The organism is Vibrio kanaloae, from assembly GCF_024347535.1.
Taxonomy (GTDB): domain Bacteria; phylum Pseudomonadota; class Gammaproteobacteria; order Enterobacterales; family Vibrionaceae; genus Vibrio; species Vibrio kanaloae.
The window spans coordinates 1,841,993-2,072,678 of record NZ_AP025497.1 but is presented as its reverse complement, the minus strand read 5'-3'; the positions used below and the strand labels follow the sequence as shown (position 1 = coordinate 2,072,678).

Annotated in this window: 190 protein-coding genes, 5 tRNA genes, 1 riboswitch and 1 other annotated feature (1 of these 197 only partly in view); of the genes, 114 read left to right on the top strand and 81 right to left on the bottom strand. The window is 43.9% G+C overall.

Going from position 1 to position 230,686, the window contains the following annotated elements; genetic code table 11:
• The 7 genes from pabC to OCV24_RS09335 all read left to right on the top strand — a co-directional run.
• A protein-coding gene (gene pabC, locus OCV24_RS09365; protein WP_150877836.1) for an aminodeoxychorismate lyase crosses the window boundary here: on the top strand, positions 1-223 show its final stretch. The gene continues 656 nt to the left of window position 1, outside the view; the window shows 223 of its 879 coding nt (coding positions 657-879); its start codon lies off the left edge, out of view; it ends in the stop codon at positions 221-223.
• On the top strand, positions 220-1,236 hold the full coding sequence (gene mltG / locus OCV24_RS09360; RefSeq protein ID WP_137008033.1) for an endolytic transglycosylase MltG: 1,017 nt from the start codon (positions 220-222) through the stop codon (positions 1,234-1,236). The genes pabC and mltG overlap by 4 nt, the downstream gene beginning before the upstream one ends.
• Before the next feature lie 10 nt (positions 1,237-1,246).
• On the top strand, positions 1,247-1,879 hold the full coding sequence (gene tmk / locus OCV24_RS09355; protein WP_017054990.1) for a dTMP kinase: 633 nt from the start codon (positions 1,247-1,249) through the stop codon (positions 1,877-1,879).
• Between the two features lie 6 nt (positions 1,880-1,885).
• Positions 1,886-2,851 (top strand): DNA polymerase III subunit delta', encoded by a 966-nt coding sequence (locus tag OCV24_RS09350; RefSeq protein ID WP_137008032.1) that lies wholly within the window; start codon positions 1,886-1,888, stop codon positions 2,849-2,851.
• Complete coding sequence (locus tag OCV24_RS09345) at positions 2,842-3,609, top strand: TatD family hydrolase (RefSeq protein WP_102507155.1); 768 nt, start codon at positions 2,842-2,844, stop codon at positions 3,607-3,609. Before OCV24_RS09350 ends, OCV24_RS09345 begins: the two co-directional genes overlap by 10 nt.
• A 444-nt stretch (positions 3,610-4,053) precedes the next feature.
• Positions 4,054-5,484: a PTS glucose transporter subunit IIBC gene (gene ptsG, locus OCV24_RS09340; RefSeq protein ID WP_017054993.1), complete on the top strand. Its 1,431-nt coding sequence runs from the start codon at positions 4,054-4,056 to the stop codon at positions 5,482-5,484.
• A 224-nt stretch (positions 5,485-5,708) separates the two neighbouring features.
• Positions 5,709-6,110 carry a hypothetical protein gene (locus OCV24_RS09335; RefSeq protein ID WP_137025213.1) on the top strand — a complete coding sequence of 134 codons (402 nt, stop codon included), beginning with the start codon at positions 5,709-5,711 and terminating at the stop codon, positions 6,108-6,110.
• A gap of 128 nt (positions 6,111-6,238) precedes the next feature.
• On the opposite strand, the gene OCV24_RS09330 is transcribed toward OCV24_RS09335, so the two are convergent.
• Positions 6,239-6,832, bottom strand: a complete 594-nt coding sequence (locus tag OCV24_RS09330) for an outer membrane protein (RefSeq protein ID WP_137025214.1) — start codon at positions 6,830-6,832, stop codon at positions 6,239-6,241.
• Between the two features lie 145 nt (positions 6,833-6,977).
• On the opposite strand from OCV24_RS09330, the gene cydH reads away from it, so the two are divergent.
• Together cydH and OCV24_RS09325 are read left to right on the top strand one after the other, a co-directional pair.
• Positions 6,978-7,067: a cytochrome bd-I oxidase subunit CydH gene (gene cydH / locus OCV24_RS20805; RefSeq protein WP_099049783.1), complete on the top strand. Its 90-nt coding sequence runs from the start codon at positions 6,978-6,980 to the stop codon at positions 7,065-7,067.
• Positions 7,068-7,108: 41 nt separating this feature from the next.
• Positions 7,109-8,317, top strand: coding sequence for a patatin-like phospholipase family protein (locus OCV24_RS09325; RefSeq protein WP_046222715.1), 1,209 nt, complete (start codon positions 7,109-7,111; stop codon positions 8,315-8,317).
• A gap of 143 nt (positions 8,318-8,460) precedes the next feature.
• On the opposite strand, the gene pyk is transcribed toward OCV24_RS09325, so the two are convergent.
• A complete protein-coding gene (gene pyk, locus OCV24_RS09320) occupies positions 8,461-9,909 on the bottom strand; it encodes a pyruvate kinase (protein WP_046222716.1) in 1,449 nt (482 codons plus the stop codon).
• A 318-nt stretch (positions 9,910-10,227) separates the two neighbouring features.
• Between pyk and mlc the strand changes: the two genes are divergently transcribed.
• A complete protein-coding gene (gene mlc / locus OCV24_RS09315; protein ID WP_150877838.1) occupies positions 10,228-11,445 on the top strand; it encodes a sugar metabolism global transcriptional regulator Mlc in 1,218 nt (405 codons plus the stop codon).
• Positions 11,446-11,604: 159 nt separating this feature from the next.
• Entirely contained in the window at positions 11,605-12,546 is a 942-nt protein-coding gene (locus tag OCV24_RS09310; protein WP_150877839.1) for a chemotaxis protein CheV, read from the top strand.
• 154 nt (positions 12,547-12,700) lie between these two features.
• Here the strand turns inward: OCV24_RS09310 and OCV24_RS09305 are convergent, their stop codons facing one another.
• From OCV24_RS09305 to OCV24_RS09290, 4 genes are all read right to left on the bottom strand, one after another.
• Complete coding sequence (locus OCV24_RS09305) at positions 12,701-15,778, bottom strand: error-prone DNA polymerase (RefSeq protein WP_150877841.1); 3,078 nt, start codon at positions 15,776-15,778, stop codon at positions 12,701-12,703.
• Positions 15,779-15,875: 97 nt separating this feature from the next.
• Positions 15,876-17,348: a Y-family DNA polymerase gene (locus OCV24_RS09300; RefSeq protein ID WP_102507150.1), complete on the bottom strand. Its 1,473-nt coding sequence runs from the start codon at positions 17,346-17,348 to the stop codon at positions 15,876-15,878.
• A 3-nt stretch (positions 17,349-17,351) separates the two neighbouring features.
• A complete protein-coding gene (imuA, locus tag OCV24_RS09295; RefSeq protein ID WP_137008599.1) occupies positions 17,352-18,059 on the bottom strand; it encodes a translesion DNA synthesis-associated protein ImuA in 708 nt (235 codons plus the stop codon).
• 155 nt (positions 18,060-18,214) lie between these two features.
• Positions 18,215-18,955 carry a YciK family oxidoreductase gene (locus OCV24_RS09290; RefSeq protein WP_016792973.1) on the bottom strand — a complete coding sequence of 247 codons (741 nt, stop codon included), beginning with the start codon at positions 18,953-18,955 and terminating at the stop codon, positions 18,215-18,217.
• 137 nt (positions 18,956-19,092) lie between these two features.
• Here OCV24_RS09290 and sohB point away from each other — a divergent pair, with 137 nt between their 5' ends.
• A complete protein-coding gene (gene sohB, locus OCV24_RS09285) occupies positions 19,093-20,160 on the top strand; it encodes a protease SohB (RefSeq protein WP_077680205.1) in 1,068 nt (355 codons plus the stop codon).
• Positions 20,161-20,344: 184 nt separating this feature from the next.
• On the opposite strand, the gene OCV24_RS09280 is transcribed toward sohB, so the two are convergent.
• The 8 genes from OCV24_RS09280 to OCV24_RS09245 form a co-directional block, all read right to left on the bottom strand.
• On the bottom strand, positions 20,345-21,907 hold the full coding sequence (locus tag OCV24_RS09280) for a SpoVR family protein (RefSeq protein WP_137008597.1): 1,563 nt from the start codon (positions 21,905-21,907) through the stop codon (positions 20,345-20,347).
• A gap of 11 nt (positions 21,908-21,918) precedes the next feature.
• Complete coding sequence (locus tag OCV24_RS09275) at positions 21,919-23,190, bottom strand: YeaH/YhbH family protein (RefSeq protein WP_017055005.1); 1,272 nt, start codon at positions 23,188-23,190, stop codon at positions 21,919-21,921.
• Positions 23,191-23,275: 85 nt separating this feature from the next.
• The gene (locus OCV24_RS09270) at positions 23,276-25,210 is read right to left on the bottom strand and encodes a PrkA family serine protein kinase (RefSeq protein ID WP_017055006.1); all 1,935 of its coding nucleotides are present in this window, start codon (positions 25,208-25,210) and stop codon (positions 23,276-23,278) included.
• A 623-nt stretch (positions 25,211-25,833) separates the two neighbouring features.
• Positions 25,834-26,334, bottom strand: a complete 501-nt coding sequence (locus OCV24_RS09265; protein WP_017055007.1) for a YfbU family protein — start codon at positions 26,332-26,334, stop codon at positions 25,834-25,836.
• Positions 26,335-26,522: 188 nt separating this feature from the next.
• Positions 26,523-27,263 carry a pyruvate formate lyase 1-activating protein gene (pflA, locus tag OCV24_RS09260; RefSeq protein WP_017055008.1) on the bottom strand — a complete coding sequence of 247 codons (741 nt, stop codon included), beginning with the start codon at positions 27,261-27,263 and terminating at the stop codon, positions 26,523-26,525.
• A 163-nt stretch (positions 27,264-27,426) separates the two neighbouring features.
• Positions 27,427-28,428: a lipid A deacylase LpxR family protein gene (locus OCV24_RS09255; RefSeq protein WP_136981043.1), complete on the bottom strand. Its 1,002-nt coding sequence runs from the start codon at positions 28,426-28,428 to the stop codon at positions 27,427-27,429.
• Positions 28,429-28,628: 200 nt separating this feature from the next.
• Positions 28,629-30,905 (bottom strand): formate C-acetyltransferase, encoded by a 2,277-nt coding sequence (gene pflB / locus OCV24_RS09250; RefSeq protein WP_150877844.1) that lies wholly within the window; start codon positions 30,903-30,905, stop codon positions 28,629-28,631.
• Between the two features lie 308 nt (positions 30,906-31,213).
• Positions 31,214-32,755 (bottom strand): DUF3360 family protein, encoded by a 1,542-nt coding sequence (locus OCV24_RS09245; protein ID WP_017055011.1) that lies wholly within the window; start codon positions 32,753-32,755, stop codon positions 31,214-31,216.
• A 779-nt stretch (positions 32,756-33,534) separates the two neighbouring features.
• On the opposite strand from OCV24_RS09245, the gene OCV24_RS09240 reads away from it, so the two are divergent.
• The 4 genes from OCV24_RS09240 (at position 33,535) to OCV24_RS09225 (ending at position 36,710) form a co-directional block, all read left to right on the top strand.
• Positions 33,535-34,305: an ABC transporter ATP-binding protein gene (locus OCV24_RS09240; protein ID WP_017055012.1), complete on the top strand. Its 771-nt coding sequence runs from the start codon at positions 33,535-33,537 to the stop codon at positions 34,303-34,305.
• Positions 34,306-34,441: 136 nt separating this feature from the next.
• The gene (locus OCV24_RS09235) at positions 34,442-35,212 is read left to right on the top strand and encodes an ABC transporter substrate-binding protein (protein WP_017055013.1); all 771 of its coding nucleotides are present in this window, start codon (positions 34,442-34,444) and stop codon (positions 35,210-35,212) included.
• Between the two features lie 77 nt (positions 35,213-35,289).
• Positions 35,290-36,030: an ABC transporter permease gene (locus tag OCV24_RS09230; RefSeq protein ID WP_017055014.1), complete on the top strand. Its 741-nt coding sequence runs from the start codon at positions 35,290-35,292 to the stop codon at positions 36,028-36,030.
• A 2-nt stretch (positions 36,031-36,032) separates the two neighbouring features.
• Positions 36,033-36,710 carry an ABC transporter permease gene (locus OCV24_RS09225; RefSeq protein WP_017055015.1) on the top strand — a complete coding sequence of 226 codons (678 nt, stop codon included), beginning with the start codon at positions 36,033-36,035 and terminating at the stop codon, positions 36,708-36,710.
• Between the two features lie 75 nt (positions 36,711-36,785).
• On the opposite strand, the gene xthA is transcribed toward OCV24_RS09225, so the two are convergent.
• From xthA to emrD, 3 genes are all read right to left on the bottom strand, one after another.
• Positions 36,786-37,592 carry an exodeoxyribonuclease III gene (xthA, locus tag OCV24_RS09220; RefSeq protein ID WP_150877846.1) on the bottom strand — a complete coding sequence of 269 codons (807 nt, stop codon included), beginning with the start codon at positions 37,590-37,592 and terminating at the stop codon, positions 36,786-36,788.
• A 169-nt stretch (positions 37,593-37,761) separates the two neighbouring features.
• Positions 37,762-39,852 (bottom strand): S9 family peptidase, encoded by a 2,091-nt coding sequence (locus tag OCV24_RS09215; protein ID WP_167514252.1) that lies wholly within the window; start codon positions 39,850-39,852, stop codon positions 37,762-37,764.
• A gap of 343 nt (positions 39,853-40,195) precedes the next feature.
• Positions 40,196-41,401 carry a multidrug efflux MFS transporter EmrD gene (gene emrD / locus OCV24_RS09210; RefSeq protein WP_150877850.1) on the bottom strand — a complete coding sequence of 402 codons (1,206 nt, stop codon included), beginning with the start codon at positions 41,399-41,401 and terminating at the stop codon, positions 40,196-40,198.
• Positions 41,402-42,089: 688 nt separating this feature from the next.
• Here emrD and OCV24_RS09205 point away from each other — a divergent pair.
• Entirely contained in the window at positions 42,090-44,207 is a 2,118-nt protein-coding gene (locus OCV24_RS09205; RefSeq protein ID WP_046222731.1) for a methyl-accepting chemotaxis protein, read from the top strand.
• A gap of 141 nt (positions 44,208-44,348) precedes the next feature.
• Here the strand turns inward: OCV24_RS09205 and OCV24_RS09200 are convergent, their stop codons facing one another.
• The 5 genes from OCV24_RS09200 to dinG all read right to left on the bottom strand — a co-directional run bounded on the left by OCV24_RS09200 (position 44,349) and on the right by dinG (position 49,232).
• The gene (locus OCV24_RS09200; protein ID WP_046222732.1) at positions 44,349-45,482 is read right to left on the bottom strand and encodes a ribosomal protein uL16 3-hydroxylase; all 1,134 of its coding nucleotides are present in this window, start codon (positions 45,480-45,482) and stop codon (positions 44,349-44,351) included.
• Between the two features lie 36 nt (positions 45,483-45,518).
• On the bottom strand, positions 45,519-45,689 hold the full coding sequence (gene rsmS, locus OCV24_RS09195) for a pleiotropic regulatory protein RsmS (protein ID WP_017055021.1): 171 nt from the start codon (positions 45,687-45,689) through the stop codon (positions 45,519-45,521).
• On the bottom strand, positions 45,679-46,227 hold the full coding sequence (locus tag OCV24_RS09190; protein WP_150877852.1) for a primosomal replication protein: 549 nt from the start codon (positions 46,225-46,227) through the stop codon (positions 45,679-45,681). The genes rsmS and OCV24_RS09190 overlap by 11 nt, the downstream gene beginning before the upstream one ends.
• Before the next feature lie 22 nt (positions 46,228-46,249).
• On the bottom strand, positions 46,250-47,029 hold the full coding sequence (locus OCV24_RS09185) for a sulfite exporter TauE/SafE family protein (protein ID WP_150877854.1): 780 nt from the start codon (positions 47,027-47,029) through the stop codon (positions 46,250-46,252).
• 127 nt (positions 47,030-47,156) lie between these two features.
• Positions 47,157-49,232 (bottom strand): ATP-dependent DNA helicase DinG, encoded by a 2,076-nt coding sequence (gene dinG, locus OCV24_RS09180; protein ID WP_150877856.1) that lies wholly within the window; start codon positions 49,230-49,232, stop codon positions 47,157-47,159.
• Positions 49,233-49,744: 512 nt separating this feature from the next.
• On the opposite strand from dinG, the gene OCV24_RS09175 reads away from it, so the two are divergent.
• Together OCV24_RS09175 and OCV24_RS09170 are read left to right on the top strand one after the other, a co-directional pair.
• Positions 49,745-50,743 (top strand): porin, encoded by a 999-nt coding sequence (locus OCV24_RS09175; protein ID WP_137025228.1) that lies wholly within the window; start codon positions 49,745-49,747, stop codon positions 50,741-50,743.
• Positions 50,744-50,934: 191 nt separating this feature from the next.
• Entirely contained in the window at positions 50,935-51,591 is a 657-nt protein-coding gene (locus OCV24_RS09170) for a DUF2057 family protein (RefSeq protein ID WP_136998287.1), read from the top strand.
• A gap of 80 nt (positions 51,592-51,671) precedes the next feature.
• Here the strand turns inward: OCV24_RS09170 and OCV24_RS09165 are convergent, their stop codons facing one another.
• Positions 51,672-52,406 carry a pseudouridine synthase gene (locus tag OCV24_RS09165; protein WP_136998288.1) on the bottom strand — a complete coding sequence of 245 codons (735 nt, stop codon included), beginning with the start codon at positions 52,404-52,406 and terminating at the stop codon, positions 51,672-51,674.
• Positions 52,407-52,727: 321 nt separating this feature from the next.
• Here OCV24_RS09165 and OCV24_RS09160 point away from each other — a divergent pair, with 321 nt between their 5' ends.
• Entirely contained in the window at positions 52,728-54,953 is a 2,226-nt protein-coding gene (locus OCV24_RS09160; protein ID WP_136998289.1) for an NADP-dependent isocitrate dehydrogenase, read from the top strand.
• A gap of 255 nt (positions 54,954-55,208) precedes the next feature.
• Here OCV24_RS09160 and cspD read toward each other — a convergent pair whose 3' ends face one another.
• The gene (gene cspD, locus OCV24_RS09155) at positions 55,209-55,430 is read right to left on the bottom strand and encodes a cold shock domain-containing protein CspD (protein ID WP_017055029.1); all 222 of its coding nucleotides are present in this window, start codon (positions 55,428-55,430) and stop codon (positions 55,209-55,211) included.
• A 585-nt stretch (positions 55,431-56,015) separates the two neighbouring features.
• Between cspD and clpS the strand changes: the two genes are divergently transcribed.
• A complete protein-coding gene (gene clpS / locus OCV24_RS09150) occupies positions 56,016-56,336 on the top strand; it encodes an ATP-dependent Clp protease adapter ClpS (RefSeq protein ID WP_029626771.1) in 321 nt (106 codons plus the stop codon).
• 39 nt (positions 56,337-56,375) lie between these two features.
• Entirely contained in the window at positions 56,376-58,649 is a 2,274-nt protein-coding gene (gene clpA, locus OCV24_RS09145; RefSeq protein WP_150877858.1) for an ATP-dependent Clp protease ATP-binding subunit ClpA, read from the top strand.
• A 173-nt stretch (positions 58,650-58,822) separates the two neighbouring features.
• On the opposite strand, the gene infA is transcribed toward clpA, so the two are convergent.
• The 3 genes from infA to aat all read right to left on the bottom strand — a co-directional run bounded on the left by infA (position 58,823) and on the right by aat (position 60,531).
• Positions 58,823-59,041 (bottom strand): translation initiation factor IF-1, encoded by a 219-nt coding sequence (gene infA / locus OCV24_RS09140; RefSeq protein ID WP_001040192.1) that lies wholly within the window; start codon positions 59,039-59,041, stop codon positions 58,823-58,825.
• Positions 59,042-59,122: 81 nt separating this feature from the next.
• A complete protein-coding gene (locus OCV24_RS09135; RefSeq protein ID WP_077680219.1) occupies positions 59,123-59,821 on the bottom strand; it encodes an arginyltransferase in 699 nt (232 codons plus the stop codon).
• Positions 59,821-60,531, bottom strand: a complete 711-nt coding sequence (gene aat, locus OCV24_RS09130; RefSeq protein ID WP_046222743.1) for a leucyl/phenylalanyl-tRNA--protein transferase — start codon at positions 60,529-60,531, stop codon at positions 59,821-59,823. Before aat ends, OCV24_RS09135 begins: the two co-directional genes overlap by 1 nt.
• Before the next feature lie 53 nt (positions 60,532-60,584).
• On the opposite strand from aat, the gene OCV24_RS09125 reads away from it, so the two are divergent.
• Complete coding sequence (locus OCV24_RS09125) at positions 60,585-61,040, top strand: outer membrane lipoprotein (protein ID WP_017055034.1); 456 nt, start codon at positions 60,585-60,587, stop codon at positions 61,038-61,040.
• A 162-nt stretch (positions 61,041-61,202) separates the two neighbouring features.
• A complete protein-coding gene (gene aroA / locus OCV24_RS09120) occupies positions 61,203-62,483 on the top strand; it encodes a 3-phosphoshikimate 1-carboxyvinyltransferase (RefSeq protein WP_017055035.1) in 1,281 nt (426 codons plus the stop codon).
• A 61-nt stretch (positions 62,484-62,544) separates the two neighbouring features.
• Here aroA and OCV24_RS09115 read toward each other — a convergent pair whose 3' ends face one another.
• Positions 62,545-62,790 (bottom strand): YciN family protein, encoded by a 246-nt coding sequence (locus OCV24_RS09115; protein WP_017055036.1) that lies wholly within the window; start codon positions 62,788-62,790, stop codon positions 62,545-62,547.
• Positions 62,791-63,229: 439 nt separating this feature from the next.
• Here OCV24_RS09115 and topA point away from each other — a divergent pair, with 439 nt between their 5' ends.
• From topA to OCV24_RS09095, 4 genes are all read left to right on the top strand, one after another.
• Positions 63,230-65,860 (top strand): type I DNA topoisomerase, encoded by a 2,631-nt coding sequence (gene topA / locus OCV24_RS09110; RefSeq protein ID WP_146450026.1) that lies wholly within the window; start codon positions 63,230-63,232, stop codon positions 65,858-65,860.
• A gap of 537 nt (positions 65,861-66,397) precedes the next feature.
• Positions 66,398-67,615 carry a glucose-1-phosphate adenylyltransferase gene (gene glgC, locus OCV24_RS09105; protein WP_017055038.1) on the top strand — a complete coding sequence of 406 codons (1,218 nt, stop codon included), beginning with the start codon at positions 66,398-66,400 and terminating at the stop codon, positions 67,613-67,615.
• Positions 67,605-69,059 (top strand): glycogen synthase GlgA, encoded by a 1,455-nt coding sequence (gene glgA, locus OCV24_RS09100; RefSeq protein WP_150877860.1) that lies wholly within the window; start codon positions 67,605-67,607, stop codon positions 69,057-69,059. Before glgC ends, glgA begins: the two co-directional genes overlap by 11 nt.
• Positions 69,060-69,342: 283 nt before the next feature.
• A complete protein-coding gene (locus tag OCV24_RS09095; RefSeq protein ID WP_017055040.1) occupies positions 69,343-70,140 on the top strand; it encodes an alpha/beta fold hydrolase in 798 nt (265 codons plus the stop codon).
• A gap of 126 nt (positions 70,141-70,266) precedes the next feature.
• Here OCV24_RS09095 and OCV24_RS09090 read toward each other — a convergent pair whose 3' ends face one another.
• The 5 genes from OCV24_RS09090 to torD form a co-directional block, all read right to left on the bottom strand.
• Positions 70,267-70,584 carry a putative signal transducing protein gene (locus OCV24_RS09090; RefSeq protein ID WP_017055041.1) on the bottom strand — a complete coding sequence of 106 codons (318 nt, stop codon included), beginning with the start codon at positions 70,582-70,584 and terminating at the stop codon, positions 70,267-70,269.
• An 11-nt stretch (positions 70,585-70,595) separates the two neighbouring features.
• The gene (locus tag OCV24_RS09085; protein ID WP_046222748.1) at positions 70,596-71,276 is read right to left on the bottom strand and encodes a TVP38/TMEM64 family protein; all 681 of its coding nucleotides are present in this window, start codon (positions 71,274-71,276) and stop codon (positions 70,596-70,598) included.
• Positions 71,277-71,408: 132 nt separating this feature from the next.
• Positions 71,409-71,999 carry a TfoX/Sxy family DNA transformation protein gene (locus OCV24_RS09080; protein ID WP_004736448.1) on the bottom strand — a complete coding sequence of 197 codons (591 nt, stop codon included), beginning with the start codon at positions 71,997-71,999 and terminating at the stop codon, positions 71,409-71,411.
• A 127-nt stretch (positions 72,000-72,126) separates the two neighbouring features.
• Positions 72,127-72,212, bottom strand: a riboswitch (cyclic di-GMP riboswitch).
• Between the two features lie 170 nt (positions 72,213-72,382).
• The gene (gene purR / locus OCV24_RS09075; RefSeq protein ID WP_017055044.1) at positions 72,383-73,387 is read right to left on the bottom strand and encodes an HTH-type transcriptional repressor PurR; all 1,005 of its coding nucleotides are present in this window, start codon (positions 73,385-73,387) and stop codon (positions 72,383-72,385) included.
• A 316-nt stretch (positions 73,388-73,703) separates the two neighbouring features.
• Positions 73,704-74,351: a molecular chaperone TorD gene (gene torD / locus OCV24_RS09070; RefSeq protein ID WP_017055045.1), complete on the bottom strand. Its 648-nt coding sequence runs from the start codon at positions 74,349-74,351 to the stop codon at positions 73,704-73,706.
• 255 nt (positions 74,352-74,606) lie between these two features.
• Here torD and torR point away from each other — a divergent pair, with 255 nt between their 5' ends.
• Positions 74,607-75,320, top strand: coding sequence for a two-component system response regulator TorR (gene torR, locus OCV24_RS09065; protein ID WP_017055046.1), 714 nt, complete (start codon positions 74,607-74,609; stop codon positions 75,318-75,320).
• A gap of 171 nt (positions 75,321-75,491) precedes the next feature.
• On the opposite strand, the gene elyC is transcribed toward torR, so the two are convergent.
• Positions 75,492-76,340, bottom strand: a complete 849-nt coding sequence (gene elyC, locus OCV24_RS09060) for an envelope biogenesis factor ElyC (protein ID WP_017055047.1) — start codon at positions 76,338-76,340, stop codon at positions 75,492-75,494.
• Between the two features lie 115 nt (positions 76,341-76,455).
• On the opposite strand from elyC, the gene cmoM reads away from it, so the two are divergent.
• The 5 genes from cmoM to fdhF all read left to right on the top strand — a co-directional run bounded on the left by cmoM (position 76,456) and on the right by fdhF (position 88,479).
• Positions 76,456-77,241, top strand: coding sequence for a tRNA uridine 5-oxyacetic acid(34) methyltransferase CmoM (gene cmoM / locus OCV24_RS09055; protein WP_017055048.1), 786 nt, complete (start codon positions 76,456-76,458; stop codon positions 77,239-77,241).
• Positions 77,242-77,366: 125 nt separating this feature from the next.
• Positions 77,367-78,704 carry a chromosome partition protein MukF gene (mukF, locus tag OCV24_RS09050; RefSeq protein WP_102507513.1) on the top strand — a complete coding sequence of 446 codons (1,338 nt, stop codon included), beginning with the start codon at positions 77,367-77,369 and terminating at the stop codon, positions 78,702-78,704.
• Entirely contained in the window at positions 78,685-79,497 is an 813-nt protein-coding gene (gene mukE / locus OCV24_RS09045) for a chromosome partition protein MukE (RefSeq protein ID WP_102507512.1), read from the top strand. The genes mukF and mukE overlap by 20 nt, the downstream gene beginning before the upstream one ends.
• Complete coding sequence (mukB, locus tag OCV24_RS09040; RefSeq protein ID WP_150877862.1) at positions 79,494-83,954, top strand: chromosome partition protein MukB; 4,461 nt, start codon at positions 79,494-79,496, stop codon at positions 83,952-83,954. Before mukE ends, mukB begins: the two co-directional genes overlap by 4 nt.
• 295 nt (positions 83,955-84,249) lie before the next feature.
• Positions 84,250-88,479: a formate dehydrogenase subunit alpha gene (fdhF, locus tag OCV24_RS09035; protein WP_150877864.1), complete on the top strand. Its 4,230-nt coding sequence runs from the start codon at positions 84,250-84,252 to the stop codon at positions 88,477-88,479.
• 113 nt (positions 88,480-88,592) lie between these two features.
• On the opposite strand, the gene OCV24_RS09030 is transcribed toward fdhF, so the two are convergent.
• From OCV24_RS09030 to OCV24_RS09005, 6 genes are all read right to left on the bottom strand, one after another.
• Positions 88,593-89,573 (bottom strand): alpha-L-glutamate ligase-like protein, encoded by a 981-nt coding sequence (locus OCV24_RS09030; RefSeq protein WP_029626774.1) that lies wholly within the window; start codon positions 89,571-89,573, stop codon positions 88,593-88,595.
• 3 nt (positions 89,574-89,576) lie between these two features.
• Positions 89,577-91,082, bottom strand: coding sequence for an inactive transglutaminase family protein (locus OCV24_RS09025; protein ID WP_017055054.1), 1,506 nt, complete (start codon positions 91,080-91,082; stop codon positions 89,577-89,579).
• Positions 91,083-91,099: 17 nt separating this feature from the next.
• Entirely contained in the window at positions 91,100-91,840 is a 741-nt protein-coding gene (locus OCV24_RS09020) for an ATP-dependent zinc protease family protein (RefSeq protein WP_077680231.1), read from the bottom strand.
• 274 nt (positions 91,841-92,114) lie between these two features.
• A complete protein-coding gene (gene cmoB, locus OCV24_RS09015) occupies positions 92,115-93,086 on the bottom strand; it encodes a tRNA 5-methoxyuridine(34)/uridine 5-oxyacetic acid(34) synthase CmoB (RefSeq protein ID WP_017055056.1) in 972 nt (323 codons plus the stop codon).
• A 113-nt stretch (positions 93,087-93,199) separates the two neighbouring features.
• The gene (gene cmoA / locus OCV24_RS09010) at positions 93,200-93,928 is read right to left on the bottom strand and encodes a carboxy-S-adenosyl-L-methionine synthase CmoA (protein ID WP_046222759.1); all 729 of its coding nucleotides are present in this window, start codon (positions 93,926-93,928) and stop codon (positions 93,200-93,202) included.
• Between the two features lie 139 nt (positions 93,929-94,067).
• Entirely contained in the window at positions 94,068-94,952 is an 885-nt protein-coding gene (locus OCV24_RS09005; RefSeq protein WP_046222760.1) for a DUF72 domain-containing protein, read from the bottom strand.
• Between the two features lie 347 nt (positions 94,953-95,299).
• Here OCV24_RS09005 and aspS point away from each other — a divergent pair, with 347 nt between their 5' ends.
• The 17 genes from aspS (at position 95,300) to OCV24_RS08920 (ending at position 111,510) form a co-directional block, all read left to right on the top strand.
• Entirely contained in the window at positions 95,300-97,081 is a 1,782-nt protein-coding gene (aspS, locus tag OCV24_RS09000) for an aspartate--tRNA ligase (protein WP_017055059.1), read from the top strand.
• A 116-nt stretch (positions 97,082-97,197) separates the two neighbouring features.
• The gene (gene ruvC, locus OCV24_RS08995) at positions 97,198-97,719 is read left to right on the top strand and encodes a crossover junction endodeoxyribonuclease RuvC (RefSeq protein ID WP_017055060.1); all 522 of its coding nucleotides are present in this window, start codon (positions 97,198-97,200) and stop codon (positions 97,717-97,719) included.
• A gap of 155 nt (positions 97,720-97,874) precedes the next feature.
• Entirely contained in the window at positions 97,875-98,486 is a 612-nt protein-coding gene (gene ruvA, locus OCV24_RS08990) for a Holliday junction branch migration protein RuvA (RefSeq protein WP_017055061.1), read from the top strand.
• A gap of 151 nt (positions 98,487-98,637) precedes the next feature.
• A complete protein-coding gene (gene ruvB / locus OCV24_RS08985) occupies positions 98,638-99,654 on the top strand; it encodes a Holliday junction branch migration DNA helicase RuvB (RefSeq protein ID WP_017055062.1) in 1,017 nt (338 codons plus the stop codon).
• A 552-nt stretch (positions 99,655-100,206) separates the two neighbouring features.
• On the top strand, positions 100,207-101,793 hold the full coding sequence (cydA, locus tag OCV24_RS08980) for a cytochrome ubiquinol oxidase subunit I (RefSeq protein WP_017055063.1): 1,587 nt from the start codon (positions 100,207-100,209) through the stop codon (positions 101,791-101,793).
• Positions 101,794-101,806: 13 nt separating this feature from the next.
• Positions 101,807-102,943: a cytochrome d ubiquinol oxidase subunit II gene (gene cydB, locus OCV24_RS08975; protein WP_150877866.1), complete on the top strand. Its 1,137-nt coding sequence runs from the start codon at positions 101,807-101,809 to the stop codon at positions 102,941-102,943.
• A gap of 31 nt (positions 102,944-102,974) precedes the next feature.
• On the top strand, positions 102,975-103,082 hold the full coding sequence (cydX, locus tag OCV24_RS08970) for a cytochrome bd-I oxidase subunit CydX (protein ID WP_000270284.1): 108 nt from the start codon (positions 102,975-102,977) through the stop codon (positions 103,080-103,082).
• Positions 103,075-103,377 (top strand): cyd operon protein YbgE, encoded by a 303-nt coding sequence (gene ybgE / locus OCV24_RS08965; protein WP_046222762.1) that lies wholly within the window; start codon positions 103,075-103,077, stop codon positions 103,375-103,377. Before cydX ends, ybgE begins: the two co-directional genes overlap by 8 nt.
• Positions 103,378-103,548: 171 nt before the next feature.
• Entirely contained in the window at positions 103,549-103,986 is a 438-nt protein-coding gene (ybgC, locus tag OCV24_RS08960; protein WP_017055066.1) for a tol-pal system-associated acyl-CoA thioesterase, read from the top strand.
• On the top strand, positions 103,976-104,659 hold the full coding sequence (gene tolQ, locus OCV24_RS08955; RefSeq protein ID WP_017055067.1) for a protein TolQ: 684 nt from the start codon (positions 103,976-103,978) through the stop codon (positions 104,657-104,659). The genes ybgC and tolQ overlap by 11 nt, the downstream gene beginning before the upstream one ends.
• A gap of 3 nt (positions 104,660-104,662) precedes the next feature.
• Positions 104,663-105,106, top strand: a complete 444-nt coding sequence (tolR, locus tag OCV24_RS08950; protein WP_017055068.1) for a protein TolR — start codon at positions 104,663-104,665, stop codon at positions 105,104-105,106.
• 13 nt (positions 105,107-105,119) lie between these two features.
• Positions 105,120-106,187, top strand: coding sequence for a cell envelope integrity protein TolA (gene tolA / locus OCV24_RS08945; protein ID WP_150877868.1), 1,068 nt, complete (start codon positions 105,120-105,122; stop codon positions 106,185-106,187).
• A 12-nt stretch (positions 106,188-106,199) separates the two neighbouring features.
• On the top strand, positions 106,200-107,552 hold the full coding sequence (gene tolB / locus OCV24_RS08940; RefSeq protein WP_150877870.1) for a Tol-Pal system beta propeller repeat protein TolB: 1,353 nt from the start codon (positions 106,200-106,202) through the stop codon (positions 107,550-107,552).
• Positions 107,553-107,663: 111 nt separating this feature from the next.
• On the top strand, positions 107,664-108,206 hold the full coding sequence (pal, locus tag OCV24_RS08935) for a peptidoglycan-associated lipoprotein Pal (RefSeq protein WP_017055071.1): 543 nt from the start codon (positions 107,664-107,666) through the stop codon (positions 108,204-108,206).
• A 33-nt stretch (positions 108,207-108,239) separates the two neighbouring features.
• Positions 108,240-109,028 (top strand): tol-pal system protein YbgF, encoded by a 789-nt coding sequence (gene ybgF / locus OCV24_RS08930; protein WP_017055072.1) that lies wholly within the window; start codon positions 108,240-108,242, stop codon positions 109,026-109,028.
• Between the two features lie 209 nt (positions 109,029-109,237).
• Positions 109,238-110,299: a quinolinate synthase NadA gene (gene nadA, locus OCV24_RS08925; protein ID WP_137033587.1), complete on the top strand. Its 1,062-nt coding sequence runs from the start codon at positions 109,238-109,240 to the stop codon at positions 110,297-110,299.
• 179 nt (positions 110,300-110,478) lie between these two features.
• Positions 110,479-111,510: a potassium channel protein gene (locus OCV24_RS08920; protein ID WP_017055074.1), complete on the top strand. Its 1,032-nt coding sequence runs from the start codon at positions 110,479-110,481 to the stop codon at positions 111,508-111,510.
• A 115-nt stretch (positions 111,511-111,625) separates the two neighbouring features.
• Here the strand turns inward: OCV24_RS08920 and OCV24_RS08915 are convergent, their stop codons facing one another.
• Entirely contained in the window at positions 111,626-112,195 is a 570-nt protein-coding gene (locus OCV24_RS08915; RefSeq protein WP_150877872.1) for a UPF0149 family protein, read from the bottom strand.
• A gap of 138 nt (positions 112,196-112,333) precedes the next feature.
• On the opposite strand from OCV24_RS08915, the gene OCV24_RS08910 reads away from it, so the two are divergent.
• The 5 genes from OCV24_RS08910 (at position 112,334) to OCV24_RS08890 (ending at position 118,390) form a co-directional block, all read left to right on the top strand.
• Positions 112,334-114,820, top strand: coding sequence for an ATP-binding protein (locus OCV24_RS08910; protein WP_449364102.1), 2,487 nt, complete (start codon positions 112,334-112,336; stop codon positions 114,818-114,820).
• Positions 114,821-115,068: 248 nt separating this feature from the next.
• Positions 115,069-115,518 (top strand): L-alanine exporter AlaE, encoded by a 450-nt coding sequence (locus tag OCV24_RS08905; RefSeq protein ID WP_017055077.1) that lies wholly within the window; start codon positions 115,069-115,071, stop codon positions 115,516-115,518.
• Between the two features lie 163 nt (positions 115,519-115,681).
• Positions 115,682-115,772: transfer RNA gene (locus OCV24_RS08900), tRNA-Ser, on the top strand.
• A 207-nt stretch (positions 115,773-115,979) separates the two neighbouring features.
• On the top strand, positions 115,980-116,906 hold the full coding sequence (locus OCV24_RS08895; RefSeq protein ID WP_150877876.1) for a LysR family transcriptional regulator: 927 nt from the start codon (positions 115,980-115,982) through the stop codon (positions 116,904-116,906).
• A gap of 230 nt (positions 116,907-117,136) precedes the next feature.
• Positions 117,137-118,390: a D-amino acid dehydrogenase gene (locus OCV24_RS08890; protein ID WP_046222776.1), complete on the top strand. Its 1,254-nt coding sequence runs from the start codon at positions 117,137-117,139 to the stop codon at positions 118,388-118,390.
• A 78-nt stretch (positions 118,391-118,468) separates the two neighbouring features.
• Here the strand turns inward: OCV24_RS08890 and OCV24_RS08885 are convergent, their stop codons facing one another.
• From OCV24_RS08885 to OCV24_RS08870, 4 genes are all read right to left on the bottom strand, one after another.
• A complete protein-coding gene (locus OCV24_RS08885; RefSeq protein WP_150877878.1) occupies positions 118,469-119,206 on the bottom strand; it encodes a dienelactone hydrolase family protein in 738 nt (245 codons plus the stop codon).
• A 217-nt stretch (positions 119,207-119,423) separates the two neighbouring features.
• Positions 119,424-120,353 carry a pyridoxal-phosphate dependent enzyme gene (locus OCV24_RS08880; protein WP_150877880.1) on the bottom strand — a complete coding sequence of 310 codons (930 nt, stop codon included), beginning with the start codon at positions 120,351-120,353 and terminating at the stop codon, positions 119,424-119,426.
• A 92-nt stretch (positions 120,354-120,445) separates the two neighbouring features.
• Entirely contained in the window at positions 120,446-121,744 is a 1,299-nt protein-coding gene (locus OCV24_RS08875) for a sensor histidine kinase (RefSeq protein ID WP_150877882.1), read from the bottom strand.
• Complete coding sequence (locus OCV24_RS08870; protein WP_150877884.1) at positions 121,741-122,418, bottom strand: response regulator transcription factor; 678 nt, start codon at positions 122,416-122,418, stop codon at positions 121,741-121,743. Before OCV24_RS08870 ends, OCV24_RS08875 begins: the two co-directional genes overlap by 4 nt.
• A gap of 125 nt (positions 122,419-122,543) precedes the next feature.
• On the opposite strand from OCV24_RS08870, the gene OCV24_RS08865 reads away from it, so the two are divergent.
• From OCV24_RS08865 to OCV24_RS08855, 3 genes are read left to right on the top strand one after another with little or no spacing between them, the layout of a single operon-like run.
• Entirely contained in the window at positions 122,544-123,563 is a 1,020-nt protein-coding gene (locus tag OCV24_RS08865) for a glycosyltransferase family 2 protein (RefSeq protein ID WP_150877886.1), read from the top strand.
• Positions 123,560-125,047, top strand: coding sequence for an ArnT family glycosyltransferase (locus OCV24_RS08860; RefSeq protein ID WP_150877888.1), 1,488 nt, complete (start codon positions 123,560-123,562; stop codon positions 125,045-125,047). The genes OCV24_RS08865 and OCV24_RS08860 overlap by 4 nt, the downstream gene beginning before the upstream one ends.
• A complete protein-coding gene (locus OCV24_RS08855; protein ID WP_150877890.1) occupies positions 125,034-125,498 on the top strand; it encodes a GtrA family protein in 465 nt (154 codons plus the stop codon). The genes OCV24_RS08860 and OCV24_RS08855 overlap by 14 nt, the downstream gene beginning before the upstream one ends.
• Positions 125,499-125,584: 86 nt before the next feature.
• Here the strand turns inward: OCV24_RS08855 and OCV24_RS08850 are convergent, their stop codons facing one another.
• Entirely contained in the window at positions 125,585-126,790 is a 1,206-nt protein-coding gene (locus tag OCV24_RS08850; RefSeq protein ID WP_010437969.1) for a benzoate/H(+) symporter BenE family transporter, read from the bottom strand.
• A gap of 143 nt (positions 126,791-126,933) precedes the next feature.
• On the opposite strand from OCV24_RS08850, the gene OCV24_RS08845 reads away from it, so the two are divergent.
• Positions 126,934-127,644, top strand: coding sequence for a helix-turn-helix domain-containing protein (locus tag OCV24_RS08845; protein WP_010437972.1), 711 nt, complete (start codon positions 126,934-126,936; stop codon positions 127,642-127,644).
• Positions 127,645-127,756: 112 nt separating this feature from the next.
• On the opposite strand, the gene OCV24_RS08840 is transcribed toward OCV24_RS08845, so the two are convergent.
• The gene (locus tag OCV24_RS08840; protein ID WP_244291722.1) at positions 127,757-130,066 is read right to left on the bottom strand and encodes a YgiQ family radical SAM protein; all 2,310 of its coding nucleotides are present in this window, start codon (positions 130,064-130,066) and stop codon (positions 127,757-127,759) included.
• A gap of 328 nt (positions 130,067-130,394) precedes the next feature.
• On the opposite strand from OCV24_RS08840, the gene OCV24_RS08835 reads away from it, so the two are divergent.
• Positions 130,395-131,075 carry a hypothetical protein gene (locus OCV24_RS08835; RefSeq protein WP_102507496.1) on the top strand — a complete coding sequence of 227 codons (681 nt, stop codon included), beginning with the start codon at positions 130,395-130,397 and terminating at the stop codon, positions 131,073-131,075.
• A gap of 113 nt (positions 131,076-131,188) precedes the next feature.
• A complete protein-coding gene (locus OCV24_RS08830) occupies positions 131,189-131,389 on the top strand; it encodes a DUF4250 domain-containing protein (protein WP_017055091.1) in 201 nt (66 codons plus the stop codon).
• Positions 131,390-131,501: 112 nt separating this feature from the next.
• Here OCV24_RS08830 and OCV24_RS08825 read toward each other — a convergent pair whose 3' ends face one another.
• Complete coding sequence (locus tag OCV24_RS08825; RefSeq protein ID WP_150877894.1) at positions 131,502-132,413, bottom strand: LysR substrate-binding domain-containing protein; 912 nt, start codon at positions 132,411-132,413, stop codon at positions 131,502-131,504.
• A 281-nt stretch (positions 132,414-132,694) separates the two neighbouring features.
• Here OCV24_RS08825 and metE point away from each other — a divergent pair, with 281 nt between their 5' ends.
• Entirely contained in the window at positions 132,695-135,058 is a 2,364-nt protein-coding gene (metE, locus tag OCV24_RS08820) for a 5-methyltetrahydropteroyltriglutamate--homocysteine S-methyltransferase (protein ID WP_150877896.1), read from the top strand.
• A 101-nt stretch (positions 135,059-135,159) separates the two neighbouring features.
• Here metE and OCV24_RS08815 read toward each other — a convergent pair whose 3' ends face one another.
• From OCV24_RS08815 to OCV24_RS08795, 5 genes are all read right to left on the bottom strand, one after another.
• Entirely contained in the window at positions 135,160-135,555 is a 396-nt protein-coding gene (locus OCV24_RS08815; protein WP_150877898.1) for a GspS/AspS pilotin family protein, read from the bottom strand.
• A 1-nt stretch (position 135,556) separates the two neighbouring features.
• Entirely contained in the window at positions 135,557-135,853 is a 297-nt protein-coding gene (locus OCV24_RS08810; RefSeq protein WP_004741234.1) for a YciI family protein, read from the bottom strand.
• Between the two features lie 193 nt (positions 135,854-136,046).
• Positions 136,047-136,445 (bottom strand): acyl-CoA thioester hydrolase YciA, encoded by a 399-nt coding sequence (gene yciA / locus OCV24_RS08805; protein ID WP_017055095.1) that lies wholly within the window; start codon positions 136,443-136,445, stop codon positions 136,047-136,049.
• A 302-nt stretch (positions 136,446-136,747) separates the two neighbouring features.
• Positions 136,748-137,296, bottom strand: coding sequence for a septation protein A (locus OCV24_RS08800; protein ID WP_102507493.1), 549 nt, complete (start codon positions 137,294-137,296; stop codon positions 136,748-136,750).
• 210 nt (positions 137,297-137,506) lie between these two features.
• Entirely contained in the window at positions 137,507-138,397 is an 891-nt protein-coding gene (locus OCV24_RS08795) for a LysR substrate-binding domain-containing protein (protein ID WP_017055097.1), read from the bottom strand.
• Between the two features lie 180 nt (positions 138,398-138,577).
• Here OCV24_RS08795 and hisC point away from each other — a divergent pair, with 180 nt between their 5' ends.
• Both hisC and OCV24_RS08785 read left to right on the top strand, forming a co-directional pair.
• A complete protein-coding gene (gene hisC, locus OCV24_RS08790) occupies positions 138,578-139,702 on the top strand; it encodes a histidinol-phosphate transaminase (protein ID WP_136998321.1) in 1,125 nt (374 codons plus the stop codon).
• A 10-nt stretch (positions 139,703-139,712) separates the two neighbouring features.
• Positions 139,713-140,486, top strand: a complete 774-nt coding sequence (locus tag OCV24_RS08785; RefSeq protein ID WP_017055099.1) for an ABC transporter substrate-binding protein — start codon at positions 139,713-139,715, stop codon at positions 140,484-140,486.
• 120 nt (positions 140,487-140,606) lie between these two features.
• Here OCV24_RS08785 and OCV24_RS08780 read toward each other — a convergent pair whose 3' ends face one another.
• Positions 140,607-141,926 (bottom strand): dicarboxylate/amino acid:cation symporter, encoded by a 1,320-nt coding sequence (locus OCV24_RS08780; protein ID WP_371692163.1) that lies wholly within the window; start codon positions 141,924-141,926, stop codon positions 140,607-140,609.
• Positions 141,927-142,335: 409 nt separating this feature from the next.
• Here OCV24_RS08780 and OCV24_RS08775 point away from each other — a divergent pair, with 409 nt between their 5' ends.
• A complete protein-coding gene (locus tag OCV24_RS08775) occupies positions 142,336-143,742 on the top strand; it encodes an NfeD family protein (RefSeq protein ID WP_077680249.1) in 1,407 nt (468 codons plus the stop codon).
• A 69-nt stretch (positions 143,743-143,811) separates the two neighbouring features.
• Positions 143,812-144,609 carry a slipin family protein gene (locus OCV24_RS08770; protein WP_077680250.1) on the top strand — a complete coding sequence of 266 codons (798 nt, stop codon included), beginning with the start codon at positions 143,812-143,814 and terminating at the stop codon, positions 144,607-144,609.
• A 117-nt stretch (positions 144,610-144,726) separates the two neighbouring features.
• Here the strand turns inward: OCV24_RS08770 and trpA are convergent, their stop codons facing one another.
• The 7 genes from trpA to OCV24_RS08735 all read right to left on the bottom strand — a co-directional run bounded on the left by trpA (position 144,727) and on the right by OCV24_RS08735 (position 151,903).
• On the bottom strand, positions 144,727-145,533 hold the full coding sequence (gene trpA / locus OCV24_RS08765; protein ID WP_077680251.1) for a tryptophan synthase subunit alpha: 807 nt from the start codon (positions 145,531-145,533) through the stop codon (positions 144,727-144,729).
• Positions 145,533-146,723: a tryptophan synthase subunit beta gene (trpB, locus tag OCV24_RS08760; protein ID WP_017055104.1), complete on the bottom strand. Its 1,191-nt coding sequence runs from the start codon at positions 146,721-146,723 to the stop codon at positions 145,533-145,535. Before trpB ends, trpA begins: the two co-directional genes overlap by 1 nt.
• Before the next feature lie 131 nt (positions 146,724-146,854).
• Positions 146,855-148,306, bottom strand: a complete 1,452-nt coding sequence (gene trpCF, locus OCV24_RS08755) for a bifunctional indole-3-glycerol-phosphate synthase TrpC/phosphoribosylanthranilate isomerase TrpF (protein ID WP_137008719.1) — start codon at positions 148,304-148,306, stop codon at positions 146,855-146,857.
• Positions 148,307-148,331: 25 nt separating this feature from the next.
• Positions 148,332-149,327, bottom strand: coding sequence for an anthranilate phosphoribosyltransferase (gene trpD, locus OCV24_RS08750; RefSeq protein ID WP_150877900.1), 996 nt, complete (start codon positions 149,325-149,327; stop codon positions 148,332-148,334).
• A gap of 9 nt (positions 149,328-149,336) precedes the next feature.
• On the bottom strand, positions 149,337-149,981 hold the full coding sequence (locus OCV24_RS08745; protein WP_137027089.1) for an aminodeoxychorismate/anthranilate synthase component II: 645 nt from the start codon (positions 149,979-149,981) through the stop codon (positions 149,337-149,339).
• Between the two features lie 2 nt (positions 149,982-149,983).
• Complete coding sequence (locus tag OCV24_RS08740; RefSeq protein WP_046222796.1) at positions 149,984-151,591, bottom strand: anthranilate synthase component 1; 1,608 nt, start codon at positions 151,589-151,591, stop codon at positions 149,984-149,986.
• 125 nt (positions 151,592-151,716) lie between these two features.
• Positions 151,717-151,831, bottom strand: a sequence feature (Trp leader region).
• Positions 151,778-151,903 carry a trp operon leader peptide gene (locus tag OCV24_RS08735; protein ID WP_017055109.1) on the bottom strand — a complete coding sequence of 42 codons (126 nt, stop codon included), beginning with the start codon at positions 151,901-151,903 and terminating at the stop codon, positions 151,778-151,780. Its footprint overlaps the feature before it by 54 nt.
• 120 nt (positions 151,904-152,023) lie before the next feature.
• Between OCV24_RS08735 and rnm the strand changes: the two genes are divergently transcribed.
• The 3 genes from rnm to rluB all read left to right on the top strand — a co-directional run bounded on the left by rnm (position 152,024) and on the right by rluB (position 154,763).
• Positions 152,024-152,893 (top strand): RNase RNM, encoded by an 870-nt coding sequence (gene rnm, locus OCV24_RS08730; RefSeq protein WP_137027091.1) that lies wholly within the window; start codon positions 152,024-152,026, stop codon positions 152,891-152,893.
• A 55-nt stretch (positions 152,894-152,948) separates the two neighbouring features.
• The gene (locus OCV24_RS08725) at positions 152,949-153,569 is read left to right on the top strand and encodes an L-threonylcarbamoyladenylate synthase (protein ID WP_017055111.1); all 621 of its coding nucleotides are present in this window, start codon (positions 152,949-152,951) and stop codon (positions 153,567-153,569) included.
• Positions 153,570-153,728: 159 nt separating this feature from the next.
• Positions 153,729-154,763 carry a 23S rRNA pseudouridine(2605) synthase RluB gene (gene rluB / locus OCV24_RS08720; protein ID WP_017055112.1) on the top strand — a complete coding sequence of 345 codons (1,035 nt, stop codon included), beginning with the start codon at positions 153,729-153,731 and terminating at the stop codon, positions 154,761-154,763.
• A gap of 230 nt (positions 154,764-154,993) precedes the next feature.
• Here the strand turns inward: rluB and OCV24_RS08715 are convergent, their stop codons facing one another.
• The 3 genes from OCV24_RS08715 to efpL all read right to left on the bottom strand — a co-directional run bounded on the left by OCV24_RS08715 (position 154,994) and on the right by efpL (position 156,533).
• On the bottom strand, positions 154,994-155,476 hold the full coding sequence (locus OCV24_RS08715) for an RNA methyltransferase (protein WP_017055113.1): 483 nt from the start codon (positions 155,474-155,476) through the stop codon (positions 154,994-154,996).
• A 147-nt stretch (positions 155,477-155,623) separates the two neighbouring features.
• Positions 155,624-155,953: an HI1450 family dsDNA-mimic protein gene (locus OCV24_RS08710; protein ID WP_017055114.1), complete on the bottom strand. Its 330-nt coding sequence runs from the start codon at positions 155,951-155,953 to the stop codon at positions 155,624-155,626.
• A 10-nt stretch (positions 155,954-155,963) separates the two neighbouring features.
• Entirely contained in the window at positions 155,964-156,533 is a 570-nt protein-coding gene (efpL, locus tag OCV24_RS08705) for an elongation factor P-like protein EfpL (RefSeq protein ID WP_017055115.1), read from the bottom strand.
• Positions 156,534-156,670: 137 nt separating this feature from the next.
• Here efpL and OCV24_RS08700 point away from each other — a divergent pair, with 137 nt between their 5' ends.
• Positions 156,671-157,438, top strand: coding sequence for a nucleotidyltransferase family protein (locus OCV24_RS08700; protein WP_017055116.1), 768 nt, complete (start codon positions 156,671-156,673; stop codon positions 157,436-157,438).
• Positions 157,439-157,529: 91 nt separating this feature from the next.
• On the opposite strand, the gene OCV24_RS08695 is transcribed toward OCV24_RS08700, so the two are convergent.
• A complete protein-coding gene (locus OCV24_RS08695) occupies positions 157,530-159,893 on the bottom strand; it encodes a DNA polymerase II (RefSeq protein WP_146442838.1) in 2,364 nt (787 codons plus the stop codon).
• Positions 159,894-160,318: 425 nt separating this feature from the next.
• Between OCV24_RS08695 and uvrY the strand changes: the two genes are divergently transcribed.
• The 10 genes from uvrY to nspC all read left to right on the top strand — a co-directional run bounded on the left by uvrY (position 160,319) and on the right by nspC (position 170,306).
• Positions 160,319-160,963: a UvrY/SirA/GacA family response regulator transcription factor gene (gene uvrY / locus OCV24_RS08690; RefSeq protein ID WP_017055118.1), complete on the top strand. Its 645-nt coding sequence runs from the start codon at positions 160,319-160,321 to the stop codon at positions 160,961-160,963.
• 17 nt (positions 160,964-160,980) lie between these two features.
• Complete coding sequence (gene uvrC, locus OCV24_RS08685) at positions 160,981-162,813, top strand: excinuclease ABC subunit UvrC (protein WP_136979227.1); 1,833 nt, start codon at positions 160,981-160,983, stop codon at positions 162,811-162,813.
• Between the two features lie 46 nt (positions 162,814-162,859).
• Positions 162,860-163,417 carry a CDP-diacylglycerol--glycerol-3-phosphate 3-phosphatidyltransferase gene (gene pgsA, locus OCV24_RS08680; RefSeq protein ID WP_017055120.1) on the top strand — a complete coding sequence of 186 codons (558 nt, stop codon included), beginning with the start codon at positions 162,860-162,862 and terminating at the stop codon, positions 163,415-163,417.
• A 266-nt stretch (positions 163,418-163,683) separates the two neighbouring features.
• Positions 163,684-163,757, top strand: a tRNA-Cys gene (locus OCV24_RS08675).
• A gap of 34 nt (positions 163,758-163,791) precedes the next feature.
• Positions 163,792-163,867: transfer RNA gene (locus OCV24_RS08670), tRNA-Gly, on the top strand.
• Positions 163,868-163,947: 80 nt separating this feature from the next.
• A tRNA-Leu gene (locus tag OCV24_RS08665) sits at positions 163,948-164,034 on the top strand.
• A 32-nt stretch (positions 164,035-164,066) separates the two neighbouring features.
• Positions 164,067-164,142: transfer RNA gene (locus OCV24_RS08660), tRNA-Gly, on the top strand.
• Positions 164,143-164,789: 647 nt separating this feature from the next.
• Positions 164,790-167,741 (top strand): pyridoxal phosphate-dependent class III aminotransferase, encoded by a 2,952-nt coding sequence (locus OCV24_RS08655; protein ID WP_208806546.1) that lies wholly within the window; start codon positions 164,790-164,792, stop codon positions 167,739-167,741.
• 8 nt (positions 167,742-167,749) lie between these two features.
• A complete protein-coding gene (locus OCV24_RS08650) occupies positions 167,750-169,000 on the top strand; it encodes a carboxynorspermidine synthase (protein ID WP_150877906.1) in 1,251 nt (416 codons plus the stop codon).
• A 172-nt stretch (positions 169,001-169,172) separates the two neighbouring features.
• Positions 169,173-170,306, top strand: coding sequence for a carboxynorspermidine decarboxylase (nspC, locus tag OCV24_RS08645; RefSeq protein WP_102507486.1), 1,134 nt, complete (start codon positions 169,173-169,175; stop codon positions 170,304-170,306).
• Between the two features lie 109 nt (positions 170,307-170,415).
• Here the strand turns inward: nspC and OCV24_RS08640 are convergent, their stop codons facing one another.
• Together OCV24_RS08640 and OCV24_RS08635 are read right to left on the bottom strand one after the other, a co-directional pair.
• Positions 170,416-170,928: a glycine cleavage system protein R gene (locus OCV24_RS08640; RefSeq protein ID WP_017055124.1), complete on the bottom strand. Its 513-nt coding sequence runs from the start codon at positions 170,926-170,928 to the stop codon at positions 170,416-170,418.
• A 273-nt stretch (positions 170,929-171,201) separates the two neighbouring features.
• Positions 171,202-172,113: a DUF3943 domain-containing protein gene (locus OCV24_RS08635; protein ID WP_029626788.1), complete on the bottom strand. Its 912-nt coding sequence runs from the start codon at positions 172,111-172,113 to the stop codon at positions 171,202-171,204.
• 207 nt (positions 172,114-172,320) lie between these two features.
• Between OCV24_RS08635 and OCV24_RS08630 the strand changes: the two genes are divergently transcribed.
• Positions 172,321-173,559 (top strand): CinA family nicotinamide mononucleotide deamidase-related protein, encoded by a 1,239-nt coding sequence (locus tag OCV24_RS08630; RefSeq protein ID WP_137025577.1) that lies wholly within the window; start codon positions 172,321-172,323, stop codon positions 173,557-173,559.
• A gap of 161 nt (positions 173,560-173,720) precedes the next feature.
• Here the strand turns inward: OCV24_RS08630 and OCV24_RS08625 are convergent, their stop codons facing one another.
• From OCV24_RS08625 to OCV24_RS08615, 3 genes are read right to left on the bottom strand one after another with little or no spacing between them, the layout of a single operon-like run.
• On the bottom strand, positions 173,721-174,566 hold the full coding sequence (locus tag OCV24_RS08625) for a dimethyl sulfoxide reductase anchor subunit family protein (protein WP_150877908.1): 846 nt from the start codon (positions 174,564-174,566) through the stop codon (positions 173,721-173,723).
• Position 174,567: 1 nt separating this feature from the next.
• Positions 174,568-175,188, bottom strand: a complete 621-nt coding sequence (locus OCV24_RS08620) for a DMSO/selenate family reductase complex B subunit (RefSeq protein WP_004733360.1) — start codon at positions 175,186-175,188, stop codon at positions 174,568-174,570.
• Positions 175,189-175,199: 11 nt separating this feature from the next.
• The gene (locus tag OCV24_RS08615) at positions 175,200-177,638 is read right to left on the bottom strand and encodes a DmsA/YnfE/YnfF family dimethyl sulfoxide reductase (RefSeq protein WP_150877910.1); all 2,439 of its coding nucleotides are present in this window, start codon (positions 177,636-177,638) and stop codon (positions 175,200-175,202) included.
• 198 nt (positions 177,639-177,836) lie between these two features.
• Between OCV24_RS08615 and OCV24_RS08610 the strand changes: the two genes are divergently transcribed.
• A complete protein-coding gene (locus OCV24_RS08610; RefSeq protein WP_150877912.1) occupies positions 177,837-178,403 on the top strand; it encodes a TorD/DmsD family molecular chaperone in 567 nt (188 codons plus the stop codon).
• Positions 178,403-178,918 carry a ferredoxin-type protein NapF gene (gene napF, locus OCV24_RS08605; protein WP_102507479.1) on the top strand — a complete coding sequence of 172 codons (516 nt, stop codon included), beginning with the start codon at positions 178,403-178,405 and terminating at the stop codon, positions 178,916-178,918. The genes OCV24_RS08610 and napF overlap by 1 nt, the downstream gene beginning before the upstream one ends.
• 172 nt (positions 178,919-179,090) lie before the next feature.
• Here the strand turns inward: napF and yfaE are convergent, their stop codons facing one another.
• From yfaE to ubiG, 4 genes are all read right to left on the bottom strand, one after another.
• On the bottom strand, positions 179,091-179,369 hold the full coding sequence (gene yfaE, locus OCV24_RS08600) for a class I ribonucleotide reductase maintenance protein YfaE (RefSeq protein ID WP_010438115.1): 279 nt from the start codon (positions 179,367-179,369) through the stop codon (positions 179,091-179,093).
• Positions 179,369-180,502, bottom strand: coding sequence for a class Ia ribonucleoside-diphosphate reductase subunit beta (nrdB, locus tag OCV24_RS08595; protein ID WP_102507478.1), 1,134 nt, complete (start codon positions 180,500-180,502; stop codon positions 179,369-179,371). Before nrdB ends, yfaE begins: the two co-directional genes overlap by 1 nt.
• A gap of 101 nt (positions 180,503-180,603) precedes the next feature.
• A complete protein-coding gene (gene nrdA / locus OCV24_RS08590) occupies positions 180,604-182,886 on the bottom strand; it encodes a class 1a ribonucleoside-diphosphate reductase subunit alpha (RefSeq protein ID WP_046222810.1) in 2,283 nt (760 codons plus the stop codon).
• A 508-nt stretch (positions 182,887-183,394) separates the two neighbouring features.
• A complete protein-coding gene (ubiG, locus tag OCV24_RS08585) occupies positions 183,395-184,105 on the bottom strand; it encodes a bifunctional 2-polyprenyl-6-hydroxyphenol methylase/3-demethylubiquinol 3-O-methyltransferase UbiG (protein ID WP_136997002.1) in 711 nt (236 codons plus the stop codon).
• 292 nt (positions 184,106-184,397) lie between these two features.
• On the opposite strand from ubiG, the gene gyrA reads away from it, so the two are divergent.
• Together gyrA and OCV24_RS08575 are read left to right on the top strand one after the other, a co-directional pair.
• Positions 184,398-187,058 (top strand): DNA gyrase subunit A, encoded by a 2,661-nt coding sequence (gene gyrA / locus OCV24_RS08580; protein WP_046222811.1) that lies wholly within the window; start codon positions 184,398-184,400, stop codon positions 187,056-187,058.
• A gap of 174 nt (positions 187,059-187,232) precedes the next feature.
• On the top strand, positions 187,233-187,862 hold the full coding sequence (locus tag OCV24_RS08575) for a TPR domain-containing protein (protein ID WP_150877914.1): 630 nt from the start codon (positions 187,233-187,235) through the stop codon (positions 187,860-187,862).
• 51 nt (positions 187,863-187,913) lie between these two features.
• Here the strand turns inward: OCV24_RS08575 and OCV24_RS08570 are convergent, their stop codons facing one another.
• Together OCV24_RS08570 and nrfA are read right to left on the bottom strand one after the other, a co-directional pair.
• Positions 187,914-188,258 (bottom strand): rhodanese-like domain-containing protein, encoded by a 345-nt coding sequence (locus tag OCV24_RS08570; protein ID WP_077680269.1) that lies wholly within the window; start codon positions 188,256-188,258, stop codon positions 187,914-187,916.
• Positions 188,259-188,384: 126 nt separating this feature from the next.
• Positions 188,385-189,815 (bottom strand): ammonia-forming nitrite reductase cytochrome c552 subunit, encoded by a 1,431-nt coding sequence (nrfA, locus tag OCV24_RS08565; RefSeq protein ID WP_208806547.1) that lies wholly within the window; start codon positions 189,813-189,815, stop codon positions 188,385-188,387.
• Positions 189,816-190,296: 481 nt separating this feature from the next.
• On the opposite strand from nrfA, the gene nrfB reads away from it, so the two are divergent.
• From nrfB to OCV24_RS08490, 15 genes are all read left to right on the top strand, one after another.
• Positions 190,297-190,881 carry a cytochrome c nitrite reductase pentaheme subunit gene (gene nrfB, locus OCV24_RS08560; protein WP_017055138.1) on the top strand — a complete coding sequence of 195 codons (585 nt, stop codon included), beginning with the start codon at positions 190,297-190,299 and terminating at the stop codon, positions 190,879-190,881.
• A gap of 3 nt (positions 190,882-190,884) precedes the next feature.
• Positions 190,885-191,571 carry a cytochrome c nitrite reductase Fe-S protein gene (gene nrfC / locus OCV24_RS08555; RefSeq protein ID WP_009848842.1) on the top strand — a complete coding sequence of 229 codons (687 nt, stop codon included), beginning with the start codon at positions 190,885-190,887 and terminating at the stop codon, positions 191,569-191,571.
• Between the two features lie 2 nt (positions 191,572-191,573).
• Positions 191,574-192,548 carry a cytochrome c nitrite reductase subunit NrfD gene (nrfD, locus tag OCV24_RS08550; protein WP_017055139.1) on the top strand — a complete coding sequence of 325 codons (975 nt, stop codon included), beginning with the start codon at positions 191,574-191,576 and terminating at the stop codon, positions 192,546-192,548.
• A 132-nt stretch (positions 192,549-192,680) separates the two neighbouring features.
• Positions 192,681-194,597, top strand: coding sequence for a heme lyase CcmF/NrfE family subunit (locus tag OCV24_RS08545; RefSeq protein ID WP_150877916.1), 1,917 nt, complete (start codon positions 192,681-192,683; stop codon positions 194,595-194,597).
• A complete protein-coding gene (locus tag OCV24_RS08540) occupies positions 194,578-195,132 on the top strand; it encodes a DsbE family thiol:disulfide interchange protein (protein ID WP_077680272.1) in 555 nt (184 codons plus the stop codon). Before OCV24_RS08545 ends, OCV24_RS08540 begins: the two co-directional genes overlap by 20 nt.
• Positions 195,129-195,569 (top strand): cytochrome c-type biogenesis protein CcmH, encoded by a 441-nt coding sequence (locus OCV24_RS08535; protein WP_150877918.1) that lies wholly within the window; start codon positions 195,129-195,131, stop codon positions 195,567-195,569. The genes OCV24_RS08540 and OCV24_RS08535 overlap by 4 nt, the downstream gene beginning before the upstream one ends.
• 88 nt (positions 195,570-195,657) lie before the next feature.
• Complete coding sequence (locus OCV24_RS08530; protein WP_017055143.1) at positions 195,658-195,834, top strand: hypothetical protein; 177 nt, start codon at positions 195,658-195,660, stop codon at positions 195,832-195,834.
• A gap of 258 nt (positions 195,835-196,092) precedes the next feature.
• The gene (locus tag OCV24_RS08525; RefSeq protein WP_150877920.1) at positions 196,093-196,689 is read left to right on the top strand and encodes a GTP cyclohydrolase II; all 597 of its coding nucleotides are present in this window, start codon (positions 196,093-196,095) and stop codon (positions 196,687-196,689) included.
• 176 nt (positions 196,690-196,865) lie between these two features.
• The gene (locus OCV24_RS08520) at positions 196,866-198,125 is read left to right on the top strand and encodes an imelysin family protein (protein ID WP_150877922.1); all 1,260 of its coding nucleotides are present in this window, start codon (positions 196,866-196,868) and stop codon (positions 198,123-198,125) included.
• Positions 198,126-198,235: 110 nt separating this feature from the next.
• The gene (locus OCV24_RS08515; RefSeq protein ID WP_150877924.1) at positions 198,236-199,624 is read left to right on the top strand and encodes a di-heme oxidoreductase family protein; all 1,389 of its coding nucleotides are present in this window, start codon (positions 198,236-198,238) and stop codon (positions 199,622-199,624) included.
• 177 nt (positions 199,625-199,801) lie between these two features.
• The gene (locus OCV24_RS08510) at positions 199,802-200,863 is read left to right on the top strand and encodes an imelysin family protein (protein ID WP_017055147.1); all 1,062 of its coding nucleotides are present in this window, start codon (positions 199,802-199,804) and stop codon (positions 200,861-200,863) included.
• Positions 200,853-201,932: a DUF1513 domain-containing protein gene (locus OCV24_RS08505; protein ID WP_017055148.1), complete on the top strand. Its 1,080-nt coding sequence runs from the start codon at positions 200,853-200,855 to the stop codon at positions 201,930-201,932. Before OCV24_RS08510 ends, OCV24_RS08505 begins: the two co-directional genes overlap by 11 nt.
• Before the next feature lie 80 nt (positions 201,933-202,012).
• The gene (locus OCV24_RS08500) at positions 202,013-203,551 is read left to right on the top strand and encodes a L,D-transpeptidase family protein (RefSeq protein ID WP_150877926.1); all 1,539 of its coding nucleotides are present in this window, start codon (positions 202,013-202,015) and stop codon (positions 203,549-203,551) included.
• A 199-nt stretch (positions 203,552-203,750) separates the two neighbouring features.
• Positions 203,751-204,299 carry a YcbK family protein gene (locus tag OCV24_RS08495; protein ID WP_017055150.1) on the top strand — a complete coding sequence of 183 codons (549 nt, stop codon included), beginning with the start codon at positions 203,751-203,753 and terminating at the stop codon, positions 204,297-204,299.
• Positions 204,300-204,399: 100 nt separating this feature from the next.
• Positions 204,400-205,053, top strand: coding sequence for an MBL fold metallo-hydrolase (locus OCV24_RS08490; protein ID WP_017055151.1), 654 nt, complete (start codon positions 204,400-204,402; stop codon positions 205,051-205,053).
• 173 nt (positions 205,054-205,226) lie between these two features.
• Here the strand turns inward: OCV24_RS08490 and OCV24_RS08485 are convergent, their stop codons facing one another.
• The gene (locus OCV24_RS08485; RefSeq protein WP_017055152.1) at positions 205,227-206,027 is read right to left on the bottom strand and encodes a DUF2982 domain-containing protein; all 801 of its coding nucleotides are present in this window, start codon (positions 206,025-206,027) and stop codon (positions 205,227-205,229) included.
• Positions 206,028-206,247: 220 nt separating this feature from the next.
• Between OCV24_RS08485 and OCV24_RS08480 the strand changes: the two genes are divergently transcribed.
• From OCV24_RS08480 to OCV24_RS08440, 9 genes are all read left to right on the top strand, one after another.
• The gene (locus tag OCV24_RS08480) at positions 206,248-206,640 is read left to right on the top strand and encodes a MarR family transcriptional regulator (protein WP_102508201.1); all 393 of its coding nucleotides are present in this window, start codon (positions 206,248-206,250) and stop codon (positions 206,638-206,640) included.
• A gap of 515 nt (positions 206,641-207,155) precedes the next feature.
• Positions 207,156-208,250 (top strand): TRAP transporter substrate-binding protein, encoded by a 1,095-nt coding sequence (locus OCV24_RS08475; protein WP_077680282.1) that lies wholly within the window; start codon positions 207,156-207,158, stop codon positions 208,248-208,250.
• A gap of 209 nt (positions 208,251-208,459) precedes the next feature.
• Positions 208,460-209,017, top strand: a complete 558-nt coding sequence (locus OCV24_RS08470) for a TRAP transporter small permease subunit (protein ID WP_136980597.1) — start codon at positions 208,460-208,462, stop codon at positions 209,015-209,017.
• A 9-nt stretch (positions 209,018-209,026) separates the two neighbouring features.
• Positions 209,027-210,310 carry a TRAP transporter large permease gene (locus OCV24_RS08465; protein WP_077680284.1) on the top strand — a complete coding sequence of 428 codons (1,284 nt, stop codon included), beginning with the start codon at positions 209,027-209,029 and terminating at the stop codon, positions 210,308-210,310.
• Between the two features lie 106 nt (positions 210,311-210,416).
• On the top strand, positions 210,417-211,772 hold the full coding sequence (locus tag OCV24_RS08460; RefSeq protein ID WP_136996988.1) for a cache domain-containing protein: 1,356 nt from the start codon (positions 210,417-210,419) through the stop codon (positions 211,770-211,772).
• On the top strand, positions 211,765-212,403 hold the full coding sequence (locus OCV24_RS08455) for a response regulator transcription factor (protein ID WP_017055158.1): 639 nt from the start codon (positions 211,765-211,767) through the stop codon (positions 212,401-212,403). Before OCV24_RS08460 ends, OCV24_RS08455 begins: the two co-directional genes overlap by 8 nt.
• A gap of 169 nt (positions 212,404-212,572) precedes the next feature.
• Positions 212,573-214,171 carry a BCCT family transporter gene (locus OCV24_RS08450; RefSeq protein WP_017055159.1) on the top strand — a complete coding sequence of 533 codons (1,599 nt, stop codon included), beginning with the start codon at positions 212,573-212,575 and terminating at the stop codon, positions 214,169-214,171.
• 257 nt (positions 214,172-214,428) lie between these two features.
• Complete coding sequence (locus OCV24_RS08445) at positions 214,429-216,000, top strand: BCCT family transporter (protein WP_017055160.1); 1,572 nt, start codon at positions 214,429-214,431, stop codon at positions 215,998-216,000.
• Positions 216,001-216,314: 314 nt separating this feature from the next.
• Positions 216,315-218,198, top strand: a complete 1,884-nt coding sequence (locus OCV24_RS08440; protein WP_150877929.1) for a methyl-accepting chemotaxis protein — start codon at positions 216,315-216,317, stop codon at positions 218,196-218,198.
• A gap of 323 nt (positions 218,199-218,521) precedes the next feature.
• Here the strand turns inward: OCV24_RS08440 and cydC are convergent, their stop codons facing one another.
• The 3 genes from cydC to trxB all read right to left on the bottom strand — a co-directional run bounded on the left by cydC (position 218,522) and on the right by trxB (position 223,142).
• Positions 218,522-220,243 carry a heme ABC transporter ATP-binding protein/permease CydC gene (gene cydC / locus OCV24_RS08435; protein WP_150877931.1) on the bottom strand — a complete coding sequence of 574 codons (1,722 nt, stop codon included), beginning with the start codon at positions 220,241-220,243 and terminating at the stop codon, positions 218,522-218,524.
• The gene (gene cydD, locus OCV24_RS08430; RefSeq protein WP_150877933.1) at positions 220,236-222,020 is read right to left on the bottom strand and encodes a heme ABC transporter permease/ATP-binding protein CydD; all 1,785 of its coding nucleotides are present in this window, start codon (positions 222,018-222,020) and stop codon (positions 220,236-220,238) included. The genes cydC and cydD overlap by 8 nt, the downstream gene beginning before the upstream one ends.
• Positions 222,021-222,182: 162 nt before the next feature.
• Positions 222,183-223,142 (bottom strand): thioredoxin-disulfide reductase, encoded by a 960-nt coding sequence (trxB, locus tag OCV24_RS08425; protein WP_046222833.1) that lies wholly within the window; start codon positions 223,140-223,142, stop codon positions 222,183-222,185.
• 527 nt (positions 223,143-223,669) lie between these two features.
• Between trxB and OCV24_RS08420 the strand changes: the two genes are divergently transcribed.
• The 3 genes from OCV24_RS08420 (at position 223,670) to OCV24_RS08410 (ending at position 227,993) form a co-directional block, all read left to right on the top strand.
• The gene (locus OCV24_RS08420; RefSeq protein ID WP_046222845.1) at positions 223,670-225,337 is read left to right on the top strand and encodes a GGDEF domain-containing protein; all 1,668 of its coding nucleotides are present in this window, start codon (positions 223,670-223,672) and stop codon (positions 225,335-225,337) included.
• Positions 225,338-226,114: 777 nt separating this feature from the next.
• Positions 226,115-226,774: a 2OG-Fe dioxygenase family protein gene (locus OCV24_RS08415; protein WP_167514249.1), complete on the top strand. Its 660-nt coding sequence runs from the start codon at positions 226,115-226,117 to the stop codon at positions 226,772-226,774.
• On the top strand, positions 226,758-227,993 hold the full coding sequence (locus OCV24_RS08410; protein ID WP_017055168.1) for a cysteine desulfurase-like protein: 1,236 nt from the start codon (positions 226,758-226,760) through the stop codon (positions 227,991-227,993). The genes OCV24_RS08415 and OCV24_RS08410 overlap by 17 nt, the downstream gene beginning before the upstream one ends.
• Positions 227,994-228,206: 213 nt before the next feature.
• Here the strand turns inward: OCV24_RS08410 and OCV24_RS08405 are convergent, their stop codons facing one another.
• Entirely contained in the window at positions 228,207-229,031 is an 825-nt protein-coding gene (locus OCV24_RS08405) for a DUF2797 domain-containing protein (RefSeq protein ID WP_146442017.1), read from the bottom strand.
• 310 nt (positions 229,032-229,341) lie between these two features.
• On the opposite strand from OCV24_RS08405, the gene OCV24_RS08400 reads away from it, so the two are divergent.
• A complete protein-coding gene (locus OCV24_RS08400; protein ID WP_046222836.1) occupies positions 229,342-230,637 on the top strand; it encodes a GGDEF domain-containing protein in 1,296 nt (431 codons plus the stop codon).
• The last annotated feature ends 49 nt before the right edge of the window (positions 230,638-230,686 follow it).

Here is a 230,686-nt window from a genome sequence, read left to right as displayed (position 1 = left end):
AAGTGGGGTCGCGGGGGTTATGCGTAAGCAAGTGTTAACCGCGCTGAATCAAGCTGAACTTTCCGTTGCAATTAGTGACTATTGCTTATCTCAACTCATGCAAGCTGATGAGGTTTTCATGACCAACTCCATCTTAGGGGTTGCCCCAGTTACCCGTATTAGTGATACCCAATTTAACATTGGAACCGTTACTCGTAACCTTCAAGGACAACTAAACTCGTGATCAAAAAGTTATTTATTTTTATTATCTTGTGCTTAATTGCAGCCGGTGCTGCTGGTTTTTATGTTTACAACCAAGCGCAAGATAACCTGAAACAAGTTATTCAATTAGAAAAACCACAAGTCGTGACTGTTGCTTCAGGTAGCAGCTTTAGCCGCGTTCTAGCCCAGTTGATTAACGAGGGGCTGTTTGAGGCTTCTCCTTACGAGAAATTAATCCGTAAGTTACATCCTGAGCTTGTAGACGTCAAAGCGGGTACTTTCCTGCTTGAACCGGGTTTAACCTTAGAGCAAGCGCTACAGGTGCTTGTAGAAGGGAAAGAACACCAGTTTACTATTACCTTTGTTGAAGGCAGTCGTTTTGACGAATGGCTTGTTCAGCTAAAAGATAACGAATTCATTCAACAGACATTGGATGGCGTTTCTGAAAAAGAGATCGCTGAAAAGTTGGGTATTGAAAACGAAAAGCTAGAAGGTCTCTTCTTAGCAGAAACGTATCACTACACCTACGGCACCACTGATTTAGATTTGTTGAAGCGCGCGCATCGAGACCTAATGAGCGTGGTGAATGAAGAGTGGGAAAATCGAGCGGATAAGCTGCCTCTTAAATCGCCATACGAAGCGTTAATTCTTGCATCTATCATTGAGAAAGAGACCGCTGTTGCGTCAGAACGTGAGCGTGTTTCTTCTGTGTTTGTTAACCGTTTGAACAAGCGTATGCGTCTACAAACAGATCCTACGGTTATTTACGGTATGGGCGATAGCTACAAAGGCAACATCCGTAAGAAAGATTTACGCACGCCAACGCCATACAACACCTATACAATGAGTGGCTTGCCACCGACACCTATCGCTATGGCAGGCAAAGCGTCTATCAACGCGGCGTTGAATCCAGAGAAGAGCAACTACTTGTATTTCGTTGCGAGTGGAACAGGAGGTCACGTATTTTCAAAGAGTTTGACAGAGCATAACCGTGCAGTGCGAGCTTACTTAAAGCAATTAAGAAAAAATAGATAAAGAAATAATTATGAATCAGTCGAAATTTATCGTGGTTGAAGGCCTTGAAGGCGCAGGTAAAAGTACAGCAATTAATGCCATCGTTGAGACATTAAAAGCATCGGGTGTTGAGGATATTGTTAATACTCGCGAGCCGGGCGGTACTGTCTTAGCTGAAAAGATGCGTTCATTGGTTAAAGAAGAGCACGAAGGCGAGAAGCTTCAAGATATGACTGAATTACTGCTGATGTACGCAGCACGCGTTCAATTAGTAGAAAACGTTATCAAGCCAGCACTCGACAGTGGTAAGTGGGTATTGGGTGATCGCCACGATATGTCTTCTCAGGCTTATCAAGGTGGTGGTCGTCAGATAGCACGCACGACTATGGAATCACTGAAAGCAACCACTCTAGGCGGCTTTAAACCAGATCTCACTTTATACTTGGACTTAGACCCGCGAGTAGGACTTGAGCGTGCTCGAGGTCGTGGTGAGCTAGATAGAATCGAAAAGATGGATATCTCATTCTTCGACCGTACTCGAGAGCGTTACTTAGAGATCGCAGCACAAGACGAAACGGTTCTTGTGATTAATGCACAACAAGAGATAGAGCAAGTGGCTGACGATATTAAACAAGCGCTCAGTTCTTGGCTCGATAAACAGTAGGTGGTCATGGCTGAAGTGTATTCTTGGCTCACTCCCGTATGGAGTGAGTGGAAAAAAAGTCTCGATGCTGATCGTTTTCCTAATTCGGTGATTGTTAATTCACCAGAAGGGCTTGGCGTTGATGCTTTGATTGAACAACTTACCGCGGCATTAATGTGTACTAACTACGAAAGTGAGTCTTGCGGGTTTTGTCATAGTTGTGAACTGATGAAATCGGGAAGTCATCCTGATTTCCACGTGATTGCGCCTGAGAAAGAAGGTAAGTCGATAACAGTTGACCAAGTGCGTGCGAGTAACCGCTGGGCCCAAGAGTCTTCTCAGTTGGGTGGTTTGCGAGTCATCTTGCTTAATCCCGCTGAATCAATGAACGAATCTGCGTCGAACGCGCTTTTGAAAACATTAGAAGAACCCTCGAGTAATTGTATTTTTATTCTTTCAACGCGTAGTAGTAATCGTTTAATGCCTACCATCCTAAGCCGTTGCCAACAGTTTAATGTAGTTAGCCCACAATTGGAGGTAGGATCGGCGTGGTTAGATGGTGAAGTAGGTAAAGCGGTTCCGCAGTATATTTTAGCTCTTAATGGCAATGCACCTTTAAAAGCAAAAGCGATGTTTGAGCAAGGTGGCGTTGAAGCCTCAACAAAAGTGCTCGATGGCTTTGTGAATGTCATCAAGGGAACTCAACCTGACATGTTAAAGTTCTCTACAGAGCTTAGCAAAGATCCTTTGATTCAATTGGGTTGGCTATGGCATCTACTGTCGGATGTACAGAAGCTTCACTTTGGCTTAGTCAATCAAGCCGTGACACCTAGCGCGAAAACACTGGTTGAAGTGATGTCTTACCAAAGTGCTTACGCTGCATCGAATAAACTGCTTATATTGATTGAGCAGTTAAAGCAACACCCTGGGCTCAATATGGAGCTACTCATAATGAATTGGCTGATAGCCACTTGCGAGGAAACATGTTCGTAGATTCCCACTGTCATTTAGACAAACTGGATTATCAAGATTTACACACAAGTGTAGAAGACGTTGTGAACAAGGCGAAAGCAGCAAACGTAGACCAGCTGCTGTCTGTTGGTGTGACACTGGATTCGTTTGAAAATATGCTCGAGATGATCTCGCCGTTTGATAACGTTAAAGCCTCTTGTGGCGTTCATCCTCTCGATGTAGAGAGTGATTTCTGTTTAGAGAGAATGCGTGAATACGCTAGCAACCCAAAAGTCGTTGCGATTGGTGAGACAGGACTAGATTACCACTATCAACCTGAGACGGCTGAGTTACAACAGCTGAGATTTAAACAGCATGTTGCGTTGGCCGTAGAGCTTAATAAGCCTTTGATTATCCATACACGTAACGCGCGTGAAGATACTCTCGCTATTTTACGTGATGGTGGCGCAGAAAAGTGTGGTGGTGTGATTCACTGCTTTACCGAAGATCAAGCGTTCGCTGAAGCGGCAATGGAGTTAGGCTTCTACATATCAATTTCAGGTATTGTGACCTTTAAGCAGGCTACAGAACTTAAAGAAGTTGTTAAGAACCTACCGCTAGACAGGTTACTGATCGAGACGGATTCTCCATACTTGGCACCCATTCCATATCGTGGCAAGCAGAATCAGCCCGCATATGTCGTAGAAGTGGCAGCCTATATTGCGCAGTTGAAAGGTTTATCGATGAAAGAGGTTGCTGAACAAACAACCAAAAATTACCAGAAACTTTTTTTGCGATAAAAAACTAGGTCAGTAAATAAAAGGGAGCAAAAGCTCCCTTTTTGTGTTTTTGATCACCAAAAGTGCGTTTTTTTTTAATGTTTACTAATTATGTTGAACTTGAGAGCGCTATTTATAACATTTGTAATTTTGTTACTAAAAATAACATTTACCTTTATTTTATTCACTTAGTAAAATAATAAGGGTGTCAAAATAAATCCTTATATTTCAATTGTTTGTATGGTTGAAAAGCATTTCATTTCTAGATTTGACATGTGATCCAAGACGTGTTTTGAAACTAAATTTCGTAAGTGACTAGAAAGTTAGTTACCCATCAATATATATTTAGCGGCAGAAAATATAATGCAATACATGGTTACATTTTCGCGGGGTGCTAACATATAGGCTACGGGGGTGTGCCGTTAGAACCCATATAATTATTTTATCTTTATCAGGAGCATAAACATGTTTAAGAACCTTTTTGCCAACTTGCAAAAAGTCGGTAAGGCTCTGATGCTACCAGTATCAGTTCTTCCGGTTGCGGGTATTTTGCTAGGTGTCGGCGCAGCAAACTTTAGTTTTCTTCCAGAAGTGCTTTCTCACTTAATGGAACAAGCGGGTGGTTCAGTCTTTGGTCAAATGGCTCTGCTATTTGCTGTTGGTACTGCACTTGGTTTTACAAACAATGACGGTGTAGCAGGTCTTGCTGCTGTTGTTGGTTACGGCATTATGGTTGCTACATTAAAAGTAATGGCAACGGTAATGGGTGTTGATGGCATTGAGACTGGTGTACTTGGTGGTATCCTTGCTGGTGGTGTTGCTGGTTGGGCTTTCAACAAGTTCTACCGTATTCAACTTCCAGAATACCTAGGCTTCTTTGCTGGTAAGCGTGCAGTGCCAATCGTTACTGGTTTTGTATCTATCGCTCTAGGTTTAGTTCTTTCTGTAATTTGGCCTCCAATCGGTGGCGCAATTGCGACATTCTCTGATTGGGCTGCAAACCAAAACCCAGTAATGGCATTTGGTATCTACGGTGTAATCGAACGTTCTCTTATTCCTTTTGGTCTTCACCATATCTGGAACGTACCATTCTTCTACGAAGCGGGTTCTTGTGTTAACAACGCTGGTGAGCAGGTAAATGGTATCATGACTTGTTTCCTTACAGCTGATGACGCATCTCGCGCTGCTGGTAATGGTTTCGGTCAACTAGCTGGTGGTTACTTATTCAAAATGTTCGGTCTTCCTGCTGCTGCAGTTGCAATTGCACATGCAGCAAAACCTGAAAACCGCGCTAAAGTAATGGGTATCATGGCTTCTGCTGCGTTAACTTCATTCCTTACTGGTATTACAGAACCGATTGAATTTGCATTCCTATTTGTTGCTCCAGTGCTTTATGCTATCCACGCTGTGCTTGCTGGTGTTGCATACATGCTAACTAACGCACTAGGTGTTGTTCACGGCCACACATTCTCAAATGGTTTCATTGACTTTGTCGTTCAATCTCCACGCGCTGAGAATATGCTTCTTCTTGTTGGGCTTGGCCTTGTTTATGCGGTTGTTTACTACATCGTATTCCGCACCGTGATTAAAGCTCTAGACCTTAAAACTCCAGGTCGTGAAGACGAGTCTGAAGAAGAGTCAGTTGCGACTGGTTCTGAACTTGCTGGTGAGCTAGTTGCTGCCTTCGGTGGTAAAGCGAACATCACGGGTCTTGACGCTTGTATTACTCGTCTACGTGTTGCAGTTGCTGATACAGCAGTTGTTGACCAAGACAAACTGAAGAAACTAGGTGCAGCAGGTGTTGTTGTTGTTTCTGGTGGCGTTCAAGCTATCTTCGGTACTAAGTCTGACAACCTTAAGACAGACATGGATGAGTGGATCCGTAACAACGGTTAATTCACTGATTCAATAAATGGAAAGGAGGCCGAAAGGTCTCCTTTTTTTTGCTTGATGAAACACTTTCTAAGTTAACCCTTCCTGATCAATCTGTTATCGCTTAACTCTATGCATTGATGTTCAACTTGCCCACTCTGGGGATCTGTTGTCATTTAACTTAATGATGACACCTCTGTCTATTATTTACGTAACCTAACGTTTTTGTAAGACAGTCTGGAAATATTATGAAACATCGTTACTTGTTCGGCCTTATGTGCTTCAGTGGAGCCTCGTTTGTTCATGCCGCAGATCCAAATTTAGAAGCTGGTCTAGCTATTGATCAAGGTTTGAGTGCCGTTGTGGAGTTTGACCAGAAGTACCGTGCAACCATCGGTAACGACGGCGCGGCATTCGACTACATTTGGAAACGTGGTCAGTTTAAAACGGAAGTTCCGTTAAATTGGTACGTAGGTGCAGGTGCTTGGGCTGAGTGGAATGACGATTTTGGTTTAAGAGTACCGTTAGGAGTGAAAGTTAATTTTTACGAAGGTTGGAATGCTTACGCACAAGTTCACCCTGAGCTAGACATGTACAAAGGCGTCGAGTTGCAAGTCGGCGGTGCTCTGGGTGTCACCTATAAGTTCTAAAGTGAACTTAAACTGTTTTTATAGTGAAAAAGCCAGCATCGCATGAAGTTGGCTTTTTTGTTTTGTTAGGTCTTTATGCCTCATGCGAACTGAATAGCCTAGAAAGCGTGGCTTAAAAACGGTTTGGTTTAGAAAGTAAAGCTCAGTCCGACATTCGCTTGGAATTGGTTCATCCAATCGGTATCAAATCGGATAATACAGTCTTGCCCCGTGCTGGGTACGTTACAAACCCCAGACGTGTCGTTGTCGACCACAGTACCTAGCCAACGCACTTGAGTGTTAAGTGCTAAGCGGTCACTAAATTTGTACTCTAAGCCACCAAAGATAGAGGTTGAGAATCCAAATTTATCTTTCGCCCAGTCTACATCTACGTAAGATGCACCAATCCCCAAACCTAGGTACCCAGACAACACCGGAGAAGCAGGGTAGTAAATACTGCTTTGAAAGTGTAGGTATTGAATTGAGGAGCTTAGGTTGAGTTTTTCTAGCTCTGAGCTCTGGTTAGAATAGAAAAAGCCGATGCGACCTTTATCAAGTGGCGTTTCAATCGCAAAGGTGTAGTTTTCAGACGGTTTCATGTCGTAGTTTTTACCATCCTGGTCTTCGACACTACCGCCACCGGTATAACCCACCATCGGGGTAATGATGATCTCCGGCGAAGCATACACACTCGATACGGAGAAAAGCGCAATAAGCGCCATCATATTTGCTTTGTTATTCATGAGTATATCCTTATCCATACACTTACTAATTGTGATGGTTACATCAATATTGTGCGACTAATTTCGACGATTCTTGAAGATACTTCACACACCTGATAATAATTAAACAGTGACTCGACAAATTAATAATAAGCCAGAGGTGTCTATGGACCATAATCTGAAAAACGCCCTACAAATAACAGTGTTAATTTACACAATCATTCTTTCATTCGGCTTTATCGCAATTGGTAGTTAATACTATTTGTGGAGAGGCCGGGTTTTATACTCAGGGAATAAATGAATAGTGGTATTATAACCAATATTGATACAGCAATAGATTTGGATTACTACGCTAAGTTTATTGCTGGAAAAACTGCACTGGTTGCTCAAGGGGGCGGACAGAGAGGCATTTTCACCTCAGGGGTACTGGATGCGTTCCTGATCTCTAACTTTGACCCTTTCGATGAGTTTTTTGGCACTTCTGCTGGCGCTCTCAATTTATGCGCTTACCTATGTCGTAATAAAGGCTTAAGTCGTTCTTTTGTCCTCGAACTCACTACTTCTCCAGAGTTCTTTAACCTATTTTCTTATATACGACATCGAAAAAAGTTGGGGTTAGAGTGGGCCTTAGAGAAAATCATGGCCTATCCATATAAGCTCGACCTTGATTTGGGAAGACAAACGTTGGGTGATCGTCAACTCTTTGCCGCGGTCACCGATTCGAAAGATCTTCAAGATTACTACTTTCCTGTATTAAGTGAAGATTGGTACAAGGTAATGGTTGCCACGTGCGCCATTCCACGTCTATATAATGATGAAATACGTATTGGAAACGGTTCTTATGTGGATGGTGGTGTGTCAGCATCTATTCCTGTACAAGAAGCTTGGCGACGCAATGCTCGTTCTATCGTCGTAATTAGAACTGAGCCTGCGTTTGAACTAAATCCGGTCCATAGCAAGCCAATTTTACCTGTAAAAAATAAGACGCTATCTTTAGAAGAACTTGAATGGTTTCGCGGTTCGTTTAATAACGTTCACGGTCATTGGCAACAAAAAGTGGACCAATGGAAAAACGATTGGACATCGTTTTTTCAACAACAAATCTTGAGCTCAAAAGAACAAAAGAGAGATAGGGTACATTTAGATCTTCTAAATGGCGGTCGATGGTTATTTGGTGCTGATGATATCTATCGTTTAAGTCATTTGATTGGTGATAAATTTGATTCAGGATTAGCTGATATGTTGATGGTTCATTACCAAACTTACTCGTTGACTCAGAACTTCCTTAACTCACCTCCCGATGATACTTTTGTGGTTCAGATAGCACCTAGTCAAACGCTTAAATCGAGCTCATTAATGAGTCATAAAGATGATTTACTGCATGATTACGAATTGGGGTTAGAAGCTGGCTATCGTTTTGTTGAAACTTATTCTTCCACTGACAACGCTCGTAGCTCACATACGCCACATTTGGTAACCGATGCTGCCGGAAAAAAATACTTGTAGAAAAGTTTTTTGAAATGGAGAGGGTTATTGAACTTGGTCCGATAACCCTTTCTTTTTTATTTGCTCTCGAAAACCAAAACTTTAAACACTGAATAATTAGCCTTCGGGCTTTAGATGATTGAACAAACTTGAAGATTTTAGAGTTAGGTTACAGGCAGAATTCTCATACAGTTGGTCGATCCGGCTACATCCATAATGTCCCCTTGTGTGATGATCACTAGATCGCCACATGTGAGATATCCTTTTTCTTTCAAGCAGGCGAGCGTAGAGAGCGCAATATCAAGGCTGTCTTTGGCTTCTGTTTCAAAGTAAATTGGGGTAACCCCTCTGTACAATGTGCAACGGTTAAGTGTGCTTTCGTTACGAGATAGTGCGTAGATGGGCATATCGGCGCTGAGGCGTGACATCATCAGTGCTGTGCGTCCGGATTCAGTGAGAGTGACCACGCCTTTAATTCCTTCCATATGGTTCGCAGAGTAAATGGTCGCCATCGAAACGGTTTCTTCAGCCGTTACAAAGGTACGATCAAGACGGTAATTGGAGTGGTTGTTAATACCCGCCATCTTTTCAGCGCCAATACAGACTTCTGCCATTGATTTCACGGTTTCGACTGGGTAATCGCCTGCTGCTGTTTCACCGGAAAGCATTACGGCATCCGTCCCATCAAGTACGGCATTCGCTACATCCATGACTTCTGCCCGAGTTGGCATTGGAGCGGAGATCATCGACTCCATCATCTGAGTTGCGGTGATCACTGTTCGATTAAGCGCCCCTGCACGACGTATAAGCTGTTTTTGTACTCCAACCAACTCTGGGTCACCAATCTCTACTCCTAGGTCACCACGGGCCACCATGACCACATCTGAGGCCATTATGATGTCATCCATGTTCTCAATAGTGGCGACTGTCTCTGCTCGTTCCACTTTAGCCACAAGATGAGCCTCTAAGCCGGCTTCATGTGCGAGTTGACGCGCGTAATGCATATCTTCGCCATTGCGAGGGAAAGACACCGCTAGGTAATCCACTTTGATTTGTGCTGCGGTTACGATATCGCGCTTGTCTTTTTCTGTCAGCGCTTCTGCGGATAAGCCACCCCCTTTTTTATTAATCCCCTTGTTGTTGGAGAGAGGGCCTCCGATGATCACTTCAGTGTGGACTTTACACCCTTCGACACTGGTCACTTTTAATTGAACACGACCATCGTCGAGTAATAAGATGTCGTTAGCTGATACGTCGTTTGGCAGCTCTTTGTAATCGAGGCCAACGGCTTGTTGGTTGCCTTCACCTAAACCTAGGTTACTGTCTAGAGTGAACTGGTTTCCGACGGCTAATTGGATCTTGCCATCTTTGAATGTCGACACACGAATCTTTGGACCTTGCAAATCTCCTAAAATGGCGACTTGAGTGCCGAGCCGTTTAGCTATCGCTCGAACTTGTTCTGCGCGTTGGATGTGATCGTCGCTGCTGCCGTGAGAGAAGTTCATACGGACGATATTGGCACCGGCTTTGATGATAGCTTCAAGCACATTACCTTTATCTGTTGAAGGGCCTAGTGTGGTGACGATTTTCGTTTTTCTTAATGCGGCTGTCATGAATACTCCTAGAGTGAGGACTGTAATCTGATTTAAGGCTGAATTAAGTATATGCATTAATTGATAATTTATTGGGAGCTTGGAAGGTATTTCTCCAATTATCCACAATGATTGGATTCATGCCTCAGTCGTGATGTTTTTTTTCGAAAATTAAGTCTTAATTTCTCAATTTGGATGATAATTCTTCTCGAACTATTTGACTCGATACACAAAGATTCATGTATATACGTGATACTGGTCACGGCGATATACCAAGTGACTTCACAATTACTTCGCAAAGTAAAAAAATTATCCAGTTGATGATTTTTGGAGCGTAAAATGTACATGGCTCAACCGGGCCATATTGATCATATCAAACAGGTCAATGCTGGTCGTGTATATAAACTAATTGACCTTAAAGGTCCTATTTCTCGTATCGATTTGTCCAAGCAAAGTGAGTTGGCTCCGGCGAGTATTACTAAAATTACCCGTGAACTCATTGAAGCTCACCTTATTCATGAAACGACGGTTCAAGAAGCCACCACTCGTGGGCGTCCGGCTGTCGGTCTGCAAACCAATAACGAAGGTTGGCAGTTTCTGTCGATGCGTCTTGGTCGTGGATACTTGACAATTGCTCTGCATGAATTGGGTGGTGATGTTCTTATCGATACTAAAATCGATATTCATGAACGTGACCAAGACGATGTGCTTGCTCGCTTATTGCATGAGATTGATGAATTCTTCCAAACCTATGCTGAACAACTCGATAGGGTAACCAGCATTGCGGTTACGCTACCTGGCCTTGTGAATTCTGAGCAAGGTATAGTGTTGCAGATGCCACACTATAATGTTGAAAATTTAGCGTTAGGGCCGGAGATCTATAAAGAAACGGGCTTGCCAGTCTTTATTGCCAATGACACCCGAGCATGGGCATTGGCAGAGAAGCTGTTTGGTAATTCACAAGACAACGACAACTCTGTTCTTATCTCGATTCACCATGGTTTAGGTGCCGGGATTATTCTTGATGGACGTGTTTTGCAAGGGCGTCATGGCAATATCGGTGAACTGGGGCATATCCAGATCGATAAAGAAGGCAAGCTTTGTCATTGTGGTAACCGAGGCTGTTTAGAAACGGTAGCGAGTTCACAAGCGATACGTGACCAAGTGAAAGCAAGACTCGCAAATGGTGAAACATCAACCTTGTCTGTGTTTGAAGATGTCACCATTGAGCAAATCTGCGCGGCAGCAGCCGGTGGAGATGAGTTAGCCGTCGAAGTGATTGAGCAGTTAGGTCGCTACCTAGGTGCGGCGATTGCGATTGTGATTAACCTATTCAACCCAGAGAAAATATTGGTTGGCGGTGTTATTAACCAAGCAAAAAGTGTCCTATACCCTGAAATTCAAAAGTGTATCGAAGAGCAGAGTTTATCGGTTTACCATCAAGACTTAGAGTTGGTGGAGTCTCGTTTTTATAAGCAGGCGACCATGCCGGGTGCTGCGCTTATCAAGCAGGCTTTGTACGATGGTCAGCTATTGATGAAAGTTATTGAAGGTTAGCTTCTTTACTACTGTTATAGTCTACTCCAACCATACACCTAAGCTTCGTATTGCAGTATTTTTGGTACTTAGTTTAAGTATTCTGTGATTGGCGCTTTGTGTTATCCTATTGAAGTAGGCTATTGTAGCCAAAGTTATTATTTGTCACTAAGGTGTTGTATGTCTGGAGTTTTAAATTCGGTTGATCAAAGAACCAAACTGGTAGGTGAAAACCGTCTGGAACTCTTATTATTCAGTTTAAATAGTCGTCAATTATTTGCGATTAACGTGTTTAAAGTGAAAGAAGTCCTAAAATTGCCAGTACTCACTCGCTTTCCAGGCTCCCATCATAATATTACCGGCGTTGCTTCTTTGCGCGGTGAGTCCGTACCTGTAATTGATTTACGTAGTGCGATAGGCTTTCCGCCATCACGTGCCGATTCTCAAGAAAGTAATTTGATTATTACGGAGTACAACCGAACCGTTCAAGGTTTTTTGGTTGGGCAAGTTCGTAATATTGTGAATACGATGTGGACTGAAATCCAGCCACCACCGAAGACAGCAGGGCGTGCAAACTACCTAACAGCGATTACGCATATTCAAGAAGAAGATCAACATAAAATTGTTGAGATCATCGATGTTGAAAAGGTACTAGCTGAGATCATTGATTACGATGTTTCTATCTCTGAAGGGATTTTAGACGAGCAGCTCGCCAATGAGATGGTTGGACGTAACGTTCTTATTGTTGATGACTCTTCAACAGCACGTAACCAGATTAAAGGCACTTTGTCACAACTCGGCCTGAATATTATTGAATGTTGCGATGGCTTAGAAGCTTTGAATCTGCTTAAGGGATGGTGTGACGAAGGTAAAGACATTAATCAGGAAATATTGTTGATGATTACCGATGCTGAAATGCCTGAAATGGACGGCTATAAACTGACTCATGAGGTTCGTAGTGATCCAAGAATGCGTGACTTATTCATTACGCTAAATACTTCATTAAGTGGTAGTTTCAATGAAGCAATGGTTGAGAAAGTAGGGTGTAATCGCTTCATTTCTAAATTCCAACCAGACCTATTAGTTGAAGTGACTCAAGAACGAATGCGCCAGATTTTGTAAGTAATACTGCTAATGGTTTATAGAGCCTTTAAGAAAAGGCTTACGGCGGATAGCGTTGAGGTATTATTCAATAATTTGAACTGAGCTGAACTGAAGGGAAGCAGATGCTTCCCTTTTTCGCTTTTAGCGTTTATGAAAACGGCTATCTGAGTCGCTAATGGAAATCCCGTGATTTGGTTTTCAAACCAACAATTTCATCGGTAATATCGATGAGCTTCCCAGCAATCACATGCATTACTTCGCCTTCCTTTTCTAATATTCCCTGTACTTTTAATGCTTTGGCTGTGAGGTAGGCTTTCTGCTGAGCTCGTGCGGTAGCTCCCCATACAACAACATTAATATTATCAGTGCTATCCTCCAGAGTGACAAAGGTGACACCTGCCGCGGTTCCGGGAGATTGTTTGCCTGTGACTAATCCGACAACGGTGACCATAGATTTGTGCCTTTGTTGTATTAGATCTTTCATGTGTGTGAATCGACCTAATCGTCCCGCTTCTTCGAGCAAAGTGATGGGGTGCTTGTTTAATGAAATCCCGACACTGGTGAAATCTTCCAATAGATCCTGCATCTCATTGGGTTTATGCAAAGCGTGCTCTACCTTGTCGTAAGCCTGACGAAATAGAGGCAGGTCAGAAGCGGAGTCCATCAGTGCCCAACGAGTTTGGAAACGATCACCGGAAACATTGTGCAACGCATTAGCCGAGGCGAGCAGTTCGATGTCTTTTTTATGGATCGATAGTTGTTTCACCTGACTAGGATGACGATAACCGGAATGCGGACGATTGGCGAGTACGCTCTGGATACCGTGTTCGCTCAAGCCTTTGATTTGTCGCAGCCCTAATCGAATCGCTAGACCATTCTGATGAGAAACAACCGTGTGATTCTCTTGAGAGGTATTCACACATACCGGAAGAATCACCAGATTGTGTCTCTGTGCATCTTGTACCAACTGCGACGGGCTATAAAAACCCATGGGTTGGCTATTCAGTAAAGAAGCGTAGAAACATTCTGGGTAGTAACATTTCAACCAAGCTGAACAATAGGCTAATACCGCAAACGAAGCTGAATGACTTTCCGGAAAACCGTACTCGCCAAAGCCGCATATCTGTTTAAATATCTGTTCGGCAAACTCGGTTTTGTAGCCGCGTTTTTGCATGCCTTCGATGAGTTTGTTTTTAAACTTAAACACGTTACCGTTTTTCTTCCAAGCGGCCATCGCGCGCCTGAGTTGATCCGCTTCTCCGCCAGTGAACCCTGCAGCTACCATCGCGAGTTTAATCACTTGTTCTTGAAATATAGGTACACCTAAGGTGCGTGATAGTACCGATTCCACCTCTTTAGATGGGTAACTTATGGGTTCAATGCCATCTCGACGTTTTAGAAATGGATGTACCATATCGCCCTGAATTGGACCCGGGCGCACGATAGCGATTTGAATTACCAAGTCGTAGTAAGTTTTCGGTTTAAGCCTTGGCAGCATACTCATTTGCGCACGTGACTCAATTTGGAATATCCCGACCGTATCTGCTCGCTGAATCATGCCGTAAACCTGAGGATCGTCCTTAAGGCGAGTGATCTCAGCAATGGTCAGTGATCGCCCGTGAATGCGTTTGATCAGGTCGAAACATTTACGAATCGCAGAGAGCATACCTAACGCGAGTACATCAACTTTCAGCAAGCCTAAGGTTTCTAGATCATCCTTATCCCATTGAATAATGGTTCGGTCGTGCATTGCCGCATTCTCGACAGGAACCAGTTCATACAGAGGCCCAGAAGAGATCACAAAGCCGCCGACGTGCTGAGACAGGTGACGTGGAAAGCCAATAATTTCATTAACCAAATGGATAAATTGCTGACCCTTTAAAGAGTCAGGTTGTAGTCCTAATTGGGTGAGCTGAGTCTGCCAACCTAGGCTTTTGTCTCTGCGATTCGTGTTCTTAATGAAATAATCAAGCTGGGTTTCTTGTAGCCCTAATGCTTTGCCGACATCTCTTACTGCACTTTTGAAGCGATATGAAATGACCGTTGCGGCAAGCGCAGCGCGTTCTCTACCGTATTTTTGATAGATGTATTGGATGACTTCTTCACGTCGTTCGTGCTCAAAATCGACATCAATATCGGGCGGCTCATCGCGCTCTTTACTGATGAAGCGCTCAAATAACACCGAGATCTGCCTTGGGTCGACAGAGGTGATTTCTAAGCAGTAACAGACCACGGAATTGGCCGCTGAACCTCGACCTTGGTAAAGAATCCCTTGGCTTTTGGCAAACATGACGATGTCGTGGATCGTGAGAAAGAAGAAAGGGTAGTCTAGCTCTTCAATCAGCCCCAATTCTTTCTCTATGATTTGTTGAATGTTGTTAGGCACGCCTTGCGGGAAGCGAGCCTGTTTTCCTTTCTCGACCAACATTCGCAGATAGCTCATGGGCGTCTCACCTTGAGGAATAAGTTCACTTGGGTATTCGTAACGTAAGCTGTCTAAATCAAATTCGCACAGCTTAGAGATATGATTACTCTCTTTTAGCCACTCAGCTTTGAATATATGAGAGAGCTTATCAATACTTCGTAAACAGCGCTCGGCATTAGCGAGTAAGTGACTGCCCACTTCGGTAATGGTTTTTTGGTACTTTATCGCGGTGAGTGAGTGCTGTAAGGGCAAACGATTAGCGTTGTGCATCAGCACGCCACCACAAGCTGTTATTGGCAGTTGATGATGTTGTGATAGTTCAACACAGTAATCCATGTACTGCTGGTCGGTTTGTTTTAGGTGTCGTTGTAGGCCAATCCACAGCCGGCCGGAGTGATGCTGAGAAAGCCATTGTCCCCAATGTGAGTCTTCATTTTTCTGTTGAGGTAACCAAAGAATGAAGCAATGCTTAGCCGACATGATATCCCATTCAGAGAGCTGATAATGTCCTTTGCTGCTACGACGTCTCGCGTTGGTAATAATACGGCACAGCTCGGCATAGGCCGTTCTATTTGGGCATAACAAGACAACTTGGCACTCGTCATTTAACCAAAACATGCTCCCGACAATTTGCTTGAGCGACAGTTTATGTTGCTTGATTGCAGAGTGAACCTTCACGATGCCCGCTACCGAGCACTCATCGGTGACCGCGAATGCTTTGTAACGTAAGAAGTCGGCCTGTAAAACAAGCTCTTCCGCATGCGAAGCTCCCTCAAGGAAGGAGTAATTACTTTGGCAGAAAAGCTCTGAGTATTGCTGAGACATAACGTAACCTCACTTAATCATTGAGAGTGAACATGATTGAAAAGGGGCGTTTAAATGGAACAAGTGGCAAGAACGACTTACCAAACTGTCTTACTGACTAGCTGAACAAACCGTGCAAGAACCACTGTTTATCTGGTGTTCTAAATACCCATAACCACCGCCCGTTTTTGCTGTAAGCAATAAAGTAGTCACGAATGATCTTCTCTCCGTCCCACCACCCAGACACAATGCGTTCAGGGCCTTGAGACAAGGTGACGCTCTCTGTTAATACTTCAGGCTCAGGCAGAAGAATACTCGGCCTGAGTCGCTGTTGATTAATACTGATAGCTGTTGTGGTTTGTTGATTGGCCTTTTGGGGAGTCAGAGCCTTTTTTGCCACATGACTTAGTGTTGGTAGTGAATATTGATTGTTTTTTTCTGGCCTAGGATCCTGCTGCATTTTAGGAGTTTGAATACAGGCTTGCCCAAGCTTCGCCTGTAACAGTGAAAGTAGGTCTAGCGCAGCAAGCGTTCCGGTATTGCCATCAAAAAGGTCATGGTAGGCCATTTGGGGTTCTCCATGACGAATCAAGCTGAGTGTCAGCCCCTGAACCGGTGCTGTGAGCTTTAGTGACTCTAAGGTGAGATGCGTTAGGTTCGCCCATTTTCCAGCAAGGTAATCGCCTTGCGCCGAATAAAAAGAGACAGGGTGATCGTCTTTATCTCTTAGGTGTAAAGTCAGCGTTAACTCGAAAGCCACTCGGTCGCGTAGTTTCAAAAAACACTCGAGCTGATTCAACAATTTCAGCAACGGCTTTTCGATAAATAGGATGTTTTCAATATCAAACAGTAACTCCAAATATTGTTGAAAACTCTCTGGTGGATGATAGAAATCAATCAGGTGTTTGAACTGCCCATTAAGGCGACCAACATAGTTGACTAAGTCGATATCAAAGCGACGTGCGACTTCTTGCAAAGGCAACTTTAATAGGTCTTCCACTAAGTTAATGCCGACGCGGTTCAGACGCTCCACTTGCTTAGTTGGCAGCTCGCTAGAACTCAATGTTTGCTGATTGGCCCATGCTTTCATTTGTTCAACATTATTAGTGACTTGGTTGATTGATTGTTTACCCAAAAGGATTGCAGAAAGCGGCGAATAACCTGTGGCAAAGCTGAACTGGATGTTGAGTAACTCTAAATGGCTTTTGAGTTCGAGCCAGTAATTGTCTAGCCCGTTGTAAAACGACAGCATGTTAGAGGCTTTAATCAATAAACCATTGGGCGGCAGTAACGCCATATCTGATGTAACTAAATATGCCCATTGAGCGATCTCTTTCAGTTTATTTTTCTCTAGCTCAATGCTGTAAGGGTGGACGTGTAAGTTGTGGCAAAGTGCCGCTGCAGACCCGAGCCCCATGCCTAATGTGATGCCTGATTGCAGTGCGGCTTGGTTAGCCTGTAGCACGCGATGATCTTTTTCATCGACAATGATAATAGGCTGAGCGTGTGATGCTCCGTTCAAACCTAATTCATTAGAGTTAAACAAGGTATCTAACTGCAGAGATGGAAAGTGTAGATAAAGCCACAACATACGTTAGCCTTGCTTCGCAATAGGGAAAGCCGGCACCGTATTACTAGACAAAGCGTGAGTCGAACTGTTTTGATTGATGACTTTTTCTGTGAGTAACGGCCAGTTTTGGCTCATGTCGAGAATAAAGCTGCCATACGACCAGCTGCCTTTTCTCTTCGTGACCTCAACCTTTAACCCCTGCGCGTGAGAAGAGAGTTTCATGCTTAAAGAAACGGGTAGGGACAACTGATTATGGCTGGTGGCTTTAAAGTGAAATTGCAGGCACTTACCCGTTTCGCTTGCTGCTTGCAGGCGCTTGGTTTGGTGGATTTCTAGATTGGCTCCCCATAGCAATATAGAATGACAAGCACCACTCTTGAGGCATTGTTCTGCGGCCCATAGTGCATCGAGAGCACGCTGAGGTTGGATGACTAGGATGTTCTCTAGTGGAATATTTTGGTCGTTGAAAAACTCGGCACAGATCTTCCCTGGTGGGTTGATGAAAATGGCCAGTTTCTGTGAGTTTTGTTGAGCTAAATAAGGCGTGAGTAGACGAAGTTCGCCGATCCCTTGTTGTGATTCCACCTCAATAACGCCGTGCATCGGAAAGCCTCCATCAAGCTGTTTATCCAATTGAGGATAGCCTGTTGAAGTGGTACTTCCTTGCGTTGTTGATTGTAACCCTTTCCAGATTAGCTGGCGGTCTTGTAAGCTTTTTATTAGTTCATGCATAATTAAATACCTGTATATCTATACAGTATATTTAACAATGAAAAAGATGCAAAGAGAAATGATGAAAATCAGGTGAATTAAATATTAGATGGTTGATTTAGATACAAAAAAAGCCGCTATGGAAGCGGCTTTTTACTGTTGGTTAATGATATCAGTTACTTAGGTTGAGCATCGATACATTGACCATTAATGTCTGTCACACTTGGATTCATTAAGTGCAGGTACAGTGGAATGATGTCGAGTGGCGTTTTTAGCTTATTCGCATCTTCTCCTGGGTACGCTTTTGCACGCATGCGTGTTTGAGTGCCGCCCGGATTGATTGCGTTAACACGGATGTTTGTGTCTTCAAGCTCGTCCGCTAGGATTTGCATCATACCTTCTGTTGCAAACTTTGAAATCGCGTAAGTGCCCCAGAACGCGCGGCCAGAGTGACCAACCGTTGAAGAGGTAAAGACAATACGACCCGCTTCCGCTTTCTTAATTACTGGCAGCAGTGCTTGAGTCATTAGAAATTCAGCCTTAACGTTGATTTGCATGACGCCATCAAATGTTTCTTCATCGATTTGATCGAATGGACTTAACGTGCCAAGCACACCTGCGTTATGCAGTAGGCCGTCTAAACGACCAAACTGTGATTCAATGGTTTCAGCCATATCAACGTAGTTCTGTTTTGTCGCGCCTTTTAAATCCAATGGGATAATCGCAGGTTGTGGGTAACCAGCGCTTTCGATTTCATCGTAAATCAATTCAAGGTTTTTGACATTGCGGCCTAACAGAATGACAGTTGCACCATGTTGAGCGAAGCTTAGTGCTGCTTGGCGACCAATGCCAGCACCGGCACCTGTAACCAAAATTACTTTATCTTTGAGGGCATCTGTAGAGATTGGGTAATCCACTGTGCTTATCCTTCTTTCTTTTATTATGTTCGTCATTCCATTGATGTTTAATCACACAGATAACCGCAGGAATGATGAGAAATTCTTGGTAATCGTGACAAGATGGTTACAATACACTAATTCATACAATAGGGGATATGACATTGGAATTTTTGTTGGACTACGGCTTGTTTTTAGCCAAGATTGCGACCGTTGTAATCGCCATCATCGCAATTTTAGTGATTGCTAAATCTGTGGGTGGGAAATCAAGCGCAATTAAAGGTGAGCTGGAAATCACTAACCTATCGGAACATCACAAACAGACTATTGAACAATTAGAGCACCATTTGCATGATGATACTTTCATCAAAGCACGTGATAAAGCAGAAAAGAAAGCAGAAAAAGAGAAAGTAAAGTCACGCAGTAAAGAAGTGAAGAAAGCAGCGAAAGAGGGGGAGCTTGATAGCAAGCGTGAACCACATCTATTCGTTCTTGATTTTAACGGCAGCATTGATGCGAAAGAAGTGGCTTCATTACGTGAAGAAGTAACGGCGGTTCTAGCTGTGGCTCGTGAAGGTGATGAAGTATTGCTTAAGCTTGAATCTGGCGGTGGCATGGTTCACGGCTATGGTTTGGCCTCTTCTCAACTTGATCGTATTAAAGCGGCAGGTTTACCTCTGACTATCTCGGTAGATAAAGTCGCAGCAAGTGGCGGTTACATGATGGCATGTATTGCAGACAAAATCGTATCTGCACCTTTTGCTATTGTTGGTTCTATTGGCGTTATCGCTCAATTGCCTAACTTCAATAAACTGCTTAAAAAGCACGATATTGAGTTCGAACAGTTAACGGCGGGTGAGTACAAGCGCACGCTAACTATGTTTGGTGAGAACAGCGATAAAGCACGTGAGAAGTTTAAAGAAGAGCTAGAAGAGACACACGGCTTATTCAAAGACTTTATTCGTGACCACCGTCCAGCGCTAGACCTTGATAAGGTTGCAACGGGCGAACACTGGTTCGGTACACAAGCTCATGAACTTGGGCTGGTGGATGAGATCAGCACTTCTGATGATTTAGTCGTAGCAGCATGCAAAGACAAGACGGTTCTAGCGATTCACTACGTACAGAAGAAAAAACTATCAGACAAGCTAGCTGGCGTTGCAGGTAAATCTGCAGACAGCGTGCTGATGAAGCTGATAGAACGCGGTCAAAAGCCGATTGTTTAAGTTTATACCAATCGTAGTAAATAATTGCTCGTCTTAGCTTGTTAAAAGGCTCGATAACTTCACTAGAATATTTGATTGTAGAGTAGCTACTTATCGAAAAATTTTGCTTGGTTTTCAAGCCTTTTCCAGCACCATTTCTGAATGTCTTTTTACATATAGAGTGTCAACGTTAGCGAGTTAAGCGTTAAATCTTGGTTCCATAATCATTACGTTTGGGACAAGTGGTCAGGATCTCTCTATGACCCGTATCGTTGAGCTCTTCCAAAATGACATCAAAGCCCCATAAGCGGTATAGATGTTTCATGACTTCATCATAGCCTTTATCAAGAGGAATCCGGTCGTGAGGCCTATATTGCAGTGTCATCGAGCGATCACCACGGACATCTACATTTAGCACCTGAATATTAGGTTCAAGGTTACTTAAGTTATATTGTGCAGCGAGCTTCTCTCGAATCAAACTATAGCCTGGATCATCATGGATAGCGCTGACTTCAATAGTGTTCTTATGGTCATCGTCGAGCACAGAGAACAGCTTAAAGTCCCTAATGATTTTTGGAGAAAGATACTGGCTGATAAAGCTTTCATCTTTGAAGTTATGCATAGCAAAATGCACGGCTTCTAGCCAATCACTTCCGGCTAACTCAGGAAACCACTCTTTGTCTTCATCGGTTGGTTCTTCACAGATGCGTCGGATGTCTCTAAACATCGCAAACCCAAGCGCATAAGGATTTATGCCATTGAAGTAAGGGCTGTTGTAAGCCGGTTGTGCGACCACGCTAGTATGGCTGTGTAAGAATTCTAAGATGAACTTATCACTTACTAAGCCTTCATCGTAAAGGTGGTTAAGGATGGTGTAGTGCCAGAAGGTTGCCCAACCCTCATTCATTACTTGGGTTTGTTTCTGTGGGTAGAAATACTGGCTGACTTTACGGACGATACGGACACATTCACGTTGCCAAGGTTCAAGCAGTGGAGCGTTTTTTTCGATGAAGTAGAGAATGTTCTCTTGAGGCTCGCTAGGAAAACGAATCGCTTCCTTTTCTTCTTTGTCTTGACTTTTAGGCACCGTTCTCCATAACTCATTGACTTGAGATTGCAGGTAAGCCTCTCGCTCTTCCTGTCTTGCGGTTTCTTCTGCGATTGAAATCTTCTCTGGACGTTTGTATCTATCTACGCCGTAGTTCATCAGTGCGTGACAAGAATCGAGAAGTTGCTCGACTTCTGCAACGCCGTATTTTTCTTCGCACTCAGTAATGTATTTTTTAGCAAACAATAGGTAGTCGATGATGGAACTGGCATCGGTCCATGTTTGGAACAGATAGTTGCCTTTAAAGAAAGAGTTATGGCCGTAACAAGCATGAGCCATAACGAGTGCCTGCATAGTGACGGTGTTCTCTTCCATCAGATAAGCGATGCAAGGATCTGAATTGATGACAATTTCGTATGCTAAGCCCATTTGGCCGTGCTTGTAGTTTTGTTCGGTTTGAATGAATTTTTTACCAAAAGACCAGTGGTTGTAATTGATGGGCATACCAATGCTGGAATAAGCGTCCATCATCTGTTCTGAGGTAATTACTTCAATTTGGTTCGGGTAAGTATCTAAACGGTAATGCTGCGCCACACGCTTAATTTCAACGTGATATTGCTCTAATAGGTTGAACGTCCAATCGGGTCCGTCAGGTAGCATCTTCTCGTTTTTCTTCTGCGTAGCTTCGTTCTTTTCTACAACGTTTGATTTCGCTGTCATGGCAAGCCCCCTTACGCTGTTTCTTTTTGGAATAGCTCTCTAAACACAGGAAAAATATCATCCACTGTTCTAATATTTTTCATCGCAAAGTTGTCAAAGCTGTTTTCGAGTTTTTCGTATTCGTGCCAAAGCGTTTGATGAGAGCGGCGTGTTATTTCGATGTATGAGTAATATTGGCAGATAGGCAGAAGCTTATTCACCAACAGTTCTTTACAGCGAGGGGAGTCATCAGCCCAATTATCGCCGTCAGAGGCTTGAGCGGCGTAGATATTCCATTCACTTGCTGGGTAACGGTCAGCTACAATTTCTTTCATTAATTTTAGTGCGCTGGAAACGATAGTGCCGCCCGTTTCTTGCGAGTAGAAGAACTCATGTTCGTCGACTTCTTTCGCCTGAGTATGATGACGAATAAACACCACATCGACATTTTCATAAGTGCGATTGAGGAACAGATACAGCAGTACGTAGAAACGTTTTGCGATGTCTTTGGTGGCTTGATCCATTGAGCCCGACACATCCATCAAACAGAACATCACCGCTTGGCTAGATGGAATAGGGCGCTTCTCATAGTTTTTAAAACGTAAGTCGAAGGTGTCAATGAAGGGCACGTTTTCAATTTTTTTGCGTAGCTCGGCGATCTCTTCTTTTAAGCGACTTTCTTCGAAAGGTTGTGCCGGTTCCGTCATTTTAACTTGGTCAAGTTGCTCCATCAGTAGGTTAAGCTCGCGTTTTTTACTAGCTGTCATCGCGGTTCTTCGAGCTAGAGACTGCTGCAGTGAACGCACGATAGCAATGTTGGATGGAATCCCCGCGCTTTGGTAACCAGAGCGGTGTGTTTTCCATTCGGTGATTTTATTGACTTGATTCTTTTCTAGATTAGGCAGGGCTAAATCTTCAAATAGAATATCAAGATATTCATCTTTTGAAATTTGGAAGGTAAATTCATCTTGGCCTTCGCCATCAGGGCTCGCGTCCCCTTGCCCCGAACCACCACCTTGGCCCCCACCTTTAGGGCGCTCAATTTTATCGCCAGTAATGAACTGGTCATTACCTGGATGTACGCGTTCTCTTACGCCGCCTTGACCTTGATGAAAGCTTGGCTCTTTGATGTCTTTATGAGGAATAGTGACGTCTTCACCCGTTTCAGTATTGGTGATTGAGCGTCGGTTGACTGCATCGGCCACAGACTCTTTGATTTGCTCTTTATGGCGTCTTAAGAAGCGCTGCCTGTTTACAGCGCTCTTATTTTTGCCATTGAGCCTCCGATCGATAAATTGTGCCATAAGAACTCCCTCTCAGCTGATGTCGCGATCCTACTTTTATTTAGGTTGTACGAGCGGTTCACTTGAACTGCTCTGTACAGTTTAGTTATGAGGATTTGCGAACTCTTAGGTACCACTCAGATAGTAGCCTAACTTGTTTTTCGGTGTAGCCTTTCTCCATCATACGAGCAACGAAGTCGTCGTGTTTTTTCTGATCATCCGTAGAGGTTTTAGCATTGAACGAAATAACAGGAAGTAGTTCCTCTGTGTTAGAGAACATTTTTTTCTCAATCACAGTGCGCAGTTTTTCGTAGCTTGTCCAAACGGGGTTTTGTCCGTTATTATTGGCTTTGGCACGAAGCACAAAGTTCACAATCTCATTTCTGAAGTCTTTAGGGTTACTGATTCCAGCTGTTTTTTCGATTTTTTCTAGCTCAGCATTCAGAGAAGCGCGATCAAATAGCTGTCCTGTTTCTGGATCACGGTACTCTTGGTCTTGAATCCAGAAGTCAGCATAGATGACATAGCGGTCGAAAATATTCTGACCGTACTCAGAGTAAGACTCTAGATATGCGGTTTGAATCTCTTTACCGATGAATTCTACGTATCGAGGCACTAGATATCCTTTCAAGAACTCGAGGTACTTCTCGGCGGTTTCTTGAGGGAATTGCTCACGCTCGATTTGCTGTTCGATGACGTAGAATAGGTGAACAGGGTTAGCTGCTACCTCAGCTTGGTCGAAGTTGAACACACGAGAAAGGATCTTAAAGGCGAAGCGCGTTGATAGCCCTGACATACCTTCGTCAACACCGGCATAGTCTCGGTACTCTTGGTAACTCTTCGCTTTTGGATCGGTATCTTTCAGTGTTTCCCCGTCGTAGACACGCATTTTGGAGAACAGTGATGAGTTTTCTGGCTCTTTGAGTCGAGACAGAATACTGAATTGTGATAGCAGTTCTAGTGTACTAGGTGAGCAAGGTGCTTTAGACAATTCACTGTGCTCAAGCAGTTTCTGATAGATCTTCACTTCTTCAGAAACACGTAGACAGTAAGGCACTTTTACAATGTACACACGGTCTAGGAAAGCTTCGTTGTTTTTGTTGTTGCGGAAAGTTTGCCATTCTGACTCATTCGAGTGAGCTAAGATCATGCCATCGAACGGTAATGCAGAAAGTCCTTCGGTACCGTTAAAGTTACCTTCTTGTGTTGCCGTTAAGAGAGGATGTAGGACTTTAATAGGCGCCTTAAACATCTCTACGAATTCCATTAAACCTTGGTTTGCTTTACACAGCGCACCAGAGTAGCTGTAGGCATCAGGATCATCTTGAGAGAAGTGCTCAAGCTTGCGAATATCAACTTTACCAACAAGAGATGAGATATCTTGATTATTTTCATCTCCTGGCTCTGTCTTCGCGATCGCTACTTGATCGAGAATCGAAGGGCGTAGTTTGATGACCTTGAATTTGGAAATATCACCGCCAAAATCGTGCAGACGTTTTGCTGCCCACGGAGACATAATAGAACGGAGGTAACGCTGCTCAATGCCGTATTCGTTCTTCAGTAAATCACCATCTTCGTTTACATCAAATAGGCAGAAGGGGTGATCATTCACAGGGCTTCGTTCACCGTTGGCAGACAACACATAGATGGGTAACTTTTGCATTAGTGCTTTGAGCTTTTCGGCAAGAGAAGATTTACCACCGCCCACGGGGCCAAGTAGGTAAAGGATTTGTTTACGTTCTTCTAGGCCTTGTGCGGCATGCTTTAGGTAAGAAACAATCTGCTCAATCGCGTCTTCCATCCCATAAAAATCTTCAAATTCACGGTAACGTGCTATCACTCTGTTGGAGAAAATACGACTTAGATGAGGGTCTTGAGCTGTGTCAATCACCTCCGGTTCGCCAATAGCCAGCAGTAAGCGCTCAGCAGCGTTAGCATAAGCACTTTTATCGTCTCTACACAGCCCCAAGAATTCTTGCAATGTCAGCTCTTCTTCCTTGGCCGCTTCATAACGTGATTGATAGTGGTCAAAAATACTCATAGTCACATTCCCCTTGTTAACCAGTCAAAACTGACGAGCGATTGAAAAATAGGCTCTTCCTACATTTTAAGGTTAGACCCGCTTCCACAATTTTGCTTAACAATTATGTATTTATTTACAATTTTGCGTGTGGAAAGCTTGGCGAAAGCAATAGGCAACTTGAAGCGAGCAAAATCAAATTATTTTGCATTCGAGAGGGGCTAGCCGTTTGTTTTATGATTTTAGGCAGCTTTCCAATTCTTGAACTGGATTTATGTGCATTAGACGTATAATCGAGCTTGATGTTTCTTTTTCGAATGAGCCTCTTTATCGTGCGCTGCGTTATCATAAATTGATTGCTATATAGGTCGAAGCAGTGAAAAAATCTTTAGTTAAAACAGCCGATGTGAGACAGCCATATAAATGGCAGTGACAACACATGAAAAGTGGAAGGCGCGAGAAACGTCAGTGTGGAATCAATTCTCAAATGATTATATGAGTAGGGCAGTAAGCAATAGCGGGTTCAAGCCTAGTATTTAAGATTCAAGTAATAAAAAGGGCTACTCAGTTGAGTAACCCTTCTTTGTATATATCGATGTTGCAAATCAGTTGGTGTCGCTGCTATCTAGTGTTGTCTATTAAGCTTAAGCACTAAAGATTTGAGACAGCTCTGTTGCACATAGGTGGTACTGACGAGGGCAGTTGCGCCATGTTGTTAGCATGCGACGGTATTTCTCTAGCATTGGCATTTGGCTATTGAAGCGGTGATCGGCTTTGTCGAATTGAGGGTAAAGACCTTCAGAATCAACAAGGAAACGCACGTAATGTACGATCTGCGCTTCAGAAGCGATATCAAAACCTAAGAACTGCAGGCGACGTTGGTCTACTTCAGCACGCTCTTGTTCTGCAAGCATTTTGTTCGACTCTTGCATTGCATGGTACATTTCCATGATGTCGATAATTTCACGACACTCTGCTTCAGTTAAACAACCAAATTCTTTGTTAAGCTCTTGCATTTGGAGTTCGTAACCGCGCTCTACAATCGTTTGTAGACGTTGGTATTTAGTTGAATTCTCAGGATCCATTTGAGACATTAAGTAGTATTGATTCGATAGAATTAGACGCTGAGCATTGGTCATTTCCATGGGAGGAGCCTCACTAAAAACTAAATGTTGTATTCTTTTGTTGCAGTAAGAGTAACAGCATTCCTACGAGTGGAAACATGATCTCAACACGGATTTAATATGATTTTTTAATTGATAAACAAAAGTTGTAAAGAAAAAGCCCCAATCGAAATTGAGGCGTTTGAAATCACTATCAACGTAAGCTTAGATTAGTATTTGACGTTTGGATGATACTGACTAAGTACGGCTACAATCTCGTCCATTTTCTCTTTACTTGGAGGTTGTATACCTTCAAGAGGGTAGTCATGGCCAAGTGCTTCCCACTTGTGAGCACCAAGCTTGTGATATGGAAGTAGTTCTACTTTTTCAATGTTATCCATGTCTTTAATGAATTCACCTAAAAGGTGAGCATCTTCTGGAGTATCGGTGTAACCCGGAACAATCACGTAACGAATCCAAGTGGTTTTTCCGATCTTGTGTAGGTAGCGTGCAAAATCAAGCGTACGTCTATTCGATACACCAATGAAGTCGTGGTGAATCTCATCTCGCATATGTTTAATATCCAGCATCACTAAATCTGAGGCTTTTAGAACTTCATCGATCACTTCAGTGTGCTTTCGAATGTAGCCATTAGTATCGAGACAAGTGTGAATACCTTCAGCTTGAGCAGCGCGGAAAAAGTCACGGACAAACTCAGGTTGCAACATTGCCTCACCACCTGAACAGGTGATACCACCACCAGAGGCTTTCATGAAATGACGGTACGATTTTGCTTCGTTGATGATCTCTTCGACCGTTACTTCCTTTCCATCATGAAGATCCCATGTGTCGCGATTATGGCAGTACATACAACGCATTAAGCAGCCCTGAAGAAACACAATAAAGCGGATACCAGGGCCATCGACAGTACCACAAGATTCGAATGAGTGAATACGACCAGTTGTAGACATGAGCTATTCTCGTAGAGGAATTTATGCCCCTTATTTTATTACAAAAACGGTACATAAAATAGGGTCAAATGGTAACGAGGTCTTTAAAAGTAAAGGCAATCATCGACGAAGATGATTGCCTTTCTTAAACTGGAAAAGTAAAGGAAAAAAGGCCTTATGGTACCTAGAAGAAAGCAAACATGGTGATGCCACCCGTGGTGTACACTGACTCTTTCGCTTCTTTGTAATCAGGCGTTTTTGCCGTTAGCGCCAAGGATGCACCAACGTGTTGGTTATACCAAGCAAAACCCAGTACGGCTGTCGCTTGTATGTTCTCTAATGTAACATCGTAGATAGCAGGGTCTTCGTTGTTTTTATTCGCATACTCGTCCACACCTGAACGATTGCCTTCGATAGTCAGGTCGTTAAATCGGTAACGACCTTCAAGGCCAGCATAGGTAAACCAACCCGTGTTTGACGCGCCGATCATGCCCGGTTTGAATGGGTTTTCTGTAGTGATGTTGGCTGCACCAAAGTTGCCACCTAAGTCTGTACCCCAACGGAACATGAAGCCTGTTGAAATATCACTTCTAAAGTTACCCACGTTGATTTCTGAAACGTTAGAGATTTCGAAGTCAGTGTTTACTAACGCTTGATTGCGCATTAGGTTGAAATGACTCAGATACCCCACACTACCGGCGTACTCATTATCAACTTGATATTCCCAACCCATAGGTTCGTCTGATTTCGTGATCGAGTGGACTAGCTTTTGAGCGTCTTCAGAAAGTGCACGTTCACCCGTTGTACCAAACGTGATGTTAAAGCGTTGGGCTTGCTGCGGATTTAAGCTGATGTAGTTGAATTCTGTGTGTAGGAAACCGGCATATGGGCGATCATTGGCTGATGGTATTTCCAATTCAATATCAGAAGGGGTATACATTTTGTGGCCAATGGTGATCTCCCACTTATCTAGAGAGTTTGCGCCCCAATAAGAAAGACTTAATGGTTTCACCCAATTGTACGGAGTAATACTTGATGATGTGTAACCCAGAAATAAGCCATTGGTGTAGTCTTGGTCGACACCAAAGATACCATCGTTGTCTAACGCAAAAGTTAACGTAGAGCGTTCAGATGCCAGTGATGAACAAGAGAGGAGAATCAGTGGTAAATAACGAAGGTATTTCATGTAGCAGTTACTCTAAAATGATGAACAGAAATAGTACCGTAGTTTGAGTGGATTTGTAGAAAAAAGTGAATGCGAGTGCGCTTTTTGTGGCCAATCTAATCTTTCTTAGGCGAGGGTGTATTGATGATATTTAGGGTAGATATAAAAAAGCCCCGCACATTGGCGAGGCTAATAGTTTTTACTGTCTATTGAGCGTGAGCTTATAGAGACTCAGTAAATGTACGTGCGATTACGTCAGCTTGCTGCTCTGTAGTCAGAGAGTTAAAGCGTACAGCGTAACCAGAAACACGAATCGTTAGCTGAGGGTATTTCTCAGGGTGCTTAACTGCGTCTTCAAGAGTTTCGCGGTTAAGAACGTTCACGTTCAGGTGTTGACCACCTTCAATGCCAGCTTCGTGGTGGAAGTAACCATCCATTAGGCCTGCAAGGTTAGCACGTTGGCTGTCTTGTTCTTTACCTAGTGCGTTTGGCACGATAGAGAAAGTGTAAGAGATACCATCTTGTGCGTCAGCAAACGGTAGTTTACCGACAGACGTTAGTGAAGCTACAGCGCCTTTCTCATCACGACCGTGCATTGGGTTAGCACCAGGAGCGAAAGGAGCGCCAGCACGACGACCGTCTGGAGTGTTACCTGTTTTCTTACCGTATACCACGTTAGACGTGATAGTAAGAACTGACTGTGTAGGGATAGAGTTACGGTAAGTCTTAAGCTTACGGATCTTGTTCATGAACGTAGAAACGAGTTCACAAGCAATGTCATCTACACGAGAGTCGTTGTTACCGTATTTAGGGTAATCGCCTTCGATTTCGAAGTCAGTTGCGATGCCATCTTCGTCGCGGATTGGTTTAACAGTCGCGAATTTGATTGCAGACAGTGAGTCAGCTGCAACAGATAGACCTGCAATACCACAAGCCATAGTACGACGAACGTCACGGTCATGAAGAGCCATTAGAGACGCTTCGTAGCTGTACTTGTCGTGCATGTAGTGAATGCTGTTTAGTGCAGTCACGTATTGCTTAGCCAACCAGTCCATGAAGTGATCTAGACGGTTCATTACTTTATCGTAATCAAGAACAGCGTCAGTCATTGGAGCTTCTTTAGGACCAACTTGCATCTTAAGTTTTTCGTCCATACCACCGTTGATTGCGTAAAGCATTGTTTTCGCAAGGTTAGCACGAGCGCCGAAGAACTGCATTTGCTTACCAACGATCATTGGAGATACACAACAAGCGATTGCGTAATCATCAGAATCAAGGTCAGGACGCATTAGGTCATCATTTTCGTACTGGATAGAAGAAGTATCGATAGATACCTTCGCACAGAAACGTTTGAAGCCGTCAGGCAGTTGCTCAGACCAAAGAACAGTGATGTTTGGCTCTGGAGAAGGACCCATAGTGTATAGAGAGTTAAGGAAACGGAAGTTCGAACGCGTTACTAGCGTACGACCGTCGATGCCCATACCACCCATAGACTCTGTTGCCCAGATAGGGTCGCCAGAGAATAGCTCATCGTACTCAGGAGTACGTAGGAAACGAACCATACGTAGCTTCATTACGAAGTGGTCGATCATTTCTTGAGCTTGGTCTTCTGTGATTTTGCCAGCAGCGATATCACGCTCGATGTAGATGTCTAGGAAAGTCGAAGTACGACCTAGAGACATTGCAGCACCGTTTTGAGACTTAACAGCAGCTAGGTAGCCAAAGTAAGTCCACTGGATAGCCTCTTGAGCAGTTTGAGCTGGCTCAGAGATATCGAAACCGTATTTAGCTGCCATTTGCTTGATTTGACCTAGAGCACGATGTTGCTCAGAGATTTCTTCACGCAGTTGCATTGTTTCTGCTAGGTTTTCGCCGTTTTCGAATTGCTCTTGAAGAGAAGCAAATTGAGCTTGCTTGTCTTTCATTAGGAAGTCGATACCGTATAGAGCTACGCGACGGTAGTCACCAATGATACGACCACGGCCGTATGCATCAGGAAGACCAGTCAGAACACCAGACTTACGACATTTTAGGATATCAGGCGTGTAGATATCGAAAACGCCAGCATTGTGTGTTTTGCGGTATTCTGAGTAGATTTTTGAAACCATTGGGTCAAGAGTTTCACCGTATGCTTTACAAGAACCTTCAACCATACGTACACCACCGTTAGGGATGATGGCACGTTTTAGTGGTTTCTCAGTTTGTAGACCAACGATAGTTTCAAGATCTTTCTCAATGTAACCTGCATCGTGAGCAGTGATGGTAGAGATAACAGAAGTATCGAAATCTACAGGTGCCTTAGTTGCGTTTTCCTGTTTGATACCTTCCATTACCGAAGACCAAAGCTTGTTAGTTGCTTCAGTACCCTCAGAAACTAGGAAAGACTCGTCGCCTTCATACGGCGTGTAGTTCTTTTGAATGAAATCACGAACGTTTACTTCGCTTTGCCACTCACCTGCAGCAAAATCTTCCCAAGCTTTAGCAAATTGCTCTGCCATGACATACCTACCTTTTTAGTAGAAAAAACACGTACATTAACACTGTTGAGCCAGTGCCCCTCGTAAGGGTAGTACACTCTTATTAATAACAATATGTATGAGCATATTCGCTTCATATGATTATATATATTGTCACTACTCTTTATATGTTGTCTTTAACTCTATGTAATCAAGACTACGCTAAAAAATTTCTGTAAACCTTAAACTAAATCAATAAATACCAACAAAAGTTGAAAAAATTTGAGTAGCAGGGGTTGCCACCCAAACTTTTTTTTAATCTTAATACTACTTTTGTATAGTAAAAGAGTTTATAGCCAAGATGTTAGGCCATACTGACTCTCTAGCATACCAACTGCAAGCATTGCTACTAGACAGATAACTAAAACGCCAACTGGGATAACAATTTTGTCTACAAATGATAGACGCTTCGCACGCTCTTTATCACCAATTAGGCCGTTGTTATCAAGAAGCATAGTTAACGCCCAAGCTAATACTGGGTTAACAACTGCAGAACCAAAGATACAGATACCAGCGGCTTGAGAATCTTTCGAATCCTTAACCATTTGCATACCCGCTTCCAGTAGAGGTAGAGATACACCGACAAGTAGCGCAACACGCATTACTGGTGGCCATACCGCAACGTCCATCGGGAAACCAAGAATTGCAACAATGATACATAGCGAACCAAGTAAGATTGCGCCACCAGGAATGGGACGTTTCGCAATTGCAGCTGGGATCATATAAGTACCCCAAGAAGAAGTGATATTACCACCACCCACTGCAGTACCAACCATTTGACGAACTGAACACATAGTCATTGTGTCATCTACGTCCATCAGAACTTTTTCAGAACGTTTAGGGTAGTTCAACTCTTGGAAGATACGGTGGCCTAAGAAATCAGGTGACCACATTGCTACTGCAAGAATTGCGAACGGTAAAGAGGCGATAAAGTGTTCAATGTTTGGCAAACCAAGCATCCAACCTTCAGAAGTCGAACCCCACCAGTAAACAGGGTTTAGGTTTGGAATACCCATTTCAGTTTCGAACACGATATCGAAACCAGCGCCTAATGCTAATGCAATAGCAAGGCCTGTAAACGCACAGACTGGGATAGCTAACCAACGCTTGTTCACTTTTGCTAGGAAAGCGTAAATAGCAATAGTAATAGCAAGAACGATAAGACCCACGTAACCCATGCTACCCGCTTCAACAGTAGAAGATTGAAGACCAACCGCCCATGCTTGAATTGAGTTGATTTGGCTCATAGTACCGGTTAGGCCTAAGAAAATGAGCAAGCCACCAGCAGTACCTTCTGAAGTCAGGTTAACTAGCTTGGAGCCGCCTTTTAGGAAGCTTAGGATTAGACCGAAAATACCGATAAGGATAGCCAATGCAAGAGGGTGAGCACCAGCTAGAGCGATGGTACCAATAAGAGGGATCATTGGGCCGTGGTTACCGGCAAGGTTGGCTTTTGGATTAAAGAAACCAGAAGCAAGGATACAGAACAGCAGTGCAGGGATAAGCATTTCTACACGAGCTACTTCAATCGCAAATTCTTTACCAAGGTTTACGTGTTCCCAAGCTTGAGTGAGGCCATCAGCCCAAGACATCATTACTGCAGAATACATTGCGATGATACCAATGGTGCCAGCAAGTGCAGGAACAAGGTCTTCAAGTTCAAAGCGGAAATCGCGGCCTGGAAGGTTTAGGCCAAAACGACGAGGCTTCATGATTTGAAGTTCGTGGTCTAGGTAATCTGAGCGGCTCTCAAATTCAGAAGCAGGGCGGTGTAGCTCTTTATAGCTTTTCTCTTCTACTTCAGAGTTCGCATTATTGACAACGTCTGACATAGATTCCTCATATTTTTGTGTTAGTAATTCTAAGATTGAATTCTATAATTTCGCGTAATTGCGTTATTTATTAGTTTTAACTTGTTAGCACTATGTTGCGCAGTTTTTATGTGCATTATGCTGTGAAGTTAAAAAAAAATTTGGCATTTTTTATGCCTTATTGTGTGTCGAGGAGTTTAACAAGCTTACTCTTTAGGGTGATTGATCTTGATCACTTTAAGAGTGTATGTGAAAGAAAGCTACAAAATGAAGCGATTCGTTAACGTACCATTGATGAATCATGTAATTTGTTTTCACAAGTTAACGTTTACTATCTTCTTTGAGCTCTGTTGCCACAGCGTTCGTTGATGTGCCTAAAACTTACTGGATTGTTTAATTACTATCTGCTTACTAGCGAAACTCTTACAATCTAGTCCCTTTATAATAATTGTGATTTATGTAATGACTTGTATATTTATGTGTGCGCTATATCTTGTCGGCAATAAAGCATCTTAGTCACATAACTTGTTTTCCTTACCGAGTATTAGGTTACGACAATCTCATTTTGGTTAACTTTATTTAAACAATGTAAGAAAGGGTATTACGAGTTATTGATATAACTCATTCATTAAATTGAGGGTAAAACGCTACATAGTGCATAATAAGTCAGCGTGAAGTGCTATTTATTCTGAATTTGCCAGGTTAATAATTTGTTGCATGTTGATCCGTGTGGTGCTAATTTGTATCGCATGAAAAGGTCGGAGTACCTTGCATTTTCACAAACTTGGGAGAGAAAGCGCATGAAAGATGTACCAGCGCTGGACATAAAGGATCTACACAAAACGTTTGGTCAAAATGAAGTTTTAAAGGGAATTTCACTTTCAGCGCATAAAGGCGACGTGGTATCAATTATCGGATCTTCAGGATCGGGTAAAAGTACCTTCCTTCGATGTATCAATCTTTTAGAGACACCTACCGCCGGCGAAATTTGGGTTAATGGCGAATTAATTCAAATGAAAAATAATCGTCAAGGTGTTTCTGTTCCTACCAATGAAAAACAAGTTCAGCGAATCCGTTCTCGTTTGGCAATGGTTTTTCAAGGTTTTAATCTATGGTCTCACCTGACCGTTCTCGAGAATGTTATTGAAGCACCTGTTCACGTATTAGGTGTGCCTAAAGCACAAGCGATTGAAAATGCAGAGTTACTATTGAAGAAAGTAGGGCTGTATGAGCGCAAAGACTACTACCCAGGACACTTATCCGGCGGGCAACAACAGCGCGCTGCGATTGCACGAGCGTTAGCGGTCGACCCCGAAGTGATGTTGTTTGATGAACCAACATCGGCACTCGATCCTGAGTTAGTTGGTGAAGTTCTTGGCGTAATGCGTGATTTGGCTGAAGAAGGAAGAACCATGCTTGTGGTAACTCACGAAATGGCTTTTGCTCGTGATGTATCAAACCATGTGATGTTCCTGCACCAAGGTCTAGTGGAAGAACAGGGCGATCCAGCTAAACTATTTACGGAACCTGAATCTGAACGATTACAACAATTTATCTCATCGATCTACTAATCAGAATTGAAATATCGTTGCCAAGGTAAATGACGACGGTATTAACAATGAAGCACAACCAGTAAGTTAATAAGCAACAACAAACACAATATTAAAACTAGCAAAACATAAAAACCTAAATCACAGGAGTAGGGATATGAAAAAGTGGTTATTAGTCGCGGCACTTGCTGCAACTGCTGCAACGGGCGTAGCTCAAGCAAAAGAATGGAAAACAGTACGTTTCGGCATTGAAGGTGCTTACCCTCCATTTAGTTGGACTGAATCTGACGGCTCACTAAAAGGCTTTGATGTCGACATGGCTAACGCACTTTGTACTGAAATGCAGGTGAAATGTAAGATTGTTGCACAAGATTGGGATGGCATTATTCCTTCTCTACTTGCTCGTAAATATGATGCGATCATTGCGGCAATGTCTATCACGGAAGAGCGTAAGAAAAAAATCGACTTCACTGGTAAATATGCACTTATACCAAACAAGTTCATCGCAAAAAAAGGTGCAGGCCTTAACTTTGATGATCTAAGTGGTCAAAAAATTGCAGTTCAACGTGCAACAACTCACGATAAATACCTAACAGACAACTATGGTGACACAGTAGAGATCGTTCGTTACGGTTCATTCGACGAAGCTTACCTTGATCTAGCAAACGGTCGCGTTGCTGCTGTACTAGGTGATGCTTCTGCTCTAGAAGAAGGCGTTTTAAACAAAGCAGGTGGTGAAGACTACGAGTTCGTTGGTCCATCACTGACAGACCCTAAGTGGTTCGGCGAAGGTTTTGGTATTGCTTTACGTAAGCAAGACAAAGATCTGACTAAACAATTAGATGCTGCAATCCTTTCACTACGTGAAAAAGGCATCTATCAAGATATTGCGGCTAAATACTTCAACTACGATGTATACGGCCAGTAATCTCTAGCGTCATTTCTTAAGGGAGAGGTCTCCTCTCCCTGTCTTACCAACTTTTCGCAGTTCTGTTGGAATTCATTATGTTTGATTTACAAGGATATGAAGCGTCGATCCTGAAAGGGGCGGTGCTTACAATCGAAGTTGCCTTACTGTCGCTGATTTTAGCTATGGCGCTTGGTATGCTAGGCGCTTTGGCAAAGCTTGCACCTTATCGTTGGGCTCGCGCCATCGCAACCCTCTACACAACCGTCATTCGAGGCATTCCAGATCTTGTATTGATGATGCTGATTTTCTTTGGTGGACAAATCCTTTTAAATAACAGTTTGTACTCCATCAATGAGTGGCTCAATGAGTGGTTCACATCAAGTGATCCTAACCATGAATGGACCGCTTACTTACCTGATTATATTGATGTCAGTCCATTTGTTGCTGGTGTTTTAACGATAGGCTTCATCTTTGGCGCTTACATGGCTGAAACCTTCCGTGGTGCGATCATGGCGGTTGATAGCGGTGAAATGGAAGCAGCAAAGGCCTATGGCATGGGACCTGTTCTAGCGTTCCGTCGTATCCTGTTACCGCAAATGATTCGTCACGCACTACCGGGTTTTGGTAACAACTGGTTGGTTTTACTTAAAACTACCGCGCTGGTTTCCATTATTGGCCTAGAAGATATGGTACGTGTTAGCGCATTAGCGGCAGGTTCAACCAAAATGCCATTTACCTTCTATATGACAGTGGCGCTTATCTTCCTATTCTTCACCAGTGTTTCGACGGGCTTGCTTAAGCTGGTTGAACGTAAATTCAGTATCCACGCGAGGTAGTTATGGACTTTTCATTGATAATTGAAAGCCTGCCGATTTACCTTAGTGGTTTATGGACAACGGCTTGGATGGTTTGCTTAGCTTTGATCATTGGCTTATTTGTTGCCATACCATTAGCTATCTCTCGCAATAGCCCCAATATGCTAATTAATGCCCCTGCTTGGTCATTCATCTATTTCTTTCGTGGTACGCCATTACTGGTACAGTTGTATCTGATCTACTACGGAATGGATCAGTTTTTCCCGGTAAAAGATACATTATGGGAAAACGCATGGTTCTGTGCATTAGTCGCATTTATTCTTAATACTTCTGCATACACTGCCGAAATTATCCGCGGTGCGATCAATGGCTTGCCAAAAGGTGAAGTTGAAGCGGCAAAAGCATACGGCATGAGTACAGCGAAGACTTATAGACGTATTATTCTGCCAAGTGCTCTACGTCGCGCACTACCAGCGTACAGTAACGAAGTTATCTTCATGCTTCACGGTTCAGCCGTTGCGGGTATCGTAACCATTATGGATCTAACCGGAGCTGCGCGTTTGGTTAACTCACGTTACTACGCTCCATTCGAGTCTTTCCTAACGGCAGGCCTGTTCTACATGGCGCTAACGTTTATCATCATCGCGATTTTCAAATTCGCCGAGAAACGTTTCCTTGCTTACTTAAGACCACTTAGCTAATCGTACGGTATCCACACAGTTAACAAAACGGCGCTCATTGAGCGCCGTTTTTTATGATAACAACAATCTAACTTGTTACTTAAACGCCGACCAAATTGGCGCGTGATCAGACGGTTTTTCGATGCCGCGTAGCTCGTAGTCGATACCCGCTTCAGTACACTTATCAGCAAGTTTCTGAGTTGCAAGTACCACATCAATGCGTAGGCCACGGTTGTCCACGAAGCCTTTTGAGCGGTAATCGAACCACGAGTATTGATCATTCACTTCAGGGTGTAGCATGCGGAAGCTGTCCACAAAGCCCCAGTCCATCAATGTTTTCAACCATTCGCGTTCTTCTGGTTGGAAAGAACATTTACCTGTTTTTAACCAACGTTTCGCATTAGGTTCACCAATGCCGATGTCTGCGTCGATAGGGCTGATATTAATGTCGCCCATCACAATCACTTGCTCATCTTTGTTGTGATAGTTGTTTAGGTAAGTCATTAAATCTTTGTAGAACTGGCGTTTGTACGGGTATTTTGTTTCATGCTTGATGTTATCCCCTTGAGGGAAGTAGCCATTTAGCACGGTAACCTTTTCACCATTCTCATCTTCAAACGTCGCCATGATCATACGTTTTTGATGCTCTTCATTGTCTGTTGGGAAACCCTTCTGCACAGATATTGGTTCTTGCTTACACAACATAGCCACACCGTAGTGTGCTTTTTGGCCGTGAAAGTAAACCTTGTAGCCCATTGCTTCAACATCAGCAATAGGGAAGGCTTCATCGTGTACTTTTATCTCTTGCAGACCAATCACGTCGGGTTGGTGTTTGTCGATAATAGCTTGCAGTTGGTGAAGGCGGGCTCTAAGACCGTTGATGTTGAAGCTAATTACTTTCATTTGTTTTTATACCTCTCGTAAACCTTTGTCACTGCTTGTTTTTAAAGGTTTTTGATTTGGTGGGTTTCATGGTTAGTCGTATTTAACCATGCTTAATAATTTATGTCGCCATTTTGTAGAGACAAAATAGCGACATGAGATGATGTGAGTACTTACATTTATGCTGAATCTATTGAGTCTTTAGTAAACCTAGAAAGAACGCGTATTCAAGTGCGTCTTCTTTCAATCGCTTAAATCGACCAGAAGCGCCACCGTGACCAGCTTCCATATCGGTTTTGAACAGCAACACGTTGTTGTCTGTTTTCATCTCACGCAGCTTCGCCACCCATTTCATTGGTTCAAAGTATTGTACTTGTGAGTCATGCAGGCCTGTTGTTACCAACATGTTCGGGTAGTTTTGAGCTTTCACGTTGTCGTATGGCGAGTAACTTAGCATGTAATCGTAATAGGTTTTATTGTTAGGATTGCCCCATTCGTCATACTCGTTGGTGGTTAGAGGAATCGATTCATCAAGCATGGTTGTCACAACGTCTACAAACGGGACATGCGCACCAATACCACGGTACAGTTCTGGTGCTTGGTTGATGATTGCTCCCATCAATAAACCGCCAGCAGAACCACCAACAGCGAACACTTTATCTTTCGCGCCGTAGCCTTCTTCAACAAGCCCTTTGGTTACATCAATAAAGTCGTTGAACGTGTTTTGTTTGGTCAGTTTTTTGCCATCTTCATACCAAGGGCGACCAAGCATTTCTGAACCGCGGATATGTGCGATTGCATAAACAAAACCTCTATCCAGTAGGCTTAGGCGAGTTGAGCTGAAGGTAGGTTCAATCGTAGAGCCGTAAGACCCATAGCCGTATTGGTAGATTGGGTTAGTGCCGTCTTTCTTGAATAAATCTTTGCGATAAACCAAAGAAACAGGGACTTGCTTACCATCGCGAGCCGTTACCATGATTCGCTCCGACTGGTAGTTATCCGCTTCGAAGTCTCCTAATACTGGTGTTTGCTTCATTATTTCAGATTCACCTGTACTTAGGTCGAAATCATAATAAGTCCCTGGCGTAGTCAAGCTGCTGTAATAGATTCGAACTTTTGAGTTGTCTAATTCATAGTTACTCGTTAGGTAAGCGGCAAAAGCGGTGTCGTTAAACTCAAGCGGGAACTCTTTGCTTGTTGAGAGTTGGCGAACTTTTACTGTAGACAAGCCATCCGCGCGTTGCTCGTAAACAAGATGGTCATCAAACAACTCGAAATCAACAAGTTGAGTGTTGTCGTCTGCTGCGATGACATCGATCCATTTTGAGCGGTCATGCATGTCTTCGGCTGTGACTTTCATTAAACGGAAGTTGACCGCTTGGTAGTTGGTGTAGATGTAATACCAATCACCTAGCTTAGCGATACTGTACTCAATACCAGTTTCCCTTGGGTAAAAAGCTTCAGCTTTAGCCTTCGGGTTGTTGGCATCGATGACCGAAACACCGCTGGTTTCTGTACTTGAATGCCAAATGTAGACCTGTTCACCATCTTTGCTTTTGCTCAAAGAGGTATAGTAAGCACTGTCGGTTTCTTCGTAGATTAGCTCATCGCTTGTTTGAGGTGTGCCTAAAACATGGCGGCAAACTTGGTAACCCAGCAACGTTTGCGGATCTTTCTTGATGTAGTAGAAGGCTTGGTTGTCGTTTTGCCACGCGATCGCACTCGAAGCTCCTTCAATTTCATCTTTTAGATATTCACCTGTTGTGAGGTCTTTGATCTTGATGGTGTAAATGCGGCGGCTTAGCGTATCTTCGCCATAGGCCAACAAGTTTTCGTCTGGGCTGATGTTTAAGCCACCAATACTGAAAAACTCATGTTCTTTTGCTAGCTCGTTAACATCTAAAATGACTTGCTTGTCTGTGCCTAAAAAGTTTTTTTCACGCAGGTGAACTGGGTATTCGTTGTCGCCTGTGACCTTATTCGAGTAGTAGTAACTGCCTTTGCGAACCGGTACCGAATTGTCGTCTTTCGCGATTCGGCCTTTAATCTCTTCAAATAATTGTTTTTGTGACGCTTCTGTATGTTTCAGAACTGTATCTGCGTACTGATTCTCTTGTTCAAGTTGTTGCAAGATCTCTGGATCTTGGCGTGCATCATCGCGCATCCAGTAGTAATCATCGATTCGGATGTCACCATGAATCGTCATTGCGTGAGGGACTTTCTTAGCAACGGGTGCTTGTGTTTGCTGAGCGATGAGTTGCGCTTGAGAGTAGTGGTTCATGGTTGGTATTCCTTGATTGCTGCATCCGGCGACAAGTGCGACCGATGATATGGCTAATGTGGTTAAAGCGAAACGCATCTGTATATCCTTAGTCGGTACCTTACTCGCTTTTATGCGAGCATCCTTATTAATTAGAGCCTGGGTACGTTGATGTTCTTCCAGTGATGTTATTTATAATTGGATTCTGGATATGCACTTTCATTGTAAGTGTCTGTTATTGTTTTTAAAAAATCAAAGTAATGTTGAATGAAATTACTGATTCGTGAGAGAGGAAAAAATAAATGTGAAAAAAGGGACATACTCTTCAGTATGTCCCTCTTCGTTGTTTGGGCAGGGTTGAGTTTTAGATTACCAACGGCATTTCGTTTGAGTGATCATGTTTACGATTGACCCAACGTAAACCAAGCATAACGATAAATGACATTACAATCATCAGGCAACCGAGTGGCAGTTGGTCTTGAGCGGGGAAGAACGATGCCAATAGTGTTGCGATGCCAGCACCTAGGTTCTGCATACCGCCTAAAATCGCACCTCCAGTACCAGCGTGGTACGGGAATGGCGAAAGTGCCCCTGTTGTCGCAGCTGGAAATAAGATGCCAGCGCCCAAGAAGTAAATTGTGGCACCGCCAATCAAAGTTAATGCTGTTGTTTGACCAAACAGACCGGGTATCAATACCACTGTTGAGCCCACCAATATAGCCACTAGACCAACATTCAGTGAGCGGCGCTCAGAGCGGCGTTGTGCGATGTAACTAGATAAGCCAGCACCGACTAAGTAACCCGGAATGGGTAAGACAAACAACAAGCTTACTGTGGTCGCTGGTAAGCCTAGTACGCCGCCAAGCAACACACCTGCAGCGGCTTCAAATACGGCCACACCAGCAAATGTTGCGACCAATATAAGTAAGAAACCTTGGAAGCGTTTGTCGGACAGAACGAATTTGTAGCTGTTGGCAACCGATTCATGTTTGCGTCGTTCTTTCGGCAGTGTTTCCATCATGCTCGTCATCATAGCGATCACAACAGCAATGCCGAACAGCGCAAGGAACAAGTAGCTAGAACGCCAGCCGAAAACTTCGGTTAGGTAGCCGCCCAATACAGGAGCCATCAATGGGGAGAAGATCACACACATGCTAATCAAGCTGTTTGCACGGTGCAGTTCTGCGCCTTCAAAACAGTCGCGAGTCAATGTACGAGACATCGCCCCGCCACAACCGATGCCCAAACCTTGGATAAAGCTACCTACTAAGAACCATTCATACTCGTGAGCGAACAATGCCACCAGAGTACCGATGATGTAGATGATCAAACCAATAACGATGATCGGTTTGCGACCTAGGCGATCAGAAAGTGGGCCGTAAACAAATTGCGAAAGACCATAAGGAATCAAGTAACACGCCATCACCGCTTGCAGTGAAGATGCCGAAACTAAGAACTCACCTGCCATATGACCGATAGAAGGCACGTACATCGTTTGAGTCATTTGACCTACGGCAGTCAGAATAGCGATTAGAAAGGTAAGTTTCGCTAATGGAAACGAGGCGGACATTTGCGTATCTCTCCAAAAATTAAGACGTAAAAAGCCTTAGCGCTCCATTAAGGAGAGCCAAATAAGTAAAGTGATTAGGGAATCTAGGCGCGAGATATTAGAGCTTGAGTGGCGACTTAGCAATCAAAAAATGTGAAGTTGAACAAGATAAAAATCTATAACTTGGATTACAAAAACTAATCTGAAATTAGTAAAGTTTAAAAGATAAAAAGGGTGAATAGGTTTCATTGAAATATAATAATTACTCAGACCAACTTGAGTTACTCATGACCTGAAGCGCAGGCGCAAAGAAGTTTATGGAGAAAGGTTTCAGTAGCCGAGTGCAATATAACAATTTCTATCAGAGTGACTATGTAGAAAATAAAAAGGTTGCCTTGATAAAACAGCATTCCTCTAAATTATGGGAGTTTACAAGATCAATCCGATTAGTGAGCATCGAAAATTGCGCGTTATGCCTTCGACAATTTTACTTGGAGTGACAAGCTGAAAGCTCTTGAATTCACAGTAACAAAAGACAAAAACACGACTTATTAACATTTATGTAAACTTTCGTTTTATATGTATGCAAATTGTGCTGTAATTATTCGCTAAGCTATTCGTCTAACCTCATTAGCATTGTATGCAGTAATTAGTTATCAATGTGAGCGTTAGGGTTAAGGAAGTCTTTTGGCTTAAATAAGGATATTAAATGCGCTCTCTATCGGTACAGTGGAAAATAACCCTTTTAGCAGGTTGTTGCCTAATCATTACATCACTGTCTCTTATTGGTTTCTCGATCTACAACGCGACGAGTAATCAACAAGTCATAAAGTCTCAAAGTTCAGAATCGGTTATCAATAAAACTCAGCAGTTGTTGGCGTCTGTTTCTCAGCTCAATGCTCAAGAAACGCAACGTTATATCGACGAAGCTATTTACCGTGCCGAGATGCTTGCGGCGAGTGCTCTGTTTCTAAAGAATAATGCGGATGAAAACTTTACCCCAAGTGAAGAACTTCGTACTGCATTGGACGAAATGGTGCGTCGTTCAGTTTTAAACTTTGATTCGATTCAAGGGGCGTACTTAGTCTTTAAGCCAGACTTGCTTGATAGTGAAGACGCGAACTATGTGGATGCTGATTATGTCGGCTCTAACGAAAAAGGCCGTTTCGCACCTTATTGGAAGGTGGCTGATAACGGTGAGAATGTTTTGCCGAACGTGATCTCAGAATCAACATTGAGCGATGATAGCAACAGTGAGCGTTTTTATTGTCCTTTGTCATCAGGGCAAACGTGTATTAGTACACCAAAAGTTGTAAACAGCGGAGGTAAAACCTTACTGACCTCCTCAATTTCTGTGCCTATTTTAGTCGATGATGTAGCCATTGGTTTCTTAGGGATAGACCTAAGGCTTGATGGCTTAGTGGATGTAGTCACTCAATCTGATCAAAGTTTGTTTGATGGTGCTGGTGCTATTTATGTCGTTAGCTTGGACGGTTCGGTTATTGCTTCTGATGATTCTAGTATTGCTGTTGGTTCGACTTTCCAGAGTGACCACACGAACAGTGATTTGATGACCGACTTTATCTTTGGTGGCGAAGTGACAACGCAATGGAGCAAAAACGACGAGTGGTTACTTGCATTTGCACCTGTTGTTGCGGCTAACCAAACTTGGGGTGTGTTGTTTGAGATTCCGAGAGAGAGCGTCGTCGCTGATGCCAACAAATTGGATTCCATCATTAGTACTAAGCTAAGTGAAGGCATCAAAACGGAAGTAATTGCAGGTACCGTATTCATTTTGTTCGGTTTAGCTATTATCGCATTTGCTTCCCTTTCAATTGTTAAGCCTATTCGACAGGTGGTCGAGAGACTGAATGACATTGCTTCTGGCGAGGGGGATTTGACTCAACGTCTAGAAGTCAAATCTCAAGACGAAATCGGTCAGTTAGCGAAAGGGTTTAACTTATTCTTAGATAAGTTACAGCACACAATTAAAGAAGTGGTTTTAACTACAGAGCAAGTGGCGAGCACAACAGGCCAAGCGAAAGCATCCGCATCAAGCACACGTGAAAGCAGTGAGTCTCAATTTAAAGAAGTCGACTTAGTAGCGACAGCCGCTGAGGAAATGACTCAAACAGCAGGCTTGGTGGTGCAAAATGCAGAAGTGGCCGTTGATGCGGCTAGCGAAGCTAACCGTTCTGCTCAACAAGGCCAAGAAGTTATTGAGCTTTCTGCCGGTGAAATGAGAAAGTTGGTTGAACGCATGTCGAGCGCGGTGCCTATTGTTGAAGAGTTGGCTAAAAATAACGGCAACATCACTGAGATTTTAAGTGTTATTGAAGGTATTTCTGAGCAAACTAACTTATTAGCACTGAATGCGGCGATTGAAGCGGCGAGGGCCGGTGAGCAAGGTCGAGGTTTTGCGGTTGTGGCGGATGAGGTGAGAAACCTAGCAAGTCGCACGCATTCATCGGTTGGTGAAATCAGAGCGGTTATCGATAAGGTGCACGCAGGTACTCAAGATGTTGTTGAGGCGATACAAGAAGGTAATATTCTTGCCAATGATACCGCGTTACATGTTCAAAAAGCGGTTGAAGATCTCGGTTCGATCTTTACCTCGATAGAAGCGATCAGTGACATGAACAATCAGATCGTCAGGGCGGCAGAAGAGCAGCAATCCGTTTCTGGTGAAGTGAATCAAAGCGTGGTTAACATTCGTGATTTGAGCGCTAAGATTTTAGAGCAAGCCGCGGCGTCTGAACAAGTCGGAAGTGAAATTGATCGGCTGTCTCAACAGCAACAGAAATTAGTTAATCAGTTTAAGGTCTAGTGGTTTAAAACTGATTAAAAAAGTGAATTAAAAAAGGACAAATGGAGATTTCATTTGTCCTTTTTTGTTACTTCTGAGGTTTGGTCTAACGTTCTAGCTTCTAAAACTCAGTAATTTTCGCCGAAACCTCTGCTAGCGAAGTTAGTCTTCGATAAACCAGTAACCTTTGTTCACTAACTCAGTCACAACCGTTACGCCCGAAGGAGATAGAGTGGCAGCTGAATTAATTACGGCCTCATCGCAAAGTATGTTGAGTAGTGATGAGTCAGCTTCGTCGACCTTAACCACTTCACCATTGATGTAAGCCGTATTGCTTTCATTTTCATGGTAGAGCGCTTTTAAGCCAGATACACGATGGATCTCGCCCTCAGACTCTAAGTGCTGAGCGATCTCTTCTTGAGTCCACAAAGGATCAGGTGCAACGATATCAAGCTGGTGGCGTGACTGGCTTAGCAGGCAACCCATGAAATCACTGATCGTTTCTGGTTCTTCCAAGGCTGACTTCAACATATCAGTCAGGTTATCTAAGTCTGATGAACGAATCTTGCCGTAACCATCTTGCGTTTTAAATTCTGGGTCATGTAGGTGAACGTCACCCATATCATGAGCAAGTACAAAGTCGGCAAAATTACTGATTAGCTCTTGCTCTTTAGGAGAACGGTAGCCAATAGAGTAGCTCATTGATGGTTCTAACGTGTTACCTTCGTGCGGGAAGCCTGGTGGAATATAAAGGATATCACCTGGCTCTAAGGTTTCATCAATGATTGGCTCAAAGCCTTCTATTTGACGAAGTGCTGAAGCTTGAACGGATTCTGTGTACTGACCTATATCCTTCGCACCAACCTTCCATTGACGCTTACCTTGACCTTGGATGATGAATACATCGTATTGATCAATGTGAGGGCCAACACCGCCTTCAGGTGCTGAGTAGCAAATCATGAGATCGTCAAACAACCAGTTTGGTAATTGTTGGAACGCTTCAGTCAGTTGATTTGCACCTTGATGCCAGTGGTTCGCCGCTTGAACAACCAATTGCCAATGGCTTTCAGTGAGTTCACCAAACTTCTCTTCCGTGAATGGACCATGTTCGGCTGTCCATTTGTTGTCGAGGTTAGAAACAAAGCGAGAATCCACTTCTTCTTCCATCGATAAACCAGCAAGTTCTTCCGGCGAAATTGGGTCGACGAAGTTTTGGAAGCCACCTTTTAAGATGGTTGGTTTTTTATGCCAGTAATTTTCAAGAAACTCGGGCATAGAAAAGCTAAGTTGGTACATGTGAATCCTGTATATTTTAATGCTAGATGCTAGATGCTAGATGCTAGATGCTAGTTTGGCTTGTAAATCTTGCTGGACAATTTTGATTGCTTCTAACGCTACTTTTGGATCGATTTCGTTGCTTTCGAGCAGATAGATCAGGTCGACAGCCAACTTAACTTCTTCTGGTGCGTTATCCAGTGGTGATGGTGTGTTATCAGTATTCATTTCGCTTAGGGTTCTCTAAGTTAATCAATCTCTCAATATTTTTCATTGAGTCTTCACAGCGCTCTAATCGTTCTTTTGCTAACTGCCAAGCCTCTTCCGCTTTTTTCTTACTGTGGCGAGGCGCAGAATCAAACGCTAACTTTCGTGCTTGAACTAAATCGACTAGCCGCTTTTGCCAATCTTGATGCTGTGCAAGTTCATTGTATAAATCGTTTAAACTTTTCCCTGATTTACTTTTTCTATCTAGACGCAAATCGTGATTCGCTAACTCTCGTTGAATCGCTGCAACCTGGTTGGTCAGTTTTTCAGTTAGGTAATTCGCTCGTGATGAAGTGAGTTGATTGGTGTCCTGTTCACGAATGATGGTGTTATAAGTCGCCTGAGTTTCAAGTGCATAAGGAAGCAGAATAGAGGAGCCACACTTAAACAAGGCTCGATCAAACAATGCTTGATGGTAAGCACCACGAGATTTATCGACCTGAGAGCAATGGCCAATCAAGGTGTCAATAACACTTTTTAGTTTTGAAAACTGATTCATGTTGCTTCCTGTTTGCTGGTAGCTATAAGTTTACAAACCACGCTTCGTAAGCCAGTTTAATTGCAAGAACACTGACCACAGTCACAAAGACAGGTCGTATAAACGTCGCACCAAAACGAATCGCAGAGTGTGCACCAACAAATGCCCCTGCCATTAAGCAAACACCCATGGTTAAACCAAGAACCCAATCAATATGACCCAAAATGGCGAAAGTTACCAAAGAAGTGAAGTTACTGGTAAAGTTCATTGCTTTAGCTAGGCCAGAAGCAAGTAAGATATTCAGGCGGTAAAGTGCCATAGAACTTACGGTCCAAAATGCGCCGGTTCCTGGGCCTGCAACACCATCGTAAAACCCAAGAATGAATCCTTGGTACTTTTGTTTTCTTTTAAGTACCGGACACGGTTTAGGAGACACATCGTGGCTCAAGTCTGGAGTCTTGTGGAAAATGGTATAGACTGCCGCCGCTAAAATAATGAGCGGTAAGACTTTCTCTAACCATTCAGTACTGATTGCATCAACGGTTAATGTGCCAATAGTCGCACCTATTAGCGTTGCTATAAATGCGTTGACCCAGCACTCGGGTTTAAATAATTTCTTACGGTAATACGTAAAAGCCGCTGTCGATGAGGCAAACGTCGCAGCGAGCTTATTGGTACCCAACGCAATGTGTGGTGGCAGGCCAAGTGATAACAAAGCGGGGACGGTTAACATCCCACCACCACCGGCGACAGCATCAATAAAGCCAGCTGCAAATGCAACCAGAGCAAGAATAACCAACATGGTTGGTTCAATCATTTCCATAAATAGCTAGTGTTCTCGTTGTCGGCTGGTCGTACAGCCACACGAATAATCGATGGATTAGTCATGTTGGATTGTGAATGAAGGGCCTAGCGATAACTGGCCCATAACTACCTTAATGGTAGGAAAATTAGTAATTTATTGTTCTTTTAAAAGGCGGTAGCGAGTCGAGTAGGGACTTCCCGTATCGCTTCGTCACTATACGTCTATCAAGGATGGTAACTTTACCAGAATCTCGTTCTTTTCGCAGTAGCCGACCGACAGATTGAATAAGCTTTTTACTCGCATCTGGAACAGTAATCTGCATAAAGGGATTACCGCCACGTGATTCAATATATTCTGAATGTGCTTGTTCTACTGGGGAGGTTGGAACGCCAAAAGGAATCTTGGTAATAACTAGGTTTTCAAGAAGTGCTCCTGGTAGGTCAAGGCCTTCTGAAAAGCTGCCAGTCCCAAAAAGAACGCTTGTTTTACCTTGGTCTATGAGTTTTTTATGTTTTTTTAGGATTTCAGTGCGTGAAGTATCACCTTGAACCTGTAAAGCCCATGACTTTTTAACGAAATCTGTTGCCAAAGCTTCTGCAACTTTATTCATTTGCCAGTAAGAAGAGAATAGAACGAGATTGGCTTTGTTTTCTTCTATTATCTTAGGCAAAATTTCAATAAGATATTCGGTAAACTGAGGTGCTTGCGGTTCGTATTTCATAGCTGGAACGATCAGCTCTGCTTGATTCTGATAATCAAACGGTGACGCTAAAGCCAGAAATTGCACACCATCTTCCGCTTTTTGACTGATACCGGCTTGATGACTGAAGAAGCTGAAGGAATTGAGCGCTCTCATTGTCGCAGAAACTAAGACGGCTCCAACACAGCGGCTCCAAATCTGTTGGTCAAGTTGCCAGCCCACCTCTAATGGTGAAACATTCACGACGATATCGCCTTCACTCTCTTTGTTTAACTCAAGCCAACGCGCTAACGGCGCCCCCTTTTCTCGCTTAGGTTCCGCCATTAGGCGCCATACTTGCGCTAGATTCTCTGTCCTTTGTATATAGAAACCTATTTCAGCGAGTGCGGGCTCGGCTAATTTCGCTGAAAGTTCACCGTCTTTAACACGTTCAGCAATGAGGTCTGCAACTTTTGCGACGGCTTGACTCGCCTTTTGAGTGAGCTGCTTGAGATCTTTAGATTCACTTTCTAGCCATTCGGGTAGCTCGCCGTGCTCAAAACGAAACAACCCGTCTTCAAAATGGGCGGTGTCAAATTGTTTGTTTAGCTGATTCAGAGTGGGAATCAGCTGCTGTACTGAATCTTGCAGTTCATTTCTGAATCGATTAACGCGCTTTTCGTCCGCGAGGCCCGAAAGCTTGGTGATGGATTGATTTAAGCGCTCTAACCAAGATGCGGCGCCTTTTAAGCTCGCCGCTGCAGACGAGTGATCTCTTGCTACGTGAGGTAAATGATGGGCCTCATCGAAGATATAGATACTATTCTCAGGTTCTGGAAGAATAACTCCACCGCCTAGGTCTGCGTCAGCCATCACTAAACTGTGGTTGGCGATAATCACGTCCGCTTTATCTAGCTCCGAGCGTGCTTTTTGGAAAGGGCAGTCTCTATGAGAAGGCATACTGTTATTACAGCTGTGCTTATCACTGACAATCATTTGCCAAATTATATTGTCGATTGGTTTCGGCCATGAGTCGCGGTCGCCATCCCATTTGCCTTGAGCCAAACTACGGTACATGGTTTGAAGTTGTTCGGTATCCTTTTTCTTTGGTTTGGCGTCGAACATAGCCATTTGTCCACCATCAACTCCACAAGCAGTGGCTAACTTCTCGGTACAGCAATAACGCTGTCTACCTTTGGCGAGTATAAAAGAGAACTCTCTATCAGTAAGTCTTCTATATAGAGGGAGGTCTTTATTGACGAGTTGTTCTTGAAGTGCAACCGTCGCCGTTGAAATGACGATTTTTCGATTGTTGAGTACCGCAACAGGAATCGTCGCCATCAAATAAGCTAGTGATTTACCAATCCCCGTTCCTGCCTCTGCAACAATCATGCGATTACTTTTGTGGTATTGCCCACAAAGTGTCTTTGCTATTTCTGCAACAAGGTAATTTTGAGCACGTCGAGGTACAAAGTTGTCCAACTGATCTTGGAGGTTTTGATAACTGGTGCGGATAGAGTTTTGAATTTTAGTAGTTAGCATACTGTGACCTACGTAACGGAGCGAGGATAGTAGCACATATCACTAGCCGGTACATTTACGGCAAAATAGCTCGCTTTTGAATCAAAGGTAGATCTCGTTCACAAAAAAAAACTGAACCATCAGGAACTTAACTATTTTATTTATCTTGTGAAATATAAATATTAAAAAAGACTGGCTATCAGGTGTAAAATTCTTATTTGGTGGTTTTGTTTTTGTTTTTATGGTTTTTAATACTGTATTTTTTGTTTTTATAGTTATTATATTTCCCAGTAAAACTAAGGATAAGTCACTCGTAAAACAATGAAAAAAAATGTAAGTATTTGATTTTTAGATGTTTATGTTTTTTTTGAGTGTTTTTTTAGTTTATTTGACACGCAGGATAATCTTTTGCAATCTAGACATCGAAATTTAGTGACAGTGGTTAGCCAACAAAGAGTGGTAATTACTAGTCACAAAAATAATAGGGAACCGGGCAAGGATCTCCCATTCTTAGAAAAGGCAGTGGATTTATTATGAAAAAGACTCTAATCGCATTAGCACTAGCGGGTATCTCAACTTCTACGCTAGCAGCAGGCAACATTTATGACGACGGCACTACAGCGTTCAACGTTAAAGGTGAAATCGATACTTACCTAAGTACTGCTGAATCAACAACAACAGCTAATGGTGCAGCTACAAAAACCAAGTCTGACATTGACGTGGATCTATGGGCAAAAATCCAAATCGATGCAACGCATAAGTTGAACGATAGCGTATCTGCATTCGGCTCTTTCGAAATCGAAAACGGTAACGGTTTTGATGGTTGGAAAGGTAAGGTAAGTGACGATCAGTCAATGAAAACTGATGACCTTTATTTCGGTTTCAATATTGGTGAAAACTTCGGTATTGCTGCTGGTGAAGTAGGTGACTTCGGTGACTCTCTAGACGCAGTAACACTAGACAACACTAACGAAGGTTTAGGTTACATGGATGACTTTGTTAGCTCTCTTGAGTCTGCTGGTCATGCAATTTCAGCTAAGTACACAACTGGTGGTCTTAAGTTAATCGCTGATACTTACCTATCTTCAGATGAAAATGAAGATGCTGCATACGGTGTATCTGCTGAATACACTTTCGATGAGATGTTCACTCTTGGCGCTACTTACCAAGATCAAGGTAACCGCGGAAAAGGTACTGACCACAGCATCATGGGTGCAAAAGCTGGTCTTACTCTAGGTAACTTCGGCGCGGCAGTGAACTACATCTTTGAAGACATCGATGGTGCTTCAGATCTAGACACTATTTCTGCAGCTCTAGATTACCAAATCGAAAAAGCACGTCTATACACGTCATTCGGTTTCACTGACGGTGATAACGATGAAGAAATCAACTACTACACTATCGGTGCTGATTACTCAGTGTCTAGCAACATCTTAGCATTCGTTGAATATACTGATGCAGAAGATGTAGCTGATAACAACAACAAAGTTGAAGGTGACGGTGTTGTTGCTGGTATGTACTACACATTCTAATCACTTGATATCAAGTTGAATGTAAACAAAGGTCGCATTTATGCGGCCTTTTTGATTATATAGGAAAGCTGTCAGTGTTATACCCAACTGAGCTTAAATCTCTGGCTAGTAAGCTATATTTTTATGCATGGTGTTAGCGAGACCTCGAGGTTATTTGGGTATAAGACTTAATGATAAAAAAGGGTTAAATCATGAAACGTACTATTTGGACTTCGATTTTAATGGCGCTTTCTGCGTTGAGTGTCCCGAATGCATATGCAAACACCAATTCGTCGACCGAGCTAGATGTGGCTCAAGGGGTTGAAGTGTTATTTATCAATAGTCAAAAAAAGATGGACGAACCGTTTATGCTTACCACGGGACCTAATCAAATCGTGTTACGCATGGATACGATGTTGGGGCGAGGTGAGCAGCGTGGCAACTTCACTTCAGCGCCTTATATTCTTACCTTGGATGTTAATGGTGGCGAACTGGAAATCGACGGTCCGAAACTGAAGGACGTACTTCAAGCAAGAAAAGTGTTTGAAGGCGATACGATTGACTGGAATGTGAGCCTCAATGGCAGCGATATAGATTACGACCAAATCAAAATGGTGGGCAAAAAGGGCATGCTCCCATATTCAAACCTTGACGAACAACTTGCGATTTATAACGCAGCCAATGGCATCAGCTTTGCGGGTAATGTCATTGCACCTGTTGCCGCTGCAAGTTTAGTAAACGGTAAGCAACAAGCAGCTAAGTCTGTAGGCCAAGATAGCTTAGAAATGCAAAAAGCAAAAATGTCGTATTTGAAATTGTCGCCAACTGAGCGTAAATCACTCCGTAAATGGTTGGTTGATCAGCAGTAAACGAACTCAATCAACGTTGATGACTGTTTTTAGGAAGCGAAGCCAGGAGCACTAGCTGCTGGCTTTATTCGCTCAAGCGGTTAAAGCTTTACCTCTCTCCACTCACCAGGCTGAAGCTCACCGACGTTCATATTACCCATCGAATAACGAATGAGGCGTAGAGTAGGGAAGCCTATATTGGCTGTCATACGCCTTACCTGACGGTTACGTCCTTCAATGATAGTCATCGCTATCCATGTAGTCGGTATTGCAGCTCTAAACCTAACTGGAGGGGTTCTTTCCCAAACCTCTGGCTCTGGCATTATTTCTACTCTTGCTGGCAGTGTCATACCGTCTTTTAGCTCGACACCTTTTCTCAATTTATCTAAATCTTCCTCAGAGGGGCTTCCTTCAACTTGCACCCAATAAGTCTTTGGTGACTTTGAGTTGGGCTGAGTTAGTTTAGCTTGAAAGATGCCATCATTGGTTAAGACCATTAATCCTTCGCTGTCGCGGTCAAGTCGTCCTGCAGCATAAACATCTTTAATTGGTATAAAATCAGCCAACGTTTTTCTGCCTTCACCATCGGTGAACTGGCTGAGAGTATCAAAAGGCTTGTTAAACAGAATCACTTTTCGCTCTTCCAATGTTACCTTTGGTTTGGTACTCATAGGTTTGCTCTTGTAACGGTGTTTACTTGAGTGAGGTTTTTTATGTGAATTGCCAGTGCTATTTTTATCACTGCTTCGGTTCTGCCTATTACCGCTTTGTTTTAATGTTGCGCCAGAACGAGTTGGTTTGTCTGAGCGAGATGCGCTGAGTGAGCGAGTAGACATGTTAACTACCTTGCAAAAATGTAAATGAAGTGTGCTGAAAAGTTTTCACTGAAACGGAATTGAGCTATCATTTGCGCGCCTAAAAGACACAAAATAGAACAAGTTGATGGACTCTTAAGCCTGATTTGTTTAATTATACCTTCGTGTTTTATTATAACAACGCACTCACGGATTTGGTTCATGCTGTAATCAAGATAGCATGAGGAATAAGATAGAGTACGACTACCAAGTAAGCAGTTTTCACTCTCAGAGACGCTTATTGGTCAATTTATAACATTCTCACTACTCTCAGTGAGCTTGTAAGAACTATAGGGAAATTTCATGCCTACTGAAAAACCAACCATCATCTATACCATCACAGACGAAGCTCCGGCACTAGCAACTTACTCTCTGCTGCCAATCATTCAATCTTTTACGGCTTCTTCTGGTATTGACGTTGATACTCGCGATATTTCACTTGCAGGGCGCATTATTGCCAACTTCCCTGACTACTTGAATGAAGAGCAGCGTATTGGTGATGCATTAGCAGAGCTAGGTGAGCTGGCTAAAACCCCAGAAGCGAACATCATTAAACTTCCAAATATCTCTGCATCTGTACCTCAACTTCAAGCAACGATCAAAGAGCTACAGTCAAAAGGTTACGCACTTCCTAATTATCCTGAAGAAGCGAATACTGATGAAGAAAAAGCAGTGAAAGCGACTTATGACAAGATCAAAGGTAGTGCAGTAAACCCAGTACTACGTGAAGGTAACTCTGACCGTCGTGCTCCACTTTCTGTTAAGAACTACGCGAAGAAAAACCCACACTCTATGGGCGCTTGGTCTGCAGACTCTAAGTCACATGTTTCAAGCATGGACGATAAAGACTTCTTCGGTAGTGAAAAGTCAGTGACCATTGAGGGTGCTACTCAAGTAAGCATTGAGTTTGTTGGTAAAGACGGTTCTAAGAAAACGCTTAAGCCAGCTTTCGCATTGCAAGATAAAGAGATCATCGATGCATCGGTAATGAACAAAGCTGCTTTGGTTGCGTTCTTTGAAAAAGAGATCGCATCGGCTAAAGAGCAAGGTGTACTGCTTTCACTTCACATGAAAGCGACGATGATGAAAGTCTCTGATCCAGTGATTTTTGGTCACGCGGTTAAGGTTTACTACAAAGACGTATTCGCTAAGCACGGCCAACTATTTGAAGAGTTAGGTGTTGATGTTAATAACGGCATCGGTGATGTATATGCGAAAATTGGTGAGCTTCCTCAAGCGCAGAAAGAAGCAATAGAAGCTGACTTACAAGCGGTATACGAGACTCAGCCTCCACTAGCTATGGTTGATTCGGACCGTGGTATTACTAACCTACACGTACCAAGCGATATCATTGTTGATGCATCTATGCCTGCAATGCTGCGTTCTTCAGGTCAAATGTGGGACCCAGAAGGTAAGCAAAAAGATACGAAAGCAATGATCCCAGATCGTAGCTATGCGAGTATCTACCAAGCGGTTATTGATTTCTGTAAAGAGAACGGTGCTTTTGACCCTACGACTATGGGGAGCGTACCAAACGTTGGTTTGATGGCTCAAAAAGCGGAAGAGTATGGTTCTCATGATAAAACTTTCATTCTTGAAGCTGCTGGTCAGGTTCAAGTTGTTGACGCTTCAGGCTCAGTGCTTTTGGAGCAAGACGTAGAGGAAGGCGATATCTTCCGTATGTGTCAGGTTAAAGATGCGCCGATTCAAGACTGGGTTAAACTGGCGGTAACTCGTGCTCGAGCTTCGGGTGTTCCAGCTATATTCTGGCTAGATGAGTCTCGTGCGCACGACGCTCAGCTTATTAAGAAAGTTGAAACGTACCTTTCTGAATACGATACTGATGGTCTTGAAATTAAGATCCTTGCTCCACTTGAAGCAACTCAATATTCATTGGCTCGTATTAAAGAAGGCCTAGATACGATTTCAGTTACAGGTAACGTTTTACGTGATTACCTAACTGACTTGTTCCCAATTCTAGAGCTTGGTACATCAGCTAAGATGCTATCAATTGTTCCGCTAATGAACGGTGGTGGTTTGTTTGAAACAGGTGCTGGCGGCTCGGCTCCTAAGCACGTGCAGCAAGTAGAGAAAGAAAACCATCTTCGCTGGGATTCTCTAGGTGAATTCTTAGCATTAGCGGCGTCATTAGAGCACCTAAGCGTAGTGACAGGGAATGCTAAAGCGCAAGTTCTAGCTGATGCACTTGATAAAGCGACGGGCGAATTCCTAGATCATAATAAGTCACCTTCACGTAAAGTGGGTGAGCTTGATAACCGTGGTAGCCACTACTACCTAGCTGCATACTGGGCTAAAGCACTTGCTGAACAAACTGTTGATGCTGATTTAGCAGCAGAGTTTGCTAGTGTGGCGCATCAACTGACGGAAAACGAAGAAGCGATTGTTGCCGAGCTAAACAACGCTCAAGGTGTAGCTGGTGACTTAGGTGGTTACTACCTACTTGACGACGCATTGGTTTCAACTCTAATGCGCCCAAGTTCAACGCTAAACGCATTTATTGATGCATAGTGATTGTACTCATAACTATCAAGTCATAAACATGGTTTGATAGTTATTTTTTAGTCAAGTAAGAAATGTATTTCCTGACTAAATCAAAATTGAAGACGCTTTAATGAAACCGTTAAAGCGTTTTTTACTTGATGTCTATTGTTCGAAAAAAAACGCCCATTTAAGACTGTATGACAGTGCTAAATGAGCGTTTACTGTGTAACTTAGTCGTTTTTAACTAGGACTAATGAACGTAAACATGTGTTGGCAGTCAACCTATTTACTGGCGTTACCTTCTACAGGAACAACAGAGCTAGCATGCGATCCTTTAGGTCCACTTTCTACTTCATAGTCGACCTGCTGACCAGCCTTTAAGGTTCGATAACCTTCCATTTGTATTGTGGAGTAGTGCGCGAAAATATCGCCGTCTTCACCTTCTGGACAAATAAAACCAAACCCTTTGGCGTTGTTAAACCATTTTACTGTACCTGTAGCCATGCTATACATCCCTCATGCATTTTATTACTAACGTTGTTATATCAATTTTTGTAAGTGAGATTGATATCATTCTGATCAGCGAAAGAACTTCAGCTGATAGCTTGAACCTCGTACATTGCTTACGGAAATTAACGCTACCCTGCGTAACTATTCCTTATTGTTAATTTTTAAAGCGTGTTGCTGATTTTAAATCATGTTGCAAAAATGTATTAAAAACCTTTTAGCTCCAATGTAGCTAATGATTGAGCACAGTCAATAGCAAATTGGTATAAAATTGATCAATTTTAATAACAAATCACATTCGAGATTAACTGCAAACTATTAACTAAATAGTAACTTAGTGGCGGTTTTATTGTCAGAGTCAATAGTTGTGGTGTCTTTTTAATCAATCACATATCTTAACCCTGTTAATCGAGATCTTTTATTTGCAGCTATGGAAATGGTGGATTAGGCTCAGTATAGAGGAATATTTTTTGGCCCTGTTTCTTGGTGCAGTTTCTTAGTACACCATAAAGCGTGAATATGATAGATTTGAGTGAGCTAAACATTCACGATTTCCGGAAAATAACCCTTAGCAAAACTGATATGAGCAGAAACTTTGAATGGGCATCTCCAGGCTCAGATCTACTGGAGAAAGAGACAACTAAAGTAAAGCCACCGGCAATGTATAACGTTATATTGAATAACGATGATTACACGCCTATGGACTTTGTAATCGAGATACTAGAGCGATTTTTCTCACTAGATATCGAAAAAGCAACGGAAGTGATGCTCAAGGTTCATTATGAAGGTAAAGCTATATGCGGCACATTCAGTGCTGAAATAGCGGAAACAAAGGTAGCTCAGGTAACGATGTATTCAAAGGAAAATGAGCATCCGCTACTATGTACAATGGAGCAAGTATAAATTGCTCGAACAACACTGTTGTTCACTTAGGAGGTACTTATGCTAAATAAAGAATTAGAGACGAGTTTAAATGGTGCATTTGCTCGTGCACGAGACAAGCGGCATGAATTTATGACTGTCGAACACCTCCTACTAGCATTATTAGAAAATGATGCGGCCAAGGAAGCGCTACAAGCTTGTCAGGCTGATCTCGACGCTCTTCGCAACGAGCTCGATATTTTTATCGATCAAACAACCCCACTGATTCCAGAGAGCGATGAGACTCGTGAAACGCAGCCTACACTGAGCTTTCAACGAGTGCTCCAACGCGCTGTTTTTCATGTCCAATCTTCAGGTCGCAGTGAAGTAACAGGTGCTAATGTACTTGTCGCTATTTTCAGTGAACAAGAATCTCACGCGGCGTATCTTCTTAAGAAAAACGACATTAGTCGCTTAGATATTGTTAATTTTATTTCTCATGGTATTACCAAGGTCAATAACGAAGGCGACAGCTCATCATCGTCTGCTTCATTTGGTGGTACAGAGAGTGCAGAAGAAGCGAATTCTGAAGAACGTCTAGAAAACTTTGCCACCAACCTTAACGAAGTGGCGAAGCAAGGTAACATTGATCCACTTATCGGGCGTGATAAAGAGCTTGAACGTACAATTCAAGTACTATGTCGCCGTCGTAAGAATAACCCTTTGTTAGTGGGTGAAGCTGGTGTAGGTAAAACCGCCATTGCTGAAGGCCTTGCATGGCGTATTGTTGAAGGACAAGTACCTGAAATTATTCAGAGCAGTGTGATTTATTCTTTAGATATTGGTTCACTTCTAGCTGGGACTAAATATCGTGGTGATTTTGAGAAACGCTTCAAAGCAATTCTTAAGCAACTAGAGAAAGAAGAAGACGCGATCCTGTTTATCGATGAAATTCACACAATTATTGGTGCGGGTGCCGCATCTGGCGGTCAAGTTGATGCAGCAAACCTAATTAAGCCGCTATTAAGCAGCGGTAAATTACGTTGTATCGGCTCAACAACATACCAAGAGTACAGCAGTATTTTTGAGAAGGAGCGTGCGCTATCTCGTCGTTTCCAGAAAATCGATATTGTTGAACCGTCATTAGATGATACGACTAAGATTCTGATTGGCCTGAAGCCAAAATACGAAGCTCACCACGAAGTGCGTTATACCAATAAAGCGTTGCGTGCCGCTGTGGAGCTGTCAGCTAAATACATTAATGAACGCCACCTTCCTGATAAGGCGATTGACGTTATTGATGAAGCTGGCGCTCGTAGCCGTCTGGCTCCTGCAAGCCGTCGTAAGAAGACGGTAAGTGTGGCTGATATTGAGTCAATGGTGGCGAAGATGGCGCGTATTCCTGAGAAATCAGTATCGTCTTCAGACAAAGATACACTGCAGAAACTGGATCAACGCATGAAAATGTTGGTATTCGGACAAGACCCTGCGATCGATGTATTGAGCGAAGCGATCAAGCTAACTCGTGCAGGACTAGGTGCTGACAATAAACCGGTTGGTTCATTCCTATTTGCTGGTCCTACTGGTGTGGGTAAAACCGAGGTTACGGTTCAACTGTCTAAACTGATGGGTATTGAACTGCTGCGCTTTGATATGTCTGAGTACGGTGAGCGTCACTCGGTTAGCCGCTTGATCGGTGCGCCTCCAGGTTACGTTGGTTATGACCAAGGTGGTCTACTGACTGACGCGGTAATCAAGAACCCACACTCTGTTGTGTTACTTGATGAGATCGAAAAGGCTCACCCAGATATCTTCAACCTGTTACTGCAGGTGATGGATAACGGTACACTAACTGATAACAACGGTCGCAAAGCGGATTTCCGTAACGTTATCTTAGTGATGACAACAAACGCTGGTGTTGCTGAAACCGAGAAGAAATCGATCGGCCTGATCCAACAAGATCACGCCCCTGATGCTATGGGGGAAATTAAGAAAGTATTTACTCCTGAGTTCCGTAACCGTCTCGATAATATTATTTGGTTCAATAGCTTAGACCCAAGTGTGATTAGTCAAGTAGTCGACAAGTTTATTGTTGAGCTTCAGGTTCAACTAGACGTACGTGGCGTATCTCTAGAGGTTTCTGAGGATGCTCGTCACTGGTTGGCAGACAAAGGCTACGATAAGACTATGGGAGCTCGCCCTATGGGACGTGTGATTCAAGATAAGCTTAAGAAGCCTCTTGCCAATGAGCTGTTGTTCGGTAGCTTGGTTGATGGCGGTACAGTTAAGGTATCCCTGAAAAAAGACGAACTAGACTTTGTTTATGTAGGGGCGAAAGAAGAAGTTATGCACTAAGCATTATTTCTTAATGATTTAACTTTCTAGCGGCTTAGGCCTCAATGAACACGTAGCTAAAATAAAACGCATGATTTCGGTTGTGCGTTTTTTATTTTTGGGAGATGGGGAATTTTAGGTGTTAAAAAACGGAGCATATAGCTCCGCTTCTTATCGTATTCGATAATTAAAAATTAACGAGCACGGAAGACGATGCGGCCTTTAGAAAGGTCGTATGGAGTCATCTCAACAGTTACTTTATCACCAGTAAGAATACGGATGTAGTTCTTACGCATTTTACCAGAGATGTGTGCTGTCACTACGTGACCATTTTCAAGTTCAACACGGAACATTGTGTTTGGTAGAGTATCAAGGACAGTGCCTTGCATCTCGATTACGTCTTCTTTAGCCATCTAATCCTCTTTCGAAATTTGGCGGTTTTCAACGGCTTGATTGTGCCGTTAAAATCAAAATATGTAAAGTTGTCGCGTATTCTACCCTTGCCACCGTTGATTTACTAGCCTTTGATGGCGTTGAAACCGTACTTTATAGTTCATTGCAGGGCATTCATCGATTTGATAACCCAAATATAGCCATTGTTTATGCTCTTTCTGGGCGTGTTGGATTTGGAATAGAACACTAAGTGTTCCCATGGATATGTCGATATCTGGATCGAAGAAGGTATAAAACGCGCTAGTGCTATGAGGCATAACATCGGTAACAGCAATTCCGATCAACTTATTCTCGTCGTAGATATGCATGAACTTTGTTGTAAGCCACTCATTTTGTGAGAATTGTAGAAACTCCTTTTTCTTTGGTGGATACATGGTTCCCGAACGATGACGAGCGGTTATGTAGCGGCTATATAAATCAAACCAGTTATCATCCATTGTGTCTTTGAGTTCCCAGCGAAATGTTTTCGCCTTGTTGAGGGCCCGTCTTTGGCTTTTGGAAAACTTAACTTCTGGGATAGAAACACGAATGGCCTGGCATGCTGAGCAATTGTCGCAATGTGGCTTGTAAATGGTAGTTCCACTGCGACGAAACCCGTTTGCGAGCAGAACTTCATAACTCTCTGAAGTGTGCATGTGCTCATCAAGCGTGACTGCCACTCTTTCTTCGAGGTGTGGTAAATAGCTGCAAGCGTGATTATCTGTTAATCCAATTCTGATTTGTTGTAAATCTGGATTCATTAAGGCATTTCCTTTAACCATTGGGTTTTAAAGCATGCATCGTCAACGGAGGTTTCTTTTAGTGACTGCAGAGCGTTTAAGAATTCGTTTCTATCGACCTCTATAGCGCCCAAGGACTCCAAGTGAGGGTTCATGACCTGACAATCAATGAGCTTCCCACCGAACTGGGTAAAGTGTTCACAAAAGTACCACAGCGCGATCTTAGAGGCATTGGTCTTCAAGCTAAACATCGATTCACCGCAAAAGACTTGGCCTCTTTGTAAGCCATAAAGCCCGCCGATCAATTCATCGCCTTGCCACACTTCAACGGAATGACAGAATCCTAATGAAGCAAGTTCGCGGTAAGCTAACTGCATGTCGTTGTTTAGCCAGGTTTCCTCTTCGGATCTTAACGAAGAGCAGTAACCGATTACTCTGTCCGTCGCTTGATTAATGCTGACACGATAATTATGTTTTCTTTGAAACTTTTTAAGACTTTTTGATGGTTTGAATGTCTTAGGATTAAATATCGCTCGCGGTGCGGGGCTCCACCAAAGTATAGGCTCACCTGGGCCGTACCATGGAAATATACCTTGGCTATAAGCGTTCAAAATTCGCATTGGTGACAAATCACCACCAAAGGCGAGCAGACCGTTGGGTTCATCAAGCGCGTCGAAGGGCGAAGGAAACTCTATACTAGTAGTATCAAGTTCGGTTAGGTATATAGTCATAAGTACCGCGTTACAGGTTAATCACTGACCAAGAGGTCTTTAGGAGTTTTACCATGAAGAAGTTGCTTTGGATTTTACTTGTTTTGCCCATGTTGGCAAATGCAGCTTACAACAGAAACCAAGCTCGACCAGTGAATGAGGTGGTTTATGGTGAGATCGATACGGTTAGATACATCACTCAACAAGAGATCGTTGAATCGAAAGCGAATGGTTGGGAAACCTTATTGGGTGCTGCGATCGGTGGCTTGATCGGTAATCAGTTTGGTGGTGGCACTGGTAAGGAAGTCGCAACGGCCGTGGGCGCAGTGGCTGGTGCGGGAATAGCTCGTAACCGGGGCAATACACAGTACAAAGTCGAATACAAACTTGTCGAGTTATTGGTCAAAACCAAAGAGGGCAAGTTGGTTAACATTATTCAAGATGTCGATAACTCGATGTTGTTTAACCGAGGTGACGATGTGCGCATTCTCTATTTTTCTGATGGTGTTCGCGTTGATATCGTGTACTAGTGTGTTGGTTTTATTGATTGGCTGATTAATCGCCTTTATCAAGGGGATTAGCTCTGGAGTTAGTTGGAAAAGTTAGTTATTCTGCAAGTACGAAGAATTATTCATCACCCGAAAATAAATACGCGCCAGTGACTTCGGGTGGTACAAGGACTATAAGATTTAATGGAAAGCCTTACGTTACAACCAATTCAAAAAGTGAACGGGGAAGTTAACCTACCTGGTTCAAAAAGCGTTTCCAACCGTGCACTTCTTTTGGCGGCACTTTCTACGGGAACCACTCGCCTAACAAACTTGCTAGACAGTGATGATATTCGTCATATGTTGAATGCATTGACTCAGTTAGGTGTTGATTATCAGTTGTCTGCAGACAAAACCGTTTGTGAAGTGACAGGTGTTGGTGGTGCGTTCTCAAGCGATAAAGCCCTCGAGCTTTTCTTAGGTAACGCGGGTACGGCGATGCGTCCGTTGGCGGCTGCACTATGTTTAGGCCGCGGTGAGTATGTTCTGACAGGCGAGCCTCGCATGAAAGAGCGTCCGATTGGCCACTTAGTCGCTGCACTACGCGAAGCCGGCGCCGACGTTCAATACTTAGAGAACGAAAACTACCCACCATTGAAGATCACAGGTACAGGTCTGAAGAGCGGTACGGTTTCTATCGACGGTTCAATATCTAGTCAATTCTTGACGGCATTTTTGATGGCTGCGCCCTTAGCTGAAGGTGAAGTGACCATTAAAATTGACGGTGAATTGGTTTCTAAACCTTACATCGATATTACGCTGCACATCATGAAGCAATTTGGTGTGGATGTGATTAATAACGATTACCAAGAGTTCGTGATTCAGACTGGGCAATCTTACACAGCTCCGGGTGACTTCTTAGTGGAAGGCGATGCATCATCAGCGTCTTATTTCCTGGCAGCCGCTGCGATTAAAGGTGGTGAAATTAAGGTCACTGGTATTGGTAAAAACAGTATTCAAGGTGATATCCAATTCGCTGATGCGCTTGAAAAAATGGGTGCGGAAATCGAATGGGGTGACGACTACGTTATCTCTCGTTGTGGTGAGCTGAAAGGCATTGATATGGACTATAACCATATCCCTGATGCTGCGATGACTATTGCGACAACGGCTCTGTTTGCGAAAGGCACAACAGCTATCCGTAACGTCTACAACTGGCGTGTGAAAGAGACGGATCGTTTAGCTGCGATGGCAACCGAGCTGCGTAAAGTCGGTGCTGAAGTGGAAGAGGGAGAAGATTACCTCATCGTTAACCCAGTAGCTGAACTGACACACGCGGCGATTGATACTTATGATGATCACCGTATGGCGATGTGTTTCTCGTTAGTGGCCTTGAGCGATACGCCGGTTACCATCAATGATCCAGGTTGTACTTCAAAGACATTCCCTGACTACTTCGATAAGCTGAAAATGCTAAGTCTATAAAAATGCAAAACATATATAGGTTGAGGAAGTAAAAAGCTTGCCTAAATGGCAAGCTTTTGAATTATTGCTGAAGCGTAAATTCTTTCGAAAGATGGTGCGCTAAGTATTTAAACATGTTAAATACCGCGGTTGTATGTTCTGTTGGCATTCCATTACTGTCTAAGAAATATTCACCTTTGAAAATTAGAACATCGTCTTTTTCTACTACGCTGTTTGCGCGCATGCCTTCAATGTAGTCATCATGTGATTGGATAATTTGGTTTGCGATAAGCAGTAAATCAAATTCTGCTATTACTTTCTTTGTCATGAGTTTATCTCTGATAACTGAATATAATGTTGAGTTTATGGTGTCGAACTAGAAATTCAATGATTTCACAACCGTTTAAGAGAGTCTTTTTCGAATATCCACAATTTATTTTGTGATTTACGACAAAAATAATTGAATGGAACTCGCGTTAGATTCGCGGACAAGCTTAGTATGAGCCCGTTTAGACGTAATGCCTGATGAATAGGCTCTTGCAAGTATTCTTCGTGAGTACTTTATAGCTTCTTTATATTGTGACCCTTTATCTATGAGTCGTCGAATTGTCGAGCGATCAGATCCAATTTTGAAAAAAGCGGTTGATCTTCTAGTAATCTCGCACAATAGTAAAAAAAGAAGCAATGAATTTAGAATATCATGCGTAAAAGCCCGCAAGTTAAATTGTTGGTGCTGAAGCATCGTGATTAAGGACGTTAGAGTCAATATGGGTAAATCGCTCGTTATAGTGGAGTCGCCAGCCAAGGCTAAAACTATCAATAAATACCTTGGCAAAGACTTTGTCGTTAAGTCGAGTGTAGGTCACGTACGTGATTTACCAACGGCAGGTCAAAGTACTGGTAAAAAGGCTGCTGCAGTTTCAACCAAGGGTATGAGCCCAGAAGAGAAAGCTCGTATCAAAAAAGAAAAAGATCGTAAAGCACTTATTAAAAAAATGGGTATTAACCCTTACAAAGAGTGGGAAGCGAATTACCAAATCTTACCTGGTAAAGAAAAAGTTGTTGCTGAATTACAAAAACTGGCTGAGAACGCAGACCACGTTTATCTCGCAACCGATTTGGACCGCGAAGGAGAAGCTATCGCATGGCACCTTCGTGAGATCATCGGTGGCGATGAAACGCGATACAAGCGAGTGGTCTTTAACGAAATCACCAAGAATGCTATTCAACAAGCTTTCGAAACTCCAGGTGAGCTAAACATTGATGGCGTAAACGCACAACAAGCACGACGTTTTATGGACCGTGTTGTTGGCTTTATGGTGTCACCTCTGCTTTGGAAGAAAGTAGCACGAGGCCTGTCCGCAGGTCGTGTTCAATCGGTAGCCGTTAAGCTGTTGGTTGAGCGTGAGCGAGAGATTAACGCTTTCATCCCTGAAGAGTTTTGGGATGTACATGCTGACACTAAAACAACAGATAAAACAGATTTCAGGCTACAAGTCGCGCAGAAAGATGGTGTTGCGTTTAAACCTGAAAACGAAGCGCAAACTCAAGCTGCCGTTAGTGTTTTAGAAAAAGCCCAATACGAAGTATGTAAGCGTGAAGACCGCCCTACCAAGAGTAAGCCGTCTGCACCTTACATTACATCGACATTGCAACAAGCGGCGAGTACGCGTCTTGGTTACGGCGTAAAGAAAACCATGATGCTGGCTCAACGCCTGTATGAAGCGGGTTACATCACTTATATGCGTACTGACTCAACCAACTTGAGCTCAGAAGCTGTAGAAGCCGCTCGTGAATACATTGGTTCTGAGTACGGCGCGCAATACCTTCCACCTAAAGCACTTGCATACGGCAGCAAAGAGGGCGCTCAAGAGGCCCACGAAGCGATTCGTCCTTCAAGTGTAGATGTTAAGTCGGAAGATCTAAACGGCGTAGACGCAGACGCACACAAGCTTTACTCGCTAATTTGGAATCAATTCGTAGCGTGTCAAATGACGCCAGCTCAATACGATTCAACGACAGTAAGCGTTAAAGCCGATGAGTACACGTTGAAAGCGAAAGGTCGTATCCTTAAATTTGATGGTTGGACTCGTGTTCAGCGTCCAATGGGTAAGAACGAAGATACGATCCTTCCAGCAGTTCAGATCGGCGATAAGCTGGATCTGATCGCGCTAGACCCTAAACAGCACTTCACTAAGCCACCGGCTCGTTTCACTGAAGCGGCGCTAGTTAAAGAGCTTGAGAAGCGTGGTATTGGTCGTCCTTCAACATACGCATCTATCATCTCGACGATTCAAGATCGTGGTTATGTAAAAGTTGAACAGCGTCGTTTCTATGCTGAGAAGATGGGTGAAATTGTTACTGACCGTCTAGACGGCAGCTTCAACGACCTAATGAACTACGACTTCACTGCTCGTATGGAGCAGAAGTTGGACCAAATCGCAGAAGGCGAAGCAAGCTGGAAAGGCGTGCTAGATAACTTCTTCGAAGACTTTACTGGCGATTTGGAAAAAGCAGATTTAGACGAAGACGCTGGTGGCATGAAGCCAAATCATATCGTGGAAACCGATATTGAGTGTCCGACTTGTAGCCGTAAAATGGGTATTCGTACGGCTTCGACAGGCGTATTCCTTGGTTGTTCTGGTTATGCACTTCCACCAAAAGAGCGTTGTAAGACAACAATCAACCTTGGTGATGAAGAAGGCATTATCAACGTGCTTGAAGAAGACGTTGAAACAGCGGCACTTCGAGCTAAAAAGCGTTGTCCTATTTGTGAAACGGCAATGGATGCTTATCTAATCGATGATAAGCGTAAGATGCACGTATGTGGTAACAACCCGAACTGTGAAGGTTATGTGGTTGAGCACGGCGAATTTAAAGTGAAAGGCTACGATGGTCCACTTGTTGAGTGTGACAAGTGTGGTTCTGACATGGTTCTGAAGAACGGTCGTTTTGGTAAATACATGGACTGTACGAGTGAAGATTGTAAGAACACTCGTAAGATTCTGAAAAATGGCGAAGTTGCGCCACCAAAAGAAGACCCGGTGCATTTCCCTGAACTTCCGTGTGAAAATTCAGACGCGTACTTTGTTCTTCGTGATGGTGCTTCTGGTCTATTTATGGCTGCGAGCAACTTCCCTAAATCACGTGAAACACGTGCACCATTAGTGGAAGAGCTGGTTCGTTTTAAAGACCGTATCTCACCTAAGTTCCAATACCTAGCATCAGCGCCAGTTGCTGACCCTGATGGTAAGCCGACAGTGGTTCGTTTTAGTCGTAAGACTAAAGAAAACTACGTTCGTACTGAAGTCGATGGAAAACCATCCGGTTGGACTGCGTTGTACATCGACGGTAAGTGGGAAGTTACGGATAAGCGTAAAAAGCCCAAAGAAAAGTGATTAAACGTTATTGATTGAAAAAGCAGCCATTCGGCTGCTTTTTTTTGATCTAAATATGACTAATTATGCAAATGATTGGCTGTTGTTAGTTCTGGAGTATTATTAAATGACCACAGGAGAATGAAGGAAATGATTAATCGTATCTTTTTATGTGGCTTTAACAATATTGTAACTCAATTAAAATACTGTAACTCTCAAGTTTGGGGTTAGTTGTATACCTAATGTATGGTGAGTGTTAATGTAATGTATCTCTGAGAGGGGGGGGTAGTGTGAGCTGCTTTAAGTCTTAGAAAAAGCAATCGGTTACATAGCGCAGAATGGCGTATTAAAAATTGAAATCGACAGGAAAGTCGATAACGTATATAAAACTAAGTGCAAATAATAATGCACATATAATAACGTTTGGCTTAGGATATTGTCACTGTATGTGAATAGATATTCGCTAAGTACCCTGAATAAGTGTTAGTGCTCATCCCCCAGAGGAAGATACCTCTACGAGTACTGACATCGACAAGCTATAGATATATGGAGAATAAAATGGCTGGTGTATTGGGAATGATTCTTGCTGGTGGCGAAGGCTCGCGCTTGAGACCTTTAACAGAATCTCGCAGCAAACCCTCAGTTCCGTTCGGTGGTAGCTACCGCTTAATTGATTTCGCTTTAAACAATTTCGTTAATGCAGATCTTATGAAGATCTATGTGTTAACACAATTTAAGTCACAATCTTTGTTTCATCATATGAAAAAAGGTTGGAATATCAGTGGCATAACAGATCGTTTTATTGACCCTATTCCAGCGCAAATGCGTAAAGGAAAGCGTTGGTATGAAGGTACGGCAGATGCTATTTACCAAAATATGGGTTTTATGGAGCTGGAAGAACCAGATCAAGTCTGTATTTTCGGTTCTGACCACATCTATAAAATGGATATCAAACAGATGCTTGATTTCCATAAAGAAAAGAGAGCGGCTTTAACGGTTTCAGCTTTACGTATGCCACTTGCAGAAGCTTCTGAGTTTGGTGTTATTGAGGTTGATGCTGACGGCCGTATGATTGGCTTTGAAGAGAAACCTGCAAATCCGAAGTCGATTCCGGGCGATCCAGAATCAGCGCTCGTTTCAATGGGCAACTACGTATTTGAAGCGAAAGAACTTTTTGCTGAACTAACGGAAGATGCTGATAGAGAAGGTTCGACACACGATTTCGGCAAAGACATTATTCCAAACATGTTCCCCCGTGGTGACGTGTTTGTTTATGATTTCAGCACCAACCGTATTACTGGTGAGAAAGAAGAAGTTTACTGGCGCGATGTAGGTACGATTGACGCATACTGGCAAGCGCACATGGACCTTCTCAAGAAAGATGCGCCATTCTCACTATACAACCGCAAATGGCCTCTACATACTTATTACCCACCACTACCACCAGCTACGTTTACTGATTCGGCAAATGGTCGAATTCAGATCATTGATAGCCTTGTGTGTAGCGGTAGTTATGTACGTGGTTCGCGTATTGAAAAGAGTGTATTGGGATTCCGCAGCAATATCGCATCAGCGTGTGATATTAGCGAAAGTATCTTACTCGGTGATGTAAAAGTGGGTGAGGGTTGTATCCTGCGCCGCGTTATCATTGATAAAGATGCAGACATCGCACCGGGTACACAGATTGGTGTAAATTTGACAGAAGACAAAAAGCATTACCACGTATCTGATGATGGTGTCGTAGTTATTGAAAAAGGAGCACGAGTTGGTTACTAAGACTCTCTCGGTACTTTTTGTAGCGTCTGAAGTTGAAGGCTTGATTAAAAGTGGTGGCTTGGCTGATGTAGCCAAGGCACTGCCGAAGGCTTTGCAAGCTCTCGACCAGGGCGTTCGAGTGACTATTCCCGCATATAGAAATATTCCAAACATTGACTCAGCAGACGTTATTTTATCGACTGAACTCGATCATTGGCCTCATACTGCTTATCAGGTTAAGAAACTGACCGTAGAAGGCGTTCAAGTTTTAGGTATCGAATGTGCCCAGTATTTCGACCGCCCAGAAATGTATGCAGAGAACAACCAAGCTTACGCTGACAATGGAGAACGTTTTTCGTTTTTTAGCGCCGCGTGTTTGGATATGTTGCCAAAGCTTGGTTTCCAACCTGATATCGTTCATGCGAACGACTGGCATACGGGCTTTGTTCCTTTCTTGCTTAAGTTTCGTTATCACCAGCACGAATTTTTCGAAAACACTCGCAGTGTTATATCAATTCACAACGCGGTTTTCAAAGGCGTTTTTTCTTACGAAAAGTTGCAGTGCCTGCCTGAAATGCACAGCTATAACGTACCTGAAGCTGCGGTAAGTGATACTCACGTTACCATGTTAAAAGCGGGTGTTTTGTGTGCAGATAAAGTGAATGCAGTAAGCCCAACCTATGCAGTAGAGCTCAAAACTGAGCTTGGCAGTCATGGTATGGAAGCAGAGTTCCAACACAGAGCCTCGGACTTGTTCGGTATTTTGAATGGCTGTGATTATGGTGCTTGGAATCCTGAAACGGATGATTTTTTACCTCGCAAATACAAAGCGACCAAGCACAGCATGGTTCGTGGTAAATCGGCGTGTAAGCAAAAATTGCAACAAAATGTTGGTTTGCCAGCTATCGACTGCGCTGTGTATGGCATGGTTTGTCGTCTGACCCATCAAAAAGGCGTACATTATTTATTGCCCATCATCGAGCAGTTTTTGAAGAACGAGCTTCAGATCGTGATTGTAGGAACAGGCGATCCAGTGTTGGCGAGTCAGCTAAAAGATCTGTCGGCACTTCACTCAGATAAGTTCTCGTTTGTTGAAGCGTATAACAACGAATTGGCGCATTTAGTTGAAGCGGGCTCTGACTTCTTTTTGATGCCTTCTGAATTTGAACCTTGTGGCTTAAACCAAATCTACAGCATGGCTTACGGTACTTTACCGATTGTTCGATCTGTCGGTGGCTTAAAAGACAGCGTAAATGATTACGATAAGGATCCTGAAGTCGCGACTGGGTTTGCTTTTGATGAACCAACACCGCAGGCGTTACTGGCAGTCTTACATCGTTCATTGCTGCTTTATGCGCAAAATCCATCTGAAATTAAGCGCGTTCAGCTTTATGCGATGCAGCAAGATTTTAGTTGGGAAGATGCGGCTAAAGAATACCTAGCTATGTACCATTCAGCATTTTAACTTGTTGACTTAGCTTTAAAATTAGCTGGGAGCAACAACCGCTCGTAATAAATGAAGGCGCTCTAATTGTAGAGTGCCTTTTTGTTTCCTGGTCAGAGCACATCACGTTTACGAAGACAAAGCTTGCAAACTCATTTTAGTCAGGTAGAAAAGGTGAGGTAAGTATTCATATGACTAATGATAGGTTTGACACTATTATCACTTAAAGTTCTTAATAGCGTGATATCCTAGTCATCGCCTCGTGATGAGGCATAGCTCCATTCCAATAATTAAAGCGATAGGTATGTCTGAGAGTTTACTATTTCATAAAACATTTACTCACCCTACGAGCGATGAGTGGGTTGTATTTGTGCATGGCGCAGGAGGCAGTTCCTCCATCTGGTTCAAGCAGATTAAAGCGTATAAACAGCATTTCAACTTGCTGCTCATTGACTTGAGAGGGCATGGTAAATCAGACAATATACTTAAAGGGCTGATTTCGAATCGTTATACCTTCAAATCGGTGACGCTTGATATTCTCAAGGTATTAGACCATCTTAAAATCCGTTCTGCACATTTTGTTGGCATGTCTTTAGGCACGATCATAGTACGTAACGTTGCGGAGTTAGCTGCAGGGCGTGTGCGTTCAATGGTATTAGGCGGCGCTGTCACTAAACTCAACACTCGTTCTCAAGTTTTAATCAAATTAGGTAACTTAAGTAAACACATTATTCCTTATATGTGGTTATACAGTCTTTTTGCATATGTAGTAATGCCACAAAAAAGCCAAAAAGAGTCTCGTCATCTGTTTATCCGAGAAGCAAAGAAACTGTGCCAAAAAGAGTTTAAACGTTGGTTCATCTTAACCGCAGATGTTAATCCCCTAATGAAGTATTTCAAAGATAGAGAGTTACCCATTCCTACTCTCTATTTAATGGGAGAGCGTGATTACATGTTCATTAAGCCAGTAAAGGAAATGGTGCAAGCACATGAGTCGAGTGAACTGGTTGAAATCGCTAACTGCGGTCACGTCTGCAATGTAGAAAACCCTGAAGCATTCAATCAACATTCTATCGAGTTTATCCAAAAGCAAATCCAATGATTCTCTAGGTTTATTATCAGCTTAGATGATTAGATAGAATTGAAATAAAAACGGGAAGCTAGATTAGCTTCCCGTTTTTATATTGAGGAGGTATCAAACCGAACCTCTTGTCACAGTCTTTGCGTATTACTCAGGTGAGGCTGCGCCACACTGCCAACAAGAACCAAATAGTGCTTCGTTGACTTCGTGACACTCACTACATCGCCACTCTTCATAGATGATCGAATCTTGCTGCTTTTGGTAATCATTTACAATAGTGCGAGCTTTGTTAGCCAGTTCTGGTTCATACAGCCAAACGTACGGGTCAGTGTCTTCTGTAAATGGGAGTTCCCCTTTTAAACCAAACAACCCCTCACCACGGACCTCACATGCAATATTCTCACTTTCTAGCAATCCACATATGATGTGGGCTTCTGTCGGATTCGATGCAACAAAGATTTTCATGACATAGAACCTTAATCAGTTATCGGTGTTGAGCGAAATTTGCCCATTAGCCATTTAGCAAAAATTGGGAACACCCCGAGTAAAGCAAATGACAACAATACTGAAGGGGAAATGATACCTGAAAGCGAGTCAATCTCCGCAAGTTGAGTACCGGCGTTCAAGAAAACCGCAGTGCCTGGTAGCATGCCTATTTGGCTTGTAATGTAGTAACGACTGACCGACATTGGCGTTAGGCCCATCAGCAAGTTGATAAGGAAAAATGGGAATACAGGAATCAGACGCAAAGAAAATAAGTAAAATGCGCCGTCTTTTTCAACCCCCTTGTTAATCGTCGCCAATTTGTCACCAAACTTGGTTTGAATCCAGTCACGTAATAGATAGCGGCTACTTAGAAAGGCAAGGGTAGCACCAATTGCACTTGCGAAAGATACCAGCAGCAAGCTATTCCAGAAACCAAATAGAGCAGCTCCGAGCAGGGTGACAACAGCGGCACCAGGAATTGAGAAAGCAGTAATCATTACATACGCAACAAAATAGATAGCGGCAGCTGCAATAAAGTTGCTGTCAATGTAGTCATTTAAGACAGCTTGTTGGGTCTTAGCATTTTCAAGCGTTAAGTACTGGCCGAAATTGATGCCTAACAAGACAATGGTTACGACCAACACAATACCCAATATCATTTTCTTACTCATTGATACTTCCTCTAAATTTTCAATGCATACCGATAGTATAGATAGACAGGCAAAGCATAGATTAACTTTCACCAGATATAAAAAAAGCCGCAGTAAATGCGGCTTAGTTATGTATATATTGCACTGACAATGTTAATTGACGCGATTGATAAGCTCTTCGCGACGCTGCTGCGGTATAACAGACCAATGTGTACCATTGATCGCACCTTCTAGCGCCCAAAGTAGTTCAATACTGACAGAAGACGCATGCGATTCTTTGATGGCGTTAAATGCGTTTACAGAGCCAGATTCATATAAACGTTCTACAGAATCGATTCCTGCCTTTTTCAACATACGCTCGGTAGCGAGTCGAAGATTAGGCAGATCTTTGAGTCGGGTCGGCTTGGCAGAAGACTGCTCAGCTTTTTCTTCTTTAGCAAAACCCAGAGACGTGGTTGCAAGCTGCAAGATTTTCTCTTGGTCTTGCCATAGGCCTTCAGGTAAAGCGAAATATTTAGTAACAACAGGGAAACCACGTTTTTTGTAGACGTACGGTTGAAACCCTTGTTGTTCGAATTGCTTTGTTGTGCATTTGTCTGCTCGTATGTGCAGTTGGTCATTAACAACCAGAGCAAACATTGTGTCATCAGCAAAAAGACCGAATCCACCAAACATTGAGCGTGATTTTATTTTTCCTAGGGACTCAAATAACTTCATTGAGTCCTTTAGTATCGGTTTATCCATGTTATTTATCTCGGTGTATTTGAAGTACGCCACCAAATAAGCAGGTCCGAGAGATTAGCAAAATGTTGCAATTAAATTGTCAATAAGCCGTAAATTACTAAATGATTAGTAGTTACTGCATTTTGCCATCGGTAACCCCGCTACCATACCAACGAGTGGTTTAGGCCGGAAGCTTTGCGTCTCACTCTTTCGAGTGGTTTGCCCTGTGCGTGACTGATTGAATAGAATAAAGTTTTTGTTGAATGAGGCTCACACTTGTTATTTCAAAATGTGATATTGCTTCAATTAATGATCTTTGTATTGTGCATCTAGGTTCATTTTGGGTGCTGATAAAAAAAGCGCACCTAAAGGTGCGCTTGATGAAATTAAACTCATTTTATCAATTAATTTAACGTTTTAACTGTACATCGCTCTACGATTTCAGGGTGCATTTCGAAGACACGTTTTTCATGATCTTTGTCTTTTATACGTTCTAATAGAATTTCGAAAGCATTTTTACCAACACGACGTTTCGGTTGGTGCACCGTTGTTAAAGGTGGTGAAAAGTATTCAGCTAGCTCGATGTTGTCGTAACCAATGATCGAAATATCTTCAGGAATACGAATACCTTTCTGTTGCAGGCGACTCATTAGACCTAGTGCCATCGTGTCATTAAAGCAGAATACAGCCGTCGGGCGATCTTCCATCTCAACGATTTGCTCTGCAGCAAGAACTGCCGTATCGCACTCGAAGTTGCCTTCGATGATCATGTTATTATCGGTAGAAATCTTAGCTTCGTTCAGTGCGCGCTTGTATCCGGCAATGCGTTCAACACATGCTGCTTTGTCTAAGTGGCCACTTAAACAGGCAATTTTAGAGTGACCGCGTTCAATCAGGTACTTGGTTGCTAGGTAGCCACCTTCTTCAGAGTTATCAATGATCTTATCAGCTTGAGAGCTCTCTGGGCCCCAGTCCATAATAACTTTCGGGATGTCAGCGTGACGGTCTAACATCACTCTTAGTTCTTCAGTTAGGTCTGAACACATAACTAAGATGCCATCTACACGTTTCTCTGCCAGCATTCGAATGTAGTCACGTTGCTTCTCATAGATACCACCTGTGTTACACAGGATCAAAGTGTAACCTTGACGGTAGCAGTAGCTTTCAACACCATCGATAACTTCAGAGAAGAATAGGTTGGTTGATTGAGTAACAAGCATGCCGATAGTGCGTGTTGTATTGCACTTCAAGCTACGAGCTACAGCACTTGGCGCATAGTTCAGTTCGTCTACAGCTTTGTTTACTTTTTCTTGAGTCGCTTCTGCAACAAAACGTGTTTTATTGATTACGTGAGAAACGGTTGTTGTCGATACGCCGGCTAAGCGAGCGACATCTTTTATCGTGGCCATGGTTTTATCCTATTAGAAGCTACTTTCCCAAAGTACGGAATAAAGTAGCCGTTAAGCTACCTAACTAAGAGCTATAATTTGTAGGGCTCTTTGGGTACTAACGTGCTAAAAAACAAAAAACCGCTATTGAGCGGCTTGTCTTAACACCGAAATGCTCTGAACTTAAATAAGCATAGCATTTCGTGAATGTTTCATATTTTATCGTTTGCGGTCACAATTTTAGACTGACTAGAAGTTACTCGCAATAAAATTCACCCTGAAATCCGGGTGAATTGTCACATTCTATTGAATTTATTTACCTAGTCATGCAATAAGCTTAGTCACCAGCTAGATATTGAGCGTCTAAATTACAGAAGGCGAGTAACAGAGATGAGACTGAAGCGTAGAAACCGAATTCGTCAACGTCATGACATTTCACGTTGAACTTGGGTACCCAAGTAAGGAGTTGTTGTTCGATAAACTGTTGTTGAACGGAAAATGATTTTTCTAGCTTTTCTTCAAGCTCAGTTTCGTTAGAGCGAATGATCAAGTTACCAAGGAAATCGAGTTCGATAGCAATGTGGTCTGCTGGCTCTTTTAGATCTTGGTTCACCACTAAGTTGTGCTTAGCCATGATCTCTTCCATATCTTTTGCTGGCTTATCATTCAAAAGGCCAGTTTCGCCGATATACATAGAAGCGTATGGAAGGGCGCCATGTTTATCTGTTTTTAAGAAAAGGTCACAAAAGTCTGCAGACAGTTCTAGCTGAGCATCTTCACGTGTTTGTAGGCGGTTCAGCGCGTCCACTAACTTATCAATCGCTGGCTTTAGTGTTTCATTTTCGCCTAAACCAGTTAGGAAAGAACGAATGTCAACAGAGTGGTAGTGATCGAGTTCTTCTTGAGTGAGTTCTTTAGCGAATAAGCTTGATAACCACCAGTAGATTTCTGCTCTTTGTTCGTTGAACGCTTTTGTATCTTTCATTGGATTGATCCTAATATCGTCTTTCGTATACCCGGGGTACTCAGTCTAACTAACCGTGATATTTGCTAAGCGCAAAGCTACTCGTTAGTGGTAATGCCCATATTGAATTGTTATGGACGATAAATAGCAAGGTTTAAGATTGTCTTGTATCAAGAAAAATCCATGTTTCTGGCTTTTATCTTCTGCACCACTAGAATTGTTACTAGTTATGAATAGAATAGTCATTGAAACTATTAAATAAGAAAAGTGGTGTAGATGAGCTATCACGTATTAGTCGTAGAAGATGATGTGGTAACCCGCAGTAAATTGGTTGGATACTTCCAGAACGAAGGTTACACAGTGAGCGAAGCAGAAAGCGGCGCTCAAATGAGAAGCGTGTTAGAAGATAACAACGTGGACCTCATTATGCTGGACATCAACTTGCCAGGCGAAGATGGATTGATGCTAACTCGCGAATTACGCAGTCAATCAGACATTGGAATTATTTTAGTTACTGGACGCACGGATAGCATCGACAAAATCGTAGGCCTAGAAATGGGGGCAGACGATTATGTTACTAAACCTTTCGAACTTCGCGAGTTATTGGTTCGAGTTAAAAACTTACTTTGGCGTATTGCTGCTGCTCGTAAAACAGCAGCGGGCGCAGTCGAAGAAACATCAGATGAGTCTGTGGTTCGTTTTGGTGAGTGGACATTTGATATCCCTCGTCGCGCGTTAAGCAAAAACGGCGAACCGGTGAAACTGACCAAAGCAGAATACGAACTGCTAGTGGCTTTGTCTTCTTACCCTAATCAAGTATTAAGCCGCGAACGTATTCTGAATATGATTAGCCACCGAGTGGACGCACCTAATGACCGTACTATCGACGTACTAATCCGTCGTATGCGTGCAAAGATGGAGTTCGACCCTAAGAATCCACAGATTTTTGTGACGGTTCACGGTGAAGGTTATATGTTCGCTGGTGACTAATACCCTTTGGGGACTTATCGTCAGTAACGATATTTGAAGGAAAAAAGCCGAGACATCATTTGATGCCTCGGCTTTTTATTACTTAACGATTATTGCAAGCGAGCTAAGAACCTATAAATTTCTTTGCTGTTCTATCTGCTCAACAGGCTGAGTTTTCAGGCTGGACTGAGCTTACTGTGCTGCAGAAACTTCACTGTCTTCCTCAGCTAAGCTAGAAGCTTCAGGGACAACAACCGGTTCTTCTGAAATGTCCCTACTGGTGTCTAGCCAGTCACGTAGGTTTTGCCAAACCAATCCCATAGTCTCGTGCCAGTAACGCTCGGTTTGCTCAAGGTAGAGCGCCTTAGGCATGTACTTATTCCAAGGCTCAACAATCCCTTCTTGTGCAAGATAGTTTGTGGGTGCAGGTAATGGATCCATACCTGCAGCATTGAACTCATTCAATGCACGAGTCATATGACTTGCAGAAGTCACCAATACCATTCTCTTGTGCTTAACAAACGCAGCAGCTTGGCGGGCTTCTTCCCAGGTATCTTTTGCTGTCTCAAGCAAAATGATGTCTGGTTTTGCTACGCCGAGGGCCAAGGCAACCTTAGCCATCATTCTGGCATTGCTCACTTCAGTGCCTCCCCCGTAACCAGACAAAATGAGTTTGGCACCAGGATAAAGACGTAGAATACGAATTCCTTCACTCAAACGCATCAAACCGGTGCGGCTAAGCTCTGATGTAGGCGGGATTTGGTCGTCTACGACGTGACCACTTCCAAGCACCATCACGTAATCGACGGTATCGTCGACGGGTAAAAAAGCGGTGTGTTGCCTTTCCATTGGCATTAAAAGTTGGCTAGAAACTGGCTGGAAAGCGATTAGGAAAATACCACAGAGGGCTGAAAGGGTAATTAGGCAACCCGTCTTCCTGTTGATAGTAAACATCACTAGGGCTAAACCCAGAAAGGCGAGAATTAACATTGCTGGCAGTGGCATCAGTAACGAAGACACTACTTTTTTCAGCTCAAACATATCCGAATAGTCCGAAAAAACATCACTTAGTAGTAAAAAGAGACATCGCCTCTTTATTCCTGAAATTCCTGTGACAGAATAGCAGGCACGATAGGACATAATAACTCAAGTAGCCGTGACTGAAGACCGTAATTTCGACGATATTGCCCACAAATTTGCAAAAAATATTTACGGCTCTGACAAAGGAGAGATCCGTCAAGTCATTGTATGGGAAGATTTAGAGCAAGCTTTGAGCAAATTTGAGCATTCATCTTCACCGTTGCATGTGCTTGATGCTGGAGGGGGACTTGCACAGGTGTCGCAAAAAATTGCCGCACTTGGACATAACGTGTCTTTATGCGATCTCTCATCTGAGATGCTTAAACTCGCCGAAGAAAGTATCAGCGAAGCGGGTTTGCTAGAGCAATATCGATTTATTCATTCACCGGTACAAAAAGTCGCAGAACATCTCGATGAGAAAGTCGATTTTGTGATGTTTCACGCGGTCATGGAGTGGCTAGCCGATCCTAAAGAGGCGCTTGATTTATTGCTTGAACAAGTTAAACCGGGTGGCGTTGCCTCGATAATGTTTTACAACCACCACGGATTAGTCCTGAAAAATGTGATTTGTGGCAACATTCCTCATGTATTGAATGGGATGCCACATCGAAAACGGTTTAAGCTGCAACCACAAAAAGGCTTGAAGCCGGAAGAGGTTTATCAATGGATAGAAGACGCTGGTCTAGAAATCTGTGGTAAATCAGGCATTCGCTCTTTCAGTGACTACATAGGTAATATGGAGTACATGGGCGATTACCAATTTGAAGATGTATTGGAACTGGAAAAACAGCTATGTCGCCAAGAGCCATATCTGTCGCTAGGCCGTTATATTCACGTTTGGGCTCAAAAACCTGCGCAATAACAGCGGTGAATGTGGTAAAAGAAGCCACAAGATGCGCTATGCGATCGTAAGAAGCCCGCGTCATAAAGAAATAGGCGTCATATATAACATGTTTGATATGACAAAGAACAGTAACAGGAACCACAATGAGTGAAATGACTCAAACTGCCGAAGAGCAGCCAATTGATGAGTTGGTGGGCTGGGTCAAGCAGCATGATTTTTCATTAAACTTGCCACCAGAGCGCTTAGCATTTTTGATTGCTATCGCAGTATTAAGCAATGAAAGGTTCGATGAAGAGTTGGGCGAGGGTGAACTGCACGATGCATTTGCCATTGTCACTCGACTGTTTGAAGATACTGGCGAAGCGTCAGCGTTTCGTGCCAACAATGCCATCAACGAGTTGGTTAAACAGAAGTTGATTAGCCGCTTTACCAGCGAAATCACTGATGGCGCGAGCATTTATCGCTTATCACCATTGGCGATTGGTATCTCAGATTATTACTTACGTCATCGTCAGTTCTCCAAATTAAAATTGTCTATCCAGCTTTCTATGGTTGCAGATGAGATGGCAAAAGCCATTGAAGCAGCACAAAAAGGCGGAACGCCAGGACATTGGAGAAAGAACGTATACGGTGTGCTCAAATACTCTGTTGGTGAAATTTTCGATCAAATTGATCTTAACCAACGTGTTATGGATGAGCAGCAGCAAACCGTTAAGCAGCAAATTGCCGACCTTTTAAATAAGGATTGGCGAGAGGCGATTAACAATTGTGAAACCTTGCTTTCAGAAACCTCGTCCACGCTAAAAGAATTACAAGACACCTTGCAAGCGGCGGGTGATGAACTGCAAACGCAGATCCTCGATATTCAAGAAATTGTTTATGGTGACGATGAACTCGAATTCGTCGGCGAAACCCTGTTCGGCTTGCAGATGAAGCTCGATCGAATTACCAGTTGGGGTCAGCAAGCGATCGACTTGTGGATCGGTTACGACCGCCACGTTCACAAGTTTATCCGTACCGCGATTGATATGGATAAAAACCGTGCCTTTAGCCAACGCTTGCGTCAGTCGGTGACCGACTACTTTGATGCGCCGTGGTTATTGACTTACGCCGATGCTGAGAAGCTCACCGATCTGCGTGATGAAGCACTCGTGCTTCGTGATGACGAAGTGATGGGTCAAGCGCCAATCGACGTAGAATACGAAGAATTTGAGCAAGTGAATGATCTGCTTTCAGACCGAATTGCAGAGATGTTAAAAGCTCACAAACAGCAAGGTTCGCCAATTGATCTTGGCCTTGTGCTACGCGACTACCTCGCTGCACACCCTCGCACACACCATTTTGATTTAGCCAGAATTGTTGTCGACCAAGCGGTGCGCTTAGGTTACTCAGAGTCTGACTATCAGGCTATTCAGCCAGATTGGCAGGCAATCAACGATTTCGGTGCAAAGGTACAAGCAAATGTCATTAACAAGTACTGATGATTACATGCCAGAGAAACTGGTAAAAGCGATAGCGAACCCACTGTTCCCCGCGCTAGACAGTATGCTGCGTTCAGGTAAGCATATTTCAACAGAAGATCTAGATAACCACGCGTTACTTTCTGATTTTGAAGTTGAGCTTCAGCATTTTTATCAACGCTACAACACCGAGCTTGTGAAAGCGCCAGAGGGCTTCTTTTACTTGCGTCCGCGTTCTACGTCTCTCATTGGTCGTAGTGTGTTGTCTGAACTAGACATGTTGGTTGGCAAGGTATTGTGTTTCTTGTACCTAAGCCCAGAACGTTTAGCGCACGAAGGCATTTTCAACAACCAAGAGTTGTTTGAAGAGCTAATGGCGTTAGCGGATGAGAAAAAACTCATGAAGCTAGCAACCAACCGTGCGTCTGGCTCTGACTTAGACAAAGAAAAGTTATTCGAAAAAGTACGTACTTCTCTACGTCGTCTACGCCGCATCGGTATGCTGATTGCGATTGGCGAAACGGGTAAATTCCGTATTAGCGAAGCGGTATTCCGTTTCGGTGCTGACGTACGTGTTGGTGATGATATGAAAGAAGCGCAATTACGTCTTATCCGTGATGGTGAGGCTGTGGTGCATACTCAAGAGCCTAACCAAGGTAGCTTGTTGAATGAAGAGCAAACAGAATCTGTATCAGAAGTCGATGCAGACGTAGACGTAGACGAAAACGGTCAACAAGACATTTTTAACGATCAAGCCGGCTTTGACCTTGAGTCGAACGATGGCGAACAAACAAAAGTAGAAGGTGAAGCATGATTGAAAGAGGTAAGTATCAATCATTAACCATGGTCAACTGGAACGGCTTCTTTGCGCGTACTTTTGATATTGATGGATTGGTTACAACACTTTCTGGCGGTAACGGTGCAGGTAAGTCGACCACAATGGCGGCATTCATCACTGCACTTATCCCCGACCAAAGCCTTCTGCATTTCCGTAACACGACGGAAGCGGGCAGCTCACAGTCGTCTCGTGATAAAGGCCTTTACGGTAAGCTTCAACCTGGCGCATGTTATTCGGCGCTAGACGTTGTGAATTCTCGCAATCAACGCCTACTGTTTGCAGTAAAACTGCAGCAAGTCGCGGGTCGTGATAAGAAAGTCGATATCAAGCCGTTCGTTATCCAAGGTCTTCCAAGCCATGTGAAACCAACGGATGTACTGATTCAGAACGTTTCAGACAGTCACGCTCGTGTGTGTCAGTTGAACGATGTGAAAGCTGCAGTTGCACAATACGAAGGTGCACACTTCAAAGCCTTCTCTTCGATTGTTGATTACCACTCACAGATGTTTGAGTACGGTGTCGTTCCTAAGAAACTGCGTAACAGCAGTGATCGCTCTAAGTTCTACCGCTTAATTGAGGCATCACTTTATGGTGGTATCTCTAGTGCGATTACGCGCTCTCTGCGTGATTACCTTCTGCCGCAAAACGGCGGTGTGAAGAAAGCATTCCAAGATATGGAATCAGCATTACGCGAAAACCGCATGACGCTAGAAGCGATCAAGACAACGCAGTCGGATCGTGACTTGTTCAAGCATTTGATCACTGAATCAACGAACTATGTGGCAGCAGATTACATGCGCCATGCCAACGATCGTCGTAACAAGCTAGATCAAACCATGAAGCTCCGTGGTGAACTGTTTGGTTCTCGCGAAACCTTGCTTGATCAAAACAACCTGCTGAATCGTGTTCAAGAAGAACTTGAACTGCTGGTCGATCAAGAGTCTGCGCTAGAGCAAGATTATCAAGCGGCTTCAGATCATCTTCAACTGGTTCAAACTGCACTTCGTCAGCAAGAGAAAATTGCCCGCTACAGCGAAGATCTAGAAGAGCTTAATGAGCGTCTAGAAGAGCAGATGATGGTGGTTGAAGAAGCCCAAGAGCGAGTACTTCTTGCTGAAGAACAGGCTAACATTACTGAAGAAGAAGTGGATAGCCTGAAAACTCAGTTGGCTGACTATCAACAAGCTTTGGATGTTCAACAAACTCGTGCATTGCAATACCAACAAGCGGTTCAAGCATTAGAGAAAACGAAGCAGTTACTTGGTGATGAATCTATTACCGCAGAAAGTGCATTAACTCTGGTTTCTGAGCTAAAAGCCCAACAAGAATCAAGCACGCAAACGCTACTGTCTACTAAGCATAAGCTAGACATGTCATCTGCTGCGTCTGCACAGTTCGACAAAGCGTTATCTTTGGTTAAAAGCATTGTTGGTGACGTAGAGCGTAAAGAAGCATCCTACAGTGCTAAGCAGGCGTTAGAAAAAGGCCGTAACGCAAAACACGTTGTTGAAAATGAACAACAGTGGCGTGCTCAGCACCGCGACATGGCTCGTGACGTGGCACAACAACGTCAAGCAAAAGAGCTTGCGACTGAATATCAAAAGCAACATAACATCTCACTGACTGACGAAGCGGTTTTCGACGAAGAACGCGAACGTCATGCAATGCAGATCGAAACGCTTGAGTACGCTCAAGAAGAGCTGCGTGAAGCGAAGAGTGAGCAACGTCGTGTGCAACAAAACCACGATCAAGAGATTCAAAAGCTTGAGTCCATTGCTCCTGCGTGGATAACGGCAAACGATGCTCTTGAAGCGTTAAGAGGGCAAACCGAAGCTGAGCTCGAAGATAGCCAAGCAGTGATGACTCACATGCAGCAAGTACTTGAAGATGAGAAATCTCAAGCGGCCGCGAAAGAGCGATTGGCAACTCGTCGTGCTGAACTTGATCAAGAGATTGAACGCTTAGCTTCACCGGGTGGTTCTAACGATCGTCGACTGAAAGGCCTGGCGGATATGCTTGGAGGCGTGCTGCTTTCTGAGATCTACGACGATATCACGATTGGCGATGCTCCTTACTTCAGTGCGATGTACGGCCCAGCTCGTCATGCGATTGTGGTGTCTGATCTCAGTGGTATTAAAGAGAAGTTGGTGGACCTTGATGACTGTCCAGAAGATCTTTACATCCTAGAAGGCGATGTCGATGCGTTTGATGACAGCTCATTCAATGCCGATGAGTTAGAGGGCGCTGTATGTGTTCAGCTTAACGATCGCCAAATGCGTTACTCTCGCTTCCCTGAGATCCCGTTGTTTGGCCGTGCGGCTCGTGAACAACGCTTAGAGAAATTACGTGAAGAGCGTGATGTGGTTGTTGAGAACCACGCGAAAGCAGCATTTGATGCACAAAAACTGAATCGCTTATACCAAGCATTCAACAGCTTTGTTGCGAGACACCTGCACGTTGCATTCAACGCCGATCCTGAACAGGCTCTAGCGTCTATTCGTGATAAGCGTAGTCAAATTGTTCGTTCTTTGGCTGAGTTGGATTCTAAAGAACAGCAGCAACGCAGCCAACTTCTACAAAGCAAGCACGCACTTGGTGCGCTAGACAAACTCGCGCCTATGGTACGTATTTTAGAAGACGAAACCTTAGCTGAACGCCTTGCTGAACTAGAAGTACAACTTGAGCGTTTGAGTGAAGCGAAGTCTTTCTTGAACAATCACGGTAAAGCACTTAATTCATTGGAGCAGGTTGTTTCTGCACTAGATGCAGACCCTGAGCAATTTGAAGCGCTAGAAGCGGAATATCAACAAGCTGATAAAGCGCTACAAGCTCTAAAAGGCAAAGTATTCGCACTGTCTGATTTGATTGAGCGTCGTCACTACTTTGCTTACGCAGATTCTGTTGATTTACTTAATAAGAGCAGTGAACTGAGCGAGCAATTAAAAGCGAAACTAGTTCAAGCTGAACAAGCAAGAACCAAAGGCCGCGATGGTTTGAAGCAAGCTCGCGAACAGATGAACCAATACAACCAAGTATTGGCGGCACTGAAGAGCTCACATCAAGCGAAGCAAGAAACGGTTCAAGAGTTTAAGCAAGAGCTTCAAGAGTTCGGTGTAAACGCTGATGAAGGCTCTGAAGAGCGTGCTGTACGTCGTCGTGATGAGCTTCAAGAGCGTTTGCACACCTCTCGTAGCCGTAAGAGCGAATACGAGCGTACGATTACGTCAACAGAACTTGAGATGAAAGCACTGGCTAAGCGTCTTAAGAAAGTACAGAAAGAGTATACAGAGCTTCGTACCTTCGTGGTTGCAGCGAAAGCAGGTTGGTGTTCAGTACTTCGTTTAGCCCGTGAGAATGATGTTGAGCGTCGTCTCCACAAGCGTGAATTGGCATACCTAACGGCAGGCGAACTTCGCTCAATGTCGGATAAATCACTGGGTGCGCTACGTTTGGCGGTGGCTGACAATGAAGACCTACGCGATTCGCTACGCCTATCTGAAGACAATGCTCATCCAGAGCGTAAGGTTCTGTTCTATATTGCGGTTTACCAACACCTTCGTGAGCGTATTCGCCAAGACATCATTCATACCGATGATCCGGTTGAAGCAATCGAAGAGATGGAAGTTGAACTGGCTCGTCTAACAGAAGAACTGACGCAGCGTGAAAATCGCCTAGCGATCAGCTCTGAGTCGGTAGCTAGCATCATTAAGAAGACGATTCAGCGTGAGCAGAACCGTATCCGCATGCTGAACCAAGGCTTGTCTAATATTTACTTTGGTCAGGTTAAGGGCGTACGTCTGAACGTTAAGATCCGTGAAAGCCACGAGATCTTATTGTCCGGCCTCGCTACCCAGCAAGAGCAACATAAAGACCTGTTTGAAAGTACTCGCTTTACCTTCTCAGAAGCAATGGCGAAGCTGTTCCAACGTGTTAACCCACATATCGATATGGGTCAACGCTCTCCACAGGTTCTGGGTGAAGAGTTACTGGATTACCGTAACTACCTAGAGTTAAGTGTAGAAGTTAACCGTGGTTCAGACGGTTGGTTACAAGCTGAATCGGGCGCACTTTCTACGGGTGAAGCTATCGGTACGGGTCAATCCATTCTGTTGATGGTTATCCAAAGTTGGGAAGAGGAGTCTCGTCGACTTCGTAGTAAAGATATCGTCCCATGTCGCTTGTTGTTCCTTGATGAGGCAGCACGTTTGGATGCCAAATCTATCTCAACACTGTTTGAGCTTTGTGATCGTCTAGGCATGCAACTTTTGATTGCAGCCCCAGAGAACATTAGCCCAGAAAAAGGCACAACCTATAAACTGGTACGTAAGGTTTTCAAAGATCACGAACACGTGCACGTTGTTGGCCTGCGTGGTTTTGCGCAAAATAAACCAGCCTCTCCGGTTCAAGAGCTTATCGAAGAAGCTGAGCAGTAAGCTCGGTAATGGCCCAATGATATTTGTTCAAAGCCCCTAACCATTAGGGGCTTTTTTGTACCTCACATTTAACTCTTTTCAACTGAATGCCTCCAGTTCAATCTTCTCATCGACACTGATAAGACCACTCATATCTTATGGTTATTATCAATGGAACTTGTTTGAGGTCACACGTACAAATCCACAAATAATGTATGGTAATGCCATGAGTCTAATAATGTTAACGATATTGTATTGCTTATATTTTTAATTGTTGATATCCCGCGTGTGCGAAAGGTAAAGGTAGGACTAAGGTATGATTCAAATCGTCATTGATGGAAAATTTCGAATCGTTGAACAAGGGCAAACCGTTCTTGAGGCAGCAAAAACATGTGGTTTAGAGATTCCATCGTTATGTGGTTTGAACAAAACAACGGACAAAGTGCCGTGTGATTTGTGTGTGGTTGAAGTGGATGGGATGGGCGTGACACGTTCTTGTGAGCTTGGGGTAGCCAATGGCTTGAACATCACCACTCAATCTAAACAGCTAACGGCTCATCGACAAGATGCGTTGAATCGTATCATGGTAGACCACTACGCTGACTGTGAAGCACCGTGCCAAACCGCTTGCCCTGCGGGTGTCGATATCCAATCTTACCTCCATCATATTGCGCAAAATGATCACATCAAAGCGATTGAAGTGATCAAAAAGACATTACCAATGCCGCTTTCAATTGGTCGTGTGTGTCCTGCTTTCTGTGAAACCGAATGTCGTCGTAACTTGGTCGATGAATCCATCGCGATTCGTCAGCTAAAACGACATGCAGCCGATGCCGATCTGGCCGCTCAAGAGAGCTACATGCCAGCGAAGAAACCCAACAAAGACAAGAGTATTGCAATTGTTGGTAGTGGCCCTGGTGGCTTAACAGCAGGTTATTACCTATCTAATGAAGGTTATGATGTCAGTGTTTACGAATCGATGCCTAAAGCTGGTGGTTGGTTGCGTTATGGCATTCCTGAGTATCGCCTACCGAAGTCGATTCTAGATAAAGAAATCGAGCTCATGTGTCGTAACGGAATGGCAGTAGAGTGCGATAAGAAGCTTGGTGTTGATTTCACCTTGTCAGATCTTAGCCGTGATTTTGATGCGGTTTGCTTAGCAGTGGGTGCGTCACAAGCCGTTGAGATGAATTATCCCGGTAGTGACCTTGGTGGCTGCTATTTGGGTGTCGATTACTTGAAAGATTATGTGACTGACAAAAACTTCATTACGGGTAAGAAAGTCGCGGTGATCGGCGGTGGTAATACCGCGATTGACTGCGCTCGAACAGCAGTCCGTGATGGGGCCGATACCACGCTAATTTATCGACGAACACGAGACGAGATGCCGGCGGAAGACTACGAAATTGAAGAAGCTGAACACGAAGGAGTGAAGTTTCACTTCTTGACCAATCCTACTGAGAATATGGCTGGTGAAAATGGCCATGTATCTGAAATAAGATTAGAGCGTATGGCGCTTGGCCCTGCGGATGCATCAGGTCGACGAAGCCCGAAACCTACGGGTGAGTTTTTTGTTGAGGCTTTCGATACTGTGATTGCCGCCGTGTCGCAAAAGCCTGATCTTAGCTTTATGGACAATGAGTCACTAGAAATCCCGTTAACGCGTTGGAATACTGCGGACGCTGATCCGCGAACCATGCATACCGGAACCGGTAATATATTTAGTATCGGTGATTTCCGGCGAGGTCCTGCAACCGCGGTTGAAGCGGTGGGGGATGGGCGTATTGCTGCACAAGCGATCGATCGCTTCTTCCATGGTGATATGGAAAATATTCCGGCTAAACCGTTTAACTCAAGAAAGCACAAACAGCTCAAAGCGGTGGATCCTGAGCAATATCAGTCGATACAACGCATGGCTCGTAAAATCATGCCAGAGCTCACCCCAGAGCAGCGCGAGCAAAGTTTTGAGGAAGTAGAAACAGGCTTTGATAATGCCGATGCCATTGCTGAAGCTGCAAGATGTTTAGAGTGTGGCTGCCAAGCTAATACCGATTGCGACCTACGAGACTACTCGACCGAATACAAAGCAACGCAAACCCATCCAGAATACAAAATCGATGTGGCTTCGAATGAGAACTGGCAGGCGATACGTGCAGAAGAAGCGAAGGTCGGTTTAACAAGACAAAAATTTTCAGTCGATGATAGCTCAGAATTTATTGTCTTTGACGCCAACCGCTGTATCAGTTGCGGCCAGTGTATCCAAGCGTGTCGAGAACAGAATGTCCATGGCGTTTTAAGCTTTATGAATCAATCCGATGGCAAACCTGCATCAAGACCTGAATGTCGCCCTAACTTTGGTGCGGACAAGACCTTAATGGGCGACTCAAACTGCGTTCAATGTGGATCGTGTATTCAGGCGTGTCCGACCGGTGCAATGGTCGATGCTCGTGATAGAAAGCAGGGAGACACAGACGTACTTAAGAAAGTCGATACCATCTGCACTTATTGCGGTGTCGGCTGTAAGCTAACCATGCATATCGATGAGCAGAAAAACAAAATCCGCTATATCGAGGGCGGTGATTCTCCGGTTAATGAAGGCATGTTGTGTGTTAAGGGACGATTCGGCTTCGACTTTGTGGGCAGTCATGCGCGTTTAACCACACCACTAATTCGTAAAGATGGCTGGTTGCAACCTGCAAGCTGGGATGAAGCAGTCGAGCTTATTGCCGAGAAGTTTACCGCGATTAAGCAAGGCTTGGGCAGTAACGCTTTGGCGGGTTTTTCGTCGGCTAAAACCACCAACGAAGATAACTATGCGTTCCAAAAATTTATACGTCGCGAGCTAGGCACCAATAACGTCGATCACTGTGCGCGCCTTTGTCATGCTTCGACTGTTACAGGTTTAGAAGCTTCGCTGGGCAGCGGGGCGATGACTAATGATATCCCAAGTATCAAACACTCAGATGTTATCTTTATCATTGGTTCAGACACTACATCCGCGCACCCAATTATCGGCTCACACATCAAACAGGCTGTGAGGCATAACGGTGCTCGTTTGATTGTCGCCGATCCTAAAAGAATCGATATTGCTGACCATGCTGAGCTTTATTTAGCGCACAGACCGGGTACCGATGTGATGCTGATTAATGGTGTGATGCAACAGATCATCAAACACGGTTGGTATGACCAAGAGTATATCGAAGATCGTGTCGATGGCTTTGATACCTTGCTCCAAGAGGTGATGTCACCAAGCTATTCACTAGACAAAGTAGAGCTGGTGACTGGCGTTAAAGCGGAAGACATCTTCGCAATGGCACGCTTGATCGGTACGGCAAAACGTACTGCGGTGTATTACTCCATGGGTATCACGCAACATACCACTGGCCACGATAACGTTCGCTCGATTGCTAACCTGCAACTCTTGTGTGGCAACATCGGTATTGAAGGTGGTGGTATCAACCCACTGCGTGGCCAATCCAATGTTCAAGGTGCGTGCGACATGGGCGCATTGCCAAACAACCTGCCAGGCTATCAGAAAGTGTATAACCCAATGGTTCGCCAAAAGTTCGCGATGGAGTGGGGCGTTGCTGATTTGCCTGCTGAAACGGGGTTAACGTTGACCGAGATTATTGATGGTGCGTGTAATCGAGATGTACGTGGTTTATACGTGATGGGCGAAAATCCAGTGCTTAGTGATCCAAACCAAGCGCACGTGATTGAAGGGCTTGAAGCGTTGGATTTCCTTGTCGTTCAAGATATCTTCTTAACTGAAACGGCGCAGTATGCCGATGTGGTTCTGCCATCTTGCTCGTTCGCTGAAAAGTCAGGTCACTTTACCAATACTGAGCGACGCGTTCAGCGTATTAACCCAGCGGTGCTACCTCCAGGTGAAGCGAAAGAAGATTGGGTGATTATCCAAATGTTGGCTAATGCGATGGGCGGTAATTGGGAATATGGCTCGGTTGCTGATATCACCAATGAGATAGCACGTGTAACGCCACAGTATGGTGGTTTACGTTGGGAGAACATAACGGTTAATGGCGTACAGTGGCCGAGTAATAAGAACAACCCAGACGGCACTCGCATCATGCACCAAACCCAATTCACTCGCGGGCGTGGTCAAATGGAAGCGATTCCGTTTCGGTATGCGGCAGAGCTGCCGGATTCAGAATTCCCATTAGTGCTAACAACGGGGCGGGTATTGGAGCAGTTCCACACCGGAACCATGACACGTAAAACCAAAGGGCTGGATAACTTAGCAGGGCCGCGTGCCATGGTGAGTGTTCATGATGCTGAAGCGCTAGGTATCTCGAATGGTCAGATGCTGAAAGTCTCAACACGTCGTGGCGAAATTGAAATCGCAGCGTTTGTAACCAAGCGAATGCAGCAAGGCGTGGTGTTTATTCCATTCCATTTCGTAGAATCACCGGTTAACCGTTTGACTACCACTGCGACAGATCCGCATGCCAAGATCCCTGAGTTTAAGGTAGCGGCTGTGCGTATTGATCCTATTCGCGAGACTGAGAGTGAAGTAACAGAGGCTTAATCATATTAGCTAGGTGACGATGGCAGGCATTAAAAAGCCGCATAACTCTGAGAGTTACGCGGCTTTTTTGTTGAGCTCTAATTAGGTATCAAGTGACCTAGTCAGCAAATAGCTTAGTTCGGAACAATCTCGTTACCGTGAACACCGAATTGCTTAGCGGCGTATGCAACGCGCTCTGCTGCTTTTGGGTATTCGGCGGGTGTGCCTATGTTTTCAATATGGTGTAAGCGAGGAAGCAAACCCGCGCCGTTTGCAATCTGTATTGCTAACCCAGGACGAGCGTTGAGTTCCAGTACCATAGGGCCCTCTTCTTGGTCTAAAACCATGTCAGTACCCATGTAACCAAGACTTGTCATTTCCCAAGCGCTTGATGCAAGAGTTAGCAGCTTTTCCCAATGCGGTACTTGAAGTAGCGCCAGTTCTTTACCGGTATCTGGGTGGTGAGTCACAGGGTGGTCAAACTGGACCGCACGGACGGCTTTTCCGGTAGCAATACAAATACCAACCCCCACAGCGCCTTGGTGTAAGTTTGCCTTGCCGTCAGAAGCAGAAGTTGAAAGGCGCATCATAGCCATCACAGGATAGCCTTTGAATACGATGATTCGTACATCGGGCACACCTTCATAACTAAAGCCATCGAAACACTCGTCAAACTTGATGAGGTTTTCAACTACGGCTACGTCGTTCTTGCCACCCAGAGAGAAAAGGCCCGCTAGAGCGTTACTGATATGGCGTTCTACATCTTCTTCATTGATGGTTGAACCGGATGGCTTGGTATAAACGCCATCCTTGTGAGATGTCACAACAAGGATGCCTTTACCACCACTACCTTGAGCTGGCTTGATTACGAAACCCGGCCACTCTTTAACCATCTTGTGGATTGTTTTCACTTCAGCTTGGTGACTAATAACGCCAATCAACTTCGGTACAGTTGCGCCTGCCTGTTCTGCAATGATCTTAGTCTTAAGCTTGTCATCAACGAGTGGATACTTGGAACGATCATTGTAGCGACCAATATAGCTATGGTTACGCTTGTTCATTCCCATTATGCCTTTGTCTTTCAACCTAAACGGTGAAGTAAACTGATCAAACATAACTTAGTCCTCCGCTAGCGGTTTAAAGCGACGAAGCTCGGTTAGACGGTAGCCAGTATAGTTACCTAGTAGCAAGATGGTTGCTAGAATAACAAGCTGTAGACCAATAAAGTTAAACGTTAAGTGCTGAATGAATGGGTTCGTCATGCCTAAATAAACAAGAATAGCGGTAAACAGAGAACCACCACCTTGTAACACGACTTCTTTCGCGCCTTCTTCTTCCCATAGAATAGACATACGTTCGATAGTCCAAGATAGGATGATCATTGGGAAGAACGTAATGGATAGACCTTCTGTCAGACCAACCTTAAATGCGACCACGGTAAACACGGAGATGATCATGATTACTGTAATGATGACGGCGGATATCCTAGCTACCAGGAGTAAGTTGAGTTTTGATAAGTAACTTCGTATCACCAGACCGGTACCGACAATTAATAGGAAACCGACAATACCCGTTATTAATTGTGTTTGAACAAACGCCACGGCAATCAGAACTGGCATGAACGTACCAGATGTTTTCAAACCGATGATCACGCGTAGGAACACAACAATCAGTGCACCGATAGGAATAAGCATGATGGTTTTGAACATCGCTTGCTCTTCTAGCGGCAGGCTGTGAATCGATAGGTTCAATAATCGATCAGCTGAAACCTTGTTGTTGGTTGCTTCAGTTGGAGATACTTCCTGAGCAATCATAGAGAAATGAACTTTACTGTTCTGACCACCAACAACATCTAGCAGAGAAACGTTGGATTCATCCCAGATAAGTAGGTTTGGTTGAACTTGTCGTTGACTCGACTCTGGAGAGAACAAAATCCACTGGTCATTGTCCCAGATTTGGATCATGTGTTGGATTGATTGTCGACGACGTCCATCTTCCAATTCAATAACACCGACTACTTTGTTGTGAATTTTGGCTGTCGAAAGTAGCTTGTGTGTCGCTTCAACTTTCGTCATGTTATTCAGAATTAGAGCAGAGTTTTGACTATCAGGATCGTTAAGCGTTTTAATCAACTCACGAGTAAAGGTTAGGTTGTCTGCGGAACGCTTTGTTGCTCTATCTATCAGAGCAAGAGATGCCGCTTCTTCTGGACCGTCGAAGCTTGGTTGCGTTATTTCACCTTCTGGTGGTGCATCGTTTACTTTAGCTTGGTTGTCGACTAGAAATTGTGTTTTGTAGTAGATGGTTTGAGGACCATCTGCATAACGAATAGACCACTCTGCACGGCGACCTGACTCTGTATTCAAGTAGGAGATACCGTAGCCTGGTGATGAAGCTGATTCACCGATAAGTGTGTAATTAGACTGAGTGTGAGGAGCTGCTAATGAAACCTTTGCTTCTTTACCTATTGCATTGAATTCGATACGAGCTTCAATGTCCCATACTTGTCTAGTTTCTCCTGGAGTCCAAGGTACACCGTAGGTTGTATGCCTAAACATACTTAGCGTTATACCTGCCACAATGAGCAGGAAAATAGAAATATAAAATGGAATTCTTGACGTCATAGCTTGCCCTACTATTGTTATTTAGCTTCCGTTTGTACGTACGTTTTGCTTACATCCACTAGCGCGATGTCTTTGATAAATTCGCGCCCTAGTAATACAGGGTGACTCATTTGAGAGCGATCCGCCAATGTAAATTGCGCTTTTTCATGGATTTTTCCAACTTTCACCCATAATTCAATCACCGCTCTTCGCTCTGTCTGATCATTTGTTGATTGTCGGATTTTCACATAACGTATAACAGGTGCTTCGATCCATTTTTGTTCTTTTTCTGCTTCTGCTTGGTCGTCTAGGTGGAATTTAACCCAGTTCTTACCGTTACGTTCGAATTCTTTAATATCGACGGCATTTAAAGAGGAGGTGGTTGCGCCGGTATCAACACGAGCGTCAAAGCTTTGTTTTATCGAGTCGATAGATACCTTCTCGATTCCGCCTAAGATGGTAGGTTGTAACGTCGGGGTGACAGGGTCAGCGACAACGACTTCAGGTTCTTCTTCCTCTTGCTCTTCAATAACCTTGTGTTCAATACGAGTTAGATGAGCATTTAGTTGACTAGAAAGAGTCGTAATTTCATCTTCTAGGCTTTCAATATAGTCGCTTTGGTTACTCATTTGTAGTTCAAGATTCTGAACTTTATTTGCGATGTTTGCCTCTGAGTGGGAAATTGCGTCGAGCGTTTCTTGGTGGTAGGTCGCACCGTTAGTGAGGGTGCAGCCAGAGAGCAAACCAACCGCCACAATTGGCGATAATCGCTTAAACATAAAAAAACCTTTGGGAATTAGAGAATAGTTCATACTATTTAGCAGTTTATCCTACCGGAAAGCATGCGTGAAGCATCCTAATGTTAGAGTCTGGTCATATTGAATCGCAATGTGAGCGCTACGCCAATTATCGCAATCTTAAATAGCTTACTTATTAAACAGGCGTCAATTTTGGGGCTCTTTGGTCAAAGTGTACTGCGAAAAAATGATGGGTTTACACGCAAAATAACCCCTCATTTTTCCCTCAGTAGCTATTATTTTGTGGGCTGAGAATCTATGGCTTTGTTGCTACCAAAATCGCACGCCTTGGTGCAGGGTGGCCTTCAACCGTTTTACTCGGATCGTTCGGATCTAGGTAATCTGGCAGAGAGTTATGTGTCATCCATTCCGTTGTGCGTTGTTCACCTATAGTGGTGACATTTTCGTCAACGATACGAACGTCTTCAAAGCCAACCTGTTCAAGCCAACGTTTCAGTGCGCGAGCTGAAGGGAAGAAGTAGACGTTTCTCATCTGCGCGTAACGGTCAACAGGAACTAGGACTGCATTTTCATCGCCTTCAATCACTAAGGTTTCAAGCACTAACTCACCGCCAGATACCAATTGGTCTTTCAGTTGAATTAAGTGATCAAGCGGTGAACGTCGGTGGTATAGCACGCCCATGCTAAATACTGTGTCGTAGGCTTCCAATTTTGGGAGTTGCTCTATGCCTAGAGGTAAAAGGTGAGCACGTTGGTCATCGCCCATTAACTTACGGATAGCTTCAAACTGAACCAAGAAAAGGTGAGAAGGGTCGATACCCACCGTTAGGCGAGCGCCTTCGCCAAGCATGCGCCACATGTGGTAACCATTGCCACAACCTACATCGAGCACCGAGCGGTTTTTTAGTGGGGTGATATGTGGAAGCACGCGATCCCATTTCCAGTCACTGCGCCATTCCGTATCGATATGAATGTCGTGAACCGTGTAAGGGCCTTTTCTCCAAGGGTGGAAAGTCTTCAGTAAGCTTTCTAACTTTTTAAGCTCACCGGTGTGGAACGGTGTTGAGCTGCCAATGGTCACTGAGTTTTTCAGATCAATTTGGTCAGGCACACCTTGTGGAATCTTGTTTAGTGCACGTAACCAACGGTCGAAGTCACCGTGCTCTGCATTTTGCCAATCGGTCAGTTGCTGTGGCAGGACGTTTAACCACGGCTGAAGGCGAGTATCTTGGGCGATAAGTTGATAAAAATTAGCAAAATTAAACATGGGTAATATAAACCGTTGTGGAATTCATAATGTGTGTGACGCTGAGCATCACAACACAGGAAATTAGTGGTTAAAGTCCGAATGAATCGTCTCTAACTGATTATGTTTGTGTTTTATTTGATAGCGAACATCGAACCAAAGTTGAAACACTGGAACCAAACTTCGCAACTAGAAAAACCGATTTTTTGAAAACGTTCTTTATGAACCTTGACCGAGTCAGGCCGCATCACGTTTTCAATTGCGCTGCGTTTCTGGCTTACCTCTAGCTCGCTGTAACCGTTAGCACGTTTGAAATCATGATGCAGGTCGATAAGCAGCTCGTTTGAGCTTTCATCTTCGAATACGTATTTTTCTGACAGAATTAAGATGCCACCTGGGCGTAAGCCTGCGTGAATTTTTTCAAGCAAAGCGTATCGGTCGTCTGGAGACAAGAATTGCAGCGTAAAGTTAAGTACCACAACAGAAGCATCTTTGATTTCTACTTCACGAATATCAGCTTCGATTACTTCTACCGGCGTGTCACTGCGGTAAGCGTTAACGTGTAATTTACAGCGCTCAACCATGGCTTCTGAGTTATCGATAGCGAAAATCGTGCAGCCTTCTTGCTGAATGTGTCTGCGCATTGAAAGCGTAGCCGCACCAAGAGAGCAACCTAGGTCATATATATTTGAATGCGGTTTTACGAAGCGCTCAGCTAACATGCCGATCGCAGAGATGATATTGCTGTAGCCAGGCACCGAGCGTTGAATCATATCCGGAAATACTTCAGCAACCCTTGCATCAAAGGTGAAGTCTCCAATTTTATCAATAGGAGCGGAAAAGATATTGTCTGTGTTGCTCATGGCATTTTCTCTCGACAGTCAGCGTAATTGGTCCGAAATTCGTACCAAATAAAAGGGGGCGTATTTTACGTAAAAAAAAGACTGCTGTCACGAAAACTGAGATTAGTCCTGATGTTTGGCTCTATACGAGAGAGTGGGATTAAAACATTGATATTTGGTGATTGCCTTTCTGAGCTGGAAACTGAGCCAGATCGGGCAATAATAATGAAGTATTTTCAGATACTTGCTTTTGCAATCGCTGATATATATCAATTGCAAGTTCAGGCGCGTGGTTGTTGTCTGGAGTGTGGATCATCAAATACGGTTGTTTGCCTTCACTAAGCCAGTTTGGAATTTTGTTAAACCATGGTTTAAAAAACTCGATGTTAGGCTCTTGATCAGGGTGGCCAATGAATCGAATCATTGGGTTGTTGGCGGTTGCAATCGCATGAACGGGTACGCGTGGCTTCTTCTGATGTGCATCGATCACTGCCTCTGTGGTTGGCGGCGCGGAAAATACGGGGCGGCTATCCATAATGATGCGATTGATGCCTTCTTCAACCAGCCATTGGTTGAAGCGTTTTTCGGCATCACCTTTGTCAAAGAAACCCAAGTGACGGACTTCAACACCAAGCTGCATGTCTTTTGGAAATAACGTACAAAACTTTTGTAGCACTGGGAGCATGCTAGGTTCAAAGCTATGTGGTAGCTGAATCGTCCATTGACCAATGCGATCATGGAGTGGTGACATGGTCGTTAAGAACTCTTTGAGTTCGGCTTGGCAATGCCTGAGTTGTTGCTGGTGGGTTATGAATTTAGGTAGCTTGAAAGTGAACCTGAAATCATCGTGACTCGCGGCTTTCCAGTTATGAACGGTAGACATACTCGGCGTAGCGTAAAAGGTCGTGTTGCCTTCAACGGTATGAAAAACTTGGGTGTATTTTTCTAGGCGTTCTGCAGGCTTTGTCCCCTTGCCATAGAACTGACTTTGCCACTCAGAATGAGACCACATTGTTAAGCCAAGTCTTAGAGGTAAAGTTTCCATTGTTATTACACCGTTAGTTATCACGCTATTTGTCATCGCGTCATTAGTCATTACAAAAAATTTTTAGTTGAAGTGCAAATCTACTGTACGAGACTTTTGCCGATTACGGTACTTTCGAGATATAATTATGCCAATTTTTTTGGTTTTGATGAATCTTTGCGCACTTGATGGGCTAAAAAGCAGTAAAGCCAGATAAAACATAATAAATTCGAATGTGGAAGGTCGATTTTAAGCGAGTTTCCGCGTATAAATGATTCCTCGCTTCGTTAGGTGAAAAGCTCTGTAGGGCTATTTTGACACCTACAGCTTGGAAATTAGTAAATTATTAAGAGATTGGGAAATTCATTATGCGTACCCATTACTGTGGTAACCTGAACAAGTCCCTGGCGGGACAAACTGTAGAATTGTGCGGCTGGGTAAACCGTCGCCGTGATTTAGGCGGTCTTATCTTTATTGATATGCGTGATCGTGAAGGCATCGTTCAGGTTGTTGTCGATCCAGATATGAAAGATATCTTCCCGATCGCTAACCAACTGCGTAATGAATTCTGTATCAAATTTACTGGTGAAGTGCGTGTTCGTCCTGACAGCCAAGTAAATAAAGACATGGCTACTGGTGAAGTAGAGCTTTACGCGACGGGGCTAGAGATCATCAACCGCTCAGAAGCGCTTCCACTAGACTTCAACCAAACGAACTCTGAAGAGCAGCGTCTTAAGTACCGTTACATCGATCTTCGTCGTCCAGAAATGAGCGACCGTATCAAGCTTCGTGCACGTGCTTCTAGCTTCGTTCGTCGTTTCCTTGATGAGAACCTGTTCCTAGACATCGAAACGCCAGTACTAACGAAAGCGACACCAGAAGGTGCTCGTGATTACCTAGTACCAAGCCGTGTTCACAAAGGTAGCTTCTACGCACTTCCTCAATCTCCTCAGCTGTTCAAGCAACTGCTGATGATGTCTGGTTTTGACCGTTACTACCAAATCGTTAAATGTTTCCGTGATGAAGATTTACGTGCTGACCGTCAGCCTGAATTTACTCAAATCGATATCGAAACATCGTTCATGACTTCTCAAGAAGTACGTAACGTAACTGAGAAGCTTGTTCACGATATGTGGAAAGAACTTCTAGATGTTGAACTGGGTCAATTCCCAGTAATGCCTTTCTCTGAAGCGATTCGTCGTTTCGGTTCTGATAAGCCAGATCTACGTAACCCACTAGAGCTAGTTGACGTTGCTGACTTGGTTAAAGACGTTGAGTTCAAAGTATTTTCTGGCCCAGCTAACGACGAAAAAGGTCGCGTAGCGGTTATCCGTGTACCAGGTGGCGCTAAGCTAACTCGTAAGCAAATCGACGGTTACGCTGAACACGTAAACATCTACGGCGCGAAAGGCCTAGCTTGGATGAAGGTTAACGACCGTGCTGCAGGCATGGAAGGTATTCAATCTCCAGTTGCTAAGTTCCTAAGCGAGGACGTAATCAACGGTATTCTCGATCGCACTCAAGCTGAATCTGGCGATATCATTCTGTTCGGCGCAGACAAAGCGGGTATAGTTGCTGAAGCAATGGGCGCACTTCGTCTTAAACTAGGTACTGATCTAGAGCTAACAGACACATCTGCATGGGCTCCACTGTGGGTTGTTGACTTCCCAATGTTCGAAGAAGACGGCGAAGGTAACCTACACGCAATGCACCACCCATTCACATCACCACTAGGTGTGAACGCGGAAGAGCTTAAAGCGAACCCAGCAGCAGCAAACTCTGATGCATACGACATGGTAATCAACGGCTACGAAGTGGGCGGCGGTTCTGTACGTATTCACAACGCAGAAATGCAAACAGCGGTATTCGGTATCCTAGGTATCGAAGCACAAGAGCAGCAAGAGAAGTTCGGCTTCCTACTAGATGCTCTTCAATACGGTACTCCACCACACGCTGGTCTAGCATTCGGTCTTGACCGTCTAGCAATGCTACTTTGTGGTACAGAGAACATCCGTGACGTTATCGCATTCCCGAAAACAACCGCTGCAGCATGTCTACTAACAGACGCGCCAAGCCTAGCGAACCCAGCATCATTGGAAGAGCTAGCAATCGCTGTTAAAGTTGCACAAAAAGAAGAGTCAGCCGAATAAGCTAAGTACTCTATCTTTTAAGTGAATAGAAATGCCCGTAATTTGACGGGCATTTTTTTTTTGCGTTCGATATACTAAGCTCATAAAGCATGTATAAATAATCAGTATTTGAAGTTATGTCTATTATCTTAGGGATTGACCCTGGCTCACGCATTACCGGTTACGGTGTTATTCGTCAAAATGGCCGCCACCTATATTACTTAGGGAGTGGTTGCATTCGCACCTCTGAAAAAGAGTTACCGGGTCGACTAAAGCAAATTTATGCGGGTGTAAGTGAAATCATCACTCAATTCCAGCCGGATGTGTTTGCGATAGAGCAGGTCTTCATGGCGAAGAATGCGGATTCGGCGCTTAAACTTGGTCAAGCTCGTGGTAGCGCAATAGTAGCGGCTGTAAATGCGGATTTGCCTGTTCATGAATACGCGGCTCGTTTAATTAAGCAAGCGGTGACAGGTAATGGCGGCGCGGACAAGTCTATGGTTCAGAACATGGTAATGAGCATGCTTAAGCTACCTGCCAAGCCACAGGCCGATGCAGCCGATGCTCTGGGTGTAGCAATCACTCACGCGAACACCAATAAAACCTTAGTTGCACTTGCTGGTAAAGCAACTGGAGCAAAAAAAGGGCGTTACCGTTAACCTAGATCTTAGTGCTTTCTTAAAAGCTTGAATAATGCGGCTTCACAAGCCAAGCAAGTGTAAATAAATCACTCTAATAAACATAAAGAACTGGATAAGCATCCAGTTCTTTTATATTCTGTCCCTCAAATTATGTTCCACCAAGAGAGTGAATTGTGATCGGACGTCTACGCGGTATATTAATAGAAAAACAGCCACCAGAGTTATTAATCGAAGTGAGTGGCGTTGGCTATGAAGTTCAAATGCCAATGAGCTGTTTTTATGAATTACCAAACGTGGGCGAAGAGGCAATTATCTACACTCACTTTGTTGTACGTGAAGATGCACAACTGCTTTATGGTTTCAACACTATTAAAGAGCGAGCGCTATTCCGCGAAGTTATCAAAGCGAACGGTGTTGGCCCTAAGCTAGGCCTTGGTATCCTTTCAGGTATGACGGCTAGCCAGTTTATTCAAAGTGTTGAACGCGAAGATATTTCTACGTTGGTAAAATTGCCGGGTGTTGGTAAGAAGACGGCAGAGCGACTTGTTGTTGAAATGAAAGACCGTTTGAAAGGGTGGGGCGTCGGTGATTTGTTCACGCCTGCGACGGATGCAGCACCTATTGATTCTGTGCCGACGGTTCATGATGCTGAAGAAGAAGCGGTAAGTGCACTACTTGCATTAGGTTATAAACCAACTCAAGCTTCTAAGGTTGTTTCTCAAGTGGCTAAAGAAGGCATGACGAGTGAACAGTTGATTCGCGAAGCATTGAAGTCGATGGTTTAAATAGATCTTACTTTTTTGCAGGGTTTTATATGCTGCAGGTAAGCCTCCACTATATTGGTGTTCAGCCGTTTCACGTTCAACGTCGTGGACAACAAAACATCGAGTTAGAAATTAGATATAACAGAGTTAGAGCTCTCAAATTGGAACCCCTATGATTGAAGCAGATCGCCTCATTGCTCCTGATAATCCGGTCTTTAAAGATGAAGATGTTATTGACCGCGCGATACGACCAAAAGCATTAGCCGATTATCAAGGTCAGGATCACGTTCGTGGCCAGATGGAGATTTTCATCAAAGCGGCACAATTACGTAGCGAGGCGCTCGATCATCTGTTGATATTTGGTCCTCCAGGCTTGGGTAAAACCACATTGGCTAACATTGTTGCCAATGAAATGGATGTGAACATACGGACTACTTCAGGGCCTGTGCTAGAAAAAGCGGGTGACTTAGCGGCATTGCTGACAAACCTTGAAGAGAATGATGTGCTGTTCATTGATGAGATTCATCGACTAAGCCCTGTGGTTGAAGAGGTTTTGTATCCAGCAATGGAAGATTACCAACTGGACATTATGATTGGTGAAGGGCCTGCGGCGCGTTCTATCAAGATCGATCTCCCTCCTTTTACTTTGATCGGCGCAACCACTCGTGCTGGTTCGTTGACCTCTCCATTACGTGATCGTTTTGGTATTACTCAACGCCTTGAGTACTATAAAGTTGAAGATCTACAAAATATTGTTCAGAGAAGCGCAGATTGTCTCGGTCTTTCGATGGAGTCAGAAGGCGCGTTAGAAGTTGCTCGCCGTGCGCGTGGTACACCTCGTATTGCTAACCGTTTGCTGCGTCGTGTACGTGATTATGCAGAGGTCAAAGGGGATGGTCATATTTGTCCTGAGGTTGCTGATAAAGCGCTTAACATGCTGGATGTCGATGCGAAAGGTTTCGATTACATGGATAGAAAGCTTCTACTCGCAATTATGGAGAAGTTTGGTGGTGGTCCGGTTGGTATCGACAATATGGCAGCCGCAATTGGTGAAGAGAGAGACACCATTGAAGATGTGCTAGAACCATATTTAATTCAACAAGGTTATCTACAAAGAACTCCACGAGGTCGAATTGCTACCGACAGAGCCTATTTGCACTTCGGAATAGATAAACCTTCTAATCGTTAAATTATTCATTTATAAAAATCCCAGTTGCATAAGCACTGGGATTTTTTTGTTTTTAGTGAATAACAATTTTTTTAGCTAATAGGTAAAAAGGCTGAGTAGTGGATGTTAAAAGTGGAAACTTTGATTTCAAGTTTGATTTGGTTAACAAAAAATGAAATAAGTTGTCATATATTTTGTTAATACTTTATGGGTAGTTGTAGTTCGTATGTTGAAGTGGTGATGAGCTTTTGTCACAGATATCATGCACTGTTATTAAGACAAGCTAAATTGGTGTGATTTTAATCATAACTGTTCAAAAATAACTCTAATTTGCTAGAATAAATTTGATACAAATCAACGCAGGGTTCTCCCATAAACCTTTTGAAACATACTGATTTTACCAGTAATATTAGCGCCAGCTATATTAGCTCATGCTTAACAATAATCTAACTATAACGGTACGTTTTTGCTACAAATTTCAACTTGTAATAACAATTGCATAAATTGTTTTAACATGGATTTTTGAGGTGAATATTCACAAAAGTGTCATTCAGCCGACACAAAGGAGTTACCATGATTGATGTTGTTGATCTGTCGCGATTGCAGTTTGCATTTACAGCGATGTATCACTTCCTATTTGTTCCACTGACTTTAGGGATGGCGTTTTTACTTGCCATTATGGAGTCAGTTTATGTAATGACTGGCAAGCAAATTTACAAGGACATGACTAAGTTCTGGGGTAAATTGTTTGGTATTAACTTTGCTCTTGGTGTAGCGACAGGCTTAACCATGGAGTTCCAGTTTGGTACTAACTGGTCATACTATTCTCACTATGTTGGCGACATCTTTGGTGCTCCGTTGGCTATTGAAGCGCTTGTTGCATTCTTCCTAGAGTCTACTTTTGTTGGTCTTTTCTTCTTCGGTTGGGACAGATTGTCGAAGCGTCAACACTTAGCGGTAACGTGGTTAGTCGCTCTTGGTTCTAACTTTTCTGCGCTTTGGATATTAGTAGCAAACGGCTGGATGCAAAACCCAGTGGGTGCGGAATTTAACTTTGAAACGATGCGTATGGAAATGGTGAGCTTCGCAGAAGTTGTACTAAACCCAGTAGCGCAGGTTAAATTCGTACACACAGTAGCGTCTGGTTACACAACGGGTGCTATGTTCATCCTTGGTATCAGCTCATACTACATTCTTAAAGGTCGTGATCTTGCCTTTGCACGTCGTTCTTTTGCGATTGCAGCATCATTTGGTATGGCAGCGATTTTATCAGTAATCGTACTAGGTGATGAATCTGGTTACGAGCTTGGTGAAGTTCAAAAAGTGAAGTTAGCTGCTGTTGAAGCAGAGTGGCATACGGAAGAAGCACCAGCCGCATTTACTGTTTTTGGTATTCCAAATCAAGAAACAATGAATACTGACTACGCAATTAAAATTCCTTACGTAATGGGTATTATCGCAACACGTTCTCTTGATAAGGAAGTAACGGGTCTGCGTGACTTACGTGATGACCACGTTGATCGTATCCGCACGGGTATGTATGCGTACGATTTGCTTGAAAAGCTACGTGCAGGCGACAAGTCTGAAGAAAATATGGCGGCTTTCGATGAAGTAAAAGGTGATTTAGGTTACGGCTTGCTTCTTAAGCGCTACACAGACGACGTTGTTGATGCAACAGAAGAGCAAATCCAAATGGCTGCGGATGATTCAATCCCAACGGTTTGGCCTCTATTCTGGTCATTCCGTCTAATGGTTGCTTGTGGCTTCATTATGCTGTTTGTATTCGGTGCTGCGTTTGTTCAAACATGCCGTCAGAAAATCGAACAAAAACCATGGATTCTTAGAGCTGCATTATTCTCAATTCCACTGCCTTGGATTGCGATTGAAGCTGGTTGGTTCGTTGCTGAGTTTGGTCGTCAACCGTGGGCGGTTGGTGAAATTCTACCAGTTAACGTTGCTGCATCAGCATTAACTATTGAACAGCTTTGGAGTTCTCTATTCGCAATTCTTGCACTGTACACCGTGTTCTTGATTGCAGAAGTTTACCTAATGCTGAAATTCGCGCGTAAAGGTCCAAGTAGTCTAAAGACAGGCCGTTATCACTTCGAACAAAACGATAACTCTGTTGAAGACAAAGTTAGCCGTTCAGTCGAAGTATAAGTGAGGGAATATTATGTTTGATTACGAAAGCTTACGACTTATTTGGTGGGTACTGATCGGTGTTCTACTGGTTGGTTTCGCCGTAACTGATGGCTTTGATATGGGTGTTGCAGCTCTTTCTCCTGTTATCGGTAAGAGTGACACAGAACGTCGTGTCATGATTAACACTATTGCACCGCACTGGGATGGTAACCAAGTTTGGTTAATCACGGCGGGTGGCGCATTGTTTGCTGCATGGCCTCTGGTTTATGCGACGTCTTTCTCCGGTTTCTATTTTGCAATGTACGCGACGTTAGCCGCGCTTTGGCTACGTCCACTTGCTCTTGATTACCGTTCTAAGATTGAAAATCCAAAATGGCGTAAAGCTTGGGACTACGCACTTTGCTGCAGTGGCACAGTGCCGCCAATCATTTTCGGTGTGGCATTTGGTAACCTACTACAAGGTGTACCATTCGACCTGAATGACTTAATGATGTCTAAGTACCATGGCACATTCTTTGCCTTGCTAAACCCTTTTGCATTGCTTTGTGGTGTGTTAGCTCTAATGTTGTTCGTTATGCAAGGGGCAACATGGCTTCAAATGAAGACAACAGAGGAATTACATAACCGTGCTCGTCGTGTAGCTCAGATTTCAGGCCTTGTTGCTATTGCTCTGTTCGTTATTGGTGGTTTCTGGGTTCAGTCTATTGAAGGTTATGTAATCACAAGCACGATTGACACCTTTGCAGATTCGAACCCATTAAACAAAGAGGTATCACTTCAAGTTGGTGCTTGGATGACAAACTTCGAAACGTATCCTGCAATGTGGGCAGCGCCAATTCTTGGTGTCACAATGCCTCTATTAGCTGTGATTGCATCTCGCTTTGAGCGTGGTGGTTTCGCATTCTTGTTTTCGAGCCTGTCTAACGCAGGTGTTATCTTAACGGCTGGTTTTGCAATGTTCCCATTCGTTATGCCATCAAGTTTGAACCCTAACCATAGTTTGACTATGTGGGATTCAACAGCGAGTGAACTAACACTAGGTTTGATGACAATGGTTGCTGCGGTAATGGTTCCTGTGATTCTTGGCTACACAACTTGGACATACTACAAAATGTTCGGTCGTCTGGATAAGAAACACATCGAAGATAACGACGTTTCAGCTTACTAAGCTAGAAGTGAAATAACTTAGGAGAAATTTTATGTGGTATTTCGCATGGATTTTGGGTGTACTTCTAGCATGTGCATTCGGCATCATTAATGCTCTTTGGCTTGAGCATTCAGAAATGATGGACAAGGACAGTGAGTAATCTCGCGGAAAAAATCGCTAAACTGCATCAACCAATGGATAAGACTCTGTTAAGAGTTTTATCCCTGATATTGGGTTTCATGCATGTGGGTTTAGTGATGTGGGATCCTGAAGCGTATGCGACAAGTATCGGGGGTTTTAACGCGATCATTGGGCCAATGTTTATCTGGGCTGTGTGCTCAAGCATGGTTTTCGGTATCGGGTTTAAGCCAAGAGCTTGGGTTTGGCAGCTGTTGTTTAGCCCATACGTTTCACTCACCATTTTGATCTACCTAACGGTGCTACGCTTTACCTGAAAGGTAATAGTTTAGGTTCATATCAAAGCGAACTTTTATACTTGTTGGGTTTTTAGTCAAAAAGAGGTCATCTTATACAGGTGGCCTCTTTTTTCGTCTGTTAAATCAAAAATTCACGGCCATATACTATTAATGAAAATGAGTTAGGTTATAGTAATATCTTTATCGTTTTTGGGTTGTGGTATCAATTTGCAAGGACTATCTAAGCCGTTTAAGTGGCCAGTAACCGTATATTACGAAGACACCGATGCGGGTGGCGTGGTGTACCATTCTAATTATCTCAAGTTTTTTGAACGCGCTCGAACCGAGATGTTGCGCTCAATTGGTGTCTCTCAGCAAGTATTGTTAGAACAAAGCATAGGTTTTGTCGTCCGACATATGGAGATAGATTTTATTCAAGGTGCACGCCTTGATGATTCTTTACAAGTTATTACTAATATTTACGAATTGAAGCGAGCTACCTTGGTCTTCTGTCAAGAGATCGTAAATCCTGATGGCAAAGCATTGTGTAAAGCACTGGTTAAGGTAGCATGTATAGACAATCAAAAAATGAAACCCAAGGCAATGCCAACATTTATTCTTACGGAGCTAACGAATAGTGACTGCTGAAATCTCAATATTAGGCCTAATTTTAGAAGCTAGCTTTCTAGTTAAAATGGTCATGCTAATCCTAATGGGCATGTCTGTTGTTTCTTGGGCAATGATCATAAAAAGAAGTAAAGTGTTATCGCAAGCTTCTAAACAAACTGAAGTGTTTGAAGATAAATTTTGGTCTGGTGTTGACCTAGCTAAGTTGTATCAGGAAAGCAATAAGCGCAAAGATGAGCTTTCTGGCACTGAAGAGATTTTTTACGAAGGCTTCACCGAGTTTGCTCGCCTTCGCAAATCCAACGCTACTTCTCCTGACTTTATTATGGAAGGCACTGGGCGTGCAATGCGCGTTGCAGTAGCCCGTGAAGTAGACGAGCTAGAGACTAACTTACCTTTCTTAGCGACAGTCGGTTCTATCAGTCCTTATATAGGCCTATTTGGTACGGTTTGGGGCATTATGCACTCATTCATCGCATTGGGCGAAGTGAAACAAGCGACACTCGCTATGGTTGCTCCTGGTATTGCAGAAGCACTTATTGCAACGGCAATGGGTCTGTTCGCCGCAATTCCTGCAGTAATGGCGTACAACCGCTTCAGCAGCCGAGTAGGTAAGCTAGAACACAACTACGCGACTTTCTCTGAAGAGTTTCACAGTATTCTTCACCGTCAAGCGATGGCTGGCAGGGAATAATAGATGGCTGGATACCAACCTAAAAAACGCAAAATGACCGCAGAGATTAACGTTGTACCTTACATTGACGTTATGCTTGTTTTGCTGATCATTTTTATGGTGACTTCACCGTTTGTAACTCAAGGTGTCGACGTTGAGCTGCCTCAGGCTTCAACCGCTAAGTCTGCACAAGATCTGCTGGGTGACGATAACGCGAGTTTTATTATTGTTGAAGTGAACAAAGACGGTGAGCTTGGTTTAAGTGTCAATAACGAAGAAGTACAGCGTGGTTTATCATTGGAAGATATTATCGTCCGAGTGAAAGCTGAGTTGTCTTTGAAGCCAAACTCTCCAGTGGCGGTTGGTGGTGATGCCGCAACGCCTTACGCTGAAGTGGTTTTATTACTTGATGAATTAAGCCGTGCAGGTGTGCCAAAGGTTGGCCTTTTAACGGATATAAGGGAATAGCTCCGTAGCATTCATGAAAGCGACTAATAAGAAATCCAATAATTTTAGAACACCGCTTCTTATTTCACTTGGGCTGCACGTCATTTTATTTGTTGCGCTCATTTGGGGAGCGGACTTCACGATGTCAGAACCTAAGCCAACTGGCCAGATGGTTCAGGCTGTGGTGATTGATCCTCAGTTGGTTCGCCAGCAAGCTCAACAAATTCGTCAACAGCGAGAAGCGGCGAGTAAGAAGGAGCAAGAGCGTTTAGATAAACTCAGACGTGAAAGCGAAAGACTTGAAAAGAATCGAAAAGCTGAAGAAGAAAACATTCGTAAGCTAAAAGAACAGCAAGCTAAAGAAGCAAAAGCAACTCGTGAAGCTGAAAAGCGTCGAGTTGAAAAAGAAAAACAACGTAAAGTCGAAGAAGCACGTTTACAGCAAGAAAAAAAGAAAGCTGCTAAAGCAGAAGCTGACCGTAAGCTGAAAGAAGCGGCGTTGGTGAAAGCTGAAAATGAGCGTAAAGCTAAAGAAGCAGCAATCGCAAAAGCTGAACAGGAACGCGTGGCAAAAGAAAAAGCCGCGCAAGAGGCTGCTGAAAAAGCTCGTAAAGAAAAAGAAGCCGCTGAACGTGCTGAAAAGCAACGCATAGCCAAAGAGAAAGAGGCAGCAGCGGCAGCAGAGAAAGCCCGTAAGGAGAAGGAAGCGGCAGCAAGAGCTGAAAAAGAGCGTAAGCAGCAAGAAGCAGCATTGAATGACATCTTTGAAGGGCTTGAAACAGAGGCGACGCAGAACTCTTCAGCAAGACAACAATTTATTAGTGATGAAGCTCAGCGTTACGGTGCTATCTATACCCAACTGATTCAGCAGAACCTTTTGCTAGAGGACAGCTATAGAGGGCGATCGTGCCGAGTTAACCTTAAGCTTATTCCAACGGGCTCTAATGCTATTTTGGGGAGCTTGAGTATTTTGGATGGTGACAGTCGTTTGTGCGCAGCAACGAAGCGTGCGGTGGCACAAGTGCAATCGTACCCATTGCCTAAAGACCCAGACATTGTGACATCACTGAAAGATATTAACTTAACTGTATCACCAGAGTAGAAGGACGAACTTGTGTTAAAAAAACTATTACTGAGTTGTGTTTTTGTAATAGCGACAAGCAGCCAGTTTGTACATGCGGCGCTGGAGCTGGTTATTACAGACGGTATTAACTCTGCACGACCTATCGCTATTGTCCCTTTTCGTTGGGAAGGAACTGAACCGTTGCCACATGATGTATCAGCAGTTATTGCTTCTGACTTACAGCGCAGTGGTAAATTTAGCCCCGTTCCGACAAGCAAAATGCCTCAAACGCCTTACAGTGAAACCGAGGTGAATTTTGATGCTTGGACCAATCTAGGTGTTGATTCATTGCTGACGGGTAGTATCACTAAAAATGTCGAAGGGCAGTATGTGGTGAACTACCAACTGGTCGACATTGTTCGTGGTCAATTGACTAAAGGACAAAGCCGAGCGTTAAGTGATGAAGGTCAATTAGTGCTTTCGAAAGACCATGTGCTGTTTAATAAAAAGGCAACGGTGTCTGGTAAACGCTTGAGAGAGTATGCGCATCGTATTTCTGATTTAGTTTATGAAGAGTTAACTGGTGAAAGAGGCGCGTTCTTAACACGTGTCTCTTATGTGGTAGTGAACGATAAAGATAAGTACCCATATCAGCTTCGTGTGGCGGACTATGACGGCTTCAATGAGCGTTTGGTACTTCGATCTAAACAGCCTCTTATGTCGCCATCATGGTCTCCAGATGGTAAGAAGCTTGCTTATGTGAGTTTCCAAAATGGCCAAGCTGAAATATTCATTATGAATATTTATACAGGTGAGCGTGAGAAGGTGACTTCATATCCTCGTCATAATGGCGCGCCAAGATTCTCGCCAGATGGTAAGACATTAGCATTGGTATTGTCGAAAACAGGCAGCCTTCAGGTGTACACACTTGACCTTGCTAGCCGTAAGCTGACTCAAGTTACCCGAGGCCGTTCGAATAATACTGAACCATTCTGGCATCCAGATGGAAAGTCTCTTATTTTCACATCGGATCGTGGTGGTAAACCACAGATTTATAATGTAAATTTGTCAAATAATTCGACATCTCGTATTACTTGGCAAGGTAGCCAAAACTTAGGTGGTCAGATCACTCCTGATGGACGATTCCTAATCATGGTAAATCGAAGCAACTCAGGCTTTAACTTGGCTAAACAGGATTTGGAAACTGGTGCGGTTCAGATACTAACAAAAACATTGTTAGATGAATCACCAAGTATTGCACCGAATGGAGGTATGGTTATCTATAGCTCTATTTACAACAAGACAAACGTACTCTCGATGGTTTCTATTGATGGGCGTTTTAAAGCGAGATTACCGGCAACCAACGGACGTGTAAGAGCACCTGCATGGTCACCGTTTCTCTAGCTAAAGTGATACATTCTATTAGCTATTGATAGTGTTAACTATTGTGGCATTTAACTATCTATAGCACTTAGTCGCTGTAGAAACTAAGTTTGATAACGTAAGGAAAATAAGATGCAACTTAATAAAGTTCTTAAAGGCTTGATGATTGCACTACCAGTAATGGCAGTGACGGCATGTAGTTCAACGGATGAAGCGACATCTGCAACATCTGGTACTGAAAGCAACCAAACAACTTCAGGTTCAGAAAGCAACGTAGATACAACGGTTGTAACGCCAATTGACGCTAACGGTCAACTGTCTGAGCAAGAGCTTAAAGAGCAAGCGCTACGTGAAACTCAAACAATCTACTTCGCATTCGATAACTCAACTATCGCTAGCGACTACGAAGCAATACTAGCAGCTCACGCAGCTTACCTGAGTAAGAACGTTGACATGAACGTTACTATCGAAGGTCACGCTGATGAGCGTGGTACTCCTGAGTACAACATCGCACTTGGCGAGCGTCGTGCACAAGCTGTAGCTAAATACCTACAAGCGCTAGGTGTTCAAGCAGACCAAATTTCTATCGTAAGCTACGGTGAAGAGAAGCCACTTCTTCTAGGTCAATCTGAAGATGTGTACGCTAAAAACCGTCGCGCAGTACTAGTTTACTAATTTTAGTAGACTATATAATTGAGGAATTGCCTCATGTTCAGTAACACAAAGCGAGTCATTTTGCTTTCGTTACTGGCAAGTGCAGCGAACACCGTGTTCGCTGCACCAGCTCCAGTATCCGATCTCAATAGCACCGCAACCAATTCATCATCTTCCTCTCGATCAGGGGCTGTATCTAACGAATCAGATATTGAGCGTTTAGAGCGCCTGCTTCAAAATCGCAACCTAGTTCAGCTTCAAATGCAGCAGCAAATCGATGATATGTCACTGGAGATCAGTGAACTTCGAGGTGCGCTGGAGCGAAACAGCTACGATATGAAGCAAATGCTAGAGCGTCAGCGTGAACTGTTCATCGAGCTGGATCGTGTAAGAGGCGAGGTGAAAGCTGCAGGTACTGCAACGGTAGCAGTGGCGGCGAGCGAAGGCTCTAAAGACGCTTCTGGTACGTTCAGTACTGATGTAGATGAGCAAACTGCTTATCAAAATGCTGTAGATATGATTCTAAAGCAACGAGACTACACGGGTGCTATCGCAGCATTCCAAAAGTTTCAAAAAGACTTCCCAGATTCTACCTTCACACCTAACTCACATTACTGGTTAGGTCAGCTTTATTTCGCTAAGAAGCAAGATAAAGAAGCGGTGAAGAGTTTCGCTGCTGTTGTGTCTTATAAAGACTCAAACAAGCGAGCAGATGCACTGGTTAAGCTTGGTGATATAGCTGCGCGCAACAACAACGCGACGCAAGCTAAGAAATATTACCAACAAGTCGTCACAGAATACCCAAACAGCGCTTCGGCAAACGTGGCTAAAACCCACTTATAAACAAAATAGGGGTGCTTAGGCGCCTCTTTTTTATACTTGTTCATTTCCGTTTAGTGTTTACTCATCTTGTTAGTGATGCCAACGCCACGCCTTGTTTATGCGTTTTAAGCATTAGCTAGCCACCGCTTGCAACCAATCCTTTTTGATCCCAATCGCTGTCCTGTGTAGAATACTCGGATTCTCGGAAGAAGTTGCGTAGAGCAAGAGCAATGAGTCATATACTAGATAAAATCGATACAGTTTACCCGTTTCCGCCTAAGCCAGTTCCATTGAGCGACGCTCAGAAACAGGCCCACATCGTAAACATCAAAAAACTACTTCAAGAAAAAGATGCAGTTCTAATTGCACACTACTACACCGATCCTGAAATTCAGGCTCTGGCAGAAGAAACTGGTGGTTTCGTTGGCGATTCATTAGAAATGGCTAAGTTCGGTAACCGTCACTCAGCAAGCACTCTGATCATCGCTGGTGTTCGTTTCATGGGTGAGTCTGCAAAGATTCTTACTCCTGAAAAACGCATTCTAATGCCAACACTTGAAGCTGAATGTTCACTTGATCTTGGCTGTCCGGCTGACAAATTTACAGAATTTTGTGATGCTCACCCTGACCACACCGTGGTTGTATACGCGAACACCTCTGCAGCTGTTAAAGCTCGTGCAGACTGGGTAGTTACGTCGAGCATCGCTTTAGAAATCGTTGAAAGCCTAGACGCTGAAGGCAAACCAATCATTTGGGGGCCAGACCGTCACCTAGGTTCTTACATTGCAAATCAAACTGGCGCTGACATGTTGCTTTGGCAAGGCGAGTGCATCGTTCATGATGAGTTCTCAGCTGATGCTTTGAAGAAAATGAAGTCTGTATACCCAGAAGCGGCTATTTTGGTTCACCCAGAATCGCCAGCAAGCGTCGTCGAATTGGCTGATGCGGTAGGTTCAACAAGCCAACTGATTAAGAAAGCAAAAGAGCTTCCTCATCCACAGATGATTGTTGCGACAGACAAAGGTATCTTCTTCAAGATGCAACAATTGGTTCCTGAAAAAGAGCTAATTGAAGCGCCTACAGCCGGGGCTGGTGCAACGTGTCGTAGCTGCGCACACTGCCCTTGGATGGCAATGAATGGCCTTGAAGCGATTGAAAACGCGCTTGAAAATGGCGGCGAGCAACACGAAATTTTCGTTTCTGACGAATTACGCGTTAAGTCTCTTATTCCATTGAACCGCATGTTAGATTTTGCTGAACAGCTTAATGTGCAAGTGAAAGGCAACGCTTAATTTCATTATTGGGCTGTTATTATGAATAGAAAACCAGCTTGTAGTGCTGGTTTTTTTGTACCTAAAGATAGGTTGCGAGTATCAATCTTGTGGCCATGTATCTTTTTCTTATGGTACATCTTGTTGATATCGCGTATTTTTTCTAGCATGTAAGTAAGAGAAAAAGATTTGAGGCTCGAATGATAATCTGGTTACAACTCAAACGCTGGGTCAAAGCAAATATCTTTGTTTTGAACGGAAAAAACTTGCTGTTTACCTTTCTTGGTTACGTATTTTTGTCGTGGTCGACGTTGTATCTAGCGGGTGAATCGGACCTAACCAGTTCGTTTACCACATTCGCTTACTATCTAGTCGTGACTGCGTCGACGGTGGGTTACGGTGATTTATCACCAACGACAGATGCAGGACGATGGATCGTTATACTGTTCGTGATTCCGGGAGGGCTTAGTCTTTTCGCGGCATTACTCGGTAAGGTCGCGACAGAAGGTGTTGAATATTGGCGAGCGGGTTTGTTAGGAAAAAGGAGAGTTAGAGTGGACAACCACATTTTGATGCTTGGATGGAATGAGCAAAGAACCATTCACCTCATTCGTATGTTACAGCACGAAGAAACGGGTAAACGACCAATCGTGTTATGTACGCGTTCAGATATCGAGAACCCGTTACCCGGTGAAATAAATTTCGTTAAAGTAAACAGCTACACCGATGGCAAAGAGATGGAGAAAACGGGCATTGAGTCGGCCAGTTGTATTCTCATTGATAATCCTGAAGACGATATAACTTTATCTGCGGCGCTTTACTGCGCGAACCGAAATCCTAAGGCGCACCTTCTGGTGTACTTTAAAGATGAAGCATTGAGTGATTTGTTGCATCAGCATTGCCCTAACTCAGAATGTATTCCGGCGGTGGGGGCAGAAATGCTGGCCAAGGCTGCGGTAGATCCGGGGTCGAGTGCGCTTCACCAAGAGCTATTGAGTACGACAAGGGGGATGACACAATATTCAACTTATTACCCTGAGGGGGCTGAGCCTGTAACGGTTGCGCCAATTTTTTCGGTGTTCAAAGAGAAGTATCAAGCCACGTTGATTGCGATTGATACGGGCAGTGGTATTGAGCTTAACCCTGAGCTAGACCAAGTGGTCAACAGCGGGACTAAGTTGTTCTATATTGCAGATGAACGAATTGATCACTTCGATTGGAAAGGCTTTTAAACGATTGATATACCTTCAGAACTAAAAAAGGCCTCATTGTGAAGTGAGGCCTTTTGTTATTGTTTGGTCGAGAGAGTTAAGCTTATTTTTTCAGAGCTTATTAATATTCTCTAGGTTATTGAGCTTCAGCTAATGCAATGCCACGTTGCGTTAGACCGCACAGCATCACAGGAACCGAATTAAAGATCTCTTCGAACTGCTCTAAACCTTCAATGCCTTGCTCTGCAAGTGTCGCGATTGAGGTTTCTGGATCGTAAAGCATGCTTAGTGAAAGCAGCACACCGCCAACCAGCGCATTGTCTTCGCTGTCTTCTGGCATCAATGTTTCCCAATCATCACGGGCAATCTGCCAACCTTGAAGTAAGCCTTCACAAAAATCGCGAGCAGCTGTGTTGACGACTTCTTCATCATCCAATTGACAAGTTTCAGGCCAAACCCAAGTGCCTTCAATCAGTTCTGGGCGGGTTTCGTTCCAAAGCGCGATGATAATTTCAATGTAGCTTTCAAGTTGCTCACCATCAGTAAAAGGAGCGACTTCTTCACCACCCCAAAGGAACGGAAGCCATTCATGAGGAGGTAATACGTTAGGTGCCGCTGCCATTGCAGTGACAAATCCTATGGTTTTGTGTTCTGTGATTAGCTTTCCTTCCAACTCTGGAAGCGCAAGAATATCTTGTAAAGTCAAAGTGAGGTACCGTAAAAGGGAACATATTTGCGCTTATAGTACCAATGAACTTGCGCCAATCAAGCTTCAATCTAAAAAGGCTTGATGTCCTTGATGATAAACACTAGGTTTAACAAAAACGAAAATAACAAAAAAATTATGCAGATACGGTCGTCTCTTAAGAAAAACAGTATGGTAGCGCTCGGGTTATACTTGGGCATGTTCATTGCCATTGTCGGTAGCGTGACGTACCACGTCGTAGAGACTCCTGTACGTGCCGAATTAGAACAAAACCTAGACCTACGTGCTGAGTTGTTATCCGCATTGATTACAGAGCCACTCAGTAGCTCTAAAGGTGTTGTCGATAGCCTAGTCGGTTTCGCTCAGAAACAACGAAAAGGTTCAGAGGTTGCTTCGGTATTAAAGTCAATTTTGGCGGCGAGCGACGATACGATCGTTAGCGCGGGCATTTGGCCAGAACCTTACGCACTTGATCCGAATAAACGCCTGAACAGCTACTTTTTCAACAAAGCCGATGATGGCAAGATTGATCAACTGTTTTCTTATAACAATCCTAAGAACGCGCCTTACCATCAAGAATATTGGTACACTTCTGTTGTTGATGAGCCGCAAGGAAGCACCGTATGGAGCGATGTGTATGTCGACCCGTACACACACGTTCGAATGATTACGGCGTCTTCCCCTTATTATTACGATGGCACCTTTGCCGGTATTGCGACAGTGGATCTCTCTCTGGAAGAGTTATTGGGTTTCATTAAAACCCACGCGGAGGAATATAACCTTGGTATCACTATAAGAGATAATCTCAACCAAGTTCTGGTTTCTCATAACTTCAATCTTGTCGAGGGAGTCTACATTAGTAATAACCAATTTGGTGACTTTGATTGGCAAGTCGCAGTGGTTAACTCAAAACTATTGGTGGCAGACGAGGTGTTTCGTCTGGTGATGCATATTGAGGGCGGTATTGTTCCGCTATTGCTCGTGTGTGTCATGGCGGGTTATTACTTGTTGAACCGCTACTTGATTAGTCCAATTACCAATATAGCAGTTAAGATCGACGCTTCAAAAGCGGGTGAGATCATCGATGTTGAGTATTCAAGTGATGATGAAATTGGCCACTTGATTAAAACCTTTAACGAAAAGACCATTTACCTCGAAGCGGAAAAGGTTAAGGCTCAGGCCTCAACCAATGCGAAAACAGCGTTCCTTGCGACCTTATCCCATGAAATCCGAACTCCAATGAATGGCGTTTTAGGAACCGCCCAAATTCTGCTAAGAACCCCTTTAAACAGAGAGCAAGAGAAGCATCTTAAAAGTTTGTATGAGTCTGGGGATCATATGATGACTTTGCTTAATGAGATATTGGATTTTTCAAAGATCGAGCAGGGCAGGTTAGATCTAGATGAAACCCGTTTCCCACTCGATTCGATCATCGGAAGTATTAACAGTGTCTACTACACATTGTCTTCCGAAAAAGGACTTCAATTCAAAGTGTACTCTGAGGTGCCTTCTGGCCGTTGGTACTTCTCGGACAAAGCTCGACTGCGCCAAATCTTGTTTAATCTACTGAACAACGCCGTGAAGTTCACTTCAAGAGGCTTTGTTGAGGTGTACCTGAAAGAAATTATCGAAGGAAATGATGTTTTCCTTAGTATTCGAGTTCGTGACACCGGAATAGGCATATCTAAAGAAGCGCAAAAACGCATCTTCAAACCTTTCGAGCAAGCAGAATCTACGACTACAAGACGTTTTGGTGGTACAGGCCTAGGCTTAGCGATTGTGAAGGAAATTGCCCAATTTATGGGCGGCAGTATCACGGTTACCAGTGAAGAGGGGATTGGCACTAGCTTTGATGTTCGCTTAAAGATTAAGCCTTGCCAACCTGGTGAGATAGAAAGCCTACCTCATAAAAAATTGGATTACTCTGGCTTGAAAGTGTTGATTGTTGAGGATAACAGGACCAACACCGTCATCATTGAAACCTTTATGACCAGTAAAGGATTTACCTGTAAGAACGTTGAAAACGGCGAACTTGCGCTACAAGCTGTCGTTACAGAGCACTTTGATTTAGTGTTGATGGATAACCACATGCCAGTGATGGATGGAGTGGAATCAACAACGGCTATTCGCGCTCTAATTGGTGATGTTTCATCTGTCTTAATATTTGGTTGTACCGCAGATGTCTTCAAAGAGACTCGAGAACGTATGATCGGTGCTGGTGTGGATTACATTATAGCTAAACCAATTGACGAACGGGAGCTCGACGATGCGTTATTTCGTTATTCGAATAAGCTTTATCAATTCCATGAAGCAGAAGTTTGTGCTCCGGAAATTCAAGAAGTAAAAGATCACGATTGGAAAAGTAAAAATGAGTCACTGCCTAAGCCTGAGTTACGAAGCAAAGGCAACATCGAAGAGTTGCTAGTGACACTGTACGTGGCGTTAGAAGACAACAATTTAGAGCAGATTCAATTTGCGCTAGAGAATCTGCGTGTTCACGCTAAACCTATGAACAATACAGAACTTATATCTCAAATTGATAAGGCTCTAGAGTACGTCTTCTCGGGAACGCGTCCCGCGCAAGATGTTATTGATATCATTACTGTAAATCTACCTATGGCTTAGGTGTTGTTTAATTACAGGAAGTGAACGTCAAATTGCGTAATTTTTAACATCCATGTGGTTTTTTGGTCAAAGTGACTGCTTTTTAAGTGGTTTTTGGTTGTTAATTTACCACTTGATTTGTAATTTGGAATGTATAACTGCTAACGTTGTGTTTTAATAGTGATATTAACTGGCTGGGTGCGAATGTGCCTTGTTTATGTGTCACTAAATCACTGATCAAGCAGTGATATATTTCAGGGTTGTCTCTAATGAAGTCTCGTGGTCCATTTTGTATTCGTAATGCAGCTGCGGATACATTTGCTATGGTAGTTTTCTGTTTTATCTCTGGCATGATCGTAGAAGTGTTTATTTCCGGCATGACGTTTGAGCAGTCTCTTGCTTCAAGAACGTTATCTATTCCGGTAAACATTGCTATTGCTTGGCCTTATGGTGTATTTCGTGATTGGTTCTTACGTAATGGTGCAAAACTTTCAGAAAGTTCATTGATGAAGAACTTGGCCGATCTTATGGCTTACGTGTTATTCCAATCGCCAGTGTATGCTGGGATTTTACTAGCAGTAGGCGCTTCAACTGACCAGATTGTCACCGCGGTTACTAGCAACGCGGTTATTTCATGTGGTATGGGCGTACTTTATGGTTATTTCTTAGATATGTGCCGTAAATGGTTTAGAGTTCCAGGCTATTACCAACAAGCGTAAATAAAGTGAAATAAGCGATACTTGGTTTGTTTTTGATCTAATGAGTTAATTTGTAATCGAACAAACTGAAAAAGGCACTTTTTTTGATAATGCCCCTTGACCAAAGCAAGCAGAATCAATAAAGTAGCGCCTCGTTGAGTGACAAGCTTAACACAAAATTTGTGGAAGGATGGCTGAGTGGCTTAAGGCGCTCGCCTGGAAAGCGAGTATACGTTTATAGCGTATCTGGGGTTCAAATCCCCATCCTTCCACCACTATTCAAAACCCTAGCAGAAATGCTGGGGTTTTCTCGTTCTAGAGCCTCTATAATTCTCAACTTACAATACCTTCAACATTTCGTCTGAAGTGACTCGGTGCACAAGTTAGTAAGCGCAAACGAGATCTCGATAAATTGGGATATATTTGAATGCCAAACTTATGAGACGCTTGGTTTAGGGTTAATCGAATTACAAGGTAGTTGAATGCATCACTTTAATATCCGTGCGCTTGAATATTTAAATGCGTTATCCAAATATGGATCACTACGTAACGCATCCAAAATGATGAACGTCGACCCAGCGGCGATGAGTAGGATGCTAACGCAACTAGAAGCTCAGGCTGAAATGAAAGTTTGGGAGCGAAATAACCGCCACTCACTGTTAACTGAGGCGGGTAATGAACTATTGAATTATTATCGTTCTGTCGTTCGCGGAGAAGCGGCAGTGTTAGCTCGGCTGACTAAGCTTAAAAACCTCCAAGGGGGTAACGTCAGTATTGCTATTGGTGAAGGCTTTATTACCAACTTGGTGGCTAAACCCATGCAAACCTTCATGACTCGTTATCCCGATATCAACCTTTCTATTGAGATTGCGGGAGCTCTTGATGCCGTCAAAATGCTTGAAGATCAACAGATAGATTTTGCAATCACTTATGCTTCTGCTCCACACCCTAAGTTGCATTCGCATGTCGAGCGTAGCCACCCACTGGAACTCATCGTACCTAAAGGGCATTTCCTTACCAGTAAAGAAGCTCCTATAACACTGCAGGATATTAAAGATGTTTCTGTCGCGCTAATCGATAACTCGACAGGAATGGGAAGGCTGGTAAAACACGCTGAGCAGGTATCTCATCTTACTTTACAACCAAAGCTTCAAACTAACTCGGTAACGGCACTCACTAACTTTGTGTCAGCAGGGTTAGGCGTCACGTTTATGCCAAAGCTTACCGTGCTTGATGAAATCAAATCAGGTCAAATTGAAGTGGTCGCGACTGAGCTAGAAATGCTTTCGAAAGCAACCGTTAAGGTTCAATCTTTAAAAGGCCGAGCACTTACGCTTCAAGCCGAAACATTGTTAGGTTTTTTGCTCGAAAATGCAACGTTCTTGAGTCATGATGCCTACAATATTTAGGCATCATAGATTTATGTAACGACTCCTCCCAAGCTTCTAAATACCGCTAATATCACAGTTCCCAACTTCCAAATTCGTTTCTAAGTTGAATTGACTTTTTATCAACGGAACCTCTATTGTTAAATCAACGCCTGCCGAATAAGTTACAAATTATTAACGAAAATAATATTTGAATTAAAAACAGTGTTTGGCCGATTGAGCTTTTGCTGGGTAGGTATTAGGGGAAGAGAATGGAAGTAATTGTAATTGGCAGCGGTGTTATAGGATTGACCAGCGCATGGTACTTGGCAAAAGAAGGTCACTCGGTCACGGTTATTGATCGTCAAGATAGCAGTGGTAAGGAAACCAGCTTTGCGAATGCCGGGCAAATTTCTTACGGTTATTCTTCACCATGGGCAGCGCCTGGTATTCCATTGAAAGCGATGAAATGGCTTACCCAAGAACATGCGCCTCTAAAAGTGAAGCCGTCACTTTCTCCAGAGTTAGTTTCTTGGGCGACGAAGATGCTCGCCAACTGTAACGAAGCTAAATATGCACAGAACAAATCGCGTATGTTACGAGTCGCAAATTATAGCCGAGATTGTTTGACTGATCTAAGGACCAGCGAAGATCTGGCTTATGAAGGCCGACAAAAGGGAACCTTACAAGTATTCAGAAGCGAGAAGCAACTGGACGCGATTCAGCAAGATATGAAGCTCCTACATGAAAGTGGTATTGAGCACTCGCTGTTTGGAGTCGAACAGTGCCTTTCAGTGGAACCGGGTTTGGCGGACGTTAAAGATAGGCTCGTTGGCGGTTTGTATTTACCTCATGATGAAACTGGGGATTGCCATCAGTTTTGTTTAGCCTTGACTGAGAAAGCCAAGCAAATCGGAGTTCAGTTTGTGTTTGATACCGAAGTGGTCAAGCTCAATCATCAGAATCAAACCATTGAGAGTATTACAACGACTCAAGGCGAGTTCAAAGCGGATGCTTACGTGGTTGCTTCAGGAAGCTATTCTCGAGAACTATTGAAGCAAGTCGATTTGTCGATTCCTGTTTATCCAGTGAAAGGCTATTCATTAACACTACCGATCGTGAATGCAGATAAGTCACCAACTTCGACTGTTATGGATGAAACCTATAAGGTGGCGATGACCCGCTTTGATGACCGTATTCGTATTGCTGGTACCGCAGAACTTGCTGGGTTTAATTACTTGATTCCAGAAAAACGCAAAGCCACGATTGATATGGTGATAAAAGATCTATTCCCACAAGCGGGGGACTTCTCTAAGGCTGAATACTGGACAGGTTTAAGGCCGATGACGCCAGACGGCACTCCTATCATCGGTAAAACTCCGATTAAGAACCTATTCACCAATACGGGGCACGGGACATTGGGCTGGACGATGGCATGTGGTTCAGGAAAGCTGTTAGCGAGTGTGGTCAGTGGCTCTGATAGTGACATTAAATCAGATGACTTGAGTATCCATCGCTACATGTAGTTCATCAAAGTACTTAGTTATACGAGTCAGCCCATGTTTATCATTGAGCATGGGCTGATTTTGTTGTGGCGTTGCCGCTTATCGGGTAGTGGTTTCTAGCACATGGGTAAATCTATCCCAGGATTTTTGATCAGCTTCATTTTGGTAATTATTGGAACCGAACACGGTAAAGGCATGCGGAGCGCCACTGTAGGTGATCATTTCATGCGGAACCTTGGTTGTTTCAAGTTGAGCGGCAAGGTTGCCAAAGTCTTGCATTGAAATCATGGCATCAGCTGTGCCGTGGAACACGAAAACCGGAGCCTTAGTCTGCGAGTAGTCTTGGCCTTCTGGTGTTGATAAGCCGCCATGGAAAGTAACGTAAGCCTTCGAAGGAATCCCCGCGCGAGCGGCTTCTAACACAGCGGCCCCGCCAAAGCAGTACCCCATCATCACGTTGTTATCTAAGTTGCCGCCAAGTCTTTTAGCTTCCATGGCTCCTGCATTAAGTAGCGCACGCATTCTCTGTCTGTCTTTGTACAATTCGCCAGTGTGTTGCTTTTTATCTTTCACTTCCGTCGGGCGAATGTCTTTACCAAATAGATCGATGGCGAACACGTTGTAACCGAGTTCGTTGAGCATCTCAGAACGTTTCTTTTCGTAATCGGTTAAGCCATCCCAATCGTGTATGAGTAGCACCAAAGGCGCTTGGTCGCTGGCTTCACTCCAATACCCTTCGTAGTTCATACCGTCAACTTGGTAAGTGACGTTTTCTCCAGAAATTGCTGAAAAGGGTAGTAAAATTGAAAACAGGCCGAGTGTAGTGAGTTTTCTCATGCGTTATTCCTTCAGGTGACAATGACGTTCCAATCGAAAGTATAGATAACGCGATGATTCTCGCCAGATTTCTGTTTCTAATTTGAAGTGCAAGAGTAGAGTGAAAGATGAAAGGGAATTGCGTTAAACAGCCATCACGTATGTAGTGTGATGGCTGTTTGAAGGTGTTTCAGAAACGGAAACTCAATTAGCTTGAATTTAGAAGTAAGACGAGCAATTACCAGGAAGCGTTAGTCGTAATTCGGCACATGTCTGGATATTTTCGCTGGTAGCGTGGCAACATCGATTCGTTACCTAAGATGCCACCTTGGTGAATGTAAATGATGGTTTTAGTTGGGTTATCTTTTTGCCATTGTTCTAAGCATTGCCACATCAATGGATCGTAAAGCAGGTCAAACTCGATGTCGGTTTGCTCTTGTAGATCCAACCAAGTTTGATAATCCTGCTGATACAATTTTCCAAAGTGGTGTTTGGTTTCAAGCGATAAGATCTGTGGATGATCGGTTTCACCAAGCTCATTAAATTGCTGTGTTAAATAGTTGCTGCCACCAACACAAGCACAGGTTAACACTGGGATGTTGTGCAGCTTTAAATGCTTATGAAGGTACAGCGCAGTGCTGCCTGTCCCTGCAGGGAGTGCGACCACAAAATCGTGTTGGTTTTCGAAGCGAGTCCAGCTCAGTATTTCCATCGCCAGTTGTTTTACACCATACTCAGCAAGCTGAGAGCGTCCTCCTTCTGGTAATACAATGCAGTTGAAGTCAGGTTGTCTCACTTGCTCAATATACGCTTGTGGATGAAGTTCGGAGCCTGTTTCTTTGACTGAAATTACCTTAGCGCCAAGGTCTACAGCACCACGGTAATTACCTATTGGGCGTTCTATTAGCCACTGAGGCAGGTGGTCGACGTAGAACTCAAGCGTCCACCCTTTTATCTTTGCTAGTGCCGCGAGTGAGAAAAGAGAGTTAGCCTGCGCAGAACCATAGCTGATCAAGGTTGTGGTCTCTGGGTGCTCGTCTTCCAGCAGCTTCATGAACTTTCGGGCTTTGTTGCCGCAAAAGTGTGAGTGAAGCTGATCGTCACGCTTTAAGAAAAAGGTGTGGTCGTTAAATTGATGCTGAGTTACAGGGCTATTATTTAGTTTCATCGCACTTAAACAAAATGCTGACTAAAGAGCCAGCATTTTTAAATCAAATAGGACGGACGAGTATCTAGTAGCCAGAGGCGGCTGTAAACCAACTAAATCAAGTTTTCGTTCGATATTGGCACAGATGAATCGGCTTGAAAGGTGATCTTGGCGGTGCATCCACCACAGCTTCGATTGAACAATTTAAAGTCCCAATCAAAACGCTGACACAAGTCATCGACAATCAATAATCCCAGCCCGTGTCCATTCGGGTTGTATTGCTCCTGCAGGCCTTCGCCTTGGTCTTCAATAACAAGACTGTCTTGGGAAAGGGTGATCGTTACTGTACCGCTATTAGTGGCTGCAATCGCGTTTCTCAGCAAGTTTCCGACCAACATATTCATGAGCGCGCTGGTGGCTTGAACGGTTGCTTCTGATTGAACTTGTAAGGTTATCTCGACTTCCTTCTCGTCAGCCTGCAACGAATTTTTAGCAATGATAGTCTCTAGCTCTTGCTGGCTAAACAAACGTAGCGGTGCATCGTCAATGTCTCTTTCATAACGAACGAGACCAAGCAGGGCATCGACCATTTCTGACATCTGAACAATGGCGTCATCTATACGTTCAACCTGACGAAATTGAAACTCGGTTGTTTCGCTGCGAAGGAGCAGCTTATTCGCCCCGCGCGCGACAGTCAGAGGAGTTCTTAATTCATGACTTGAGTATCGAGCAAAGGCCTGTTCACGTTTGAGTAACGAATTGATTTCTCGACGATGTTGATTGAGCTGATCGGTTAGTTGGCGAAATTCCACCGCTGCATCGTCACTCACACCAAATTCTTCGTTGAGATTAAGCTTATTGGATTCGAGTTGCTCGGAAAGTAAGTTAAAAGGCTCTATTAGTCGTTTCGATAATCGATAGAGCAAAGCTCCAAAGCTAAAAATTAAAATGGAAAGTAGTGTTAAAACGAATGTTGTTGCGTACACCAGTTCGTTATGACTAAACTCGACTCGGTCAACTTCAGACAAAAGGATGATTGGATAGGTTTCCCCTTCGTCAGAATACTCACCTACATACACCATTCGTGAATCAGGCTCTTCTCCTACTTCACCAACAAAGCTATCTTTACCTTCAATGTATTTCCGGTATTCGTCAGGTATGAATGAAATGTCATTGTATGCCATGGTAAGGCCATCGATACGAATTTTGCCATTCTCTCCTGATTGAAACTGCTCGACCGCATAGTTTCGATCAATCAAGATACGTCTTTCCCCCACGCGATCTTCTGATAGATAAAGCGCAGACATAAACACTATGTAGGTAAAGACCGAGACAATAACCGCCATTAACCCAAAAAAAACCGCTAGGCGGCCGGTTAAGGTTTTGGTGCTTGTGAGAACATTTAAGATCAATTCGACGACTCCAAGCGGAATCCAACTTTAGGTACGGTAATTAACATTTGCGTGTCGAAAGGCTTGTCGAGTTGATTACGCAGCTGATAGATGTGACTGCGTAGCACATCGTTGTTGGGTTCGTTTTCCTGCCATAACTTGTAGGAAATATCTTCACGAGTCACTACCTCAGGTGCGTTTTGGCACAGCATCTCAAGTATGGTGTAAGTGGTTGGGTTTAGCGCAAGTAACTTATCTTGGCGGTAAGCTTTACGAGTCTTTTGGTCGATGGTGAGTTCATCGAACTGAAGTTTAGAAGAGGCGACTTTTCCGCGGTAACGACGAACTAACGCGTTCATTCTTGCTTCTAGAATATCCAAATCAAAAGGCTTAGTTAGGTAGTCATCAGCTCCATGCTCAAAGCCTTTCAACATGTCTTCGCGGCTATCCAGTGCGGTCAGCATGAGAATAGGTGTCGCGTTGCCTTGATCTCGCAATTTATTACAAACCGTTAGGCCATCCATTCGCGGCAACATCAAATCTAAGATAATGATATCAAATGAATTATCCAACGCGAGTTGCAGGCCAAGCTCGCCGTTGTCCGCGTAATCGAGTTCCATGCCAATACACTCAAAATAATCAAACAAGACACCTGCAATTTCACGGTTATCTTCGACCAATAGAACTCGTTTCATTTTGATTCTCATACACAAATAGACGGTAACATTATCCTGATTGAGCGTGAAAAATATGTCAATAACATAACTTTCACTTATGGGAGGGTAGATTGGGTTCAGATTAAAAAATAGAAGAACGTATTATGTCTGAACTTCATATTAGCCGCCCTAAGATACCTACATCGCAGATTAACCCTGCGGTCTCTTTGTCTATCATTGTGCCTTTTTATGATGAACGAGAGGTGTTGGAAGAGTTTCACTCTCGCCTTACTAAGGTTCTCGATAGCTTACCGATTACGAGCGAGATTGTTTATGTCGACGATGGCAGCAAAGACAACAGCTTGGATTTGGTGAGTTCATTCACTTCGATCAATAGTTCAATCTCGGTGATTGGTTTAAGCCGTAACTTTGGTAAAGAGTCTGCGATGAGTGCTGGCCTAGAGCATTGTCGAGGACAGGCAGTGATCTTGCTAGACGCTGACTTACAAGACCCACCTGAGCTTATCCCGCAAATGATTGCCAAGTGGCGTGAAGGTTATGACGTCGTCAATATGCAGCGCAGCCAGCGTGATGGTGAAACGTGGTTTAAGAAGTTTTCAGCGGCAAGCTTTTACAAAGTCATGAACGTGGCTGCGAAGATTGATGTTCCTGAGAATGTGGGTGATTTTCGGCTGTTGAGCCGAGAGGTTGTCGACCATATCAATCAGCTTCCAGAACGTAACCGCTACATGAAAGGCATTTTTTCATGGCCGGGTTTCCGACAAGCGACGCTCCAATTTAAGCGTGATGCTCGCTTCTGTGGTGAGACCAAGTGGAACTACCTCAAGTTAATCGGTTTGGCGATGGATGGGATTACCTCGTTCTCTATCCGACCTCTGCGCATTGCGACGGCCGTTGGTGGTTTAGTGGCGCTTACTGCTTTTGTGTATGGCGTCTTCATCGTATTCAAAACCATTATGTTTGGCGAGCCTATCACGGGCTATCCGTCAATGATGGTCGTGCAACTTGCACTTGGCGGTATTCAACTTCTGAGTATTGGCTTAATGGGTGAGTACATAGGTCGTATTTTCATCGAAACCAAGAATCGCCCTCTGTATTTGATCCAATCGGTGGTCGATACACCAGCATTAAAAACACATTTCAAATTAGAGGAGTCAGCATGAGCCTGAACCGAACACACCTATGGTATTTGTTGGCTTTTGCGTTGGTTCTAAGGCTCTTATCTCTAGCGACGTACCCTTTAATGGATACTACGGAAGCGCGCTACGGTGAAATGGCTCGCTTGATGGTAGAAACCGGCAATTGGTTAACCCCTCAGTTCGATTACGGCATTCCTTTTTGGGGCAAGCCACCATTGTTTACATGGATGAGTGCTGTCGGTATTGAGTTGTTTGGTTTGAGTGAATTTGCTGTTCGTGCACCTCACTGGTTAGCGGGAGTAGCGACGATTTTGTTAACCGCTTACATGGCGAAGCGCACCGGGCAAAGTGCGTTGGTGGCGTCGGTGGTATTGGCGACATGTGGGGTTTTTTCTATTGCGGCGGGTGCTGTGATGACCGACATGGCGTTAACGTTAGCGATGACCATTGCCATGTTAGGCTTCTACTTGTGTTGGCTAGGAGGAGAGGGTTGGAAAGGTGAAGGCAGTGCGAAGGCTAATAGATCTTGGGGCTACGTCGGTTTCATTGGTTTAGCACTAGGCTTGCTTGCAAAAGGGCCAGTAGCGATTGTGATCATGGGTATCGCAGTTTTCCCTTGGTTAGTATTACAACATGGCTTCTTTGGCGCTTTCAAAGTGCTTTGGCAACGCTTTCCATTGTTGTCTGGCTTAGGTTTGATCCTAGCGATTGCTTTGCCTTGGTACATCATGGCTGAAATGGCAACACCGGGCTTTATTGATTATTTTATTGTTGGCGAGCACTTTAAGCGTTTTGTTGTGAGTGGCTGGGAGGGCGATTTATATGGTTCTGCCCATGACCAAGCAAGAGGTATGATCTGGCTGTTTTGGCTTCAAGCGGCTGCGCCGTGGTCGATTGTATTACCTATATTGGCATTTGCTCGACGTAAGAAAATTGCAGAAATTAATACTGAAAATCGCGGCTTGTTTTTATTTCTTGTCTGTTGGTTGATTTCACCTCTGATTCTTTTCACTATGGCGGGCAATATTCTCCCAGCTTACGTCCTACCAGGTATTCCGGCCCTTGGCTTGTTGATTGCTATACTCGTAGTGGAAAAAGATAAGAAGTGGTTCTCGATCGTGGCTTTGGTTCTACCTGTGTTGCTAATGATTGCGATGGTCTACCTGAATCTCGGCAAGGCGGACGAGAAAAGTGACCGTATTATTTTCGAACAGATTACGGATTCTTCGCCAAGCTTTTACGTGGGTAAACGACCATTCTCTGGGCAATTTTACAGTCATGGTCAAGCGAAAAGACTTCTCGATATCGAGCAGCTAGATGGCATTGATAAGTTCTATCTGATTGGTAAAAGATCTGAAGTGGAAACCAAGATTAAAGAGAACGCATTAACGTGTATTCTAGAGCCAACGGTGAAAATAAAGCGTGCTTTATTCAGCTGTCATAGCTCAAGCATCAAGCCAAATCTATCGTTGAGTCACATTCAAAGTGGCAGCGATGTTCAGCGTTAACTCGGGGTTACGAATGTTCAACAACAAGCTTCAAACGCACAGTCAGAGGTTACGCTCTCACCACAAGGTGGTTCGATTTGCTGTGGTTGGGGTTGGTGGGTTTGTTGTTGATTGCTCTGTGTTTGCATTGCTGCATTACGTCTTTGGAGTACCCCTAATGATTGCACGAATTGGTTCTTTCATTGCCGCTGCAACGACCACATGGTTTGGTAATCGCGTGCTTACTTTTGGGTTTAGAGGGCAGGGTAATTGGTCTGAAAAATTGATTCAGTGGCAAAAATTCATGTTTTCGGCATCGATATCTGCAGTACCTAATATACTGTGCTTCAAACTAATGACGGGTCTGCTTCCCCCGATTACTGGGGTTGTATTTATCGCAATGGCCGTCGGCACCTTGGTTGGTATGGTGACTAACTACCTGTTCAGTCAATATTGGGTATTTACTCGTTAGACAAGTAAATGGAAGGCAAGCCATCCAATGACTTGCCTTCCATTTAAGGTGATTGCTAAGCGAGGAGAACGGTAGCTTTGACTCTGCTATTTTCCTGTGTTTGCCCGTTTGGGCTGGGTTTGTTTTGTTTTAGCGACTTCTAACTGCCAGTTTTTGATTGTATAGCAAATTAAACCTAAACAAAGCCCCCAAAATGCGCTGGCGACTCCGGCAAAGTTAATCCCAGATGCGGTCAGTAAAAAAGTGAATAACGCCGCTTCTCTATGTGTTTCATCCGAAAGTGCGGTTGTTAAGCTGTTAGCCAATGTCGGTAGCAAAGCTAGCCCAGCGATAGCTACGATGATGGATTGAGGAACAGACGAAAACAGAGAGACAAAGGTTGTTCCGAATACTCCTGCCAATAAATAGAAACCGCCTACAGCTAAAGCCGCTTTGTAGCGGCTCTTCGGGTTCGGATCCGCGTTTGGGCTCATACATATTGCCCCTGTCAGTGCCGACAAATTAAAAGCAAAACCGCCAAATGGCGCAAGCAATAAACCGGTAACGCCTGTTGTGGTTATAATTCGAGATGCTGGTGGGTTATAACCATTGGCTTTTAATACGGCGAAACCCGGTAAGTTCTGGGATGCCATTGTCACAATAAATAGGGGAATCCCTACACTCAATAAAGATGACCAGTCAAAATCGGGTGTGATGAACATAGGTTGAGTCAGCGTTAAGTTCACATTCGATAAATCCAACTTTCCCGCGATGCCACTCATCATGGCTGCGAGTAGTAGAATAAAAGGTATCAAAAGATTCCCAAACCTAGGTTTAGCGAGAATATAAGCGGCTAGCATAGTGCTGATGATGACAGCTTCTTGAGACATAGAAGAAAACATTCCGATGCCAAACATCCACAACACACCAGCTAACATTGCAGAGGCGATTGACGTAGGTATTCGCTTAAGAAGTGTTTCAAAAACCCCTGTTAGACCTGTAATGGTGATGAGGAGCGAACTAAATAGGAAGATCGCGACGGCTTGTTCTACGGTGAGTCCATCCAGCGATGAGATGAGTAAAGCCGCACCCGGTGTAGACCAAGCCGTCACAATCGGTTGCTTATATCGCCATGACAGTAGAAGAGTTGACATGCCCATACCTATTCCAAGTGCCCAAAACCAAGATGCAATTTGCTCTTGATTCGCGCCAGCACTGCTAGCAGCTTGGAAAATGATCGCCGCCGCACTCGCATAACCGATAAATACTGCAATGAAACCAGTACTGATGTGAGAAAACTTAACTTGATCCATATTCACCACTCTCGTTGTGCGTTATAACATACATAGGAGTAACTTAGCACTTGTGCGTTATAGCGCACAAGTGCTATTTGTATAAACTTGTTCGTAATAGCTATTCGTAACAATTTAATATACGAGCAAACTCAAATAGGTAGATGAACGAAAACATGTCGAAAAACGTGAATACAGAAGACCGCTTGAATGTAATGGGTAGCCTGAATGCCGAAGGTCGTTTGAAAGCAGATGAAGTTTCGAATGCAGGAGAAGCTTTAAGTGTACAAAATAACTTGAACGTGAAAACCGAATTGCAGGTAAGCCAAAATCTAAAGCGGATTCGTAAAGAAAAAGGATGGAGCCTCGATGCGACCGCGAAAGCGACTGGGGTAAGCAAAGCTATGCTTGGTCAGATTGAGCGTGGTGAGTCTAGTCCAACGGTCGCAAAACTATGGCAAATAGCGACTGGGTTTAATGTGTCATTCTCAAGTTTGATTTTGCCTTCTTCAAACAACGAACTGGTGAGCTTGTTCCGAGATGCGAATATATTACGCGACGAAAGTTTGAAGGACGGTTTCTCGGTAAGTGTTGTGTTCCCTTTTGAGCCATCTGTAGGCTTCGAATTGTATGAGCTTAGGTTGGCAGAAAACTATCAACATTTCTCTGAACCTCATAGTGCCGGTGTGACGGAGCATATTTTGTGTATTTCAGGTCAAATGGCGGTTTTCTTTGATGATAGTTGGCATGAGTTAAGCTCGGGACAAGCCGTTCGTTTTAATGCAGAACAGCGTCATGGTTATAAAAATACAGGGCAAGAAAAAGCCATTTTCCACAATATTATCCATTACCCTAATCAATGGCAGCGGTCATAGTTGGTGGTACTTAAGATAATGTCGTCATGTTTCAAGATACAAAAAAGCGCAGCTAAATAGCTGCGCTTTTTATTAATATGATAACCAAGTAAATGAAGTCGCTATAGCTATATTAACGCTGTGTTGCGCGTTGGCGATTCTTGCCGTTACTCGCAGGTTTACCACCTTGACCATTGCCCGCTTTACTGCGGTTTGGCTTGCTATTTCCGCTGCTATTGCCTTGCGATTGCTGGCTACCAGGGGCTTTTTTGATGAAGCCAGTCGCTGGTTTATTATCATTACCGTTCTGTTTTCCGTTGCCCTGATTGCCGTTGTTTTGGCTACCTGTTGGCTTCTTACCACCCGGTTTAGGCTTATTGCCACCAGGCTTAGAATGGTTACGTGGGCTTTCGCCGCCAAGACCCGGTTGAGCTTTACTGTGCTTAGTTGCAAAACGTTGTGAGCCGTGACGACCAGATTTACGACGTTGTGCCGGTGTTTGCGTATCAAAGTCTTCTTCCGGAATCAAACAGCCCGGCTTGTCACCGATAAGGTGCTTCTTACCCATATCGATTAGCGCTTCGCGGATGATCTTCCAGTTCTCTGGATCGTGGTAACGAAGCAATGCTTTATGCAGACGACGTTGACGGTCACCTTTAGGCACAGGCACATCTTCACGTTTTTTATATTTCACACGCTTCAGAGGGTTAGTCTCTGAGTAGTACATCGACGTTGCATTACACATTGGCGATGGGTAGAAGTTCTGTACTTGGTCACACTCGTAGTTGTGCTTTTTCAGCCACAACGCAAGGTTAAGCATGTCTTCATCTTCTGTGCCCGGGTGAGCCGAGATGAAGTAAGGAATTAGATACTGTTTCTTACCGGCTTCAGCGCTGTACTTCTCGAACATCTCTTTGAAACGATCGTAAGTGCCCATGCCCGGTTTCATCATCAGATCCAGAGGGCCTTTTTCAGTATGCTCTGGAGCAATCTTCAAGTAACCACCTACGTGATGCGTTACAAGTTCACGTACGTATTCTGGAGATTCAATCGCAAGGTCATAACGAACGCCTGATGCGACCATTACTTTCTTAATGCCCGGAACTTTTCTCGCTGAGCGGTAAAGGTCAATCGTGTGCTGGTGGTCTGTGTTTAGCTTCTCACAGATTTTCGGGAAAACACATGATGGGCGACGACAGTTAATTTCCGCTTTCGGGTCTGAACAGCCTAAACGGTACATGTTTGCTGTTGGGCCACCCAAGTCAGAAATAGTACCGGTAAAGCCAGGTACTTTATCTTTAATGTCTTCGATTTCATCCAAGATAGATTCTTTCGAACGGTTCTGAATGATACGACCTTCGTGCTCTGTGATTGAACAGAAAGAACAACCCCCAAAACAACCACGCATGATGTTCACAGAGGTTTTGATCATGTCGTAAGCAGGAATCTTCGCTTTGCCGTACATAGGGTGAGGAACACGTTTGTAAGCAAGGCCAAATACGTAATCCATCTCTTCTGTGGTCAATGGAATTGGTGCTTGGTTAACCCAAAGTTCACGGTCTCCGTGACGTTGAATCAAAGCACGACCTGAATACGGGTTTGTTTCTAGGTGTAAAATACGGCTAGCGTGAGCGTAGAGAATACGGTCGTTGTTTAGCTTTTCGAATGCAGGGATACGAACAGCAGTTGTTTTTGCATCGTGACGAGAAGGGCGAATGGCAATGGGTTGTGCCTTTACTTCTTCCACTTTTTCGTCTTTCTTGGTATCACATTGCGTTTCCACTTCGTACGGGTTCACGGGCACGTAAGCTTTGTTCGGCTTTTCGATACGAGAAGAGTCGATGATTTTGAAGCCTTCAGGGGCTGCTGCAATATTGATTGCAGTACCACGAATATTAGTCAGCGTAGACATGTCTTCGCCGTCAGCAATGCGGTGTGCTACTTCAACTAGCGCACGCTCAGCGTTGCCAAAAAGAAGAATGTCAGCTTTTGCATCAAACAGTACAGAGCGACGGACTTTATCTGACCAGTAATCGTAGTGTGCAACTCGGCGTAAACTTGCTTCGATACCACCAAGCACGATTGGCGTGCCTTTATAAGCTTCACGGCAGCGTTGAGAGTAAACCAGAGTTGCACGGTCAGGACGCTTGCCACCTTCGTTGTTTGGCGTGTAAGCATCATCGTGACGTAATTTGCGATCAGAGGTGTAGCGGTTGATCATGGAGTCCATGTTACCCGCTGTGATGCCGAAGAATAGGTTAGGTCTACCCAGTTCCATGAAGGCATCTTTACTGTCCCACTTAGGTTGGGCAATAATGCCCACGCGGAAGCCTTGAGCTTCAAGCAAACGGCCAATGATAGCCATACCAAAGCTTGGGTGATCGACATAAGCGTCGCCCGTTACAATAATTATGTCACAGCTATCCCATCCAAGAGCATCCATCTCCTTTCTACTGGTAGGCAAAAAGGGTGCGGTTCCGTAGCACTCGGCCCAGTATTTTTTGTGTTCGTGAATAGGAGTGATATTGCTGTACATATTTCAACCTCTGATTTTTGAGGCGGGAATTATAGCGGCATGAGACTAGAGTAGCCAGTAGAACATGCCCTTGTTAATTCTAGTGTCTTTAGTCATTTTGGTGAAATAAGACACAAGAGCTACACCCCAGCATAGTTGAAGCGTTAAGTAGAGTGGCTAATTTGTTATTTTGATTAGTGTTCGCAGCAGTTTTTGATATTATTCGCGAAAATAAGTCTGAATAAGTAGATCCATAATGGTCGAATCATTATTAGTACAATTTGCTCCGATGCTATTGGGAGCCCAACTGATCTTAACCCTCATCTTGGTAAAAGGGGATATTTGCCCGGGACAACGTGGCCGTATTCACAAGATGTTACCTGCGATTGGCGTGCTTTGGCTTGCTGTTGCTTCATTGAGAATTGAAGCGTTTCTGATCGTATTCGCTATCTTTTACTTCTATTCTCAAGTTCAAACTAAGAAGACACGTGACTCAGGCCCTGTCTGGGTGATGTATCTTGCGTGTGGTTTGGCGCTGTCATACGTTGCTATCCAAGCAAGCGAACAGGTAAATCCAGTTGGTATTATTACGACTGTGGTGCAGGTGGCTTTACTGGGTGCTTCTTTCGGACATTTACTGCTGACTATCGCAAGAACGCGCTTACAAGCATTTCACCGCGTTCTGCCTGTTGTGGGCGTATTAAGTGGCATGCTAGTGGTATTGGCGACCGTGATCAACGTTTATTCACTGTCTGAAGCGCAACTAGAACCTGTTATTTCAACCTTGTTGTTTAGCTTTGCTTTGCTTATCTCTTCCATCGTGATTTGGTGTTGGCATTTACTGTTCGTTAAGACACCTGAAAAGCTTCAGCTTACGGTTTCATTGTTGATGTTATTAGCGGCAGCTGTTGGTTTAACGCCAGTTTGGGCACTGTAACTTTGTGCATTGTAACCATTCATCTGATTTAAGAAGTGTGATCTATTTTTTAGCGTGACCTTGGTAAGCGTTCTAAACTTAACTTTAGTCGGTATGTTCGTAAGGAGTACGGGATGGATTTAAGCAACGTCAAAAGTCTGGATAGCATTATTTTGCTTGGAATTGTGAATGAGAAACTTCGTTTAGAGTGCGATAGCTTTGAAGAGCTGATCAGTATGTATGAAATGGATACTGAAAGTGTTGTGGGTAAGTTGGATATGCTTGGCTATCAATACGATCCACTGACTAACCAGTTTAAGTCTTATTCGAGATAAGTCATAAATTAGCTTATGAATCGACACCATTTAAAAGTCACAGAACGAACCTGTGACTTTTTTTGTTTCTTTCTTATAGTGCTGGCTTGTATCACATCATCATGTATCGATCTTAAACGACTTCAATACCATCAAGGTGACTCTTACTTTGCTGTCTTGCTGTGCTAAAGAAAGCTTGTAGATAGCGTTTGTCTTTTTCTGAGTTTCTTACCGCAGCAAATAGTCGTCGCGATAAGCCGTCGCCCAATGGTTTACTAGCGATTAAACCTTGTCTTAAAAATTCACTGATCGCCCAGTTTGGTAGGGCTGCGACCCCTAGACCAGCTGATACCATTTGCACCAACATTAATGTGTTATCTGCCTGTTTCCATTTATTCGGCTCTACACCTGCAGGTTGCAAAAAGTGTTTCACTACATCGAGACGTTGCTTCTGAACGGGATAGGAAAGCATTGTCACATTACTAAGATCTTGTGGGTCGATGCTTGGCTTCTCTGCTAAAGGTGAATTAATAGCCGTGATCAAACGCATCTCGAAATCAAAGAGTGGTTCATAGTGAACCTCTGAACGGGGCTGAATGTCTGAGGTGATCACCAAGTCTAGCTCGCCCGCCATTAATGCGGGTAGCGGTTCAAAACCAAAGCCTGATGAAAAATCGAGCGTTACGCTTGGCCAAGCCACTTGGTATTCCTTCAAAGCGGGCATTAACCATTGGAAGCATGAGTGACATTCGATCGCCATGTGCAAACGACCATTCACATCCTCTTTTAGGCTTGCGAGTTCGTTTTCTGCTTTAGCAATTCTTGGTTGTATCTCATCGGCGAGCTTAAGCAGAATCTCACCTTCAGAGGTGAATTTTACTGGCCTAGTTTTGCGCAGGAAAAGCTGACCGCCAATACGAGCCTCAAGGTCTTTCAATTGGTGAGAAAGCGCCGATTGCGTCAGATGAAGAGAGGTTGCCGTTGCTGTCAGTGAGCCGCTGTCTCTCAAGGTGGTCAATGTTCGAAGATGTTTAAGCTCTATCATGAGTATTCCTCATATTCCCTAAGCCAATTCAATATTTCTTAATGATCACCCTACGGGTTTTTTTATTATTTGTAAACGTCTAGATGTCCAGATGGATTTAAGGGCCTCATCTTTGGTTTATTCAATATGAATATTTTTAATAAACAAGATGAATATTTGGACGTTGTTCATTATTCAGATTGGGTAGATAGTTTAGCCATCCAGACGCCTTTTTGTGAGGGTGAAAATCACGATAGGCCATCTGAACAGATACTAATAATTATTGAATAAGGAACAGGTTCATGACTACAACAACGCATATTCTTGGCTACCCACGTATCGGTGAAAAACGCGAACTTAAATTCACATTAGAGAAGTATTGGCGCGGTGAGATTGATCAATCTGAGCTCAAGCAGCTCGGCAGCGAATTGAGAAATCGTAACTGGAATGTACAAGCTGAGGCGAATCTAAGCTTTGCAACTGCGGGTGACTTCGCATGGTACGACCATGTTCTAACAACGACGTTACTTCTAGGTCATGTACCTAAGCGACACGCTGGTGGTAGCGAAGACGAAAAAGCCTTCCCAGACTTAGATACCTTGTTCCGCGTTGGTCGCGGGCAATCTCAAACTCAAATACAATCTCAAAAGCAGCCAACTTGTTGTGGCGGGAAACATGGCTCAGAAAGCGCTAAAGATGGTGCTGCGGCGTCTGACATGACCAAATGGTTCAACACTAATTACCATTACATTGTGCCTGAATTCAGTAAGGACGATTCGTTTGAAGTGAGCTGGCCACAACTGTTTGATGAAGTGAGTGAAGCGATTAAAGCGGGGCATAAGGTGAAGCCAGTTCTTCTCGGCCCGCTGTCTTACTTATATCTCGGCAAAGAAGTTGAAGAGGGTTTTGACCGCTTAACCTTGCTCCCGCGTCTGCTTACTGCTTATCAAACTATTCTGGCAAAACTCGCTAAGTTGGGCGTTGAGTGGGTTCAAATCGATGAACCAATCCTTTCTTTGGAACTTGAAAAGCCATGGGTAGAGTCATTCAAGTTGGCATATCAAGTGATTCAAGGCGATGTGAAGTTATTACTTACCACCTACTTTGATTCGGTGACTGACACGTTAGATAAAATCGTGGAACTGCCCGTCAACGGTTTACATATCGATTTGGCTGCCGCTCCGCAACAACTCGATGAAGTGGTGACTAAGCTACCTGAAGATTGGGTGCTTTCTGCAGGTGCAATCAATGGACGCAATGTTTGGCGAGCAGACTTAGCCGCTCAGCTAGAAAAACTACAACCTGTGAAAGAGAAATTAGGCGATAAGCTTTGGGTCGCAAGTTCATGTTCATTGCTGCACAGCCCGGTTGACCTTGAGTTAGAGGATACACTCAGCGAAGAAGTGAAGAGTTGGTTTGCTTTCGCGAAACAGAAAGTCACGGAAGTTAGCTTATTGGGTGCTGCGCTTGACGGCGATCAAAATGCCATTTTAGCGTGTGAGACGTATAGCCAACCGATTGTTGCGCGCAAGAGCGCGACTCATGTGAACAAGCCGCAAGTTCAAGCTCGTATTAACACTATTACCAAAGCGCTAGCGGAGCGTAGTGCTCCTTATGCAGAACGCGCTTCACACCAATCTGAGGTGCTGGGTTTACCGTTATTGCCAACTACAACCATTGGTTCGTTCCCACAAACCGGAGAGATCCGTGTACAGCGTAGTGCTTACCGCACCGGAAAACTGAGTGAAGCGGAATATAACACTGCACTGAAAGGCCATATTGCGGATGCCGTTAAGCGTCAAGAAGCCTTAGATTTAGATGTACTGGTTCATGGCGAAGCTGAACGTAATGATATGGTGGAGTACTTTGCTGAAAATCTAGCAGGCTTTCAAACCACTAAATTTGGTTGGGTGCAGAGTTATGGCTCTCGCTGCGTGAAACCAGCGATTGTAGTCGCGGATATAGAACGTGAGAAACCGATGACGGTGGAATGGTCGACCTATGCCCAATCTCTGACCTCGAAGCAGATGAAAGGGATGCTGACAGGCCCTGTCACTATCTTATGTTGGACATTCCCACGTGAAGACATCTCACGCAAAGAGATCACTAATCAATTGGCATTTGCGCTGCGTGATGAAGTGTCTGACCTACAAGATGCAGGAATCAATATTATTCAGATTGATGAACCAGCGATTCGTGAAGGTTTACCATTGAAAAAACGTGACCACGCAGAATATTTAGAATGGGCCGTCGATGCCTTTAAGATCTCGGCCGCGAGTGCTAAACCAGAGACGCAAATTCATACTCACATGTGCTACAGCGAGTTCAACGAAATCATTGATTCAGTGGCCGCATTAGACGCCGATGTGATTACCATTGAAACCTCTCGTTCAAATATGGAACTATTGAAAGCGTTTGAAGAGTTTAACTATCCGAATGCGATAGGCCCGGGTGTTTACGATATTCACTCGCCAAACATCCCTTCAGAAGAGTGGATTATTGATTTACTTAAGAAAGCGGCAAAGAGAATTCCGGTTGAACGTTTATGGGCAAACCCTGACTGCGGACTGAAGACGCGTAACTGGGCTGAGACAGAAGCCGCCTTGGCCAACCTTGTATCGGCGACGAAGACACTGCGTAAAGAGTGGGAATCAGCTGAGGCATAGTTCGGCCTAAGATTTGATTGACCCGCTAATCCACGATGAACCACAAAAAAGGCCTCGCAAATGCTAGGCCTTCTGGTTTTATGCTTGTTTAAATCTCGAATCTAACTGCTGCTCTGACAGGTATTTTTGCTGATCAGCTTCTCAACCATCAATTGTCCGCGTGTGTTACGAATCTTGATGTTGTAAGCCAAGCCCATATCGAGGTTTGCTCTCACTTCAGAGCTGGTGCAGTAGCTGTTCACACTCATATCTACAACTTGGTTTAAAGGTTTTGCACCTTTAGCATCTTGGTTGTAAATCATCATGATCTCAATCACGGTGTTTTTTGCTAGCACACGCATGACCGACAGTGGGCCATACTCAATCGGCAGACCAGCAGATAAAACGCCAGCTCGGTGCTGCGCCATCATCTCTAGCTGTCTTTGTTCGTCTTGCTCACTTGAAGCACAGCCTGCAAGTAGAGCTAAAGCCAGTGAGCCAATAATCCATTTTTTCACGTTAAAATACTTTCTTGAATGGTTTTACAATCACATTTTGGTAAACGCCAGCATCAATGTACGGGTCAGCGTCTGCCCATGCTTGAGCATCTTCCAAAGAGTTAAATTCGGCAATTACAGTTGAACCTGTGAAGCCCGCTTCGCCAGGGTTATCTGAGTCAATCGCTGGCATTGGACCTGCTGTTAACAGTCGGCCTTCATCGTGAAGTGTTTGTAGGCGTTCTAGATGTTGTGGGCGAACACTTAGGCGTTTTTCTAATGAATTTTCGACGTCTTGAGAAAAAATCACGTACCACATATTGAGATATCCTTATTTTACTTCACTAAATTGGGGTGTTTATATTCGCTATCTTGCTAATTTACGCGAACTAATTGGTATTGGAAGGGCTAATGATAAGAAATTGTGAATTGGTGCGAGAGAGTTGATGGTCTTTAGCAATTTCATTTATACAAACTAAAGACCATCGACATAACTCTCTTAATAAAAGGTATTATTTGTTGATAGCGCGAGGCTTGCCACTTTCATCAACAGCCACGTAGTTAAAGGTCGCGCCACATACTTTGTAACGGTCACCGATGCCGTGATCAAGGACAGGCTTAACCCATACTTCTAGGTCGATATTCATAGAGCTACGACCAATCTTAGTGCAGTCACCATAAACACACACGACATCGCCAACCGAAACTGGCTGTTTGAATTCGATGCTTGATACTGACACGGTGACTATTTTTCCGTTTGAGATCTCTTTCGCCAGTATGCCGCCAGCCAGATCCAGTTGAGACATTATCCAACCACCGAAAATCTGGCCTGCTGCATTTGTATCAGAAGGCATCGCTAATGTGCGAAGAAGTAAAGAACCAATCGGGTTCAAAGTTGATTGAATAGTCATTGTCGTACTCTTGGTGGTATTGATTATCTTAAATAAAAATTGATGTGTTGACTGGTTAAGCACATTGGCAAATGAGTGCAATGAACAACAAGAAACCAGATGATTGCTAATTTAGTGAGGTTTTCATTAAATAATAGGCTTTATTTTGACCAGTTTCCGCAACACAAAAAAGCCAGTGGCCAATGATCACGAGTATCATTGGCCACTGTTAATAGAATATTGATAAGAATTGTATCAAAAAGGGAATGAGGACTCATCCCTTAGAGTTACTTCTCGTCGGTATTTTTATCCGTTAGCTCTTTCTACTGGTCTTTTGGCAAATGCTGATCTTTTGGTAAATGCTTATAAATATATACACCTGTCAGTAATGTGAACAACAAGGTCGCGATGAGCAGACCAAACACCTTGAAGTTAACCCAAATATCCAACGGCAGGTTGAAGGCAACGTAAACATTGAGGATCGCACACAAAGTGAAGAACAGAGTCCAAGCCCAGTTGATCTTGCCCCATACAGGCTCAGGCAGTGTGATCTCTTTACCTAACATACCTTTAATAGCAGATTTACCCATAAGGTGGCTGACTGTCAGACCGATAGCGAACAGCGCATAAACGATGGTTACTTTCCATTTAATGAAGTTGTCGTCGTGCAAGAAGATAGTCATGCCACCAAATACGGCAACCATTAGAAAAGTGATGATCTGCATTTTCTCTACTTTCTTGTAGATCAAGTACGTCAAAACAATTTGAACAGCAGATGCAACGATCAAAGCACCAGTCGCTGTATAGATGTCGTACATCTTATAAAGTGCAAAGAAAATGATGAGGGGTATGAAATCAAGAATTTGTTTCATGTGGCACTGAATATCCAGTTAGTTGAGTTGCAAACAGTCTAACTAAAATTACTCCGATGCTAAATAGCCCAAGGCAATTGGCTGCAAAACTAATTATTTTTATCGGCCAATCAATTCATCGGCGCTGTTTGATAGCGATGAATGAACTTCTTGGTGTCTTCTAAATAGCCTTTACTTTTCAGACTATCTTAGGTGTTCTCTATCTCTTGCTCATTTATCAACGAGCCAATCTACTAAAGTCGACAGGGACGCATTCTGACGATTCTTTGGTTGAATTAAAAAGTAACCATTTCCGGAAAAGACACTGTCTTCACTCACTTTCACCAATCGGCCCAAATCGATATCTTGCTGAGCGAGTGTGATATCGCCTATGGCAATCCCAAACCCTTGAATGGCCGCATTCATGGCTTGATCGAGCGTGGCAAATTGTTGGTTGTTCTTGCTTGAAAGGTCGAGGCTCCCGATATGCTCCAACCAAAGTCGCCAATCACTCTGCTCATTGTTGGCGTGTAACCAAGTGTACTGAGCAAGTTTGTGTGGCTTGATAACAGTCGAAGTGCTGTTTATCCGATGACTCGGCACAATACTCTGTGCTTGGCAGATGGGGGCGAGTTGCTCGTTGAACAGTAGTTGGCTAACAATCGATTGTTGGTTGGGTTTCTTGCCATAGGTAATCACCGCATCAAATGGGTCAAAGCTTGGCTCGAAAACGTGCTTGATGGTCGATGTAAGCTCAACATCTATCTCGGGGTAAGCCTGTTGAAACGACATTAACTTAGGTAACAACCAAGAAGTAATACAACTTGGCGCGTTGAGTTTGATCTTAGAGGGTGAAGTGGCAATTTGATTGAGAGCTGATTGCAGTTGTTGAATTGTCCCTTGAATGAGAGGGACCAATTCCTCCCCTTTGGGCGTTAACGACAACCCGCGAGCATGCCGATAGAAGAGATCACAGCCAAGACTTTCTTCAAACGACAGTACCTGACGGCTCACTGCTCCTTGCGTGACATTAAGTTCATGTGCCGCTCGAGTAAAATTGAGGTGCCTTGCGGTGGATAAGAACGCGAGCAAGGTTTTGGTTGAGGGAAGGGTTCGATTCATCTATTTACCTATGATTTTTTATCATGGCTATTATGTGATTATTTCGATTCATTTATCAATAGTGTTCTGTTTGAATGTAAATACTTAATCATCAATTGTGATTCAATATGTGTATAGTTCGCATTTTTTGAATATGAAGGCAGTGATGAAGGTATCGTTATTACATGGAAGGGACAGTTTTTGACATCTTTTATTGATAGTTTAGTACCTCAGGCCGTAAAAAAATTAATACCTTATCAATCGGCAAGAAGAATTGGTGGTGATGGACGTGTCTGGTTAAATGCCAATGAACTAGAGAGCACTTTGTTCGAAGCTGAGCCAAGCTATAATCGCTACCCAGATTTCTTACCACAAGATATTGCCAAGGCGTATCAAAGATATTGCGCAACAGAAGCTCCAACAATCGCGGTCCGTGGTGCGGATGAAGCAATTGATCTTCTGATCAGGGCATTTTGTAAGCCAGATCAAGACAAGATTCTTATCTGTTCACCAACGTATGCCATGTATGAGTTTTGCGCTGATGCACTGGCGATTGAAACGCTCGACTCTCCTTTACAGGAAGATTTTAGCTTAAACGTTGCTGACATTGTGAAAAAAGCCGAGTTGGCCAATATCGTTTTTCTTTGCTCTCCCAATAATCCAACCGGCAATGTGATTCCTAAATCAGATTTGACTCAAGTACTCGAGGGGACCGTCGGAAAATCGCTAGTCGTGGTCGATGAAGCGTATATTGAATTTGAACCTCAGACATCGGCCGTGAGCCTTATTGAGCGTTATCCGCATCTCGTCGTTATCCGTACTTTATCTAAAGCGTTTGGACTCGCAGCCGTACGTTGTGGCTTTATTTTGGCGAGCCCTAACGTGATGCAATACGTATCTAAGCTGATTCCCCCTTACCCAATGCCAGATTGTTCGTCTCAGATAGTTTTAGAGGCGTTATCTAATGAGCGTGTTGCCGTGATGAAACAGGCGACCGCTAAACTGGTAGAGATTCGTAATCAGTTTGCTGCGGAGTTAATGCAGTTCGACTTTATTGAACACGTTTATCCGTCATCGACCAACTTCATTTTGTTACGTCAAAAATCGGGGCATGAACTGTTTAGCGTATTGATGAAGGATGGCATTGTAACAAGGAACCAAAACCACGAACCGGCTTTACGTAACTGCGTTCGAATCAGCATTGGTAGCCAAGAGAGCATGTTAGAAGTGATAACGTCACTAACACGCTACCAAACCGAATTAGGACAAAATCAACAATCTCAACATAAAGAAACTCAACCTCAACTCGATAAAAATCATATCTAGGATGGCAATGATGAAAAAGATAATTCTCGGACTCGCTTGTGCGGCCGCTTTACTTGGTACAACAGTACAGGCGAAAGAAATCCGTTTAGCGTCAGACTTTACGTATCCGCCATTCAACTATAAAAACAGTGACGGTGTGCCTGTCGGGTTTGATATTGAGATAGCTGATGCCTTGTGTGAGCAAGCCAAACTCGATTGTACTTGGGTTTCACAAAGCTGGGATTCGTTAATTCCAAGTTTGTTGGCAAGAAAGTCAGATGTGATTATGGCGTCGATGCGTATTACCGAAGAGCGTAAGCGCAAGATTTTGTTCACCGATAAGTACTACCAAACACCAGCCGTATTTGTTGCTGCCAAAAGCGCGGAGTTCAGCATTGATGAGACAGGCTTAGCAGGCAAAACCATCGGTGTTCAGCAAGGTACGATTCATGATCGCTACGTAACCGATAAGTTTGGTGACATCGTAAATATCAAGCGGTACACAGGTCAGGACGAAGTGTACCTTGATCTGCAAAATGGCCGTTTAGATCTCACCTTCGGTAACTCAGATCAACTGTCGCTTGCTTTCTTAGATAAGAAAGAAGGAGAGGGTTTCGAATTCAAAGGTAAAGCGGTAACCGACAAAGCCTACATTGGCGAGGGTACGGCTTTAGCGTTAAGAAAGCAGGACTCAAAACTGGCGAAACAATTCAACGCCGCGATTGAAGAGATTAGAGCAAACGGTACTTACGACAAGATCGCCGCTAAGTACTTCACGTTTGATATTTATGGCGCTGATTTGTAATTCGTCTAACGCCTAAAAACTAGAACACCAAAAACAAAAATCCGAGAGCTGTGAGGCTCTCGGATTTTTTCGTTGATGTTCGTGGTATAAATTCAATACCACCAACTTAGCGTTTATTTATTACGCTTGCTGTTTTTGTAGCTCAGCTTCTTTCGCTTCGTCTTTGATCAGAGAATCAACGATGACTGCACATGCTGCATCACCAGTGATGTTCAGAGCAGTACGGATCATGTCGAAGATACGGTCTAGAGCGAACAATAGAGGTAGACCTTCGATAGGGATACCTGCCGCAAGAAGAACCGCAACCACTAGGAAAGAAGGGCCTGGAACACCTGCTTGACCAACTGCGCCTAGCGTAGACGTTACGATGATAGCAACGTAAGCACCCATAGATAGGTCGATGTTGAACAGCTGTGCGAAGAAGATCGCCACTAGGCCATAGTAAATTGCGTTACCAGACATGTTGATCGTCGCACCAAGTGGCAGAACGAATGAAGCCGTAGAGTTGCGAACGCCAAGTTCTTTCTCTACCGTTTCCATTGTTACTGGCAGTGTCGCCATTGAAGAGGCTGTTGATAGTGCAACCGCTTGAGGCTTCTTCATTGCCACTAGGAACTTCTTCGCAGAAGTCTTAGTGAAGATTTGAATCATCAGTGGATAAGCCACAAAGCCGAAGATCAGAATCGCAGCGATGTAAACAATAAACAGCTTGAACACAACCATAAGTGCGCCAAAACCGAATGTACCTACTGCTTCTGCCATTAGGCCGAACACGCCAAGTGGTGCGATGATCATAACCTTGTTGATCATCCAAACCATTGCATCAACAATCGCATTTACACCGTTGATGATAGGGTCACGTTTCTCTTTTGCTTGTTTAGAGATCGCAATACCAAAGAATAAGCAGAAAACAAGGATTTGCAGAATGTTTGCTTCATTCAGTGACTGGAAAACGTTGGTCGGGATCATGCCAGTGATGGTTGCCCAAAACGTTGGAAGCTCGCCTTTCGCAGCGTATTCAGAAGAGAACATGCCTTCTACGCCAGAAACATCGATACCACGGCCTGGTTCGAATACTTCACCCATTACCAGCGCTAGTGCTACAGCAAGTGCTGACGTTAGTGCGAAGTAACCCAGTGTTGTTACACCGACTTTACCAGCCGATGAGCTATTACCTAGACCTGCAGCACCTGAAATTAGGGCAACCGCGACTAGAGGAATAACCAGCATCTTGATCAAGTTGATGAAGATAGCACCCAGTGGAGCGAACATAGTTGCGCTGTCACCCATCATTGCACCGACTACGGTACCGACGATCATTGCAATAACGACTTGAATGCCGATATTGCTTAGTAAATTCTTTTCTTTTAACACTTCCATAACCTCTGTGCTACTAAATATAAAAATCCCAGAACTACTCACCAATGTACGATGTGCCATTGGATAAATATTTCGTTAAGAGTTTTACACGTATCTTTTACATTTATCAATATGAGCTGAGGTGAAAGCCCTCTAAAAACACGTGGTCTAATGTTATTTGTCGCTTTTTTGTGTTCAAGCAAACGTTTGCTTTTTGGGTTTTTTGCTTGAGTATTTGCTTTATTTATAAAATTAGCATTGCCAGATATTTTGTGAATAATTATCTCTGCTTAGTGGTAGGGATGTGTTGTTAACATTTACGTTTCATTTGTGCACTTTTTTTGCTCGTTGGATATGGGGGAAATATTGATAAGTGTGTTGTGGGAAATCCAGCCTGAGCTATGCTTAAGATAACGAATTATTACCAAGATGTTACCTCTACGCTTTAAATAAACGTCTATTTAGCATCTCAATTGTAAGGAGAGGGGCTATGACTTTTATATTAAAGTACTTGTTTGCGTTTCTTCTGTTGTTTAGCTCTGCGAATGTTCTGGCAGATGATGTCTGGGTTATAGAGGTGAATGGAGGTATAGGTCCGGCGACCAGTGATTACCTTACGAGAGAAATAGAACAAGCTCACGATGAGCAAGCTAAGCTCATCATATTGAAAATGAACACGCCCGGCGGGTTAGACACGTCGATGCGCGACATTATTCGATCCATCACCACGTCACCGATTCCGATAGCAACTTGGGTTGGACCAGCAGGTTCACGCGCAGCAAGTGCAGGGACCTATATTCTTCTCGCCAGTCACATCGCTTCTATGGCCCCAGGAACTAATTTGGGGGCAGCAACTCCAGTGTCTCTTGGTGGAGGTAAAAGCCCTTCTAATCCGTTATCCCCACAAGAAGACGCGAATAAAGACGACAACGCCACAGCCAATGAGCAAGGTTCACCCAAAGAAGAGAGTTCCGAGCAAGTAAAAGCCACCACTGCGATGGAGAAAAAGGTGATCAATGATGCTTCGGCTTACATTGTTAGCCTAGCTAAATTGCACAATCGTAATGAAGAGTGGGCAGAAAAGGCGGTGCGAGAAGCAGCGAGTTTGGATTCAGAGAATGCACTCGAACTTAACGTGATTGATTTCATTGCCAGCGATATTCAGCAACTGGTCGAGATGAGCAATGGGCGCACCATCACAATCAACGGTGTCAGCCAGGAAATTCTGCTCAACGAGGTGGCTTTTGTTGAGCGAGAACAAGACTGGCGCTTTAGTTTGCTCTCGGTTATCACCAACCCGAACGTGGCTTATATTCTCATGCTTATCGGTATCTACGGTTTGTTGCTTGAGTTCTATAACCCTGGCGGTGGTTTACCGGGTGTGCTTGGTGGTATTTGTTTGTTGCTCGCCATGTATTCCTTACAAATGCTGCCTGTAAGTTATGCTGGCCTTGCTTTGATCTTGTTGGGTATTGCGCTAATGATCGCAGAAGCGTTTAGCCCGAGTTTTGGTATTTTCGGTTTGGGTGGCGTCGCTGCATTTACATTGGGCTCAATCATGCTGATGGACACAGAGGTACCGGGTTACCAAATCGCCTTGCCGCTAATTATTGGAATCAGTTTGTTCTCTGTGGCGTTTATTGTCGTAACAATATCAATGCTAGTCCGAGTGAGAAACAGACCAGTGACCACGGGGATGGAAGCTGTGGTTGGCGAGACAGGTAAGGTGGTCAGCGGTTTTCCGGGTGTGGGTCGAGTGCTGGTTGAAGGTGAGATCTGGCAAGCCAAATGTGCCGATGAACTGAAAGCGGGGCAGAGTATCAGAGTCACCAAGCTAACAGGGCTTTCTTTGGATGTTGAGGCGCTGCCCGATGAGAGTTCATCGAAACCTAGTTAGGCGCGCCATGCATGGCAAACTTTATCGAATTATTAATTGCTTAACCATCGTTACCATTAGGGGGCGGTTATGTTTATACACATTATAGGTATTGTCATCGTGCTCGTTATCTTGTTGATAGCCAGCATGTTCAGAGTTTTACGTGAGTACGAGCGCGCAGTGGTGTTCTTCCTTGGGCGCTTTTATGGTGTGAAAGGGCCGGGGTTGATTATCATCATCCCCTTTATTCAACAGATCGTGCGAGTGGATTTACGAACAATCGTATTGGACGTACCGACACAAGACTTGATCACTCGTGACAATGTGTCGGTTAAGGTCAATGCGGTAGTCTACTTCAGAGTGTTGGATCCAAAGATGGCGATCAATAATGTGGAGAACTACCTCGAAGCGACCAGTCAGTTGTCACAAACGACGTTACGTTCAGTATTGGGGCAGCATGAGTTGGATGAACTGTTGTCTGAGCGAGAAGAACTCAACAGAGACTTACAATTGATACTGGATCAACACACGGATAATTGGGGAATTAAGATAGCCAATGTTGAGATTAAACATGTTGATCTTGATGAGAGTATGGTGCGAGCTCTAGCGAAACAAGCGGAAGCTGAGCGCACCCGTAGAGCTAAGGTGATACATGCGACTGGTGAGCTCGAAGCATCGGCTAAGCTTACAGAGGCTGCAGAAGTCTTGAATAAGGCGCCTAATGCTATTCAATTGCGATATATGCAAACGCTAACCGAGGTGGCTAACGAAAGGACCTCCACCATTATCTTCCCAATGCCCATCGATTTAGTGGAAAAGATAACCGACCCGATCAAAGCGACGATAAATGAGGCTGCGATTAAGAAAGCGATGAAAGCCGATGAGTGATTGGCTCAAATGAAAAGCAATAAAAAAAGGCTCCACAACTGTGGAGCCTTTTTTTATTTGAATCGTTGGTTCTATTTACTGCCCATTGCTTACGAGCGTCTATTTAATGACCGTAGATTATTTCTGCGTAGCCGCTTTCATTGGCGTTACAAACTCAGCAAGTGCTTTAAGCATTGCTTCTGGTTGTTCAACGTTGTTTTCAATGATTTTCACAACCGCTGAGCCAGAGATAGCACCGGCAGCACCAGCTTCGATGGCTTCTTTTACTTGCTCGGGAGCAGAAATACCGAAACCAAGTAGTGCTGGTGGAGCGTCAAATTTGTTCAAACGATCAAGCAGTGCGCTTACTGGCATGTTTGCCTTGGTTTCTGCCCCCGTTACGCCAGCACGAGAAAGTAGGTAAGTGTAACCACCACCTAGCTCAGAAACCGACTGAAGCGTCTCATCACTTGCTGTTGGTGGAGCAATAAAGATTGGGTGAACGTCAAATTTCTTAGCTGCAGCAACAAACTCGCCACTTTCGTTGGTTGGTACATCAGCAATCAGTACTGAATCGATACCTGCTTTTGCACAACGCTCGTAGAAGTTCTCGATACCACGTGCGTAAACCAAGTTTGCGTACATCAGTAGGCCGATTGGCAGCTCTGGGTAGTTAGCGCGGATTTGCGCAATAAGGTCAAAACACACATCTGGCGTGACTTTTGAATCTAATGCACGGATGTTTGCGCCTTGGATTGTTGGGCCATCTGCAAGCGGATCAGAGAATGGAATACCAAGCTCAAGTGCATCTGCACCCGCTTCAACCAAAGTTTCCATGATCTTAAGAGATTGCTCTGGGTTAGGATCACCAACCGTTACGAATGGTACAAATGCGCCCTGATTCTTTTCAGCTAAGCGAGTGAAGAGTGATTGATAGCGATCCATTATAATGCTCCTTTCTCTTTAAGAATGTCGTGTACAGAGAAAATATCTTTGTCACCACGGCCAGATAAGTTAACGACCAATAGTTGTTCTTTCTCTGGATCGTCGTGAGCCATTTTGATGGCATGAGCCAAAGCATGAGATGACTCTAGCGCTGCGATGATACCTTCGTTACGCGCGATAGCTTGGAAAGCTTCTAGCGCTTCGTCATCGGTCACGTTGTCGTATTCAGCACGGCCAATAGCATTTAGGTGTGCGTGTTGAGGACCAACTGATGGGAAATCTAGACCAGCAGAAACAGAGTAAGACTCTTCTACTTGGCCATTATCATCTTGCATCAGTGGTGCTTTCATACCGAAGAAGATACCCGTTTTGCCGTGCTTAAGTGGCGCGCCGTGTTGGTCGGTATCAATACCTTTACCAGCAGGCTCTACACCGATCAGGCGTACAGACTCTTCTTCAATAAAGTCAGCGAACATACCGATAGCGTTTGAACCACCGCCGACACAAGCGATAACCGCATCTGGAAGGCGACCTTCACGAGCTAAGATTTGGTGCTTCGTTTCTTCACCGATCATGCGTTGGAAATCACGAACAATCGTTGGGAATGGGTGAGGGCCAGCCGCAGTACCCAATAGGTAGTGCGCGTCTTCATAAGTTGCAGACCAGTCACGTAGCGCTTCGTTACATGCATCTTTTAGCGTTGAAGAGCCAGAATGAACAGGGATAACTTCTGCGCCCATTAGCTTCATACGGAACACGTTCGGGCTTTGACGTTCAACGTCTTTTGCACCCATGTATACACGACACTTAAGACCTAATAGAGCACATGCTAGAGCCGTTGCCACACCGTGTTGGCCTGCGCCAGTTTCAGCGATGATTTCGTTTTTACCCATACGTTTTGCTAGCAATGCTTGACCAAGTACTTGGTTTGTCTTGTGAGCGCCGCCGTGAAGTAGATCTTCACGCTTTAGGTACAGTTTGGTCTTTGTACCTTTTGTTAAGTTGCGTGCTAGCGTTAGCGCCGTTGGACGACCAGCGTACTCTTGAAGAAGCGTCATGAATTCGCTGCGGAACTCAGGATCGGCTTGTGCATCGATAAATGCTTGTTCAAGTTGGTCTAGTGCTGGCACTAGGATCTGCGGTACGTATTGACCACCGTATTCACCAAAGTAGGCATCGAGTTTAGCCATTGTGTTATTCCTTCAATTCTATTGATGTGTATTCACACCAAGTCATTTAATCTTGCTTGAGCTTCGCAGAAGGCAAAGCTCACAAATATGTTTTTAGTTTCTGCTTTCTAATTTCTAACGCCGAGCTTGGACTAGTAATTACGAATCGCTGCAAAAGCGCGTTGCAGTTTTTCTGCGTCTTTTTTACCTGGAGCGGATTCAACGCCAGAGTTTAGGTCTAGCCCCAAGCAGCCCAACTTAGCCGCTTGGTTAGCATTTTCAGGATTTAGGCCACCCGCCAACATGATTGCGCTTTGGTTGTTGATTAGGTTCCAATCGAACACTTGGCCTGTGCCGCCTGTTTGAGAACCCACTTTAGTATCTAGCAGGTGGCGAGTCACGTTGCTTTCCAGTAATTCTGGTAGCGAGCTTTTAGCACCGGAATCAGCACCAGAAGCAACACCATAAGCTTTCCAAATCTCAACGCTTTCAGGCAGTGATTGTTTTAGCTCATCGACATATGCTTGAGACTCATCACCGTGCAATTGCACAGCGAACAGGCCTAGCTCAGAAACCGTTTTCGCAACGTCAGTAACGCTATGGTTTTGGAACACACCTACGTAGTTCAAAGGTGCGCCGCTCATAGTCAAACGAGCTGCTTCGATATCCACATAACGCTTAGATGCTTCAACGAAAATCAGGCCACCGAATACCGCACCAGCTTGATACGCTTTCGCTGCATCAACAGAGTGAGTTAAACCACACACCTTGTTTTCACCCAGCGTTACTTTACGCACCGCAAGCTCAAGGTTCTTCTCAGCCATTAGAGAGCTACCGATTAGGAAGCCATCTGCAAACGTTGAAAGGTCACGCACTTGTTGATGTGTGTAGATGCCAGACTCTGAAATCACGACTGCGTTTGGAGCCAGTTCGCGAATCAGCGGCGCCAACTCTTTAGTACGGTTCAAATCAGTCGAAAGGTCACGTAAGTTACGGTTGTTAATACCGATCACTTTTGCGTTTAGAGCGACTGCGCGGTGAAGTTCTTCTTCGTTGCTGACTTCGGTTAGCACACCCATGTTGAGTGAGTGAGCGACTTCTGCCAGCGCTTTGTACTCCTCGTCATCCAGTACCGATAGCATCAACAAGATAGCATCAGCGGAGTAATGACGAGCTAAGTAAACTTGGTAGGTATCAACCATGAAGTCTTTACACAGGATAGGCTGCTTAGCAATGCTGCGAACCTTAGGTAAAAACTCAAAGTCACCTTGGAAGTACTTCTCGTCTGTCAGCACTGAAATCGCGTTTGCGTGGTTGTTGTAAACCGACGCAATGTAGTCCAGGTCAAACTCGTCACGGATTAAACCTTTTGACGGAGATGCCTTTTTACATTCAGTGATGAAAACAGTTTGCTTGCCGCTCAGAGCATCATAAAAGCTGCGGTCTGTTGCAGTTAGTGATGCTTTAAACTCATCTAATGGTTGAGTCTGCTTACGTGCTTCAACCCATTGGTATTTATCACGAACGATTTTTGCTAATACTTCCGCCATTTCAGCTTCTTTGACTGAAACGTGGGTCGACAGTTTATCGGTAGTCTGTGTCATGTTCTTTGTCTCGATTCGTCGTTCGTTAGGCGTGCGCAGCAAGCTTTTGTACAAGCTCGTACGCTTTGCCTGAGTTCATTACGTCAATCGCTTGCTGTGCGTTGGCTTTTAGGTCTTCGTGACCAAACAGACGCATCAATAGAGCAACGTTGACTGCCACTGCGCCAACTTGGGCTTCAGTGCCTTTACCCGTCAGGATATCGGTTGTGATGGATTTGTTCTCCTCTGGCTCGCCGCCCTTAATCGCTTCAAGAGGGTGAGTGTTCAAACCAAAGTCAGCCGGTGTCACTGTGTATTCGTGAATCTTGCCATCTTTAATTTCAGCAACAATGGTCTCGCCGTGAATCGCTACTTCATCAAGGCCGCTACCGTGAACAACCGCCGCGCGCTTCATACCCATTTGTAACATGGTTTCTGCGATAGGGCGTACTAGCTCTTTGCTGTAAACACCCATTAATTCGATGTTAGGGCGCGCTGGGTTAATCAGTGGGCCAAGAATATTGAAGATAGTGCGTGTTTTCATTGTTTGACGAACCGGCATCGCGTGACGTACACCGCCGTGATATTGCGGAGCAAATAGGAATGCTACGCCAAGTTCATCAACAGCCGTACGTGTGTCTTCTGCTGTCATCGCTAGGTTGATACCGAACGAGTCTAGTAAGTCAGAAGAGCCTGATTTGCTCGATACACTGCGGTTACCGTGCTTCGCGACTTTTAAGTCACACGCTGCGGCAACAAACGCAGAAGTCGTCGAAATATTAATGGTGTTGTGACCGTCGCCACCTGTACCTACGATGTCTGCGAAATCGTAATCAGGGCGTGGGAACGGGTTTGCATTCGCAAGCAGTGCTTTTGCTGCGCCTGCGATCTCATCGGGCGTTTCGCCTTTGATTTTTAGTGCAGTCAGCGCTGAAGCCATCAAGATTGGGTCAAGTTCACCCTTGATGATCACATCAAATAACTGTTGGCTTTCTTCTTGAGTAAGAGACTGCTGTTCGTAAAGCTTATTAATCTGTTCCATGATTTCGTCCTAGTTAGTCTTTTGGTCAAGAGTCGCTGTCTTCTCAAGGGGAGAGCTTTTCTCTAAATGAATAGGTTTCTCAAGAGCCCATTCGATAGCGTTTGCTAGAAGCGTTGCACCGTAGGTCGTCATAATTGATTCAGGGTGGAATTGGAACCCACAAACCTTGTCTTGTTCTTGAACCACAGACATCACCAAATCATCGACTTCAGCTGTCACCGTTAGGCTATCAGATACATGCGTTGCCACCAGAGAGTGGTAGCGAGCGATAGCCAATGGCGAAGGTAAGCTTTGGTAAGTCGCATGGTTTTGGTGTTCCATCATCGACACCTTACCATGAATGATTTCACCAGCGCCTGCAACGGTGCCGCCATAGGCTTCAACAATTGCTTGGTGGCCTAAGCAAATACCAATCATTGGCACTTTACCTTTTAGAAGCTGAATCAGCTCTGGCATACAGCCCGCATCTGCTGGAGCGCCAGGGCCTGGCGAAAGCAGTGCAACAGGGTTGTCTAGTTCGTCGATCGCTGCTTCAACAACCTTTGCCGGAATGTTGTTACGGTAAATTTTTACGCTGTGACCTAATGAACGAAACTGGTCTACAAGGTTGTAAGTGAACGAGTCGAAGTTATCGATGAATACAATATCAGCCATGATTACGACTCCTTCTTGTTTGATGTTTGCTGATTTGCTGCTGCGCTTTTAGTATGTGCAGCTTGAATCGCAGAGATAACCGCTTGTGCCTTGCCGCGAGTTTCATCGGCTTCTGCTTGTGGGTCAGAGTCGAATACCACACCAGCGCCAGCTTGTACTTGTGCAACGCCATCTTCAACGTAAGCAGAACGAATTACGATACAAGTATCTAGAGTCCCTTCACCGGTTAGATAACCGACTGCACCACCGTAGCTACCACGACGCGTTTTTTCTACGTCACGAATAAGCTGCATTGCGCGGATTTTTGGTGCGCCCGTTAGCGTGCCCATGTTCATACAAGCTTGGTAAGCGTGCAGAGCATCTAAGTCTTCACGGAGCTGACCAACAACACGAGAAACCAAGTGCATTACATGGCTGTAGCGATCTACTTTCAGCAAGTCTGCTACGTGGCGAGTGCCTGCTTCAGCAATACGAGCTACATCGTTACGTGCTAGGTCGACTAGCATCATGTGCTCGGCGTTTTCTTTCTTGTCGGTGCGCAATTCAAGCTCGATACGGCTGTCTAGGTCGAAATCGATTTGACCATTCGGGCGCTTACCACGGCGACGAGTACCAGCAATTGGGTAAATCTCGATTTGGTTGGTTTCGGTTTCGTATTTCAGCGCGCTTTCTGGAGAAGCACCAAACAGAGTAAACAGCTCATCTTGCATGTAGAACATGTAAGGGCTTGGGTTACTTTGCTTGAGCTCTTTATAAGCCGCCAGTGGAGCTGGGCAAGGTAGAGTAAAGCGGCGTGAAGGTACTACTTGGAATACGTCGCCTTTAACTACGTACTCTTTTAGGTTACGAACCGTTTGGCAGAACTCTTCATCTGAAACGCTTGGTACCGCTTCAACGTTGTCTAGTGGCGTTACTTCTGTGATGGCTTTCAGTGACTGACATTGAGTTTGAATGTCGGCTAGACGGTCAGTTAATTGCGCCTTGATGCTATCATCTTGAGCAAACAAGCTCGCGTGAAGTAGGCCTTCGTGCTCTTGGTGATCGAAACGCAGTAGTGTTTCAGCTACGTAGAATACAAAGTCAGGGCACTTGTTGGTTGCTTCCGCATCGCCTAACGGTTCAAAGTTTGCCACGATGTCGTAAGCGAATAGGCCTGCCATGAATAACGCGTGTTTGTTGCTTGGGTCTTGCTCGAAACTGTGCTGAACCAAACGTAGAGCGTCAAAAGAAGAGGCTTCTCTTAAACGCGAGTCTTCGTCCAATTCGTTGCTTGGCTCGACAAAAGATAGCGTTAGTAAGTTTTCGCTCAGATCAGATTTAATCTCTGTTTTAACGTTTTGAGTTAGATGCTCGATCAGTGCTTGACCGTTTTGAGTCAACGCTTGAAAGGTTACTTCATGTCCGCGACATACGATGCGAACTGCAGAATCGATAAGGAGTAGGCTTGTTAGGTTCTGTTTAGATTCAATTTCAGCAGATTCCAGCAGCAAGCTGTCTGTTTTATTTTCACACAACGTATGAAAAACACTGGTTGGATCTTGCGAGTAGGGAACTGAAGAATTGATGGTCTCAATAGCTCCCAGCTTTTTGATTTCAATGGCCTTGTTCACAAGACCTCCTTTATGATTTTTTAAATTTCCTGCCGTACATAGTCGCATAAAGATACCCTTCACCCAATATAGAATATGGTCAACTCGTTGATTTGTTAGTGAGTGGAATGTGAAATGTTCGACAAATTAAAAAGCCCGCTATGAAAGCGGGCTTAGTGATAACTTTTTTATAAACAAATCGTTTAACTAGAAGTACACATTAGCCCACCAAGAACTTGTCCAAGTGCGCCACCAATTAAGTTCTGAACTTGCTTCTGCTGAAGAAAGTTCTAAAACTTTATCTTTATGGTACTGGTTAAATTCTTGTAACATAGTGGACCTATCAAATGTGATACTTCGTATTTGTGTACTAGTTAACTAGTTTTACTCTTGCAGGTCAAGTGTGTTGACACAAATATAACGATAAAAATTGAAAACAATGAAAAAGAATATATGAGAATTGATCTACATAGTCATACAACAGCCTCAGATGGCCGACTTACTCCACCTGAGCTGATTGACCGAGCGCTAGGCTTTAACATCGAAGCGTTAGCGATTACAGATCATGATACGACTGATGGACTTGCTGAAGCACGCAACTATATTGCTGACAACAACCTTCCTATTCAGTTGATTAACGGAATCGAGATTTCAACCGTTTGGCAAAACAAAGATATCCATATTGTTGGGTTAAACGTCGATCCTGAATCGCCAGAATTGAAAACGTTAATTGAACAACAAAAGCTTCATCGTATTGGGCGTGCCGAGATGATTGCTCAACGACTCGAAAAAGTGACCCGAGCAGGGGTGTTAGAAGAAGTTAAAGTGATTGCGGGTGATGCGCCTATTACTCGCGCTCACTTTGCTAAGTGGTTAGTCGATAATGGCTACGCGAAAACCATGCAGCAAGTGTTTAAAAAGTTTCTGACTCGCAACAATCCAGGTTATGTACCACCAACATGGTGCTCAATGGGTGACGCTGTAACGGCCATTCATGCGGCAGGTGGACAAGCTGTGCTAGCACACCCTGGAAGGTATGGTCTCACCGCGAAGTGGATTAAGCGTCTTCTCGCTGCATTTGTTGAAGCAAAGGGTGACGCTATGGAAGTTGCTCAACCTCAGCAAGCGCAACAAGAAAGGCGCACACTTGCGGATTATGCTATACAATACAAACTATTAGCCTCCCAAGGCAGTGACTTCCATTATCCGTCTCCGTGGATGGAACTTGGACGTAATCTCTGGCTACCTTCTGGGGTCGAAGAAGTATGGAAAGATTGGGAGTTTCAAACGGTTTCACCATCTGATACCAATGACAGTATTTAGGTGAACCAGCTCCTTCTGATGATAGAGTCGAGAGATTCGATAACGAGGATCAACAATGAGCCAGTTTTTTTATGTACATCCAGATAACCCACAAGCGCGTTTAATCAGCCAAGCGGTTGCTATCATTCGTAATGGCGGAGTTGTGGTTTATCCAACAGATTCCGGTTATGCGCTGGGTTGTCAGCTTGAAAACAAACAAGCACTTGAACGTATTTGTAAAATTCGCCGTATAGATGATAAACACAACTTCACTTTGTTATGCCGTGATCTTTCTGAGTTGTCATTGTATGCACGAGTCGATAACGTGGCTTTCCGTCTGCTTAAGGCACATACGCCAGGTGCTTACACGTTTATCTTTAAAGCAACCAAAGAAGTGCCAAAGCGTTTGATGAATGCCAAGCGTAAAACGATTGGTATTCGTGTCCCAGACAACAAGATTGCACTCGACTTGTTGGAAGCGATGGGCGAACCACTGATGTCGACGTCATTGATTCTTCCGGGTAACGAGACTACTGAGTCGGATCCAGAAGAAATTCGTGACAGCCTAGAGCATGCGGTTGATGTAATTTTGAATGGTGGCTACCTAGGTGAGCAACCAACGACGGTTATTGACTTCAGTGACGATGATGCAGTGGTTCTACGTCGTGGTGCTGGCGATCCTGCGCCGTTTGAATAATCGCTTTACTGATTAACAGTCTGTAACGATACAGCAAGCCTGCCACAGTAAATAACAAGTGCTTTTTGGCAGGTTATTTGCGATAATACGCGACCGCGATTTGGTCGCGAAAAATTCATTCGACGTCTGTGAAGACGACAATTAGGTAGAAAAGAGTAAATGAGCGAAAAATTACAGAAGGTTTTAGCGCGAGCTGGTCACGGTTCTCGTCGTGAACTAGAAGGTTTAATCAAATCTGGTCGTGTAAGTGTTAACGGTCAAGTTGCGAAACTGGGCGAGCGTCTTGAAGACGAGAACTCAGTGATCCGTATCGATGGCCATACTGTTTCAGGCAAGGCTTCTGAAGAAGTGGTTTGTCGTGTACTTGCTTACTACAAACCTGAAGGTGAACTTTGTACTCGTCACGATCCTGAAGGCCGCCGTACTGTTTTCGATCGTCTACCTAAGATCCGTGGTTCTCGTTGGATTTCAGTTGGTCGTCTTGATGCAAACACATCAGGCCTTTTGCTTTTCACTACTGATGGTGAGCTTGCAAACCGTCTAATGCACCCAAGCCGTCAGGTTGAGCGTGAGTACCTAGTACGTGTATTCGGTGAAGTGACTGAGCAAAAAGTTAAAAACGTTACTCGTGGCGTACAACTAGAAGACGGCATGGCTCGTTTTGAAGATGTGGTTTACGCTGGCGGTGAAGGTATGAACCATACTTTCTACGTAGCGATTAACGAAGGTCGTAACCGTGAGGTTCGTCGTCTTTGGGAATCTCAAGAAACGACAGTAAGCCGTCTGAAACGTGTACGTTACGGTGATATCTACCTTGATAAGAAACTGCCTCGTGGCGGTTGGAAAGAGCTAGATCTTCAAGAAGTTAACTACTTGCGTGAGCTTGTTGAGCTTAAGCCAGAGAAAGAGACACTGTTGGACCTTGATCCTTCAAACACTTCTCGTAAGCGTGAGCGTTCTCGTAGCCAAAAAATTCGTCGTGCTGTTAAGCGTCACGAAGAGCGTGCAAACGCACCAAAAGGCCGTAGCAATCAAACTAAACGCAAGAAGCCTGCAACGCGCGGTACTACAACACCTGATTCAGGTCGTAGCGCTCCAGCTGCAAACAAAGGCAAACCTCAGGCTAACAAAAGTAAGCCTAAACTGAACAACGGTCGTCCGGCTAAACCAGCTAAGCCAAGAACACGTCAGTAATTACGGCAGTAGTTGCTACAGTTCTTAAGCTTAAAGCTTCATTAGCTAAAAGCACTGAATACTAAAAAACCTGCTCATTGAGCAGGTTTTTTACGTCTAGAAGAAGTAAAAGATGCGGGACACGAGTAATCGAGTATCGAAAATATACTGCCATAATCGGCAGTAGCATGCTCTTCGCATCTCTTATCTCGTTTACGCGCATCTATAAATCTTTTCGTATCTCGTTGTATTTACTTATGGTTCGAAAAGTTATCGCCTTTCGCTAATCGATCGTAAAGCACAACGTTTACTGATGCGGCTAGGTTCATGCAACCATTGGTTGGGACGTAAATCGTCTCACGACAGAAGTCGGTGATCTCTTTCTTTAGCGTGCCGTCTTCAGGGCCAAAGATGTAAAACGCACGTGGTGGATGTTTGTAATCCGGTAGAGGCTTTGCGCCCTCAATCAGATCGACAGCAACAGGTACGCAGCCTACTGGAATGATGTCTTTCAGATTTTCAACACCAATTAAAGGCAGTTCTAGGTGCTTCTCTTTGGTATCGGTATGGAATTTTCGCGCGTGGTCGTAGCGAGTGCCCGTGTAAAACACAGAGTTGGCGCCGTAGCAGCCAGCCGCTCGCATTACTGAGCCTACGTTTTCAGGCGTCTTTGGGTTAACTAGGCCAATGCAGGCATAGCCTTTCGATTGTGTGTCTGTTTTTGCTTTGGTCATAATCAGTGAATCTAACGTTGATGATGAAAGTGGGTAGTCACGATGGGGAATAGCGTGATAAAAATAGCCGAGCAATGGGCTCGGCTAACTTTTAACTAGCGTACATGAATACTTGTTTACTCATGCAGATGAGCGTCAACAGCGGTATTAGTCGCGTTTCCACAGCATGTGACAGAACTTATGGTCTGGATCACGGCTGATTAGCATGCGAGCAAATACGTCGTCTAGAACGTCATCCGCTTCATTCACAAGACCAATGCGCACTTCAGCGTAGATTTCTTTGTCGACTTCAAAGCCAACATGTTCAACCCAATCATCGCCAGTTTCAACAAGCTCTGCTGCGCCACGATCTTCAAACTGAGCCGTGAAAAGAATCACGTCTGCAGGTTCTAGGTTGTCAGGTGCCATCTCTAGGAAGATGTCGTATGCAGTGTCAATTGCGTCGTCATAAGACATTAGGTCGTTAGCTTCGGTCATAATAAGTATCTTAGCTTGCGCGGTTCATGTATTTACGTTCAGCAGTGTTTACTACTACTTTGTCGCCAGTCGCGATGTACTCAGGTACTTGGATTGTAAGACCTGTAGATAGACGAGCAGGCTTAGTACGAGCAGACGCTGATGCACCTTTGATTGAAGGGTCAGTTTCTTCGATAACTAGCTCAACAGAGGTGGGTAGCTCAAGCGTCGCAGCGTTGCCATCGATAAGGATCGCGTACATACCTTGAGTTTCTTCGTTGATGAATAGTAGTTCGTCTTCGATTGTTTCACCGTTGAAGATGAATTGAGTGTAATCTTCGTTATCCATGAAGATGTACTCGTTGCCATCAACGTAAGAGAACATTACTGCACGCTTAGTTACGTCGATAGTTTCAACGATTTCGTCAGCCTTGTGGCGAACTTCAGTTTTAACGCCAGTTGCTACATCGTTACCACGGAAGCGGTAAATTTTTTGGCCGCCACGGCCGCCTGGTGTTGTTACTTCGATATCTTTAACGATCACTGTTTTGCTTTCTACTGTGATAGCAAAACCTTTTTTAATTTCACTTGCTCTAGGCATTTTGTGTTTGTCCTTATTGGGTCTATCCGCTGATTATATCTCGGAGATGCTATAAATAGGAATAGCTTGAATCATAAAGTCACCTAGGCGATCATAGAGTTATAGTTAAATCATTATTTTATTTACCGAAACGACCTATGCAGCTACCTGTTATTGACCCAACACAGCCTTTTCAACCTGAATTCCAACCTGTGGTTAACGATCTGATTACCTTCTTAAAAGGTGGGTTAGGTTCTAATCTACACAGTGTCTATATTTATGGCAGTGTCGCTCGCAAGCAAGCCGTCGTCGGTCGCTCAAATCTTGATGTGGTTGTAGTGACACACCGCCCGTTTCCTGAACAACGAACCACGCTGTTAAACACCATTAAATGGCGCTTCCAAAAAAGCTTCCCGCAGGTCACTCAAGTCGCGATTAAAACTACCTTAGTGAGCGAGATAGTCGATTTCGACAACATCTTCACATGGGGTTTTATGCTCAAGCATTTAGCCGTGTGTGTGCATGGTGAAGATTTGTCAGATTGCTATGGTGATTTTGAAACAAGTTGGGAAATTGCTAAGCACTGGAATATGGATGCTGAAAACTGGTTAGCGGTGTATCGCAACAAGATTGCACGAGCGACAACGTCAGAACAACAAATCGCTGCGCAGGTGATTATCGCCAAGAAGCTTTTACGAGCGAGTTACTCACTGGTGATGTACCGCGATAAATATTGGTACGATGATCCATTAGAGTGTGGTCAACAGTTCTTGAAGTATCACCCAGATAGAGAAGTCGAAATCCAAAGACTGGGGATTTTACTTTCTGGTAGACCAATCCCTAAACGTTCGGTGATCGGTATTCTTGATGGCTTTGGTGAATGGTTGATTAAGCAGTATCAGAAAACCGAGTTCAGAATCGGATAGAGATTTATAACGGGTTAATTGATACTAAAAAGCAGAGCGTGCTGAAGAGCATGTCTCTGCTTTTTTCGTTTAAAGGGCATATAAAATAGTGCTAGAACAGACCCAACTGCTGCCCACTGACTCTTTCAAAATCTAAACCGATGAAGGGTAGGATAGCCTCTGCGACGGGCTTAATCTGTTTGTCGATATAGTGCTGATAATCGATACCACTCTTTAAATACTCTTTGGGCTCAGGGCCACTCAGAGTAATCAAATACTCAATACGTCCTTTGTTTTGGTATTGAAGAGGGCGTCCTAACTGAGCATTAATCTCATCGGCCATACGAGCTGCGCGAACCTGCGGCGGAATGTTCTTTTGGTATTCATGTAATTTGCGGCGTAAGCGCTTTTGATACACCAATAAATCATCATGTTTGCCAGCAGAGGTTTCATCAACAAACTGCCTAACATAGTCGGTTGGGTCTTGATCGTGAAACACCATCTCATACAAGGTTTGTTGGAATTGCTGGGCGAGAGGTGTCCAATCGGTGCGTGCACTCTCTAGTCCTTTAAAGATGATCTTCTCTTGGTCGCCTTGAGTGATTAAGCCTGCATAACGTTTCTTCGAGCCAGTTTCTGAACCTCGAATGGTTGGCATCAGGAACTTGCGATAGTGAGTCTCGTATTCCAATTCAAGTATCGAGGTTAGGTTGTAGGTCTCTTTGAGATGATTCGTCCACCAATCGTTTATGTAAGCGACAAGTTCATTCCCGATCTCGTCGGCTTGTCGTTGATCATAACTGCCATTCAGAGACACGAAGGTTGAATCGGTATCGCCGTAGATAACTTGGTAGCCTTTGTCTTCGATAAGCACTTTGGTTTGCTTCATGATCTCATGCCCACGCATGGTAATCGAAGACGCTAACCGGGTATCGAAGAAACGACAGCCAGACGAACCTAACACACCATAGAATGAGTTCATGATGATCTTAATCGCCTGAGAGAACGCCTTCTCGTTGTTCTTCTTCGCCACATCACGTGCAGCCCAGAGGTTTTCAATCATCTCAGGCAAGAAGTGTTTAGAACGGTGGAATTGTCCACCGCGGAAACCATCAACCGCTTGGTTTTCTGCAGTCCCTAGTTCCAACTTCAACCCTTCAATCAGCCCCATAGGGTCAATCAGAAACGAGCGAATGATCGATGGATACAGGCTCTTAAAATCGAGTACCAAAACTGAGTCGTAGAGGTTGGGAATTGAATCCATCACATAACCGCCGGGGCTTGCAATCCAATTCTCTGGCTCTAAGTTCGGTGCGACATAACCCGCTCTGTGGATTTGAGGCAGATATAAGTTAGTAAAGGCAGCAACAGATCCACCAACGCGATCCAGTTCTACACCGGTTAATCGAGAGCGTTCAATCGCGAAGTCGAGTAAGTGAGTGTGTTCGAAGATGCTGTTGACTAGCACGCAGTCTTGAAGGTTGTACTTAGCGAGTGAAGGTTTATCGAACTTAAACATTCGGTTTATCTCATCCATACGGTCATGAACGTTGTGGATGTCTTTGCCTTCACCAAGCAGTTCTTGCGATACCGATTCAAGTGACCAAGAACGGAAGTGGTAGGTCGCAGTCTTGAGCATATCGATGCCATCCAAGACAACGCGCCCTGGAATCGTGATAAAGCCTTGCTGATTTTGTGCCGAACTGCGGAAAAAGCTCGGTTGGTTGTCTCTGCCGATGTTGAGCTTCACTTCGTTCCATTCTGAACGTTTGTGTAGCAGCCTAAAATCGAAGTCGATAATGTTCCAACCAATAATGATGTCAGGATCAAATTCAGAGAACCAAGCTATCATTGCTTCGAGTAGCGCTTTCTCGTTGGCAACCCATTGGATATTGGTTTCAGCTTGTTGTGCTTTGCCGACCATTATTACTCGGCTGTCCATCGGGCTGTCTAGGCCAATTGAATAAAGCACGCCTTTTTCCGAACACTCAATATCAAGCGAGACCACAGATAGATTAGGTAAGTAATCACCTGCTCGGCATTTCGCATTAGAGACTCGACGATGCCGATTTTTTTGCGTAGCAGATCCTGTGAACTCAATACTTCCTTTGATAAAACGTTCCATTAAGAATCGATCGGCGAGTCGAATATCGCTTTCAAAGGTTTGAATTTCTTCGTTGTGGAAGGCTTGCGCTAGACCAAAGCTACTTCTCGACAGCGAGGTGTAACACGCGGCGAGAGGTATTTGCTCGAATGTGGCTAGTTCTAGAGGCTTAAATTGGCAATCAATCGACTCTTTCGCTGCGATTGCCTGACATGCTTCAACGTCAGATTGAGCTACAAAAAATACAGGTTTTTCATTTTGAATTGTCAGCAGAGTAGGGCCTTGAGGGGTGCTTAACCACAAGTCGATTTGTGTGCGCCCTGAAAAATCTCTTGCTTGTCTTGTGAGTACAAAGCCTTGCTGAATATCCAATGTAGTAACCTATTGAAACTGGGAATCGAATACTACCATCTAGCGCCGAATTTCGCACAACAGGCTGACCAAATAGTCATTAATTTATCGGTAATAGCGTTGAATAACGGGACTATATAAGCAAAAAAGTGAAATTGTCACGAATGGTTATTCAATGGTATTGAAAATATTTTTATCTTATGTAATTTTATTGGCGTTGTTTTAACTAGTTGACTTTTAACAAAAGCTTGTTGTTTTAGCTGCCTTATTTATAAATAAGTACTTGCTAAAGTTCGTATTTCAGCACATATTCAACAGAGCTTTTTTTTACTAACTAAGTTAAGATGTACTCAATGCTGCGATTCACTGTTCATTCGTTTAATTGTTTCAAGCAAATGAAACGGCACAGTGGTTGCAGAGCCAATTAATAGTGTGGAGATACAAGTTTGATAAATGTTTTCCTTGTAGATGATCACGAGCTGGTTCGCACAGGGATACGACGTATTATTGAAGACGTCCGTGGAATGAACGTAGCAGGGGAAGCTGAAAGCGGTGAAGATGCTGCAAAATGGTGTCGTACTAACAATACAGATGTCATTTTGATGGATATGAATATGCCTGGTATTGGTGGCTTAGAAGCAACCAAGAAGATTTTGCGCTTCAACCCTGATGTTAAAATCATTGTTTTAACTGTTCATACGGAAAATCCGTTTCCAACTAAAGTGATGCAAGCTGGAGCTGCTGGTTACCTTACTAAAGGGGCAGGTCCGGATGAAATGGTCAATGCCATTAGAGTGGTGAATAGCGGCCAACGATACATTTCTCCAGAAATTGCGCAGCAGATGGCTTTGAGTCAGTTTTCGCCTGCGTCTGAAAATCCATTCGCAGACTTATCTGAACGTGAATTGCAAATCATGATGATGATTACCAAAGGTCAGAGAGTGACGGATATTTCAGAACAACTCAATCTAAGCCCTAAAACAGTCAATAGTTACCGCTACCGTTTGTTCAGTAAACTGGATATCAGTGGCGATGTAGAGTTGACGCATTTAGCGATTAGACATGGAATGCTAGATACTGAGACCCTTTAACACTGAGATCGTATAGTGTGACTAACTTGTTTGACTCTGTCTCATTCCTTAAGACAGTAACAGAACAGCCTGGCGTTTATCGAATGTATAACGCCGAGGCTGTTGTTATTTACGTCGGTAAAGCTAAGAACCTCAAAAAACGCCTTTCCAGTTATTTCCGGAAAAAAGTCGACGGTGAAAAAACACGCGCTTTAGTTAGCAATATCGACAAGATCGATGTCACTGTAACGCACACGGAAACAGAAGCGCTCATTCTTGAGCACAACTACATCAAGCAGTACTTGCCTAAATACAATGTACTTTTGCGTGATGATAAGTCGTACCCTTATATTTTTATTAGTGGTCACAAACATCCTCGTTTGTCGATGCATCGTGGTGCTAAGAAGAAAAAGGGAGAGTACTTTGGTCCTTATCCTGATTCCGGCGCTGTGCGTGAGACGTTGCACCTAATACAGAAAATTTTTCCTGCTCGTCAGTGTGAAGATACGGTTTATGCCAACAGAACACGCCCATGTTTGATGTATCAGATTGGTCGTTGTGCAGCGCCATGTGTCAGTTCGATTATCTCTGATGAAGAGTACAGTGAACTTATCGACTACGTTCGCCTGTTCCTGCAAGGGAAAGATAAGCTGGTTCTTGAAACACTCATCGACAAGATGGATAAGGCGAGCCAAGAGCTTCGTTTTGAGCAAGCGGCTGCTTTCCGCGATCAAATCCAAGCGATCAGACGCGTTCAAGAGCAGCAGTATGTATCTGACGATTCTATGGAAGATATGGACGTGTTGGGGTTTGCCCAAGAGAATGGCGTGGCGTGTATTCACATCTTGATGATTCGCCAAGGCAAAATCTTAGGTAGCCGAAGCCATTTCCCTAAAATCCCCAACAATACGGTGCGAGAAGAGGTATTTTCGAGCTTTTTAAGCCAATATTATCTAGCGCACAATGAAGCGAGAACCATCCCGACTCGTTTAATTTTAAATGCCGATTTGATGGATGATGTCACACCTATTCAAGAAGCATTGTGTGAAGTCGCAGGCCGAAAGATACACTTCAACTCCAATCCTTCTGGGACTCGAGGCCGTTACCTTAAGCTATCGAATACCAACGCATTAACGGCAATAACCACCAAGATTAATCATAAGATGACGATCAATCAGCGCTTTAAAGAGCTTCAAGAAGTGCTGTCGATGGATGCTATCAAACGCATGGAGTGTTTCGATATCAGCCACACCATGGGTGAAAGCACGATCGCTTCTTGTGTGGTATTCAATCCAGAAGGACCAGTTAAACCAGAATACCGTCGCTACAACATCACGGATATTACAGGCGGCGATGACTACGCGGCGATGGCTCAGGCGCTGGAGAGGCGTTATTCGAAGCAGCTTGATGTCGATAAGATCCCAGACATCATCTTTATTGATGGCGGTAAAGGGCAGTTAAATAGTGCTTATGAGATTATTTCTAAATACTGGGGAGATTGGCCGGTTAGACCAAGAATGATGGGTATTGCAAAAGGGGTGACTCGTAAGCCTGGCCTAGAAACCTTAGTGACCTTAGAAGGCGAAGAATTTAACTTACCCAGCGATGCGCCAGCGTTACATCTAATTCAACACATCCGTGACGAGAGCCATAATCATGCAATTGCGGGACACAGGGCGAAACGAGGTAAGACGCGTCGAACCAGTGCACTGGAAGGAATCGAAGGGGTAGGACCAAAACGTCGCCAAGCATTACTGAAATATATGGGGGGCTTACAAGAACTTAAGCGTGCAACTGTCGAAGAAATAACCAAAGTGCCGGGCATTAGTCATTCTTTGGCAGAAAATATTTATCAAGCATTGAAACAATAGTAAAAATCCCGCACCATTGACGCGCGATTAATAAGAGCCTAATAAAATGCGTTTAAATATACCTAACATTTTGTCCTTGCTGCGACTATTTCTGATTCCAGTGTTCGTTGTGGTTTTTTACTTACCTTATGAATGGGCTCCTTTTGCTGCTGCAATGGTCTTTTGGGTTGCGGGTTTCACCGATTGGCTAGATGGCATGCTGGCACGCAAGCTTGGACAAACCTCTCGCTTTGGTGCATTTATTGACCCTGTCGCTGATAAAGTACTTGTTGCGACTGCTCTTATTCTTATTACTGAACATTACCACTCAATTTGGATTACTATTCCAGCGGTAACCATGATTGCTCGCGAAATTATTATTTCCGCTCTTCGAGAATGGATGGCGGAAATCGGCAAACGTGCAAGTGTTGCTGTGTCTTGGGTTGGTAAGGTTAAAACAGTTTCTCAAATGTTCGCGTTATGGGTACTTATTTGGCGTTATGACGATTGGATGGTTTGGGTTGGTTATATTGCGCTCTATGCTGCAACGCTTCTAACTTACTGGTCTATGGCGCAATACTTGATGGCCGCCAAAGACGATTTGTTAGACGAGAAACATCATTGATGAAGAAGCGAGCTGAGGCTCGCTTTTTTGATCTTTAACCTTAGGTTAAGTTGTCAATACTGGACATCTAATGTGATATAGATCTCCTTTGAATAACCCGCTCACAGTGTGTTTTGAACATAAAGTCAGCTATTTGGCCTGTTTCGTATGAAATCTACCCAAACGAATTAAAAATACAAAAATAATATTGACTCAATCGTCTGAATCCGTAAAATGCATCCCGTACTCAAGAGGATGGCAATGAGCGATTCGACTGGAGTTACTAAGGCGCCTTGGCAGAGTGGCTATGCAGCGGATTGCAAATCCGTGGACCTCGGTTCGACTCCGGGAGGCGCCTCCATTCTCTTTCTTCTAGAAAGAAGTTGAATGAAAATGCGATACTAGCTCAGTTGGTAGAGCGCAACCTTGCCAAGGTTGAGGTCATCGGTTCGAACCCGATGTATCGCTCCAAAATTTGTAGTGTTGATTGGCGTCAGCATTAAGATGGTGTTTTACTTTTCAGTAATCGGCATCGCAATAAAGAATTGCGTGCCCTGGTGGTGGAATTGGTAGACACAAGGGATTTAAAATCCCTCGGCGTTCGCGCTGTGCCGGTTCAAGTCCGGCCCGGGGCACCATCTATTAAAGTCTTTATCTCAATAAAGCAAATGCGATACTAGCTCAGTTGGTAGAGCGCAACCTTGCCAAGGTTGAGGTCATCGGTTCGAACCCGATGTATCGCTCCAAATTAGAAAGCCCGAACAGAAATGTTCGGGCTTTTTTGTTTTCTGCTATTTTAATTTCTCGTTACCCTCAAAAATTGACACTTAAATATCGATATTTTAAGTAATCACCCAACCAAATCTTGTATTTATGAAGCCATCACTAAAAATTATTGATAGTTCATTTCACTTTATGTTACTTTCCCGCTTAATCTCGGAATGGATGATGTTCAAAACGAATCATGATGGCTTCTGGGGGATACGCGTAATGACCATTCTTGCTGATTGGGACATAACGTAGGGTAGGTATCGGCTAGTCCTTAAGCTGATAGACGGGATACTTATGGCGCCATTCGCCATGTTAATGGGAAACCCAACATTGAACACACTAAAAACAACATTGCTAATCAGCTCTGCATTTCCAAAGGGACTAGCGCTTCATAGCTGTCCGATCCTGCAAAAATGTCCAATTCTTCAAAACAGTAGCATTACTGAACCTTGAGCTTACGTTAACAATTTATCGCTGTCTTAAGACGGCCTAATTTCGTGTTCGTCATTTGACTTATACGAGCGTACAGCTATATCTCATTTCTAGACAACGCACATACTTCATAATGAACTCTCTAATATAAACAGAGAGTTATAGTGAAATCGAGTCTGGTGAGATGAGTATGAACTCATTCAAGGGGACTTTTATGACTACTGCCTTTGAAGCCGATATCAATACTATCGCAAATTCATTTTCAACTATGGTTCCTATCGTAGAGGGAGCGTACGACCTAACACCTGACGCTATTTTGCTAGAGCAAGAACAGCATGAGTCGGATGTTCGCTCTTACCCAAGACGACTGCCTATTGCTATTAAGCGAGCATGTGGCGCTTTAGTTGAAGATACTCGTGGCCAGATCTTTCTCGATTGCTTAGCCGGTGCAGGTACACTTTCTTTGGGTTATAACCACCCAGAGATTAACCAAGCACTTAAAGACCAACTTGATTCTGGTCTACCATACCAAACTCTTGATATTACGACTCAAGCAAAAGAGACGTTTATCAAGCGAGTTAAAGCTTTTCTTCCTCAAGACTTTTCAAATAACTCGGTTCTTCAATTCTGTGGCCCATCGGGAGCTGATGCTGTGGAAGCGGCGATCAAGCTCGCTAAGCAAACCACAGGTCGCAACACCATGTTTGCTTTTCGTGGTGCTTACCACGGCATGACGAACGGCACCATGGGCATGATGGGCAACCTCGGCACTAAAGAGCGTCGTAGCGGTTTGATGTCTGACGTACATTTCATGCCTTTCCCATACAACCTCCGCTGCCCGTTTGGCATTGGTGGTGAGGCAGGTGCCAACGCGAGCGTTCGTTACATCGAGCGCATGTTGAATGACGACGAATCCGGCATCATGAAACCAGCCGCGATGATCGTAGAGCCTGTGCAAGGAGAGGGCGGTGTGATTCCGGCTCCTGCTTCTTGGTTGCAAGGCCTACGTCGTATCTGTGATGAACACGGCATCCTACTGATTTTTGATGAAATTCAGTGTGGTGTGGGCAAAACGGGTCATAGATTTGCGTTTGAAGAGTCGGGTGTTAACCCTGATATCTTATGTTTGTCTAAAGCGATCGGTGGTGGACTGCCGATGTCGCTACTTGTGTTCGATAAGAGCATTGATACATGGAAAGCGGGTGAGCACACAGGTACATTCCGTGGTAATCAATTAGCTATGGTGTCTGGCGCTAAGGCGTTGGAAATCATCGAGCGTGATGGTTTGGTTGAACACGCGAACATCGCAGGCCAATACTTACGTCACGGGCTTGAGAAGATTCAATCGCGTGTGAGCTGTATTGCTGAAGTTCGCGGTAAAGGCTTGATGCTTGGCGCTGAGATCAAGCAACCAAATGGTGAGCTTAACAAGTTTAACGAACCACAATCCGACGGCGAACTAACCCTAGCTATTCAACGAGCAGCACTAGAGCGCGGCTTGATGGTTGAGAAGGGTGGGCGTGATGGTTCGGTCATTCGTTTCCTTCCGCCAATGATTATCTCTTTTGAGCAGATCGACTTTGCATTGCGCGTGATGGAAGAAGCGATCATCGCAGCGGGTGGCGGTTTGCAACAAGACCCAGCTTCAACCGAACAAGCAAACCAAGAATGGAACAGGCATTTCATCCAGACAGGTTTAGGTGGTAGCAACGAATTTGCTAATGTGATGAATCAAACCACCCAAGCGATGAAAGCCGTTTTTGAGCAGGTTGAAACTCCATATTCAGGTCTAGAACCAAAAGTGCTAGAGGCCGCTATCAAGGCTGTCGACCTAGATAACAATCAACACGCTTTGGTTGATGTTGTAGATAGTACTGCAGACCTTGTCGCTGCAAACTCCATCTTCGTACAACACCCAGACTGTATTGCACACCTTCACACTCCTCCTCTTATGGCTTCTGTAGTAGCCGAATCGATTATCGCGGCGTTGAATCAATCAATGGATTCATGGGACCAAGCGTCTGCTGCGACTTATGTTGAGCAGCGCGTCGTGGATTGGATGTGTGACAAATACCAACTTGGCGCACAAGCAGACGGTGTTTTCACCAGCGGAGGCACGCAAAGCAACCTAATGGGTTTATTGCTTGCGAGAGACTGGGTTGCCGATAAGCACAATGGTCATTCTATCCAAAAGCTTGGCTTACCAGAATACGCGAGCAAGCTGCGTATCTTATGTTCAAAGAAATCTCACTTTACGGTTCAAAAGTCAGCCTCCCTACTAGGGCTAGGCGAAGCGGCAGTGTGCTGTGTTGATACCAATGCAAACGGCACTATCAAGCCTGACTTGCTAGACGCAGAAGTGAAAGCGCTGAAAGCTCAAGGGTTGATTCCTTTTGCTGTTGTTGGTACGGCGGGTACAACCGATCACGGTGCTATTGATGATCTTGAAGCGATTGCTGACATCGCAAATCAACAAGATCTTTGGTTCCATGTCGATAGTGCTTACGGTGGTGCGCTTATCTTAAGTAGCCATAAAGCTCGTCTGAAAGGCATCGAGAAAGCGGACTCAGTCAGCGTTGATTTCCACAAGTTGTTCTTCCAAACAATCAGTTGTGGTGCTGTGCTGCTGAAAGACAAAGCGAACTTTAAGTACCTATTGCATCACGCAGATTACTTGAATCGCGAGCACGATGAGCTGCCGAATCTAGTCGATAAGTCTATTGCGACTACTAAACGCTTCGATGCATTGAAAGTCTTCATGACGATGCAAAGCGTTGGGCCAAAGCAATTGGGCGATATGTACGATCATCTTCTAGAGCAGACGCTTCAAATTGCCGAACTGATTCAGAAGCATGACGATTTTGAACTGCTTGCTGAGCCGTCACTGTCTACTGTGCTGTTCCGTTCGGTGCCTAGCAATGGGCAATCAGCAAACAGCGCTATTGATTTAGACAAACTGAATCAAACGCTAAGACTGGAAGCACTGACTCGTGGCGTTGCCGTGCTTGGCGAAACGGTTGTTGACGGTAAAAGCGCGCTGAAATTCACTATCTTGAATCCGTGCTTAACGACATCAGATTTCAAATCTCTAATTAACAAAATTCAAACTTTAGCTATTGAGCTAGCAGAACAACAAGGGTAATTAAAACTATGGCTATTCTACAAATTGGTGCAGGCGGCGTTGGTTGGGTTGTTGCACATAAAGCAGCACAAAATAACGAAGTACTGGGTGATATCACAATCGCTTCTCGCACAATCGCGAAGTGTGAAAAAATCATCGAATCTATCAAGGGCAAAAACAACCTTAAAGATTCAACTAAAAAACTAGAAGCTCGCGCAGTAAATGCTGACGATGTTGATGAACTTGTTGCTCTGATTAACGAAGTGAAACCAGACCTAGTAATCAACGCTGGTCCTCCTTGGGTAAACATGGCGATCATGGAAGCGTGTTACCAAGCAAAAGTATCTTACCTAGATACATCGGTAGCGGTTGACCTATGTTCTGAAGGCCAACAAGTACCACAAGCTTACGATTGGCAGTGGGGCTACCGTGAGAAGTTCGCAGAAGCGGGCATCACAGGTATTCTTGGCGCGGGTTTCGATCCTGGTGTGGTTTCTGTATTTGCAGCGCACGCGGTTAAGCACTTGTTTGATGAGATCGATACGATCGATGTAATGGACGTAAACGCAGGCGACCACGGTAAGAAGTTTGCGACAAACTTTGACCCAGAAACCAACATGCTTGAGATCCAAGGCGATTCTTTCTACTGGGAAAATGAAGAGTGGAAACAAGTACCTTGCCACTCTCGTATGCTTGAATTTGAATTCCCTAACTGTGGCTCTCACAAGGTGTACTCAATGGCACACGATGAAGTACGTTCAATGAAAGAGTTCATCCCAGCTAAGCGTATCGAATTCTGGATGGGCTTCGGCGATGCTTACCTGAACTACTTCAACTGCATGCGTGATATCGGCCTTCTTAGCCCTGATCCGCTAACACTGCACGATGGCACTGTGGTTCAGCCTCTACATGTTCTTAAAGCACTACTGCCAGACCCAACATCTCTAGCTCCGGGTTACACAGGTTTAACGTGTATCGGTACTTGGGTTCAAGGTAAGAAAGACGGTAAAGAGCGCAGCGTGTTCATCTACAATAACGCGGACCACGAAGTGGCTTACGAAGACGTAGAGCACCAAGCTATCTCTTACACAACAGGTGTTCCAGCGATTACCGCTGCACTTCAGTTCTTCCGCGGCGAATGGGCTGATAAAGGCGTGTTCAACATGGAACAGCTAAACCCAGACCCGTTCCTAGCAACGATGCCTGAAATCGGTCTAGACTGGCACGTTCAAGAGCTAGAGCCTACAGCTGGTCTACCTCTAATCCATACTTTGAAGTAATTTGTTGCTCTTTGCCCTCATCGCGTTGTCCTAGCGACAAGGTCAAAGCTCTGCGAATTCCATTCAAAGTCATATGATTGACGAGAACGTATAATTACAAGCCGATGCTGTTGCGTCGGCTTTGTTCGATTATCATGTGCCTTCGTGAACTCGAGGGCCGCAAGGTATTAACATGCAAAACAACGAACTAAAAACGCCTTATTTCATGATCAATGAAGACAAGTTGATTGCGAACTTAGAGAAAGCCAAGCAGCTGAAAGAGATTTCAGGTGTGAAGTTGGTATTGGCACTGAAGTGTTTCTCGACATGGGGTGTGTTTGACATCATCAAACCTTATCTCGATGGCACGACAAGCTCTGGCCCATACGAAGTGAAGCTTGGCCACGAAACCTTTGGTGGTGAGACGCACGCTTACAGTGTCGGTTACAGCGAAGATGACGTGAGAGAAGTAGCTGACATCTGCGACAAGATGATTTTCAACTCTCAAAGCCAGCTTGCTGCTTACCGCCATATTGTTGAAGGTAAAGCTTCACTGGGTTTACGTTTAAATCCGGGTGTGAGCTACGCAGGACAAGATTTGGCAAACCCAGCGCGCCAATTCTCGCGTTTGGGCGTACAAGCTGACCATATCAAGCCAGAGACCTTCGATGAGATTGATGGTGTGATGTTCCACATGAACTGTGAGAACAAAGATGCTGATGCATTTATCGGCCTACTTGATTCAATCTCCGAACAGTTTGGTGAGCACTTAGATAAGTTGGACTGGGTGAGCATGGGCGGAGGTGTGTTCTTCACATGGCCGGGCTATGACATCGAAAAACTGGGTCTTGCGCTGAAAGCCTTCTCTGAAAAACACGGTGTGCAGATGTACCTTGAGCCGGGTGAAGCGATCATCACTAAAACAACCGACCTAGTTGTGACAGTGGTTGATATCGTTGAGAACGTGAAGAAAACAGCGATTGTGGACTCAGCGACTGAGGCACACCGCCTTGATACGCTTATTTACAATGAACCAGCATCGGTGCTAGAAGCCTCAGAAACAGGTAGTCACGACTATGTGATTGGTTCATGTTCATGTCTGGCGGGCGATCAGTTCTGCGAAACGAGCTTTGATGAGCCACTTAAGATTGGCCAAAAGCTTCACCTGTTGGACAGTGCGGGCTACACCATGGTGAAACTGAACTGGTTCAATGGCCTGAAGATGCCATCGATCTATTGCGAGCGTAGCAACGGAGAAGTTCAAAAGCTGAATGAGTTTGGCTATGAAGACTTCAAACGTTCATTGTCACAATGGTCGGTTAAATAACGATCCTTAGACTCAGAACAACAAATAGAGCAGCCAATGAGCAGCTCTATTTTGTTTTTAGGTGTCCGTTAATCAGAAAACAGAATATAAAATTGAGAGCGACTACCAGTTAACCTTCAATTATCACTCGAGTATCTTCGCTAAGCGTTTCTAGCTCATTCACTACGTCTTCGATCTGAACTTCGATTGGCAGCTTAACCGCTATCTTGGAAGTAAACAGGCTTGAGCTCACACCGCCGCCACCAGCGATAAAGACTCGGTGGCAGTCCATATCTAGAATGCTGATTCCTTGTCTATCCAAGACATGGGTTACTTCGTTGACGATACCTGCTCTGTCGTTCGAGTCGAGTCTAAGGTGGTGTATCGTGTCTTGGACATTGTGTGCATGGTCTGAATCGACAAATTGCACGATGAGATCCGGATTAGCGCTGAAGGCTTCTTTAACAATCGATTCGTTGATGGCTGGAAGTTCAACCTTGAGTACACCCGCGACTTGGTCTTCAATAAAATTCACTTTACTGATGAGCCATTTTCCGTCGTTTTCGTGAGTAACCGCAGCAAGTTGCTTGATTGTTGCTGGTGATGCTTTTCCGATAAAGTTTACGATAAATGTACTGTTCATATCAGCCCCTAAAGTTTCAATTATTCTTTGCCAATTAAATGTTTGATATCACGCGATAAAGTTCTTTAATTTCAGTGTAGAAGGTTACATCGAACAATGTTTGACCTGTGTCAATTTTTGAAACTAAGCTGCGATACAAAAAAGAGAATGAAGGCTAGGGCACAAAAAAGCGGCTAAAGAGCCGCTTTGTAAAAGAGTTGTCGCTGTTATTTGTGATTCAGAATCTTAGCAAGCAACTGAGTAAACGGCTTAGCAAGTAACACGGATACTGGTTCAAAACGTTACCTTGAAGTTCATACCAACAAACTGTGAGTCGTATGGTGCGCCAGCATCGTAAGCGAATTTAGCGGCATCTTGGTTGTCCCACCAAGGGTTAGTATTCAGGTTAACTTCTGCGTCGCCGCCCCAAGCGTCACTTACCCAGTAATGGATATGGCCAACAGGGTTTAGGAAAAATAGAGACACATCACCCATGGTTTGAGAACCCATCACTTCACCACCTGAAGCAACGATGTTTTGTTCTGCTTCTAACATCATTTCACCAACAACCGCACCAAAGAATGGTGTGATGAAGAGATCTTGCCATGAAGGTACTTCAGCAAACGCTTCTACACCGTATTCCCAGAAGAATGTCGACATAGTCCAAGAGTATAGGAAAGACTCAAACTCATCGTACCCCGCGTGTCGAGCTGCAGTGTAGTAAACACCACCAAAATAAGGGTGCATTACATAGTTTAAGAAGTGTTCATCACGGTCCCATACTGGACCAGCAGAAACATTATCCTTCCACTTCTGACCTAGTGCACTAATATCGCGTTGGTCATCGTCCCACTTAGTAATACTTTCAGGTAATAGGGTCATTAGGCCAACGGTTGCGACACTCAAACCAAGAATAGTGTAGGTTTGACCCATAAGGTAATCCCAATCTTTACCATCGCTGACAGTCAGATAAAGTGGTTGCTTGTCGATCGTTAAATCGTACTGATCGCTTGACTCGTTTAATGCATAATTCTTACTTGGCTTGTAGGTGTACAAGCTTTCACTAACACAGTAATCTTGAGCACATTCATCCGAGTAAGAAAGGTTGATTGGCTGTTCGAAGTCATATTGGCTTGCAGCCGAGTTAACTGACATTAACATTGATAATACAGCTGTAACCTTTGCTAGTGACGGCGATTTGGACACAAGGGTCTCCACGAGAAGTTAAAAATTGATCAGAGTCACAATTATCTATTAAATGCCTGATTTAGGGAACTAATACTTTATTACTTTTCTCATAAGAATCTTAGTTCAGACATGGTCAATACTTATGAAAGGTGAAATGTATCAAATTCAACCATAGACTAGTTTGTAAATAATACAGTGTCTTTTTATGACAACAAGGGAAGTAATATGACGAAAATCGCAATGTTAAGTACAGGTGAAGAAGTTCTTCATGGAGACATTGTCGACACAAACGCGGCCTGGATGTCTGCTGAGTTTTATCAGCACGGTTTTGCTCTTGCGAAACGTTCCACTGTGGGTGACCAAATGAATGCTCTGGTTGAAGAACTGCTGATGCTGAGCTTTAACTATGATGTGGTTATCGTCAATGGTGGTTTAGGGCCGACAACCGACGACATGAGCGCCGCCGCCGCTGCAACTGCTTCCGAGCAGGACTTAATTATGTTCCCTGAGTGGTTGACTCGTATGGAAAAAATGTTCTCTGGACGCGGTATGCCGATGCCTGACAGCAACCTTAAACAAGCCTTGTTGCCAGCAAGCGCTGAGATTGTCGATAACCCAGTTGGCACTGCGTGTGGCTTTAAGCTGAAGATTAACGATGCGACGTTCTATTTCACGCCGGGTGTGCCGAGTGAATTCAAGCGCATGGTGACGTTTGAGATTCTTCCTGACTTGTCGCGTACCTACCCTCAAGTGGTTGCCTCTGAATGCAGTCGACTGTTTACGTTTGGTTTGTCTGAGTCTGGTATCTCTGATGTTTTGGACCAATTAAAGCTGCCAGAAGGTTATGAGTTGGGTTATCGCTCTTATCTGCCATTCATTGAGGTTAAACTGTTTGGCCCTAAGGCAGACTTAGAAACTCGCGTTAAGCTTCTGCAAATGGTTTACAAGCTGCTAGAGAGTAATGTCGTGAGTGTCGATGAGCCGATGATTGACCATATTGGACACATCATGGCGGAAAAAAAGAAGACGTTATCTGTGTCTGAAGTGTCGACCAAAGGTTCACTGTCAGCGTGGCTGCAATTGAATGAGCAGGTCGAAGATTGCTTCGGACATTCGTGGGTGATGGCTGAGCCCAAAGAGAGCGAACTTGAAAAGAGCGATCCATTGGCCGCAACCTTTGCTCTGGCCGGAGCAACAAGAGATAAATGCGGAACTGAATTGGCTTTGGTGACGGGTAAGTTGGAAGGCAACACATTCAGCGTTGCATTGTCGACTGAAGTAGGCGAGTGGGGGCAGGTACTTGAGTTTTATCGTCAGTACTCGCGAGAAGACCAACGCAACGTGATTAAGACAGTCGCCGCCGATATGCTGAGAAGGCATTTAGACAATAAACCGATGTTTGGTACTTATTCTTCGGTTAAGCGATTGAAAGACATGTTTATTCCAGCGGCTATCATTAAGTAGCTATGTAAGCGAACTCGCTAAGTCTGTACTGAAAACGCTAGAAAAAACGCAATAAAAAGGCCCAACATCTAAATAGGTGTTGGGCCTTTTGTTTATCTAGCCTTCTAGATAACCAAACAAGCAGCGATGTTTACACGCAACTCATGTCTGTAAGAACTCGATTACAAACCGCTTGTCATATGTAGGCTGTAGAACAAACCACGGCCGATTAACTCTGAAGCCAAGAACAATACTAGTGCTAAGCCAAGGTTAACTGGATTCACTTTTGCTTTGTTCAGCATAGGTAGAATCCAAACCAGTAAGCTTGCCATCAGTAATGCAACTTGAAGAATCGCATAGCTGCCTAAACCGTCAACCAACTCAGATGCTTTTGCTGCTGAAGTTTGGATGTCACCGATTAGGTTCAGTTTGCCTACTGTCACAAGCAAGCTGATAGCAACAGCGATAACAGCCAGCATGGTGATGTTACAGTCAACCGTAAAGCGGCTGTCGTTTGCGAATACAATAACGAACTGAGATAGCAGCAATCCACCCACAACCATCGTCATGATGAAGCTCAGTGGTGTGTAGATGTTGTCCCACGTAGGTACTGTGTTGATCATGTATACATTGATCATCGCGTACATGAAGATAACACCCAGTACCATCGCGCCAACCATCAGTGCTTTCTGGATAGCTACGCCACCTTTCTTAAGCACAGACAATAGCCATTGCAGGCCACCGACAGCGAAGAATGCTGCACCGAAGAACACTTCGTTAGACAACCAAGCAGAGCCTAGTTGGTTAAAGGCATTAAACGCGCGCAGTGGAGAACCAAGGTGCGTTGTCGAGAACATGAAGCCAAGCCCCATTAGTGCCCATAGAATGAACATTGGAACCTTGTAGCTGTTCAGCTTCTCTTCGTCATGACCAAGTACCAGTGCACGTGCGCCAATCAGTAAGTAACCACCAACCGCAGTTTGCGCCAGCACAGTAAAGAAGATTAAAGACCACTCATGAAAAATCATCTTACACCTCCTTCGGGTTTGCTAGGTGACCACTGGTATCGCCAGTCGGCTTCGCGTTTTTGTTCAGCTTAATCACGATGTTCGGTAGCGTTTCTGTTGAAGATGGCAATGGCGCCACATCCGCACCGGAGCCGTACTTTTCGCGAAGTGTATTGATTTCACCAAACTCCAATGCACGAAGTGGGCAAGACTCAACACAGATAGGCTGTTTGCCTTCAGAAACACGTTGGTAACAACCATCGCATTTGGTCATGTGACCTTTCTTAGCATTGTATTGTGGTGCGCCGTAAGGGCACGCATTGCTACAGTGCTGACAACCAATACATACGCTCTCATCAACCACAACCAAACCGTCTTCATCACGTTTGTGCATCGCGCCCGAAGGACACACTTTCACACACGCTGGGTTAGTACAGTGGTTACAAGCGATAGAAAGGTAGTAAGAAAAGACATCTTTCTGAACCCAGGTATCACCATCTTGAGTGAAGCCACCACCTGCGTATTCGTATACGCGACGGTAGTTCGTTTTGATGTCTAGATCGTTATAATCTTTACAAGCAAGCTGACAGGTTTTACAACCCGTGCATTTACTTGAATCAATGTAAAAGCCGTATTGTTTCATTCCAACCTACCTTATGCTTTGTTTAGCGTTTTGATTTGAACTAGGTTTGTATGCTGAGGGTTACCCTTAGCAAGTGGGCTCGGGCGCTGAGTCGTCAGCACGTTAATAGAGCCTGCATGGTCGATCTTCTGACCATCTGGTGCGTACCATGCACCTTCGCCTAGTGCGACAACTCGAGGAAGAATCCTTGGTGTCACTTTCGCTGGAATATGTACTTCGCCACGGTCGTTGAAAATACTCACCATGTCGCCGCTTTCAATACCACGTTCTTTTGCATCGATTGGGTTGATCCACAACTCTTGCGGTGCGGCTGCTTTGATTTCTGCAACGTTGCCGTAAGTTGAGTGAGTACGAGCCTTGTAGTGGAAACCGGTTAGCTGAAGTGGGTACTTCTCTGCTAGTGGATCGTTATGACCTTCAAAAGAGTCCGCGTAAACCGGAAGTGGGTGAATCACTTCGTCTTCTTTCAGCTTCCAAGTCTTCGCGATATCAGCCAGTTGCTCTGAGTAGATCTCAATCTTGCCACTTGGTGTAGTCAGTGGGTTCGCTTCAGGATCTTTGCGGAAGTCTTCGTAAGCGATGTAGTGGTGGTCGTAGCTACGTTTGTAGATACCTAGATCTTTCATCTCTTCGAAGGTTGGCAGTGTTGGATCGTTCTTACGAGTTTCAGCGTAAAGATGCTCAATCCATTGATCTTGAGTTCGGCCTTCTGTGAACTCTTTTTCGACGCCCATACGCTTAGCCAACTGAGAGCACATTTCATAGATAGATTTCGCTTCGAATTGAGGTTCGATCGCTTTCTGCGCGTAGATGAAGTAAGGCATATTCGCTGCTTTACCATCCATACACCAGTCGTCTTGCTCAGACGTTGTTAAGTCTGGCAGGATGATATCGGCGTATTTCGCTGAAGAAGTCATATGGTTATCAACCACGACAATCATTTCACACGCACTTTCATCTTGAAGAATCGCGTGAGTCTTGTTGATGTCTGAGTGTTGGTTAATGATGCAGTTACCTGCGTAGTTCCAGATCATCTTGATTGGGTTTTTAAGGCGCTCTGCACCGCGAACACCATCAGTGATGTCGGTCATTTCATGGTGACGGTAAATCGCGTCTGTCCACATGAACATTGAAATAGACGTTTCAACTGGGTTTGGCACAGTAGGGAAGCGCACAAACGGAATGTTGATGTCACTCTCACGAGCACCTGTAGAACCGCCTGATACACCCACAGAACCGGTGAGCAGTGACAGCATTGCGATTGCACGACAAGCTAGCTCACCGTTCGCAGTACGTTGCAGGCCCCAGCCTTGGTGGATTGCGCACGGTTTTGCTGTGCCCATTTCGCGGCCAAGCTTGACGATAGTATCAACCGGAATACCGGTGATCTTAGAAGCCCATTCTGGTGTCTTCTCTACGCCATCTTCACCTAAACCTAGGATGTAAGATTTGTAGTCGCTGTTTTTAGGCGCTGATGCAGGCAGAGTTTTTTCGTCATAACCGACGCAGTATTTGTCTAGGAACGGTTGGTCGACAAGGTCTTCCGTGATCATCACGTGTGCAAGACCCGCTACCAATGCCGCATCCGTAGAAGGACGAATTGGAATCCATTGATCTTCACGACCACCGGCAGTATCGGTGTAGCGAGGGTCGATGATGATCGTTCTTGCGTTCGATTTGTTTTTGCTTTCTACGTAGTGGTGGATCAGACCACCGCCAGACATACGTGTCTCGGCAGGGTTGTTACCAAATTGGATATTAAGCTTGGTGTTCTCTAGGTCAGAGAAAGAGTTGTTGTTCGCCCAACCACCGTAGGTGTAGCTCAAGCCTTTCGTGATTTGCGCTGTTGAGTAGTCACCGTAATGGTTTAGGTAACCACCACTCAGGTTCATTAGACGAGCAATCAGCGTTTGAGCTGGTGGCCAAGATTTAGTAACCGTACCGCCAAGCGTACCTGTACCGTAGTTTAGGTAGATAGTGTCGTTACCGTAGTCTTTGATAAGGCGTTGCATGGTGCCGGCGACTTCATCATAAGCCTCTTCCCAGCTAATACGCTTAAACTTACCTTCACCACGTTCACCTACACGTTTCATTGGGTATTTTAGGCGATCTGGGTTGTAAACACGGCGGCGCATAGAGCGACCACGTAGACACGCACGAACTTGGTGATGACCGTATTCGTCAGTACCTGTGTTGTCTGTTTCTACGTATTTGATCTCACCGTTTTGTACATGCATACGTAACGGGCAGCGAGAGCCACAGTTTACTGTGCATGCACTCCATACGATTTTCTCACCCACATTCTCAGCAACCGCAGCCGCTACTGGTTTGGATTTGAAAGGTAAAGCGATACCGCCCGCAAGTGCGGCTGCACTACCTACTGCAGAAGAAGCTTTCATGAAGCCTCTTCGAGTAAGATTCATTACCCCAGATTCTTTTTTATTCGTCATTCTAAGATGCCTTTTGCTATTGATGACTAGCACTTTATAGGTAGTTTGTTATTTGTGTTTTTATTTCGGATTGTTGATTGACTGGCATCAAATAAGAGCGAAATTTAAATCTTATTAATCGAATGTATAAAATAGATCAAAGAATTAAATCGCCTTATTTATATAATTATCTTTAAACCTACAACGGTATAAATAATAATGATTATCGATACGCATAAATTATTGGGTTCGCTATTTTATCAAGCGACAAGTAAAGAGCAGTTGGTCACCATTGTTGAAGCTTTGGTTGAGAGCGAAGTGCTCTCTGAAGAATGCTTACAGGCATTGAGAGGCGAAGACGAAGATGCGCTCGCAGCAGAGTTCAGCCGCCTGTTTGAAGGCGTTGGAGACATGCCAGCTCCGCCTTGGGGTTCTGTGTACCTAGATAAAGACCGCGTTGTGTTCGGCGCTTCTACGGTTGAGTATCGCCAGTTTTTAGAATTGAATCAGATTGAATTAGACACGGGGTTAAGAGAGCCAGAAGATCAATTTGGTTTAATGTTATTCGCCCATACGTATTTGTTAGAAAACAATAATATCGATTCAGCCCGTGAATTGCTGGAGTGTCACTTATTACCTTGGTCTTCTACTTATTTAGATAAATTAAATACATCATCAGATTTATCATTTTATAAGAAGCTATCAAGTGATGTAATAAATTGGCTTAATAAATTAACATCTGAATATAATTTAAATGTTGCTACTAAAAAGTTATATATCGACTAATGTCTGAACAAATAAACTCAAATAGGCGCGGTTTCTTAACTCGACTTTCTAAACCGGTTAAAGCAGCCGCGAATTATGAAGAGGTATCACAGCGCTTGCACGCAAGGCCGCCAAGAGCGGTCGATGAGGTGCTGTTTGAGCGTCTTTGCGACGGTTGCGAGCTGTGTGAGCAAGCGTGTCCGAATAGCGTTATTGGGATGCTAGAGGGCAGTGCGCTGCTGAATTTGGATTACAACAGTTGTTCTATGTGTAACAAATGCACTGAAGTGTGTCCGACTGGCGCACTTCATCCAACAGTCACGCCTTATATCGACCTCAAGCCTAGCTTTGCTGATAGCTGTAATAACTACATGCAAATGGACTGTTCAGCATGCCAAGCTGCTTGTTCAGCAAGTGCGATTCAAATCGAAGCAGGGGAGTTGCCTACAGTGGACAAAGATAAGTGTAACGGCTGTGGAGAGTGCCGAAGCGCTTGTTATATTGGCTCTGTGACTCTTAACCTGACTCAGCAATAAACGTTTGGCTTTGTATGACGCAAGCCAACAGGAAGACTTTGGCTGAGTGATGTATGAGTTGTTTCAGATATCTAAATACATAAATAGAAAAGGGTCCGCATTCCTAAAGGAAGCGGACCCTTTTTAATTCTTATTGAAGATATTCGAACAAAGCGACCTAAAGCCAGTTGGCTTATGCGCGTTTTTGCTTGTTTCTATGAATAACGTTACTCAGCGATAGCTCAGTCTTTGCTTTACAGATACAAGGCAATATTTCATTACCTTGCGTGTAAGCCATAGCAAAACCAACGTACTCGACCTCTCCAGAATCCAACGTGCAACGGCAAGCGCCACAGTGGCCATCTCGGCAGTTGTATTCTGGCTCTAACCCCGCTTGTTCCATTGTTTCCAATAGAGTGTTTGAAGGGTTAGATTCAATAGAAGTCAGCTTGTTGATTTTGATTGTTGGCATTACAGCTCAAACCCTTCAAAGTCGTCAGCTTTTACTTCGTTGTCGATTTGGCCAACTAGGTAAGAACTGATTTCTGCTTCTTGTGGAGCAACTTGAACGTTATCTGAAGACAACCAAGCATTGATCCATGGAATTGGGTTCGACGTTGCTGCTGGGTAAGCGGTACCTAGACCAACAGCCTGCATGCGGATATTGGTAATGTACTCAACGTATTGGCAAAGAATGTCTTTGTTCAGACCTATCATAGAGCCATCTTTGAATAGGTATTCTGCCCACTCTTTCTCTTGCTCGGCTGCTTCTTTGAATAGGTCAAAACACTCTTGCTTGCACTCTTCAGCGATTTGCATGAATGCGAAGTCGTCTTGACCGTTACGTAGCAAGTTGATCATGTGCTGAGTACCAGTTAGGTGAAGCGCTTCATCACGAGCGATTAGCTTGATGATTTTAGCGTTACCTTCCATTAGCTCACGCTCAGCGAATGCAAATGAACATGCAAAGCTCACGTAGAAACGGATTGCTTCTAGTGCGTTTACAGACATTAGGCATAGGTAAAGTTTCTTCTTCAGGTCATGAAGTGAAATCTTAACGTCTTCGCCGTTGATGCTGTGGTTGCCTTCGCCGTAGCGATGGTAGTCTGCCGTTAGCTTGATCAAATCGTCGTAGTAAAACGCGATGTCTTTCGCACGCTTCAGAATCTCTTCGTTTTCAACGATGTCGTCGAATACTACGCCTGGATCATTCACGATGTTACGGATGATGTGCGTGTAAGAACGAGAGTGAATCGTTTCAGAGAAAGACCAAGTTTCAATCCAAGTTTCCACTTCTGGTAGAGATACCAATGGAAGCAGGGCAACGTTAGGGCTGCGGCCTTGGATAGAATCTAGAAGCGTTTGGTACTTCAAGTTAGAGATGAAGATGTGCTTTTCATGATCAGGTAGCTTGTTGTAGTCGATACGGTCGCTAGACACGTCTACTTCTTCTGGACGCCAGAAGAAAGAAAGCTGCTTCTCGATAAGCTTTTCGAAGATCTCGAATTTTTGTTGGTCATAACGTGCAACGTTTACCGACTGACCTAAGAACATTGGTTCTTTTAGTTGATCATTTTTTTTCTGAGAAAAAGTACTGTAAGCCATAAATGCCTCAAATCCTTTAAAGATCCGTAATAAAACGGACCCTGTTAATGCTTTAAACCCAGAGAAGATAACTTCTCTGGGGTCTTAATGTTTATTGCAGTTTATATCTTACAACCGCCGCCTTCACAATCTTCTTCCGGCACTTGAACTGCATCGCCTTGGTCGTCTTTAGCACCATCACGAGTGTTATGGTAGTAAAGCGTCTTAACACCGTACTTGTACGCTGTTAGTAGGTCTTGAAGCAGTTGCTTCATTGGTACTTTACCGCTGCCGTAAATACTTGGATCATAGTTAGTGTTTGCAGAGATAGCTTGGTCAACGAATTTTTGCATGATACCTACTAAGTGCAGGTAACCATCGTTAGAACCAATGTTCCAAAGCAGCTCGTAGTTCTCTTTAAGATTTAGGAAATCAGGAACTACTTGCTTCAGGATGCCATCTTTCGATGCTTTCACTGAGACATAGCCACGTGGTGGCTCGATACCGTTAGTTGCGTTCGAGATTTGAGACGATGTCTCAGAAGGCATAAGTGCTGTTAGCGTAGAGTTACGCAGACCGTGCTCCATGATCTCTTCACGTAGAGAATCCCAATCGTAGTGCAATGGCTCTTCACATACTAAGTCGATATCCTTTTTGTAAGTATCGATTGGCAGTAGGCCTTTCGCGTAGTTGGTCTCGTGGAAAGATGGGCAACGACCTTGCTCTTTCGCTAAGTCAACAGATGCTTTTAGCAAGTGGTATTGAATTGCTTCAAATGTGCGGTGAGTCAGGCCATTTGCACTGCCGTCAGAGTACTTAACACCATTTTTAGCTAGGTAGTATGCGTAGTTGATTACACCCACACCTAAAGTACGGCGGTTCATTGTTGACTTGTATGCAGCTGGAAGCGGGTAGTCTTGGTAATCAAGGAGCGCATCTAGGGCACGAACAACCAATTCAGAAAGCTCTGCTAGGTCATCAAGCTCGTTGATTGCACCAAGGTTGAATGCTGAAAGCGTACATAATGCAATTTCGCCTTCGTTATCTTCTACGTTAGAAAGCGGCTTAGTTGGTAGCGCGATTTCTAAACATAGGTTCGATTGACGAACTGGTGCTACCTCAGAATCAAACGGGCTGTGTGTATTACAGTGGTCAACGTTCTGAATGTAGATACGACCAGTAGAAGCACGCTCTTGCATTAGCAGAGAGAATAGCTCAACGGCTTTGACTGTTTCGCGTTTTACTGAAGGATCGTTTTCATACTTAACGTATAGCTCTTCAAAACGGTCTTGATTTTCGAAGAACGCATCGTAAAGGCCTGGTACGTCTGACGGAGAGAATAGGCTGATGTTGCCACCTTGCACAAGTCGAGAGTACATAAGCTTGTTCAGCTGCACACCGTAGTCCATATGACGAACACGATTCTCTTCAACACCGCGGTTGTTTTTCAGTACTAATAGAGACTGAACTTCACCGTGCCATAGTGGGTAGAACACAGTTGCTGCACCACCACGAACACCACCTTGAGAACAACATTTCACTGCTGTTTGGAAGTATTTGTAGAAAGGGATACAGCCAGTGTGGAACGCTTCACCATTGCGGATCTCAGAACCAATCGCACGAATACGACCTGCGTTAATACCAATACCAGCACGTTGCGACACGTAACGAACAATTGAGCTTGCTGTTGCGTTGATTGAATCTAGGCTGTCACCACATTCGATCAGTACACAAGAACTGAATTGACGAGTAGGTGTGCGTACACCAGACATGATCGGTGTAGGTAGAGAAATCTTAAACGTAGACGATGCGTCGTAGAAACGTTTGATGTAGTCAAGACGAGTCGATTTCGGGTATTTAGCGAATAGACACGCAGCAACTAGGATGTAAAGGAACTGAGCACTCTCGTAGATTTCTTTTGTTACGCGGTTTTGCACGAAGTATTTACCTTCAAGCTGCTTAACCGCTGCATAAGAAAAGTCTAAGTCACGTTTGTGGTCGATATACTCGTCAAGCTCGTCGAACTCAGCTTTCGTGTAGTCTTCCATTAGGTGTTTATCGTACTTACCCATATCAACCAGTTTTGCCACGTGGTCATAAAGCGCAGGCGGCTCGTATTCACCGTATGCTTTTTTACGTAGGTGGAATACTGACAGGCGTGCTGCTAGATATTGATAATCAGGAGTCTCTTCAGAGATTAAATCCGCTGCTGACTTGATGATTGTTTCATGAATGTCAGTTGTGGTGATGCCATTGTAAAACTGAATGTGAGCTTTCAATTCTACTTGTGATACAGAAACATTGTGCAAGCCTTCAGCTGCCCATGTGATCACGCGATGGATCTTCTCTAGATCGATAGTTTCTTTGCGCCCGTTACGCTTGGTAACAGTAAGTTGTTGGTTCATTCTGCTTAATTTCCCTAACAAAACTGAACAAGGCCGTGTTTTTGTGTGTTTCTGTGTAATTTTTGTAAATTACGTTCCGGCCTTGTGATCTTGGTCTACCCATACATTGTAGTTCAAACACAACATATAGGGGTCATTTGTTTGTTGGGTTACAAGATAGTGCTACATCCGATATTTTTCAAGGTAAAGAAATGGGAGTGCTTGTGGATAAGTGGTGGATTGAAAAAAAACTGTAAGTAACCACTAACTGATGAAGTTAGATGCGACTTGATTGTATAAAATTCGGTTTTTCATGATGCTTTATTTTTGCTCGCCCATAAAAAAAAATCCCTTGATCTTTGAGCAAAATAGGCGACGGATTTTAGACGATTAAATTTAAATCGAGGTGGTCAAAATGGAAGCTAGCGCACGAAATTTAGACTGAAAAAAGTCGCAAACTTATGTTAATTGCAACCTTTTTCGTGAGCCTATTTGCTAAATAATTTTACGGTTGGGGTGTCGATATTTTTTAGGCGAAATTCTGGGTGTGAACGATGTAGTTAACGTCTACATTTATCCCTAAACGGTAAGTGTCCGTCAATGGGTTGTAGTGCAGCCCTGTAATCCCTAATTCTTGCAGCGGTGTGTTATCAATCATCTTGATAAGTTCAGCAGGGCGAATGAACTTCTCGTGTTCGTGAGTGCCCTTTGGAACGATCTTTAATAGCTTCTCCGCACCAACAATTGCAAACAAGTAAGATTTGAAATTCCGGTTCAAGGTAGAAAAGAATACGTGGCCGCCAGGTTTCACTAACTTTGAACATGCGTTAATCACCGATTGTGGGTCAGGAACGTGCTCTAACATTTCCATACAAGTCACCACATCGTAAGTTTGTGGGTTTTCTTCTGCGTGGTCTTCGATTGTGCTCTGAATGTAATCTAGCTTGGTACCGGTTTCTAATGCATGCAAGCGAGCTACTTCAAGCGGCTCTTTACCCATGTCTAGACCTGTCACTACTGCGCCTTCAACGGCCATGCTTTCAGCCAAAATGCCACCGCCGCAGCCAACATCGAGTACTTTCTTGCCAAACAGGCCTTCGGTTTTCTCTAGTACATAATTTAGGCGAAGTGGGTTGATCTGATGTAATGGCTTAAACTCGCCTTCTAGATCCCACCAGCGTGATGCCATGTCTTCGAATTTCTTGATTTCTGCTGGGTCTACATTCTGTGATTTAGTCATAATCGGGCATTTCCAAGTTAAATAATGCATCCATGAAATTGCAGGCATTATAGCTTGCCTTTTCGCCTTGACCAGAAGATCTACAATTTTGCTAATTTATTGGGTGTAAAGTGACCATGTTTCAGCGAGATATGACGCGGAGGTGCAATTTCTCATCAATTGATTGGCTACAAGGGTCACAAGATGGTAAAAGGAGAGGGAAAGTGATGCCTCCGTAGGTAAATTTGTGTTATATTTTTCGGTCTTATACGTATTCAAAAATACGATCTGACTATAGAGGGAAAATGGCTCTATGAGCGATCTAGCGAAAGAGATCACGCCCGTAAATATTGAAGATGAGCTTAGAGGTTCATACCTAGACTACGCGATGTCCGTCATCGTTGGTCGTGCCCTTCCAGATGTGCGTGATGGCCTAAAGCCTGTACACCGCCGCGTTTTGTTCGCGATGAATGTACTAGGTAATGATTGGAACAAACCATATAAAAAGTCTGCTCGTGTAGTAGGTGATGTAATCGGTAAATACCACCCGCATGGTGATAGTGCGGTATACGATACGATTGTTCGTATGGCTCAACCGTTCTCACTGCGTTATATGCTAGTTGATGGCCAAGGTAACTTTGGTTCTATCGATGGCGACTCCGCGGCTGCAATGCGTTATACCGAAGTTCGTATGGCGAAAATTGCTCACGAGCTCCTGGCTGACCTTGATAAGGAAACTGTGGATTACGTACCGAACTACGATGGTACAGAGCAAATTCCAGCAGTACTTCCTACAAAAATTCCTAATCTATTGGTAAACGGTGCTTCTGGTATCGCAGTAGGTATGGCTACTAACATCCCACCACACAACCTTGGTGAAGTTGTTGATGGCTGTTTAGCATTTATCAATAATGAAGATATTACTATTGATGAGCTAATGGACTATATCCCTGGTCCTGATTTCCCGACAGCAGCACTTATCAGTGGTCGTAAAGGCATCGTTGATGCTTATAAGACTGGCCGCGGTAAAGTTTACATGCGTTCAAAAGCGAATATTGAAGTAGAAAATAATGGTAAAGAAACCATTATCGTTACTGAAATTCCTTACCAAGTAAACAAAGCTCGTTTGATCGAGAAGATAGCTGAACTGGTTAAAGATAAGAAAGTTGAAGGCATCAGCGCTCTACGTGACGAATCTGATAAAGATGGTATGCGTATTGTTATTGAATGTAAGCGTGATGCTGTAGGTGAAGTTGTTCTGAACAACCTTTACTCACAGACTCAACTGCAAACGACTTTCGGCATCAACATGGTTGCGTTGAACAACGGTCAACCACAGTTGTTCAACATCAAAGATATGCTTAAGTGCTTCGTAGACCACCGTCGCGAAGTAGTGACTCGTCGTACTATCTTTGAGCTGAAGAAAGCGCGTGACCGTGCACACATCCTTGAAGCACTGTCTCTAGCACTGGCTAACATCGATGAAATCATCGAGCTTATCCGTAACGCTCCAACACCAGCTGAAGCAAAAGCTGGCTTAGTGGCGCGCGGATGGGATCTTGGTAACGTTGCTTCCATGCTTGAACGTGCTGGTACTGATGCGGCTCGTCCTGATTGGTTGGAAGACCAATACGGCATCCGCGATGGCCAATACTTCCTAACGGAAACACAAGCACAAGCTATTCTAGAACTTCGTCTTCACCGCCTAACTGGCCTTGAGCACGAGAAGATTCTAGATGAGTACAAAGCACTTCTAGAAGAAATCGCTGAGCTAATGCATATCCTTGCAAGCACTGAGCGTTTGATGGAAGTTATCCGTGAAGAACTTGAAGCGGTACGTGAAATCTATGGCGACGAACGTCGAACAGAAATCACAACGGCAGTTCATGATATCGATATGGAAGAGCTGATTGCTCAAGAAGACGTTGTAGTAACGCTTTCTAACGCAGGTTACGTTAAGTACCAAATCCTAAGCGATTACGAATCCCAGCATCGTGGTGGTAAAGGTAAGAGTGCAACTAAGATGAAAGATGAGGATTACATTGAGCGTCTGCTTGTCGCTAATACTCATGATAACATCTTATGTTTCTCTACACGTGGTAAGACATACCGTCTGAAAGTTTACCAACTACCGTTAGCAAGCCGCACAGCTCGTGGTAAGCCTATCATTAACATTCTTCCTCTAGAAGAAGGTGAGCGTATTACGGCTATTCTGCGTGTTTCTGAGTTCTCTAGCGAGAAATTCATCTTCATGGCAACAGGCGACGGTACTGTTAAAAAGACACCTCTGGATCAATTCGCAAACGTACGTGCTAATGGCCTAATTGCTGTTAATTTACGCGACGACGATTCATTGATTGGCGTTGATATTACTAATGGTGATAGCGACATTATGCTGTTCTCTCAATCGGGCAAGGTTGTCCGCTTTAATGAGGACAAAGTACGAGCAATGGGTCGTACTGCCTCTGGTGTTCGTGGTATGAAGCTTCCAGAAAACGATCAAGTGGTTTCATTGATTGTTCCTTCAAATGAAGGCGATATCTTAACTGTGACGCAAAACGGTTACGGTAAGCGTACTGAACTAGCTGAATACCCAACGAAAGGTCGTGCAACTCAAGGTGTAGTATCTATCAAAGTCTCTGAACGTAATGGCCCGGTTGTTGGTGCGGTTCAAGTTGAAGAAGGCGATGAGATGATGATGATCACTGACGCAGGTACATTGGTACGTACTTACGTCGCGGAAGTAAGCCAAGTCGGTCGTAACACTCAAGGTGTAACACTGATTCGTACTGCTGGAGACGAGAATGTTGTAGGTCTACAACGTATCGACGAAGTAGAAGAAGCTGAGATTGTCGAAGGCGAAGCTGAAGAAGCAAATGCTGAAACTATCAACGCTGAAGTTGCAGAATCAAGTGAAGAGCAAGCATCAGATGCTTCTGACTCTGAAAGTGATAGCGAACAAGACTCTGAGTAATCTCGATTACGTTAAGTAATTAAGTTTACCATTGAAAAAACCGAGCCTAAGTGCTCGGTTTTTTATTACCTGTTATTTGTGGATAATCGTTAAATACCAATAGCTATACCTTGATCAAGTTTGCTTTGTGGTGAAAGAGGTAGAGTGAATGGGCGGATAAAAAGGGAGAGTAAAATGGATATCTGGTTACTGGCTGCTTTGTTATTGATGAGCCTGTTTTTGGTGGTGATCGTTGTTGCCGCGAACAACAATGGCAGTAATCTAAAAGGCAATGTGATGATTTCATTTACAGCAGTGGCTTTGAGTGTGCTTGTCTGGTCTCAACTGAAACAAGAGTTACCTCAACTTCCTTTGGATGATAGCAATAGTTACACAGCAACAGATTTCAAAGATGAGCTTCAGCAAAGCCTTAAGCAAGACCCAAATCAATCCGGTTTGTGGTTTAAGCTTGGTGGTGTGTATATGCAGAAAGGAGAGTTTGATGCAGCGTTCACCTGTTACGACTACGCGATTCGATTAGATCCTCAAGCACCTTCTGGGCTCTATGCGGCCAAAGCAACGGCACTTTACTATCTTAGTTCTCAAGCGATGAGCGATGACGTGAATGCGTTATTGGATCACTCAATGCAGCTTGATCCAAACGATCGGACTGCATTAATGCTGATTGCGACCGATCACTTCATTAGCATGCGCTATCAACAAGCGATTGATGCGTGGACTCAAATTCTCGATTCCAATCAAAAGGGGATTGATCGCGTTTCTATAATCCATTCGATCAACCAAGCCAAACAGATGATCCGTTAAGCTTGGCTAATTGCTAAAGTAGCGATCTTACTTAAGAGCTCATTTCGAAGACTATTGGTTTTCCTGCATTTCTATTAACCCACCTGCGTTATGGATTTGAGTAAACCCTTGAGCACGCAGGAACTGATAAGCTTGCCCTGAGCGATTACCACTGCGGCAATACAACACTATGGGTTGCTCTTTATCTATCTTAGCAAAGTGAGTAGCCACTTCAGAAAGAGGGTAGTTGATGGCGTTGTCTAGATGCCCTTGTTCGAACTCTGCAGGTGTTCTGACATCAACGACTAATGCGCCTTTCTCTATTAGTTCCCACCCCGTCTCAGCACGCTCTGATGCATGAACGCCTGAACTGAGTAGTGCAATACATAATGCCGAAAGCGAAAGTAAGATTTTCATTGTTTATTCCTTGAATTGGCGAGTGGATCGGGGGTTCGATAGTGATGTGTATTCCCCCAAAACCTAAAAAACCAGCCACACAACAATAGTGTGACTGGTTTTTACCTAGCGGTCTATTTGAAGAAACTAGTATTCGTAGTTGGCTTCACGCTTTTCAGCTTGCTCTTCCCATTTAGGAACAACCGAGTCTAAGAAGTGTTGTTTCTCGGCGTTCATTTTATCCATGTCCATTCCAAGCGCTTTTTGAGCCGCTTCTTTTGTCGAGATATCTGGAATTTCGATTGGATCGGTGATGCCTTTCTTCGCCAGTAGACGAACAATCTTAGTTCGAGCATCCGCTGCACGGTCAACGGCAGTACCTAGCACTTCTAGAGCGATCTCAGGTGCATGCATATGAATGCCGTGAGACGCAATAGCGTAGTCCCAACGCCATTGAGCGTGACGGATATCCAGTAGGATCGGCTCCATCTCTTGCTCTGTCGCACCCGCTTCCCATGCCGCGCCTGCTTCAAAGTGAGCGGCTACGATTTGCTTCTCAGCAGTCAGCTTCATGTTCAGAACTTGCGCTTTACGGCTTGATACGATGTTACGCATGGTTTCTTTCGATTGAGTGTGACAGTTTGCACACGTATCTTCGAAGCGGTCGAATGGGTTACCCACTTTATGGTCGGTATAAACGGTGCCATCTTCTTTGGTTACTTTCGGCATATGACAGTCTGCACAAACGACTTTGTTTTTACCGTGGATACCTTCACGCCATGTTTCGAAACCAGGGTGCTGCGCTTTTAGCATTGGCGCTTTCGATACTTTATGCGTCCAATCTTTAAAGTTGATCGCGTCATAGTAACGTTCCATATCGCCGACGGTTGTACCTTGGTCCCAAGGGAATTTCACGCCTTTGGTTGGCCCAGTGAAGTAGTATTCGACATGACATTGGGCGCAAACAGAAGCCTGTTGGTCTAAACGGCTTTGATCATCAAACTTTTTACCAATTGTTTCAAATGCACGTTCAACATAAGGACGAGTCACCTTCAGTGCTGGTTCACCATTTTTAAAGCCTTCGCTTTGGGTATCGTGACAGTCTGAACAGCCAATAGGGTTAATGATCTCGTTACCAAGACGCGCCCACTTACCTTCGAAATAACCATCTTCGCCACGCTCTTCGATAACACGTGCTACGTCAGGGCTCTTACAGCTCCAACATGCCATTGGCATCGGGCCTGAGCTTTCGTCCGTTGGGCCGCCAGTACGAAGCGTTTGTCGTACATCGTCAATCGCATAAAAGTGACCACGTGCCTTGTTGTAATCTTTTGCGAAGCCGTAGCCAGCCCACATGATGACCATGTTGGGATCTTCTTTTAGTGCATCTTCTATGGTTTCGCTTTCTGAAGTCTGTCTCCATGAATGATATTGATCTGGGTGGTTTTGCTCGAACTGGTCGTTACGAGGATCGCCAATTTCTTTTTGTTCAGACGCAGCAAAACTGGTCGCGCTTGCTAGTGATGCGCTAACCATTAATAGTGCTGTGACCGAATTACGTATCCAATGCTTTTTCACAGTGATATCTCCAATATACTGATTCTTATACCAAGCGTTGTGAGTTTGCTATTCAAATTAAGAACTGGAGAATTCCTGTTTATATTAATTCATAAACAAACACATTTTGTTACGTGTTGGATATAGATTGTCCCAGATCAATTAATGGCAGTGACCTTAATCACGTTGAAGTTTATATAACCCTAAAGTGGTATTGGTGGTTAGGTTAATTAGAATTTAACTGAGAATTATTATCATATATAACAATCAATTACCTAAATTGACCATGATATGAATAGGGTGATTGCGTTCACAGATTAACTCATCCAAATTTCGTATTACCCAATTAGAGGTATATTCTAACTATAGAAAGCGTTGTGGCTTATCCAAAATAAGAATTGATATCATTTAAACGGTAATAATATCGTTTAAGGGTACTTTTGTTTAACCGGAATATTATTTAGTTGAGAGTTAAATAATGCCGGTATAAGGAAAGGATAAAATGGGCAATATTAAATTGGCCATAGTCATAATGCTTAAATCCCTTCTAGCATTCTGCCTCTATGGTTATTCCATTCATGCTGTTGCTGAGCCTGCTGTTACGCCAGTAGGAGAATCAACAAGACATGAAGTCGAATTAATCCGTGACAAAGACTACAAGTGTGTTCAGTGCCATAAAGATTCAAAAGAAACGGTATTGGGTTCACATGGTGAAAGTGCACACGCTTTGCTTGGCCGTGAAGTAAATTGTACCGACTGTCATAGTTCTATTAGCCCCGATCACCGCGAAGGCGCGCCTAAAGTGGTGAAGTATCGTGAGGCTCAATCACAACCAGGGACCGACAAGGTTTTCCTCGATCCTAGCTTAATTTTAGATGCCAATAGCCAATGTATCGATTGTCACAAGCCTGATGATCTGCGCGAAGCGAGTTGGACCCACGACGTTCACGCACAAAATTTAACGTGTTCAAACTGCCATGATGTTCATGCGACAGAAGCAAAGGTGTTGGGCTTAGATAAGAAGCAAACCATTAAGCTGTGTGTGGATTGCCATTCAGACTTCAACCAGAAGAAAGAAGGGGAGTAATCTATGAGCTGCTCAAGAAGAAACTTTTTAGCTGGCGCGGGTGCCGTTATTTTTACCACAGGTGTTGCAGGAACGGCGGCGGTAACAAGTCGTAAAACGTTGGCCAATGTTCAAGAAGATGGTGCTAAACGTTATGGAATGATTCATGACGAAACCGCGTGTATTGGTTGTACTGCTTGTACAGAAGCATGTCGTGAAGTGAATAAAGTACCTGAAGGCGTGTCGCGCTTAGAAATTATTAAGAGCGAACCCCAAGGTGAATATCCAAATGTTGATTACCGTTTTACTCGTAACTCTTGCCAACATTGTGATAACGCGCCGTGTGTGATGGTTTGCCCAACAGGTGCAGCCTATAAAGATGAAAAAACGGGCATTGTTGATGTCCACAAAGAGAAGTGTGTCGGTTGTGGTTACTGTTTGTTAGCGTGTCCATATCAAGTGCGCTTTTTCCATCCAGAGAACAAGTCAGCCGATAAATGTAACTTCTGTCGTGATACCAATCTAGCACAAGGGAAGTTGCCTGCTTGTGTCGAATCTTGCCCAACCAAAGCGCTGACATTCGGCGATTTAAATGACCCTAAGAGTGAGATAAACCAAGTACTTCAATCCGAGGTGGTTTACAGAGATAAAGCCTATCTAGGCACTCAACCAAAACTCTATAAAGTGCCACACCAAAAAGGGGAGATTTGATTATGAGTGCATGGGACGCAGCTTTTCAGTCTGGTACCGTGGTATGGGACTGGATTATAGCTATTTATCTATTTCTGGCGGGGATGTCGGCGGGTGCCGTAATGATCTCCATTTACCTTAAGCGCAAGGTTATTGAAGGCGATCCTGCTCATAATGGTGTGTTAAAGGCGACAGCTTTTCTTGCGCCATTTGGGATCATTTCAGGTCTGCTGATCTTGGTTTTCCATCTGACAAAACCGTTATCCTTTTGGAAGATCATGATCTTCTATAACCCAACGTCTGTGATGTCGATGGGTGTGATCTTATTCCAAGTGTATATGGTGATCTTATTTCTTTGGATCGGCATTATATTTAGAGATCAAATCGTCGTATTTTTAAATGACCAAACATGGTTAAAAGGACGACTCGATTTCGTCGGTAACTGGATTGGCAAATTAGAAGTGTTTGAGAATGCTCTGGAAATATTCTTAGCTGTTCTTGCTCTAATGCTTGCCGCTTATACCGGGTTCTTGCTTTCAGCTTTAAATACCTTCCCACTGTTGAATAACCCAGTGCTGCCGATTTTGTTCTTATTCTCGAGCTTATCTTCGGGAGCGGCGGCGTGTATTTTATTTGGTGTGTTGGTCTTTAAAGAATCACCTCATAGCCCGAGTATTTCATGGGTCCACGGGTTCGAACGTCCGGTCGTGATGTTTGAGTTGTTTGTTCTGATTACTTTCTTTACTGGGCTTATCTTCGCTGGTGGTCAAAGTGAGCAAGCAGTATGGAACGCAATTGGCAGTGGTTTCTGGGCGAGTTGGTTCTGGTATGGCGTTATCGGTGTTGGCATGGTTCTACCATTGTTGCTGAATGCCGTTACACCAACCTCAATCCGCCATAGTTCGGTATATATTTTCTCGGTGACTTCGTTAAGCCTAATGGGCGTATTAATGCTGCGAACTTTTGTCCTTTATGCAGGGCAGTTAACGATAGCTTAATTTCGCGCAAGTTAATGAGTAAGTAGATGTTGGATACTGGGCATCTGCTTACTTGGCTTCTGTTTATTGGAACAGTATAAGCGAACAATTGTTTAACTTGGCTCTGCTCCGGTAGAGTCTTATTGAGGTGATATGGTCGGTTCTTTGGGGCTGTTTAGTTTGGTGTTGGTTGCTGTACTCAGCAGCATTATTGGTGTGCATTCGTTTTACCAAATGCTAAATAAACGGACGCAAAATCTAGGTTTAATCCGCAGTTTCTCTCTTTCAAGTGCGCTGTTTTCTCTCACTTCTGTCGCATTGCTTGGCTATGCCTTTGTCAGTGATGACTTCTCTATCTTATACGTCGCTGAACATTCAAATACTCAATTACCCTCATTTTTTAAGCTAGCGGCCGTATGGGCTGGCCATGAAGGTTCCTTGTTATTTTGGGTACTGACGATCAGCGTCTGGTCTGGTGTTATCGCCTTACAAAAACACTATTCAAATGAATACCAAAGCCGAGTGCTGTGGGTGATGAATCTGCTACTCGCGATATTTGCTTGGTTCACCTTGTTCGCATCAAACCCATTTGAAATGAACTCGACGTTGCCGCTAGAAGGGCGTGACCTTAACCCAATGTTGCAAGATGTTGGTCTGATCTTTCACCCGCCTTTACTTTACCTTGGTTATGTCGGGTTTTCTGTAGTGCTGGCATTTGCAGTTGCCGCTTTGCTGGTTGATCCAATTGAATTTGATTGGGTTGCTCATTGTCGCAGTGGGTGTCTAGTCGCTTGGATCTTTTTAACCGCAGGGATCATTCTTGGCTCTTGGTGGGCGTATTACGAATTAGGTTGGGGCGGCTGGTGGTTCTGGGATCCGGTTGAAAATGCGAGCTTGTTGCCGTGGCTTACTTCGACCGCTTTACTGCACAGCCTAGGCGTTGCAAAGGGCAAACAACAGTTACTGAAATGGTCTCTCAGTCTCGCTTTCATTACGTTTTGTTTGAGTATATTAGGCACCTTTATTGTTCGTTCTGGCGTACTCACATCGGTACACGCTTTTGCAGTCGACCCAACCAAAGGGATCGCACTGCTGCTGATATTAGTTCTGGTGCTGGTGAGTTCATTTTCTCTGCTTATCGTCAGAGGAGAGTCTTTTGAATCTAATCCGATTACCAGCTTCGCCAGCAAAAGCTTTTTGAGCTTAGTCGCGGTGCTTATTTTTGTTCTGGCGACTGCTGTCGTGGTGTTCGGAACATTTTATCCAATGGTATTTGAATTGCTTGGCCTAGGAAACATCTCGGTCGGCGCACCTTACTTTAATCTATTGATTGCACCTTTGGCTTTGCTTGCGTTAGCCGTCGTCGGCTTAGCCCCTTTGTTGAGCATTAAGCCTCAAGCGTCGAAAGGCGTTATGATGCTGATCGCTTTAGTAGCGATTGGTCTCGGGTTCGCCTGTTACGCTTGGCAAGTAGAGAAGATCCTAGTGATGGCTCTGATGACATGGTCACTCGCATTTTGGGTTTTACTCACTCATGTGTATGGCTTGGTGGTAACGCGCAGTTCCAAGTTCCAACGCAAAGTCTGGGTGATGACCTTTGCTCATGTTGGGGTAGCAGTGTTAGCGGTCGGTGCTGCCATGAATAGCTACCACTCGTTTGAGCGCAGCTATAAGTTAAGCCCGAGCGTAGAAGTCGAATTCATGGATTGGACACTTTCTCATCGTGATACTGAGCTGTATGTCGCTTCAAACTTTACTGCAGAAAAAGCGATACTCAGCCTAGAGTCTGGCGAGCAAAGTTTTTCTATTTCGCCGGAAAGAAGGCATTACCAAGTTCGAGTCATGAACATGAGTGAGCCCGCAATGAAATGGTTCTGGCATGGTGATGTTTATATCACCATGTGCGAGAAAGTCGATTCCACCGCTTACGCATTTCGTGTTCAGTATAAGGCGTATGCGCGCTGGATCTGGTTTGGTGGACTGTTCTCCATTATCGGCGCTTTACTCTCATTGACTCATCGTAAAAAGAAAACCGTTAAGGCGTCACAGTATGCATACCAGCGTTCGTAACAAGCTAATTAGTCTAATTGCCTTAGCATTGATTGTGGTGCTGGGGTTTGTCTTTGCGCTTGATAATAAGCAGCAATCGACCATTGTGTCTGAACAACAAAGGGCATTTCCAGAATTTACATCGAGTGCGTTAGTAAATAGTGAAGGCGTCAGTGGTCAGCAGAAAATCACGCTCGCTGATGTCACGCAGCACCCTTATCAACTGGTTAATGTGTGGGCTTCTTGGTGCGGGATATGTAAAACCGAACACGCCTTTTTGCTTCAACTTCACGATAAAGGCATTCCCATCGTCGGGCTTAATTATCGAGATAACTCTGGGGCTGCGATTAACGTGTTATCGAACGACGGTAACCCGTACTCAACCGTGATCAGTGACCCGCAAGGTAAGTTAGCGTTAGAGTTGGGCGTAATCGGCACACCTGAAACGTATTTGGTCGATGCTGATGGCCAGATCATTAAAAAGCTATCGGGCGTGATTAATGAAACGGTATGGAAAGATGAGCTTGCGATGTATTTTGATGGTGTGAATGGATGATGAAGTCTCTAATACAAACGTTGTTTATGCTGTCAGCTCTTTTAGTGATTAGCCTTCCGACCATAGCTGAAGACCTGTTTACTGCCAGTAATAAAGATACGAGTATTCAAGTTGAACTGTTTGAGTTTGACAACTCAGAACAGCAGCAGCGAGCTATTTCCTTGGCAAAAAGACTACGTTGTCCGCAATGTCAGAATCAAAACCTTATTGAGTCGAATTCTCCCATCGCAAAAGATTTACGTCTTGTTGTGTTCAATAGGGTAAAAGCTGGAGAGAGTGATCGTGAAATTACTCAATATATGACGGAAAGGTTTGGTGAATTTGTACTTTATAAGCCGGCAATGAACGCTTCAAACTTATTACTTTGGCTACTACCCAGTCTATTATTCCTCTTGTTTATATATCTATCAGTAAAAAGTGTTAGAAAGAGCTCATAAAAGTCATGTATTATTGTTTACCAATTGACCTGTATTTTGTAACATTAAAAATTATAAAGGCTAAGCACTGTTATATAAGGATGTATTCGTGGATAACGTAATCTCAAATCTAAAAAAAGAGTTCCATACCCATGTCCAAGCAGATAAATGGGGCGAAAAATACAGTGCCAAGTCAAGTGTATCTACTTTGACACCGGAAGAGTTGACCGAATTGCAAAACGCCTGGGTTCAATTAGTCATCTGGAAGCAAACACAAGTTGGTTGATAAGCGGTCAAGGTATAACTACAGTTTTAGTCAACCACTACAATTAGACTTATTTATAACCCATATTGGCCATGCCAATGTGGGTTTTTTCTTATGTGAACATTTATTGTTATAACATAACAATTTTTGTCTGTTCGATCTTGAAAAAAATTGTTAACAGCCTCATAGTGTCTATCATTAGATAGTTCGCTACAAAATATTGCCTAGACATATAATGTAGTGTTGTTAAATACATCGAATTTTCAAGTGAGTATAGCTATGGCGGAAGTGCGTGCCAGAATAGATTTCAAAGTAGGGGTAACAAGCAGTATTGATGCTGAGCTTCTGTCTTTTCATGGTTTGAAAACAGATAAAGAGCATGTTGCTGTGATATTTAAGTCAGCAGATAAGACACAAGACATACCTCTTGTTCGCATGCATTCTGAGTGTCTTACTGGTGATGTTTTCCATTCATCTCGCTGTGACTGTGGTGAGCAGTTAGACGAAACTATAAGGATTATGGGTGAAATGGGTGGCGTGATTCTTTATTTACGCCAAGAAGGACGCGGTATTGGTTTGTATAACAAAATTGATGCTTACCGTCTTCAAAGTGAAGGAATGAACACGTATGAAGCAAATAATCACCTAGGCTTTGGTGATGATTTGCGTGATTTTACAGAAGCAGCTGAAATGCTACGAGCTTTAGGCACCACTAAAATCCGTTTGCTGACCAATAACCCTAAGAAGATCAATGAGCTTAGATCTTTTGGTATTGAGATTGAAGAAGTGGTAAAGACCTCTGCCCATATAAAGTCGGGGAACGAAAGCTACCTCAAGGCAAAAGTCTCACACGGAAAACATAATTTAGATATCTGACTCGTCTCTTTGTTGCGTAAAACACAAAAATGTTTAAAGACCTCACCTTCGTGAGGTTTTTTTGTATTTATCTTGCAATAAAATTGTAAGTTTGTATTATTTTAATCCGTAGTGTAAATGATAATAGTTTGCACTATTACTACGAATAATAATTTAAAGCTCAACAAGGATGCTTCATGACCATTAAATCTTTAGTGACAAAAGCCGTAACTTCGTCACTCATTTTTGCCTCTGCTTCTTCTTTCGCAGCAGTAACTCAAGATCAAGTTGTAGAACATTACGCAGATATTGCACATGCAGTGTTTGCCGATTCAGTAGTTACAGCAAAAGCGTTGAACTCTTCTATTGATGCCTTCTTAGCTTCTCCTTCTGCTGGTAACTTCGAACAAGTCAAACAAACTTGGCTTGAGTCTCGTGTTCCTTACCAACAATCTGAAGTGTTCCGCTTTGGTAACGTTATTGTTGATGATTGGGAAGGCCAACTAAACGCATGGCCACTAGATGAAGGCCTGATCGATTACGTTTCTTCTGATTACCAATATGAGCTTGGTAACGAAGGCGCTAGCGCAAACATCGTGGCAAACAAGACTTTTCAAATTGGTCAGACGACTGTTGATGCAACGAACATTACCCCTGAGCTAATCGCAGACCTTAACGAGATCGGCGGTTCTGAAGCGAACGTGGCATCTGGCTACCACGCGATTGAATTCCTACTTTGGGGCCAAGATTTAAACGGTACTAACAGCGGTGCAGGTGAGCGTGCTTACACAGATTTCGTTGTTGGCGCTGAGTGTACAAATGGCAACTGTGACCGTCGTGGCGCATACCTAAAAGCATCAGCTGAACTCCTTATTCAAGACCTAGAGTGGATGGAAAAGCAGTGGGCTGAAGGCGAGAAAGGCAACTACCGTCAAGAACTTCTTGCTGAATCTAGCGAAAACGGTTTGCGTAAAATGCTATTCGGTATGGGCTCATTGTCTCTAGGTGAGCTAGCGGGTGAGCGTATGAAGGTGGCACTAGAAGCGAACTCGACTGAAGACGAGCACGATTGTTTCTCTGATAACACACACAACTCTCACTACTACAACGAGCAAGGCATCTACAACGTTTACACGGGTCTATACAAGCGTGAAGACGGCACTCTGCTTTCAGGCCCAAGCCTGTTTGACTTAGTAGAGCAAAAAGATGAGCAAGCTGCGAAAGAGATCCAAAAGCAGTTTGACCTAGCGCGTGCACAAGTAGGTGAATTAGTAACGTCTGCTGAGAAAAACAACCAGCACTTCGATCAGCTAATTGCTGCTGACAACACGGCAGGTAATGCACTAGTAAACAAAACAATTGTTGCGCTAGTGTCTCAAACTGCTGCAATTGAACGTGCTGCTGGTGTAATTGGTATTGATAGCCTAAACCCAGACACGGCTGATCACGAGTTCTAAGAACCCGAGGCCAAAACTAATGCAAGGGCTCTTATTGAGCCCTTAATTGTTTGCTATTCAAGAAAGTCATTCTCAAAAAAACTAAAATCAAATGCACAGCAAGGCAATGTATGAAGTCTTATCTCTCAGCCTCACTATTAACCGCACTGTTTTTCTTATCTCCATTACACGCCCATGAAACCTACTCTGGTGGTAAAACTACTGTGAAGAAAGAGGGAGCGAATGCTTTTTCTCTTCCTGCTGCCAATTTACCAATGAGCAAGCGCTTAGATTTCAGCGTAGGTAACAGCTTCTTTAGAAACCCTTGGGTGCCTGCGCCATCATCAACCGATGCTCGTGATGGATTGGGGCCATTGTTCAACACCAATGGTTGCCAAAACTGCCACATCAAAGATGGTCGTGGTCACGCGCCAGAAAAAGGCGATGAGAACGCAGTATCCATGTTGGTTCGTTTAAGCATTCCGGCTGAAACACCAGATCAGAGACAAGCCTTTATTCGCGATGGTGGTATTCCAGAACCGACCTACGGTGGTCAGCTTCAAGATTTCGCACTTCAAGGTGTTAAACCAGAGGGTAAAGTGAACATCAGCTACACAGATGTTCCGGTTGAATTCAAAGACGGCACAGTCGTGACTCTGCGTAAACCAACCCTAAAGATTACTGATCTTGCTTTTGGCGAGATGCACCCTAGAACAGAGTTTTCAGCTCGTGTTGCTCCGCCAATGATCGGCCTTGGCTTGCTTGAGAGCATTCCAAAAGAAACGATTCTAGGATTTGCTGACCAACAGTTGGCAGACAAACAGGGCGTGTCGGGTAAAGCTAACTATGTTCTTGATGTTCAAACCAATGAAATGGCACTCGGTCGCTTCGGTTGGAAAGCCGGACAGCCAAACCTAATGCAGCAAAACGCAGCGGCATTTAACGGTGACTTAGGCCTAACAAGCAGCTTGTTCCCGAACGAAAACTGCACATCAGCGCAATCGACTTGTGATGACTTCCCAAATGGTGGTGAGCCAGAAGTGAGCGACAACATCCTAGATTTTGTTGAGTTCTATTCGCAGCACTTAGCGGTTCCAATTCGTCGTAATGTCGATAACCCAACGGTTGTTCAAGGTAAAAAGCTATTTAAAGAGATTGGTTGTCAAAGCTGTCACCAAGCTGAAATTCGCACAGCAGAGCGTGAAGGTCTGCCTGCTCTTTCGAAACAGTTGATTAGCCCATACACCGATATGCTTTTGCATGATATGGGTGAAGGCTTAGCCGACAATCGCCCAGAGTATCTTGCGAACGGTCATGAGTGGCGCACCACGCCATTGTGGGGATTAGGCTATACCAAAGAAGTGAACGGTCACACCTTCTTGCTTCATGACGGTCGTGCAAGAAACGTTATGGAAGCGGTGCTTTGGCACGGTGGTGAAGCAGAAATGGCGAGACAAAAGGTTCTGTCTTTGAATGCGACTGAGCGTGAAGCACTGCTGGCGTTTTTGAATTCGCTATAGTCGGTGTGAGATTCAGTAGCTCAACGCCCCAGTTAACTTAAAGAACAAGCTAATCCGAAGAATAAGTTAGCCAAAAGAACATAACCGCTGAACTTGTAGGAATGCGAGATCAGCGGTAATTTTTAAATAGGTTGAACTCATATAATTAAAAGAAAAATTAGGAAGTAAGGTAACAGCATGACACATAAATTTTTGTTAATGCCTTTGTCGGTATTAATCATGGCAGGCTGCCAATCATCGGGTGAGCAAACGGCTTCATCTGAGGTTAACGGAGTCTCTTATCAAGCAGACACGACCGCTCATATCAGTCGTAGCGTGTATCAACAAGAATTTGATTCAGCAGTGCTATTTGCTAAGCAAGCCAGTGAGCTGGAAGTCTTGATGCAGGGTTACTGTGAAGCCAACACTGTTGAGTTAGATGCGTTGAAAAACCAGTGGCAGTTAACAATGAATAGTTGGATGGCACTGCAAGGCCAAGAAAGAGGCCCAACAGCGGCACTTGAAGAGAGTTGGAATGTTCAGTTTTGGCCAGACAAAAAGAATACCACAGGCTTAAAAATGCGTCAGCTGACTCAGCAAGATAAAGCTTGGTCACAAGACGAAATCGCGCAGCAAAGTGTGACTGTTCAAGGGCTTGGCGCATTGGAATGGTCTCTGTACGACGAGCAGTCGTCACTGCTTCAAGATAAAGCGCTAGGGTGTTTATCTTCACAAGCTATCGCACAAAACTTGGCGATGAAATCGGCTTCTATTGCTGAAGCTTGGCAAGTTAACCCTTGGTTAGCGCAAGACGAGACTCGTTGGGAGTCGGAATACATCGCTTTATTGACCAACCAACTTGATTACAGCATGAAAAAGCTGAGTCGTCCGATGGCGAAAATCGGTCATCCGCGTCCTTACTTCTCAGAATCATGGCGTGCACAAACCTCGATGACTCAACTAAAAGCCAATGTAGCAGCACTTCAAAAGCTTTATTTGGCTGATGGCAATGGACTAGATGGCTTGTTGAGAGAGAAGGGTTTAGGTGGCCTTGCAGATCGTGTTGCTGCTCAATTTACGCTAACGCTAGATAGTTGGCCTACAGAATCAAGTTTGTTTGAGCTATTGCAGAGTAAAGAAGGCTACCGAACGGTGCTTACTCAATACAATAAGCTAGAACACTTGAAGTACCTGATTCATGAAGAAGTGGCGATAGAGCTTGGCGTGGTAATAGGATTTAATGCTACCGATGGTGACTGATAATACGAGAAGAACGCTACTCAAGGCTGCACTGGGTTGCGCAGCTGTTCCAGTACTGCCATTTGGCTGTGCGACTCGAAAGAGTGCATCGAATGAACCCCAGTTGGTTGGCTGTGCGCTAAATGGACGTGGTCAATATTCAGCGGTGGTGGCTGATGAATATGGTATGCCGTTGAGTCAGTTGCCTATCCCCGATCGTGGTCATGGCGTCGCTATTTGCCCAACCTCATCGCATGCTGTGGCGTTTGCTCGTCGCCCAGGTGACTATTTTATGGTGTTTGACTATAAAAATGGTCAGCAAATCAAAATGGTCGTGAAAGGTAACAACCGCCACTTCTATGGTCATGGCGTTTACTCATTGGATGGCAAGTTTCTGTATGCCACCGAAGGGAAAACGGACACCAGCCAAGGCGTGATTGGCGTTTATGATGTCGCGCAAGGGTATCGTAAGGTTGAAGAGTTCACTGGTTTCGGTATCGGCCCACATGAAGTGATCATCATGCCTGATGGTAATCTCGCGATTGGTGTTGGTGGCGTCCATACTGATGGCAGAACACCGAAAAATCTCGATTCAATGCAGCCTAGTTTAAGTTATGTTTCACCTGAAGGTGCAGTGCTTGATCAGGTTGAATTGCTAGACAAGAAGCTGAGTATTCGACACTTAGCCCATGATGGTGCTGAAACCGTGCTTTGTGGCCAGCAATATCGTGGTGAGCCAGATGAGTATCCTTCGCTGTTGGCGATGCATACCAAAGGCGGGCAGTTTGAATCACTGAACGCGGAGCCTGAGCAATGGGCAAGGTTCAATCACTACATCGCAAGTATTGCGGCGTCTGATGACTGGATTATTGCGACCTCACCACGAGGTAATTGTTATGGTATTTGGTCTAAAGAGACTAAAGAATTAGTAGAACTGTCTGCATTATCTGACGCTTCTGGTGCTGTGCTGCTTGATGGTGAGTTTCGATTAAGCTCTGGGGCGGGTAATGTGGTTAGTCAACGTACACCTTATCAAAAGTCGACACAGCAATCGCCCATCCAGTGGGATAATCATTGGAGCTCTATCTGATTTATATCGCCTCGTAAAAATAACATGCTCACTCCGATTTTTTTGCCATACTTATTGGATGATAGGAAATGGAGTGAAGCATGTTCGCGAAATACTTCTGTGGATTGTTGGCGTTAGTTTCTGTGCATGCATGGAGCTATACGAGTTCTGACGAGAGTCGATTTACACCGGCTGATTCAGAGCTCTCTTTTATGCTGATTTATCCAGAGCTCACCCAGAGTATTTATCAAGACTCTTCTCTTCCTATTCTTTGGGATTCGCCTGAACTTGTTAAAGCGTTTGAATTTCAGCTGTCGCTTTTAGAGCAAGCGCAAATGGCTCCCCTTTTTGATCGACAACTGAAGCAAATCCGTCAATATCAATCTCGAGGTCAATGGCAAGAGTTAGACATCTTACTCACCGACACCTTTATCTATTACTTAAGCTACGTTGAAAATGCGCCACTAGCCGGTAAGGCGTGGTACTTTTCAGGTAAGTTGCATTCTAAGCTGCCAGCGCCTTCCCCTCATATTCTTATGAGATTAAAAAGCAGTGTAGCCGATGATTATTTGTTAGAGATGGTGCTGTCTTACGCGCCTCCCGTTGGTAACTTCGATCAATTTAAGGCGACTTACTCTGTCCTAAAAACTGCTTCTGAACTCTCTATTGAGCTATATAAACAAAAGGGTTTGAAACGGTTGGGGGACTTGATTTCAAACAAAACCGTTCTCGTTGAGCGCATAGCTTTAGTGGGTGTCGACACATCAATGATTGCTGTCGATTTTCCCAAGTTTGATCGCGACTTAGAAAGCGCGATTAAGTTGTTTCAACACATGCATGGCCTGACAGCCGATGGAATTATCGGGCCTAATACGATCAAGTGGATAAACATGGGCTTCGATGATCGATTGAATGCGTTAGCCTTAAATGCAGAACGCGTTCGCTTGTGGCCAAGAAATAGAGACTCTCTCATTGTGGTGAATGTTCCTAGCTTTGATATGAAGTATTGGGAGGGTGGCGAAGAGGTGTTTGAGTCCAAAGTCGTCGTAGGCAGAAAGTCGCGAAAAACACCACTTTTAGAGATAAACCTAGATTCGGTCATACTAAACCCGACTTGGAATGTGCCATGGAAAATCATGGTAAAAGACATTCTGCCCAAGGTAAAAGCGGATGAAAGCTACCTAGAAACACATCACTTCCAAGTGATTGACGGTTGGCGCACTATGGAGACGGTCGATACCACAAAGATCGATTGGCAGACCATCAATTTTAACTCGTTTCCATATCGCATGCGTCAACAGGCTGGATCGAGTAATGCATTAGGTTTGTATAAGTTTAATACTCCTAATAAACGAGCGATCTATTTGCACGATACGCCAAGTAAAAGTCTGTTCAATAGTGACTCCCGTGCCTATAGCTCAGGCTGTATACGTGTCGAGCATGCGGAACAACTAGCAAAGTTGTTGTTTGCAACTAAGGTAAGGAAAGTTCCCAATCAGAGCTATGATCTTGCTCCTAACACTAAGGTTCGTCTCAGAAAGAGGATTCCGGTGCATATCATCTATCAAACCGTGTTGTTTGAAGAGGAGGGGATCCAATACCGTAGTGACATCTATCAATACGACAAAGAGGGCGGTTGATTCAAATCTGATTAAAAAAGGCGATATTGACCAAAAAATGACAACGTCGTTTCTATTGATAAAATTATAATGTGTATCAATAACTAACGTTTAAAAGGTTAGAGTTACTGGCCTTTTGGTGCGTTTTTGTACGTTGACGCAGCAATTCTCATTATGTATCGTGCGTTTTTTGTTCGATGCAATTGGGTTTTCTTGCTGTATGTCTCAAAGTTTATTTTCTCGCCGTCAGTTTTTGGCTTACGCTGGTGGTACTGCTGTTATAGCTTCAATCACTCCTTCTATTGCTTTTGCTTCGTACCCAGATCGACCAAGAACGATTAGTATGAATAACCTTCACACCGGTGAGAGGTTAGAGACCTGTTATTTCGATGGCACTAATTATGTTGGTGATGAGATGGCTCGCCTAAGCAAATTATGTCGTGATTTCCGCCGAAACGAGATTCATCCAATGGATAAGAATCTATTTGATCAAATAACTCAGATTCAAAATGTCCTAGGTATTCAAGAAGAAGTTCAAATCATTTCTGGCTACCGCTCTCCAGCTACGAATGAAGCGTTACGCTCTAAGTCGAGTGGTGTGGCGAAGAAGAGCTACCACATGTTAGGCAAAGCGATCGATTTTCGTATTGATGGTGTGGATTTGAAAGAGTTGAGAGACGTAGCTAAAAGCTTACATGCAGGTGGTGTGGGTTATTATGCGCGTAGCAACTTTATCCATATTGATACTGGTCCAGTACGCAGCTGGTAGAGCTAAACTTAGTGGAAGAGCGATACGGTAGACACTTGTCAAAGTAGACATCCAATGTCATAGTTTGCCCAAATTTCAGTTTGCCCTCTAAGGTTTGTATATGTCTCTTAAGTATCAAGTTGTACCTGTTACCTCTTTTTCTCAAAACTGCTCGATTGTATGGTGTGATGAAACCATGGAAGGCATCGTCGTCGATCCGGGCGGTGATGTTCAACAACTAGCGGCTATCATCGAAGAACTAGGTGTTAAGGTGGTGAACTTGGTATTGACGCACGGTCACTTAGATCATGTCGGCGGCACTGTACCCCTTGCTGAGATCTTGAAGGTTAGCATTGTTGGCCCACACAAGGCAGATAATTTTTGGCTTCAAGGCCTAGAGAATCAAAGTCAGATGTTTGGTTTCCCTCTGTGTAAAGCCTTTGAACCAAATACTTGGCTAGATGAGGGGGACAAAGTGACTTTTGGTAACCAAGTTATCGATGTGTTCCACACTCCGGGCCACACACCTGGACACGTTGTACTGTTCAGTGAGCAAGCTCGTCTAGCATTCGTTGGTGATGTGTTGTTTAACGGTGCGATTGGTCGTACTGATTTCCCTCAAGGGGATTTCAACACGCTGATTGATTCAATCAAAACTAAGCTTTGGCCGTTAGGCAATGACGTAACATTTGTTCCGGGTCATGGCCCTGAATCTACATTTGGTCGTGAGCGCGCATCTAATCCGTTCGTAGCGGATGAAATGCCTTTATACTAATTAAGTCCTTGATTGACAGCCGGTTATTCGTGTTGAGGTTGATTGAAAAATTAAGCTTAGCTTTTGTACTGAAAGCTAAGCTTTTTTAATTTTACGCGTATGCGAGCATGCTTGTTTTAATATCAACTTTTAGTTTGTTTAAATTTAACGCTCTAATTTCAAACGTGCTCGTTTTAATCAGAAAGCCGCTCAGCTGCAGCCAAGTAGCGTCGAGCTAATCCAATAAACTCTTCTCCACTCATATTCAAATCTTGAGTTGATATGAAAATATCGTAACCGTGGAAACTTCTTTGGTACTTCATCCTATTCGCAAGCATTGCCTGTAACCCAGAATAGTTTTTAATGACTGTGTTTTGATTCTTCGGTTTATTGGATGAATCAGAGCTAGTCTGTGTTTGGCTATCGCTGAAACTAACTTCGTCAGTATTTTGTGATTCTTTATATTGGCTCAGTTCAACACAACCATTTTCAGTACAGCGAGTGTTGTAATGCGATGAGTCGAGCACTATATCCTCAAAGTTTGACTCTTTACCCGCTTGTTTAGCTCCTAGATACAAAAGTGATCGTTGGCTCAGCAATAACTCACAAGTGATCTTTGGGCAGATAGAGTCAAGATAGGGAGAGTAATCTTTAATCTTAATACCGACCCAAGGTAAAGGTTGGTGCCACCCTTCTTGTTCATAAGTACAAAGGCCAATCTTTTGAATGTTGCGCCATTGTAAAACCCAGCCACCTTTATAAAAGTGTTGCTGAAAATGAGTTGGAGTGAGTGTAAGCATCACTCTACTTCGCAGCATTAAATAATACCCAGTCCCCAGAAGAACAATAATACAAAATGCGCCGACGATTAGTAGCTTTGCATTGTCGCTGTATAGAGCAACGATCAAGCAAATGAAACCCAAAATAACAGTGATAATTCGGTACGAGCGTGTGAATGAAGGTAAAGAGAAATTTGTAAGGTGACGAGTGTCCATAGGCAACACCAAGTTTTCATATTTTTGTCTGGATGGATAACCAGTATATATGACCCTGAATTGATAAGTCGATGTTTAAATAATAGACTCTAGTAGACAATATCGGTATTTTTCGTCGACTTTCGACGCTTCACTCTACAAATAGTTCCTGTTTTTTGGTATAAATCGCGCTTCAAATTTTCACCACTGCGATAAGAGCAGTGAACTGGAGAAATATTCAATGAGACTTGCTCATAAGCGTAAGGTGCAGGCTAAACTGCAGAAACGCATTAAAGCGGCTGTAGTAAACGCAGTGGCAACGCCTAAAACAGCGAAGCCTGTCGCAGAGAAAGTGGTAGCAGAAAAACCTGTAGCAACAAAACCAGCGGTAGAGAAAACAGTAGCAGCAACTAAAGACGTCGCTGTCGCACTGACTCCTAAGCAACAACAAGTTCTAGACATCGTTGTTAGCAATGCTGATGGCATTAACCCTAAAGGTATCGGTCTAAAAGCTGGTCAAGAAGACGCGAAAGCAGCTTCATGGGCAACAGGCGCATTGAAAAAACTTCTTGAAGAAAACCTAGTAGCGAAAGAACAGCTAGCAGGTAACAAGGTTATCTACAAAGCTATTTAATCCCTTAGGATTATATTCGCTTCGTTAAGTTTTTAAGCCTCGATCATCGAGGCTTTTTTGTATCTGACGAATCGTGCCAAACTCAGTTTTACAGCTTCACATCTCATCTTTTGCTCTTCGAAAATGGTTCTCTTGTCTGACGTTCATGCGCTTAATTAACAAGCGTTAAAGTAGGGCGTCTGTAGTGAGAAATCGCTGGTTGATATCCCCAGAATGTAGCAACGAATTGATTCTCATCACGCAATGAGAATCAATTGTTAATTTCTGCTCAATAGATCTACTTAAGTATTTATCAATAAGCACTCTTCTCGTGAATAAAGTGAGTCCTTTAAAATCGACATATCTCAATTATATCCTACGTAGTTCTACGTAATCCTTTGGTATAATACATGGTTTGTGTGAGTCCGTGGTGCGTGCTCTCCCTGATATCTAGTTGCCTCATCAAGGTGCACTCTTATGTTGAATCATAAAAAATACTCAAAGAAAGAGTATTAACCCAACAAAAGGATGTGAACATGAGTCTCATTTCTAACTCCCTCACACGAGTTTTTAAAAACGTTGCGGTAACTGCAGCGGCTTGTTTAGCTTTGGTCGCTACCGGTGCAACTGCTGCTGATAAGGTTTATCGCTTGAAGCTTGCTGAAACATGGGGACCAAACTTCCCTGTATTCGGTGACGCGACCAAGAACATGGCTGCGATGGCTGAGAAAATGTCGAATGGCCGACTGCAAATCAGAATCGATTCAGCAAACAAACACAAAGCACCGCTTGGCGTTTTTGACATGGTTAAGTCTGGTCAATACGACATGGGTCATTCAGGCTCTTATTACTGGAAAGGTAAAGTGCCAAATACTCTTTACTTCACTTCTATGCCTTTTGGTATGACCCCTGCAGAGCAATACGCGTGGTTCTATCACGGTGGTGGTATGGAGTTGATGGAGCAGGTTTACTCTCCACACAACTTGATGTCATTTCCCGGCGGTAATACTGATGTTCAAATGGGCGGTTGGTTTCAAAAAGAGATCAACAGTGTCGAAGATTTACAAGGTTTGAAAATGCGGATCCCAGGCTTTGCCGGTGAGATTCTAGCAGAGCTAGGCGCTAAACCCACCAATATTGCCCCAGGAGAGCTTTACACGTCGCTAGAGCGCCGCACAATTGATGCACTAGAGTGGGTTGGTCCATCACTTGATTTGCGAATGGGTTTTCACAAGATCGCGCCATACTACTACACAGGTTGGCATGAGCCGGGTTCTGAGCTTCAATTCCTAGTGAACAAACGCACTTGGAACAAACTTCCTGAAGACCTACAAGAAATCTTACGCGTTGCAATGCGCACCGCGGCTTACGACATGTACACGCAAGCAACACATGAAAGTGGCAAGAACTGGGTTTCAATAAAGACAGAATACCCAGATGTACAAGTGAAAGATTTCCCACCAGAAGTAATGTCTGCATTGAAAGAAGCGAACGATCGCCTACTTGCTGCCCATGCTGAGAAAGATGAGTTGGCAAAAGAGATCCAAGCTTCACAAGCAAGCTACCTAGAGCAAGTGCGCTCATGGACGGATATTTCACATAGAGCTTATCTAAATAGCCAAGCGAAATAATCGACAGTTGTTGAACTGAATCTAAATGAACCCAACGCTTTCCATATTAGGCAACTAAGAGTGAGTCAGTGGCGGGTTCATTTAAAACATAATAATTTAAGCAGGATAAATCCTGTAATACGCTCAGAACCCTTTCTACGTCGTGCATCTTGTTAGCGCTAGTCGTTGTAGCTGCACTAACTCTAATACGCGATGTCTTTTCAAATTCCATGGAGTCGGGAATGCGAAGTCTAATTTATATTGAACGCCTATTTAATCGTATCGGTGATGCACTGGGATGGCTTTCCAGTATGTTGTTTATTTTACTTATCGCCAACGTCGTGTATGACGTTGTTATGAGATATGTTTTCAATGATGTCTCAATCGCGTTTCAAGAGATGGAATGGCACCTATTCTCAGCCGTTTTCTTATTAGGTGTTCCTTATGCCATCAAGGCTGGTGGTCATGTGCGAGTGGATGTGTTCTATGAACAATTGAGTTTTAAAGCCCAGGCAATTATTGATTTACTTGGCACATTTATCTTTTTGATGCCTTTCTGTCTATTGGTTGCTTGGTTTGGTATTGATGTTGCTAAAGAGAGTTATGAATTAGGTGAGACCTCAGGCGATCCCGGTGGTTTGCCATATCGCTGGATCATTAAAGCCATGATCCCGCTGTCATTCTTCTTAATGGCACTCAGTGGCGTGGGTTTAATCCTGCACTCACTGAATAAGATCTTTAATCCGCACCTTATCCATGCAAACAATACTAATACAAAGAATAAGTAGAGGCTGAACATGATTGGAATAGTAATGTTTTTCGTCGCCTTGTTTGCACTTTTACTTGGCTTCCCAGTGGCGTTCACCTTTGGTGGTATCGCGTTAATCTTTGGTGTTTGGGCTGAAGGCATCGAAATGTTTGCCTTCATGCCATATCGAATCCAATCAATTATGGAAAACACGGTGCTGATGGCCGTTCCATTGTTTGTTTTCATGGGGCTTGTTTTGCAAAAGACCAAGCTCGCTGAGCAGTTGCTTGAGTCTATGGGACGACTGTTTGGTGGTGTTCGTGGTGGTATCGCAATCTCGACGGTACTCGTAGGTTCTCTGCTTGCCGCTTCAACGGGCGTAGTAGGGGCCTCGGTAGTTGCCATGGGGCTTATCTCTTTACCAGTTATGCTCAAGTACAACTACGACAAAGGCTTAGCCTGCGGCACCATTTGTGCTTCTGGCACGCTTGGGCAAATCATTCCACCATCGATAGTTCTCATTCTATTGGGTGATGTACTGGGTGTGCCAGTTGGCGATTTGTTCCAAGCGGCGATTTGGCCGGGCGTGATGCTAGTGGGTGCTTATATCGTGTACATATTGATATACGCGAAGCTAAACCCCGAGTCGGCTCAGCCAATCGAGCGCGATGACTCGATCAGCCGAAAGCAAGAAGTGTTTAATGCGCTTAAAGCGATTCTCCCACCGCTAGCGCTCATCATTGTGGTATTGGGATCTATCTTTGCAGGTGTGGCAACGCCAACTGAATCGGCAGCGTTAGGTGGTGCTGGTGCATTGGTTCTCGCACTGTTATACGGTCAGTTTAGTTGGTCGATGGTATTTGCTGCGTCTAAAGAGACAGTGAAGGTTACCGCAATGGTCTTTGCTATCTTGCTTGGTGCTACTGCATTTTCGATGGCGTTTACTTATACCGGTGGCGACTATCTAGTCGAAGAGTGGATGCTGCAACTGCCAGGTGAAAAGTGGGGCTTCTTAATCATCACCATGTTGGTTATTTTGATTTTGGGTTTCTTCATCGACTTTGTAGAGATCTGTTTCATCATCGTCCCGATCATAGCGCCAGTGGCTGAATTGATGGGCATCAACATGACTTGGTTCGCTATCCTTATCGCAATGAACCTACAAACTTCATTCCTAACGCCGCCATTTGGCTTCAGTTTGTTCTATTTGAAGGGAGTTTCACCGAAAGGCATCACTACCAAGGATATCTACCGAGGCGTGATGCCGTTCATTCTGATTCAAATCATCGTACTTGGATCACTTCTCGCTTTCCCATCTTTCTATGGAATGTGAGTGAAGCCTAGAATGTGAATGATATGTTTCAACGGCTATCTATAAATTGGTAAAGTAAAACGGCTTATTGATATTCAGTAAGCCGTTTTTTTTGTGAGGGAAAGGAATGTCTCTTAAAGCTAAGCTGATTTTGCTGACGTTACTCCCGTTGCTGCTTGTAACCGCGAGCATAAGTTGGATCTCGTTACACCAAACCAAAACGTTGGGTGCGAAAGAGGTCGAGATCTTCAGGGACAGCTTAATTAAATCTCGTGAAAACGCCCTCAAAGATACGGTCGATCTCGCATTTGATGCCATCGAGCACATCTACAACGACCCTGAGATCCAAGAAGCACACGCTAAGACTGAAGTTCGGAGTATATTATCTAAACTTAGATATGGATCCGATGGGTATTTTTTCGCATATGATCGTCATGGAACCAATTTAGTCCATCCAATACAGCCTGAATTGATAGGGAGAAACTTACTTCAACTGCAAGATGAAGATGGTGACTTTCTTATAGAGGCCCTGCTGAAAGAGGCTCAAACGGGGGGCGGGTTTCACCAGTATTTGTGGCAAAAGCCATCAACTAGAGAGGTCGTTCCGAAGTTGAGTTATGCCGCTTGGTTAGAACGATGGGGATGGATGATTGGCACGGGCTTGTATATTGAAGACGTGCATCAGGAAGTGGCTTCAATGCAGGACGCGATCAACAAAAATATTGAAACCACGTTCTTTTCTATCGTTGTAATTATTAGTGTGACAGTGGCGGTCATCATTGTGCTTACATTAGCTATTAACATGCATGAACACCGTATTGCCGATAACAACTTAAAGGAACTTGCCCATAAAACGGTAATGTTTCAAGAAGACGAAAAGAAACACTTAGCTCGTGAACTACATGATGGTATTAACCAGTTATTAGTCTCAAGTCGATGTCATTTGGAGTTGTTAGGTTATAAATTACAAAGTGAAGATCTGAAGTCCCATTTGAATAAGTCTCAGCACTCATTAATGAGAGCAATTGAGGAGGTCAGGCATATTTCTCACCAGCTTCGCCCTAGCTCCCTAGATGATATTGGCTTGGAAGCGGCTTTATCGTCATTACTCTTGGATTTTCAGGCTCACTCCGGTATTGAAGTTGATACTTTATTTAAAACCAATCCTGGAAAATTGAAATCGGAGGTCGCAACGACCTTGTATCGAGTTGTGCAAGAGTCATTGAATAATATAGAGAAGCACGCAAAAGCGACCAAGGTAACGGTTATTGCACAACAAATCGGCAATGTATTGCAATTGCTGATTCAAGATAACGGCGTGGGCTTTAATACTTATAAAGCGATGGAAAAACGAGGGATTGGCCTACGCAATATGAGAGAGCGAGTCGAATTCATTGGCGGTGATTTTGAATTGATGAGCGAGATTGGCTTCGGAACGGAAATTACAGTGTTGTTGACACTAGAGGGATTAGTGAATGAGTGAAGTTATTCGAGTTGTGATCGCTGACGATCACCAAGTGGTACTGGATGGCTTTATGGCGAGGTTGGAGCTTGAGTCAGATATTAGCGTGATAGGTACTGCTAGCAATGGTTTAGAAGCGGTAGAAATAGTTAAAACTCTTCGTCCTGACGTTGTGTTAATGGACATCAGTATGCCCATCATGAATGGGATTGACGCGACTAATCAGATCAAAGAAGAGGATTCTGAAGCGAAAGTACTGATGTTGACCATGCATAACAACCGTGAATACATCATGAAAGTGATGCAGTCAGGAGCGGTTGGATATATGTTGAAAGAGATTTCTGCAGAAAAGATGGTTCAAGCGATCAAAACGGTGAATCAAGGTTCGACTTATTTTTGCGAAAAAGTGACGCAAAATCTATTTACTCAGCCAATTACCCCGACACAATCTGTAAAGAATCCATTGAGCAGACGTGAAGAAGCGGTGTTGAAATTAGTAGCGAAAGGGGAGAGTAGCAAAGAGGTCGCGAAGACGCTGAATATCAGTTATAGGACAGTCGAAACTCATAGGCAAAATATTAAGCATAAGCTGGATATTCACTCAACTGCAGAATTGGCTAAGTATGCTGTTAATTCTGGGCTTGTAGAGTGATCTTACGCTAAATTACATCAAAAGTGTAATTTAATTACTAACTTTGCCATTTAGGCCAACTTTTTAGAGGTTTTTTTAGTATTTTTGCGACAGGTTGATATTATTTTTTCCAAAATGTAAGCGCCGAATGCAATGTTGCAAACTGTGCGCTACAAATTAGAGAGGAAACATGAAGCCTGTAAAAGATAGGTATAGTATTGAAAATACCGATTATACAGTTGGGCAAGATAACATTCAGAAATGGGGCTTTGATGTTCATAACCCTGTATTTGGAATCAGTGCAGGAGCGATCATTATTTTCTTGATCGCTCTTCTGGTGGCAGATCCAGAAACCGCGAAAGCCGCACTTGATGGAATTAAATGGCAGGTCATCGGTAACTTTGATGGTTTGTTCATGTGGGCTGCAAATATCTTCTTAATTTTCTGTTTTGCCCTCATTGTATCCCCTTATGGCAACATCCGCCTAGGTGGCAATGATGCCAAAGCAGAGCACTCTAGCCTTTCTTGGATGTCAATGTTATTCGCTGCGGGCATGGGGATTGGTTTATTGTTCTGGGGTGTTGCAGAACCTGTTGCTTATTTCACGGGTTGGTATGAAACCCCATTGAATGTTGAAGCCTATTCTCCTGAAGCTGCAAAATTGGCATTAGGTGCAACGATCTATAATTGGGGCTTACACGGCTGGTCTATTTACGCCATTGTTGCGTTAGCGCTTGCCTTTTTTACATTCAATAAAGGATTACCGTTGTCAATTCGCTCTGTTTTCTACCCTGTCTTAGGGGATAGAACTTGGGGCTGGTTTGGTCACATTGTGGATATCGTTGCGGTATTAGCGACATTATTTGGTTTAGCAACATCGCTAGGCTTAGGGGCACAGCAAGCTACCAGTGGTATTAACCATGTGTTTGGGACTAATGGTGGTATTGGCATGCAGTTGATTGTTATTGCTGTGGTTACCTTTTTGGCGACGATGTCGGTTATCCGTGGTATCAACGGTGGTGTCAAGCTTCTAAGTAACGTTAATATGTTGGTTGCTTTAGCTGTGTTGGTCTTCGTAACCATTGCAGGTGGTATGGCGGGCATCAAATCGATACCAACGGCCCTAATGGGTTACGTAGAAAACTTTATTCCTCTAAGTAATCCACATGGCCGTGATGATGAAACTTGGATGCAAGCTTGGACAGTATTTTATTGGGCATGGTGGATATCTTGGTCACCATTTGTAGGCATGTTTATCGCTCGTATCTCTAAAGGTCGTACAATTCGTGAGTTCATGGTCGCTGTATTGTTTATTCCAACATCGGTCATCATTATTTGGATGGCTATCTTTGGTGGTATAGCTATCGATCAGGTGGCAAATAAAGTTGGTGAGATCGGGGTGAATGGCCTACAAGATATTACGCTTTCTCTATTCCACACTTATGACGCACTTCCTATGAGCTCTGCGCTATCTGTTGTATCAATCGGCTTGATTATGGTGTTCTTCATTACTTCTTCAGACTCAGGTTCGCTAGTGATTGATAGTATTACCTCAGGGGGGAAAGTTGATGCTCCAGTTCCACAGCGTGTATTTTGGGCATTAATGGGGGGTGCTATTGCGGCTGTTTTACTGTGGGTTGGCGGTACTGAATCAATTCAAGCATTGCAAGCTGGAACGGTATCAATGGCATTACCATTTGCGTTCATATTGTTGTTTATGTGTCTAAGTTTAACGCTTGGTTTACGAACAGAAAATCAATTGGTTCAACAACAAAGTGCTTTGAGCTAAAAGTATTTTTGAGTACAAGGTCGATGTATTCGGCCTTTGTCTCTTCATAAATTTGAGTAATTACGTGAATTTTGTTTGAAAATTAATCGAACTGATTCTGATTTACTGAAAACAATAAGTTAACCTGCTAGACTTCAACATCCAAGTATTTGAATTGTTGTGACAACATGCTTGTTCTACTTGGATCGTATGTTCGAGTTTATGATTAAGTCACAGGTAAATTAAAGGATATTAGTAATATTCTGTAGAGAGGGATAATGACTAAAGGTATAGATAAATACAGTATTGACAGTACGGATTACACTGTCGGTCAAGATAACGTCCAAAAGTGGGGGTTTGATGTTCACAACCCTGTGTTTGGTATTAGTGCAGGACTTATTGCTCTTTTTCTGATTGCTATTTTACTGACAGATACTGCATCAGCAAAAGCCGCTCTAGATGGTGTGAAAGGCCAAATCATCAATTCATTTGATTGGTTGTTCATTTGGTCGGGCAATATTTTTGTTATTTTCTGCTTGGGCTTGATAGTTTCTCCGTTTGGTAAAATCCGTCTTGGTGGTGTTGATGCAACCGCTGACTATTCATTTATGTCTTGGCTCTCCATGCTATTCGCTGCAGGTATGGGTATCGGCTTAATGTTTTGGAGCGTGGCAGAGCCTGCTGCGTACTTCACTGGTTGGTATGAAACGCCGCTTGGTGTTGAAGCTAACACACCTGAAGCTGCTCGATTGGCACTTGGTGCAACCATGTATCACTGGGGTCTACATCCTTGGGCGATCTATGGTGTAGTGGCACTTTCACTTGCTTTCTTCTCTTATAACAAAGGGTTGCCTCTTTCTATTCGTTCTATCTTTTACCCAATTTTAGGTGATAGAGCTTGGGGTTGGGCTGGTCACATTGTTGATATTCTTGCGGTTCTGGCGACACTCTTTGGTTTGGCTACATCGCTAGGCTTAGGTGCTCAACAAGCGGCAAGTGGTATTCAACATGTATTTGGAGTTGAAGCTGGTCTAGGGCTACAAGTTATTGTTATTACGGTAGTAACTTTACTTGCCGTGGTTTCTGTAGTCCGTGGTATTGATGGCGGTGTTAAAGTTATCAGTAATATCAACATGTTAGTTGCTTTTATGCTACTAGTTCTGGTTGCGCTGATTGGTTATGCCGTTACTTTTGCTTCAATACCAACTACATTGATGGCTTACATCGAAAACATTATTCCGTTGAGTAATCCTCACGGCCGTGAAGATGAAGCGTGGCTGCACGGTTGGACTGTGTTCTACTGGGCTTGGTGGATTTCGTGGTCTCCATTCGTCGGTATGTTTATCGCACGTGTTTCTAAAGGTCGAACTGTTCGTGAATTCATTACAGCTGTACTGATTGTTCCTACCACTGTGACTATCATTTGGATGTCAGTGTTTGGCGGGATGGCGATTGATCAAATCGTAAATAATATTGGCATACTTGGCCAAGATGGTCTGACAGATGTATCACTAGCAATGTTCCAAATGTTTGATGCTCTGCCGTTTGGTACGCTGCTATCAATCATTGCGATTGTATTAGTTCTTGTGTTCTTCATTACATCATCCGATTCTGGCTCTTTAGTTATCGATAGCATCACCTCTGGTGGTAAGGTTGATACTCCAGTTCCTCAACGTATCTTCTGGGCTTTCCTCGAAGGTGCTATTGCGGTAGCTTTACTGTGGGTTGGTGGTACTGAAGCAGTACAAGCTCTGCAAGCGGGTGCAATATCAACTGCATTACCGTTCACTATCATTCTATTGCTGATGTGTGTGAGTTTGCTAATGGGTATGCGTACTGAAAAGCGCTAACTCCTAAGATTCACAGTGATACATGGTTTTGTATCATCGTTGAACATTAGATAATACGAAAAGCAGGAAAGGGAACTTTCCTGCTTTTTTTGTGGCTGTTTACCACCTAATAACAAATCTCCTTCCCCCCATACTTTCTAAATAACCATGCTTAAAGTGCCGCCTTTATTTTGGCAAAATGCCAAGGAATTGACACAATTTAAGTTTATGGTTTATCTAAATTATATAACGATATTAAATTGTGAAATCGCTCGAATTTAATACTGATATTGGGTAATATGCGCAGGATTTCCCACCACTCGTGAAAACTTATAATGAAAATAACACTTAAACAGAAGCTTATAGGCGCTAGCCTATCTGCTGTTGCCGTTATGGCAACAGCATTGACTTGGCTATCAGCAAATCAATTATTTGAACAGACTCATAATGGCGTATATCTACGAGCAGAAAGCGTATCAGAAGCAGCATCTGAAGGTATTAAAAACTGGATAACTATTCGTAAGGATATCGCTTCGGCATTTAATGAGTTTTCACAAGAAAGAGATGTTGTCCCTTTCCTTAAGCAAGCTCGTATCGCGGGTGGCTTTGACGATATTTTTTTAGGTACTCCAGAAGGCGGAATGTACCGTTCACATCCTGATCGTAACCGTGCAGATTACGACCCTCGTCAACGCCCTTGGTACCAAGAAGCAAACGCGGCTGGCAAACAAATCATAACTACTGCTTACCAAGATGCGATCACGAAAGCGCTTTTAGTAACGATTGCAGAGCCTGTCCGTCACAACGGCAAGCTTGTTGGTGTAGTCGGCGCAGACGTACTGATCGACCAATTGGTTAACGACGTAATCAGCTTGGATGTGGGTGACAACGCATACGCAATGCTAATTGATGCCTCTGACGGCACGTTCCTAGCACATCCAGATTCAGCGTTAAGCTTGAAGCCTGTGAGCCAACTTTCAAGCGATATCTCGATGTCTATCATTGAGAATGCTGTGCGTACTGGCAGCATAGAGAGCTTTACACAGCGCGGTGCTGAGAAGCTTCTTTATTTCACGAAGGTTCCTAACACTAACTGGATCTTTGCGGTTCAGATGGACAAAGCAACAGAAGAAGCGAACCACTCAACACTACTTACTCAGTTGATCACAACGGCTGTTGTGATCACATTAATTGTGATCGTACTGGTTTCTTGGTTAGTTAGTTTCCTCTTCCGCGACCTAAATCGTGTTTCTGCTGCGCTAGAAGAAATTGCATCAGGTGAAGGTGACCTTACTCAACGACTTGAGCCTAAGAGTGATGATGAGATTGGTAAGCTTGCTGAAAACTTTAACCGCTTTGTGGGCAACATGCACACTATGGTTGTTAAGCTAAGCGAAGTGTCTGCTGCATTGGGTAACCAAGCACGTCAAACGGCTTCTCAAGCTGAAGAGCGTAGCTCTCGTATCCAAATGCAACAAGACGAAATCAATATGGTCGCAACAGCTGTTAACGAAATGGCTGCTGCAACACAAGAGATCGCGGGTAACGCCGACCACACCGCTCAGAACTCATCTGAAGCCGTTGGCGCGTGTGAACACGGTACTGGTCAAGTGACACAGACTCAAAGCTCAATCCAAAACCTTGCTCAAGAAGTTCAAATCGCAACTAACGTAATTCTAGAACTAGAAGAGCACGGTAATAGCATCAACACTATCTTGTCTAACATTCAAGGCATCGCTGAGCAAACTAACTTACTTGCACTTAATGCTGCTATTGAAGCTGCACGTGCAGGTGAGCAGGGTCGAGGCTTCGCAGTTGTAGCGGATGAAGTTCGAGTGTTGAGTCAACGTACACATGGTTCAACGCAAGAGATTCAACAGACTATTGAACTGCTTCAAGGCACAACAGGCAAAGCGGTTAACATCATGAATGATAGTCGTACTCTTGCTGAAACCAGTGTCGATGACGCGAACTCAGCAGCTGCAAGCCTAACGCAAATTCATGCAGCCGTTGAACGTATCAGTGATATGGCGACACAGATTGCTTCAGCTGCAGAAGAGCAAGCTTCAGTAACATCTGAGATTACTCGCAATACCGAAGGAATTCGTGACGTATCTAATGAACTAGCAGACGAAGCGCACCAAGCCGCCGAACAAGCTGCTCAGCTTTCTGAGCTGTCTCATGAACTAGAAAGCGAAATCAGCCGCTTCAAGCTTTAAGTGAATAACTAAAAAGTAGAAGAAAGTAACGTTTAGTCGTTAATACGCTACAACGAAATTGAAAGCCGAATGTGATTATCATATTCGGCTTTTTTGCATTTGCGCATGAGAGAGTTATACCAATCAGAGTAACTCAGCGCTCATAAATAGCGCGTTATCAACTTGCAGTTCTGGTAACGTCGATTTGACATTGGCACTACCATTAGTCTCCTGTGTGCGTTACCGGCTTGGTGTGCATAGAGGAACTGATAGTTCGAGGGAGCGGATAAAAAGCCCGAGCATAAACTCGGGCCTTGAATGGTTTTTTATAACTTATGAAGAAGCTAGATTGCTTGGCGAAGCTGGAAATAACGTCCTTCTTCGTTTAACAGCTTCTCGTGAGAGCCATTTTCTACAATCTCGCCTTGTTCAATCAGAACGATAGAATCCATCGACTCTAGACCAATCAAGCGGTGCGTGATGAATATAACCGTTTTACCTTCAAAGTGCTTTTCGAACATTGTCATAATACTTTGCTCTGTTTGCTTGTCTAAGCCTTCTGTTGGCTCATCGAGAAGCAGGATAGGGGCATCATGAAGAATCGCACGTGCGATACCAATACGGCGCTTCTCACCACCAGAAAGTTGACGACCACCGTCACCTAACCAACTATCAAGTGCATTATTCTCAAGCAGCTTTTCTAGGCCAACGTCTTTTAGGATATTCGCTAAGTGATCATCGGTTGCTTCTGGTCTTGCAATCAACAAGTTGTCACGGAGAGTACCATTCAAGATGTCTACTCGTTGGCTGACCACGCTGATTGATTCACGAAGTTGTGATTCATTCCAGTGTGTCAGTTCAATGCCCGCAATTGAGATGTAACCCTTTTTAGGATCCCAGTAGCGTGTCAGAAGTTGAATTAGAGTTGATTTACCAGAACCAGTTTGACCAACAATCGCAACCTTATTCGTTGCCGGAATCGTTAGATCAACTGCGTTTAGAACACTGCGCTTAGAATCAGGGTAGTTGAACGTCACGTTTGAGAACGTAATATCAAGCGGCTTGTTGATGTCGAACTTCTCTTCCGCGAACTGAACTTCAGGCTCAGACAGAATTACTTCGTTCAAGCGACGAGCAGAAGACAGAGTTTGACCTAAATGCTGGAATGCACCTGCAATAGGCATCAGCAGTTCAAAACTTGCCATAGTTGCGAATGCCATTAGCGCGATGAACGGGTCTGGTGCATTACCACCCACGCCGTCAGCAGCAAGCCAAAGCATAAGAACCAGAGTCAAACCGTTGAACAGCATCAGTGCAGCTGATGCCATGCCGGTTAAGTTGGCATTGACAAACTGATTCGTCATCAGCTTCTGTTGTGTATCTAGAATGGCGTTGCGGTAACGCTCTTCAGCACCAAACAGAGTTAGCTCGCTGCAGCCTTCAACCCAATCTAGTGTCGTAACACGCAGATCCGCTTTGTTTTGTGTCAGTTCACCGCCGTTACGTTTCCCCAGCTTGTAGAACAAGACCGGCCAAACCAGAAGCATGATGAGAAGGATTGAACCTAAAATTAAACCAAGCGAAGTATCGAACCACATCAGGAATAGAGTTAGGAAGAAAATTCCGAACACACCAACCGTCACTGGACTTACTAAACGCAGATACACGTGGTCCATTGCGTCGACATCAGCAACCAAACGGTTAAGTAGGTCAGCGTCACGAAGGTTTGAAATACGACCCGGGATCAGCGGTGCCAGTTTCTTGAAGAAGAAGATACGCAGATCTGTCAGTAGCTTGAATGTCGCATTGTGGCTCACAACACGTTCGCCCCAACGCCCCGCCGTTCGGCCCATGGCTAAACCACGTACACCGCCACCCGGCAGCATGTAGTTGAAGGTTTCACGCGCAATCGTAAGGCCAGCAACCGCAGAAGCTGAAATAAACCAACCCGATAGCGTTAACAAGCCGATAGAAGCGGACAGAGTAGCAAAAGCCAATAGCATGCCTAGCGATAGGCCAAACCAATGTTTTTTATAGAGTTTCAGGTAAGGCAGTAAATCACGCATCTAAATTACCCTTATTGTCTTGTTGAGCTAAGTTCGCGTTAAGCATCTCTTCGAATAAACCACCCGCAGTTGAAAGCTGAGAGTAATGACCTTGTTCAACCAGCCCACCATCGCGCATAACCAGAATATTATCGACCGATTGAAGAGGAGCAAGTTGGTGCGTTACAAGCAGGGCAGTGCGGCTTTCAATATTGCTATTGATGCCTTTCATTACCAATTGTTCGCTACGAGTATCTAAGCTGGCAGTAGGTTCATCGAGCAACCAGAACTGACCGTCTTGAATCATCGCACGAGCTAAAGCCAAACGCTGAGATTGACCAACAGACAGACCGCCCGAACGATCAGAAATCATGTAATCCAAGCCGTGTTCGTTTACGAATTCGTTAGCAAAAGATTGCTCGAGTGCATTCTCGACAACTTGGTCAGTAATATTTTGCTTACCAAGGGTGACGTTGTCACGAATTGTGCCGTGCAGTAGCAACGGGTTTTGACCAACCCAGCTAATCGTCTTACGCCAAGAGGCTAAGTCTAGGTCTCGCAATTCAATGCCATTGATTTTCAAGCTTCCTTCATAAGGCATGAAACCAAGTATGGCGTTGATCAAACTTGTTTTACCCGCACCGCTTGGGCCAACTAATGCAGTCGACTGGCGAGTATTAAGCGCAAACGAGATAGGGCCAACCAGTTGAAAACTTTCAGGGCTCAACACTTTCAAGTCTTGAGCTTCAATATTGATGCCTTGGGTTGGGTTTAGTTGAGTGTCACCTGATTTAACCTTAGTGATGTCTGTTTCTAGGAACTCGACAATACTTTCGGCTGCGCCAACCGCTTGTTGCTTCGCGTGGTAGAACGTACCTAAGTCACGCAGAGGTTGGTAAAACTCCGGTGCCAAGATAAGAATAAACAGACCCGCGAATAGAGTAATGCCAACGCCGTAATGACCAAAGTTCAGTTCACCGATGAAAGTGAAACCGAAGTAAACCGCCGTCATCGCAATCGAGATAGATGTGAAGAACTCAAGAACCGCAGAAGACAAGAAAGCGATCTTCAATACATCCATGGTACGAGTTCGGAACACTTCAGAAGCACCTTTCAATACTTCTGTTTCTGCGCTTGTACGATCAAACAGACGAATGGTTGTCATTGATTGCAAACGGTCGTAAAAGTGACCTGAAAGACGCTGAAGTGCTTTGAAGTTTTTACGGTTTGCATCTGCGGCTTTCATGCCGACAAGCGCCATAAACATCGGTACCAGTGGCGCGGTAATCAAGAAGATCAAGCCGGCAGCCCAGTTTATCGGGAACACGACTACAAGAATGATAAACGGAATCATCACCGACAAAGACATCTGAGGTAAGTAGCGAGAGAAGAAGTCTTGCATGTCTTCAACTTGCTCTAGCAATAGGGTTGCCCACGTACCCGCAGGTTTGCCTTTGATATAAGCAGGGCCTAACTCACGTAACTTATCAAGGATGAGTTGTCTGATGTAGACACGGATCTGTTCACCACAGCGATAACCTGCGATTTCACGTCCCCATGTACAGCCAGCACGGCCAACGACCGATAATGCCAAGCCTGCGAAATGACCAACCAGTTCAGATTTATCGACATTCTCGATGATCAGCTGGTGAAGAATAGAGGCGAGAAGAGCTGCTTGAGCAATTAAAAACACGCTTGAAAGTACGCCAAGGCTAATCGCAATCATAAGCCAGCGTTTTGCTAACTTACTTTGTTGCTTCAGCCACTTATTCAAGCTGCGTTGTTTTTTCTTATCCATTATGAAGGCTTAATGATAATTATTATTCGTTGAGGGCCAGTAGTATACAAAAGAAAGCCCAGTGGATATACCACTGGGCTCTAGGGATTTATAACAAATTGTGATGACGCCCTGCATCCACTGAGGCGAGGACTTCGATATTTAAATCTGTAATCTCAGATTTTATTTATCGTTCAGGCCGTCTAGGAAGCGTTCAGCATCCAGTGCAGCCATACAACCCGTACCGGCAGAAGTGATTGCTTGGCGGTAGTTGTGGTCCATTACATCACCTGCAGCGAACACGCCTGGGATGCTGGTTTGTGTTGCGTTACCTTCCAGACCAGACTGAACGATGATGTAGTCATCTTTCATGTCGACTTGGCCTTTGAAGATTTCAGTGTTCGGCTGGTGACCGATAGCGATGAACGCGCCCATTACTTCGATATCTTCTGTCTTGTCAGACTGAGTATCTTTAATGCGAACGCCAGTAACGCCCATATCGTCGCCCAGAACTTCTTCTAGCGTGCGGTTAGTGTGAAGAACAATGTTACCGTTCTCTACTTTGTCCATTAAACGCTTCACTAGAATCTTTTCAGCGCGGAACGTGTCACGACGGTGAACTAGGTGAACTTCAGACGCGATGTTAGATAGGTAAAGTGCTTCTTCAACCGCCGTGTTACCACCACCCACAACCGCTACTTTCTGGTTGCGGTAGAAAAAACCATCACACGTTGCACAAGCAGAAACGCCACGGCCTTTGAATGCTTCTTCAGAATCTAAACCTAGGTACTTAGCTGATGCGCCCGTTGAGATGATCAAAGCGTCACATGTGTACTCGCCAGAATCGCCTTTAAGGCGGAAAGGGCGGTTTGATAGGTCGACTTCGTTAATGTGGTCGAACAGGATCTCTGTTTCAAAGCGCTCTGCGTGCTCTTTCATGCGATCCATTAGTGCTGGACCCGTTAAACCTTCAGCATCACCCGGCCAGTTTTCCACTTCTGTTGTGGTGGTAAGCTGACCACCTTGCTGCATACCGGTAACAAGTACTGGGTTTAGGTTTGCACGAGCAGCGTAAACTGCAGCTGTATAGCCAGCAGGGCCAGAACCAAGAATCAATAAATTACAGTGCTTTACGTCGCTCATGAGGACTCCGAAATTGAATTTGTTTTTATTTATAATCGCTTAGGATTGTATGGAAAATATGGAGGCAATAAAAGGTTAAACAAGGGCTGAAGTGTAATTAATCGTTATAGGTTAGAACATAACCGAAATAAATGGCGGTCTTGTATTCCTGTGTTAGACCAAAAGTAATAAGTTAAGGAAGTACTCTTGCAAATAGCAATACTTGATTGCTCATTTTAAGAGCTTTCGTGAGAATAATGTTTCTAGAACAGATATTTCTTTTTGTATATGTCCTGATGGGTAGAAAACAAAAAGAGCTGAATATTATGTTTTTATCTTAAAAAATTTGTCTTAAAGGACACTGCATGAGTTCATCAAAATTAGGTCGCAGATAAGCGATCACAAGGCGCCTCTTTTGGTATGAACGATATGATAATGAATCGGTGTAATGTTGGTTAACACTTGAATTATTGAGCGTTTCTCGGTTGTTATTTTTTTGTATGTGTTATTATTGATATTTATATATCATGCGGAATTATTTTAACTATATGCAGATTCTCCTCCTTTTTATCAGTGTGTTTAGTGTGTGCCTAAATTTAGCCTTTGCTTCTCCGTTGCAAGTCAATGGGGAGCAATCTGTGTTAGCTGGTGAGGCTGTAAAATGGTATGAAGTGCCTCTATTATCTGCTCCGGTCGATTTTCCCATATTAAGAGAACATATCGAATCATCTTCAAGGATTGAAACGATATTTGGTGGTGAAGGGGCGTTTGGGCTGAGGCTTGATTTAGCCAACCCCGGAATTAAGTCGTTACACCAAATTGTTACGCTCCGTGTCAACTATTTGGACCAAGGTTGGGGTTACTGGCAATCAAAAAATGGTCAGGTTAGACGAATATTCGATTTTGGCCAATTAAGTGATAAGAGCATTCCGCATCTGCACAGGCAAAGCTTCCCACTAATATTGAATTCAGGAGAATCTGGAATACTTTGGCTTTACTTGGAAGCAAAAAAATTCCCAACGGCAATTAACTTAACTCTTCAACCTGAACATGCATTTCATATTCGTGTTTTCCGCAATAATACGCTCACTTTAGCTTCTATCACGGTTATGCTGACATTGGGAATTCTCGCTCTATTTTGTTATTTTCAAACTAAGCAGCCGGTTACACTGGCTTGTGCTGGCTATGTCGGGCTGCATGGTTTGGGCTGGTTTGCCGCTTCTGGCGCTTGGGGGTACTTACTACCAAGCCAAAGTTTGAACCCCGTTTATTTTGGGATGGTATTGTTTCCGTTTGCGGTTGCTTTTTCTAGCTATTACACAAGATTATTGTTTGGATTTCCGCAACACTTTATTCGTATTAATCTTATCTTTCATATCTTTAGTTGGCTGTGTGTCATTATTGGGTTTATTAATGTCTTTGCCCCGTTCCCTCTGACTTTTGTTATGTCTCATTTGATTGCAGCAATCTGGGTACCGACGATGATAGTGACTGGTATAGTAATGGCTTATCAACGAAACTTTGTCGCTAAGTATTATTTGGTCGGTGGACTTTTTTATGGCGCGGCCTTGATATATTACATTTTTGCGCATGTTACGCCATTGCCGACTCAGAGCTCGACAGAAGTGATAGTTGTTGTTGCATTGGCAATCGATTGCATCTGTATTTTATTGTCACTGACTGAATGGTTGCGGATTCAACAGCGTCAACATCAGAAAACGTATATCCAGTCTAGGGTGGATAGTTTGACTGGACTTGGAAACCGACTGGATTTTAATGATGCCAGTAAACAATTGGCACATAACTCTTATTGCATCGTCTTTATCGACTGTGATGGCCTTAAATCGATTAATGACACTTATGGTCATGATGAAGGGGATCGCTTTTTAGAATACACCAGCCGCATGATGCGAGAACAATTTACAGACCTTGGAATGGTTTATCGAGCTGGTGGCGATGAATTTATCTGGTTATTGAGAGTTGATAAAGATACACAAGGTGAGGCCCTTTATTCTCAGATCGAGCATAGGGTGGCTCAGGTCGAAGACCAAATTCGCAGTGCTGATTGGCCCCAATCTGGCCTCAGCTTTGGAAGCGCATTTAGTTTCGAATGTGCCAATTTTTCTGAGTGTTTGAGCTTAGCTGATCAGCGAATGTACCAGCAGAAGCGCTCGAAGAACGGTTTCAAAAATCGGTCCAGTGAAATTGAGATTTAGCTCATTGTACTATTTTTAAATGAATCGTTTTAAGTCTAGTTAACTTATTTTCGCTTTGACTTTTGGTGTAAATTTCACCAAAGATGGTTCTTTTAGCGATCAACCTTTCAAGCTTGCTTACCCTCCCATCTGGTTTGTATAGAACATCCCCACTCTTTATAGTCGCCAATTTTTAACGAATTCTAAGTTAGAATATAAAGGCAGACCGTCATATTCCAAATAAATGCATCATTTATAATTGTAGGCTTTGTTAGAAAGCACTCTATTTGAGGGCGGCCGAGTTCCCCCTAACTCGACCTGTCCAGACGCGCAAGAAAAGGCTTGTGAATTTTGGGTTACTCGCAAATTAACCAGCTTGATTTTGTTGGCTAAGTCATCAGTAGCTTGGCATCTGATAGGTAGGTCGTATTTTACTGTGCAAAAATATAGAAATGAATGATGGCGATAGTGAGGACTGAGCTTATGCAAGGAGACTGGCGTATTGAAGAAAAAGGGTTGATAGAGTGTGAAATTTATTAGGATAGTTAATAATATCGCTATATAAAAAATTTAAGGTGTTTTTAACTGGCTAGTGGAGTGTGCTAGTTTTAAGAGTTGGTCATCTTTTATTCTGGTGTTATACACTGCTTTTTATTTGGAATTTGGTTTTATCATCTTAATTATTAAATTTGACGGGATAAATGATTGTTTATTGTTGATTTGGCAAGATCTTCAAGTATCCTTTATGTAAATAAAACGTTAAATGCCGAATGTGGATTAACAATCATTAAGGAGTCGATGATGTTACATGCTCACGAAAATACCCTACATATTACCCATCTCAGTAACCACGCGGTTGAGGAGCTGTCACCTTCATTCTCTAAGCTTCCAAGTACGGAGCATGCAGATGGTCAGTTTCGATTGAGAAGGTACTCAGTGGTTCAATTCCGTAACGGACAGGTCGTTGAATTAAACAAACATAACTTTGTTCAGTCTGAAGATATTAACCATTTTCAAGGTGATGTTGTTCGCCAGTTTGAGCCGATTGAAGCGAAAATTATAAGCAGTGAAGGCATGCAAGAGATGTGTGAACTGTTTATTGAAACTAATGGGCTTGAAGACGGGCAAGAAATCGAAATTCATCAGATCCGTATTGCCGCTATCTTTGAAGAAACTCAGGTCGCTCCGGAAGGTGTTCACCAAGATGGTTTTGATCATATCGCCTTAATCGGTGTGAACCGACATAACATTGTGGGCGGTGAAATCATGCTGTATCAAGACTCACATGAAGCGCCATTCTTTAGAAAAGTATTAGGCGATGGTGAAGTGGCAATGCTGGCTGACAGTAAGCTTTGGCATAATGCACAACCAATTCGTACCATAGACCACGATGAGATGGGCTATATGGATGTGTTTGTTCTTACGGCTAAGGATGCGCGCAATGTCCTTCACTCTTAACGATGTGCGCCAGCAGTTTAGCGCGCTAGGCCAATACCATAACGGTAAGCCTGTGACCTTTTTTGATGGGCCGGGGGGCTCTCAGGTTCCTGAAAATGTCTTAGCATCAATGACGGAATATCTTGGGCACTTTAATTCAAACCTAGGCGGTCACTATTTTTCGAGCCAAAAGACGACAGGCTTAATGCAGCAAGCGAGAGAAGCGGTACAAGCGCTACTCAACACTGAATCTTCAGGCAATGTTGTGTTCGGCGCGAACATGACATCTCTGACCTTCCAACTTAGTCGAGCGATCAGCCGCGATTGGCAAGAAGGCGATGAAGTTATCGTCACGGCGTTAGACCATTATTCTAATGTATCGAGCTGGCAGCAAGCTGCAGACGACAAAGGCGCTATTGTTCGCCAAGTTCGTGTGGATGAGTCAGATTGCAGTTTGGATATGGCGCACTTTGAGTCGCTGCTGAATGAGAAAACCAAGCTTGTCGCGGTGACGTTTGCTTCGAACACGACGGGCTCGATTGTCGACATGGCGAAAGTTATCGAACTTGCACATCAGCATGGTGCGCAGGTTTATGTCGATGCCGTGCATTACGCTCCACATCATTTGATCGATGTTCAGCAGCTGAATTGTGATTTCTTGGCATGTTCAGCTTATAAATTCTTCGGCCCGCATGTTGGCATTGCTTATATTTCACCTCAATGGCTACATACTTTAAAGCCTTACAAGGTAGAGCCAGCGACAAACATTGGCCCAGGCCGTTTTGAAACAGGTACGCAAAGCTTTGAAGGCCTTGCGGGTGTGATTGCGGCGGTGGATTACTTGGCGCAGTTAGGTGATCCAGCCGATTCATTACGTTCTCGTTTAGAGCAAAGTTATGCGCTGTATAGTAAGCATGAAAGCAAGCTTAGTGAGTACTTCCTAAAACGTTTGTCCGATCTGGAAGGGGCAAAACTCTATGGTAAGACAGAGTTTGATTCGAATCTAAGAACCCCAACGTTCGCAATCACCTTTGATAACCACTCTCCAGAGTTTATCGCTAAGAAGCTGGGTGAGCATAATATCTGTGTGTGGAATGGACACTTCTATGCGCTAGGTTTGGTGAAGCAGTTGGGTATCGAAGAGCAGGGCGTGGTACGTATTGGTTGTATGCATTACAACTCGATTGAAGAGATCGACTTGCTGTTCAATGTGCTTGAAGGGATCTTGCGAAGTAACTAGCAAGAAGTAACTAATACCTTGGCCGTTATCGAATTAGAAAAGAGCATACTTGCCTCAATAGTATTGAGTAGGGAGTATGCTCTTTTTATTTCATTGAGCTTATTGATTTAACAATAGCCACACCGACTGTGCATGTACTGGTTGTGAGTTGTTCAACACTTAATTTACTGAGAGCTAAAGTTAAGAAAGACTTCGTCTCGTGTTAGCAAATGATTAAGCTGATACTTCCACTTCGTAAGAGCCAAATTTACGGATGTTAATCACGCCCGTATCTAGGATTAGGTATTGGCCTTTAATGCCTTGAAGTACACCTGTCACCTCAGGATTCTTATCAAAGTTATGCGACACAATCTTCACTGGGTGCTGCTCAACTGGGTAGCTCAGTGAAGTGATGTTTTCGCTCAGAATCTCGATAGCATCGTCACCAAACTTAGCTTTGATCTCTTGGATTGTATCCTCAACTAATGGCAAGAGTTGTTTGGCTTTTTCTAGCAACTCCATATCGTCACCGTCGCCTTTTAGCAATGTGCGCCAGTTGGTTTTGTCAGCAATGTGCTTTGCTAACTCAACTTCGATCAGGCCAGAAATCTGACGTGTTTTCACTTTCAAGATTGGTAAGCCTTGAGTGGCACCTTGATCGATCCAGCGAGTGGGGATCTGAGTATGACGAGTGATACCAACCTTAAGGCTTGAAGTGTTCGAAAGATAGACGAAGTGATCAACCATGCAGTTTGCTTCGCCCCATTCAGGTTCACGGCACGTTCCTTGATCATAGTGGCACGTCTCTGGTTTCATAATACACATATCACAGCTAGCGAGCTTTTTCATGCAGACGAAGCAGTGGCCTTGAGAATAGCTTTTTTTGGTTTTCTTACCACACGAACAGCAAAAAATATTACCCGTGTGAGTGAGATTAATGGTTTTACCAATCAGAGGGTTTAGCTCCACAAACTCTTCACCGACAGGTAGACGGTAGGTCACCGCACCATCGAGCGAAGCACTCATCTTCTTGAGTGTTCCTTTTGCTAATAAAGACATGACATTACTCGTTGTATTTTGATTATTATTTCGTCGACTCGGACGCTCTGTAAGCAGGCGCCACGGTTAACGATGATTATGCGCTGAGTATAACAAATAGAGTCCGTTTTTATACGTAAGATTATTTGATTATCATGGTGGGTAACTGATAAAAAATTCCATTTATAAATTATAGTATGACATTTTGTTCACGCGTGATATAACGTTTGTAGATGAACTATTAGTTATAAATTGTCGCAAAATTAATGGTCTTCTGAATTCTTATACCATTAGTTTTATATTTTAGAAGCAGTAAGCCGGAAACTTAGAAGTGAAGTGGATCCATAAAATAGTCATCTTTTTAGTTATTGCGACACTTGCGATTATGCAATATTACCGAGTGAACGGAAATCGTTTAATCACTTCTATTACCCCTGAAAAATACGAATTTATCGCGACCAGTGATCAAATCCACATGGGCGTTAGTACCTCTAAAATCTCATTTGAAGACAAGCAATACATCCTCGATTGTGAACTGAAGGTGTCGGAGTACCCTTGGCCATATTGCGGCCTATCGATTCGTATCAATCCAGACATCACCGTTGGCCTTGATCTTTCCCAGTACCATACCTTTAGAGTGAATATTGATTATCATACAGACGAAGGTTCTAGTGCTCGTTTAAGAACGTATTTGAGAAATTATAATCCGGCTTACTCTGTTCCTGATGACGAGTACACGCATAAGTACAACGGAATGGAATTTTCGCCTGGCGTGGATGGTGGAGTTATTGAAATTCCCATCAACAACCTACAAGTCATGACATGGTGGCTTTCCGATAACAATATTGATCTTGAGCATTCCTTACCAGAGTATTCGAACGTTAACATGGTTGAGTTTGCGACGGGTTCTGGAGCGAAAATCGGCCATCATCGAATCGTGATACGCAGCATTGAATTTGAAGGTTCGTCTATTTCAACAGAGAGCCTATTTATGATTCTGCTGTTTATTTGGGTTTGTACTGGTACGGCATTTTTAGTTTCAGAACTGCATCGTTCAAGAAAGCGTATGTTGATAGTGGAGAAAAGACACCTTCATCTTAAAAGTCTTAACCAAGCGCTTCGAGATCAGAATTTAGAGTTTTCAGAATTAGCTCATCGTGATGAATTGACTGGGACCTTAAATCGGCATGCCGTTCGTGAGTGGCTGAAAATGCAGTCTCAACACGTTAAGCGAGGCCACGGAAAGTTGAGTATCTTGTACCTCGATCTGGACTACTTTAAGAGTGTGAATGATAAATACGGACATCAAATGGGGGATCATGTTTTACGAGAGTTCGGAATGGTGGTCGGCAGTTCGATATGTGACACTGATAAGCTAGTGAGGTGGGGCGGTGAGGAATTCATCGTTTTCTGTCCTGATACTGATGCTGATGAAGCACAGAGGAAGGCTGAGAAAGTCCGATTTTTGGTTAGTCAGCATCTTTGGGTGCATGGTGATCCTCTGACTTGCAGTATTGGCGTTGCGGAAATGAAGCAAGAAAAGGGGTCGGAGACGATTGCTCGTGCAGATGAGGCTTTGTATCAAGCGAAACATTCGGGGCGAAATCAGGTGATCTTGAGTCACTAATCTGAAAATTGTTTTAGTTAGTTTATAAGCCACACGTACATATGTAACG

Excerpts from the sequence above, each read along its gene's own strand:
- tmk (WP_017054990.1), top strand. The coding sequence starts at position 1,247 with ATGAATCAGTCGAAATTTATCGTGGTTGAAGGCCTTGAAGGCGCAGGT.
- OCV24_RS09350 (WP_137008032.1), top strand. The coding sequence starts at position 1,886 with ATGGCTGAAGTGTATTCTTGGCTCACTCCCGTATGGAGTGAGTGGAAA.
- OCV24_RS09345 (WP_102507155.1), top strand. The coding sequence starts at position 2,842 with ATGTTCGTAGATTCCCACTGTCATTTAGACAAACTGGATTATCAAGAT.
- ptsG (WP_017054993.1), top strand. The coding sequence starts at position 4,054 with ATGTTTAAGAACCTTTTTGCCAACTTGCAAAAAGTCGGTAAGGCTCTG.
- OCV24_RS09335 (WP_137025213.1), top strand. The coding sequence starts at position 5,709 with ATGAAACATCGTTACTTGTTCGGCCTTATGTGCTTCAGTGGAGCCTCG.
- OCV24_RS09330 (WP_137025214.1), bottom strand. The coding sequence starts at position 6,832 with ATGAATAACAAAGCAAATATGATGGCGCTTATTGCGCTTTTCTCCGTA.
- cydH (WP_099049783.1), top strand. The coding sequence starts at position 6,978 with ATGGACCATAATCTGAAAAACGCCCTACAAATAACAGTGTTAATTTAC.
- OCV24_RS09325 (WP_046222715.1), top strand. The coding sequence starts at position 7,109 with ATGAATAGTGGTATTATAACCAATATTGATACAGCAATAGATTTGGAT.
- pyk (WP_046222716.1), bottom strand. The coding sequence starts at position 9,909 with ATGACAGCCGCATTAAGAAAAACGAAAATCGTCACCACACTAGGCCCT.
- mlc (WP_150877838.1), top strand. The coding sequence starts at position 10,228 with ATGTACATGGCTCAACCGGGCCATATTGATCATATCAAACAGGTCAAT.
- OCV24_RS09310 (WP_150877839.1), top strand. The coding sequence starts at position 11,605 with ATGTCTGGAGTTTTAAATTCGGTTGATCAAAGAACCAAACTGGTAGGT.
- OCV24_RS09305 (WP_150877841.1), bottom strand. The coding sequence starts at position 15,778 with ATGTCTCAGCAATACTCAGAGCTTTTCTGCCAAAGTAATTACTCCTTC.
- OCV24_RS09300 (WP_102507150.1), bottom strand. The coding sequence starts at position 17,348 with ATGTTGTGGCTTTATCTACACTTTCCATCTCTGCAGTTAGATACCTTG.
- imuA (WP_137008599.1), bottom strand. The coding sequence starts at position 18,059 with ATGCATGAACTAATAAAAAGCTTACAAGACCGCCAGCTAATCTGGAAA.
- sohB (WP_077680205.1), top strand. The coding sequence starts at position 19,093 with ATGACATTGGAATTTTTGTTGGACTACGGCTTGTTTTTAGCCAAGATT.
- OCV24_RS09280 (WP_137008597.1), bottom strand. The coding sequence starts at position 21,907 with ATGACAGCGAAATCAAACGTTGTAGAAAAGAACGAAGCTACGCAGAAG.
- OCV24_RS09275 (WP_017055005.1), bottom strand. The coding sequence starts at position 23,190 with ATGGCACAATTTATCGATCGGAGGCTCAATGGCAAAAATAAGAGCGCT.
- OCV24_RS09270 (WP_017055006.1), bottom strand. The coding sequence starts at position 25,210 with ATGAGTATTTTTGACCACTATCAATCACGTTATGAAGCGGCCAAGGAA.
- OCV24_RS09265 (WP_017055007.1), bottom strand. The coding sequence starts at position 26,334 with ATGGAAATGACCAATGCTCAGCGTCTAATTCTATCGAATCAATACTAC.
- pflA (WP_017055008.1), bottom strand. The coding sequence starts at position 27,263 with ATGTCTACAACTGGTCGTATTCACTCATTCGAATCTTGTGGTACTGTC.
- OCV24_RS09255 (WP_136981043.1), bottom strand. The coding sequence starts at position 28,428 with ATGAAATACCTTCGTTATTTACCACTGATTCTCCTCTCTTGTTCATCA.
- pflB (WP_150877844.1), bottom strand. The coding sequence starts at position 30,905 with ATGGCAGAGCAATTTGCTAAAGCTTGGGAAGATTTTGCTGCAGGTGAG.
- OCV24_RS09245 (WP_017055011.1), bottom strand. The coding sequence starts at position 32,755 with ATGTCAGACGTTGTCAATAATGCGAACTCTGAAGTAGAAGAGAAAAGC.
- OCV24_RS09240 (WP_017055012.1), top strand. The coding sequence starts at position 33,535 with ATGAAAGATGTACCAGCGCTGGACATAAAGGATCTACACAAAACGTTT.
- OCV24_RS09235 (WP_017055013.1), top strand. The coding sequence starts at position 34,442 with ATGAAAAAGTGGTTATTAGTCGCGGCACTTGCTGCAACTGCTGCAACG.
- OCV24_RS09230 (WP_017055014.1), top strand. The coding sequence starts at position 35,290 with ATGTTTGATTTACAAGGATATGAAGCGTCGATCCTGAAAGGGGCGGTG.
- OCV24_RS09225 (WP_017055015.1), top strand. The coding sequence starts at position 36,033 with ATGGACTTTTCATTGATAATTGAAAGCCTGCCGATTTACCTTAGTGGT.
- xthA (WP_150877846.1), bottom strand. The coding sequence starts at position 37,592 with ATGAAAGTAATTAGCTTCAACATCAACGGTCTTAGAGCCCGCCTTCAC.
- OCV24_RS09215 (WP_167514252.1), bottom strand. The coding sequence starts at position 39,852 with ATGAACCACTACTCTCAAGCGCAACTCATCGCTCAGCAAACACAAGCA.
- emrD (WP_150877850.1), bottom strand. The coding sequence starts at position 41,401 with ATGTCCGCCTCGTTTCCATTAGCGAAACTTACCTTTCTAATCGCTATT.
- OCV24_RS09205 (WP_046222731.1), top strand. The coding sequence starts at position 42,090 with ATGCGCTCTCTATCGGTACAGTGGAAAATAACCCTTTTAGCAGGTTGT.
- OCV24_RS09200 (WP_046222732.1), bottom strand. The coding sequence starts at position 45,482 with ATGTACCAACTTAGCTTTTCTATGCCCGAGTTTCTTGAAAATTACTGG.
- rsmS (WP_017055021.1), bottom strand. The coding sequence starts at position 45,689 with ATGAATACTGATAACACACCATCACCACTGGATAACGCACCAGAAGAA.
- OCV24_RS09190 (WP_150877852.1), bottom strand. The coding sequence starts at position 46,227 with ATGAATCAGTTTTCAAAACTAAAAAGTGTTATTGACACCTTGATTGGC.
- OCV24_RS09185 (WP_150877854.1), bottom strand. The coding sequence starts at position 47,029 with ATGGAAATGATTGAACCAACCATGTTGGTTATTCTTGCTCTGGTTGCA.
- dinG (WP_150877856.1), bottom strand. The coding sequence starts at position 49,232 with ATGCTAACTACTAAAATTCAAAACTCTATCCGCACCAGTTATCAAAAC.
- OCV24_RS09175 (WP_137025228.1), top strand. The coding sequence starts at position 49,745 with ATGAAAAAGACTCTAATCGCATTAGCACTAGCGGGTATCTCAACTTCT.
- OCV24_RS09170 (WP_136998287.1), top strand. The coding sequence starts at position 50,935 with ATGAAACGTACTATTTGGACTTCGATTTTAATGGCGCTTTCTGCGTTG.
- OCV24_RS09165 (WP_136998288.1), bottom strand. The coding sequence starts at position 52,406 with ATGTCTACTCGCTCACTCAGCGCATCTCGCTCAGACAAACCAACTCGT.
- OCV24_RS09160 (WP_136998289.1), top strand. The coding sequence starts at position 52,728 with ATGCCTACTGAAAAACCAACCATCATCTATACCATCACAGACGAAGCT.
- cspD (WP_017055029.1), bottom strand. The coding sequence starts at position 55,430 with ATGGCTACAGGTACAGTAAAATGGTTTAACAACGCCAAAGGGTTTGGT.
- clpS (WP_029626771.1), top strand. The coding sequence starts at position 56,016 with ATGAGCAGAAACTTTGAATGGGCATCTCCAGGCTCAGATCTACTGGAG.
- clpA (WP_150877858.1), top strand. The coding sequence starts at position 56,376 with ATGCTAAATAAAGAATTAGAGACGAGTTTAAATGGTGCATTTGCTCGT.
- infA (WP_001040192.1), bottom strand. The coding sequence starts at position 59,041 with ATGGCTAAAGAAGACGTAATCGAGATGCAAGGCACTGTCCTTGATACT.
- OCV24_RS09135 (WP_077680219.1), bottom strand. The coding sequence starts at position 59,821 with ATGAATCCAGATTTACAACAAATCAGAATTGGATTAACAGATAATCAC.
- aat (WP_046222743.1), bottom strand. The coding sequence starts at position 60,531 with ATGACTATATACCTAACCGAACTTGATACTACTAGTATAGAGTTTCCT.
- OCV24_RS09125 (WP_017055034.1), top strand. The coding sequence starts at position 60,585 with ATGAAGAAGTTGCTTTGGATTTTACTTGTTTTGCCCATGTTGGCAAAT.
- aroA (WP_017055035.1), top strand. The coding sequence starts at position 61,203 with ATGGAAAGCCTTACGTTACAACCAATTCAAAAAGTGAACGGGGAAGTT.
- OCV24_RS09115 (WP_017055036.1), bottom strand. The coding sequence starts at position 62,790 with ATGACAAAGAAAGTAATAGCAGAATTTGATTTACTGCTTATCGCAAAC.
- topA (WP_146450026.1), top strand. The coding sequence starts at position 63,230 with ATGGGTAAATCGCTCGTTATAGTGGAGTCGCCAGCCAAGGCTAAAACT.
- glgC (WP_017055038.1), top strand. The coding sequence starts at position 66,398 with ATGGCTGGTGTATTGGGAATGATTCTTGCTGGTGGCGAAGGCTCGCGC.
- OCV24_RS09095 (WP_017055040.1), top strand. The coding sequence starts at position 69,343 with ATGTCTGAGAGTTTACTATTTCATAAAACATTTACTCACCCTACGAGC.
- OCV24_RS09090 (WP_017055041.1), bottom strand. The coding sequence starts at position 70,584 with ATGAAAATCTTTGTTGCATCGAATCCGACAGAAGCCCACATCATATGT.
- OCV24_RS09085 (WP_046222748.1), bottom strand. The coding sequence starts at position 71,276 with ATGAGTAAGAAAATGATATTGGGTATTGTGTTGGTCGTAACCATTGTC.
- OCV24_RS09080 (WP_004736448.1), bottom strand. The coding sequence starts at position 71,999 with ATGGATAAACCGATACTAAAGGACTCAATGAAGTTATTTGAGTCCCTA.
- purR (WP_017055044.1), bottom strand. The coding sequence starts at position 73,387 with ATGGCCACGATAAAAGATGTCGCTCGCTTAGCCGGCGTATCGACAACA.
- torD (WP_017055045.1), bottom strand. The coding sequence starts at position 74,351 with ATGAAAGATACAAAAGCGTTCAACGAACAAAGAGCAGAAATCTACTGG.
- torR (WP_017055046.1), top strand. The coding sequence starts at position 74,607 with ATGAGCTATCACGTATTAGTCGTAGAAGATGATGTGGTAACCCGCAGT.
- elyC (WP_017055047.1), bottom strand. The coding sequence starts at position 76,340 with ATGTTTGAGCTGAAAAAAGTAGTGTCTTCGTTACTGATGCCACTGCCA.
- mukF (WP_102507513.1), top strand. The coding sequence starts at position 77,367 with ATGAGTGAAATGACTCAAACTGCCGAAGAGCAGCCAATTGATGAGTTG.
- mukE (WP_102507512.1), top strand. The coding sequence starts at position 78,685 with ATGTCATTAACAAGTACTGATGATTACATGCCAGAGAAACTGGTAAAA.
- mukB (WP_150877862.1), top strand. The coding sequence starts at position 79,494 with ATGATTGAAAGAGGTAAGTATCAATCATTAACCATGGTCAACTGGAAC.
- fdhF (WP_150877864.1), top strand. The coding sequence starts at position 84,250 with ATGATTCAAATCGTCATTGATGGAAAATTTCGAATCGTTGAACAAGGG.
- OCV24_RS09030 (WP_029626774.1), bottom strand. The coding sequence starts at position 89,573 with ATGTTTGATCAGTTTACTTCACCGTTTAGGTTGAAAGACAAAGGCATA.
- OCV24_RS09025 (WP_017055054.1), bottom strand. The coding sequence starts at position 91,082 with ATGACGTCAAGAATTCCATTTTATATTTCTATTTTCCTGCTCATTGTG.
- OCV24_RS09020 (WP_077680231.1), bottom strand. The coding sequence starts at position 91,840 with ATGTTTAAGCGATTATCGCCAATTGTGGCGGTTGGTTTGCTCTCTGGC.
- cmoB (WP_017055056.1), bottom strand. The coding sequence starts at position 93,086 with ATGTTTAATTTTGCTAATTTTTATCAACTTATCGCCCAAGATACTCGC.
- cmoA (WP_046222759.1), bottom strand. The coding sequence starts at position 93,928 with ATGAGCAACACAGACAATATCTTTTCCGCTCCTATTGATAAAATTGGA.
- OCV24_RS09005 (WP_046222760.1), bottom strand. The coding sequence starts at position 94,952 with ATGGAAACTTTACCTCTAAGACTTGGCTTAACAATGTGGTCTCATTCT.
- aspS (WP_017055059.1), top strand. The coding sequence starts at position 95,300 with ATGCGTACCCATTACTGTGGTAACCTGAACAAGTCCCTGGCGGGACAA.
- ruvC (WP_017055060.1), top strand. The coding sequence starts at position 97,198 with ATGTCTATTATCTTAGGGATTGACCCTGGCTCACGCATTACCGGTTAC.
- ruvB (WP_017055062.1), top strand. The coding sequence starts at position 98,638 with ATGATTGAAGCAGATCGCCTCATTGCTCCTGATAATCCGGTCTTTAAA.
- cydA (WP_017055063.1), top strand. The coding sequence starts at position 100,207 with ATGATTGATGTTGTTGATCTGTCGCGATTGCAGTTTGCATTTACAGCG.
- cydB (WP_150877866.1), top strand. The coding sequence starts at position 101,807 with ATGTTTGATTACGAAAGCTTACGACTTATTTGGTGGGTACTGATCGGT.
- cydX (WP_000270284.1), top strand. The coding sequence starts at position 102,975 with ATGTGGTATTTCGCATGGATTTTGGGTGTACTTCTAGCATGTGCATTC.
- tolR (WP_017055068.1), top strand. The coding sequence starts at position 104,663 with ATGGCTGGATACCAACCTAAAAAACGCAAAATGACCGCAGAGATTAAC.
- tolA (WP_150877868.1), top strand. The coding sequence starts at position 105,120 with ATGAAAGCGACTAATAAGAAATCCAATAATTTTAGAACACCGCTTCTT.
- pal (WP_017055071.1), top strand. The coding sequence starts at position 107,664 with ATGCAACTTAATAAAGTTCTTAAAGGCTTGATGATTGCACTACCAGTA.
- ybgF (WP_017055072.1), top strand. The coding sequence starts at position 108,240 with ATGTTCAGTAACACAAAGCGAGTCATTTTGCTTTCGTTACTGGCAAGT.
- nadA (WP_137033587.1), top strand. The coding sequence starts at position 109,238 with ATGAGTCATATACTAGATAAAATCGATACAGTTTACCCGTTTCCGCCT.
- OCV24_RS08920 (WP_017055074.1), top strand. The coding sequence starts at position 110,479 with ATGATAATCTGGTTACAACTCAAACGCTGGGTCAAAGCAAATATCTTT.
- OCV24_RS08910 (WP_449364102.1), top strand. The coding sequence starts at position 112,334 with ATGCAGATACGGTCGTCTCTTAAGAAAAACAGTATGGTAGCGCTCGGG.
- OCV24_RS08905 (WP_017055077.1), top strand. The coding sequence starts at position 115,069 with ATGAAGTCTCGTGGTCCATTTTGTATTCGTAATGCAGCTGCGGATACA.
- OCV24_RS08895 (WP_150877876.1), top strand. The coding sequence starts at position 115,980 with ATGCATCACTTTAATATCCGTGCGCTTGAATATTTAAATGCGTTATCC.
- OCV24_RS08890 (WP_046222776.1), top strand. The coding sequence starts at position 117,137 with ATGGAAGTAATTGTAATTGGCAGCGGTGTTATAGGATTGACCAGCGCA.
- OCV24_RS08885 (WP_150877878.1), bottom strand. The coding sequence starts at position 119,206 with ATGAGAAAACTCACTACACTCGGCCTGTTTTCAATTTTACTACCCTTT.
- OCV24_RS08880 (WP_150877880.1), bottom strand. The coding sequence starts at position 120,353 with ATGAAACTAAATAATAGCCCTGTAACTCAGCATCAATTTAACGACCAC.
- OCV24_RS08870 (WP_150877884.1), bottom strand. The coding sequence starts at position 122,418 with ATGAAACGAGTTCTATTGGTCGAAGATAACCGTGAAATTGCAGGTGTC.
- OCV24_RS08865 (WP_150877886.1), top strand. The coding sequence starts at position 122,544 with ATGTCTGAACTTCATATTAGCCGCCCTAAGATACCTACATCGCAGATT.
- OCV24_RS08860 (WP_150877888.1), top strand. The coding sequence starts at position 123,560 with ATGAGCCTGAACCGAACACACCTATGGTATTTGTTGGCTTTTGCGTTG.
- OCV24_RS08855 (WP_150877890.1), top strand. The coding sequence starts at position 125,034 with ATGTTCAGCGTTAACTCGGGGTTACGAATGTTCAACAACAAGCTTCAA.
- OCV24_RS08850 (WP_010437969.1), bottom strand. The coding sequence starts at position 126,790 with ATGGATCAAGTTAAGTTTTCTCACATCAGTACTGGTTTCATTGCAGTA.
- OCV24_RS08845 (WP_010437972.1), top strand. The coding sequence starts at position 126,934 with ATGAACGAAAACATGTCGAAAAACGTGAATACAGAAGACCGCTTGAAT.
- OCV24_RS08840 (WP_244291722.1), bottom strand. The coding sequence starts at position 130,066 with ATGGATGCTCTTGGATGGGATAGCTGTGACATAATTATTGTAACGGGC.
- OCV24_RS08835 (WP_102507496.1), top strand. The coding sequence starts at position 130,395 with ATGGTCGAATCATTATTAGTACAATTTGCTCCGATGCTATTGGGAGCC.
- OCV24_RS08830 (WP_017055091.1), top strand. The coding sequence starts at position 131,189 with ATGGATTTAAGCAACGTCAAAAGTCTGGATAGCATTATTTTGCTTGGA.
- OCV24_RS08825 (WP_150877894.1), bottom strand. The coding sequence starts at position 132,413 with ATGATAGAGCTTAAACATCTTCGAACATTGACCACCTTGAGAGACAGC.
- metE (WP_150877896.1), top strand. The coding sequence starts at position 132,695 with ATGACTACAACAACGCATATTCTTGGCTACCCACGTATCGGTGAAAAA.
- OCV24_RS08810 (WP_004741234.1), bottom strand. The coding sequence starts at position 135,853 with ATGTGGTACGTGATTTTTTCTCAAGACGTCGAAAATTCATTAGAAAAA.
- yciA (WP_017055095.1), bottom strand. The coding sequence starts at position 136,445 with ATGACTATTCAATCAACTTTGAACCCGATTGGTTCTTTACTTCTTCGC.
- OCV24_RS08800 (WP_102507493.1), bottom strand. The coding sequence starts at position 137,296 with ATGAAACAAATTCTTGATTTCATACCCCTCATCATTTTCTTTGCACTT.
- OCV24_RS08795 (WP_017055097.1), bottom strand. The coding sequence starts at position 138,397 with ATGAATCGAACCCTTCCCTCAACCAAAACCTTGCTCGCGTTCTTATCC.
- OCV24_RS08785 (WP_017055099.1), top strand. The coding sequence starts at position 139,713 with ATGAAAAAGATAATTCTCGGACTCGCTTGTGCGGCCGCTTTACTTGGT.
- OCV24_RS08780 (WP_371692163.1), bottom strand. The coding sequence starts at position 141,926 with ATGGCACATCGTACATTGGTGAGTAGTTCTGGGATTTTTATATTTAGT.
- OCV24_RS08775 (WP_077680249.1), top strand. The coding sequence starts at position 142,336 with ATGACTTTTATATTAAAGTACTTGTTTGCGTTTCTTCTGTTGTTTAGC.
- OCV24_RS08770 (WP_077680250.1), top strand. The coding sequence starts at position 143,812 with ATGTTTATACACATTATAGGTATTGTCATCGTGCTCGTTATCTTGTTG.
- trpA (WP_077680251.1), bottom strand. The coding sequence starts at position 145,533 with ATGGATCGCTATCAATCACTCTTCACTCGCTTAGCTGAAAAGAATCAG.
- trpB (WP_017055104.1), bottom strand. The coding sequence starts at position 146,723 with ATGGCTAAACTCGATGCCTACTTTGGTGAATACGGTGGTCAATACGTA.
- trpCF (WP_137008719.1), bottom strand. The coding sequence starts at position 148,306 with ATGACACAGACTACCGATAAACTGTCGACCCACGTTTCAGTCAAAGAA.
- trpD (WP_150877900.1), bottom strand. The coding sequence starts at position 149,327 with ATGGAACAGATTAATAAGCTTTACGAACAGCAGTCTCTTACTCAAGAA.
- OCV24_RS08745 (WP_137027089.1), bottom strand. The coding sequence starts at position 149,981 with ATGGCTGATATTGTATTCATCGATAACTTCGACTCGTTCACTTACAAC.
- OCV24_RS08735 (WP_017055109.1), bottom strand. The coding sequence starts at position 151,903 with ATGTTACAAGAATTTAACCAGTACCATAAAGATAAAGTTTTAGAACTT.
- rnm (WP_137027091.1), top strand. The coding sequence starts at position 152,024 with ATGAGAATTGATCTACATAGTCATACAACAGCCTCAGATGGCCGACTT.
- OCV24_RS08725 (WP_017055111.1), top strand. The coding sequence starts at position 152,949 with ATGAGCCAGTTTTTTTATGTACATCCAGATAACCCACAAGCGCGTTTA.
- rluB (WP_017055112.1), top strand. The coding sequence starts at position 153,729 with ATGAGCGAAAAATTACAGAAGGTTTTAGCGCGAGCTGGTCACGGTTCT.
- OCV24_RS08715 (WP_017055113.1), bottom strand. The coding sequence starts at position 155,476 with ATGACCAAAGCAAAAACAGACACACAATCGAAAGGCTATGCCTGCATT.
- OCV24_RS08710 (WP_017055114.1), bottom strand. The coding sequence starts at position 155,953 with ATGACCGAAGCTAACGACCTAATGTCTTATGACGACGCAATTGACACT.
- efpL (WP_017055115.1), bottom strand. The coding sequence starts at position 156,533 with ATGCCTAGAGCAAGTGAAATTAAAAAAGGTTTTGCTATCACAGTAGAA.
- OCV24_RS08700 (WP_017055116.1), top strand. The coding sequence starts at position 156,671 with ATGCAGCTACCTGTTATTGACCCAACACAGCCTTTTCAACCTGAATTC.
- pgsA (WP_017055120.1), top strand. The coding sequence starts at position 162,860 with ATGCGTTTAAATATACCTAACATTTTGTCCTTGCTGCGACTATTTCTG.
- OCV24_RS08655 (WP_208806546.1), top strand. The coding sequence starts at position 164,790 with ATGAACTCATTCAAGGGGACTTTTATGACTACTGCCTTTGAAGCCGAT.
- OCV24_RS08650 (WP_150877906.1), top strand. The coding sequence starts at position 167,750 with ATGGCTATTCTACAAATTGGTGCAGGCGGCGTTGGTTGGGTTGTTGCA.
- nspC (WP_102507486.1), top strand. The coding sequence starts at position 169,173 with ATGCAAAACAACGAACTAAAAACGCCTTATTTCATGATCAATGAAGAC.
- OCV24_RS08640 (WP_017055124.1), bottom strand. The coding sequence starts at position 170,928 with ATGAACAGTACATTTATCGTAAACTTTATCGGAAAAGCATCACCAGCA.
- OCV24_RS08630 (WP_137025577.1), top strand. The coding sequence starts at position 172,321 with ATGACGAAAATCGCAATGTTAAGTACAGGTGAAGAAGTTCTTCATGGA.
- OCV24_RS08625 (WP_150877908.1), bottom strand. The coding sequence starts at position 174,566 with ATGATTTTTCATGAGTGGTCTTTAATCTTCTTTACTGTGCTGGCGCAA.
- OCV24_RS08620 (WP_004733360.1), bottom strand. The coding sequence starts at position 175,188 with ATGAAACAATACGGCTTTTACATTGATTCAAGTAAATGCACGGGTTGT.
- OCV24_RS08615 (WP_150877910.1), bottom strand. The coding sequence starts at position 177,638 with ATGACGAATAAAAAAGAATCTGGGGTAATGAATCTTACTCGAAGAGGC.
- OCV24_RS08610 (WP_150877912.1), top strand. The coding sequence starts at position 177,837 with ATGATTATCGATACGCATAAATTATTGGGTTCGCTATTTTATCAAGCG.
- napF (WP_102507479.1), top strand. The coding sequence starts at position 178,403 with ATGTCTGAACAAATAAACTCAAATAGGCGCGGTTTCTTAACTCGACTT.
- yfaE (WP_010438115.1), bottom strand. The coding sequence starts at position 179,369 with ATGCCAACAATCAAAATCAACAAGCTGACTTCTATTGAATCTAACCCT.
- nrdB (WP_102507478.1), bottom strand. The coding sequence starts at position 180,502 with ATGGCTTACAGTACTTTTTCTCAGAAAAAAAATGATCAACTAAAAGAA.
- nrdA (WP_046222810.1), bottom strand. The coding sequence starts at position 182,886 with ATGAACCAACAACTTACTGTTACCAAGCGTAACGGGCGCAAAGAAACT.
- ubiG (WP_136997002.1), bottom strand. The coding sequence starts at position 184,105 with ATGACTAAATCACAGAATGTAGACCCAGCAGAAATCAAGAAATTCGAA.
- gyrA (WP_046222811.1), top strand. The coding sequence starts at position 184,398 with ATGAGCGATCTAGCGAAAGAGATCACGCCCGTAAATATTGAAGATGAG.
- OCV24_RS08575 (WP_150877914.1), top strand. The coding sequence starts at position 187,233 with ATGGATATCTGGTTACTGGCTGCTTTGTTATTGATGAGCCTGTTTTTG.
- OCV24_RS08570 (WP_077680269.1), bottom strand. The coding sequence starts at position 188,258 with ATGAAAATCTTACTTTCGCTTTCGGCATTATGTATTGCACTACTCAGT.
- nrfB (WP_017055138.1), top strand. The coding sequence starts at position 190,297 with ATGGGCAATATTAAATTGGCCATAGTCATAATGCTTAAATCCCTTCTA.
- nrfC (WP_009848842.1), top strand. The coding sequence starts at position 190,885 with ATGAGCTGCTCAAGAAGAAACTTTTTAGCTGGCGCGGGTGCCGTTATT.
- nrfD (WP_017055139.1), top strand. The coding sequence starts at position 191,574 with ATGAGTGCATGGGACGCAGCTTTTCAGTCTGGTACCGTGGTATGGGAC.
- OCV24_RS08545 (WP_150877916.1), top strand. The coding sequence starts at position 192,681 with ATGGTCGGTTCTTTGGGGCTGTTTAGTTTGGTGTTGGTTGCTGTACTC.
- OCV24_RS08540 (WP_077680272.1), top strand. The coding sequence starts at position 194,578 with ATGCATACCAGCGTTCGTAACAAGCTAATTAGTCTAATTGCCTTAGCA.
- OCV24_RS08535 (WP_150877918.1), top strand. The coding sequence starts at position 195,129 with ATGATGAAGTCTCTAATACAAACGTTGTTTATGCTGTCAGCTCTTTTA.
- OCV24_RS08525 (WP_150877920.1), top strand. The coding sequence starts at position 196,093 with ATGGCGGAAGTGCGTGCCAGAATAGATTTCAAAGTAGGGGTAACAAGC.
- OCV24_RS08520 (WP_150877922.1), top strand. The coding sequence starts at position 196,866 with ATGACCATTAAATCTTTAGTGACAAAAGCCGTAACTTCGTCACTCATT.
- OCV24_RS08515 (WP_150877924.1), top strand. The coding sequence starts at position 198,236 with ATGAAGTCTTATCTCTCAGCCTCACTATTAACCGCACTGTTTTTCTTA.
- OCV24_RS08510 (WP_017055147.1), top strand. The coding sequence starts at position 199,802 with ATGACACATAAATTTTTGTTAATGCCTTTGTCGGTATTAATCATGGCA.
- OCV24_RS08505 (WP_017055148.1), top strand. The coding sequence starts at position 200,853 with ATGGTGACTGATAATACGAGAAGAACGCTACTCAAGGCTGCACTGGGT.
- OCV24_RS08500 (WP_150877926.1), top strand. The coding sequence starts at position 202,013 with ATGTTCGCGAAATACTTCTGTGGATTGTTGGCGTTAGTTTCTGTGCAT.
- OCV24_RS08495 (WP_017055150.1), top strand. The coding sequence starts at position 203,751 with ATGTCTCAAAGTTTATTTTCTCGCCGTCAGTTTTTGGCTTACGCTGGT.
- OCV24_RS08490 (WP_017055151.1), top strand. The coding sequence starts at position 204,400 with ATGTCTCTTAAGTATCAAGTTGTACCTGTTACCTCTTTTTCTCAAAAC.
- OCV24_RS08485 (WP_017055152.1), bottom strand. The coding sequence starts at position 206,027 with ATGGACACTCGTCACCTTACAAATTTCTCTTTACCTTCATTCACACGC.
- OCV24_RS08480 (WP_102508201.1), top strand. The coding sequence starts at position 206,248 with ATGAGACTTGCTCATAAGCGTAAGGTGCAGGCTAAACTGCAGAAACGC.
- OCV24_RS08475 (WP_077680282.1), top strand. The coding sequence starts at position 207,156 with ATGAGTCTCATTTCTAACTCCCTCACACGAGTTTTTAAAAACGTTGCG.
- OCV24_RS08470 (WP_136980597.1), top strand. The coding sequence starts at position 208,460 with ATGGAGTCGGGAATGCGAAGTCTAATTTATATTGAACGCCTATTTAAT.
- OCV24_RS08465 (WP_077680284.1), top strand. The coding sequence starts at position 209,027 with ATGATTGGAATAGTAATGTTTTTCGTCGCCTTGTTTGCACTTTTACTT.
- OCV24_RS08460 (WP_136996988.1), top strand. The coding sequence starts at position 210,417 with ATGTCTCTTAAAGCTAAGCTGATTTTGCTGACGTTACTCCCGTTGCTG.
- OCV24_RS08455 (WP_017055158.1), top strand. The coding sequence starts at position 211,765 with ATGAGTGAAGTTATTCGAGTTGTGATCGCTGACGATCACCAAGTGGTA.
- OCV24_RS08450 (WP_017055159.1), top strand. The coding sequence starts at position 212,573 with ATGAAGCCTGTAAAAGATAGGTATAGTATTGAAAATACCGATTATACA.
- OCV24_RS08445 (WP_017055160.1), top strand. The coding sequence starts at position 214,429 with ATGACTAAAGGTATAGATAAATACAGTATTGACAGTACGGATTACACT.
- OCV24_RS08440 (WP_150877929.1), top strand. The coding sequence starts at position 216,315 with ATGAAAATAACACTTAAACAGAAGCTTATAGGCGCTAGCCTATCTGCT.
- cydC (WP_150877931.1), bottom strand. The coding sequence starts at position 220,243 with ATGCGTGATTTACTGCCTTACCTGAAACTCTATAAAAAACATTGGTTT.
- cydD (WP_150877933.1), bottom strand. The coding sequence starts at position 222,020 with ATGGATAAGAAAAAACAACGCAGCTTGAATAAGTGGCTGAAGCAACAA.
- trxB (WP_046222833.1), bottom strand. The coding sequence starts at position 223,142 with ATGAGCGACGTAAAGCACTGTAATTTATTGATTCTTGGTTCTGGCCCT.
- OCV24_RS08420 (WP_046222845.1), top strand. The coding sequence starts at position 223,670 with ATGCAGATTCTCCTCCTTTTTATCAGTGTGTTTAGTGTGTGCCTAAAT.
- OCV24_RS08415 (WP_167514249.1), top strand. The coding sequence starts at position 226,115 with ATGATGTTACATGCTCACGAAAATACCCTACATATTACCCATCTCAGT.
- OCV24_RS08410 (WP_017055168.1), top strand. The coding sequence starts at position 226,758 with ATGTCCTTCACTCTTAACGATGTGCGCCAGCAGTTTAGCGCGCTAGGC.
- OCV24_RS08405 (WP_146442017.1), bottom strand. The coding sequence starts at position 229,031 with ATGTCTTTATTAGCAAAAGGAACACTCAAGAAGATGAGTGCTTCGCTC.